We start from the raw sequence: 230,686 nt of genomic DNA on the forward strand, positions 1-230,686 counted from the left end.
GTAATAACCTGGCTGTTAGCACCTGGTCTGATGCAAAGGCCCGGGAACCACTGGGTGAACTGATCCTGGCTGGTGATAGCAGGCAGTCTGTAGTTTACCTTGTTGAAGAAGTCCTCACCGATGGCATCATCGATTTTGATACCGTACACGCTATCCAGGGTTGGACGAATGTGTGAGATCTGCAGGGAACCGATAGGTGACGGGTCGGTGGTAAATGACATACCACTATAATAATAGGAAGTACCAGTTGTTTTCTGGATGGTCTGCGTCACTTTGTAAACCTCAAAGTGCTGAGACTTGGTGGTATCTCCATAATAGTAAGTCTTAGGATGGATAACGAGTACCAGGGAGTCATACACAGCCAGATCTTCAAGGGAGGTGGAGGTGCTCAGTGCCTTCACCTTGAAATAAGTGCTGGAAGAGATGGTACCGAAGTAAGGATCAACAGCGGTGCCTACGAGGGCTACGCTCTGATCGGAAGTAGGAATGGAGTCAATGTAAGCAGTGCTTACATTCATTGTAATAGAATCCGTTACCAGGTACTCGGTACCACTAGTTTCAACTTCATTACTATAATTAAAGCCTTCCTTGTCGCAAGCTGCAGCGCCTGCCACTAATATTGCACAAACCAGGTATTTATAAGCCATTTTGGCACGGATATTTTTATTCATGGAGCGCAATTTTAGACAGACGGCCAACTTCCCGGTTATTTAATATGCCAATTGGCATATTTTATCGACGAATGCTCGATGAAGGTCTCTATATTACTGCTGGGGTAGTAGCCCTTTAGGTAAGCTAAAAATCCCGTTGGTAGATAAAATGTCTTGATTCGTCTGGCAAAAATACCTGAATAGTCTATTTTCCGATTACGCCAAAACAAAGGCAGATAATTTTGGCAGCTATTAATAAAGTAAAAATTATCTATGCGCTATTTAAATGTATGTTTTCTGGGTTTAGCAGCCGTCTTGATGTTAGCCTCCTGTTCATCGAGCGATGACTCCACAAAGCTGGGTAACTGGATTAAAAAAGCTGACTATGCAGGTGATGCAAGGTATGAAGCTGTGGCTTTCGTGATCGGAGATACAGCGTATGTAGGAACTGGTTATGGAGGACCCAACAAAGGTGCGAGATTAAGTACATTCTATAAATATGATCCTAGTAAAGACAACTGGTCAGTAATTGCATCTATGCAGGATCCTACCGATCCTTTCAAAAACCTGGGACGTACCGGTGCTTCTGCATTCGCGGTTGCTGGTAAAGGATATGTGGTAACTGGTTGCGACAGTTCATTTAACTCTCTGAATGATACCTGGGCATATGATCCAACTGCAAACTCCTGGAGTTCAAAAGCAAGCTTCCCAGGCGTTGCGCGCTATTATGCAGTAGGTTTCGCAATTGGTGATTCCGGTTATGTTGGTACTGGTACTACTGGTTCTTCCAGCACTATCCTGAGCGACTTCTACAGGTATGACCCAATCAACGACACATGGGATGCAATCACTTCTCTGAAGGATAAAAGAAAGAACGCAGTTTCTTTCGTAATCAATGACAGTGCATACGTAGTATCCGGTACCGGTTCTTCTGGTAGCAGTGCTTACTACATGTATGTATATGACAGAAGCAAGGATGAGTGGAGAGAAAAGAGCCAGATCAAAAACGCGACCGATTATTCTTACGATGATGATTATACAACCATCGCACGTACACAGGCCGTTGCTTTCACCATCAACAACAAAGCTTATTTAGCTACAGGTTCTGTTCTGAACACATGGGAATATAACCCGGTTACTGACCGTTGGGACGAGAAAACTGCATTTGATGGTACCAGCCGTACCGGTGCAGTAGGTTTCACCGTAAAAGGTAACGGTTATATTGCTACTGGTTTGAACGGTTCTTCTGGTCTGGATGATCTCCGCGTATTTGATCCAACCGCAGAAAACGATACGAATGACAACTAAGCAATTAGCACTCGTAGCTTTAATGGCTACTGGGGTTGTTGCCTGTCAGGAGAACAAAGGCCATTCCGGCGATAACAAACTGAAAAGCAGAGATACTATAAACGCTACCGTAACGTCCGAACAGGACATTACGGTAGTGCCTTTTCAACCAGAAGGTGGTGGCTGGGGCTTCGATATTAAAATCGGACCCAAGACCCGGATTCACCAGGAGTTCATTCCTGTGATACTGGGTCGTATACCATTTGCGACTAAAGAGGACGCCCTGAAGGTAGGAGAGAATATGGCTCAGAAAATGAGAACCCAGCATACAGGTTTCCCGGACATTACCCGTCAGGAACTGCTGGACATGCATATTGCAGGTGTGAAATAATCACCTTTGAGGAAAACCGGCTTGTCCTGCAGGTCGGTTTTCTTTAAAATAATGAGCAAACTGAGCGCTAAGAGCAGTTTTGCAGACATATGGAAACTTATATTAATACTGGCCGCAGTACTGTATCTGGCCACATGGACATTCCTATACCCCAAATTTTAACGATTCTTTTCAGCACACTTAGCAGATTTTACAGGAATTGAGTGTATGTTTATCGTGCTTTTTGGCACATGATAAATTTAAAACAACTCTATAGGAACAGACTATTCAATATTGGTTTACATATTGCAGTATGGACCTGTTTCCTGTTCTTTCCCTTTTTTATCTATAGGATCAGGATTCAGCATCCTTGGTTCTTTGTACGTGAAATTGTGGATAACCTCTTTCTGATAGGGGTGTTTTACCTCAATTTTTACTTCCTTATTCCCCGCTTTTTTACCATCAAGAAAATTGTCTATTACCTGTCCTTTGTGGTCATGGTACTGGTTTTTGTGATTATGCAGCAGGCAGTTTCCGAATATGTGTTCTGGAAAGTGTATGCGAAAGAAGACGCAGCCTTACACCAGTCGGGGCAGGAGGGGCTTATGCCACCGTCCATGTACCATTATTATCATGACCGGCCACATGGAGGAGTAGATTTCCGGGAAAGACCTCCGCTGGCATTTGACGACGGGTCGGTAAATGGAAAGATCCCAACCTTTCTGGACGATATTTTGTTTCCAGAAATACTGCGAAAGACGGTTTTTACTGCCCTGCTCATGTTGTTTATGAGTGGTTTTATCAAGATTGCCCAGGAGTGGTTTAAGTCTGAACAGCAGCGTGAAGCCCTTAAACTGGAGAATTTAAACGCCGAATTAAAATTTTTAAAGTCTCAGATTAATCCTCACTTCCTTTTTAACTGTCTAAACACTATCTACTCACTGGCACATAAACATTCTGCACAGACCGAGCATGCTATTATTAAGCTCTCGACCATCCTGCGGTACATGATTTATGAGTCAAATGAGGACAAGGTACAGCTACAACAGGAACTGCAATATCTGGAAGATTATATTGATATTCAGAGACTTAGGCTGCCAGAGGATATCGTCGTGGATTATGCAGTACAGGGCAATCCGGCAGGATTACGTATTGAACCCATGCTCCTGGTCCCATTCGTAGAGAATGCATTTAAGCACGGTATCAGTTATGCGGAACCTTCTTTTATTGCCATTGCGGTGGCGATTGAAAGGAATCAGGTACGACTGGTGGTGGAAAATGCTGTTTTCAGACAGCGGATGGCCGAAAAAGGGGGGATTGGTTTACAAAATGTAAAAAAGAGATTGGAATTACTCTATACTGAAGACCACGAGCTTGAAATAACAGAAGCTGAAAACCAATTTATTGTTGATCTTAAAATCGAGCTGAAAAATGATCAGGTGTATAGCGGTGGATGATGAACCACTGGCATTGGAAATTATTACAGACTTTGCGAAGAAAATACCCTTTCTTCAGCTGGTGGGTACATTTGAAAATGCTGCAGAAGCATTGCGCTTTTTACAGGAGGATCGGGTAGACCTGTTGTTCCTGGATATTAAAATGCCTGACATTACGGGTATACAATTCATGAAGTCGTTGAAGTATCCGCCTATGGTGGTGTTTACAACGGCGTATGGAGAATATGCGCTGGAAGGCTTTGATCTGGAAGTCGTGGATTACCTGTTAAAGCCGGTACCATTTGAGCGATTCCTCAGGGCAGCTACCAAGGCACTGGAACTGCAGACGATGTCGCAGCAAAAGAATAATGATAACAATAACAATCATGTGAGTGATTATATCTTCATTAAAACAGAGTACAAGATCATTAAGATCAACCTGGAAGATATTCTCTTCATAGAAGCACTGAAAGATTATACGAAGATTTATACACCTTTTCAACCAGTACTGACTTTACGTAGTTTAAAGTCGTTTGAGACAAGATTGCCATCGGACAAGTTTATCAGGGTACACCGCTCTTATGTGGTGTCTTTAAATAAGATTAACTCTGTGGAGAAGAATACGGTAATGATCGCGAATCAGAGTATTCCGATCAGTGATGGGTATAGAGAGAAGTTTTATGATGTGATAAATAGAAATAGCTAAATAAAAATGGCCTTTGCGGTAGCAAAGGCCATTTTTATTTAGACCCCTAAAAAGCTTTCCGAAGGCAAAAGCTTTTTGGATTTATTTAGATGATTTCTTTCAGTTTAGCTACTACCCGGTCTACTTCCTCCTTCGTATTGTGCTTACTAAAGGAGAACCTCACTGCAATCATATTTGGGTTGCTGCTAATGGCACGGATCACATGAGAACCTGCATCCGCACCGGATGTACACGCACTACCACCAGAAGCACAAATACCATTTATATCCAGGTTGAACAGCAGCATCTCACTCTTCTCCGTTTTAGGGAAGCTTACATTTAACACTGTATACAGGCTACGGCCATACAGATCTCCATTGAAGTCTACACCTGGAATCTCTGTTTTCAGCTTCTCAGCCATATACATACGCAATCCGTTGATATACTCTTTATGTTCTTCATGATGAGCAGTAGCCAATTCCAATGCCCTGGCAAAACCTACTATACCATACAGATTTTCTGTACCGGCGCGCATATTCCTTTCCTGTGAACCACCCTGAATGAACGGGGTGATCTTCACATTCTCGTTTATATATAGGATACCCACGCCTTTAGGGCCATGGAACTTATGTCCTGCACCATTGATAAAGTGAACAGGGGTATTGCGCAGGTCAAAAGGGTAGTGACCCACTGTCTGTACTGTATCTGAGTGGAAGATGGCGTCAAACTCTTTGCAGAGGTTACCAACAGCATGCATATCCAGCAGGTTGCCGATCTCGTTGTTCGCATGCATGAGTGTGACCAGGCAGCGCTCTTTGGAGGTAGAGAGGAGTTCACGCAGGTGGTTCATGTCTACATGTCCATTTGGCAGCAGCTTTACATAGCTCAGTTTGATATTGTCACGTACATGCAGGTGCTCTACAGAGTGGAGGGTGGCATGGTGTTCGATCTCAGAACTGATGATATGTCGGCAGCCGAGGTTATGGATGGCAGCGCTGATAGCGGTATTGCTGGATTCCGTACCGCCTGAAGTAAAGAAGATCTCTCCCGGATGGGCATTCAGTATTTTGGCTACTGACTTGCGCGCATTCTCAATGGCGAGGCGTGACTCCCGGCCATAGGAATAGATGGAAGAAGGATTTCCAAACTTTTCCGTCATGAAAGGCAGCATCACATCCAGCACATCCTGGTCAAGCGGCGTGGTCGCTGCGTTGTCAAAATAAATTCTGTTCAAGGTGGTTAGGTGGTTTTTGATCTGATAAAACGCCATTGGCGGGTACAAATGTCCAACTTTTTTTAATAAAACAGCACCGATTTCTTTGGCGCATACCCACCAAAAAAAACGCTTTTGCCGCGTAGGCAAAAGCGTTTTTTTTCGGCTGGCGATTGCCTGCGTCGCTATTTTCAATGCATGAATTCTCTGATATCCTGCATTATTCTTTTAGCGATGTTATCTGCAGTCGTTTCATTCTGACTTTCAGAGTAAATCCTGATGATTGGCTCAGTATTGGAAGTTCTCAGGTGAACCCAATCCTTGTCGAACTCAATCTTCAGACCATCTTCGGTATTCACCGGCTGGTTCTTATACTTACCCTTGATCTTTTCAAAAATCGTCTTCACATCCACACCCTTATCCAGCTCGATCTTATTCTTTGAAATGAAGTAATCAGGATAGCTGTTTCTGATGGCCTTCAGGTTCTTCTTTGTATGTGCCACATGGCTCAGGAACAAACCAATACCGATCAGCGCATCCCGACCATAGTGCAGGTCCGGAACGATGATACCACCGTTACCTTCACCACCGATCACAGCATTTACTTCCTTCATCTTCCTTACCACGTTCACCTCGCCTACAGCTGAAGGGTGATACTCCCCACCAGCTTTCAGGGTCACATCTTTCAGTGCCTGAGTAGAAGACAGGTTGGAAACGGTATTACCTTTCCGGTGCTTCAGGATATAGTCAGCAACTGCAACCAGGGTATACTCTTCACCGAACATGCTGCCATCTTCGCAAACAAAGCAAAGACGATCCACATCCGGATCTACGGCGATACCCAGATCTGCCTGTGACTTGTTTACTTCGTTGCTCAGCGCAGTCAGGTTCTCCGGCAGAGGCTCGGGATTGTGACTGAACCGGCCATTCACTTCACCAAACAGTACTGTTACATCCTCCACACCCAGTGCTTTCAGCAAAGCCGGAATGAAGGTAGCACCAGTAGAGTTTACCGCATCCACCACTACTTTAAAGTTGCGCGCTTTGATAGCCGCAACGTCTACCAGCGGGTAATTCAGGACCATATCTATATGCTTCTGCATATAGGTATCGTTCCTTTCATAAGTCCCCAGCTTGTTGACATCAGCAAAGGTAAAGTCTTCGCGGGCTGCAAGGTCCAGTACGACTGCACCATCCTCGCCGGAAATGAATTCGCCATCGCCGTTCAATAGCTTCAGAGCGTTCCATTCCTTTGGATTATGGCTGGCAGTCAGGATGATACCTCCGGCAGCATTTTCCATTTTTACCGCAATTTCTACCGTAGGGGTAGTGGAAAGGTCGAGGTCTACCACGTCCAGTCCCAAACCATTCAGGGTGGCAACAACCAGTTGCTTGACCATTTCACCGGAAATACGTCCGTCACGGCCAATAACTACTTTTTTGTTGTCAGATTGTTGTGTGAGCCAGGTCCCGAATGCTGCTGTAAATTTTACCACATCAAGAGGAGAAAGCCCTTCGCCGGGTTTTCCTCCGATGGTTCCGCGAATACCAGAAATAGATTTGATCAGTGCCACGAATTTCAATTTAATTAGAGAAGGCCAAAGATAAAGTTCCAATTCTCAAATGACAAATTCCATATTTCCAACCCTTTGCGTATATACAAGCAATTTTTGTAAAGTGTACAAAAATTATATCCATTAGATGGCTGAATTCTCTCTTTCCGTTACTATATATTATATATAAGGTAAAATTTCATCAATTTGTGGCCATTTAGCATACTCAGCAAGTTTTAAAAACTATATTATTGGTTACTACCTTTTAATGGGATTTTAAACTTATCCTTCGATCTCGACATTCGGAATTTGGTATATTTGCCCCCTGTTTAAATTATTGTTAATAATTTATGCATTCTCAAGTACTAAAATGCACCACATTACATGAAATCATTTTGGAAGAATATACCTAAGTATATTCGATTTGTGATTGTTCAGGCCATATTCCTCTACCTTTTAACATTGCTGTTTCGGTTGATATTTTATTTTTTCTTCTTTAAATCAACCGTTCACGATAATGGAGCCATTGCTAAAGCCTGGAATTTTGGTTTGCGCTTCGACATTCGCCTGGCACTCTATGTCATGGTACCGTTGTTGATCATTGCCCTGATCTCCCGGAATTCCTTTTTTACAAAGACCTGGATAAGGAGATTCACGTTTATCTACCTTTTTATTATCTATTTGGTCCTGGTATGGATGTACATCTTTGACCTGGGGCATTATGCCTACCTCGGTCTGAGAATAGAACCATCGGTGATGCGCTTCCTGTCTGACGGGGAAAGGGGGGATAATGCGACCATGCTGTGGGAAACCTATCCTATTGTAAGGGTGGTGATCGCCGTTTGCCTCTTTATGTGGCTCATGGGCCGTCAGTACAAAGGGCTGTACCGCCGTCTGAGCAAAGAAGCGCCGGTTTACCTGAAGACAGGCCGTTATACCAGCTGGACAGTGGGTATCATCCTGTTATTTGCCGCCGGCATTTATGGCAATGTGGCTTACTTCCCATTGCGCTGGAGCCAGGCTATGTTTAGCAGAGACAATGGTATTACCAGCTTAGGATTGAACCCGGTTTTATATTACGTATCGAACCTGAGTGTACAGGCCGACACCTTTGACGAGAAAAAGACGAAGGAATTATACCCGACTATTGTGGATTACCTGGGTATAGACCACCCGGATGTGAATAACCTGAACTTTGAGCGGGAAATTCCCGGATCGTACGAGAAGAAGAAAATGAACGTGGTACTGGTCATGCTGGAATCAACAGGGGCTTGTATCACCAGCATGTATGGCAACCCCATGCAGGCTACACCGAATATGAAGGCCCTGGCAGACAGTGGAATTCTCTTCAATCATTTCTATGTACCAGCTATCAGCACCGCCCGTACTGTGTACGGAGTGACAACGGGTGTGCCGGATGTGACAATCACCCAAACTGCCAGCCGCCATCCCAGAATGGTAGACCAGCGGGTGATCATGGACCAGTTCAAGGGGTATGAAAAATACTATCTGCTGGGAGGAAATACCAACTGGGCAAATATACGTGCCGTGTTTACCAACAATGTGGCAGGCGTAAAAGTGTATGAAGAAGGGATGTACAGTGCACCCAAGGCTGATGTATGGGGAATTGCTGACTATGACCTGGTAAATGAGGCCGATAAGTTGTTCAAAGATGCTAATAACAGAAAGCAGCCGTTCATCGCTTTTCTGCAACTGGCTGATAATCATCCTCCATACACCACTACTACCGGTGGTGGCGGATTTAAAAAGGTAACAGAGAAGGATATCGACATGGCGAAGTTTAAAGAAGCCGGTTTTGTATCTATCGATCAGTTCAATGCCCTCCGTTATGAAGATTACAACGTAGGCCACCTGATAGATCAGGCGCGCAAAAACGGCTACCTGGACAATACCATCTTTATCATGTTCGGCGACCATAACTGTAGCCTCAATCCTTACCACTTCATGCCGGTACCGGAATATGAACTTGGTAGTGGTGGGGTACATGCTACCTGCTTTATATATGCGCCGGGTACAATACAACCTGCGAAGATCAATTACCCGGTGAGCCTGGTAGATGTATATCCAACTATGGCGAAGCTGGTAGGTATGCCAGTGAAGAACTACACCATGGGTAGGGATATGCTGGATTCTACCATTAAAACCAGGTATATACTCAGTGTATATGCCAAGAACCTGATGACGCATATGGCAGTGATCGGGGATCAATACCAGTACGAGATAAATATGAAGACCGGGGAACCGGCGCTATATGACCTGAAATCCAAAGATCCCATGAAGAATGTGGTGAAGGAGCTGCCGGATACGGCAAAAGGGCTGGACAGGCTGGCGAAGGCGATGTATGAGAGTACGAGGTATCTGATGTTTAATAATAAGAAGCCAAACGCTAAATAGCACCAGAGAGGGATGACATTGTCATCCCTCTCTGTATTTAATATCCGGTTGACGTTTGTGAAAGCAAACTCCAACCGGATATTTAGTATCTTGCACTCCCAATTATGATACTAGAAGCATATAACGATACGGACGTGGAAGTACAAAAACAGTGGTTCAAAGATTGGTTCAATTCTCCCTATTATCACCTGCTGTACAACAACAGGGATAATAAAGAAGCTGCCTCATTTATCGACAAGTTGCTGGAATACCTGCAACCAGCCGCCAGCGCAACCATGCTGGATGTAGCCTGCGGCCGTGGCCGTCACTCGCGCTACCTTGCGGACAAGGGCTTCTTTGTTACAGGGATCGACCTGTCCATCAACAGTATCAATATTGCCAAAAAACTGGAAAATGATCACCTGACCTTTTTCCAGCACGATATGCGTCTCCCATTCTGGGTCAACTACTTCGACCAGGTTTTCAACTTCTTCACCAGTTTTGGCTACTTCGAGTCCCAAAGGGAAAACGACAATGCGCTCCGCACCCTTAAAAACGCCCTCAAACCGGGGGGGAAACTCGTTCTGGACTACCTGAACAGCACTTATGTAGCCGATCATCTGGTAGGCAGCGAGATAAAAGAAGTAGACGATGTAGTCTTCGACATACAGCGTGAGCTGGTAGACGGTCACTTTCACAAGCAGATCAATATCCTGGATCGTGCCCGCCTACAGCGTGCTTCCTTCACCGAAAGCGTATGCGCTTATACTTTAGCCGACTTTGAAGAGATGTTCGCCCGTCAGGGTTTACAGATAACTGAGGTGTTTGGTGACTATCATTTCAATGCTTATAATGAGCAATTGTCACCCAGACTGATCATTATTGCCACAAAACCTTAGACATGAAACAAGCATTGCTTCACCTGGACCATCAGTTGTTTAACCTGATCAATGGCCAATGGCATACGCCGTGGATGGATGCCTTTATTCCCATGCTAAGGGAACCTTTTATGTGGGCGCCATTATACCTTTTCCTCGGTCTGTTTGTCACGATCAACTTTGGTTGGAGAGGTTTCTGGTGGATTGCCTTTTTCCTGCTCACTTTTGGTCTTGCGGACCAGGGTAGTCTGCACATTAAGGACTTTTTCGACAGGGTAAGGCCCTGCCGTAATCCGGACCTGGCGGGTACCGTGCGCATTCTGGTGAGTTATTGCCCACAGAGTGGTAGCTTTACTTCCAACCATGCAGCCAATCACTTTGCCCTGGGTACCTTTTGTTTTTTAACTTTTCGCCATATCAACAAATGGTTGGCTTCCCTGTTTTTCCTGTGGGCACTTGCTATTTGCTATGCTCAGGTATACGTAGGGGTGCATTATCCGTTTGATGTAGCTGGCGGTGCCATATTAGGGATATTTTTAGGAGTAATGAGCGGCAGCTTTTTCCAGCGCCGTATCCGACTGGAACCTGAACTAACGACATGAACTGGCTTTTATTAATCATCATATTTGCTGCTACAATAGGTGGTGGTATTATTCCAATGGTGGTCAGGAAGGCAAATCCCAACCTGCCCATTTACCTGCTGGCAATGTCCGGCGCCTGCCTCTTCGGCATCACTATCCTGCACCTGGTGCCGGAAGTGTATCACGAACTGGGGCACAAGGCTGGTATTTACATAGTAGCCGGTTTTTTTCTTCAGGTAGCTTTACAACAATTATCACATGGTACAGAGCATGGGCATACCCACCTGCCACAGGGGGATCATGATCATGTGTCTATTACCCCTTTATTGCTGGGTCTTTCCGTACATGCATTTATGGAAGGAATTCCACTGGGGTTTCAGTTCGCAGACCCTGCAGCACTGTCTTCGCTGGTGATAGGGGTAGCTGCCCACAAGTTGCCGGAGGCGATGACTTTGATCACTGTTATGATGCATAGTCATCAGCATGGAGCGAAACTATGGCGTATTCTTCTTATCTTTTCGGCCGTCACTCCGGCCGCCGCAATACTGGCAGCCGTTCTGGGCAGTCACTCCGTGTATATTACAAACATTATCGTTTACCTGGTAGCGTTGGTGATCGGAGCGTTTTTGCATATATCCACAACCATTTTCTATGAAAGTGGTACACGTCATCATGAATTGAGCAAGCGGAAGGTGTTGGCCATAATGGCAGGACTCCTTTTAGCATTTCTTACTTTAATATTTGAATAATTCTTTATTTTTAGGCTTTTAATATGGAAGTCGTCGTCATTATCTTCATCCTTATTTTACTGAACGGTCTCTTCTCCATGGCAGAAATAGCTATGGAATATTCGAGGAAGGCCAGGCTGGAATACCTTGCCAATAAAGGGGATGAAAAAGCAAAAGCAGCATTAAAGCTTGCAAACAATCAGGACAGATTTTTGTCCACAGTACAGGTCGGCATTACCCTAACAAGTATTGCCATTGGACTTCTATCTGGTATTTTCCTAAGAGCGACACTCGTCGACATTATCTCAAGATCACCACTGCTTAGCCCATACAGCAATGGCATTGCCATCACGATTATCGTGGTTGTAGTGTCCTATGTGACCCTGGTGCTGGGAGAACTACTGCCCAAAAGGGTGGGAATGGCGCGTCCGGAAGGTATTGCGAAGAGCGTAGCCAGGCCTATGATCCTGTTATCCAGAATCACGTATCCTTTTATCTGGTTTCTGGGAATCTCAACCAATCTGCTGGTAAAGATCTTCAATGTGAAGCCATCAGACAATAACCTCACGGAAGATGAAATCAAGGCCCTGATCACAGAATCAGACGCGATTGAAGAAACCGAGCAGGAGATCATCGAGCGTGTTTTTCACCTCGGAGACCGGAATATTACCTCTCTGATGACCCACCGTACAGATATTGAATGGTTGGACATCCATGATAATAAAGAGGTAGTGAGGAAGAAAATATTTGACAGTCCCCACTCCGTATACCCTGTATGTGAAGGACAGGTAGACCACATCGTAGGTATCATTAAGATTAAGGATCTCTACATGGCTGCCGCTTCCAATAATTATTCCCTGAGTACCATTCTGAGAAAGCCCCTGTTTGTTCCGGAGAACAACTCTGCTTATCAGGTATTGGAAAAATTTAAGGAAACCCAAAGCCGTGCAGCCTTTATCGTAGATGAATACGGTACCTTCCTGGGTATGATCACCCTGAACGATATCCTTGAAGCGATCGTGGGCGACATGCCTGAAATAGGTCAGAACGATGACTGGGAGATTGTGGAACGTGAGGATGGCAGTTTCCTGGTAGACGCCCAGATCCCGTTTTATGACTTCCTCAGCAAGTTTGACAAAGAGGGCTGGGTGACGGAGTTTGAGCAGGAATTTGACACAATGGCCGGCTTTATCCTGCACCACCAGGAACACATTCCTAAAGTAGGGGAGAAGTTCGAGTGGAGAGGATTTACTTTTGAGATAGTTGACATGGATGCCCACAGAATTGATAAAGTACTTGTAGTAGCCCCGTCGCCAGAAGTGGAGGAAGGATAACCTTGAATGCAAAAAAATGAGTTAACTCCCAGGGGGGAGGGGATAATTGAGTGAATTTATTAATTTTGCGCTCTCTTTTACATAAGTAAATAATTTAATTTAATACAATACAATGGTCGTAATAGGAAGTAAAGAGCTTTCTTTGGAAGAAGTGCACCGGATCTTGTTCAATGGGGAGGAGTTATCCCTTGATACAGCGGCTTTACAACAGGTAGAGGAGAATTTTACATTCTTAAAGCAGTTTTCCGCCAAAAAACTGATCTATGGTATCAATACCGGTTTTGGCCCTATGGCTCAATACCGCATCAGCGAAAGCGATACAACTCAATTGCAATACAATCTAATTCGCAGCCATAGTTCAGGAGCTGGTAACTATCTGAATCCTGTACTGACCAAAAGTTTGATGATAGCGCGTCTCAGCAGTTTTATGCAGGCACATTCAGGTGTACATCCTGAGTTGGTGATATTACTGAGAGACCTGATCAATAAAAACGTTTCCCCTTGTGTATATGAGCATGGTGGAGTAGGTGCCAGCGGCGACCTGGTTCAGTTGGCTCACCTGGGCCTGGTACTGATCGGTGAAGGAGAAGTAGTATATGAAGGCCAGCTGCGCCCGACAGCTGAAGTATTTGCGGAACTTGGCATCAAGCCAATGGGGGTGCATGTACGTGAAGGGCTGGCAGTGATTAACGGTACCTCTACCATGACTGGTATTGGTCTGGTGAACATCATCCAGGCAAAGAAACTGCTGGGGTGGAGTTTGATCCTGTCTGCTATGATCAATGAAGTGGTGGAAGCATTTGACGACCACCTTTCTGCTGAACTGAATGCCGTAAAGAAACATGCCGGTCAGAACAAAGTGGCGGCCGCTATGCGCGACATTCTGAAAGATAGTAAGATGGTAAGGCACCGTCCTGACCACTTCTACAAAGAACTGGAAGAAGAGATCTTTAAAGATAAAGTACAGGAGTACTACTCCCTGCGTTGTGTACCACAGGTGCTGGGTCCGGTTTACGATACGCTGGCACATGCTGAGCAGATCGTGGTACAGGAACTGAACTCCGTGAGCGACAACCCGGTAGTGGATCATCATCAGCAGAACGTATTTCATGGTGGTAATTTCCACGGTGATTATATATCCCTGGAAATGGATAAGGTGAAGATTGCGATCACCAAACTGTCCATGCTCTCTGAAAGGCAGCTGAACTACCTGATGAACGACAAGCTGAATCACAAGTTCCCGCCATTCATGAACCTGGGCAAACTGGGTCTCAACTTCGGTATGCAGGGTATTCAGTTCACTGCTACCTCTACTGTAGCGGAGAACCAGACGCTGTCATTCCCGATGTATGTGCATAGTATTCCTAACAATAATGATAACCAGGATATTGTGAGCATGGGTACCAACTCAGCGCTCCTGACGCAGAAGGTAATAGACAATACCTTCGAGGTATTGGCTATCCACGTGATGACGATGCTCCAGGCAGTGGATTACCTGAATTGTCAGGATAAACTGTCATCCTTCTCACACCTGATCTACCAGGAAGTAAGGGCAATTTTCCCTAAATTTATCCAGGATAGCCCTAAATACAAGGATGCTAAAAGGATTAAGGAATACCTGCAGCAGCACGAACCAAAAGTGAATATCTAAAAGGATTAAAATACTAAAGGATGAAATGTGCTTTAATAACAGGTGGCTCCAGGGGTATAGGCAGAGCGATATGTGTGAAGATGGCCGAAATGGGTTACTATGTGATTGTTAACTATAAAGGAAACGAAGCTGCTGCCAATGAAACGCTGGAAGCAGTACGTGCGAAAGGAAGCAACGGAGAGGTTTTACAGTTTGACGTAGCCAACGAGCAGGAAGTACAGGCAGTACTGGGAGGATGGGTAGAAGCCAATAAAGAAAAACAAATCGAAATACTGGTAAACAATGCCGGTATCCGTGAAGATAACCTGATGTTCTGGATGAATTCCACCCAATGGCGCAATGTGGTAAACACAAGCCTGGATGGATTTTTCTATGTAACCAAGCAGGTATTGAACAACATGTTGATGAAACGTTATGGACGTATCATTAATATTGTATCCTTATCAGGAATCAAAGGATTGCCTGGTCAGACCAATTATTCTGCAGCTAAAGCAGGTGTGATTGGTGCTACTAAGGCTTTGGCGCAGGAAGTAGCCAAACGTGGTGTGACTGTGAATGCAGTAGCGCCCGGTTTTATCAAAACAGATATGACAGCCGAACTGAATGAAAAGGAACTGGCCGCCCAGGTACCTATGAACAGGTTCGGAACCCCCGAGGAAGTAGCAGAAGCAGTGGCATTTTTTGCCGGCAAAGCATCTGCTTATATCACAGGTGAAGTACTGTCCATCAATGGTGGCCTGTACACCTGATAAAAGTATAATTCATTGTAGATCAATGCACCTTACTGTCACACACCCACTCATAATCAACCTGCCTGCTAAACGGGTAGAAAACCCGTATACTTTTATATTTTCGCATATAGGCTGCTCTAAAAATTTGCTATCATGAACAGAGTTGTGATCACCGGATTGGGTATTTATTCGTGTATTGGAAAAAACCTGGAAGCTGTAAGAGACTCATTATATAAAGGTAAGTCCGGTATTATCCTGGATCCTGCCAGGAAAGCGTTTGGGTATCGCTCAGGGCTGACGGGTTATGTAGACCGTCCGGACCTGAAAGGTATGCTGGATCGCCGTTCCCGTCTCATGATGCCGGAGCAGGCGGAGTTTGCCTACATGAGTACCCGCGAAGCCCTGGCTATGGCGGGACTGGATCAGGATTATCTGGAAAAGAAGGAAGTGGGGCTGTTGTTTGGTAATGACAGTTCTTCCAAGCCAGTGATAGAGGCGACAGACATTATGCGCGAAAAGAAAGATACCATGCTGGTTGGTTCGGGTTCTGTGTTCCAGACCATGAATTCTACCATCAATATGAACCTGGCCACCATTTTCAAACTGAAAGGCATCAACTTCAGTGTGAGTGCGGCTTGTGCCAGTGGTTCCCATGCTATTGGACTGGGGTACATGTTCATCCGCAACGGTATGCAGGACTGTGTGATCTGTGGGGGAGCACAGGAAATCAATATTTATTCCATGGGCAACTTTGACGGTATTGCGGCCTTTTCAGTAAGGGAAAATGACCCTGCAAAGGCCAGCCGTCCGTTCGATAAAGACAGAGATGGCCTGGTACCAAGTGGTGGTGGGGCAACTGTGATACTGGAAAGTATGGAATCGGCACAGCGCCGTGGGGCAACGATCCTGGGGGAGGTGATTGGTTACGGATTTTCATCAAATGGTGCGCACATTTCTAACCCGACTATCGAAGGGCCGGTGCGTTCTTTGGAAATCGCTCTGAAAGATGCTGGTTTAAAACCGTCAGATGTGGAATACATCAATGCACATGCTACCAGTACCATTGCCGGTGATGCCAGCGAAGCGGCCGCCATCGATCAGGTATTTGGCGAGAGCAGACCGCATGTGAGCTCCACCAAATCAATGACGGGGCATGAGTGCTGGATGGCGGGGGCCAGTGAGATTGTATACTCCATGCTGATGATGCAAAATGGCTTTATAGCGCCGAATATTAACCTTGAAAACCCTGATGGGGCGGCAGCCAGATTAAATATAGCTGATACTACCATTAATAAAGATTTTAATATATTTTTGTCTAATTCTTTTGGATTTGGGGGAACCAACAGTTCTTTGATAGTCCGCAAGTGGAATAATGAATAGCTTGTTGTTAACTGTCAGCACTTTAGAGTATTTATTATAACTTTGAGGCAAAGATCAACGCACAACATTAAGAAGGGTACAGACAGATAAAGGAATACTAAAGACGATTAGGTGACGCGAACTATTTCAAACCAATTTTTAAACACACAACCTATATCTGAGTTAGTTTACACTTGATTATGGATAAGAAAGAGATTATACAAACGACGAATGCATTCCTTGTAGAGGAATTTGAGGCTGATCTGGCTTCCCTGACGCCTGATGCTAACCTGAAAGCTACCCTGGATCTGGATAGCCTGGACTACATCGACCTGGTAGTTGTAATTGAAAATAATTTTGGTTTCAAGGTAAACCCTGAAGATTTCCAGGGTATTGTTACCTTCCAGGACTTTTATGACTACGTAGCCAATCGTCTTAAACAAAAAGAACTGGTATAATGGCTTCCTGGGAGGGAAAGTCGAAAGGGAATAAACTGGGGTATAGCATCTTCATTGGGACATTACGTTATGGAGGCGTTTTGCCTGCCTACATTTTATTAAGGTTTGTAGCCGCATATTATTTCTTATTTTCCTATAGTTCATCTCGCCCTATTTTTCAATATTTTCATACGAAGGTAGGTTATGGCTGGTGGAAGTCATTGTGGAGTGTGTACAGGAATTACTATGTATTCGGACAGGTACTGATCGATAAGGTCATTGTCATGTCCGGATTGTCAAATAAATTTACCTTTGAGTTTGAAGGGGAACAATACCTCAGAGAAATTACCACAGCAGGTAAGGGCGGAATCATGCTCAGTGCCCACCTGGGTAACTGGGAGGTAGCAGGTCACCTGTTTACAAGGTTGGAGACCCGCATTAATATTGTGATGTTTGACGGGGAGCATGAAAGGATCAAAAATTATTTATCCAGTATAACGGGAGAGCGTAATGTGAATATCATTGTTATTAAGGATGATTTGTCGCACATTTACGCCATCAATGAAGCGCTGAGCAATCAGGAGCTGGTATGCATGCATGCGGACCGGTTTCTGACAGGCAACAAAACGGTGAATGCTACCTTTATGGGGCAGGAAGCCAGTTTTCCTGCAGGACCATTCCTGCTGGCAGCCACCTTCAGGGTACCGGTATCACTGGTTTTTGCATTTAAGGAGACAAATACCCATTACCACCTCTATGCTACGCCACCACATGAATATCATGGCAGGCGCCGGCAGGGGGTAGAACTGGCTGTACAGGATTTTGTGCAGGAGCTGGAGGGTATGGTAAAAAAGTATCCGGAGCAATGGTTTAATTATTACGATTTCTGGGAACAGCCTAAAAACAATTAAAAAAGATGTTCATCCATACTGACGACATTACAGCATATATTCCGCAGCGTGCACCGATCGTGATGATCAGTGGTATCCTGGAAGTAAAAGATAATATCACCCGTACCGGCCTTCAGATAGCGCCGGACAACCTGTTTGTAGAAGATGGTGTACTCAAAACTCCAGGTCTGCTGGAGAATATGGCACAGACTGCTGCTGCCAGAGTAGGTTATGTGGCACAACAGGAAAATACCCCGGTCCCAATCGGTTTTATCGGTGCGGTAAAAGATTTTGAAGTGTTTGAATTTCCACCTGCAGGCTCCTTTATCGAAACTACCACGGAGATCGTGAGCCAGGTGTTCAATGCTACCATGGTAGCTGCCAAAGTTCAGTTAAACGGAAAAGTGATGGCTCAGTGTGAGCTCAAAATATTTATAAACCCCTAATCACTTAAAACCATTCTTTATGATGCATGTTAGAAAACAACCTTTTCTTCTGCTGACATTGTTCCTGTTATGTAGTGCAACCATAACCAGTTATGCACAAACCTTAAAAGAATTTTTCGCCAACACTGCTACTCCACTAACCTATCTGGGCGTAGACTTTTCATTGACGAAGATTCAGGGAGAGGCTGCTACTCCAACGGAAATCAGCACAAAATTTGAACCTATTAATTCTGTCATCATTACTGAAGCAAAAAAATATGACGTAACAGGCTCTTTCAAAAGAGCTGCAGCTGTTATTAATTACCCTGATGCGGTAAACAAAGTAAATGAAGACGCGAATGTGACCAAAATGAAGACTGATAATGTGAGCGATCTGGGCACATTGACACCTGACGACATCAGCAAGCACGTAAAGGTGTATAACCTGAGTGGTAAGACTGGTATTGGGCTGGTATTCATCATGGATGGCATGAGCAAAACAAACAAGGAAGCAGCAATGTATGCGACCCTGATTAACCTGAGCACAAAGAAAGTGCTGCTCACAGAAAAAATAACCGGTAAGGCACAGGGTTTCGGTTTCCGCAACTACTGGGCATATACCGTGTACAAAGTACTGCACACAATTAGTTCCGATAAATATAAAGACTGGGCAAAAACCGCTGCATCAGCTCCTGAAGAAAAGGTAGCAGAAGTACCAAAAGCTGATACAGCAAAGCCGAAAGCCGCCAAGAAAGGCAAGAAGGCCGTGTGATAAAACTGATGAATATATGTACCCGACACTAACGGAAAAGGCCAATATACTGGTAAAGTTTAATGAAGCAGATCCACTGGGAATAGTATGGCATGGTCACTACATACGCTATTTTGAAGACGGCCGCGAAGCCTTTGGAGAAAAGTATGGGTTCCGTTACCTCGATATATATAATCACGGATATTCGGTGCCGGTTGTAAAGGTAGATTGTAATTACAAACGCTCTTTACGCTACGGAGACCGTGTCATTGTGGAAACCACCTATGTAAATACCCGGGCAGCCAAACTGAAGTTTGAGTATAAACTATACAATGCTGCCACCGGAGAACTGGTGGCGGACGGTAGTTCCATGCAGGTATTTCTGGACATTGAGACAAATTCATTGCAACTGACCCTGCCTCCCTTTTTCGAGGAATGGAAAAGGGAGCATGGTCAGCTCGAGCAGACTAAATAAATGAGCGGACATGAGGAATGTGTATGTAGCGGCAGATAATATCTTTTCTCCGCTGGGTAGTACGACAGCTGAAAATTTTGCACAGGTATGCAATGGGCAGAGCGGCATTCGCCTGCATGATGATCCGGCCTTTTCACCGGGTCCTTTTCATGCTGCCATGTTTGCACCCGGACAGCTGAAGATGACTGCCCATACACGTTTTGAACAGATGCTCATCCGTTCTGTACAGCAGGTACTGGACCAAACCAATATTGATATAAACGATGGGCGTACTGCTTTCATCGTATCCACTACAAAGGGTAATATAGAACTGCTGGAAGAACAGGAGAACCCAGTGATGGCAGAGATGGAACTGTTCCATACTGCCCGCAAGGTAGCCACTCACTTTGGTTATACAGCTGATCCGATTGTGGTAAGCAATGCCTGCATCTCCGGATTATTGGCGATACTCACCGCCAGAAGACTGATCCTCTCAGGCAGGTATGACCAGGCAATTGTAACGGGAGCAGATGTGCTGACGAAGTTTGTATTATCCGGTTTCCAGTCATTCCAGGCTGTAAGTCCTGAAGCTTGTCGTCCTTTTGATGCAGCGCGCAAAGGGGTGACATTGGGAGAAGGAGCCGCCACCGTGTTGTTGACTGTTCGCGAAATGGGCATTCGTGTGGGTGCGGGCGCTGTCACAAACGATGCCAATCACATTTCTGGTCCGAGCCGTACAGGTGCAGAACTGAGTTATGCGATGTTGCAGGCACTGAAAGGAACGGGATTAACGCCATCGGATATAGGATTTGTATCCGCACATGGTACTGCTACAATGTACAACGATGAGATGGAGTCCAAAGCCTTACACCTGGCAGGTTTGCTGGAAACACCAGTGAACAGTCTGAAAGGATACTATGGACATACCCTGGGTGCCGCCGGCCTGATAGAAGCTATCATTGGTATGCAGGCGCTACAGCAGGATACAGTGATACCTACACTGGGATTTGAAACACTGGGTGTAAGTCAGCCAGTGTTGGTTAGTAATCAGATAACACATAAACCAATGCAGCATTTCCTGAAAACAGTGTCGGGATTTGGAGGGTGTAATGCTGCGATGGTATTTTCTAAATAGATATACATACAGCATGGAGCTTTTTAGTAAAGAAACAAAGACAGCCCTACAGGCACAGGAAGCAGCCCTGAGACTGGCATTTGCGCCGATCGCATTTCAGGCCACCCGCGCACTGCGTGACTTTGGCATTTTGGAAGTGATCAGCAACAGTGGTCCTGAGGGATTGACGATTGAAGAAGTATTAGAGAAAGTAAAACTGTCTCGTTATGCTGTACGTGTATTGCTGGAGGCGGGGCTCGGTATGGAATTGCTGATTGTAAGTGAAGAGAAGAAGTATGCCCTGACCAAGACAGGTTACTTTATTCAACACGACAGACTGACCCGCATCAATATGGATTTCTCCCAGGATATCTGTTACCTGGGTATGAACCACCTGAAGGAAAGTCTGGAAGAAGGCCGCCCTGCAGGTCTGAAAGAACTGGGTCCATGGGATACCATTTACCCGGGTTTACCACTCCTGCCACCTGAAATTGGCAAGAGCTGGTTCGACTTTGACCATTATTATTCCGATCTGGCCTTTCCACAGGCATTACAGATCGTATTTGCCAATAAACCACGCACCCTGCTTGACATTGGCGGTAATACCGGCAAATGGACACTGGCATGTACAAAACATGACGCCGATGTTCGTGTGACCATGTTTGACCTGCCTGGTGAAATTGAAATTGCTGCGCAAAAGATGAAAGATGAGGGTGTAGCAGATCGTGTATCTTTCCACGAAGCGAATATCCTGGATGAAAGCCTGCCTTTTCCACAGGGATTCGATGCGATCTGGATGAGTCAGTTCCTCGACTGCTTCTCCGAAGAGCAAATTGTATCTATCCTGAAACGTTGCCGTGAAGCGCTGACCGAAAACGGTACTATCTATATCCTGGAACCATTCTGGAACAGGCAGCGTTTTAAGTCAGCTGCATTCAGTCTGCAGCAGACCAGCCTTTACTTTACCGCTATGGCCAATGGAAACAGTCAGATGTACCACACTGACGATTTCTTCAAATGCATTGCTGATGCAGGTCTGCGTATCGTAGAGGAAAACAACCAAATGGGCTTAAATTATACCCTCTTAAAGTGTCAAAAATGAGACAAAAAGTAGACGTCCTGGTCATTGGTGCCGGTCCTTCAGGAACTGTAGCTGCTTCTATCATTAAGCAGGCAGGTTATTCTGTGAAAATCGTCGAGAAATTACAATTCCCCCGCTTTGTGATCGGGGAGAGTTTGTTGCCCCGTTGTATGGAAGCCCTGCATGAAGCCAAATTCATTGATGCAGTTACTGCTCAGGGATTTCAGCAGAAGTTTGGCGCCAAGTTCGTAAAGGGCGACAAGATCTGTGATTTTACTTTTAAAGAGCAATTTACAGAGGGGTGGGATTGGACCTGGCAGGTAACCAGGGCCGATTTTGATAAAGCACTGGCAGATGCTGTAGAAGCAATGGGTGTGCCGGTATGCTACAATACCACTGTGACCAATATCGAATTTAATGGCTCCGATTCTGTTACTACTGTAGAAGAAGCAGAAGGTAAACAGTATGAGATCGAAGCCCGTTTTATAGTAGATGGAAGTGGCTATGGTCGTGTGATTCCACGCCTCTTCAATCTCGAAAAGAACTCTAACTTACAACCTCGTAAGGCACTGTTTGCCCACACAGTGGATGTAAACAGGTTGCAATATGACGAGCCTAACCGTATTACAGCGGTGGTGCACCGTCCAGGAACCTGGATCTGGATTATTCCATTCAGTTCCGGCAATACTTCGGTAGGTTTTGTAAGTGATCCATCTTTCCATAATGAGTTTTCAGGTACACCAGAAGAGCAGTTCCGGGCTATGCTGGCAGCAGAACCATATACCAGAGAGCGCTTCAAAGACGTAGACCTGGTGTTTGAACCACGTGTACTGGAATCATGGTCAGCCACCACAGATAAGTTCTATGGAGAAGGATTTGTATTAACAGGTAATGTGACCGAATTCCTTGATCCGATCTTCTCATCTGGCGTAACTTTGGCTTGTGTATCTGCACAGACGGCATCTAAACTGGTGATTCGTAAGCTGAAAGGCGAAGCTGTAGATTGGGAAAAGGAATACATGCAACCCACTATGCAGGGGGTGAACACCTTCCGCTCTTATGTGATGGCATGGTATGAAGGTACCCTGGACAAGATCTTCTTTGCAAAGAATATTCAGCAGGATATGAAAAACCAGATATGTTCAGTACTGGCAGGTTATGTATGGGATGAAACCAATCCATATGTAAAGAACCATGAAAAAGGATTGCAACGTCTGGCACGTACCATCGAACTGATGGAAAAGATTGAGGAAGAAGGTAAAAACCTTGCATAGTATCATTTAATAGCGAAGATTTGGATAGCACCGGGCTAAATATAACAGGAAGTGTGGTGATCCGGAACAACCGGATCTACAGGAATAATGAGGTGATCTGGGAGACACCTGAAAATCAGCCATTGCCTGACTTTTTGCGGGCGGCGTATGATCATATTTCAGGGCAGTATCCCAAATTTCATAAGATGGATCATCTCAGCAAGCTGGGATGGCTGGCGGCAGAAGTCCTGTTACAGCACCGACCGTTTACCAGGTATGCACCTGAGCAGGTCGGATTGATATTAGCCAATCGTAGCGCCAGTCTGGATACAGACCTGCGGTATTTTGATTCAATAAAGGAATTTCCCAGTCCGGCGTTGTTTGTATACACGCTGGCCAATATAGTAATGGGGGAGATCAGCATCCGTCATGGATTCAAAGGAGAGAATGCGTTCTTTACTTCGGATCGTTATGATGAGGTGCTGCTCATGGATTATACAAAACAGTTACTGACAGAAGGAGCCGTAAGTGCCGTATTGTGCGGATGGGTAGAGGTGATGGGAAGTGAGTACGAAGTGATCCTTCATCAGATAGAAAAATAATTTCTTTCCGTGGCCCACACAGTGGGGCACGCCGTTTAAAATAAAAATATCATGGAAAATTTGATGGCTACACTCAAAGCCCAGATCATAGAGCAACTGAACCTGCAGGAAGTAAAACCGGAGGATATCGGCGACGATACCCCCCTGTTCAAAGACGGACTGGGACTGGATTCCATCGATGCACTGGAACTGATCGTTCTGCTGCAGCAACATTATCGTATTCGTATTGCCAACCCTGAGCAGGGACCTGAAATCTTTCATTCCGTACGCTCAATTGCCAATTTCATCACAGCACATCAGCAACAAAATCAATAGACCATGGGCGGAAACGATGTTTGGGTATTAGGTGGTGGCGTCATTTGCGGTATTGGTAACAACGTACCGGAGTGTATTGCGGCTTTCCGGCAAATAAAGCCGGGTATGACCACTATGCAATACCTGACCTCCACACATCGCGACAGCTTTCCGGTAGTAGAAGTAAAAGCTGACAACGCTACGCTGGCTGCAAAGTCAGGTCTCCCTGCCCACATCAGCAGAACAGCACTGCTCAGTGCCGTTGCTGTAAAGGAAGCATGGGAGAGCGCAAGGCTGGGCAATATCCGCGAATACCGGGTAGGTCTCGTCTCAGCCAATACCGTAGGGGGTATGGACAAAACGGAAGACTTCTTCGCCGAATACCTGCAGGATAATCAATCCGGCAGATTGCGCGATGTAGTCAACCACGAATGTGGCAGCATCACTGAACTGGTAGCCGATATGCTGGGCATCCGCCATCATGTATCTACTATCAGTACAGCTTGTTCTTCCTCTGCAAATGCGATTATGTATGGCGCCAGATTGCTCAAAAACAACCTGGTCGACGTTGTGATTGCAGGAGGTACGGATGCCCTGACCCGCTTCACCCTCAATGGATTTAACACCCTCATGATCCTCGATCAGAAAGCCTGTCGTCCATTTGACGATACCCGCACTGGTCTGAACCTTGGAGAAGGCGCCGGCTACATCGTAATGGTCAGCGATGCCATTGCACAAAAGATGGACATCCAGCCATGGTGTAAACTGACGGGTTATGCCAATGCCAATGATGCTTACCACCAAACGGCTTCTTCGCCTGATGGTATTGGTAACTACCTGGCTATGCAGCAAGCGATGGAAATGGCAGGCATCACTACTGAGGACATGAGTTATATCAACCTGCATGGTACAGGTACACTCAACAATGATCTGTCAGAAGGTACTGCCATTCAGCGTTTATTTGGGAATGCCGTGCCTCCGGCCAGCAGCACCAAATCGTTCACCGGTCACACATTGGGTGCCAGTGGTGGTATAGAAGCTGTATTTGCTGCACTGGCAGTGAAAGAGGGTTATCTTTACCCCAATGCACAATTCAGCCATCAGATGAAGGAACTGAACTTTTCGCCGGTGACAAAATTTTCAGAAGGCAATGTGATCAACAATGTCATGTCAAACTCTTTTGGATTCGGCGGAAACTGTTCCAGCCTTGTCTTCTCGAAGGAAAATAGTTAGGAACTATGAACATTTACATAAATGGAACGGGTTGTGTCTCGCCGCTGGAAACAGCGATAGAAGGGCGTTTGCCATCGGCCGCGCCTTTGTACGACAATATCCGTCTCAAAGCGGCAGAACCTGATTACAAGCAATGGATCGACATCAAGATGATCCGCAGGATGAGCCGTGTCATTAAAATGGGCGTAGCTGCAGCACAATTGAGTCTTCAGGAAGCTGGGATTTCCAAACCGGAAGGCATCATCACAGGCACTGCATATGGTTGCCTGGATGATACAGGTGTGTTCCTCACCAAAATGGTTAACCAGAACGAAGAAATGCTGACACCAACGGCATTCATACAGTCTACCCACAATACAGTGGCTGGACAGATAGCTCTTCTACTGGAATGCCATGCTTATAATAATACTTTTGTACACAAGGGCTTTTCTTTCGAACATGCACTCATAGATAGTATCATGCAGCTGCGCGAAGGAAAGATATCCAACATACTGGCAGGGGCGATGGATGAGCTGACGAATCACAGCTTTAATATCCTTTCCCGTTTCAATTTATTTAAACATGCGCATGCCGGAGAAGGCGCCGCCTGCTTTGTGCTCAGCACAAAGCAGGGGCCGAATGCCATTGCGAAACTGAAAGGAGTGTCTGTGTTGTATAAACCGGATTCTTTTGAAGAAGTGGCTGCTGATATCGTTGGTTTTCTTGCCGCACATAATTGTAGTCAGGAAGATGTAGACCTGGTTATTACAGGTCGTAACGGTGACCCGGCAGGGGATGCGTGGTATGAGCATGTGGAAAATAAGTTATTTAGTGAGTTGCCTGTGGCGCATTTTAAACATCTGTGCGGAGAGTATCCTACTGCCAATGCATTCGGTACCTGGATGGCCAGCAGAATCATTGCCAGCCAGGAAGTTTCACCTGCTGTATTATTCAAGGGAAATGCGCCATCATCGATAAAGAAGTTATTGTTGTACAATCATCATGATGCTACGCATCATTCGATGATCCTCTTATCAATATGCTGACACACCGGAATACAAATATCGTCCTGATTGCACTTATTGCACTGTTTCTATGGCTGTCATTGCCATGGTGGGCATTTGTATTGCTGTTTATTCCTTATTCAGGCGCACTCGTATGGGGCGCCATGCAGATTCAGTCGGGCTTTTTTCTGAAAGCAGTATGTGCTGCAGAGACCTCAGAGAAAGTAGTGGCCCTGACATTTGACGATGGTCCACTCACTGAATTTACCCCACAGATACTCGATATTTTACACAAAGCACAGGCACCTGCTGCTTTCTTTTGCATTGGCAACAGGATAGCAGGACAGGAAGCTTTGCTGAATAGAATAGATGCAGAAGGACATGTGATCGGGAATCACAGCTTCTCCCATCACTTCTGGTTTGACCTGTATCCTGCAAAGAAAATGCTGGCAGAATTACAACAGGTAGATTCCGCTATTGAACAGGTGACAGGCAAAAGGCCCCGCCTCTTCCGCCCACCCTATGGTGTGACAAATCCGAATGTACGCAGGGCTGTACAGAGAGGAAAATACACGGCCATTGGCTGGAATATCCGTTCGCTGGATACAGTGGCCAAACAGGCAGATGAACTGATGAACAGGATTTTGTCTGGTTTGAAACCTGGTGCTGTCATTCTCATGCATGATTCAATCCCCCTCACAGTAGAAATACTGCCGGCATTGATCGCGCACATACGTGAACAGGGATATACTATTAAAAGAATTGATCAATTACTAAATATACCCGCATATGCGTAGATGGATAATAGCATTGATAATGATGTGTGGTGTGGTGCAGGCAAATGCCCAACAGCATCAGGGATATAAACCGGTAGCAGACATAGCTGGTTTCAAGCAGCAGTTTGCCACAGCCTCCCGTCAGACGCAGTCTATACAATGTGATTTCGTGCAGGAAAAGAACCTGAGCATGTTGGCAGACAAGATCACTTCCAAAGGTAAGTTCTGGTTCAAGAAAGAAAATAAGGTAAGAATGGAGTATACCACTCCATCGTACTACCTGCTGGTGATGAATGGCAAAGACATCAAAACTAAAGATGGTCAGAAAGAAAGTCATGTATCTACAAAGGGCAACAAACTGTTCGAGCAGATCAACAAGATCACTGTGGATTGTGTACAGGGGAATGTAGTGGACAATGCAGATTTTAAAACCACCATCCTTGAAAGCACCGCTGGTTACCTGCTGGAAATGACACCAGTGAACAAACAGCTGGCACAGTACTTCAAGACGATCGTACTGCTGGTAGACAAGAAAGATCTGACTGTGAATAAGATTGAGATGTACGAAGCCGGTGGAGACAATACCACCATCAGCTTTCTGCACAAACAACTGAATGTAAATATACCGGATGCGACTTTTGCTGCTAAATAGTCTGTTGCTACTATGCATACTGACCAGCTGTACCAATGTATACAAAGACCTGCGACAGACAACGGGCGATCCTGCCTGCATTACGCAGTTCAGACCACAGTTTGACAATACATTGTACAGCACACAGGTAGATGTGATGAAACATCACCTGAGTGGTTTACTGTTTTTCAAGCAAATGCCGGATAGCAGTCAGCGGGTGGTGTTTGCAAATGAGATGGGCTTTAAATTCTTCGACTTTGAGTTTACAAAAGACGGACAGTTCATCAAGCATTACATGATGGACAAGATGGATAAGAAGGCGGTCGTGAAGACGTTGAGAGGGGATTTTGAGCTGGTATTATTACATCCTGATTTACGGCAGGCAACAGTTAAGAAGGATGATAAGTTTCGCTATGTAGTCGTGCCTACAGCAAAAGGGAACAACTATTATATCACCGACACTACCTGTACAAAGCTGGAAAGGGTTGAAAAATCATCTTCCCGCAAACCGGTAGTAAAAGCCTGGCTCACGGATTATAAAAATGGTGTGCCGGATACAATCCTGATCAGACATCAGGGATTCAAATTTAATATTTCACTACAACGCGTACAGAAATAATGTTAGCAGGAAAATTATATACACTGGAACAGACATTACAGGAGGCAGCAGACAGCGCCACTTATCGTATCGTGCTGAATGCGCAGCATCCTGTATTTGAAGGCCATTTCCCCGGGCGCCCTGTGGTCCCTGGTGTAACGATGATGCAAACCATCCAGGAACTACTGGAAGGCAAGTTACAGCAGAAGGTGGTGCTGAAAAAAGCCAGCCAGATGAAGTTCCTGAACATGATCGATCCAAATGCAAACCCGCAGGTGGACGTGACTATTCAGCACAAGGAACAGGAAGGAGAAATCAAAGTGACAGCCTCGCTGAAGTTTGATGTGCTCACATTTATGAAATTTCAGGGATCATTCGTAACCGCTTCATGACGGAACAGCCAATATACAACGATCAGTTTTCGGCACGCAAAGTAGCCGTATTGATTCCTACCTACAACAATGCCGGCACACTCAAAGCTGTGCTACAGGATGTATTATCCTATACTCACCACGTGATTGTTGTGAACGATGGCAGCACGGATAGTACTACTGCTATCCTGGATGAGTTTCCGCACCTTCAACGGGTGGAGTACACGCCTAACAAAGGAAAAGGTATTGCCCTGCGCAGAGGCTTTAAGTACGCCATGCAGCAGGGGTATGATTATGTGATCACTATGGATGCTGATGGGCAGCACTTTGCTTCAGACCTGCCGGTGATGTTGGACATGGTGAGCACGCATCCTAAGTCCATCGTGATTGGTGCACGTAATTTGCAACAGGAAAACATGCCCGGCAAAAATACATTTGCCAACAAGTTTTCCAACTTCTGGTTCTATGTGGAAACAGGGTTGAAAATGCCGGACACACAATCCGGTTATCGCCTGTATCCAATATATGCTATGAAGGGCATGCACTTCTGGTGTACAAAATATGAATTTGAAATAGAAGTAATGGTGCGCAGTGCCTGGAAGGGTATAGGCATCGATTCAGCGCCTGTAAAGGTATATTATCCGCCAGCAGAAGAGCGGGTTTCTCACTTCCGCCCGCTGCGTGATTTTTCCCGTATCAGTGTATTGAACACGGTATTGGTGCTGATCACTTTTCTGTATATCAAGCCACGTGACTTTATCCGCTACCTCTTCAAAAAGGAGAGCTGGAAGAGTATCTGGAATGATCATATTCTGAACAGGAATGAATCCAATGCGAAGAAGGCAGCAGCCATCGCGTTGGGGGTGTTCCTGGGTATCGTACCCATCTGGGGTTTTCAGCTACTGAGCGCTTACCTGCTGGCAGCGAGATTAAAACTCAACAAGGCTTTGGTACTGATAGCATGTAATATCAGCGTACCGCCCATGATCCCTTTTATCATCTTTGTCAGCTTTGCAACAGGTAAGTTCTGGATGAAAAATGGCAGTATGACCATCAACTTTAGCAAGCAACTGAGCTTTGAAACGGTGAAGCTGAACTTTGAACAATATCTCTATGGTAGTATTACGCTTTCGATCGTGGCTGGCTTGCTGGCAGGATTGATAGTGTATGCATTACTTTCTATATTCAGGAACGATCCTGTAAAACAAGACCAGCCAATTTAGTTAAGCATTATCAGTATGGGCAAATTATTCGTAGGCATATACAATTTCTTTGATCGTCACAAAGCATGGTGCTGGGCCTGTATGCTATTCAGTTTTGTACTGGTAGGCGTAGGGGCGTGGCAGATCCGGCTGGAAGAGGATATTACCCGTATTCTGCCCCAGGATAAAACCCTCGATAAGCTACAGCAGGTGTTCAATGATTCACACTTTGCTGATAAGCTGGTCATCACTATTTCACAAAAAGACAGTACTGCTGCTGCACAACCTGATAGTCTTACTGCATTTGCCGGTGAACTTGCCGATAGTGCAAAAATACACCTGGCTCCCTGGATGAACCAGATCCAGGCACAGGTACAGGATAGTACCGTGCTGGATATGATGCAGGTAATGCAGGATCATCTGCCTGTATTCCTGGAAGAACAGGATTATGCACGTATCGATTCACTCATCACACCTGAGCGATTACAGCAATCACTGCAAAGCAATTATAACACCCTGATCTCACCGGCAGGACTGGTGGTGAAAAAAGTGATCGGCGTGGATCCTACCGGCATGTCCTGGCTGGGTATCAAGAAATTACAACACTTACAATACGACGACCATTTTGAGCTGTATGATGGTTACATCATGACGAAAGACCATCAGCACATCTTAATGTTTATCACTCCCAGGTATCCTCCCAGTGCAACGGGAAAGAACACTGTTTTCTTAGATGAACTACAGGCGCAGATCGATTCATTGCAGGGATATCATTCATTTACGACCGCTTCTTATTTTGGAGGAACGGCTGTATCAGCAGGTAATGCGATACAGTTGAAAAAGGACCTGGTGCTTACACTGAGCATTACCATTGTTGTATTTGTGATACTGATTCCACTGTATTTCCGTAAGAAGAGAGCAGCGGTATTACTGATGCTGCCGGTAGTATTCGGTGGTTTATTTTCACTGGCCTGCATCTGGCTGGTACAGGGTAGCATCTCTGGTATTGCATTGGGTGTAGGTGCGGTGGTATTGGGGATTGCGATCAACTACTCCCTCCATGTATTTAACCATTACCGACATTTCCCCGACATCCGTGAGGTGATCAATGACCTTGCGACACCGATGACGATCGGTAGCTTTACCACGATCGGTGGTTTCTTTTGTTTACAGTTCATAGCATCTCCTATTTTGCAGGATGTGGGCATCTTTGCTGCATTCAGTCTGATAGGGGCTGCATTATTCTCCCTTATTTTCTTACCGCATCTGATTGTATTAGGGAAGAGAGAAGAAGTAGCTCATCATGACACCTGGTTAGATAAGATCTCTACTTATAAACCGGAGAAAAATAAATGGTTGGTAGGTGCTATTCTTGTGTTGACGGTGATCTTCTTCTTTACTATGAAGAATGTAGCTTTTGAAAGCGATATGATGCGTATGAACTTCATGCGTCCTGAGCTGAAAGAAGCAGAAGCTACCCTCAATAAGGTCAATGCTTACACTGCGCAATCCGTATACCTGATCACCGAAGGTCCCGACCTGGAAACCGCCTTGCAACGCAGCGAAGCATTGCTGCCAAAGGTGGATCAGTTACAACAACAGGGTGTTGTGAAAAAGTATACTGGTGTGAATGTATTGTTACTTTCGAATCAGGAACAACAACGTCGTATCCAAAGATGGAACGCATACTGGACACCTGAGAAGAAACAACAGGTCATTGCGTATCTGCAACAGCATGGTCCTGCTGTAGGTTTTAAACCCGCTGCCTTCGAACCATTTGCACACTGGCTCACCCAGCACTTCGAACATATACCGGATGCGACCTTACAGAATCTGCGTACAGGGTCATTAGGCGATTTTATCACAGAAAAGCATGGTGAAATATCGCTCGTAACGCTGCTGAAAGTAGATCCTGCACAGAAAAAGACAATCTACGAAAAGCTGGAACACGATCCCAATACCACCATTCTCGACAAGCAATATGTAACGAACCGTTTAGTGGTCGTATTACAAAATGAATTCAGCAGCATTGCCTGGATGACTTCATTGCTGGTATTCTTTGCATTGTTACTCTCATACGGTCGTATAGAACTCACCATCATCACCTTTATCCCCATGGCCATCAGCTGGGTGTGGATATTGGGTATCATGGGGCTGTTTGGTATCCGTTTCAATATTGTGAATATTATTCTCAGTACATTCATCTTTGGTCTGGGTGACGATTACAGCATCTTTACCATGGATGGGTTATTGCAACGATACAAGACGGGGAAAGAAGAGAATCTGTCTTCATTCCGTTCTTCCATTTTCCTGTCAGCGATCACTACTATCATAGGTCTGGGTGTGATGATCTTTGCAAAACACCCTTCCCTGAAGTCGCTGGCATTGATCTCTATCATTGGTATCACCTCCGTAGTGTTGGTATCACAGGTACTGATTCCGTTCCTGTTCAACTGGCTCATTACCAACAGGGTCAATAAAGGCAGGGCGCCGTGGACACTGCATGGCTGGCTGAAGTCAGTATTTTCTTTCACTTATTTTGTATTCGGTTGTCTGCTTATGACGGTGATAGGATGGTTCCTGCTCCGTGTCAATCCATTCAATAGAAAAGTTGGTAAGCAATTATATCATCGCGTATTATCAAAATACACATGGTCTGTGATATACATCATGGGCAATGTAAAAAAGAAGATCATCAATCCTTTGGGTGAAAAGCTGGATAAGCCAGCTGTCATCATCAGTAATCATACGTCATTCCTCGATATCCTGGTGTCTACTATGCTGCATCCGAATGTGGTGCTGCTCACCAGTAAGTGGGTATGGAACTCACCTGTATTTGGTGCAGTGGTGAGAATGGCTGATTACTACCCGGTGGCAGATGGTGCAGAAGGTAGTATTGAGAAACTGAAAGAACAGGTAGACAATGGCTACTCTATAGTAGTATATCCTGAAGGTACCCGCTCTCCTGACGGTAAAATGAAACGCTTCCACAAAGGTGCTTTCTATATTGCAGAACAGTTAGGACTTGATATTTTACCAATCATTATTCATGGCACGGGTTACACCATGAGTAAGAATGACTTCCTGCTCAAGGATGGTCATATCACGGTGAAATACCTGCCCCGTATTGCACCCGGCGATAGCTATGCTGCACGTACCAAGGAGGTGAGCCGTTATTTCAAAGCAGAGTACGAAGTGCTGCGTCAGTCCATAGAAACGCCTGCCTACTATCGTGAGCAGATGATCTATAACTATATCTACAAAGGCCCGGTATTGGAATGGTACATGCGTATCAAAACCAAACTGGAAGGTAACTATGAACTGTTCGATGAGCTGTTGCCAAAGAAAGGGCGTATACTGGATGTAGGCTGTGGATATGGATTCCTGAGTTATATGCTCCACTGGATGTCGCCTGACAGAGTGATTAAGGGTATTGATTATGATGAAGATAAGATCATCACTGCACAGCATGGCTACCTGAAAGGAGAGCAGCTGTCATTTGAATGCGTAGACGTAACCAATTATACATTTGACAGGTACGATGCATTTGTAATCACAGATGTATTGCACTACCTGCAAGCGGACGAGCAGGCAAAAGTACTGTCAGCGTGCATCAATCAACTGGAACCGGGTGGCGTGATCATAGTAAGGGATGGAGATAGTGACCTCACCGAAAGGCATGAAGGTACCCGTCTCACTGAATTCTTTTCTACCAAACTGCTTGGGTTCAACAAGACAAAAGATAAACCCTTGTCTTTCTTCTCCTCATCCGCAATCGCCAACATTGTAGCAGCTAATGGCGCCGTGATGGAGAAAATTGATAACACGCGTTATACCTCGAATGTTATTTTTATTATCAAAAAGTTACCCCCTGAAGATGCAGCAATATGATGTCATAATTATCGGAAGTGGCCTGGGCAGTTTAGTTTGCGGAGCCATCCTCGGCAAGTATGGTTATCGCGTTTGTTTATATGAAAAGAACAGGCAGATAGGTGGATGTCTGCAAACTTATTCGCGCGACAAGGCAATTATTGATTCCGGTGTACACTATCTGGGTGGCCTGGAAGATGGACAAACCCTTCACAAAGTGTTCAGGTACCTGGGTGTACTGAACAACATGAAGCTGCTTCGTATGGAGATGGATGGTTTCGATCATATCCATTTCGGCAACGAGCCGCAGGTGTATAAAATAGCCCAGGGACGTGATAACTTTATTCAGCAACTGTTAACATCTTTTCCAAAAGAAAAGGATGCCTTGCATGCCTATGTAAACAAACTGGAAGAAGTATGTGGCAAATTCCCACTCTTTAACCTGAGAATGGGTAGTGCCGCTGAAAAGGAAAGTGTAATGGGCGAAGAGGTCTGCGCATTTCTGCGAAGTATCACGGATGATGAACGCCTGCAACATGTACTTGCCGGGAATAACATGCTCTATGCTGGTTTTCCTGAAAAAACACCGTTGTATGTACACGCCCTGGTACAACACAGCTATATAGAAAGTGCCTGGAAATGTATAGACGGTGGTTCCATCATTGCCCGTAGCCTGAACAAGACGATCCGTGCACAGGGTGGTGACATCATTCGCAATACGGAAGTAAAGGAAATCGTAGAGAAAGATGGGAAGGTGAGTCATATCGTACTGGAAGACGGTAAGGAAATAGAAGGAAAGTATTTCATTTCCGGTCTGCACCCTGCCCGTACCATCGGTATGTTAAAAGGTGACGGATTGCGTAATGCTTACAAGTCCCGCATTAACTCACTGGAAAATACGCCCGGTACCTTTATGATCAATGTGGTACTGAAGCCCAATACTTTCCCATACCTGAATCACAACATATATCATCACGCCACTTCCAATGCATGGGATGGCATTAATTATACAGCGGACAACTGGCCGCTGACTTATGCCATGTTCGTATCGGCGAGTACCGGTCACGAGGAATATGCTGATAACCTGTCTATTATGACCTATATGCGTTACGAAGATGTGGCGCAATGGCATGATACCTTTAATACTGATGATAAGCCACACGAACGGGATGCCAGTTACCAGGAATTTAAAACGGAGAAAGCTGAAAAGCTGCTGGATATGGTCTCGGAGCAATATCCACACCTGCGTAGCTGCATCCAATCCATGTATGTGGCCACACCACTCACGTACCGCGACTACCTGAACATTCCGGAAGGTAGTATGTACGGCGTAGTCAAAGATGCTAGAGAACCGTTAAAGTCTATGATTCCTGCAGCAACCAGAATACCTAATTTGTATCTTACAGGCCAAAATCTGAACTTACATGGTATTTTGGGTGTAACGATGAGTGCGGTGCTGACCTGTGCGGGGTTAGTAGATATTGAAACCATCGTGGAAGAGATAAATAAGAGTTAAGAAATTATATATGAATAAGGGGAAAAAACGGAGCGGATGGCGCAAATTGGGGAGAGCGCTGTTATTTATTTTTGGTAGCTTTTTATTGCTGCTGATAGCGCTGATCATTTATGTAGTGAGCGTAGGTCATATCCATCCACCGGATATTGCTGACAAGCGTGCACTGAAACTGGAGCGTAAACCACTGGATTCAACGGCGTATACCATTGGCAACAACTGGTTCCGTAAGAGCAACAGTGGTCTGTATGAAATGTATATAGAAGGAAAGCCTTTTGACAGAGGAGTGATCTATGGCAAGCTCTCTGCAGAACTGGTAAAAAGACAGGAAGACAACTTCACGGATCAGATCAAGAAGATGATCCCTTCCCAGTCGTATCTGAAGTTCCTGCGCTACTTCGTAGGATTCTTCAACCGTAACCTGGCTAATAATATTGAAGAAGAGAATAAGGAAGAAATATACGGGATCTCTTTCTCTGCTTCTGACAAATACGATTTCATTGGCACTAACTATGAGCGCTTGCTCAACTACCACGCTGCACACGACATTGGTCACGCATTGCAGAATATGGCACTGGTGGGTTGTACCAGCTTCGCTACCTGGAATGACGCTTCTGCTGATAGTAGCCTGATCATAGGCCGTAACTTCGACTTTTATGTAGGCGATAAGTTTGCAGAAGACAAAGTGATAGCCTTCTATCATCCTGACAAAGGGTTCAACTTTATGATTGTGACCTGGGCTGGTTTCACCGGTTGTGCATCAGGTATGAACCAGGCAGGTTTGACAGTGACCATCAATGCAGATAAGAGTAAGATCCCTACCGGTTCAGCAACGCCTGTATCGCTGGTCGCGAGAGAGATCCTGCAGTATGCAAAGAACATCGACGAAGCATATGCGATCGCAAAGAAGCATACCATGTTCGTATCTGAGTCTTTCCTGATTGGTTCAGCATTTGACAACCGTGCCGCCATCATTGAAAAGACACCGGACAGCATGGAGTTGTATGATCCTAAAAAGAACTTCATCACCTGCACCAATCACTTTCAGGGTGAGAACTTTAAAGCGACGCCTGAAAATATCAGGCAGAGAGATGAAACAGCTTCCGGTTACCGCTTTGAGCGCCTGACCGAACTGCTAAAAGAGAAAGGTCCGAATACAGTTCAAAACACTGTCGATATTCTGCGCGACCGTTTTGGTCTGCATGGTAAAGATATTGGTGTAGGTAATGAGAAAGCAATCAACCAGTTCATTGCACATCACTCCGTAGTATTTGAACCAAAGAAGAAGCTGGTATGGGTATCTACAGCGCCATGGCAGCTGGGAGAGTATGTATGCTACAACCTGGATTCCATTTTTAGCATGCATGGTTTACAAACGGATCATGAGGTGTACGATAGTAGCCGCATGATAGCACCTGATCCATTCATGCAAACAAAAGCCTTTACTAATTTTAAAGTATATCGTTCTTTAAAAGTTGCTGCACAAGCAGGAGTGGACCTGGATCCTGGCATGATACCAGCGCTGGATCCTGAATTTTACCATGCTTATGTAGTGGCTGGTGATTATGCATTTAAGCATGGTGACCTTCAAAGAGCAAAAGTATTTTATGAAAGAGCACTCACTAAGGTGATCGCGAACAAATCAGAAGAGATCCATATCCGGAAACAAATAGAATTGTGTAATAAAAAATCATGATCTACGGCATAGGAACAGATATCGTTGACGTGGCACGCATAGGCGCCAAAATAGCCAAGGGAATTGGTTTTAAGGAACTTGTGTTCACCCCTCACGAGATCGCCTATTGCGAGCAGCAGGTACATAGCGAAGAGCACTATGCCGCCCGGTTTGCAGCCAAGGAAGCCCTGTTGAAAGCACTGGGTACCGGTTACATGCATGGCGGGGTACATTTCAATGAAATAGAGATTACCAATGATGCTACCGGCAAGCCATTGCTAGAGCTGATAGGTAATGCCCGCTCCTACTACGAACAGCTACAGATCAAACAGATTTTGGTTTCATTGTCACACATTAACACCACTGCGGTGGCGACTGTGATCATTGAAGTCTGAAAACCTGATACCATGTACATACCCAATATTGAATTGCAGCCCGCTACTTCCATCAGGGCATTTCAGGAAAAAGAAGTCCTTCACCTGCTGGGTTACCTGCGGGAGTTTTCACCTTTTTACCGGAGTTGGTTTGCCGAACATGGCATACAGCCTTCCGACGTAAAATCGCTGGATGACCTCTGGCGTATTCCACCTGTCACGAAGGAGCACCTGCAGGAACAGAACTGGGATTTTCTGTGCGTAGATAAAAGCAAGATTGCAGAATATACCACTACCTCCGGTACGCTGGGCAGACCAGTGATCATTGCTTTGACACAGAAAGATCAGGATCGGCTGGCGTATAATGAATACATTTCTTTTTGCTGTGCTGATGGTACGGAGAATGATATCTTTCAGCTGATGCTTACGCTGGACAGACAGTTTATGGCGGGGATGGCATATTATAATGGTATCCGCAAGTTAGGGGCCGGTGTGCTACGTGTGGGGCCGGGTGTACCTTCTCTGCAATGGGAGAATATACAGCGGATACAGCCAACCACAATAGTAGCAGTACCTTCATTTATCGTGAAGTTGATTGCATTTGCAAAAGAACATAATATCGATATTAACTCGTCTTCAGTAAAAAAGGCGGTATGTATAGGGGAGAATATCCGTAATGCGGATTTCACTTACAATGTATTGGGCAAGAGGATTACAGAGCAATGGGATATCAAGCTTTATTCTACCTATGCCAGTACAGAAATGCAGACGGCATTTACAGAGTGTAATGCAGGTCATGGCGGGCACCACCATCCTGAGTTGCTGTATGTAGAACTGCTGGATGATAATAATCAACCTGTAGGCCCTGGCCAGGATGGCGAAGTGACGATTACGACACTCGGTGTAGAAGGGATGCCATTGCTGCGCTACAAGACAGGAGACATCTGCCGTTACTTTGAAGAACCATGTTCCTGTGGTCGCCAGACGAAGCGTTTATCACCTGTGATAGGCCGTCGTAAACAGATGATCAAGTACAAGGGTACCACGTTGTATCCACCTGCGCTGTTTGACCTGCTGAATGATATGGAAGAAGTGAGAGAGTTTGTAGTAGAAGTATTCTCCAACGAAATAGGCACAGACGAGATCTTACTGCATCTGTGGCCAATACAGGAATCAGAAGATATAGACAGAAAGATCCGTTCTTACCTACAAGCCAAACTGAGGGTAATACCTCAGATCAGGTATGTAGGGCAAACGGAGATCATGAAGATGCTGATGCCTGAAGGGCTACGCAAACCCGTGAAATTTGTGGATAACCGCGGTTAAAAGCTCACAGATACCGCGGCTTTCGGATTATCCAGTTTATTGCTTTTTCTCACGCCATCCCGGATCACATGGATCATGTTGATCTGGTTGGGATGCTCGCTATAAAGGATATCGTCTTTGACTTTCACCTGTTTGAAAGGAGTGATGTTCTGTGCCACCAAAAAGCACCAGGCCGCTTCTTCTTCAATTTTATAGCCGAGATAGGTAAGCTTTACGGCTTTTCCATCCACATTGATATATAAATGTTTATTGATATAGCCGGCGATGAGGCTATCCATTTGTGCCTTATTGGTTGGGTGGATGATGTCCAGCGGGAGTTTTGATTCCTTTTTCAGTACATTTTCCAGATCGTCGGCAAAGATCCGGCAGCTGACCTGGACCTCGTTTTTAGTCTTTACATGCTCGATCTCAGTGACACTCACATAGAATGGGTGAAATGCGAAAAAAGACCCCAATAACCATTTATATAATATTAAACCCACTTGCCTAAAAAATTTTAAATATTAGCAGTATCCTTGTATAATTACCAAAAATAGGAAATTGTGAGCACCGAATTCGGGATGTATTTTCAAATGGGGTGGCAGCATATCATTGCCTGGGATGGCTACGATCACATCCTGTTTATCATGGCGTTGTCCGCTATTTATATGCTGCAGGACTGGAGAAAAGTGCTTGTTCTTGTCACAGCTTTTACAATTGGTCACGCCATCACACTGGCTTTAAGTGTCGCAAACGTCGTATATATCCAAAGCAGTCTGATAGAACTGCTCATACCAATCACTATCTGGATTACCGCTCTTTTCAATATGTTTAAAAAAGAGCTGTCGCCACAAAGAGTCCAACTGAACTATCTGTTCGCATTGTTTTTCGGCCTTGTTCATGGTATGGCCTTCTCTGCCTACCTGAAGAGTCTGATCGGCACACAGGAAAACATCCTTACACCCTTGCTGGCTTTCAATCTGGGGCTGGAAGTAGGGCAGATGATGGTCGTAGCAGGCGTATTATTACTGGCCGGTATTATTGTAAATGTTACAGGGGTAAAACGCAGGGACTGGAATATTTACCTCTCTGCTGCCATCTTTGGCGTAGCCGTTCTGATAACCATTGAAAGATGTAAAGAATTTATAACAAAATAGACAGGGACAACCAACTGTCACCAGGTTTTTTTATGAGAAAAAAAGCAATCAAATTGGCTCTGGCGGCCTGTTGTATCACTGCCGGCGCCAGCGCACAATCCTTACCACTTACCGGCTCTAACCATGGTAATAAGTTTGAGCAATTAGGAACCATTCTCCAGACGCCTAACGAATACCGTTCTGCATCCGGTGCCCCAGGTCCTAAGTATTGGCAACAAAGAGCCGATTACGACATCTCCGCTACCCTGGACGATGACAAGCAAAAGCTGACAGGGAAGGAGACCGTAACTTATTACAACAACTCTCCCGATCCGCTGACGTACATCTGGTTGCAACTGGATGAAAATGAGCACAATCCGAAAAGCGATAACAATAGCTTTGACGGTAGCGCCATTAAGAGCAGAATGACGATGAGGGATGTAAACCAGATCCTTGGCCCACGCCCTGGTTTCGGTACCAACATCGTAAAGATCACCGACGAAAGCGGGAAAGAGATTCCGTATACCATTAACCAGACCATGCTGCGTATGGACCTGCCACAAACCCTGCAACCCGGCCAGAAGTTCCGGTTCAAGGTGGAATGGTGGTACAACATCTCTGATCGTATGATCGAAGGTGGTCGTGGTGGGTACGAGTACTTCCCTGAAGATAAAAACTACCTCTACACGATCACGCAATGGTATCCCCGCCTGGCTGTATATTCTGACTTCCAGGGTTGGCAGAACCATCAGTTCACCGGTCGGGGTGAGTTCGCACTTACTTTTGGCAATTTCCATGTAAGCATGAATGTACCTGCTGACCACATCGTAGGTGCTACCGGCGAATGTCAGAACTACAAAGAAGTGCTGACAGGTGCACAGTACCAGCGCTGGCAACAGGCACAGAGTGCAAAAGAACCGCTGGAAATCGTGACGCCTGATGAAATGAAGAGTAACATGGGCAGCCATGCCACCGCCCGTAAAACATGGGTGTATAACGCAGAAAATGTGCGTGACTTTGCACTGGTATCTTCCCGCCGCCTGGTATGGGATGCCATGGCGACAAATGTAGAAGGCAAGAAAGTAATGGCCATGTCTTACTATGGTCCTGAAGCTTACCCGCTGTGGAAACGCTATTCAACGAAGGTAGTGGCAAATACCCTGAGAGTATATTCTAAACATACGATTCCATACCCTTACCCAGTAGCGATTTCAGTAGAAGCTGCCAATGGTATGGAATACCCAATGATCTGCTTTAACTATGGCCGTACTGAAAAAGACGGTACCTATTCAGAAGCAGTGAAGAATGGTATGATCGGTGTGATCACCCACGAAGTAGGCCACAACTTCTTCCCTATGATCATAAACTCTGACGAAAGACAATGGACATGGATGGATGAAGGTCTAAATACTTTCTGCCAGTTCCTGGCAGAGCAGGAGTGGGATAACAACTTCCCTTCCAACCGTGGACCTGCCTACAAGATTGCAGATTATATGCGCATGCCGAAGGATCAGCTGGAACCGATTATGACCAACTCTGAAAACATTGAGCAGTTTGGTCCGAACGCCTATGCTAAACCAAGTACAGCACTGAACATACTGCGTGAAACCGTGATGGGGCGTGAACTGTTTGACTTTGCTTTCCGTGAATATGCACGTCGCTGGGCATTCAGGCATCCTACACCTGCCGACTTTTTCCGTACGATGGAAGATGCATCTGCAGTAGACCTGGATTGGTTCTGGAGAGGATGGTTCTATGGTATTGATCCGGTGGATATCTCTATCGATAGTGTGAAGATGTTCCGTTTGGATACGAAAGAACCACAGGTAGCAAAAGCAGAAGCGAAAGCAAAATATGATCGCAATGCAGACCATATTTCCCGCGCACGCAACAAAGCAGAGGGCATGAAATTCGTAGCAGAACAGGATACTGCATTACAGGATTTCTATTATAAATGGAATCGTTTTGATGTAAGTGAAGAAGATAAAAAGACATATGGTAATTACTATGCAGGCCTCAGCCCTGAAGAAAAGAGATTGTATGACAGCAAAAAGAACTTCTACCAGGTATCATTCACGAATGTAGGTGGGCTGGTAATGCCACTAATTATAGAGTGGACATATGTAGATGGTACGAAGGAAACAGAGCGTATTTCAGCTTACATCTGGCGTCATGATGAAAACCATGTGACCAAGGTATTTGCAAAAGATAAGGAAGTCGTATCAATTAAACTGGATCCACAAAGAGAGACAGGTGATATAGACGAAGCCAATAACAGCTGGCCAAGGGCACTGACACCAACCAGGTTTGAGTTGTTCCGCAGTGAACAGGCGGTAAGAGGCACCTCCACAGGTGGTAACCCAATGCAACAGGCTCGTAAATAGTAGTTGTAACGTATAATAAAAAAGCGCTTTTGCCACCGGCAAAAGCGCTTTTTTTGTTTATCCCTATTTATAAATACTTAACAATTAGTTAAGGTATACTAAACAAATTGTTAAAACTCCTTTTAGATCTTTGTACCCATCATCACAGGGATTGGAGTAGATAGTTATCAAAAAGAGTCTAAATCAATTAAATCGCTTTATAGTAATTCACATCAACTAAAAAACAGTTATGCCAAAAAGATGTAATGCATTCGCATGGATGTTAATGGTAATGCTATTGTTACCTTTTTCCTCCCTTGCGCAAAAACTAATAAACGGCCATGTACTGGCTAAATCAGACCAGACGCCCATCCCTAGTGCGACGGTCATTGTAAAAGGCACAAAAAATGGAACAGTAACCAATGTAGATGGCAGTTTTGCGATCAGGGCTCAAAAAGGAGATATCTTAGCTATCTCTGGTCTCGGTATCACACCATCTGAATTTACTATAAATGGTGAGGACATCACGATCACGGTTGATGCCAGTACCAAAGACCTCAATGAAGTAGTGGTAACTGCTACCGGGGTAAAGAAAGAGGTAAAACGCCTTGGATACGCTATCCAGGATGTAAAAGCCAATGATCTGACACAGGCACGCGAACCCAGTGTACTCAATTCACTGAAAGGAAATGTGGCGGGTCTCTCTATCAATATCACACCTGAAATTGGTCACTCACCCGGCGTAATTATGCGTGGCGATGGTAGCCCAATGTATGTGGTAGATGGGGTACCATTAAGCTCTGATACTTACAACATTAACCCGGATGATATCGAAAGTTTCACTGTGCTGAAAGGCCCTAGTGCTGCGGCATTATACGGCTTCAGAGGTAAGAATGGTGTGATCATAATCAACACTAAAAAAGGTACTAAAAATAAACGTGGCTATACCATTGATGTAAACAACAGTACACAGTGGAATGGTGGTTTCATTGCGCTCCCTAAATACCAGGATGAATATGGTGCAGGTGAATATGGTAAATATGCATTTGGCGATGGCCAGGGTGGGGGTGTAAACGACTATGACTACGACATATGGGGCCCTAAGCTGGATGGCCGTATGCTGCCACAGTATGATGGTGAATATGATGCAAACACTACTTATACTACCAACTTCGAAGATGGTACATCTTTTCAGGGTCATATCAAACCAACTGCCTGGACGGCGCGTGGTAAGGATAACCTGAAACGCTTTTTGCAAACTGGTATCCTGAACAGCACCAGCGTGGCACTCAGCTCTTCTACCGACAAAGCTGACCTGCGTTTCTCTATGGGTAACAGTTACCAGAAAGGCATCGTACCCAATACACAACTGAACAACTTCAATGCTTCTGCCAGCATTGGGTATAAATTTACAAAGCGTTTCTCCATCCAGACTTATATCAACTACAGCCGCCAGTCTACGCCGAACATTCCGGATGTAAACTATGGTCCTAACAGTATCATCTACAATATGATCCTGTGGGGTGGTGCGGATTGGAGCGTAGACGATATGCGTGATTACTGGCAGCCAGGTAAAGTAGGTGTACAGCAGAAATACGCTGAATACTATCGTTATAATAACCCATGGTTCATGAGTTACGAGTGGCTGAGAGGTCACTACGTAAATAACGTAAATGGTTATGCAGCGTTGAACTATAATGTTAATAACAACATTGATCTGACTTTACGTCCTAGCATAACTACTTACAACTTTACCAATACAGAGAAACTGCCTTATTCTGCTACAGTATACGACAGACCTGAGCATAAAGGTGACTACCGTGTGGATAACCGTTCTCTTTTCGAATCGAACGTAGAGTTTCAGGCTAAGTACCATAGAAACGCTATCCTTGGTTTCCTCGATGTACAGGGCATGTTTGGTGGTAATGCCAGAACTTTCCGTTTCAATTCAGAGTATACTACTACCAACTATCTGAATGTACCTGGTGTATATTCATTTTCTAACTCACTTAACTCTGTACAGGCAGCTTCTTATAATGCTGAAATGTTGGTGCTGAGTGGTTATTATTCACTGGATCTGGGTTACAAATCTTATGTGACTGCCAACATTACCGGCCGTTTCGATAAGTCTTCCACACTACCGGCTGAAAACAATACTTATTTCTATCCTTCGTTCAACCTGGCTACTGTGATCTCTGATTATGTGAAGTTACCAAAAGGTATTTCTTTCCTGAAAGTACGTGGTTCATTTGCCAGCAGTAAGTCGGGTGGTACTGATACCTATTTTGCGCCAAATGTATCTAACCTGGCAGGTGGTGGTTATGGATATACTTACTATTCTCCATACGATGGTCCGGGATACGATTTCTCACAGACTTACACCCTGCAGCCTTACTATAGCAATCAAAACAGCGCTTCCTATACCAATACACTGGTGGGTAACAATATCAGAACTGCTGAAAGAAAAGCTTACGAAGCAGGTCTGGATGTACGTTTCCTCGAAAACAGGCTGAGCCTGGATGTAACCCGTTACCGTTACAGAGACGACCTGATTTATACAGCGGATGTTTCTGAATCAACAGGTTATTCACAGTTAATCAAGAACCAGGGTAAGACACAGAATGACGGTTGGGAAGTAACATTGGGTGGTTCTCCTATCCGCAACAAGACTGGTCTGAACTGGGATGTGAATGTAAACTGGTTCAAATTCGTACGCAAATGGATTGATAACCCAAGTGGTGACAACTGGGTACATAGCGGTACCCGTACTGACCTGGTGTATGACAATGCATTCGTTCGAACTTCTGGTGGCCAGTTAGTCATCGACCAGTCATCTGGTTTGCTGCTGCGTTATACTGACCTGGGTGTAAACGCCAAGAAAGTGTTTGGTCACTCAGATCCTGACTGGCAGTGGGGTATTACCAATACTTTCAGCTACAAGAACTTCTCTTTCCGTTTCAGATTCGATGGTATGGTAGGTGGTGTGGTACACGACTATGTACGTCAAAAATCCCTGCAAGGTGGCCGTCATATCGAAAGTACACAGGGTAAATTTGGTGAAGCACGCCCTGACGACGCACTTGGGTCTACTGGTTTCTCTTATGTGGGTGAAGGTGTAAACCTGACGGGTGGAACCATTTCGTTGGATCCGATCACAGGTAAGATCACTAATGAAGATGAATTGACTGTATCTAAAAATGCGACAAAGACATCTGTACAGCAGTATGTAACCAGGATGGCTTCTATTCATGACCTGAACAATATCAAGAAGACCTATGCCAAGCTGAGAGAAGTAACGCTTACTTACCGCCTGCCTGCCGACCTTTTTGGTAAGCGGACTGTGTTCCAGAATGCATCCGTGTCTTTGGTAGGTCGTAACCTGTTGTACTTCTTCCCGAGTCGTTACAAGGATATGGACGTTGACCAGTACACACAGGATAGTGGTTCCGGTCTGCAGACGCCTACGACTCGCAGTTATGGTGTGAACCTGAATATTACCTTTTAATACCCAAACACAATGAGAAGATATCAATATATATTAATCATCGCATTGAGTTGTCTGATGATGGCAGCTTGTAATAAAAAGATTGAAGAACTACAGGCCAATCCGAACGAGCCGGGTAGTGTGACGGCAGAGTTACTGCTGGGCGCTGTATTGACTGATATGTCGGGTACGCAGGATGATGGTGCACTGGAAGACTATGGATCATGGGGCGCCGTACATCGCTGGAACCAGTACTATTGCCGTAACTATGAATATTATGGTGATAACCAGTATGGCTGGTCAAGTGGTAGCTTTGACAGCTACATCGTATTGAAAAACGTAGTACAGATGGAGAAAGAAGCTGCTACCCGTGGTGCAGATTCAATCAATCCTTATGAGTCGATTGGTAAATTTGTACGTGCATACTACTATTACAATATGACCTCCATGATGGGTGATATTCCTTTGGATGGTGCAGTGCAGGGTACGGATAATCTTACCCCGGCTTATGCTTCACAGAAAGATGTATTTACCTTTGTGCTGAATACATTGGATACTGTAAATAACCACCTGACTACACTGATTAATGCTGGTGATAATACTATCGACGGTTCTACACAGGATATCTATTATGCAGGTGATCTGACCAAATGGCGCAAGCTGGCAAATACCTTCAAGCTCCGTGTGCTGATCAGTCTGAGTAATAAGACGTCTGACGATGAACTGAATGTGATATCTCAGTTTGCCACTATTATCAATAATCCTTCAACTTATCCGATCTTCACCAGTGTAGATGATGATTTCAAATTCACTTATGTAGAAACCTATAATGTTTATCCACAGAGTCCAAACAACTTTGGATCTGATGCACAGCGTTACAACATGGCGAATACATATGTGCATAACCTCACTGATCTGAACGATGCACGTGTGTTCATCACCTGTGAGCCGGCATGGAATATCATTGCTACAAAAGGTTACAGCGCAGTAGACTATCGTTCATTTGTAGGTGCGAGCACAGGTGAATCCATTGCGAACATGTATTCTGATGCCATCGCTGGTAACCTTTCCCTGATCAATCGTAAGCATTATTATGATACTTACACTGGTGAGCCGGATGTATTGGTAGGTTACAAAGAAATGTGTTTCAACATCGCAGAGGCGATCAACAGAGGCTGGATCAGTGGTGATGCGGAGACCTGGTATAATACAGGTATTACAGAGTCTATGAAGTTCTATGGTATTACCGCTTCACAGACCAGCTATACAGCTTATTTCCTGAAGTTTGGTAGTTCACTGGGTGATTATACCTCTTATGCTTTTACCTTCGATTTAAGCACTTATTTAGCTCAGTCTTCCGTGAAGTATGCAGGTGCTGATGCAGGGTTGGAACAAATCCTGACACAGAAGTACATTGCCATGTTCCAGAATTCCGGCTGGGAGGCTTATTTTAACTATCGCAGAACAGGAGTACCTGTTTTTGATGAGGGAACCGGTATCGGGAATAATGGGGTGATTCCAAAGAGATGGGGGTATCCAAGTTCGGAACAGAACCTGAATGCAGCGAACTGGAAAGCAGCGTTGAGCAATCAGGGATTTAGCAGTGATGATATCAATGGATCAATGTGGTTACTCAAGTAAATAAACAAAAGCCGGACCTGAACAGGTCCGGCTTGTTATTGCTGCTTTTTATAGCGGTATAGATGGCTATACATAAGTTAGTTCATCACTTATCCCACCACACTTTCGTCATCAACGAATTACTACCCTGCCTTGCAATCGCCTCCTGGTAATTCGTTGCATTGCTCGCCGCCTCTGATGCAGGATACAACATCCTCCTTGGAATCTGTCCACCAGTTGCATTCCCTACATAATTCACCGGCGTTAATTCCGGATATCCACTCCTCCTCCAGTTAGCCCACACTTCATACCAATCCAGCATACTTGCGGCCCAATACTGCGTATTAATTTGGTTGTAACCATCAGCATCATTATAAGGATGTGCTGTCAGGTAAGTTTTAATAGTCGTACTGTTGATGGCCGCTGACGCATCGTACTGCGCCAGCTGACCCATTGCAGCGCTCACCCCATTGGCATAATGTGTCGCGGCATTTGCTCCCACATTCCAGCCTCTTTTAGCAGCTTCTGCCAACAGCAGTTCTACCTGTGCATAAGTAATTAAAAAAGTAGGTCCATCCAGTTTCAGAAATACGTTCTTATTCAGTACTGAATACTTTTTCAGATCACCGGGATAATTCGGCGCTTTCGTAATATCTGTAGCACTTGATGCTCCGTTTGTATCAAACCCATTCGGCATACCCAGCTGATCTGCCGCTGCCGTACTACCTGTAGCAGGCACTGTACCGATGTATGCAAGACGTGGATCATTGTTATTGCGTAGAAAATCAATGAAAGTTGTGCCTAAACTTGCTTCACCTGCATTGCCGATTGCATTCCACTCACCAGAGAGGATGTTACTGTTTCTGTTCACAGTGGTTCTGCCACCTGCTGCATCGTGCAGGATATAGGCATTCTCGCTATTGTCAGCAATCACACCACCGGCATAAGCTTTCTCTACTACCTGTTGTGCAGTGGCTACATCTGCCTTTGTAAGGCGCATCCCTATTCTCAGCATGAGTGAATAAGCCAGTTTTTGCCAGTTCTTTACCACTACTGTTGCAGTGGAACTACCTCCTTTATTGTAAATGAGGTCGCCCTGTCCAGGTATGGCTTTCGTGGCATCCAAGGCTTTGGCCGCTTCGTCCAGTTCTGTCACCATATTCGTATAGATGTCCTGCTGCGCATCGTACTTAGGTGCATAGTTCTGGTCACTATAACCTTCACCTGCTTCAGAATAAGGAATATCTCCATACACATCTGTCAGGCGCTGGAAGATCATTACCCTGGCAATACGCGCCATGTTATACTGGTTGCTATAGTATGTATCATCCTTCGTGAGGCGTATTACATCCGTGATGTATTTCACCTGGTCGGTGTATGCCTTATCAAACAAGGCATTGGACCATGCATCATTCTGCATATACTTATCACCTGCATACCAGGATACGTTTGACAACTGTTGCATCATCATCGCACAATAGATGATGTTCACACGCCAGGTATCATAACTGTAATCACTGTTACCAGTATATTCCAGCAGTGCACGGGTAAAGTTGTACTCAGGTACACCGGTGTTCTCACTGGATTTATTCTTATCTGTATTAATGCTTTCAAAGTTCTTGGTACAAGCTGGCAACAGCATGATAGCAGAAAAAGAAAAAGCAATTATCTTTTTATATAGAGCGTTCATTGCAGCTGGTTTTAGAATTTAACATTCAGGTTAACGCCAAAGGATTTGCTAGTAGGCAGACCGGCATATTCAAGACCCTGCGCATTACTATTGCTATAGTTGGATTCAGGGTCAATATTAGGTGTAGACTTCTTGAAGTAGAACAGGTTGCGTCCTACCAGCGATACACTCACACCATGCAGTTTGTTGTGCATGGCGCTGGTGCTGAAGTCGTATGTAAGGCTTACAGAACGGAACTTGATGAAGTCTGTCTTATATACATGCAGGGCTGAGATCGTTGCCAGCTGGCTATAATAAGTCTGTGCACTGATGTTGGTGGTTACCGGTGCACCGGAATCATCTACACCTGTTACAGTAACTCCCGTCTCACGACCTGGCAATGTTTCTTTCTGCAGCCCATATCCGTAAGCGTTCGCATTTGTACCTGAGTAAATATGACCACCTGATTTGAAGTCGATGAGGAAGGAGAGATGGAATTGCTTATAAGCCAGATCATTGCTCCATCCACCGCTGAAAGGCGCTACACCTGTACCTGCACTCACCAGTGCATCTGTTCGTTGTGGCAGACCTGAAGCATTCACCACCAGGTTGCCTTTCGCATCTTTCTTATAATCGTACACCATGATCTGCGCATATGGTTTACCTACCACATGTTCTATGAAGGCAGCTTCTGTGCGGGATTCCCCGTTTTCTACCACCATTTCATTCTGACCGGGTGCCAGCTGAATCACCTTGTTTTGGTTATGGGCAAAGTTGAATGTTGTGGTCCATGTCAATGCACCGGATTTTATTGGCGTACCACCAATCATTAACTCAATACCCTGGTTCTGCAGTTCACCCACATTCACGAGTGCGCTGGAATACCCAGACCCTAATGATACGGTCGCAGTCACGATATCGTTCGTTGCTTTCTTGTTATAATAACTGAAGTCACCAAACACACGGTTGTTGAACAACTTGAATTCAGCACCCACTTCCAGTTCTTTTACTTTCAGTGGTTTCAGCGCCTTGTTAGGAATTTTGTTGTCAATGTCACCGATCGGAGCGCCGTTGATGGTGCTACCCAGCGTGCTGTAGTACAATGCCGTTTTATATTCATCCGCATCACCACCTACCTGTGCAAAACCTGCGCGGAGTTTACCGAAGTTGAGCCAGCTTGCTTTTACATTTTCAGAGAAAACATAAGAGATAGTAGCAGATGGATAATTGTAGGAGTTGTTTGCCGCTGGCAGGGTACTGCTCCAGTCATTACGATCTGTCAGGTTCAGGTAGAGGAAATTGCTGTAAGCCAATTCCAGCGCACCATACACAGAGTGTACTTCTTTTTTGTATTCAACGATAGTGCTGTTCTTCGTACCTGCTGTAGATGGATTGTACACGAATGGGAAAGCGAAGTTAGACGCTGTCACATCGTTGACCTTATCATTTTTTTGCAGGAGGTTTGCACCGGCATTCAGGTTCATGCTCAGGTTGCGGGTGATATTTTTATTCACCCCAATCAGCACGTCTGCATTCATTTCGTTGAACTGTCTGTTACGCTCCAGGTCTAAGCTACCCTTAGGGCGGTAAGCGGTACCAGTCGGCGTAATAGAGGTGGCATTGAAACTGAAGAAGTCATTTGCCACACGACCCTGTATGTACAACCAGGAAGTAGGCGCATAGCGTAAACTGGTCATACCAATCACGCGGTCCTTCTTCGTATTGTTAATAAAGCGGTAGGCGGCAAAGTAAGGATTGGTGCTGAACAGGTCACTGCTAAACACGGTTTCGTTGCCCTGTGCATCATAGCCTGGTGCCAGATAAGACGCTTTCACATTCGCTGGCAGGAAGGCGATGGCATAGTTACCATTGCCAGGTGCATCACTCAGGTTAGAACGATTGTTGGTCAATTCTTTGGCGTATGTGATGTTGGTTTGTCCGCTCCATTTGTCAGACATTTTGTAATTGAGGTCCAGGTTCACGTTGTCGCGGATGTACTGTGTATTCGGATAGATACCGTTGCTACGCAGGTCTCCGAGAGCTACGCGATAGGTGGTTTTATCATTACCACCAGCTACAGAAATGGTGTTGCTGAGCGTATTCCCTGTTTTATAGAAATCTTTTAAGTGGTTACCTTGTTTGGAGTAAGGGTGTGTCTGTCCATCGAAGAGAGTCACTGCAGAGCCATCCAGTTTGGTACCCCAACTGGAAAGACCACTGTTCAGGGCAGACTGTTTATCAGTAGGATGTGCCCCCTGAATACCCTGTCCGTATACATCCTGAAAGTCGAGGAAGTCGTTCACTTTATCCACCGTGATATTGCTGTTCAGTTCTACTGCCAGCTGACCGGCTTTACCTGATTTGGTAGTGATGAGGATCACACCGTTTACACCACGCTGGCCATAGAGGGCAGAGGCAGCAGCGCCTTTCAGGATGGTCATATCTTCGATGTCATCAGGGTTGATGCTGGATATACCATCGCCAAGGTCAGCGCCACCCCACATGGTAGCAGAACCGAGGTTCGCATTGTTCATGGGGATACCATCTATTACATAGAGCGGCTGGTTGTTGCCACTCAAAGAGGAGTTACCTCTGATGGTCACGCGTGATGAGCCACCTGGACCTGTGGAAGGAGGGGTGCTGTTCACACCGGCTACGCGTCCTTCCAGTGCATTGGCCACGCTGATTTCGCGGGCTTTGGTCATATCTGCACCTTGTACTTTGGATACGGCATAACCCTGACTACGGGCTTCTCTTCGTATACCAAGTGCAGTTACTACCAGTTCATTAAGACCTTTTACAGTTTCTTCCAGAACAATGCTGACGGTAGTTTCAGCACCTACAGTGATTTCCTTAGAGGTAAAGCCAACGTAAGAAAATACCAGTACATCGCCTGTCCCTGCGGCAATGCGGTAAGTGCCGCTGACATCTGTTTTAGTACCCCTGTTACTATTTTTGAGCGTTACGGTCACACCAGGCAAAGGGTTGCCCTGAACGTCACGCACAATACCCGTAATGTCTCTTTGTTGCCTTGCAGCATAAGTTGAAAGAGAAGGAGCTGCAACGGCGGTCTGTATGCCGGTTGCGAGCATGAGGCCCAGCACAATGCCTGTGGCACTGCATGCTTTTGTCAAGCGTAGTGTACGTTTCATAGATACTGCCTTTAAAAATTGACCTAAATGGATGTTGTTTCCCATAGGAATGCCAGAGGATGTAGTACATCCTGGCAATTCCAACGTAACTGTTAGTGAATTTTGATTGTCGATTTTAGATTCTGGTTGATAAGCAGTATAACATAATCTTTTCAGCTATGGGCCCGTGTAGCAGAAATAAAATAATGTGATACAATGCGCCGTTAACTGCGCATTTCACCTATACCATTGCGATGTTTTACTAACATGTTCAATACGTGCTGCCCTGATTCCCCCTTAGTGTCTACAGGAATTTTTTCAGGTGCATAATGAGGTGTCGTGTGGAAATTAAAATAGTACCATCGTGTGAGAAAAAAATATTTTGATCTGGCTGCGGCCTTTTTTTCTGAAAGTGGTTTTCATTCCCCGTTGGTGAATTCCCTCTTTCATGAAGGTTTTTATAAAAGTAAATTTATGGCAGATCCCACCATAATCTTGTTCCTCCATTATCTGCTCCCTTCAATGTTGCTACCGCTCTGTTCACCCCCGCCTGATTCGTGGTATATTCAAATTGTATAAAAGGTATCCTTCTTATAAACGTTTCCGTCGGTATCTTTCCACTACTATTATTTACCACAATGGGAAATAACTTCGGATACCCCGTACGCCGAAACTCGGACCACGCCTCCTGTCCATCAGGAAACATGGCAATCCATTTCTGTGTAATGATCCTTTCCAGTTTACAGGACGTCGTTGCATTGGGGGCCCACTGAATAGTAATTTTACTTAAAGGGGAGTCAACATTATTCAATGCATTTTGAGGGTCAACATAAGCCTTAGGTACGTAAGTACTATTGTGGATATATTCATTATAAGCTGCTGTAATTCCATATTGCTGGAAAGACATATACACACCCTGTTCATAATTGTCCTGTACATCGCCAGCACCTTTCCATCCATACAAGGCGGCTTCTGCTTTTAAAAAATAAGCTTCTGCTGCTGTTAATAACTGAATATGCGATGGCAGCAATGCCAGCTTTGAAAAGCCTATATACACGTCTTTACCGGGAATAGCAATCCCATTCCTGATGCCATGATAAACAGAATCCTTTGCTTCTGTAGAATTGAAATAATATGGCAACCGGGGATCATGATACCCTGTCAATATAGATTCCATTGGCGCACCCATCCTGATATCATTCCAGGAATTACAAATCACATTCACCGGGTGCGTAGCCGGACTGATATCAATATTGAAATTATCTGCCACTGTACTGATCAATCCATAAGGGTGAGAGAGGGCTGCTTCACCTTCTTCCTGTGCCTTGACAGGATCTACTTTGGAAATACGGATCGCCAGCCGCAAGCGCAATGTATTTGCGAGTTTCACCCACTTCTTATAATCCCCTTTATATGACAGATCGAAGTCGGCAAACCGCCTTGTACCTGTACTATCTGCAAAATTGGAGAGCGTTGTAATGGCAGAATCCAAATCGTGAAAGAAGGCTGTATAAGCATCCTGCTGAGAATCGTAATCAATACTATGATCGTCATTGATCATAGCATAATGTGTATAGATCACAGGTCCATAGATATCACTGATGCGGTGCATGGCAATCACTTTCAATAGCTGTGCCCATGCATAAAAGTCTATATACTTCCCCCGTGCATTGTCCATCACAAATTTGCAGTTAGGCATTACGCTGCCATAAGCAGTGAGCCATGCATCGTCATTCCAGCTATCCAGCAGGTCATATGTCATATTGTTCCTGTTGTCCTGAAAGGGATTAGGTGTCATCATGTATCCTGAGAATACATCACCCATCAGGTTCTGCTGTAATTGCGCCACACTTACATCACTGCTGGATAATATATTCAGCATGGATTGGGTAAGCGGATCGCCCAGTAGTTTAAAATCTCCTTTCAGCTCATCGTCATACAGGTCATAAGGATTCGTATTGATCTCTTCAAAATTTCGTGTGCAGGCAGTATGCAGCAGAACCACCATACACACCAGAATCATGTTACGCATAGAATCGTTTTAAAATGCGGCCTTCACATGTATGCCAATACTTCTTGTAGCCGATACTCCAAATACATCTATGCCCTGCAAACCATTTCCACTGCTCATTGCCACTTCCGGATCAAAGGGGGCTTTCAGTTTAAAGAAGCACAGGTTTTTCCCCAACAATCCTATTTGCAGGCGGTTGATGTACTTATTTTTGACAGGTACTTCATAAGTCAATGAAAGTTCTCTTAATCTTATATTGGTAGCATCATACATATACATTTCTCCGATGCCGGCTCTGCCTCCGATGGTGGAGAAGAACTTACGGGCATCGTATGGTACGGTGAGAGGCACTCCATTTTCGTACACCGCATTCAGCGCCACACCACCGTTGTCTCTGGCTTTGGCACTACGCTCACTTACTCCGTAATTGTCCAGCACAGAGCTGGTCACACTCATCACTTCGCCTCCAAAGCGGCCGTCTATGAGACAGCTGAGTGTAAAGTGTCTGTATTCGAGGGTATTGCTCCAACCGGTGATCAGGCGTGGATTGGGGTTGCCTACTTTTTTGAATACATTTCTCGTCACGAGGTTGCCCTGATCATCTATCACATACTGACCTTTCTCGTTTTTATACAGTTCTTTGTTGGTATAAATATCACCCCAGCTGCCACCTTCTTTGATAAAGGAGCCATACATGTTGGTATTGAAGTCAGTGAGGATATAGTAGTTGTCAGGGCCAGCACCGGGAATGGTATTGCTGCTTAGCTGCTTTACCCTGTTACAGTTTACTGTACAGTTGATGGTCGTAGACCAGCGAATATTAGTATGCTGTACAGGCACGATGGTGAGCGTGGCCTCCACACCTTTGTTCTGGATGTTTCCAAGGTTCAGATAGTAGTAGAGATAACCGGAACCGGAAGGTGCACGCACTTCCATGTATTGTTGATAGTTATTGTTCTTATACCAGGTAAAGTCAAGGCTGATCCTGTCTTTCAGTAATCTGATCTCCGTACCGGCTTCCAGCGAACGGTTATCTTCCGGTTTCAGGTAAATACCGGGATAAGGTGTACGTGTATTGAAATTCACTCTTGATACACCAGCAGTGGTTTGTAAGATAAACCTTGCAGGCCGGGAGGAATAAGGAGCAATGTCATTCCCTGCCTTTGCATACGAAAGCCGTACCTTCGCGAAGCTGATGATAGCAGGTAGTTTTACCAGTTCACTGATAATGGTACTGATACCTGAGGAATAATAAAAGTAACCTTTGTCTTTGATAGGAGTAAAAGCAAATGTGCTGCTCCAGTCATTACGCCCTGTAAGGTCTAAAAAGATGCTGTTTTTAAAGTGCACCTGTGCACTCCCAAACAGCGCCTGTAGTTGTTTTCGTTCTACACTTTGCTGTGCATCCAGTGCATTGGATGCAATGTTTTTTACAGAGAATTTATTGGCTACGATCAATCCTTCCGCCGCTGTGGCATTCGTGCTGATCAGGCTTCTGTCGTGTGCCCTGATATCGGTGATGCTGGCACCCAGCATGCCTTGTAGTTTCCAGGAAGGGGATACCTGTCTGGCAGCGGTCAGCATCATATCTGCATAGAACTGTTTGTTACTTTCTTTTTCAAGGGTATACCTGCCATTGGGTGGAGAGAGCACCTGTTGGGTACCTGCATAGGCTTTCATTTCGTATTGGTCATCGCTCTTATCAAAGTTAGTTCTGCCCTGTAATGAGAGCCAGTCATTGAAACGGTACCTGGCGGAGAGAGAAGCCAGTCCTCTGTGGCGGTTATCTTCCCGCTCATCTCTTTTCTGGATCCAATAGGGGTTCTGCTGATCATCCTGTCCGGTCCATCCCAGGCTGTTGTTGATATTCCACCAGTTCTGCATATACATGTTCCTGCTATTGTCAAAGTACTGGTACTCTTTGTAACTATTGAAATCCAGTCCTCGTGGAAATGTGTATAAACCAGTAAGCGGGTTAAAATATAAACCACTTGAGGGCCTGTTTACAGCGTATTGTACCAGGTAAGAGATATTTGCATCAATATGCAGTTTATTCCCGAGCAGGTCGCTGGTGACGCGCATATTGAAGTTATGTTTTTGTAGTCTGTTGATGGGCATGATGCCCCTGTTCATGGTATTAGAATACGATATATAATACTGTGTTTTTTCAATCCCGCCACTGATAGATAATCCATTCATAGAAGTCAGTCCAGTGTTGAAGAATGGTTTCACATGGTCTTTGGCATGAATAGGTGCACCCCAGCTATCGGCAGAACCGGCTTGCTTTTCATCAGTATAAGGAGGTGTAGTTTGTGCATAGCGATATTGCAGGGCGGGCAGGAGTAAAGGTATTTCGGCCGTAAGGTCAGAAGATACTTCAATATGCCCTTTGCCTGAATGCCCTTTTTTAGTCGTGATCATGATTACGCCATTCGCTGCCTGGCTACCATACAAAGCTGCTGCGGAGGCGCTTTTTAGTACACTGATGCTTTCAATATCGTCAGGGTTCAGGTTCGAGATCCCATCACCGCCGTCACGACCACCATTGCCAGTGATACCCGATGATTCGCCCCAGATGTCAGTAGGTTGAGAAGGGGTGAAGTTGGCCATTGGTACGCCATCGATGATATACAAAGGTTGATTCTCGCGGGTAGATTTATTCCCTCTCAATACCACTCTTGCAGAGCCGCCAATGCCAGAAGCACTTCTGTTGATCATCACACCGGCTATTCTGCCTGAGAGGTTATTGATCACATTGGCATCTTTTACGGTGGAGATATCATCGCTGTTGAGTAAGCCGGTAGAGTAGGGGAGTTCTTTATTGTTTTTAGGAATACCCAGTGCGGTCACGATGAGTTCATTCAGACCTTTGATATTTTCAGTAAGTGTGATATCGAGTGTGGTAGTCGCTACGGGCACCATTATTTCTCTGTTGATATAACCTACAGAGCGGAAGATGAGCACGTCGCTCAAACCGGTATTAATTGCGTAATACCCTGCATCATCCGTCTTCACACCTCTTGTGGTGTTTTTAATTATGACGGTCACACCGGGTAGTGGTGAACCATGCAAAGACAGCACTCTGCCACTGATTTCCTTTTGCAATGCAAGGGGGTTATGCAGCTGTATATTTTCTGGTACAGCGCTTACAATCACATTCTCACCTCTGAGTGTAAATTGAAAACCAGTCAATGCAGACAGCTGGTCCAGTGCCTGTGTAAGGGTAAGATTGTTACAATTGAAAGAAACGGGTTTATCCACATCAACGGTGGCTTTATCATAGTGGAAACTAATGTGTTGCCTGGTGGCAATGGCATCCATAATTTCCGTGACGGGTTTGTTGTGAAGTGAAATGCTGATCTGGGCAATAGCTTTCCTGCCTGGTAATAGTGATATTAACAGGAATATTACGACAATACATACTTTCATTAAGTATGATCTTCCCTTCATTTCAGCCCCGGTGATTTTAACATAGTAAAGCAGCAATAAACATTTATGGGGCTACCCAAATACTACATGCAGGAATGCTCTGGGGAGCGAATTATAAAATAGCTGGGGGTCCTCCGTTTTACGGGAGGAACCTTTGTGATAGTACCAAAACGTGTTAGATGTTAAAGGGCCGTTACATGTGTATACGGCCACCTGATTGTAGTGCCGGGGCTAACCCCATAAATTATTTCTTATTTTTTAAAATTACAGTGTCGCGCGCTATCGACCAGGACAGTGATTCAGTCAGACAGATTGTTTCCAGCACATTTTGCAGGGTTTCCTGCCGGAAGCTACCGGTATAGGTCCATGCTTTTTTGTCGCTTTGGTTGATGACGGTTACGGCAAAGGTGTTTTCAATGGCATTGCGCACTTGTTCATACGAGGCATCTTTGAAGACCAGGGTACCTTGTTGCCATCCGGTGGCTTCCGGGGTGCTAAAGGTCGTTCTGGTCACTTTCAGGCTTTGCAGGTCATAACTCAACTGTTCACTGGATTCAAGTACTACAGGCTTAGTGCCGGTGGCGGATACCTTTACTTTGCCACTTAGCAGGGCCACGGTGATTTTCTGTTCGTTGCGGTAAGCGCGTATATTGAAAGAGGTGCCCAGCGCTGTTGTACTGAGACCTCCGCTGTGTACGGTGAAATGGTGTGCGGGGTCGGGGGCTACGTCAAAGAAGGCTTCTCCGTCTTCGAGGTAGAGGTCGCGACTTTCGCTGAAGTGTATGGGATATCTGAGGCGGCTGCCGGCATTGAGCACGACGGTGCTGCCATCTTCCAGTTTCAGGTGTTCGGTTTTACCTTTTACGGTAGTGACGATATAGCATCCGTTGATAATTTCTTTATGGTTGTCAACTTTGGCCATAGCGGCATTGTCCGCAGGTATTGCGGAGCGGGTATAGTGCTGGAAAAACCAGCTGGCGGCAGCTACCAGCATAGTGATAGCGGCTGCGGCATAATACCACGGGCGCAATGAGCGCCGGCGGGGCACGTTGATATTTTTGTGCAGTGCAGCTTGTACATCTGCGAGGTCCTGCTGGATGACAGTTTCTGGAATGTGCGAAACAGGCTGTTGTATCCCTTCAAACCACTCTTCTATCAACTGTTTTTCCCCGGCTGTGGACTGTCCTTCGTTATAACGTTCCAGTATGTGCTTTATCTGATCAAGGTTCACAGCGTTGTAATTTAAAATAATGTCCTAATGTATCAATGTTTGTCCCTAACGTTAGTGATGCTCTTAATGGTGTCGTTTCAAGTTGCAACAAGTACCATCAATTGTAAAAAAAAGCAGCGGTCAGCAGCAGCAAAACGATGTCTGTCTGGGCATGGTTGGTACGCAGGATTTTTAATGCCTTGGTAATCTGGTTTTTAACCGTTTGCTGAGACAGTCCAAGGCGTATGGCTATCTGTTCCACCGTTTGGTGTTCTACCCTGCTCAGGATGAAGATCTCCTTCATTCGTTCAGGGAGTTGGTTGATGGTTTCAAACACATCTTCTGTACGTGTTTTGCTATCCAGTAGTTCTGTGATACTACCGGGTTGCACATCAAAGTGTTCGATGAGTTGTTGCAGGTATTTGCGGTAAGTATTGTTCTTGCGGTAAATGTCTATGATCTTATGTCGGGCCGACTGGTAGAGGTACGATTTCAACGATTCGTTGACGCTCAGCGTGTGTCTTCTTTCCCAGAGGGAGGTAAAGAGTTCCTGTAATACATCCTTGCCTGCTTCGGCAGGTTCAATCTTGCTCAGGATATAGAGGTATAAGGGCTGGCTATAACGTGCGTAGATAGCGTTGAAGGCCATTATGTTATCTTCCTGAAGCAATGAAAGTAATTGGGTGTCTGAGTAATTACTATACATGGATTACAGTCGTGACATAGATTTGGTTAAGGTTCTCAACAAGCGTATATATGAAGGGAAATTACCACATTTATTGATAATACCAAAAAGCAAAAGAAAGCATTTTCCATTCAATGTCAATTCCCCAAAAACAAACGCTTCTGCCATAGACAGAAGCGTTTGTTTTTGGAAACGGGGCCTGTGGCAGGCTTAAATGCCTGAAGCAGTAAGCGCTTATTTAAGCCTCCTTCAATCGCAATTCATTCTTATACTCTTTAGGTGTTTTACCCACTATTTCCTTAAAAAACCTGTTAAAATTCGACAAATTCTTAAAGCCACACGAATAAGCAATCTCCGCTATTGACCAATCCTCTTCTGTCAATCTCTTACACGCATGCCCAATTCTCACCTCATTCAAAAACTGCACAAACGACTTCTTTGTTCTGTTCTTAAAGAACCGGCAAAAAGACTGCGGAGACAAATTCGTAATACTTGCCACATCCTGCAAAGAGATTTCCTTGCTGAAGTTACTCATTACATATTTGAATACTTCATCAATTTTATGATTATCCTTCGCATTGAAAGCATGTGAATAACCTGTACTTGCCAGGTATTGTACATCCTTTGTCTCTGTCAATACTTTCAGGATACTCAGCAATGAAATGATCCTTTCCAGTCCTTCTTTCTTTGGTAGCTGCAGGATCTGATCTTTCAGCAGATCATAGGTAGGGCCTATAATCTTCATTCCACGTTGTGCACGATGAAATAAATCAGTCAATGCCTTTGTCTCAGGCAATCCATAGAACTTATCCCCGAAAATGTCTTTCGGAAAATAAATTACCACAGATCTTGCTTTCAGCGCTTCGTTGTTCTTGTAGTAGCTTTCATCATTGTACCATACATGTGGAATGTGTGGTCCCAGAAACACCATATCTCCTACATCAAAACTCTCAATGCTGTCGCCTACAATTCTTTTACCGTTGCTCTCCGTAACGTATACCAGCTCACATTCCGGGTGAAAATGGAATGGAGTATTGAAATAAGGATCACTTCTCTCAATGATGGTGATCTGATTGTCGGCAAACGCCCCCACTTTAATCAGAATGGGTTTCATGTAGTATAAGTTTAAGCTGTTTTTATTCTAGCTCCGTTGTGATGATGATTCGTCTTCTAGCCCCAGACGGGACATTATCTTCCCGAAACAATTAGTAATATTCCATGACTGTGTCCCAAACGGATATGCAGTCTTTTATACATTCCCCCTGACAAAACTTTTCCTGTGAAAGTGCCAAATTATCAAATTTTGGTTAAAAAAACATCATTTTTTAGTAAATATCATTTATTTCCTGTTGAAACGCCCATCCGGGCGGGTTAACGGGGGATGATACGTATCATTCGTTCCCGGACAGTCTCTGCTGGAATTAATTTGGTCGTTTGCTACTAAGATTATAATTTTCTAAAGAATCAAACCAAATCTGAATCACGTGAAAGGAATATCGATTAAAGATATCGCCCAGCAGGCCGGCGTTTCTCCAACCACCGTTTCTTTCGTTCTCAATGGTAAAGGAAAAGAAAAAAGAATAAGCGAACAGGTAAGCAAACGTATTTTGAAGATTGCCGGCAAGCTAAAGTATAAACCTAACCAACTGGCACGTGGTTTACGCACTGGTAAAACCAAAACAATCGGGTTAATCGTAGAAGACATTGCCAATAATTTCTTTGCCAACGTAGCGAAAGTAGTAGAAGACGAAGCCGACAAGTACGGCTACAAAGTACTCTTCGGCAGCACCGAAGACAATGAAGAAAAGGCCCGTGGCCTGTTGGAGGTGCTCCGATACCGCCAGGTAGACGGGTATATCATTACGCCCACCCTCAACCTGGACAAGGACATTGCCTCCCTGGCAAAGCCCGTCGTACTCATGGACCGTTATTTTCCGAACGTCAAAGACTTGTCTTATGTGGTAGTAGACAACTTCCAGGGGGCTGTCACTGCGGTCGATCATCTGGTGGCAAAGGGCTATAAGCATATTGGAATCATTACCACTACCTCGCACCAGATACAGATGCAACAGCGTTTGGAAGGCTTTACAGCTGCCCTGAAGAAACATGGCCTGCCATCGGGTAAGAATGTGATCAAACGGCTGCCTTTTGACCTGGATAGGCCCGGGTATACTCAGGAGATCACCAAATACCTGCAGAACAACCGGGAACTGGATGCCGTGTTCTTTGCCACCAACTACCTCGGTATTTGTGGTATAGAAAGCATTCGCTCCCTCGGATTGCAGATAGGTAGTGAGCTGGGTATGGTGAGTTTCGATGACCACGACATATTCCGTCTGCTAAGTCCGGCAGTAACCTGCGTAGCCCAGCCGGTAGAAGAGATAGGGAGAATGCTGATCAGGATCCTGATGGCGGAACTGGATGAAACAGCAGAAGGGCCGCAACAGGTAGTACTGCCACTGGAACTGAGAGAACGTGAATCGTCCATGCCGGATAAGCAGTTAACGAAGGCATGATGTAATCGTTTACCTAATTTTTTTACATTTTATAATCGCTTTTGCCGCAAGCAGAAGCGATTTTTTTAGCCCTAAATATTACCGCCCATACAAATATAATTTGCTCATAATGAAAACTTTCTATAAGTTGCAAAAAATGACCTATGCCGGGAAACTGTGAAAATGCCTAGAACCCATAATCTGCTTTTTTATAACAGGAAATCATTATACCATGAAAAGAGCGAAATATCTTCTATCATCGCATTACGGATAAATTTCCATTATTAAATTTTCGTAAAGTCTTGGGGCATGAATGGAATTCATATTACGATTTCTTCAATTTGAGTGTATTTCTCCGATAGTATTTTCTCGTGGAGGTGTGCTAATTTACCGAAGTTAACAGATAATGAAAGATTCGATAAAAAAATGTTAAATCTTTTTTGTTTCTAAGAATTATTTGGGTAGTTTGGCGCTGTCAAGTAAAAGAATGTAGAGAAAAACTATGGCATTTTGGAAGAGTGGCTTGTACTGAGGGACAAAGCGGTGAAAATAACACCAGTTAAAGAAGAGAGTTAAAATGTCCTATACCGACAATAAAGTTAAATAAAACGTAAACGGTGACCACCGGAGTGTACTAAAAAACGATTACAATTCCAGGTAAAGGTACCCAAGACTAAAAGAGAAAATAACATCACATTCAGGGAACAATAGGCTTGTAAGCTTCTTAAAAAAAGGAGCCGGTCTATGCCATGCGTATCTGTATGTAATTACACTTGTGACTAAACACTTATCATACTTAAAATCTAACTAAAAGAAAGCTATGCGAAGATCTCTATTAGTAAGCACACTGCTTCTTTTGTTCTGCTGCTTTACTGCTTTGGCACAGAACAAAAAAGTCGTGTCCGGGACTGTTAAAGATGACAAAGGACAGGCTCTTCCAGGAGTTACCATCCTGGAAAAGGGCACTAAGAACGGAGCAATGACTGCTCCGGATGGTTCCTTTAAAATCTCTGTTGCTCCTGAAGGAACTCTGGTTGTTTCCTTTTTAGGTTACGCTACTCAGGAAATTCCGGTAAGTGGCCAATCGACAATTAATGTTGCCCTTGCTACTGACAACAAAAATCTGGGCGAAGTGGTGGTAACCGCGATGGGTATTAAAAGAGAAGCCCGTTCCCTGGGTTACTCTGTAAGTACTGTAAGCGCAAAAGACATCTCTCAAACTGGTTCTCCTAGTTTCGCTTCTGCCCTGTACGGTAAAGCTGCCGGTGTAAAGGTAGTTGCTGCTCCAGGTGGTGCCAGCTCTGGTGTATCTATCCAGGTGAGAGGTATCACCTCTGTATCTGGTAACTCTCAGCCACTGTATGTTGTGGATGGTGTGCCTATCAGAAACATGGCTGATCCTACCAAATCAAGCTTCAACACTACTAACAACCGTATCGATGGTAACGGTGCACTGGATATCAACCCTGAAGATATCGAGAGCCTGACTGTACTGAAAGGTGCTTCTGCATCTGCACTGTATGGTTCTGAAGCTACCAACGGTGTAGTTGTAATCACTACCAAGAAAGGTACCAAATCAAGAGGTATAGGTGTTGATCTGAACTATATTTACACTGCTGAGATGCTGCAGAACAGCCCTGACTATCAGAACGAATATGGTCCTGGTTATGCAGAAGCTTACAACTTATCTTCCGGTGCAAATGCTGAAGGTTGGATTACTGACACTGATGGTTCTCTTCGTCCTTTCTACAGAGCGTATGAGTCTTTCGGTCCTAAATTCGATGGCAGAAGTGTTAAATATTGGGATGGTTCTACCCGTCCATATTCAGCGAACAAGAATAACTATAAGGATTTCTTCCAGACTGGTTACAACTCTCAGTTCAACGCTGCTGTTGCTAACGCAAACGAATTTGCTTCTTACCGTTTCTCTTATACCCGTACGGATTATAAAGCTATCACCCCAGGATCTAACCTGAACAAGAATAACTTTAACCTGAACGCTACGCTGAAACTGCACAAGAAAGTAACTTTAGACATCATTTCTACTTTCAATAACAACTACACTCATAACCGTCCTACTACGCTGAGCGATGTATTGAATTCTTACGGTGGTTTCTTCAGCCGTATGGATGATATGAATACATACTTCAACAAGTACCAGACTTCTCATGGTTATAAGTATGTAACCTCTACTAACTCCAGCTACGATCAGAGCGAGAAACTGCTTTATCCGATCAGAGCTACTCAGCTGATGGACTATATGTGGACACAGCTGAAAAACGACTACGATGAAAACCAAAACCGTTTCATCAACAGCGTAACTTTAAACTATTCTATACTGGATAATCTGAAGTTCCGTGGTCGTATTGGTAATGACTACACTGGCTGGAAAGCTGAAAATAAAGAACATAATACCCAGCCTACTTATGTAGGTACCAGTGGTAAATATGGTATCGAACAGAGAACAAACAGCCTCCTGTACGGAGATGCGTTGTTGACTTACAATTCTAAGATTGGTAAGAACTGGGATCTGGGTGTATCCGGTGGTTTCACTGCCAGAAAACAAAACTTCCAGTATCAGCAGAGCACTACCACTGTAGGTTTGGCCAGTGAAAACTGGTTCTCTCTGAACAACTCTGCAGGTACTCTGTATACAGTATCTAATCGTGGTGAGCAGATCGACGTTGCTGGTTTCGGTATCCTTAACGTAAGCTACAAAGGTTGGTTATACCTCGAAGCAACAGGTCGTTCTGAAAGGACTTCTACCCTGGCTCCAGGCAGAAATAGCTATACTTACCCTTCTGCAAACGCAGGTTTCGTATTCTCTGATGTAATCAAATTACCATCCTGGTGGAACTACGGTAAACTGAGAGCTTCTTACGGTTTAACCGGTAACCACCCAACCCTGTTCGTAGCACCAGTTGCTTACAGCCAGTATGGTGTTTCCCTGAATGGTCAATACCTGGTATATCAACAAGCTCAGGGTAGCAGCTTCGGTAACGATAAGCTGGAATCTGAGCAGAAGAGAGAGTTTGAATTTGGTCTGGAAACAAGAATCATTGGCGGTAAAGTTGGTGTAGATCTGACTTACTACAATAACAAAGTAAAGCAACAGATCCTTGAGATCACTACTCCTCAGACAGCAGGTGCTACTTCCCAGTACATCAACGCTGGTGACCTGGCAAACTTCGGTTTTGAAGGTGCAATCAACGCCACTCCGGTTCAAACTAAAGACTTCCGTTGGGATACCCGTCTGAACGTTGCAGTGAACCGTAACAAACTGGTTAGCCTGCCTTCTACATTACCTAACATCACTAACGATCTGGAAAGTGGTTATGTAATCGCAAGATCAGAAGTAGGTGATCCCCTGGGTAACATCTACGTTCACCCACACAACATGGATGCAAACGGTAACTACAAAGTAGACGGTAACGGTCTGTATACTTACAATACCGATGCTTACATCAAGGTTGGTAACATGATGCCTAAGGTTGTAGGAGGTTTCTCAAACACTTTCTCTTACAAAGCATTCTCACTGGATGTGACCCTGGATTACCGTTTAGGTGGTAAACTGGTATCCATTCCTTCTTACTATGCAGTTGGTGCTGGTATGTACAAGAGCACTCTCAAATATAGAGATGCAGCTCATGGCGGTATTGGTTATAATGTGGTTGGTGATGAAAGCAGCTTTCCTCCTAATTATGTGGCAACTGCCGTTGGTGAAACCGCAACCCGTTACAATGGTCTGATCCTGGATGGTGTCACTGATGATAACGGTACTAAAAATACAAAAGTAACTTCCGCTGGTATCTATTATGATGCACAGTACGGATGGCATTCTGGTGACTACTCTCAGGCAGTATTCAACAACAGCTATATCAAAGTGCGTGAAGTTGCACTGACTTACAACATGCCTAAGAGCATCATTAACAAATTACATTTCCAGGGTCTGCAGGTAGCACTGATCGGCCGTAACCTGTTCTACGTTTACAAATCCCTGCCTTATGGCCTGGATCCGGAAGTTGCAACTGGCTCACGCTGGATTGATCAGGGTATGAACAGTGGTGGTATGGCTCCTACAAGAAGCCTTGGTGCTAGCGTTCGTGCTCGCTTCTAATGTATTTATTTGCTCAATGACGAAACAAAGAAAACTAATGAAAAAACTTCTTATAAACGCAGCTCTTCTGGTCTTACTGGCAGGTTCTTTTAGCTCCTGTAAGAAAAAGATCGATGAAGACTACCAAAACCCGGAACTGACTACCTCAGGTAACATAGGTAAGCTGTTTGCCGGTATGTTCTTCAACAAAAGAATTCACCCTTCATACTGGGATTATTATACTATTCTTCAGTCTTATAGCGGTGCTTTCTCTGGTATCGTTCCTGCTGTACAAAGCAGTACCATGTATGTAACTACCTCCAGCTATACTGATGGTAAATGGACTGACTTCTATAACGGTTCTACCGGTACTGACTATAACTATAATGGTCCTGGTATCCTTAACAACTATCGTGAGATGCAGTCTACTTACAATGCACTGTCTGCAACTGACCAGGCAGCACAGGATATTTACATGAACCTGGCTAAGGTAATTGTAGCAGATCAGGCAGCTCAGATGGTTGACATGTGGGGCGATATTCCTTTTTCAAAGGCAAACTCCCTGAACACTTCTACCCGTGCTATCGAGTATGCTGCATATGACGATGCTGCTGCACTTTACGATACACTGATCAATAACCTGGATCAGGTGAATACCTTCCTGACTACTGCATCTGTAGTAGCTACAGAAAGCGGTAACCTGAAACTGTATGACAGAATTTACAGCGGTGACCTCACCCTGTGGCGTCGTTATGCAAACTCTCTGCGTCTGCGTCTTCTGATGCGTATTTCTAATGTAAGCGAAGCTAAAGCACAGGCAGCAGTTACTACTATGCTGAACAATCCCAGCACTTATCCGCTGATCACAACAAACGATCAGGATGCATTATTGTGGGAAAGCCCAACCAACCTGGTTAGTGACCTGTTGAGTGCATTCTCCAGCTTCCCTTACGCTCCTCAGTATCTGCTGGAAGATGTATTGGTTGCTAACAATGACCCTCGTACCAAAGTAATGTTCGATCCGGATTCTACTAATGGTTACAAAGGTTTCCCTTACAATGGAACTTCTAACGATTTTTCCAATGGTGGGTATGCATCTTACGATTCTGCTACCTTCTTCTATAACTACAACCTGCCAGGTGTACTGTTCACAGCTGCTGAAGCTAGCTTCCTGCAAGCTGAAGCTTACGAAAGATGGGGCCTGGGTACTGCAGCTACTGCATACACAGAAGGTCTCGATCTGTCTGTTGAATACTTCTACATGCTGAACAAAAAAGTTAGCGACCGTTCTACCCAGTACAAATGGGCTATACAGGTTGTAAATACTGATACTGTAGCACTGTGGAAAGCAGCTAGCGCTGTTGCTTACAGTGGTACTACTACTGAAAAACTGGAGAAAATCTATACTCAGAAATGGGTGAACTTCTTCATCATGCAGGCAAACCAGGCATGGGCTGAATACAGAAGAACAGGTTATCCTGCTATTCAACTGCCAGTTTCAAACGGTATTCAGGCTAATCCTCCTGTACGTTTCCTGTATCCTTCAAACGAGTCACTGTATAACACTGCTAACTACAGCGCTGTACAGTCTAAGGATACCCGCAACACTAAAATCTTCTGGGACGTTAACTAATAACGTTTAGATAATTTATAGAAAAGGCCCCGGCATAAATGCCGGGGCCTTTTGTTTTTAACTAAAAAGTCAAAATATTATACATTTGAGAAAAAATTATCTATTTTAGGTAATTAAGTATGAAACGCCTATTCCTATTCCTTTTGATTGTACTGTCATTTGCTGCCAGCGCGCAGCGCATTACCTGGTACCAGCATATCGCACCCATTGTTCATACTAACTGCACACCCTGTCATCGCCCGGAAGAAGCCGGCCCTTTTTCTCTTATCTCTTACGAAGATGTAGCCAAGCGCGCCGCGATGGTGAAGAAAGTAACACAAAGCAGGTACATGCCACCCTGGAAAGCAGATCCACATTATGTAAGCTATGCCAATGAACGCCGCCTCACCGACGAAGAAATTGCCATGATCGCTGACTGGGCAGATCACCAGATGCCAATAGGGAAAAATGATAATCGCAAACCAGACACTATTACTTTTTCCAAAGTCTCGCGCCTGCCAGATCTTGAGCTTACCATGAAACAAGCCTTCGTAGTCAAAGGAGATAATGTGGAACGTTTCATTGTTTATAAGATCCCATTTGAACTACCTGACTCTATGAATGTGGAAGCCATCCGCTTCATCACAAACAACCGCAAACTGATCCACCACGCGAATTATGAAATTGATGATGTGCCCGAGCTGGATCTATACAACACTGTTGATTACATCAACCTCACGGAAGATGATCGTAATAAATATACACAGTACGTACCCTACCGCAAGCGCATGATCTATTACGGAGGCTGGATTCCAGGCGCCTTGTATGAATCGTATCCTTCCGGTATCGGCTGGCGGATGCCCAGGAGAGGAGTGATCCTGCTCACCCTGCACTTTGCCCCTGTAGGTAAGGAAGAGAAAAGCATCAGCGGGGTACAGTTATACTTCACAAAGAATGAAGTAAAGAGAGACATTCGTGCTGTGAGCATCGGCTCCGGTGGTGTAGGAGAGAAGGATATTGATCCGTTCTTTTATATCCCTGCCAATGCAGTGAAGACATTCAAGGTGAAAGTAAAAGTGCCCGAAGATCAGTCATTGCTATACGTTTGGCCACATATGCACTACCTGGGAAAGATCTTCAGGGCATATAGTGTAACGCCTGCAAATGATACGATACGCTTAGTGTCTATTCCTGACTGGAATGTAGCATGGCAGGAAATGTACTGGTTCCCTACATTGAAGAAACTACCGAAAGGATCTACTATTTATGTAGAAGGGACGTATGATAACACTGCTGAAAACCCCGCTAATCCGAATAATCCTCCTCAACTCATTTATAGTAGTGGCGATATGAAATCGACTGATGAGATGATGACGCTGGTGATGATTTATTTGCCTTATGAAAAGGGGGATGAGAAGATGGAAATTAAGCGATAGTCCTGCGGGTTTTTCGCAAGCCCGCTGCAGGTGAAAACCTGCCGTTAGGCATATTTAAAACCGCAATGACATATATCACTGAAATAAATAATAGATATAATGTAATTTACCACTGTCAACCAACGAGTCGTTATGTCAAGACTACTACTCCTGTCATTGCTAATAACTATGCAGTCGATAGGGCATCCACATGGTACTTCCTTTACTGAGCGATTAAAGGATTATACAGGCAAAGCTTATGACATCAGGCCACAGGGAAAGATTGTTGTGTATCTGTTTCTCTCACCTGAATGTCCATTGTGCAGAAACTATGCACCTATCGTACAACAGCTGTCAGAAAAATACAAAGGCGTACAATTCTACGGCATCATCAGTGGCCGCACCTTTACCAAAGGGCAGATCGGCGCTTATGTAAAAGATTTCAATCTCACCTTCCCCGTCCTCATAGATACGGATAAGGAAGTTGCCAATTCACTGAAAGCAACTGTCACGCCCGAAGCGCTGCTGGTAGGAAGTGATGGCAAAGAATATTATCGTGGTTTGATAGATGACTGGATCACAGGTCTTGGTACCAAGCGTGCAAAAACTACGCAGCTATACCTGGATCAGTCTATCCAGAATCTGGTGGCAGGTGTGCCCACTGTTACAAAGACCACACCGATAGGTTGTCTGATCAGTAATTATTAAAGTATGCGTGTTGTCGTTGCGATAACCCTGATGTTATCGTTATTTATTTGCGGAAAGGGGAGGGCACAGGATATCACCTGGTATAAACACATTGCGCCCATCATTCACAACAATTGTACACCTTGTCACAGAACAGGCGAGGCAGCGCCTTTTCCCCTTGTTACATATGAGGATGTAGCAAAACGTGCTTCCATGATTCAACGGGTTACGGAAGCGAGGTATATGCCACCCTGGAAACCAGATTCGCACTATGTACAATATGCGAATGAAAGACGATTGTCTGATGAAGAGATTTCCATGATCGCCAACTGGGCTACTCATGATATGCCTAAAGGCAATGCGGGGGATGCAAAAGACAAACAGAACTTTGTGCCCGGTACCGTATACAATCGTCCACCTGATCTGGTGTTGAAGATGAAGGAGAGTTATCGCCTGGAAGGGGATAACCAAGACCATTACATCGTATACAAAATACCTTTTGAGCTGGCAGATTCTATGAATGTGGAAGGAGTAGAATTCATCACCAATAACCGTAAGGTGATCCATCATGCAAACTATGAGATAGATGATGTACCAGGCATGGATATATATAATACAGCGGACTTTGTGGATTATACCAATGAAAAGGTAAAGTACTTCGAAAACTATGTATCCTATCGTAAGCGGATCATGTACTTTGGTGGCTGGATACCGGGTGCTTCTATGGAGTCTTATCCGGAACATATTGGTTGGGTAATGCCAAAGAGAGGGGTGATATTACTGACAGTGCATTATGCACCGTTAGGCAAAGCAGAAGATGTGCTTAGTGGTATACAGATCTGGACGACAAAATCAAATATTACCAGGCGGATCAAAAACGAGAGCCTGGGATCTGGTAGTGAGTCGCAAAAACAGATACAGCCTTTCTTTTATCTGCCTCCTGATGTAGTGCGTACTTTTTCGTTGGATGTAAAGATAGAGGAGGATAGGTCATTGCTGTATGTATGGCCGCATATGCATTTGCTTGGGCAGGTGTTTAAAGCCTATGCCATCAAGCCAGACAAAGACACGATCCCGTTAGTATATATACCTGTGTGGGATTTTAACTGGCAGGAGATCTATTGGTTTCCAAAGATGGTGAAGATTCCGAAAGGATCGACTATTCACATAGAAGCCACTTATGATAACACGATCAATAATCCTTACAATCCAAACTTGCCACCAGCATTGGTCATGGAAAATATGAACACAAAGGATGAGATGATGACATTGGTAATAGTAACGCTTCCTTATAAAGACGGCGACGAAAATATCTCTTTGAAATAAAGCCGAAAACAACTCTTTAATAATAAAGCCGGCCGCAGGCCAAGACCTAAAAAAAACGCTTTTACCGAAGGTAAAAGCGTTTTTTTGCGCCTACAGCAAATGTTTTATCTCGCTTAACTTCAGCAACGCCTCCACCGGCGTCAGCCTGTTAATATCCACATTCTCCAACATATCTCTTATCGTCTTGAACGTATCACTATGCGTATCAAAAATACTCAATTGCACCTTCTGTGCAGGTCCGCCCAAACTCTTCACCTGCTCCTGCACTGGCCCATCAATCTGCTTCTCCTCCAAATGCGCTAATACCTCATTCGCTCTTTCAATCAACTTAGGCGGCATTCCCGCCATTCTTGCCACATGAATACCAAAGCTATGTCTGCTACCCCCCGGCGCCAGCTTCCTCAAAAATATCACCTTATTCCCCGATTCCTTATTCGTAATGTGAAAATTCTTGATGCGCGCATGCTTATTCTCCAACTCATTCAGCTCGTGATAGTGTGTGGCAAACAACGTCTTTGGTTTAGCCGATGTCATATCATGCAGATACTCCACAATACTCCATGCAATTGAAATACCATCATACGTACTGGTACCACGCCCGATCTCATCCAGTATCACCAGACTACGCGGTGTAATATTGTTAATAATACTCGCCGTTTCATTCATCTCTACCATGAAAGTAGACTCACCACCACTCAGGTTATCCGAAGCGCCCACACGTGTAAAGATCTTATCTGTCAATCCGATCTCCGCCGCTGCTGCAGGTACAAAACTACCCATATGCGCCATCAGCGTAATCAATGCCGTCTGCCGTAACAATGCAGACTTACCACTCATGTTCGGACCCGTCAGAATAATAATCTGCTGGGTCTCTTTATCCAGCGTGATATCATTCGCTACATAACTCTCACCCGGTGGCAATCCTCTTTCAATCACAGGATGTCGTCCTTCACGAATATCAAGATTGTAACCATCCGTAATACCCGGACGACGATATTTAAACTGTACCGCATTGTTCGCAAAACTCAGCAGACAATCCAGCTTCGCTATCACCTGTGCATTCTGTTGTATCGGCCGGATATAAGGTTGCAATGCAGACAATAGTTCTTCGAACAACTCTGCTTCCAGTGCGAGGATCTTTTCTTCCGCCCCCGTAATCTTCTCTTCGTATTCCTTCAGCTCAGGTGTAATATATCGTTCTGCATTCGCCAGCGTTTGCTTACGGATCCAGGTTTCAGGTACTTTATTCTTATGTGCATTCGTCACTTCCAGGTAGTAGCCGAATACGTTGTTGAATGCAATCTTCAGACTAGGGATGCCCGTGATTTCAGATTCCTTCTGTTGGATCTGTAACAGGTAATCTTTTCCGGAGCGTGCAATCTTACGCAGGTTATCCAGTTCGGTATGAATACCCATCTGTATCACTTCGCCTTTGCTCACGAGGATCGGTGGTGTCTCCGTTACTTCGCGCAGAATTCTGTCCAGGATTTCGTTACATCCATCCATGGTCATGGCCAGTTTTGCCAGGTATGGATGTGGTACTTTTTCCAGCAGGGTCTTCACGGCACATACCTGTTGCAGTGCTTTGGCGAGGGACATCACCTCTCTTGGGTTGATCTTCTTCAAAGGGATCTTGGACACCAGTCTTTCCAGGTCACCGGTTTGTTTCAGGTGGTGGACCAGGTTTTTTGCAAGATCTGTTTCTTTGATAAAGTACTCTACCACATCCAGTCTTTCATTGATCTGGTTAATATCGCGGAGGGGGAATATGAGCCAGCGTTTCAGCAGGCGGGCGCCCATTGGGCTTACAGTAGTATCAATGGTGGTGAGCAGGGTATTCCCGTTTTCCACACTGCTACCTAACAATTCCAGGTTACGGATCGTAAACCTGTCCATCCAGAGGAAGTCATCCTGTTCGATGCGCTGAATGTTAGTAATGTGTTGCAGGTGAGGATGTTCGGTATCCCGCAGGTAATGCAGGGCAGCGCCTGCGGCAATGATGGCATCATTGAGACCATCTACTCCAAAGCCTTTCAGACTATGTGTCTCAAACTGCCTGAGGAGTATTTCATGTGCATAAGTGGCAGTAAAGATCCACTCATCCATGGTGTATGTGTAAAACTTAGTGCCAAAGTGCTGGCGGAAATTCTTTTGTTGTTGCTTGGCGTAGAGTACTTCAGCAGGTTTAAAGCTTTGCAGCAGTTTATCGGCATACTCGATGGTGCCCTGTGCAACAAAGAATTCCCCTGTGGAGATATCCAGAAACGCAACGCCGGCATGATCATCCTGGAGGTGTACAGCTGCCAGAAAGTTGTTGTTGGCATTTTCGAGGATCTTGTCATTCACAGCAACTCCGGGCGTCACCATTTCGGTTACGCCGCGTTTTACAATACCTTTTACAGTTTTGGGATCTTCCAGCTGATCGCATACGGCCACGCGGTAGCCTGCTTTGACCAGTTTGTGGAGGTAGGTGTCCAGAGAGTGGTGTGGAAAACCAGCTAAGTCTACATAAGAGGCAGAGCCGTTAGCTCTTTTGGTCAGAACAATCCCCAATACTTTGGAGGCAATGACTGCGTCTTCATTAAAAGTTTCATAAAAATCGCCCACGCGGAACAAAAGCACGGCATCCGGGTAACGGGTCTTAATTGCCTTGTGCTGTTGCATTAGTGGGGTTTCTTCCGATTTGCTTTTCGCCATTCGGCAAAAATATAGAAAATGTGGTTTATTTAGCAATTGCTATAACTTTGCGCTATGCGAAAACTGAGCATGGACGAACTAGGCCGCAAAACGATCGAAGAATTCAAGGCCGCCGAAAAAACACCACTGGTATTAGTCATGGACAATATCCGGAGCATGCACAATGTAGGCTCCGTATTCAGAACGGCCGATGCCTTTCTGATTCAAGGCATTATACTCTGTGGGTATACGCCTGTTCCCCCTCACCGCGATATTCAGAAAACCGCCCTGGGTGCTACCGAAACGGTGCACTGGCAATATTATGCCACCACTACCGAAGCTGTAGCTGCTTTAAAAGAAGGGGGATACCGCGTACTGGCCATTGAGCAGGCGGAAAGCAGTGTGATGCTGGACCAGTTCCAGCCTGGTGGCGATCAGCCCCTGGCACTGGTATTTGGCAATGAAGTGTCTGGTGTGGATGGAGAAGTGATGAAGCAGGTGGACGGATGTATTGAAATTCCGCAGCTTGGGATGAAACACTCATTGAATATATCTGTTAGCACAGGTATCGTAGTTTGGGATATCTTTGTAAAGTTAAAAAAGTAACAGGAGATGATTACGACTGTAAATAAATACCTCTCGCTTGTAAAATTCAGCCACACCATATTCGCCATGCCGTTTGCGCTGACGGGCTTCTTTATCGCCACTGCCAGGGCAGGGTACTCTTTCAGCTGGCAGCTGTTCGTATTGGTGGTATTATGTATGGTCTTTGCCAGAAGTGCGGCCATGGCCTTTAACCGCTGGCTGGATGTGGATATCGATAAGATCAACCCACGTACTGCTAAACGCGAGATTCCTGCTGGTGTGATTACGAAGAACAACGCCCTGTTGTTCATCATTTTGAACTGTGGCGCATTTATCCTCACTACTTACTTTATTAATATGATCTGCTTTATCCTGTCACCGGTCGCACTGATCGTAGTGTTGGGATATAGTTATACCAAGCGCTTTACGGCGCTGTGCCATTTGGTACTGGGCTTAGGATTGTCACTGGCGCCAATAGGAGCGTACCTGTCTGTAACAGGGCAGTTTGCGGCATTGCCGGTATTGCTGTCCTGCCTGGTGCTGTGCTGGGTATCTGGTTTTGACATCATTTATTCCCTGCAGGATGAAGATTTTGACCGTTCTCAGGCCCTGAATTCTGTGCCTACCTGGTTAGGAAAGGCAGGCGCCCTGCATTTCTCTGAAGGATTGCATGTAGTAGCGGGTGCACTGGCTATTACGATTGGGTTAATGGGGCAGTTCCATTGGTTATATGCCATTGGAGCGGCAGTATTCATCATCATGCTGATCTCTCAGCACCTGCTGGTAAAACCCAATGACCTGAGTAAGGTGAATATCGCTTTCATGACCACAAATGGTATTGCAAGTGTAGTATTCGCAATATTTGCAATTGCTGACATGTTATTTTTAGCATAATGGGGAGAATACTGGCAATAGATTATGGAAAAAAGCGGACCGGACTGGCAGTGACAGATCCCCTGCAGATAATAGCAACGGGTCTTACTACAGTACCGTCTCAAACGCTGATCCCTTACCTGAAAAAATACTTCGAAGCCGAACAGGTAGAACTTATTCTGATAGGTGAACCAAAGAACCTGGATGGAAGCGAAACAGATGCGACGGCTTTAGCAGCAGAATGTGTACGTATTTTGAAAAAGAACTTCCCGAATATGCCGCTAAAGCAGATAGATGAGCGGTTTACTTCTAAAATGGCCTTTCAGACCATGATAGATAGTGGGTTGAAGAAAAAAGACAGACAGAACAAGGGATTGGTCGATGAGATCAGTGCCACCATTATATTACAGGAATACCTGCGTTCAAAATAAACATTCCATTTGGGCATTTGCCTGAACAAAAAATCGCTTTTGCCTATGGCCAAAGCGATTTTTTTGTCATTTTCGTAACTTCGCATTTTTAAAACAATACCATAGAATGATTTTACCAATCGTTGCCTACGGCCATCCGGTCCTCCGTAAAATGTGTGAAGATATCACACCAGATTACCCAGAATTAGACAAGCTGATCGCTAATATGTGGGAAACCATGTACGCGTCCAGTGGTGTAGGCCTCGCAGCACCTCAGATTAACAGGCCCATCCGCCTTTTCGTAATAGATAGCGAACAAATTATCAATAACCTGGAAGAAGATGAAAAAGACGAATACCCTGGCGATGCCGGTGTAAAACGCGTTTTCATCAATGCGCATATCGTAGCTACCGATGGTGAAGAATGGCCTTACAACGAAGGTTGCCTCAGCATCCCTAAAGTAAGAGAAGACGTTTACCGTCCTGAAACTGTGACCATCCGCTATGTGGACGAACACTTCCAGCCTCACGAAGATACCTTTACCGGCGTCACAGCCCGCGTTATATTCCATGAGTACGACCATATCGATGGTAAGTTATTCATCGATCATCTCAAGCCACTTAAGCGTAGAATGATTAAAAGCAAGCTGGACGATATCTCCAAAGGAAAAATCAAGGTTGATTACAAGATGATATTTCACAAATAAAACGTGTGAAAATTTTGTAATGTTAAAAATCCCTATTATTTTAGTGCCTGCAAACTAATCAACTATATTTGGGAGCAGCACTTACATATACTGAAGCCGAACTGGTAACTGGATTAAAAGCCAGAAACGAAAAGTTTTTCGGTTACTTATATGATCATTATTCACCGGCATTATATGGTATCGCCCTCAAAGTAGTGGTTGATGAAACGCTTGCCGGCGATGTGTTGCAGGAAATCTTTCTCAAGATCTGGAGAGGTATAGACCGTTACGATACAGAAAAAGGTCGTCTGTTCACCTGGATGGTGAACATAGCCCGCAATACAGCTATCGATACCCTCCGCTCCAAAGGCCACAAGCTGGGCCAGAAAGTTCAGGAAATAGGAAACAATTCCCACATAGTCGATCAACTGGCGGTACACCCGTCTGTTGATCATTTGGGATTGGCTAAAGTGGTGGAACAGTTGAACAAGGAACAGCGTGTTATCATTGATCTGGCTTATTATAAAGGTTGTACCCAGGATGAGATCTCCAAAATACTGGATATCCCACTTGGTACAGTCAAAACCAGAATGCGAAATGCGATCATACAATTGCGGAATATACTAAAACAGATGTAAGCAAGTGGATGTTCAACGTTACATATCATCCGGAATTATTGAAAACCATGTGATCGGTTTAGTCTCCGAAGCGGAAAACCGCGAAATGGAGGCCGCGATCCAACAGCATCCTGAAGTAAAGGCTGCTGTAGATGCTGTGCAGCTGGATATGGAGAAGTACGTGATGATGTATGCGAAAAGGCCACCTGTTGATCTGAAAAAGCAAATCTTCAATAAATTAAAACAGGATACCGTTGCCAATGAGCCGGATATTCCCGTAGCCCAACCCGTTGCAGACGAAGAGGAAATTCCTGTAATCGACTACGCCCCTAAAAAAACAGTTTCTCCTTTAAGAATATGGCAATATGGTGCCGCTGCCGCATTTACCCTGCTTGTAGCCAGTGCTGTCATGAACATTGCTTATTATACCAAATACAACGATTCCCGGAATCAGTACGCCAGCCTTCAAAGTAGTCAGTCCGCTTTTACTGTCGAAAAGGACTCCCTGACGGCACAATTGCACCATGCCCAGGAAGAACTGACGATGATGAAAGATCCTGCATTTAAATGGATTAAAATGTTGGGAACACCCAGGCATACCGGAAATGTAGCCACTATTTGCTGGGATCCCGAATCAAAAGCAACTTTTATTCTCGCACAAAAACTGCCAGAACCTCCGCCTGACATGCAATATCAGCTATGGGCCATTGTAAATGGTAAATGTATAGACGCTGGTGTGTTCGCTACCGGCGATCTGTCAGCCTCCATGCAAAAGGTAAAAGACGTTGTCAATGCCCAGGCATTTGCCGTAACCCTCGAAAAGAAAGGTGGTAGCCCAACTCCTACACTAGACCAGATGTTTGTAGCTGGCAAGGTAGCTGGATGATATGAAAAAGTATCTTACTCTCTCATTTTCAATTATTCCGTAATAATTGCTATATTTCCTTTATTATTGCATTCCTTTTAACCATTAATTATTATTTGTATTTATTGTAATCACACGCAGCTGTACCGGATCACGGGTACTTTTTTCTGTAGCGTTTACGGCTATGATGTGGGAGCACACGTGAAAAGTAATTTTTAACATAATTCTTTAATTGTTTTGGAATCCGCGTTCACATATACGGAATCTGAGCTGATTCAGGGCTTAAAGGCTAAAGACCAAAAGGTATTTAGCTACCTGTATGACCGTTACTCACCGGCCTTATACGGCGTGGCGCTGAAAGTGCTCAACGACGAAAGCAATGCGAGTGATTGTTTGCAGGAAGTGTTTTTGAAAATCTGGCGAAACATTGATCGTTACGACGAAGGTAAAGGTCGTTTGTTTACCTGGATGCTCAATATTACACGTAATACAGCCATTGACACGCTTCGTTCTAAGGCACATAAAATGGATCAGAAAATCCAGGACATCGGAGACGACGTACATCTATATACTGGCAACTTAGCCGTACACCCTTCCGTTGACCATCTCGGACTCTCTAAGGTTCTGGAAAAACTGACAAAAGAGCAACGTATCATCATTGATTTGGCATACTACAAAGGATGCACACAGGAAGAAATTTCCAGGGTGCTGGAGATCCCTTTGGGTACGGTGAAAACAAGGATGCGGAATGCGATCATTCAATTAAGAAACCTGTTAAAATTAGTTTAAGAAGTGGGTTCAAAAAGTTACATATCTTCTGGGATTATTGAAGCTTATGTCAGCGGACTGGCTTCCTCCAGTGAAAGGGAGGAACTGGAACTTGCAATAGCACAATACCCCGAGGTTGCGGCAGAGTACCAAAGCTGCCAGCAGGATATGGAGCAATATATAATCTATCAATCAGTCACGCCACCTGCCAATTTAAAAGAGAGATTATTTACACAGCTCGATACCGAAGAAACTGCACGTGCAAACGGTACTTACGTCGATGAAGACAATATATCGGAAACACCCGTACGCAGAATACTCGTAAGCAGCACATGGCGTTGGGTAGCTGCTGCTTCAATCCTTTTACTCATAGGTAGTGCATTTTTAAATTATAACCAGTATACACAGTACAATGGTTTACAACAGCGATACGAAGCAATGGCTGCGGCTAATACTTCTGTAGCTGCCGAAACCAATGTATACCGTACCCGACTGGAACAGGCAGAACAAGATCTGCACATTGTACAGGATCCTTCCATGAAAACAGTGAAGATGCCGGGTACCAAATCGTTCCCGACAGCACTCGCTACCATATACTGGAACCAGGCTTCTAAAGAAGTCTTCGTAATGGTAAACAACCTTCCACAACCTTCTTCTGAAAAGCAATACCAGCTATGGGCCATTGTAGACGGTAAACCCGTAGACATGGGCGTGTTTGAAACCGGTACCGAAGCCAAAATTATCCAAAAAATGAAATCTATTGGCAATGCAGAGATGTTTGCCGTAACCTTGGAGAAAAAAGGTGGTAGTCCGGAACCAACTTTAGATCAGATGTACGTAGCCGGTAAGATATAATCCCACGGTATTTCGTAATTTTGCAGCATGCGATCATTGTTGTTATTCATTGTTGCTTTTTTTATCAGTAACATTTCAATTGCCCAGGATACGGCCAACTATAGGGGGATGACCGTCAATCTTGACGAAGTAGTGGTTCAGGCCAAACGGGTGGGCTTTGATGTTAATAGCTTCATCAGGCGGGTAGAGACAGATACTACCTTCTACAGAGCATTTCGGAACCTTCATTTATTGGGCTATTCGGCCGACAATGATATTCGCATATATGGGAAGAAAGGAAAGGTAGATGCTTTCCTGAAAAGTCAGACCGTGCAAACCATGCAGGGAACCTGCCGTACTATGAAAGTACTCCACGAAGAGACGGGTGGCGATTTTTATACCTCCAAAGGCGATTATAAGTACTATACTGCTGAACTGTATGCAAACTTCTTCTTTACCAAAGGTACCGTGTGTGCCAAAGCCAACGGGGAATCGATAGAATCCTCCAAAGGGAACCTCGCCAAACACAAAGCCCAGCTCAAACAATTGATTTTCAATCCTGGTCAGCCTATCAAGGGCGTACCTATCGTAGGCGGTAAGGTCGCCATATTTGATCCGGAAGTGATGCGGTTGTACGATTTCTCTATTACCTCAGAGGAATTCAATGGAGTACCCTGCTGGGTGTTTTCTGCGACAGCGAAAAAGAACCTGGGGTATTTTGATAAGAATGATATCGTGATCAATGAGCTGATCACTTACTTCTCCAAAGAAAGCTTTGACATTGTCAACAGGAAATATTCACTTTCTTATAAAACGCTGGTATTTGATTTCAATGTGAAGATGAATGTGCAGCTGGTGAAGAGAGAAAATCTGTTGACGCCGATTTTAGTGACCTACGAAGGTACATGGGATGTGCCTTTCAGAAAGAGAGAGACGGCGATATTTATAGCGAAGTTTCACGAGTTTACCAGATAAAATAAATAAAGACATTATAAATAAAGCCCCGTTCCGAGGAACGGGGCTTTATTTATTTTAATGTATGACTGTGATAGCGCCTGTTTTTCTAATGTGTTCTCCTGTTTTCTGCACCGTATACTCCATCACCCACACATATGTTCCGACTGGTACCCTTGTTCCGTTCCTGGTACCTGTCCAGCCAATATCCGGATCTGTGGTATAGTAGATCTGCGCACCCCATCTATCATATACACTAATCGAAAACGACTGCAGGGGGCACCTGTATTTCGGTCGGAATAGATCATTGTTCCCATCTCCATTCGGACTAAAACCACTTGGTAGCCATACCTGACATTCACAATCCTTAAACCCTACTTCCACAGAATCGATCGCTGTACCACAGGTATTTTGCGCCACGACGGCATAGATGCCGGCGGTATTTACTTTGTAGAGCGCTACCGTACTACTGTCCTGCCACTTATAGTTATTGCCCGCACCTTTTGGATACAGGGTATAAATCTCTCCGTTGCATAGCACCGTGTCTCTACCCAGGCTTACGCGCAGGGTATCTTCGATCTGTACATGAATCGTATCGCTGGATACACATCTGCCTATCTGTGCACGCACATAATAGTAACCGGTTTTGGTTACATAATAGGTGGCCTGCTTACTGGTATCCTGCCAGCGGTAGGTACCGGTGCCGAAATCGGCAGTCAATACAAGCTTTTCACCCTTACAGATAATGGTATCATTACCGAGGTTTACATTGCGCAGGGCATTGTAACGTACCCGGATGGTATCGATCACATTACAGGTGTTATTAATTGTAGCATAGCACCACAAATCTATCGGGCGGCTGGCAGACACAGTGGGGGTGGTAGCACCAGTGCTCCACAGGTAAGCTGTTGCCCCGGAAGTACTGCCATTGATAATCACTGTTTCGTCAGGGCATAATAAAGTATCCGGACCCAGTGAGTATGGATGCTCAGTGCCAGCAAATGAGATAGTGATACTGTCGCTAAAAATACCGCAACCTTTGGCGTTGGCATTCACGACATACATGAATGGCGCACGGGCGGTGTCGCTATGAACAACGATATCCGGTGTGGTTTCTCCCGTATTCCAGGAGAAAGTACAGTTCTGGGCGGTGGCATCCAGTTGCAGGTATTCGTTGAGGCAAAGCACCACGTCGTTCCCGAGTTCTATTTCCGGTTCAGGGGTATAGAATACGTTCATGGAATCAGGTACCAGGCAACCATTGATCTTTACCTTGTACGTCTGCATGGTATCTACCACTATGCTCTGACCGGTGGAGCTGTCCTGCCACAGGTAGGAGGCGCCGGCTACATAAGGAGCGGTCAGGGTAATGGTAGTGCCTTCGCAAAGGGTAGAGTCGGTAGGACCAAAGTCGTAAGGTACGGGTGCCACGATGGTGACCGTATTGGTAGAAATGTCTTCCACACCACTCCGGTAAGCCACCAGGGTGATGGTATAGTCGCCAAGGGTGCTGTAAAGGTGAACACCGTTGATAGCTTTGGAAGAATCGTACTTGCCGGATGCCGGATCGCCATAATACCATTTGACGGAGTCGATGCCGTCACGGTCTGCGGTAGCAATGATAAAACGAATACTATCGTTTTGGCAGGTTGAGTTGAAGGTAAAAGGCGTAGACGCCTGCGCGGTGGTTGAACCGAGTAAAACGAGTAAAACCACGATAATTAGATATAGGTTTCTCATGCTTGGGACATGGGTAAGGCATAAAATTAACAGAAATTCATGATATATGGTATTTTTTTAATGGAAACGTAAACTTCATTCCATATTAATCAGGCATCCCGCCTGGCGGGATGCCTGATTAACAACTAATCTTCCAGCGGTCTTGCAGAGATATATCTTCTCCATTTTTCTAACACCGCCTTAAAATCTTCCGGCATTGGACTTTCAAAATGGACAGGCTTGCGGGTACGTGGGTGTATAAAGCCTAAAGTCTGGGCATGCAGGGCATGTCTTGGCATTAGCTCAAAGCAGTTCTCCACAAATTGCTTGTATTTATTGAAAACGGTGCCTTTCAGAATACGGTTACCGCCATAAGTATCGTCGTTGAACAGGGAATGCCCGATATGCTGCATGTGCACCCTGATCTGGTGGGTACGACCCGTTTCCAGCCGGCATTCAATGAGTGTGACATAATTAAAGCGCTCCAGCACCTTGTAGTGGGTGATGGCGTCTTTGCCATATTCTCCTTCAGGATATGCATCCATGATCTTTCTAAAACGTTGGTGGCGACCTACGTGTGCTTCAACCGTTCCTTCATCTTCTTCAAAATCTCCCCATACGAGGGCAATGTACCGGCGCTGTACTGTGTGGTCAAAGAATTGCTTGGCCAGGTCGTTCATCGCCTTTTCTGATTTGGCAATCACGAGCAGACCGCTGGTATTCTTATCAATACGGTGTACGAGGCCAAAACGGGGAATTTCAGGCTCCGTGACCTCAGTGTTCTGGCCACCCAGGTACCAGGCCAGACCGTTTACCAGGGTACCGGTATAGTTACCACAACCCGGATGTACCACCATCCCTGGCTGCTTGTTGACGATCATAATGTCTTCATCCTCAAATACGATGTTCAGGTCCAGCTGTTCTGGTATTACATCTGTATTCTCAGGATTCTTGCTCGTCATTACCACGATCTTGTCGAAGGCTTTGACTTTATAGTTGGACTTGACGGGTTTATCATTGACAATGACCCAACCTGATTCGCAGGCCTGCTGAATTTTGTTGCGGGTAGCACCTTCTACCCGGTTCATCAGGAATTTATCGATACGAAGAGGCTCTTGTCCCTTGTCGGCAACAATATTGACACGCTCATACAGCTCTTCACTGCCTTCGCCGCTTTCCAGCTCATCATCCAGTTCAATCAGATCTTCGGTCATGTAGTTCAAAAATTTCTGCAAAGGTATGTCATTTTGACCTTTTCATTAGTATGACCATAGGGCCATCTTATACCTGACCTGTTAATAACCCGTAGATATCCCGTACATATCCCGCCTCTTTATAGATGCGGGTTATTGGCGGCTTACAGGCGGGTTATATACGGCTTATAGGCGGGATATCTCCCTGAGAGCGCTATAGTAGTGCTATAGCGCGGATGGCGCTTCGGAATGGCCGTGGGTAGTGAGTTGTAGCCAGGGCCTGATTTCATTTCCGGAAGGCAACATTTTCAGTAACTTTGCCCGGTTATGACCAACAGAACCATTCATATCCAGGACCTGGGCGTAATTGAGTATCAACCAGCCTGGGATTTCCAGGAGCAGTTGCTACAGGAGAACGTAAGAATCAAACAGGCAAGAGGCAGGGGAGAGCTCCCCGCCGATGGCGTAGTAGAAACAACGAATCACTTCCTCTTTTGTGAACATCCCCCTGTATACACTCTCGGCAAGAGCGGGCATATGGAAAACCTGCTGCTCAATGAAGAACAGCTGGCGGACAAGGGGATTACTTTTGTACCCACCAACAGGGGAGGGGATATCACCTACCATGGCCCCGGGCAGGTAGTAGGGTATCCGATCCTGGACCTCGAACACTTTTTCACCGATATAGGCAAATACCTTCGTTTACTGGAAGAAGTTGTGATCCGTACCCTGGCGGACTATGGCATCAAAGGAGACCGTTCTCCGGGAGAGACGGGTGTATGGTTGGATCCTGAAGATCCTAAAAAAGCCCGCAAGATCTGTGCGATGGGAGTGCGTTGCAGCCGCTGGGTGACCATGCATGGTTTTGCACTGAATGTGAATACAGACCTGAATTACTTCAGCAATATTATTCCCTGCGGAATTGTGGATAAGAAAGTAGCTGCCATGCAGGAAGAGCTGGGCAGGGAAATTCCCCTGGCAGAGGTGAAGGAGAAATTATTAAAACATTTTGCCGAAGTCTTTGACGCGGTGATCGCATAAAAAGGAGGCCATATCTTAAGTAAGATACGGCCTCCTTTTATTCGGGTACCTAATGGAGATAGGTAGTCCTTTAAACACTTCAGAGGAGGTTTATTTATTTATTTATTTTGATACACGCTCTTTAAATTTGGATAACCTCTTTTAGTTTCTATAGCTGAGTGGGATGAACACATTCCACTTTTCCAGCACTTTTCCGTCTTCTACAATTTCAAAATTGAACCAACCGGCATGGAGGAAGATGGCTTTTTCCAGGATGAGGAAAGGCTCTTTTACCTCCTTGATGTCGAACAGGAAGCTTCCATCCGGTTCAAAAAACTTGATTACATATCTTTTATTGGGTGCTTCAGGCAGTTTGATATTCACATTGCCATCAGCAGTAGTATAAATGTAATTGGAAGGATGCCATACGATCTTCTCTTCTTTTGGCGCTTCTTTTTCCTTTACCGGGGCAGCTCCTTTGTCGGTCACTACGGGTGGCGGTGCGGCGGAGGTCGCTACACCTGCAGCTTTGGCTGCGGCAATAGCGGCTTTTACATCGGCGGCGGTCAGTTTTTCCCTGTCATCGATGGTGGAGTCCGGTACAGCCAGGACTACCTTGGTAAAGAAGTAACGGCCGTTGTTGAAGATGATCAACATACGGTAATAGTTGGAGCCTGGTAACGGTTTTCCATCGTCGTATGCACACCGGATATCGCCGGGATTGGCGATATAACCAATGGTATTAAAGTTCAGGACGCTGTCCAGCGAACGCTGAACGCCGATCGACTTCACGTCTCTGAAACCCGATATAAATTCAAGACGGTTCTTCCCTGTTTGAATCAGGGCCGAAAATTCCGGAAATACCGGGAGTGGTTTTTGTTGAACCTGTTGAGCCTGTACTGAAAATACTAATGCTGATAGTGCTAATACTGTGACAATAAAAATTCGCGACAACTGCTTCATAAATTCCTGATTCCTATAACTACAATTAGCTTCAAATATAGTAAACGCCTTTTTAAATATTCGTTAATATAGTAATATACTGGGCAGAAGGAGAAAGATATTTTTTTTAGTAGTGTAATACCCCTGGTTTGAGTGAAAGGTTGCCCTGTAATCCGCCTGAATGGATCAATAAAACCCTGCTTCCCGGGGGATATATACCACTTTCTATCTCTTTTTTAAATCCCTGTACCAATTTGCCTGTATACACTACATCCAATGGTATTTTAGTTTCATTATAAAAATGATTCATGCATTCTATCAGTGCCGGTGTGACCTTTGCATACCCGCCACCATGGTGTTCATGAACCAATTCCCAATGGGGTGCACTGCGATATTTCAGCAATGCTTTTACCTCTTCTGAAAGATAGTGCGCCCCTTTTAAAACCACATACCCTTTTAGTTGCTGGGGTGGTTCCGCACTATTAATCAACCCTGCCAGCGTAGTACCAGTCCCTACAGCACAAATAATGTGGGTAAAGCCGGAAACATCGTGCATGGATAAGATCTCTTCACACCCTTCCGCCCCTGCCGCATTATGTCCTCCTTCAGGTACAAAATAAGCATCCTGAAAGACCTCTTTCCAATCAATTGAATCTTTCTGTTTATACACTTCTCTTGTCACAAAATGCAACTGCATACCCTGTTGCTTTGCCAGTGCTAAAGTATGACTTAACATGGGCGCCGCTTCTCCCCGCACTACTGCCGTACACCGCATACCCAACAATCTGCATGCTGCCGCTGTGGCCGCCAGATGATTGGAGTATGCACCTCCAAAAGTTACAATATGATCCTTTCCATCCGCCTTAGCAGCCGCAATATTACATTGCAGCTTGAACCATTTATTACCTGATACTTCACTGTGTAATAGGTCTAAACGCAACATGGCTGCCTGTATTGTACCGGGCAGCCATGTTGGTGTGATATTTTGTAACTGAATATTACGATAGTCAAACATTAATAAAACAGGCTATTGCGCAAATTTAATGCTTGTGCGCCTTTTGACAGCAATACATTTATCCAGCCAATTTCACCAGTATTAAAATATTGTATCCTGATTTTATGATATCCCTTCTTTAATCCGATCACGCCTACTTTTTCTGTCGTACCATGTATACCATCATTATCTGCTACTACTTCATCATCGATGTATAAAACCGATCCGTCGTCAGAGAGCAGGTTGAATGTATACATTGCATCCGCATCTACTTTTACATAACCTGTGTAAGTGATTCCGAAATCTTTCTTTGTGGTAAGGAAAGGGCGTAAATCCAGACCAGCAATCGTACCTGCACTATCACCTTTTTCAGGTAGCTCTTTTGCAGTTTTGGGTACATTCTTATACACTGCTGAGAAACGTAATCCGTTATTTGCAGGTTTTACATTCGCAGCTTCTCTGTAAGGCTTACGTGTATAAGTCGTGCTATATACATTGCTCTTACGACCACCAGGTGTTACTTCTATATACTTCAATACAACCGTTCCATTCTCAGGTACACTGATGGTGAATGGTTGTGCATAGCGTTTGCTGTTAATAGCTGGTCCACTACCATCGATGGTGTAAAATATGGCGGCGCCTTTCACGCCGGGAGTAAGTGTCACCGTCGTAGTTGGTACCGCAATTAACGTATCTTTCAGCTGTGCCGGTTCAGGTATTCTGAAGTTTACACCCTGCTTGTCAATAGCTGCCAGTACGGTTGGTGCTTTCTTCTGAAAGCGTTTCCAGTCACGCTTAGCAGCAGGAGACCAGGCTACTTCAGACAATGCTAATGCCCTGGGCCAGGCCATGTAATCTACATAAGTCTGATCAGGCATATATTCTGTCCATATATTTGCCTGCACACCTTTGATATATTTCTGCTCTTCTGCATTCAAAGAAGGTGGCAATGGCTCGTAGTTATACACTGTGTTTAGTGAAAGATAATTACCAATTCTGCCTGGCTCTGTCGCCTCAGGGCTTTGGTAGTAATCGAGGTATAGGTAAGTATTAGGAGACATGATCACATCATGTTTTTCCTTTGCGGCTGCAATACCACCCGCTTCGCCACGCCAGCTCATAACAGTTGCATTTGGTGCTAAGCCACCTTCCAGGATTTCATCCCAGCCAATGATGTTGCGACCTTTGCTATTTACAAACTTTTCCATTCGTTGTATGAAATAACTCTGCAAAGCATGTTCATCTTTCAATCCCAGTTTCTGCATGAGTGCCTGTACCTGTGGCGATTCTTTCCAGCGATCTTTCGGACATTCGTCACCGCCTATATGAATATACTTACCTGGGAAGAGGTCCATTACTTCTGTAAGTACATCCTGCAGGAAAGTGAATACAGAATCATTTGCAGGATTCAGTACTTCTTTCGAAATACCAAAGGTGGTCATGGTCTCATATTGCTTGCCATAACCAAAGCTGGGAAACGCTGCCAGTACTGCCTGTGAGTGGCCTGGCATTTCTATTTCAGGAATGATGGTGATATGTCTGTCTGCAGCATACTTTACGATATCCCTGATTTCATTCTGTGTATAAAATCCACCGTATGGTTTACCATCATAAGTATTGCTGCGTGCAGCATGACCTACTACGGTTTCTTTTCTTTGAGAAGCGATCTTAGTCAGCTGTGGATATTTTTTGATTTCAATACGCCATCCCTGATCTTCTGTGAGGTGCCAGTGGAAGCGGTTGAACTTATACTGTGCCATCACATCGATGAACTTTTTTACATAATCAGGTGGGAAGAAATGACGCCCTACATCCAGCATCAGACCACGATAGGCGAAGCGGGGCGCATCGGAAATTTCCACACCAGGTATATGGATCGCTGCGTTTTTTTCAGCAGGTAATAACTGTTGTAAAGTTTGCAGGCCATAGAACAAACCTGCCGCATCACCTTTCAGTGCAATGGTACCATTGTTTACAAAGAGAGTATAGGCCTCTGGTGCACCGGTTGTTTCTTTGATGTCGATAACGGCGGTGGACTTTACTTTCGGCACTGGTTTATCAGTCACTTCTACTTTAAACCCATAAGCACTTTGCAAAAAAGCGTTGAGCAAACCGGCGGTGGTTTTGGCGGCAGTACCTTCATAATGGATCAGTGCATTTTCATTCAACACAAAACTACCCGGTACACTTTGCAGTGACTTCGGCTCCGGGATGATCATGATGTCAGCTGTTTTCTTTTGAGCAGTACCATAAAGGCACAGCAGCGCTGATAGAGTTGACAGGATTAGTTTTTTCATATGCTAAGCTGTTTTTGCTTTTACGACTTTGGCCTCGGGCAAAAGATATAGAAGCTGTGATGGCCTGCGGCCGGCATTAAAAATTAATCGTTATTCGTCAGGAAACCTCCTTTACCCCTGTACAGCTTTACAGGCTTGTCCAATTGCAGGGCTAATACAGTCATGTATTTATCCTGAACATTTTCAGGTACGTCAATATACACAAGACCGGGCACACTGCTCCATGAAATTTTACCAACGATTTTATGAGATAGTTGAACGTCTGTTCCTACCACCTGAATATTCCTGATATTGTTCATAAGGCCTTTTACCATTACAGATCCGCTCATCCTGCCCGGGAGGAAGAGGTAGAGGGTTGTAGAATCTTTAGAGAGGGTAGTAGGACCATAGAAGTGACCTTGTGGTATACCACCGACGGTATTGAAGATAGCTGGTGCGTGTTTTTTGTTCCATGCACCCAGTTCTTTCAGTACGTTTACTTCTTCAGGAGGAATGTGACCAGCGGCATCAGGGCCGATATCCAGCAGAAGGTTACCACCATTACTGATTGCATCTGCAAAGATGGTGATGATTTCATAAGGTGTTTTCCAGCTGGTATCGTCAGGGTGATAGCCCCAGTTGCTATTGATAGTCATACAGAGTTCCCACCAGTTGTAGTGAGGGCGGGTGACCGGGAAGTTTTGTTCCGGTGTTTCGTAATCACCATATCCCTGCAGGCGGCCATTGATAATCGTGTTAGGATTATGGGTGGTGAGCATGGTCCGCATTTTGGGTGCTTCCCATTCAGCAGCGCTGTGTTCCCAGTCGCCATCGAACCACCAGAGGTCAGGGTTGAACTGGGTCATTACTTCTTTAAGTTGTCCTTCGTAGAAGTTGCGGAAGCGTTGCCAGCGCACAGTATCTTTAGCGGCATTATAGCGGGAACTGTCTTTCAAAAAGCCGGGATAGTCGGGATAACTCCAGTCGATCAACGAAAAGTAAGCACCGCATTTAATGCCTTCTTTACGCAGGGCGGCATAGAAGGGGGTGAGTACATCTCTTTTGGCGGGTGTACTGTTCACCGCATCCAGCTTACTTAATTTGCTGTCCCACAGTGCTACCCCATCATGGTGCTTGGTGGTGATCACCGCATAGCGGGCGCCGGACTCTTTGATGAGCGATGCCCATGCAACAGGGTCATAACTTGAAGCAGTAAAGCCTTTTAGTTGTGACATATAGTCCTGATATGATATTTTTTTATTGTGGAATGACCAGGATTCGTCTACCCCATTTACGGAATATATACCCCAGTGAATAAAGATTCCGAGCTTCGCATCGGAGAACCATTGCATCTTTTGAGCGATTTCCGAAGGAGGAACATGTTGTTGGGCAAAGGCGTTGGCACATGACGCAAAGGCAATAGCAGCCTGCAAAAAGATTCTTTTCATTGGCAGATAAAAATTGATAATAATAATGTAACAGTCCGGGTTGGTATAGTGTTTGCTGGTTTGATACCACCTACCGGACTAATATTACAGGTAACTCTAATGGCTAGAGCTACGAAAGTAGAAACACCTATGTTATTGAAAAAGAAAGCGTGAAAATAGTTTTAATCAGTAAATTTAGTCCCTGGATTTTCGCCAATTACAATAAAAAATTAATTAAAACAATCTAGTAAAGATGCAACCCACTTTATTGATTCTGGCAGCCGGTATGGCGAGCCGTTATGGTAGTTTGAAACAAATACAGCAGTTTGGCCCTAGCGGTGAGACTATTATCGACTACTCAATCTATGACGCGATCAGAGCAGGTTTTGGTAAGATTGTGTTTATTATCAGGAAGGATTTTGAAGCGGAATTCAGAGAGATTTTTGAACCTAAACTGAAGGGTCGCGTACAGACTGATTACGTATATCAGGAGATGGATGCTTTCCTGGATGGATATCCGGTACCAGCGGATCGTACTAAGCCGTGGGGTACTGCGCATGCTGTATTGTGTGCTAAAAACGCGATCAACGAACCATTTGCAGTGATCAACGCAGATGACTTTTATGGTCGTGATTCGTTTGAGAAAATGGCGAAATTTCTCGAAAACTCCTGCAAACCTGATGTATATAGCGTAGTGGGTTACCAGCTGAACAAGACCATTTCTGAGCATGGTTCCGTATCCCGTGGGGTATGTGCCGCTGATAGCAATGGCAACCTGGCTGAGATCAACGAGCGTACCAAGGTATATAAGGATGGCGATAAGATCGTATACGAAAATGCTGATGGCAGCAAGCACGAACTGGCACCTGAAACACCGGTATCCATGAATTTCTGGGGTTTCCACCAGAATGTATTTGAGAATAGCCAGAAGCTGTTCAAGGAATTCCTGGAGAAAGATGGTGATAAGCCGAAGTCTGAATTCTTTATTCCGATTGTAGTGGACAACTTCATTCAGAACAAACTGGGTGTGGTTAATGTATTACCTACAGGTGCACAGTGGTTCGGTGTTACATACAAGGAAGATGCACCAGGCGTACAGGCTAGTTTGTCAGCACTGGTTGAGTCAGGAGAATATCCAACTAACCTGTGGAAATAAAACTACCATCTGGTGTTAATTGATGTCAGTCGTTATACAATAATTCTACTGATTCTATTAAAAACGTACAAAGAAAAGGGGTTAAATTTCAATATTTTCAAAAAGGGAAGATTTGTTTGCGAAATCACTAAATTTTTTGATTGTATTGTTTTTTACTTCAATCACCAATACTTTTGTACAGTTAAACATCAAAGCATTCCTCCCATGTGGGTAAATAAAGACAATAACAAGATTAATCACATCGTAGCTCAGCTCAACTGGGCTATTACGCTCGTTGTGATCGTCGTTGTCATTATTAGCCACCAGTATGGAGGATAGGTAACTGTGTACAACCAAATCAATATACAGCCTTCCTCCACCAGAGGGAGGCTTTTTTTATGCCTGTTATTTCACTAGATTTCTAATATCTGAATTATATGTATAGCTATTACAACGAGAACACCATCATTTACGTGGACGGGGAGTATAAGAAAGCCACCGAAGCCAAAATCGACCTGTTTGGTCAGTCATTACATTATGGATACGCCGTATTCGAAGGTATCAGAGCTTATAAGACTGCTAGTGGAGAAGTGAAGATCTTCAAGGCAGAAGAGCACTTCGATCGTTTCCGTCGCAGCTGTGAGTTAATTCATATGCCTTACAACTACACCAACGAAGAGTTAATCACCGCTTGTTACAAGGTGCTGGAACTGAACAATATGCAGGAAGCATACATTCGTCCGCTGGCTTATTGCCCACCAAACATGACCCTGAAAGCTGCATCAGAAATGAACGTGATGATCTGTGCATGGGAATGGGGTGCTTACCTGGGTGAAAAGCTGCTGAAAGTAATGACATCTTCATATCAGCGTCCAAATCCAAAGGCATTCAAGATTGAATCCAAATCGGCAGGTTTGTACATCAACTCGATCCTGGCTTCTCAGGAAGCTAAGTCAAAAGGCTTTGACGAGGCACTGTTGCTGGATCTGGAAGGCTATGTAGCTGAAGGCCCTGGTGCTAATATCTTCTTCGAAAAAGATGGTAAGCTCGTAACCCCACCTCCAGGTGCTATTCTACCTGGTATCACCCGTGCTACAGTGATTGAACTGTGTCAGGAGCTGAACATTCCGTTAGAACAAAGACTGTTCACTACCGACGAACTGAAGCAGGCTGACGCTGCATTCTTCTGTGGTACTGCTGCTGAACTAATCGGCATCGAATCACTGGATGGTCAGAGTTTTGGTAAGCCATGGGCTTCATCTCTGGGTAAGCTGCTGCAGCAGGCTTATAAAGCTAAGGTGCTGGAGAAGGAATTTGATCGTTCTTCAGTGAAAGTGGCGTAAGGGATTAAGGTGTTCAGAATATATAACTGAATCATTTTCAGGATCTTTTCTGGAATAGAGGTTGTATTTTGTATATAATTTAGAAATAAGAACATACCGGGTGCATTATTGCCTGGTATACCCAATGAACACTGCTTCGCTTTGATATTCAATAGGTGAGTGGTCCGATGGCGGACAGCCGTCAGACCACTCCCATTTTAAAGGATCAGCGTACGTATTAGAAGATTTTTTTAATAGTTGGATTTTGGATTTTTGAGTCCAATTTATTCAATACCATAGCGGGTTTGAGACGAAAATGGACACGCTTGAAATCCGGTTGGACCCCTAAATGTCGGTTTGGAACTTGGCGCATATAGCCGCTTCTTTGTATCCTGCTTAACATGATATTCAACATTTGGGAACCGGCTGAATGAACAACACCGGAACCCAGACAAACATTTACTGAAAGATGGAATTGAACAAGTACAGCAAAACGCTCACTCAGGACCCTACACAGCCTGCGACCCAGGCACAGTTGTATGGTATAGGTTTAACAGATGAGGACCTGAAGAAAGCACAGGTGGGCATTGCCAGCATGGGATATGATGGCAACACCTGTAATATGCACCTGAATGAACTGGCACAGGAGGTCAAAAAAGGGGTCTGGGCTAATGATTTGGTCGGCCTTACCTTTCATACCATAGGCGTCAGCGATGGTATGACCAATGGTACACCAGGTATGCGTTACTCGCTGGTCAGCCGTGATCTGATTGCTGATTCCATCGAAACTGTAGTAGGTGGCCAATATTATGATGGCCTCATCACTGTTCCTGGTTGTGACAAAAACATGCCAGGCTCCCTGATAGCAATGGGTCGTTTAAACCGTCCTGCTATCATGGTATATGGTGGTTCTACCTCTCCTGGTCATTATAAAGGACAGGATTTGAACATCATTTCCGCTTTTGAAGCACTTGGCCAGAAAATGGCGGGTAATATGAACGACGAGGATTATAAAGGTATCATCATGAACTCCTGCCCTGGTGCCGGTGCGTGTGGTGGTATGTATACAGCTAATACTATGAGCTCCGCTATCGAAGCAATGGGTATGAGCCTTCCTTACAGTTCTTCTACTCCTGCTCAGAGCGAAGCAAAACGCGAAGAATGTAGAGTAGCAGGCCAGTATATTCGTCTGCTGCTCGAAAGAGATATCAAGCCAAAGGACATTATGACCTTCAAGGCTTTTGAAAACGCTGCTGTAGTGATTATGGCCATGGGTGGTAGTACCAATGCCGTGCTGCATATGATCGCTATTGCAAAAGCAGTTGGTGTGAAGTTTAACATCAACGACTTCCAGCGTATCAGCGACAGCACTCCACTGATCGCCGATCTGAAACCAAGCGGTAAATACCTGATGGAAGACCTGCACAAAATTGGCGGCGTTCCATTGGTAATGAAATACCTGCTGAAAGCTGGTCTGCTCAATGGCGATTGTCTGACTGTAACTGGCAAGACCATTGCTGAAAACCTGGAAAGCGTACCAGACCTGGATTTCGAAAGCCAGAGCATCATCGTTCCGGTAGAAAAACCACTGAAAGAATCCGGTCACATCCAGATCCTGTATGGTAACCTGGCAGAACTGGGTTCCGTAGCTAAGATTACTGGTAAAGAAGGTGAGTTCTTCCGTGGTACCGCAAGGGTATTCGATGGTGAATATGAACTGATAGCAGGTATCACCAGTGGCCGTGTAAAGAGCGGCGACGTAGTGGTGATCCGCAACGTAGGTCCGAAAGGAGCACCAGGTATGCCTGAAATGCTGAAACCTACCTCCGCCATTATGGGTGTAGGTCTTGGTAAGAGCGTAGCACTGATCACCGATGGCCGTTTTTCCGGCGGTACCCACGGTTTCGTGGTAGGTCATATTACCCCTGAAGCGGTAGAAGGTGGCCTGATCGGATTGGTTGAGGACAACGATATGATCGAAATTGACGCAAAACACAACACCATTAAGCTGGAAGTAAGCGATGAAGAAATCGCTGCACGCCGCGCCAAATGGGTAAAACCTGCCCTGAAGGTAACTAGTGGGGTATTATATAAATACGCAAAACTTGTTTCAAATGCAACAGAAGGATGTGTTACCGATGAAGCCTGAGCCGGCTAATCAGCCAGCAGCGGCTACTGAGGAAAAACTACATATTACCGGTTCCGAAGCCGTAATCCGCTCGCTGATTGCAGAAGATGTGAAAACCATTTTCGGCTATCCAGGTGGGGCCATTATGCCCATTTATGATGCCCTATACGATTTTCAGGATGAGGTCCATCATATATTAGTACGCCACGAACAGGGTGCTACCCATGCTGCGCAGGGGTATGCCCGTACCTCTGGTAAGGTGGGTGTGGTATTTGCTACTTCCGGCCCCGGTGCTACCAACCTGGTAACTGGTCTGGCAGATGCTTATATGGATTCTACTCCAATGGTATGTATCACAGGTCAGGTGGCTGCTCACCTGCTGGGTACCGATGCCTTCCAGGAAACTGATGTGATCGGGATTACCATTCCTATTACTAAATGGAATATCCAGGTAACCCGTGCTGAAGATATCCCGGGAGCTATCGCCAAAGCATTTTACATTGCTGCCAGTGGTCGTCCGGGTCCTGTACTGGTAGATATTACCAAGAATGCACAGGTTGCCAAGTTCGATTTTGAATATAGCAAGTGTGAATATATCCGTAGTTATCACCCTGTTCCAAAGCTGAACATCGAAGCGGTGAAATCTGCTGCTGCCCTGATAAACGAAGCTGAGCGACCTTACATCCTGTGTGGACATGGGGTACTGCTCGCTGGCGCTGAAAAGGAACTGATCGCCCTGTCTGAAAAAGCAGGTATTCCGATCGCTTCCACCTTGTTAGGTCTCTCTGCCGTTCCGGTAGATCATCCTAACTATGTGGGTTTCCTGGGTATGCATGGTAACTATGCACCGAACATCAAAACCGACGAGTGTGATGTAGTCATTGCTGTAGGTATGCGCTTTGATGACCGCGTAACAGGGGATGTTACCAGATATGTAAAACAGGCAAAGGTTATCCACATCGAAATTGATGCTGCTGAGATCAACAAGATCATCACTGCAACAGTAGGTGTACATGCCGATGCTAAAACTGCGCTGAAAGCCTTGTTGCCATTGGTGAAAGAAGCAAAACACGATGAGTGGATTGCTGGCTTCAAAGAGGCAGACAAGCAGGAACAGGAGAAGGTAAACCGTGGTGAACTGTACCCTACAGAAGGTGCCCTGAAAATGGCGGAAGTAGTACGTATCATCTCTGAACGTACAGGAGGTAAAGCAGTACTGGTTACAGACGTAGGTCAGCACCAGATGATTGCCAGCCGTTACTACCGCTTCAAGGATCCAAATACCAATATCACCAGTGGCGGTATGGGTACCATGGGTTTCTCACTGCCAGCTGCTATGGGTGCTAAGATGGGTGCTCAGGAAAAAGAAGTAGTAGCTGTGATTGGGGATGGTTGTTTCCAGATGACCTTACAGGAGTTAGGCACGATTTACCAGTCACAGATTGGTGTGAAGATCGTGATCCTGAACAACAACTTCCTGGGTATGGTGCGTCAGTGGCAGCAGCTGTTCCATGACAAGCGTTATTCTTCCACCGAAATGACTAACCCTGACTTCGTACAGATTGCGAAAGGGTTTTACATTCCGGGCAAGAAGGTAACTGACCGTGCTGATATTGTGGCGGCCGTTGATGAAATGATCTCCCACGATGGTGCTTACCTGCTGGAGGTAGTCGTAGAGAAGGAAGACAACGTATTCCCGATGGTACCAGCTGGTGCTCCAATTGCTCATATCAGGCTCGAGTAGTAAACCTTTTTAACAACGAAGAATTTTTATGCAAAAAGAATATACAATCACGGTATATACAGAAGACAGGATCGGTATCACGAACCGTATCACTGTTATCTTTACGCGCCGTCGAATCAATATCACCAGCCTCACAACCGCACCAACGGAGATTGAGGGTGTTTACAAGTTCATCATCACTGTACTGTCAGAAAGATCGCTACTGGATAAAGTAGTTGGTCAGATCGAGCGACTGGTGGAAATTCACCGTGCATTTGTACATGAAGAGGATGAAGTGGTATACCAGGAGCTGGCACTGTATAAGATCTCAACCAAAGCATTGAAGAATGGCAGCATCGAAAAGCTGATCCGTGAAAATGCGGCAAGGATACTGACCATTACAGACGAATACTTTGTATTGGAGAAGACCGGTCACCAGGAGGAGCTGGTAGCGCTACAGGCGAAACTGGCACCTTATGGACTGATAGAGTATTCCAAGAGCGGTCGCGTGGCGATCGTGAAATGGAGTCGTCGTTTCCATGATCATTTGAAAAATCTGTCCGAACTAGAGACAGATGATCTGGCCGAAGTGGATTATACACACGGACAGCCAGGTTCACATCAGGCAGAGAGTATCTAATAACTATAATAAAATTCATTAGGGCTGACCGTATGGTCAGCCCTAGTTCTTATCTCAATCACATGTCCCAGGTATTAACAAGTGTTAATCCGCTCAATATTCTCGATGCAGCGGTGAAGTTGAAACCAGTGGTGAACAGAACACCGCTGACCTATAGTCCAACATTGTCACGCAGGTACAATGCCGATATTTATCTGAAAAGAGAAGACATGCAGATTGTACGCTCGTATAAGCTGCGTGGTGCATACAACAAGATCAGTAGTCTGGACAAAGATCAGCTGTCCAAAGGTGTAACATGTGCCAGCGCGGGTAACCATGCGCAGGGTGTTGCATATGCCTGTCGTCAGCTGGATATTAAAGGCGTCATCTTCATGCCGATCATTACCCCGAAGCAGAAGGTGAACCAGGTAAACATGTTTGGCGGAGATAATATTGAGATCAGACTGGTGGGAGATACATTTGATGATTGTTCTGTCGAAGCGCAGGCGTACACAAAAGCGCACGGTATGACATTCGTTGCTCCTTTTGACGACCCCAAGATCATAGAAGGACAAGGTACAGTAGCTGTAGAGGTACTGGAAGACCAGTCTCATATTGATTATATCTTTGTGCCTATCGGTGGTGGCGGACTCGCTGCCGGTACCGGTACTTATTTTAAAACATACAGTCCGCATACCAAAGTGATCGGGGTAGAACCAAAAGGTGCTGCGTCTATGACTGCTGCACTGGAAAAAGGGGAACCTGTAACGCTGGGCGAAATTGAGCGCTTTGTAGACGGTGCTGCCGTGAAGAGAGTAGGTACGCTGAATTTCGAAATCTGTAAAGATGTGCTGGATAAAATGCACACCGTAGCAGAAGGTAAGGTTTGTACTACCATCCTGAAATTGTACAATGAAGATGCGATCGTAGTGGAGCCGGCTGGCGCCCTGTCTATCGCCGCACTGGACGATTTTGCCAAAGAGATCGAAGGCAAGAAAGTAGTATGTATAGTAAGTGGTGGTAACAATGACATCGATCGCATGCAGGAGATCAAAGAGAGGTCTTTACTGTATGAAGGGCTGAAACATTACTTTATCATCCGCTTTATACAGCGCCCGGGAGCCCTGAAAGAGTTTGTGAACCATGTGCTGGGACCTGATGATGATATCACAAGATTTGAATTTATCCAAAAGCATAATAAAGAAATGGGTCCTGCACTGATAGGTGTGGAACTAAAAAAGAAAGAGGATTATGATATCCTGGTGGCCAATTTTTCGAAGTACGGTATTCATTATACTGCACTGAATGAAGATGATGACTTATTTGGTTACTTAGTGTAAGGTGTTGCAATATATCTGGTAACAAGAAATTAACCTCCTGTATTACGCAGGAGGTTTTATTTTGCCCCTTTTAATTACATTTAGATAAATAATTCCGGAAGATGAGCAATCTCATGCGCGCAGCCCTGCTGCGGGAATTTGGCCCTGCCAGTAACCTGACTATCGAAAGAATACCCGTACCCCTGCCAGCGGCAGGTCAGTTACTTATAAAAGTACGCGCCGCAGGTATTAATCCTGTTGATTATAAAACCCGTAATGGGAAAGGCATAGCTGCCAAAGAACTGGTACTCCCTGCTGTACTTGGCTGGGATATAGCCGGTGAGGTGGTGAGCCTGGGTGATGGTGTAAGCCGTTTTGACAGAAATGAACGTGTGTTTGGAATGAGCAATTTTCCACATGCGGGGAATGCGTATGCAGAATACGCGATTGTGCAGGAAGATGAATTTGCCCTGATACCCGCTTCGGTGAGTAATGAGGTAGCAGCAGCTACCCCGTTGGCGGCACTCACAGCCTGGGAGGCATTGTTTGACCATGGCCAGCTGGCCGGGGGGCAAAAAGTATTGATCCATGCAGCAGCGGGTGGCGTTGGCCATATTGCAGTACAACTGGCTAAATGGAAAGGTGCTTATGTAGTAGGTACAGCTTCGCAGCAGAATCATGGTCTGCTGAATGAACTGGGAGTGGATCTGCCGCTGGATTATAACACACAGGATTTTACTGTTATAGCAAAGGATATGGATGTGGTGCTGGATGGTATAGGTGGTGAAAACTCACTTCGTTCTATAGATGTATTGAACCCCGGGGGCGTATTGGTATGCCTGCCTTCGATGTATAAAGATGATCCGGTGATCCTGGAGAAAGCTGCTTCCAAAGGAGTGATGGTGAAATGGATGATGGTAACCCCATCTGGTGAAAGAATGGAGCAACTGGCCGATCTGCTGGCTGTGGGTGATCTGAAAGTAAAAGTTGATCAGACTTTTCCACTGGAAGATGTGGGGAAAGCACATGAAGCTGTGGAAACGGGTCATGTAACCGGCAAAGTCGTGCTGGTGATCTAAAAGATATATTATGCTCAGCTACTGGGAAAAACAATCCCTTCTTCAATACGATTACATTATTGCCGGCAGTGGTATCGTGGGTTTGTCCACGGCTATCAGTCTGCGCGAAGCGCAGCCGCAGGCTCGTGTGCTTGTATTGGAAAAGGGAGTGTTGCCTACAGGGGCGAGTACAAAGAATGCGGGGTTTGCCTGTATAGGGAGTTTGACAGAGTTGCTGGCAGATTTGCGACAATTGCCTGCTGCTGAAGTATTGGCATTGTTGGAGTTGCGTTGGCAGGGGTTGCATGCCTTGCGGCATCGTGTGGGTGATCAGCATATGGATTACAGGGAGAATGGGAGTTATGAGCTGATAGGAGAGAAGGAGTTACCTGCACTGTCGGAAATTGATGGCATGAATGACTTGTTGCGGCCTTTGTTGGGGGGAGATGCGTTTACGTTGGTTTCCAGTGATTTCGGATTTAATAAGTCGTATGTAAAGGCTTTGATCAGGAATAATTTTGAGGGGGAGTTACATACGGGGAAGATGATGCGCCGGTTGATAGACCTGGCGCTTTTTTATGGGGTAGAGATTAAGACGGGGTGCACGATTTCAGGTATTTCGGAGTCTGATGGTGGTGTATATGTGTCAGTGGGTGAGTATTCCTTTATGGCGGGTCGGGTAGGAATCTGTACAAATGCATTTACCCGTGAGCTGATCCCTGACCTGGATGTAGTGCCCGGCAGGGGGCAGGTATTAATAACCGATCCTATACCAGGATTACCTTTTAAAGGTATCTACCATATGGACGAGGGGTATTATTACTTCAGGGAGCTGGAAGGCCGTGTACTATTCGGGGGAGGTCGTAATATGGACTTTGCCGGGGAGGCTACCACTGTTTTTGAATTGAATACCCAAATTCACACAGAACTGGAAAACCGTTTACGCTATATTATTTTGCCGGGTTTTTCGTTTAATATTGCTGACCGTTGGGCTGGCATCATGGCTTTTGGCCAGAACCGGCAGCCGGTTATCCGCCGTCATTCACCCCGAATCGCGCTGGGCGTAAGAATGGGCGGCATGGGCGTTGCAATTGGAACCGCTATCGGGGCACAATTAGCCGATATCCTTATAAAAGAATGATCACGATCAAGTCCGCCACTGAAATAATTTTTAAATGTAAATTTTACGTTTAATAAAAATGTTACTATATTGACCAACAATTATTTTATACCACGTTGATTTTATGCAAAAGAGTTTACAATTCCTCGATTATGTTGTCTTTTTGGTGTATTTCGCGATAGTTGCCGGTTACGGTATATATATCTACCAGAAAAAGAAACGAAAAACTACTGACTCCAAAGACTTTTTCCTGGCAGAAGGATCCCTTACATGGTGGGCCATTGGTGCTTCCCTGATCGCTTCCAACATCTCTGCGGAGCAGTTTATTGGTATGGCCGGTTCCGGTTTTAATATAGGTCTGGCGATTTCCACTTACGAATGGATGGCTGCTGCTACCCTGATTATCGTAGCGGTATTTTTCCTCCCTATTTACCTGAAAAACAAGATTTATACCATGCCGCAGTTCCTGCTGCGCAGGTATAACCAGACAGTGAGTACCATTATGGCGGTATTCTGGTTGCTACTGTATGTAGTGGTGAACCTGACCTCCATCCTGTACCTGGGAGCACTGGCAATCAATACTATTTCAGGGATTGACTTTAATGTTTGTATGATATTGCTGGCCGTCTTTGCCGTGTTTATCACGCTGGGTGGTATGAAAGTAATTGGTTATACAGACGTGATCCAGGTATTCTTCCTGATCCTGGGTGGTCTGGCTACAACTTACCTGGCCCTGAACCTGGTATCTGAGCATTTCGGCACAACTGGTGTGCTCAAAGGTTTCCACCTGATGACAGAACATGCTGGTGATCACTTCCATATGATCCTGGACAAAAAAGATCCTCACTACCTGGATCTGCCTGGATTATCTATCCTGGTAGGTGGTATGTGGATTGTAAACTTAAACTATTGGGGTTGTAACCAATATATTACACAGCGTGCATTGGGTGCTGATCTGAAAACAGCGCGTTCTGGTCTGCTCTTCGCAGGTTTCCTGAAACTCCTGATGCCACTGATCGTGGTAATTCCTGGTATCGCTGCTTATGTATTGCATAGCCGCGGTCTATTCCAGGCAGAAATGGTGAAGGGTGGTGAACTCAATCCTGACAATGCTTATCCGGTGTTAATGAACCTGTTGCCAATTGGTATGAAGGGACTGGCTTTTGCTGCGCTGACAGCTGCGGTAGTTGCTTCCCTGGCTGGTAAAGCAAACAGTATTTCTACCATCTTCACACTGGATATCTATAAAGAACACTTTGCGAAAAATGCGGATGAAAAGCATGTGGTACGAACAGGTAAAATCGTGGTAGTTGTTGCGATGATCCTGGCGATTATCATTTCTCCATTCCTGGGTATTGATAAGAAAGGTGGTTTCCAGTTTATACAGGAATACACTGGTTTCGTATCACCGGGTATCTTTGCGATGTTCCTGCTGGGATTCTTCTGGAAACGTACGACTTCAGGTGCAGCGCTGTTTGCAATGATCGGTGGTTTTACACTGTCTATCATCCTGAAGTTCCTGCCAGGTTGGGCGGATCTTTCTGCTTTGAATAGCATCGGTTTCTCCGTACCGGCAGCAAACGGTATCTATGAAATTCCGTTCCTGGATCGTATGGGTATTGTATTCGTGGTGTGTGTGATTGGTATGATCCTGATTTCACTGGTAGCTCCTGCTAAGGTGAAAGTGGCGGGTGCAGAAATGGTAGATGAGTCTAAAGGTCTGGAAGTGGATGCTTCTATGTTCAGGACTTCTATGCCATTTGCCATCACAGCGATTTTGATCTGTGGTATCCTGGTAGCATTATATACCATTTTCTGGTAAGAGATATTTGACAAAGCTGGCTAACAACATCCTGTTTAGCCAGCTTTCTTTTTTTATAAACCTGCAAGCGTTATGAGGTATACGATTGGTTATGATATAGGATCGTCTTCAGTAAAGGCGGCCCTGCTGGATACTGATACAGGAAAATGTGTGGCTACGGCTATCAGCCCTGCCCAGGAAATGCCCATGCATGCGCCGGTGGCGGGATGGGCAGAACAGGATCCTGAGATGTGGTGGCAGGAAGTTCAAAATGCAACGAAAAAGTTACAACAAATTCACCCTTTTGATGGATCGGCAGTAGCTGGTATAGGCATTGCCTATCAGATGCATGGGCTGGTATGTGTGGATAAGGATCAGCAGGTTTTGCGTCCTGCAATAATCTGGTGCGACAGCAGGGCAGTTGAAATAGGGAATACAGCTTTTGAAAAACTGGGCCCTAACTGGTGTCTGCAATATCTCTTAAACTCTCCCGGAAATTTTACAGCTTCTAAATTACGTTGGGTACAGGAGTATGAACCTGCCATTTATGAGCGCATTGACAAAGTGATGCTCCCTGGCGATTTCATTGCTATGCGCCTCACGGGTGATGCAGCTACGACTATTTCTGGTTTGTCTGAAGGGATCTTCTGGGATTTTAGCCAGCACCAGGTATCGCCGGTGTTGCTGAAACATTATGGTATCAGTGAGAAGCTGTTGTCAGATGTGGTTCCTACTTTTGGATTACAAGGCAAGGTGACTGCGCAGGCAGCATCGTTGCTGGGATTGGCGCCAGGTACACCGGTCACTTACCGTGCGGGTGACCAACCGAATAATGCTTTTTCCCTGAATGTATTACAACCTGGTGAAGCTGCGACTACAGCAGGTACTTCGGGTGTGGTATATGCAGTACATGATCATATTGCATTTGATGCACAGAGCAGGGTAAATACTTTCATACATGTGAATGATACAGCCACTGCACATCGTAATGGCGTACTTATGTGTTTGAATGGTACGGGTATTCTGAATAGCTGGATGCGACAACTGGTAGGCAAACCATCTTACGAAGAGATGAATGCACTTGCCGCAGTAGCACCTGTAGGTTCACGTGGATTGAAGATTTATCCGTTTGGCAATGGTGCAGAACGTATTCTTGCTAACAAGGAGATTGGTGCGGAGTTCAAAGGACTCAACTTCAATATTCATGGCAGGGAACATATGCTACGTGCCACACAGGAAGGGATTGTATTTGCACTGAAATACGGGATGGATATTATGCAGGATATGGGATTGAATATTTCACGGGTGAGAGCCGGTCATGCGAATATGTTCCTGAGTCCATTATTCAGAGAGATATTTGCAAATACGGCTGATGTGGTGATTGAGTTGTACAATACAGATGGTGCGCAGGGCGCTGCAAGAGCAGCGGGTGTGGGCGCTGGATTGTATGCAGTGGAGGATGCATTTAAGGGGATGGAGTGTCTGGCTACAATAGAGCCGGAGGCGAATAATCCATATAAGGGTATTTATGAAGAGTGGCTGCAGGGATTGAAATTTTAACACACACACACACACATAACACGTTAGGATCAAAAAAAACACTTACAATGAGCATTACAATTGGAAACAAGGAATACTTCAAAGGCATTGGGAAAATCGCCTATGAAGGTCCTCAGTCAAACAACCCATTTGCTTACAAATGGTATGATGAGAACAGAAAGATCGGTGGTAAAACCATGAAGGAACTCTTCCGGTTTGCGGTGTCTTACTGGCATACCTTCTGCGGAACTGGTGGCGACCCATTCGGTCCGGGCACCAAACAATTCCCATGGCTTACAGCGCCAGATGCTGTGCAGAGTGCAAAAGACAAAATGGATGCAGCGTTTGAATTCATCACCAAACTAGGTCTTCCTTACTACTGCTTCCACGATGTAGACCTGGTAGACGAAGGTGCAAACATTGCTGAATACGAAAGCCGCATGCAGGCAATCGTAGCGTATGCAAAAGAAAAACAAAAAGCCAGCGGCGTAAAACTGCTATGGGGTACTGCGAATGTATTCAGCAACCCCCGCTATATGAACGGTGCCAGCACCAACCCTGACTTTTCTGTAGTTGCGTATGCAGGTACCCAGGTAAAGAACTCCCTGGATGCGACCATCGCACTGGATGGTGAAAACTATGTATTCTGGGGGGGGCGTGAAGGCTATATGACCCTGCTGAACACTGATATGAAGCGTGAGCAGGACCACCTGGCAAAATTCCTTGGCATGGCGCGTGACTATGCACGCAAACAAGGTTTCAAAGGTACGTTCTTCATCGAACCTAAACCTTGTGAGCCTACCAAACACCAGTACGATTACGATTCAGCTACGGTGATCGGTTTCCTCCGTCACTATGGTCTGGACAAGGATTTTAAACTGAACATTGAAGTAAATCATGCTACACTGGCAGGCCATACCTTCCAGCATGAACTGCAGGTAGCAGTTGATGGTGGTTTCCTGGGTAGCATTGATGCGAACCGTGGTGATACACAAAATGGTTGGGATACTGACCAGTTCCCAATGAACCTGAATGACCTGATCGAAGCGATGCTGGTGATATTACCAGCGGGTGGATTTGCAGGTGGTGGTGTGAACTTCGATGCGAAAGCACGTCGTAACTCTACAGATCTGGAAGACATTTTCCATGCACACATTGGTGGCATCGATTCATTTGCACGTGCAGCGATTGTAGCTGAAAAGATCCTGGAACAGTCTGCTTACAAACAATTCCGTAAAGACCGTTATGCATCATTTGATACCGGTAAAGGAAAGGAATTTGAAGATGGTAAACTGACACTGGAAGATCTGCGCAGCATTGCAATTGCGAATGGCGAGCCAAAGATGATCAGTGGCAGACAGGAATGGTTAGAAAATATCATCAATCAGTATATCTAAATTTAACTGATTATATAGAAGGGCTGCTACATTGTAGCGGCCTTTTTTGTGTAACTTGGTATTGTATACAATTCTACACTATGTTTTCCATTCAATCATATCATCAGTCGGGCTTTGATATTATCGCTCTTATCGACGGCGACACTGGTACACGGGCAGAGATCATTCCGGCACACAGCGCATTGCTGCATGCCTTTAAAATACCATATGGAGAAAATTTCCTGAACATCATCGATAGTTATGAAAGTCTGGACGACTACAAGTTGAACCTGCCGGAATACTATAAGAGTGCCAAGCTAAGTCCTTTCGCTTGTCGCATTCCTTCCGGCACCTATCGCTGGGAAGAACAGGATTACACTATTGTGAAAACACTCAGTTCCGGCAATGCCATTCATGGTCTGCTCTTCGATGTTCCGTTTGAGGTAGTGAGCCAGAAAGCTGATGAAAAAGGTGCGGTGCTGACATTGCGCCATACTTATACTGGGAATGATGCAGGATATCCGTTCCCCTATGACTGTGAGGTGAAGTATCACCTGGAACCCGGTCAGCAGCTACGTATTTCAACTTTTATCCTGAACAATGCAGACAGGCCTATTCCTGTTATGGATGGTTGGCATCCTTATTTTAGTACAGGTACCCCGGTCGATGAGCTGGAATTGCAGTTTGCTTCGGAACAAATAGTAGAATTTAATGCGCAACTGATACCAACCGGCAATGTGTTGCCTTACGACAGGTTCCTTGAAGCCCAAAGTTTGGCAGGCATACCGCTGGACAACAGTTTTGTGTTGGATTTCAGCAGGCATAGTGCCCTGGCTACATTGCGGGATCCGCGGAAACGGGTATTGATCCATTTTTACCCGGAACCATGTTATCCAATCCTACAGATCTATATCCCTAATCACCGCAACAGTATTGCGATTGAGCACCTCACCGGTGCCCCGAATGCCTTTAATAACGGCATGGGGCTGGTGACGCTGGAACCCGGCGAAGAACGGGTATTCAGCACAGCCATCACAGCTATAGCATATTAGTAACTTGTCTCCTCTGGCATAGTCTTTGAATTTTGTAAAGCATTGTTTCACCCTAAAAAGTTAATGTTATGGATACTTTGCAAATTAAAGGTGCCTGGAATGAGATTAAGGGCAAGATTAAACAGCAATACGCAGATCTGACGGACGATGATTTGCTGTATGAAGAAGGACAGGAAGATCGGTTGATTGGTAAAATTCAGCAAAAGCTGGGCAAGAGCAGGGACGAAGTTATTAAAATGCTAAAATCTGTGTAAAATGGGAAGTCTGTTATATATCATTGCAGTAATACTTATTATCGGTTGGTTGTTAGGCTTCTTTGTATATTCCGCAGGTGGGTTAATCCACATTCTGTTGGTAATAGCGATTATAGCCATTCTTTTACAGGTGATAAGAGGTGGCAGTTGAGTGATCTTTCGCTTACTGTGACAAAATAATCATGTAAAATCCTCCTGGCTACGGGGGGATTTTTAGTTTTTTTAAGGAACTTGGTGGAATAAACAGAACCGATATATGAAACAATTGCCCTTATTGCTCCTGCTGGTACTTTGCAGTCTACTGGCAGAAAAGAGCCAGGCACAGGTTACCCTCACCGGTACGATTATAGACAAGGAGAATGGATTAGTACTGCCATACGCAAGTATTACAAACAAGACAACCGGGCGAAGGTCCTATTCTGATAAGGGCGGTTTTTATAAGATTTCAGCGAGGAAGGGAGACATGGTGGTATTTACTTTTCTTGGGTACAATCCTGATAGCCTGTTAGTCAGTGCCGACGATGGGATCGTGACGAGGGAGATTCACCTGGTAGTAGAGAGCCGGCAATTGCATGGGGTAGAGGTGACCACGAAGTTCACACCTTATCAGCTGGACTCCATCAACAGGCGGGATCAGTTCGGGTATATACTAGATAATCCTAACAAGCCATTGGCAGGTGGTAGTACACCGGTAGGCGCAGGGATCGTGTTTAGTCCATTCACCCGGTATTCAAGAAGGGAGAAACAGAAGCGTGAGTTCAAGAAGATTTATGCCAAGGCTGAAAAAGACAAATACATCGATTCAAGGTATACTCCATTATTTGTGAGCAGGGTGACCACATTAAAAGGAGATAGTCTGAGACTGTTTATGATGGAGAATTATCCGGATTACGATACGCTGAGAATGATGCCGACAGAGGATCTGATGTATTGGATTACGGATAAGTATAAAGCGTGGAAGAAGTAGTGAAAAAGAAAAATCAACAAAAAATTTGAATAGGTTTTTTGCTTAAAAAAACGCATTAAATAAGAACTGCCACCCTGAATTCAGAGTGGCAGTTTTGGTTGCAGAGGCCAATAGAAAAAATATTTTATCAGTTGTAGACTTTCACCATATATACGAAGTCTTCCAGCTTTTTGATCTGTTCTACGCGGGTCAGATTCTCAAGGCGATTCTTGTGATTCCATTTACCCATCTTCTCTTTCGGCATTTCTTCCAGCAGGCGCTTCAGCTGTGCTGATTTCACTGCAAAAGCAATCCCGTCAGCAGTTGTTTGTTTGCCGGTTACAATACCTACTACATCACCTTTTGCATCCATGAGTGGTGCACCACTGTTGCCTGGGTTTACAGGTATAGATACCTGGTAAGCGGCAGAGTCTCCATTGAAACCAGTTTGTGCACTGATATAACCTTCTCCATAAACAATCTCGTCACGTGGATAGCCCAGTGTAAAGACTTTCTCGCCACGCAGGGCTTTCTGGAATTTTACGGAATAAGGAATAGGCTGGCTTCTGAAGGAGCTATCAGTGATCTTTAAGATCGCCAGATCGCTGGAGATGTCTTCGAATACGCTGGTAGCTTTGTAAGCTTCTCCTTTGGTATTCTGGATATAGATAGAATCAGCCCCTGCTACCACATGGTAGTTAGTGACCACATATCCATTGTCGGTAATGGCAAAACCAGTGCCTCCGTAAGTGCCGGGGTTAGCCGGTACCCGCTTCTTATTATTAATATCGTTGATGAGGGCGTTCTGAGAGCGCTGGATATTGTTCAGCACCCGTCTTACATCCTCATATTGTGCGGTAGTTTTTTGTCTGTTTGCTTTCTGGATAAGGGCGATCGTGCTCAGCGAGGTAACGAGGGCGATACAGGCAGCGGCCGCAACGTTAGTGAGCAACCTTCTGCGGAAAGGGATGACCCTGGTCTGAGCAGGAGTGGCTGCATCACGCAGTATGTCCATATCGAGGGAGGCATGGATATGATCCATTTTCTCCTGCAGCGCCAACCTGCGGCCGTAACTTTCCAGCTGTGCCGTAATGTGCTGATGGGCTTTCAACTGCTCATTTACTACCGGGTTGGACTGACACAGCGTTTCGAATGCAGCTTTTTCCTGCATATTCATATCGCCTTCCAGATAGCGTTCAATATCACGTATTAGATTTGTATCATTCATCGCCTGTAAACCACTTTGCGGGTCCTGTAGGGGCCCTATAATTTATATTTATCAAAAAAGAGTTTCTTTAATCGCATCAGGCACTTATACTTCTGATTCTTTGCATTTTCCGCGTTTGTGTACCCGAATTTCTCTGCTATATCTGCCATGGAGAGTTTCCTGATATAATAATCTTCCAGGATAGTCTTGCAGGGTTCTCCCATGTTACCCAAAGATTGCTCCATGATGCGGAACTGTTCGTCCTTTTTATCATGGTCTTCCATATGGTTGTCTGCCGGTATTACTGCTTCCAGTTCCTCCGGCAGGGAGAGCTGCCAGCTGCCCGACTGGAGTTTTTTGAGCCAGAGGTGGCGGCAGATGGCGTATAAATAGGTCTTGAGCTTACTATAGAGATCAAATTCACTTGTCTGTGCTTTCTCATATAGTACGATCATAGCCTCCTGGAAAAGATCTTTTGCATCATCCTCAGAACCTTTATGCTGTAAAACCATTCTTAATACGGCCGGAAAATTTTCCACGTAGATGGTAGACAGCGCTTTATCGTCATTCCGGGTAAGTCCCAGTAATAATTCCCGATCCCTTTCTATGTTCAGATTATGCTTCACTTATTAATACTATTATATCGCTTTGGTAACCCAAAGTAGGGGAAAAAAAATAAGTTTTCAGCCAGGTGATAGATGCAGACTGCCATCTTTTTTCATATAAACTTATAATTTATATAATTAAAAACCTTGCCTATGGCTGGTTTTATTTAAAAAATAGATTTTTTGAAAAATATTTCTGAAAAGCTGGGTTACCTTTCTTTCATCCTGGTATAAAGAAGAAACAATATTTCAAAAAACCTAAAAAATAAAAAAATGAAGAACGCACTGAAAATTGGTTTCTTAGCATTAGCACTGGGTGTATTTGTAACTGCATGTGGCGGTGGCGCAAGCGAAACTGCTACTGATTCTACAGCTGCAGCTACACAGGCTATCGATTCAGTAGCAAACGCTGCTAACGATTCTATCACTGCTAAGGCTGATTCAGGCAAGGTTGCAGTTGATTCTATCGCTACTGCTGCTAAAGATTCAGTTAAGCACTAATCTTACTCCGCAAGCAATAAAGCTTTTTATATGCCGCTCTGCAACCGCAGGGCGGTTTTTTTTACCTATAGGGGTAGTGGAGCCATCATTTTTGAATAAATCATTGAATTTCCGGCCTTTTATTAAATAGAATATAATTTTTCATAAAAGTGCTTGGACAATTCAAATCCTGATGTATTTTTGTCGTGCAATTCAAGCAAATTATGATACAGCAAACAACCTTTGGTTACTTTTATGGTTTCTACTTTTTCTGGTACCAGAATTAGGGAGGTCGTTTGTAGTACTTAAACATAAAAAGAAACTAACAAAAAGGCCTCCCGATAAGGGAGGCCTTCTTTTTTTTCAAATAACTCGATATATGTTACGCCGTTTCAGTCTTTACTTCTTTTACTTTTTTTACTTTTTCTTTTACGTCGTAAAGGCCGGGACTCTCTTGTAAAAAATGCACTAAACATATAACTGCACTTTAAAGGGTCCCGGCTCAACCGGGGCCCTTTTTCATTTTATCCGGTAGTTGTTGTAGCAACTATCAAATACAAACAAATCAAATTAAAGATGCACATCGCAATTCAGGGATTCGAAGGGTGTTTTCACCAAATAGCGGCACAAGGATACTATGGAAAGGATATAACGATCGAATGTTGTGCTTCATTCGCGGAATTGATTAAAAAAGTAAAAACGCAGGTAGCCGATGCAGGTGTGATGGCCATCGAAAACTCGATTGCCGGAAGTATACTTCCAAACTACACCCTGCTGAAAAACTCGAACCTGCATGTAATCGGAGAAGTATACCTGCATATCAAACAACATTTGATGGCGCTGCCCGGTACGCCATTGGAAGATATCAGAGAAGTACACAGTCATCATATGGCGCTGTTGCAGTGTACTGACTTCCTGGATAAATATCCGCAAATGAAACTGGTGGAAACTGAAGATACCGCCCTGAGTGCAAAACATGTGGCTACCAAGAAACTGAAAACAACAGCTGCCATCGCGGGCAAACTGGCAGCTGAAATTTATGGTCTGGAAATCATTGCACCCAACATCCATACCATCAAAAACAACTATACCCGCTTTCTGGTTATTTCTCCAAATGGTGTAGAACCTGCGGCAGATTCCAACAAAGCATCTGTATATTTCCAGACATCTCACGAATCTGGTAGTCTGGCAAAGGTGCTGACACAGGTAGCAAGTACAGGTATTAACCTGAGCAAACTGCAGTCTTTCCCAATGCCAACCAAAGAGTGGAACTATTATTTCCACGCCGATTTCGAATTCGAAGATCTGGTTACTTTCCAGAAAGGCATCAGCAAAATCACACCGCTGACTGAACATCTGAAAGTGCTCGGTATCTATAAAAAAGGCAAAACATTATAATCCTATTTTTCAATCATACGATATGAACTTACAGGTAGCAAAACGGCTGCAACAAACAGAAGAATACTACTTCTCCAAAAAACTGAGAGAAATAGATGAAATGAACAGGGCTGGTGCCAAAGTGATCAATCTTGGTATTGGTAGTCCTGATCTGCCCCCGCATCCTTCTGTGATCGAGGCATTGACTGAAAATGCTCATCGCCCCGATACGCATGCCTATCAAGGGTACAAAGGAATCCCTGCTTTGCGCCAGGCAATGGCCAGCTGGTATCAGCGCTACTACAGTGTGACCCTTGACCCTGAGAAAGAAGTACTGCCACTGATCGGTTCCAAAGAAGGTATTATGCACATTTGCATGACCTACCTGCAGGAAGGTGATGAGGCCCTGGTACCCAACCCGGGTTACCCTACCTACCGTTCTGCTGTGAACCTGAGTGGTGCTACCGTAAGAGACTATGACCTGGAAGAAAAAAACGGATGGTTGCCTGATCTCGATGCACTGGCGAAAACTGATCTGAGCAGGGTGAAACTGATGTGGGTAAACTATCCGCATATGCCAACCGGTGCCCGTTTCAACACTACCTTTGCAGAAAAGCTGATCAAATTTGCCAACGATCATAATATCCTCATCTGCCACGACAACCCTTACAGCTTTATCCTGAATGCACAGCCACAAAGCTTGTTGCAAACACCAGGTGCGAAGGATGTGGTACTGGAACTGAACTCCCTCAGCAAATCATCTAACATGGCCGGATGGCGCGTGGGTATGCTGGTGGGTAAACAGGAGTGGATCAACGAGGTACTGCGTTTCAAAAGTAATATGGATTCCGGTATGTTCCAGCCATTGCAAATGGCTGCTGTAAAAGCACTGGAACTGGGGCCTGAATGGTATGCAGCACTAAATGAGATCTATACCGGCCGCCGTCAGAAAGTATTTGAACTGCTGGAATTGCTGAACTGTACTTTTGATCGTGACCAGGTAGGTATGTTCGTATGGGCTAAGATACCAGCTACTGCGAAAGACGGATTTACAGTGACGGACGAAATTCTGCAGAAAGCGCAGGTATTTATCACACCGGGTGGTATCTTCGGCAGTAACGGTAATGGATATATAAGAGTGAGCCTGTGTAAAGATGAGAAAGTATTTGACGAAGTGTTGCAAAGGATCAGGGCAATTAAATAAACAGACAAAGTTATGATCGTAACGATAGTTGGTACTGGTTTAATCGGTGGATCTCTGGCCATCAGCCTGAGAACAAAGGGGGGCGCCACCCACATCATCGGTGTGGACCACAACGAAGATAATCTTAAAAAGGCGCAGGAGCTTGGCATCATCGATGAAGGTGCTACCCTGGAAGCAGCCATGCAGCGTTCAACAGTGGTCATACTTGCGATACCTGTAGACGGTTTGCTGAAAGTATTACCTTCTATTCTGGATAATGTGGGACCACAACAGGTGATCATGGATGTGGGTTCTACAAAAGAAAAAATATTAGCACTCGTTGCCGGTCATCCCCACAGAGGGCGCTTTGTAGCTGCTCACCCGATGGCCGGCACGGAGTATTCCGGCCCCGAAGCTGCTATACCGAACCTCTTCACCAACAAGACCATGGTGCTGTGCGATGTGAAAAACAGTGATGAAGACGCCGTGGAAATTGTTGAGGATATGGTAGACAAGCTGCAGATGCGCCTCGTATATATGAATGCAGAAGAGCATGACCTGCATACAGCCTACGTATCGCACATCTCTCATATCACCTCCTTTGCACTGGCACTGACCGTACTGCAAAAGGAAAAAGAGCACGGACGCATCTTTGAACTGGCAAGTGGTGGTTTTGAATCTACCGTACGTCTGGCTAAGAGCTCTCCTGATATGTGGGTACCGATCTTTAAGCATAACCGTCATAATGTGCTGGATGTACTGGATGAACATATCCACCAGCTGCAACAGATGAAGAACCTGCTGGAAAATGAAGATTATGATGCTTTTTATAAACTGATCCAGAAATCAAATAAGATCAGAAAGATCTTAAAATAAGTAATCAATCGTTCGTGGGCTATAGTCGATGGCTCATAGCAACAAACCAAATAATCAAATCAAACACTATGGACTATCGACTATAGTCTGTGGACTAAAAAACTACAACGATGGTATTAGCAGACATCCTCTCCAACACTAAATTCTCTGATCCGGGCTCAGATAAGAAGCCGTTGATCATCTCCGGCCCTTGCAGTGCTGAAACTGAAGAGCAGGTACTTGAAACCGCACAGCGCCTGGCTAAGACAGGTAAAGTAGATGTACTGCGTGCTGGTATCTGGAAACCACGTACCCGCCCAGGTTCCTTCGAAGGTATCGGTGTACAGGGCCTGCCATGGTTACAGAAAGCAAAAGCCCTGACCGGTTTACCAGTAGCTGTGGAAGTAGCTACCCGTCAGCAGGTGGAAGAAGCCCTGGCACATGATGTAGATATCCTGTGGATTGGTGCACGTACCACAGTAAACCCATTCTCTGTACAGGAAGTAGCTGATGCGCTGAAAGGTGTGGATACAACTGTATTGATCAAGAACCCAATCAACCCGGACCTGGAACTGTGGGTAGGTGCAGTAGAGCGTGTGCGTAACTCCGGCATCACCAAGATTGGTCTGATCCACCGTGGTTTCTCCAGCTATGGCAATACTGAATACCGTAATGCACCGATGTGGCACCTGCCAATCGAGATGAAGCGTCGTATGCCAGAACTGCCTATCGTGTGCGATCCTAGCCACATTGGTGGTCGTCGTGACATACTGCAGGAAATCGGTCAGGAAGCAATCGACCTGGATTACGATGGTCTGATGCTGGAATCACACATTGATCCGGACAAAGCATGGAGCGATGCGAAACAACAGGTAACTCCTGAAAGACTGGCAGAAATTTTGGATGGTATCAAGTGGCGCCATGAACGTACCGATGTAAAAGAATTCAACTCTGCACTGGATAAACTGCGTGGTCAGATCAACCAGATCGATGATGAAATTCTGCTGCTGCTGGGCAATCGTATGAAGATTGCTGAGAAGATTGGTCTCTACAAGAAAGAGAACAACGTGACCATCCTGCAGACAAACCGCTGGAATGAAATCCTGGAGCGTGGTATCGCTAAGGGTGACAAACTGGGTCTGACAAAGGATTTCATCCTGAAATACTTCGATGCAGTTCACCTGGAATCAATCAACAGGCAGAACAGAGTAATGAACGAAGGCAAATAAGTGGCGTCCTGAGTAATCAGGCACAACCATACATCATTATATGAGAACATTATCTTACCAGTTCCAGCACAGTGCTACCAAATATTACTTGGGAGAAAGCCTCCACCAGCTGGGCAATTATGCAGATCCATCCCGTACCGTACTGGTTGTGGATGAAAATGTGGATAAACTCCACGGAATGAAATTGCAGGGTTGGAGGAAGCTGGTGATTCCGGATGGAGAAGAGAATAAAAGTGAGGAAGTACTCGAACAGATCATTGATGGGCTCATAGAGCTGGAAGCTGACCGCAAGACTATGCTCGTAGGTATAGGCGGTGGCATGACCACAGATTTAACCGGTTATGCCGCCAGCATATATATGCGCGGTATGCCGGTAGGTTTCGTACCTACCACGCTGCTCGCACAGGTAGATGCATCTATCGGTGGTAAGAACGGTATCAACCATGGTAAACATAAGAATATGCTGGGCACCATCCGGCAACCGGAGTTTATCCTGTTTGACTTATCACTGCCACTGACCATGCCTGACGAAGAATGGCATAATGGTTTTGCGGAGATCATCAAATATGCCTGCATCATGGATGCCGGTATGTTCACTTACCTGGAAGAAAACCGGGATAAGGCCATGCAAAAGGATGTAGCCGTTCTGGAATACCTGGTAGAACGCTCTGTAGAGCTGAAGACCAAGGTAGTACTGGAGGATGAATTTGAGCAGGCGTCTCGTCGCTGGCTCAACTTTGGCCACACGCTGGGGCATGCAGTAGAAAAAATTGAGAACATCGCCCATGGTAAAGCGGTGGCAATCGGGATGGTGGCAGCAGCCAAAATCTCAGAGAAGCTATCTACTTTGCAGGTGGAACAAACAAACCGGTTGATCAGGCTGATCAATGATTACCAGTTGCCGGTGACCCTGACTTCGAACAAAGAAGAAATGTACAACATCTTCAAGCTGGATAAGAAAAGGGAAAAGGATGCGATCAATTTTGTGCTGCTGGAACAATTAGGTAGCGCGCATACAAAGGCTGTACCGCTGGCAACGCTGAAGCAGTTGCTGGAGGAGCTATAAACAACCAAACACACACATGCAAGTAACAATATTACCCGGCAGCATTCATGGCACCGTAACTGCCAATCCTTCCAAAAGCGCTATGCAAAGGGCAGTAGCCGCAGCGTTGCTGAGCAATGGTAAAAGCATTATCCGGAATCCGGGTTTGAGCAATGACTGCCTCGCAGCACTGGATGTAGCCAGCAAACTGGGAGCAACTATCAATCGTCAGGAAGATTATATCGGGATTACCAGCAATGGTATTCACCCGGTACAGTCTGTAGATAACGAAATCAATTGTGGAGAATCCGGCCTTGGTATCCGCATGTTTACACCGATCGCTTCTTTGTCTGCACTGCCTATCACCATCAATGGGCATGGTAGTCTGACCACCCGTCCTATGAACTTCTTCGAAGAAGTTTTACCACAGGTGGGTGTAAAGATCAGCAGCCGTGAGGGCAAGCTGCCTTTGCATATTCAGGGTCCATTACAGGCGCAGAATATTACGATCGATGGTTCACTCAGTTCACAGTTCTTAACAGGCTTATTAATGGCTTTTGGTGCTGTTGCAGAAGATGTGACGATCACAGTGAAAGACCTGAAGAGTAAACCTTATATCGCCCTTACCCTGCAGCTCATGGAGCAGTTTGGAGTACAGGTGAAAGAGGAGAACTTTGAGCGTTTCTCATTTGGTAAGAAACAGGCATACAAAGCCGGCGAATATACTGTAGAAGGAGATTGGAGCGGAGCTGCGTTCCTGCTGGTGGCTGCTGCGGTAGCTGGCAAAGCAGAGGTACACCACCTCAATACACAATCTGCACAATCTGATAAAGCGATACTGGAAGCACTGGAAAAAGCAGGTGCAGGTCTGATGTCAGGTGTATTCACTGTGAATGTGGAAAAGCAACAATTAAAAGCGTTTGATTTCGATGCGACTGATTGTCCGGATCTGTTCCCTCCACTGGTAGCGCTGGCAGCAAATTGCGTAGGCACTACGAAAATACTGGGTGTGAGCAGACTGGCACACAAGGAAAGTGACCGTGGTAAAACCTTACAGGAAGAATTTGGTAAACTGGGTATAAGTATTGACCTGCATGGCGATGAAATGCTGGTGCATGGTGGTACAGGTATTACTGGTGGTACTGTTCGCTCTCACAATGATCACAGGATTGCCATGGCATGTGCAGTAGCTGCACTGACAGCGAGTGGTCCGGTAGTGATTGAAGATGCGGAGGCGATTAACAAATCTTATCCTGAATTTTACGAACATTTGCAGAAGTTAGGCGGTGTGGTAAAACAGGAAGGAGCCAACAGTCAGGTACATTAACACGACATTGATAAATCAGCATACTAATGAACAGTTTCGGTAGATTATTCCGGGTAAATGTTTTTGGAGAGTCGCATGGCGCTAGTGTAGGCGTGAATATTGACGGTGTACCGGCAGGTATTCCGCTGAAGCAGGAAGATTTCCTGCCAGACCTGGACAGGCGCAAGGCGGGCGCCAAAGGCACCACACCGCGTAAGGAAGATGATCTGCCTTACATCAAATCAGGCGTTTTCAATGACCATACAACTGGTGCGCCGATTACAATTTTGTTTGAGAACAACAATACGCGTAGTACTGACTATGAGAAGCTGCGTGAGTTTCCACGCCCCGGTCATGCGGATTTTGTAGCTACACATAAGTATGGTGGCTTTGAAGATTACCGTGGCGGCGGACACTTTAGCGGCAGGCTTACACTGAACCTGGTAGCTGCTGGCGTAATTGCCAAGAAGATATTGGGTGAAAGCATTAAGGTAACCGCAACTTTGAAAGAGGTGGCGGGATTGCCTGATGCAGCGCAGGGACTGGAAGCGGCGATTGCTGCAAAAGATTCTGTGGGTGGTATCGTAGAATGTGTGGTAGAAGGGCTGCCAATTGGATTGGGAGAGCCTTTTTTTGACTCAGTAGAGTCTTGTATTGCCCATGCGGTGTTTGCTATTCCGGCAATCAAAGGCATTGAATTCGGTGCTGGTTTTGCTGCGGCAAAGATGAAAGGGATAGAGCATAATGATGCGATACTGGATGCTAATGGTAAGACTGCGACGAATAATGCGGGTGGTGTAGTAGGGGGTATTACTAACGGGAATCCTTTGGTATTCCGTGTGGCGGTGAAACCTACTTCAAGCACGCCTAAGGAGCAGCATACGTTGAATATTAAGAGTGGACAGGTAGAGGCTTTTAGTGTGAAGGGAAGACATGATCTGTGTATAGCGCTGAGGGTACCGGTGGTGTTGGAAGCAGTGGCGGCAATGGCGCTGGCGGATTTGATGATGGTGGAGCAGCGGAGTCCCAGAGTGTGGAAATAACTTAAAACAAAAAGGGGAATTACAATCGTAATTCCCCTTTTTGTTTTACTTCTCGATATCTAATAATTCAACATCAAAAATCAGTGCGCTATTTGGTCCGATCTTCGGCCCTGCCTGACGTTCACCATAAGCCAGATCAGCAGGTATAAACAACCTCCATTTTGAACCTACAGGCATCAACTGCAGCGCCTCAGTCCAACCCTTAATGACTCCACCCACCGGGAAGGAGATAGGCTGACCTCTCTCTACAGAACTATCAAACACGGTCCCGTCGATCAGGGTACCATGATAATGTGTCTTTACCTTATCTGCAGCGGTAGGTTTTGGACCATTACCTTCTTTCAGAATTTGGTATTGTAAACCGCTAGGCAGTGCTACCACCCCTGGTTTAGTCTTATTCTCTGCCAGGAATTTTTCACCTGCTTCTTTGTTCTTTTGCATCTTTTCCGCTTTTATCTGTTGGAGATAATTACTGATACTCATATTTGCTATTTCTTTTGCTACTAACGTTGTATCCTTCAGTGCATCCTCGATCGCGTGTCTCAGCACATTCAGGTTCAGGCTATCCAATCCTTGTGTCTTGAGGGTATTACCGATATCCTGACCAATGCCATAGCTTACGGTGTCGATCTTAGTCTGCAATAATGGTGCTACAGGAACAACAGTTTGCTCCTTGTCTTTGTTCTTTTTAGATCTTTTCTGCGCAAATCCATTCAGGGATATGACGCCGAGTGCTCCCAATAGTAGGGCTTTTTTAATCATAAAATAGTAGTTATCAATGGTAATGGACTTACGAAATTTATATATCTGAACGCCCGCAAGTTAAATTTTATTTCAACACCGGCAATTCTATAGCGGATGGATGGCCTGCATCATGATAAATACGGATGGTTGCCTTCTTAAAATCCTTGTCTGTAGCATGGTAGATATCGGTAAATACCTGTGGGTTACGATCTACCAGCGGGAACCAGCTGCTCTGTACCTGTACCATGATCTTGTGCCCTTTTTTAAATGTATGTGCTACATCCGGCAGGGAGAAATCTATATTGGCAGGTGCATCTGGTGTGAAAGGAACTGGTTTCTCAAAGCTCTCTCTGTATTTACCTCTCATGATTTCGCCTCTTACCAGCATTTCGTAACCGCCCATTGGATAGGTAGATGAAGGTACTCTGTGGTGTTCGCTGCGAGCCTTGTCTTCATATTTGAAATCATAAGGGAACACATCGATCAGCTTTACGATGAAGTCAGCATCTGTACCACTGGTACTTACTACCAGTTTGGCTGTGAGCGGCCCCGCCAGTGTAATATCTTCTGTCAATACATCTGTCGAAAAAGTAGCTACATCCGGACGGCGTTCAGCAAAACGCTGATCATCTGTCATGTAATTGATGGTACGATCGAAATGTACATCCTGTGTGTAAGGCACTGGTTTAGCAGGATCGCTTACGTATTCAGAGAAGCTGTTGCCACCCAGTGGTTTGGAGAAATCCAGTTTGCCATTGGCCTGCATGTAGATGGATTGTGCCTGTACATTGGCAGGAGGCCATTGCTGGAACTTGCGCCATTGGTTTTCGCCGGTGAAGAACACGGTTGCTTCTGCGATATCAGGTGATGCACCTTTACCTTTCAGGTAATAGTTGAAGAAGGGCACTTCGATATTATCCTGGTAGTATTCAGATGTATTGCTGTCGAAATGAACATTGCCTAAATGTGTACCATCATTGCTGCCCCACTGACCATGATACCATGGACCCATTACGATACGATTGTTGGCATCAGGACTCAGTTTCTCGATGGCCTTATAAGTATTCCATGCACCGAAGCAATCTTCTGCATCGAAGACACCACCTACTGTCAGTACAGCTGGCTGTATGCCTTTCAGGTATTGTCTTACATCCCTGGCTTTCCACCATGCGTCGTAGTCGCCATGGTTCATGAGGTCATTCCAGAATGCAATGCTGTCTCCCATCAATTTAGAGAAGTTAGACAGCGCACCGGTTTTGAGGTAGAACTCGTAGTTATCGTCAGTAGTGAAGTATTTAAAACCAGCAGGGCCTACGGTAGTTGGCTTAGGCCTTGGCTGACCGAAACTGGTATAAAAAGAGAAGGCATCTGAAATGAAGAATGCACCGTTGTGGTGGAAGTCATCACCATGATACCAGTCGGTAACCGGTGCCTGCGGACTTACTGCCTTCAGTGCCGGATGACCGCTCAATGCAGCCATGGTGCTGTAGAAGCCGGGGTAAGAGGTGCCGAATACACCTACTTTGCCATTGTTGTTGGCAATGTTCTTCACCAGCCAGTCGATGGTGTCGTAAGTATCACTTGCTTCATCTATCTCATTTTTGCCCTTTTTAGCCGGATTATAAGGACGAACATCCATGAAGGTACCTTCACTCATCCAACGGCCACGTACATCCTGTATGACCATGATATAGCCTTCGTGCAGGTATGTGTTGGTATACCTTGCATAGAAAGGTCTGAACTCTTTATCTCCATAAGGAGAGCAGGAGTAAGGAGTACGTGTCATCAGAAAAGGATGCTTCTCTGCATTGTCTTTAGGTATATAAATGGATGTAAACAGTTTTACACCATCCCGCATAGGGATATATACTTCTTTTTTAGTGTAATGTTCGTACATCCACAAGGAGTCTGCATCGATGGCTTTTACCTTTGAGTTAAAGGCGATAATCACCACAAACAGCCATAAGATCCGTTTCATAAGCATTATTTATTTTTCAATTCTTCTTTTGTCTTCCTGGGTAATGATTCCACTACGAGTTCATATGAATCCCTGATCCACTGATAGATCAGCTTATCAGAAATACCGGCGTGTACATCGACTGTATTCCAGTGTTTCTTGTTCATATGGTATCCCGGTGAGACACCATCATAGCGTTCGCGCAGCTCTATCGCAATTTCAGGATCACATTTGAGATTGATGCTTTCGAAACTATCGAGGCTGGTGAGTGTAAACATTTTTCCCATCACCTTGTATACAAGTGTTTCTTCACCAAAGGGAAACTCTTCTGTGACACCCGGCAGGGCGAGGCAAAAATCACGAAACTGTTCAATATTCATAAGGCATTGAATCTAAGTGCGTCCAAAGGTATAAAAAAACCGGGGCAGACAGTATACCTGTTGCCCCGGTTGTGTATTGTAAAAAATAAATAGCTACCTGCAGTTGATATGGTTATTTTTTTATGAATGATCAGGCTTTGCTGATGTTGAGAATGATGCGGGAATAACGACCGTATACTATCTCTACTTCCTGTCCTGATTTATAATCGTCGAGCCGGCCGCGCATCCAGTAAAAGAGTCTTTTTCTCTTTCTTATACCTTCCTGTTTTACAATAAAGCTGGTCTGCATATCATTGTTACCCTGATATACATGTTCCAGAGGTACCTTGATCTGTCCTTTCTGAAGGAGGGTCAGGTCTTTCTTGATTGTAAAGTACCGGACATCAGTCACCTTTATCAGCGCAAAGACAAGTACGAGTACGAAAGAGAGCAACCATACCCAAAACCAGGTATTTCTGTAACTGAACATGGTGGCATCTATTTCTTCGTCGGAATACCTTCTTTTGAGAAAAAATTGTGGTACGTATGCTGCGATGAGCACTAAAGTGAGGCCAATCAACAAGAACTTAATGATTTGCCTTTTGTTCTTTTTCAACGCATCCTGTAGGAGAAAGATCTCCTCGATGGTCATAAAAGAGTAATCCTGCATAGATAAGGTTTTTTCTTATTTCTAATATATGTAAAATTTTTCTAAATATAAGTTAGTATTAATACGATCGGATTGAACTTTTAGTATGCGTGTGAATAAAAAAATGTTAGTTTTTTGTCATTTGTAAATAAAAAAACGGCTAAAAGCGAATGCTTTTAGCCGTTTGCGTATAAGTTAATTTTTTCTTAAGCTTCTGCTTCTGCGTAAGCGCTTACAGGCTCGCAGGTACAGATCAGGTTTCTGTCGCCATGTGTATTGTTTACGCGGCTTACAGAAGGCCAGAACTTATTGAGTTTCACATATTCCAGCGGGTAAGCTGCCTGTTGGCGGCCATAAGGACGGTTCCACTCTTCGGCAGTGATAACGAACTGGGTATGAGGCGCATGCTTCAATGCGTTGTTTGCTTTGTCAGCTTTGCCTGTTTCTACAGCGCTGATTTCTGCACGGATCGCCAGCAGTGCATCGCAGAAGCGATCCAGTTCAGCTTTGTCTTCACTCTCAGTAGGTTCAATCATGATCGTACCCGGAACAGGGAAGCTCATGGTTGGTGCGTGGAAACCGTAGTCCATCAGGCGTTTTGCCACATCTTCCGCTTCTACACCAGCAGTTGCTTTGAATGGACGGAGGTCTACGATGAACTCGTGTGCACAGGTACCGTTGCTGCCGCTATAAAGGATTTCGTATGATTTTTCCAGGCGTGCTTTCATGTAGTTAGCATTCAGAATCGCATTTTCAGATGCTTTCTTCAGGCCTTCTGCACCCAGCAGGCGGATGTATGCATAAGAGATGAGGAGGATGCTTGCAGAGCCATATGGTGCTGCAGATACTGCGTTTGCAGTTTTCTTGTCAGTCAGGTTTACGTGACCAGGCAGGTAAGGAGCGAGGTGTTTAGCTACGCAGATCGGGCCCATGCCAGGACCACCACCACCGTGAGGAATTGCAAATGTCTTGTGAAGGTTCAGGTGACAAACGTCAGCACCGATCAGGCCAGGAGCAGTTAAGCCTACCTGTGCGTTCATGTTGGCGCCATCCATATATACCTGACCACCAAATTCGTGTACGGTGTTGCAGATGTCTTTTACGCTTTCTTCATAGATACCGTAAGTAGATGGGTATGTGATCATGATACCTGCCAGGCTATCAGCATACTGTGCTGCTTTTGCTTTCAGGTCAGTTACATCGATGTACCCGTTTTCCAGTGCTTTCACTACTACCACTTTAAAGCCGGCCATTACTGCTGATGCAGGGTTGGTACCGTGAGCGGAGATAGGGATCAGCATTACATTACGATGTCCTTCATTTCTGCTTTCATGATATTTCCGGATCACGAGTAAACCAGCGTATTCACCCTGTGCACCACTGTTTGGCTGCAGACTGCAGGCATCAAAAGCAGTGATCTTGCAGAGGTATTCGCCCAGTTCATCTACGATTTGCTGGTAACCACCTGTCTGCGATTTTGGTGCAAATGGGTGCATCCTGCTCCAATGAGACCAGCTCAAAGGAATCATCTCTGTCGCTGCATTCAGCTTCATGGTACAGCTACCCAGAGAGATCATGGAAGTGTTGAGAGAAAGGTCTTTATTTTCCAGCATCTTGATATAACGCATCATCTGTGATTCGCTGTGATGACTGTTAAATACAGGATTGGTAAGGAAGTCAGAAGTACGTACCAGTTCTGCAGGTACAGCAGTTGCAGTCAGACTGTTTGTGTCTGCAGACAGGTTGCCAGCATTGAAGATAGCGAGGATATCGTTCACATCCTGGATGGTAGTGGTTTCATCGAGGGAGATGATCACTTTGTCAGCACCCGGATAGAAGAAGTTGATACCTGCACCTTCAGCTTTCGCTTTGATATCAGTAACTGCTTTTACAGTTACTTCGAGGGTATCAAAGTAATTGTAAGCAGCAAGTGTATATCCTTTTGCCTGCAGGGCAGCACCCAGGGCATTGGCCAGGAGAGCTACGCGGGTAGCGATATTTTTCAGACCGGCAGGACCGTGGTAAACGGCGTACATAGCAGCCATGTTAGCCAGCAATGCCTGTGCGGTACAGATGTTTGAAGTTGCTTTTTCACGTTTGATGTGTTGCTCGCGGGTTTGCAGTGCCATACGGAGTGCGCGGTTACCCTGAGCATCTACGCTCACACCGATGATACGGCCTGGGATGGCGCGTTTGAACTCATCTTTTACTGCAAAGAAAGCAGCGTGTGGACCACCAAAACCTAATGGTACACCAAAGCGCTGTGCAGAACCCAATGCTGCATCTGCACCCAGTTCACCAGGAGAGGTGAGGAGGGTCAGTGCCAGCAGATCGGTGGCCATTGCTACGTAAGCACCAGCAGCATGTACTTTCTGTACAAAGCCCTGGTAATCTTCCACAGCACCTACGCTGTTAGGATACTGTACCAATGCACCAAAGAAGGATTCATCGATAGCAGCAGTTTTATAGTCGCCGGTTACTACTTCGATGTTCAGCGGAGTAGCACGGGTGATAATTACATCTTTGGTTTGTGCGAACACATTTTCGTCCACGAAGAATTTAGGACGAGCCAGGTTGTCATGGTCTTTGTTCAGTGCGCTGAAGAACATGCTCATGGCTTCGGCAGCAGCTGTCGCCTCATCCAGCAGGGATGCATTGGCGATAGGCAGACCTGTGAGGTCGCTGACCATAGTCTGGTAGTTCAGTAAGCTTTCCAGACGACCCTGGGAGATCTCCGCCTGATAAGGAGTGTACTGTGTATACCATCCTGGATTCTCGAAGATATTGCGCAGGATCACACTTGGTGTGATGGTATCGTAATATCCCTGACCGATATAGGTACGGAATACTTCGTTCCTGAGTGATACTTCTTTGAGATGACGGAGGTAATCACTTTCACTCATTGCCGCAGGTACTGCAAGCGGGTGGTTCATGCGGATCGCGCCAGGTACGGTCTTGCTGATTAATACTTCCAGCGAAGATACACCGATGGTCTCCAGCATGTGGTTGGTCTCTGTTTCGTTAGGCCCAATGTGGCGACCTAGGAACTCATTTTGTTGTATATCAAAAAGATTCATGATGTGAAAGCAGGTATGATAATAAGAATGTGCAAAGGTATTTTGTTTTTTAGCAATAGCCAAACCTGCCTCGGTCTTGTGGAAATTGTGGTGATAATTAAGGGTTGGATGTTTCCTTGAATTGTCACATGATTGTCGTATGGTGGAGAGTATTACCTTTGCAGTCAAATGGATGAATCACTAAATAACTGGAAGCAGCGGGCGACTGAGCAGCAAAAAGCCAATAAACAGTTTCTGCAGAAGCTACAGACGAAGAAGGGCAGGGGTGTAGAGAAGCTATTGCCTGACCTGCATGAGGAGGCTTTCAGCCACATCGATTGTCTGCAATGTGCAGGTTGCTGTAAGTCAATCAGCCCAAGGTTCAAAACGCCTGATATCAAGCGTATTTCAAAGTACCTTGGCATGCGGGAATCTGTGTTTATTGAGACTTACCTGCGACTGGATGAAGATGGGGATTATGTGGTAAAAAGCAGTCCCTGTCCGTTTTTGGGTGCAGACAATTATTGCAGCATCTATGATGCAAGGCCGGGAGATTGTGAGAACTATCCTTACACAGACAGCTATGAATTTGTGAAGCGGCCAAATACCACTTACCTGAACAGTACCATCTGCCCTGCAGTATTCTATGTGTTAGAGAAGTTGCGGGACGTAGTGAAGTAATAAAAAAGGCCATCTCTCAGAGATGGCCTTTTGTTTATGCTTTCAGGTCCAGCTTGCGCATGGCCGGCGAAATGATATAAGTTGTAATAACGACTCCAAGTGTCACACATCCACCAAACACGACAGATGGTACCAGCCCCATCATCCTGGCCATAAACCCGCTTTCGAAGGCCCCCAGTTCATTGGAAGAACCGACAAACATAGAGCTCACCGCAGCTACACGGCCTCTCATCTCATCAGGTGTTTTCAATTGCAGGATCGTTTGACGGATGATTACACTGATCGCATCCAGCGTACCACTCAATAGCAATGCAATGAAGGAGAGATAGAAGTTCCTGGACAAACCGAATATGATAATACAGATACCGAATCCGAAGACTGCCGCCAGCAGTTTGATACCCGGTTTATGCACCAATGGTTTGTAAGCCAGTATAAACATGGTCATCAGCGAACCAACTGCAACAGCAGCGCGAAGCAAACCGAATTCCAGCGCACCTGCATGCAATACATCTGAGGCAAATACCGGCAGCATGGCTACCGCACCCCCAAACAATACAGCAAACATATCCAGCGCCATGGCATTTAATACCACCTTGGTATTCCATACAAAGCGCATCCCTTTGGTCAATCCATCTACAAAAGTTTCACCTTTGGCCGCATAGTGTACTGGTTTAGGTTTGATCATGATCAGGCTGAACAGCGGCAGCAGGAAAATAGCCACCACCAGCAGCATAGACCAGTGTACACCAATAGCATACACCAGCAAGCCACCCAGTGCAGGGCCTGCCATACTACCTATCTGCCAGGCGCTGCTGGCCCAGGTAGAGGCATTGGCATATAACGTACGGGGTACGATCAGACCTTGTAAAGAGAAATTGGCCGGACTTACAAAGGCACGTACTATACCTCCGCAGAATACCAGTCCATAAATACACATCAGTACCTGGTGGGTATCAAACCCTTCCACGATCTTATCCCATGTGAGGAAGAATAGTCCTGTACCAATAATGACGTAAGCAATCACGCATTTGAGCAGGATGCTCCTTTTCTCTCTCTTATCCACAATGTGCCCGGCAAAAGGTGCTAATAGTACTGCCGGGATGACCTCGGCAAGGCCTATGAGACCAAGGGCAAAAGGATCATGATTAGAGAGGAGATTCACCTTCCACTCTATGATAATAAACTGCATTGTAAGAGCAAAGACGAGTGCGAACCGAATAATTAAGTAGTAGTTAAATTCAGGAAGACGAAGTGAAGCGTAAGGGTCGTTCTTACTGTTTGTGTTAGCCGAAGTATCCACGTAATCAGTTTTTAAACCACTGCGAAAATATATAATTTGAATAAATACCTTCCTGACGATTTTACAACCGGTTGCATTTAAACTGATAAGCGGTATCGTTAAATTCGATCAGGAACCGTAATTTTATAAGACATTGGTCTGGTTTTAGTAGCAAATAATTGTAGTGAATGTGGCCGCCAGTACCGTATTAATAGCGCCTATGCTACACTCCCGGTTTCTCAATCTTTTGTTAAAAGAAAACTGCCATTCTAGCACAATGGGCAATTTTATGCTATATTTGATGACGTTCAATTAGGATTTTCTATGAGAAGAATGAAAGTGATTATACCAGTAGTGCTGATCACCATCTCGATGGGAGTATTGGCTTTCAGCAAACTGCGTAAAGAAGACCCCCCTGGCAAAAATGAAGTGATCATTGGTCTGGTAGGGCAAATATTAAAAGATGGGCACTATCAGCCGAAGGCTATAGACGATAAATTTTCAAAGGAAGTCTTTGACAAGTTCCTCAAGAACCTTGACAGTGAAAAGAAATTCTTTCTGAAGAGTGATATCGAGAACCTCAAACCATTATCAACTCACATTGATAATGAACTGATGGGTGAACCCCTGGATTGTTTCAATGCAATCAATGATCAGATTAAGAAACGTGTTGCAGAAGCAGCAGCGCTGTATCCGGAAATCCTGGCTAAGCCTTTCGACTTCACCAAAGAAGAAAAGGTAACCCTGGATCCTGATAAGGTAGATTACCCTGCAGATGAGGCAGCCCGCAAAGAAGCATGGCGCAAGGTGCTGAAATATCGTACCCTGGAAAAATACTCCGAACTGGTAGAAGCCCGCGACAAGCAGGACAAGAAAGATACCGCAAAGGCGAAAACCGATGTACAGCTGGAAGCCGACGCCCGTGCGAAGGTGAAGCAGGTATACGATCGCTACTTTGACCGTTTGAAAAACAGACAGGACGACAACGAGCGCTTCAGCACTTATGTAAATAGTATTACCGCTACAATGGATCCGCATACTGACTTCTTCCCTCCTGATGAAAAGAGAGCGTTTGAAGAGCAGATGGCGGGTAAGTTCTTCGGTATTGGTGCACAGCTGCGTGAAGAAGATGGTAAAATCAGGATCGTAAGCATCGTAACAGGTAGTCCAAGCTGGAAAGAAGGGAATCTGAAAGCAAACGATGTGATCCTGAAAGTGGCACAGGGTGACAAAGAGCCACTTGATATTACAGGTTATGCTGTAGAAGATGCCGTAAAAGTGATCAGAGGTGAAAAAGGTACTGTGGTGAAGTTGACTGTAAAGAGCGTAGACGGTACTGTAAAAGATGTTTCAATCGTGCGTGACGAGATCGTACTGGACGAAACATTTGCAAAATCAGCGATTATCGGTGGTCAACATAAAATTGGTTACATCTACCTGCCTGAGTTCTATGCAGATTTCCAGGACAGAAACGGTGCCCGTTGTGCTGAAGATGTAGCGAAGGAAATTACGAAACTGAAAGCTGAAAATGTAGAAGGTATAATCCTTGACCTCCGCTTTAATGGTGGTGGTTCCCTGCAGGATGTAGTGCAGATGGCTGGTCTGTTTATTCCGGATGGTCCGATCGTACAGGTGAAATCCCGTACCGGCGATCCAATGGTACTGCGTGACCGTGATAAGAGTGTACAGTATGGTGGTCCGCTGGCGATCATGGTGAATGAGTACAGTGCTTCTGCTTCCGAAATCATGGCAGCTGCTATGCAGGATTACAAACGTGCGGTGATCATTGGTAGCTCTTCTACTTATGGTAAAGGAACCGTGCAGCGTATGTTTAGCCTGGATGAGTTTTACTCCAACAAGGAGTTAGGTCCGCTGGGTGCGATCAAACTGACACAGCAGAAGTTCTACCGTGCAAATGGAGGTTCTACCCAGCTGAAGGGAGTTTCATCCGACATCGTATTGCCAGATCCATATTATGAAGTAGCAGAGCGTAAGGATAAAGATGCACTGAACTGGGATGAAATTCCCAAGGCAAATTACACACCTTGGGTAGACCCGGTTCCGGTAGCTGCGCTGAAAGCAAATAGCGACAAGCGCCTGGCGAACAGCGAAGCGTTCAGGATGATGAATGACAATATCGCTACCCTGAAGAAGATGGATGCACAGGACAATTATTCTCTGAACTATACGACTTACAAAACCGAGCAGAAGAATAATGCGAATGCGCTGAAACGCTATGATTCAGTAAATGAGAAAGTGAAAGAACTGGAGATTTCCAGTCTGAAGGTAGACCTGGACAAGATCGGTAATGATACTTCTAAACTGGCCCGTAATAAGGATTGGTTGAAGTTCAGACAGAAGGATATTTACCTGGATGAAGCGGTGAATGTGATGAATGATCTGATTGGAATGAGTGCTTCTAAAGTACAGGGTAGATTGGCTAATAAGTAATAATGTTATTAAGATAAATAAAAAAGCATCTGTCTTCAGACAGATGCTTTTTTATTTATCTTACGGACGGCTTTTTAAAAAGAAGTTATTCGCCGCTCAATAATCGTATCAAATTCTTTAATTCCTCCTGCTTGTACATGTCCTTGTCATCCTGGAAGCATTTAGCCAGTTCTTCCAATAAGAACTGGATAACCCTCGTATTCGACTGAGGCATGTAATAAGAAGGTGTAGGAGGGAGGGACATTCTTTTCAGGTAGTTTTCCACATCCTGGTGGGAATAGATCTGTCCCTGAATAGGATCAATAAAGAACAGGATCCTGTAATCGTCCGGGTTGGCCGGCTCTGAAAAATCGTAGAAGCTATCAAAATAGGCGAGGATAAACTGTCTTGGGATGTTCACCGCATACACAGGCAGGTCCAGCATAGCACAAAGGCTCTGGTAAACGATACCATTGGTAAGCGGATTTCCTTTCTTGGATTCCAGCACCTGGTTGATAAAGAACTGGTTCTTCCGCACATAGGCTACCTCTTCTCCTTTCAGCCCGAAGTAGTTGTAGATCATACTGTTCAGCACATTGATCTGCTCCAGGGGGGTGAGGTAGTTATTGAGCTCCAGCCATATATTACGCTTGATCTTTTCGATTTCGTTGAGGACGGAATTTGTCTGCATATCAGGAAACTGATAGCGGGCAACAAGGATGGCTCCCTGTAGAAGATCGGGGATTTCGGCCTTATTCCACTGCTGCAAGGCCATCTGCAGGTCCATGTAGTGAACTCTGTGAATCAGTTGTTCTATCCTTTCCTGAATAGATTCATCTACAGTATTCTCCCACAAGTTCTCCAGATTTGGAATGATCTCTTTTCCAAACAACAATATCTTGCTGGCGACGGTGTCATATACCTCCTGGTCCGGATCGTCCAGAAGATGGAACAAAGCATTTATTTCTTTGGTCTCGTGCATAACAAATCAAATGTGCCGATGTGCAAATATGCTAATCCCTGAATCATCCAAATGGTATAGGACGGATCTTTTTCTGAAAAAAAGACGGCCTTATATACACACCGGCACATTCCTGAAATAGCACATTATTCGGCTTTTTTCTTTCTAGGAGGTGCTTTTTTCTTAGGAGGGTTAGCTTTCACATCTTCAATGATAGCTTTTGCTTCCTCCACCGTAATATCCGCAGCGGTATCGATCTTCTCCTTTGGTATTTTGAAATTCCTTAAGCCTTGTTTAATATACGGACCATAGGGACCTTTGAGTATCTGGATTTTTTCTTTTTCAAATACTTTGATGGTACGTTCATCTTTTGCAGTACGTTTTTCTACGATCAGCGGGGCTATTTCGTCGAGTTCCACTGTGTAAGGGTCCATTTCCTTTTTCAGGGAATAGAACTTCTTATCGTGTGCTGCATATGGACCGAACCGGCCTATATTCACCGTTACATCTTCTTCTTCAAATTTACCCAAATTGCGGGGAAGTTTGAACAGCTCCATTGCTTCATCTAAAGAAATGGTTTCGATGCTTTGTGTTGCCTTTAATTTTGCAAAGCGTGGTTTCTCCTCATCTTCTGCCTTGCCGATCTGCACCATTGGACCATAACGTCCCATACGTGCTACGATAGGTTTGCCGGTAGATTCTTCGGTACCTAGTTGTCTTTCTCCTTTCACCCTTTCAGCATTTTCCAGGGTGTTTTCCACATCCTTGTGGAAAGGAGTATAGAACTCATTCAGCATCTTGTTCCAGATCTTCTTACCATGTGCCACCTCGTCAAACTCTTCTTCGATTTTGGCGGTGAAGCCGTAGTCCATTACATTTCCGAAGTATTGGCTCAGGAAGTCGGTAACGATCATACCCAGATCTGTCGGGAACAGTTTGGATTTTTCGGCACCGGTATTTTCAGCGTCTGTTACTTTAGTGAGTGTGTCATCTTTCAGCGTCAGAATGCGGAAGTCTCTTTTCACACCTTCTTTATCACGTTTTTCCACATAGTTACGCTTCTGAATGGTGGTAATGGTTGGTGCGTAGGTCGAAGGTCGGCCTATGCCCAGTTCTTCCAGTTTCTTTACCAGGCTTGCTTCCGTATAGCGGGGGGCAGGGCGGGTAAAGCGTTCTGTCGCTTTCATTTCCTTCAGGTCCAGTACTTGTTTCAGAGCGAGTGGTGGCAGGGAACCATCCTGTTCGTCATCTTCACTTACATCTTCATCATCGCGGCCTTCCATATATACTTTCAGGAAGCCATCGAATTTAAGTACTTCACCGCTGGCAGTCAGCTCATCGTGGTTGGTAGAGATATCGATCTTGGCGATTGTTTTTTCGAGTTCTGCATCGCTCATCTGGCTGGCGATAGTACGTTTCCAGATCAGCTCATACAGTTTACGGGTATCGCTGTCGTCTACAGAAGCATTCTCCATGTAGGTCGGGCGGATGGCTTCGTGCGCTTCCTGGGCAGACTCGTTCTTATTTTTGAACTTGCGGTGCTGGTGGTAGCGCTCCCCGTAGTTAGTTGTAATTGCTTTCTGGATATCCCCTAACGCGGTATCTGACAGGTTAACTGAGTCAGTACGCATGTAGGTGATCTTACCACTTTCATACAGTTTTTGTGCCAGCAGCATGGTTTTAGACACGCTGTAGCCGAGTTTACGGCTGGCTTCCTGCTGAAGGGTAGAAGTGGTAAAGGGAGCGGCAGGAGATTTCTTGCCGGGTTTTACCTGGATATCTTTTACGGTGTAAGCAGCACCGACACATTGCTGTAGGAATTTCTCCGCATCTTCTGCGGTTTTGAACCGGGTAGGTCCTTCGGCCTTGAAGGTAATGTTCTTACCATTCAGGTCTTTAGAAATGAAGAAAGCTTCTACTTTAAAGCTGCTTACAGCAGTAAAGCCGTTGATCTCTCTTTCCCTTTCCACGATCAGTCTTACCGCTACGGATTGCACGCGACCTGCAGAGAGGTGGTTACGCATACTCATTTTACGCCAGAGCACCGGTGACAGCTCAAAACCTACGATCCTATCCAGGATACGTCTGGCTTGTTGCGCATTTACCAGGTTCATGTTGAGTAGGCGGGGCTGTTGCACGGCTTTTTCAATGGCGGGCTTCGTAATCTCGTGGAAAACAATACGTTTTGTAACTTCCGGGTCTAACCCCAGTACTTCACATAAATGCCAGCTGATGGCCTCCCCCTCACGGTCCTCATCCGTTGCTAACCAAACCTCTTCGGTTGTTTTGGCCAGCTTCTTCAGGTCCTTCACTACCTTTTCCTTGTCATCGGGGATTATATACTTAGGTTTGAAGTTATTGTTGATATCAATGCCCATATCATCCTTCTCCAGGTCACGGATGTGACCAAAGCAGGATATGACCTCGAAGTCGCTGCCCAGTATTTTTTCAATCGTCTTGGCTTTGGCCGGAGACTCAACAATTACTAGATTTTTTGCCATGAATGCCGTCTTTATGTGCTACTAGATACGTAAAATTCCGTATTAAATTGTATAAACCGCTTTAAGTAAGTTCCTCAAATTTTAAGTGCTCTCTCTGGCGGGAGGATGGCCAACTGATCAAAAAAGGGCCATCCGATTTTTGCAAGTATATAAAAGAAGTGGTAGAATAAAAAATCAGTCTCTTTTAAAACATTGAATATAAATGTAATATTTTTGGGAAATCCATTAAAAATGAATGATTAACAGTTTAATGGTTAAATTGCTGGATAACAACGCTGAACGGAAGGGAAACGTGCTGTATCATATAATTGTATGAGCCCGGCCACCCAAATTTTGCTTTTATCTGACCGGTACACCATAATATATTAATAACCACTTACCCGATGAACATAGTAATTATTGGCGCGGGAAATATTGCGCATTGTTTCGGTACACAATTAAAAATACACGGACACCAGATTTTACAGGTTATTAGCCGTAAGAAAGAAAATGCTCAGATATTAGCAGAGAATTTACATGCATCGGCTAGTGATGACCTCCTGGATATCAATATGGAGGGAGACATTTATTTATTGGCAGTGAGTGATTCAGCCATTCCGGAACTCAATGACGAGCTCCGTCTGGGCAAAAGAATCGTATTGCATACGGCAGGGGCCGTACCTCTGGATGCCATCAGGCGAATCTCTACCCATACCGGGGTGATGTATCCTTTACAATCTATTCGTAAGGAGGTAAAAAATTATCCTGTGATCCCTCTTTTGCTGGAAGCCAGTAACGACGAGGTGATGCGCAGACTGCAATCCATCGCTCAGAGCATTTCGTCTCAGACTGAGGTAGTTAGCTCCGAACAGCGGCTTCAATTACATCTGGGCGCGGTACTTGCTAATAATTTTACTAATCACCTGATCGTGAGGGCAAAACAGTTTTGTGAACAAAAGGGATTGGACTTCAGTTTGCTTCAGCCCATCATCAGGGAAACTTTTGACAGGTTTGAAAAGTTCGCTCCTGAAACGGTGCAGACAGGCCCTGCCATGAGAAAGGATGAGGAGACGATGTCTAAACACAGAGCTTTGATGCAGGATCAGCCACACCTGCAAGAAATTTATAAGGTGATGTCAGACAGCATTTATGATTTCTATAATGCCTGACATCAAAAATCTATACTACTTTTGCGCAATACGATATTTTAATAAACGCAATGAACGTTTTATCTCTTTTTAAGCCCATCACCACTTTTGTGTTTGATGTAGATGGCGTGCTCACAGATGGTACTGTTCAATTATTACCAAATGGGGAGCAATCGCGTAGAATGAACATTAAAGATGGGTATGCTTTGCAGCTGGCCGTAAAGAAAGGTTACCGTATCGCCATCATATCTGGTGGACGATCTGAAAGTGTGGTAAGCCGGCTTCAGGGATTAGGAATAAAAGATATTTATACCGGCATTACCGATAAGCAGGAAAAGCTGCAGGATTATGTATTCGAGAATGACCTGCAATGGGAGCAGGTCATTTTTATGGGAGACGATATCCCGGATTACCGTGCTATGCAATTGGTAGGGTTGCCGGTATGTCCGGCCGACGCTGTCCCCGAAATCAAAAGTATATCCCGTTATATCTCACCAGTAAATGGTGGTAATGGCTGTGTGAGGGAAGTAATCGAGAAGGTGCTGAAACTTAACGGGCACTGGACGATAGACGAAGAAATAGCCAGCCGCTGATTTATTTCCAATTAAATGATTATGAAGTTACTGACAGCTTTTTTTAAACTGGTACGGTATCCGAACCTTATTTATATAGCACTCACGCAATATTTACTACAATACTGTGTAGTAGCGCCTATACTTCATTATAATGGCGTGGAACCTTCTTTGTCCGTGGCATCTTTCTGCCTGCTGAGTTTATCGACAGTGCTGATCGCTGCTGCCGGTTATATTATTAATGACTATTTCGATATTAATATTGATATCATCAATAAGCCTGACAAAATGGTGCTGGACAAGGTGATCAACCGTCGCTGGGCCATGGCCTGGCACACCATTTTTAACCTGGCTGGAGTGAGTATTGGTTTTATTGCTGCATGGAAGATTGGTCAGATCTACCTGGGCTTTACACAGGTACTGTGTTCCCTGCTGCTGTGGTTTTATTCTACTTCCTTCAAGCGTCAGGCACTGATCGGCAATGTCGTTATCTCCCTGCTCACAGCGTTGGCTGTGGTAGTGGTAGGCTTTTATGAGAAACAGATCTATGAAAGCTTTGAAGCCATCATGTCTCCCGAAGGAAGAAAGCTGATACAGATAATCGGTATTTATGCAGTGTTCGCTTTTGTGATTTCGCTGGTAAGGGAAATTGTAAAAGACCTGGAAGATGTAATCGGCGACAGCAAAGATGGTTGTCGCACGATTCCCATTGTATGGGGTGTGGAACCAGCTAAGAAAATATGCTATGGATTACTGCTGGGATTGCAGGTGCTGATTGTAGTAGTTGAAATAAGAGTAGCGCTGATAGGCTGGTATATTGCGATTGCCTACCTGGTGATTTTCGTACAGGCGCCTTGTTATTATATTTATTCTTTACTGAAAAAAGCACATCTGCCGGAGCATTATCACAAAGTGAGTTCCCTGGTAAAACTAGTGATGCTGTCAGGTATTCTGTCGATGGTCTTCTTTAAATTATTCCTCTGATGTATACAGGCAAACGTGTCATACTGGGTTCTCAGTCACCCCGGCGCAAACAGCTGCTGGAGCAGGCAGGTATTCCCTTTGAAGTGAAAGTGGTAGAGACGGCAGAGACTTTTCCTGCCGATATGCACATCCCGGATATTCCCGTTTACATTGCGCGTCAGAAGGCTGTAGCCGTAGCACCTTTGTGCCAGGCAGACGATATCATTATTACTGCTGATACAGTCGTAGTTCTGGACGAAACTATTATCGGAAAGCCAAAGGACAGGGAAGATGCGATCCGTATACTGAGTGCACTCAGTGGCAGGGAGCACCGTGTAATAACAGGGGTGATTATACTTCGCAACGGGGAGGAAGACGCTTTTTCAAAAGAAACAGCGGTACACTTCAAGCCATTGACGACTGAGCAGATCACGTATTATGTAGATCACTTTAAACCCTATGACAAGGCCGGTGCTTATGCGATACAGGAATGGATTGGTGCGGTAGGTATTGACAGAATTGATGGCTGTTTTTACAACGTGATGGGATTGCCTGTAAGCAATGTCGTAGAAAGATTATAAAAAATAAACGGCGTCCTGATCAGAGCAGGGACGCCGTTTATTTTTGGTTGGTTAAATACTTTAATACTTCCTATTAACACAATTTCTATTCCAATACCAGCAGGTTTACATCTGGATTATTGAGCCATTTAGCTTCCTTCAGCTTTTCCAGATTGATCACCCCAACTATATAACGCCAGGTAGAGGATTCATATTTTTCAGAGATATTGTAGAAGTCTGGCAGATGTACCTGATCGGCTGTACGATAACGCAGATAAATTTTTAACTGCACATCGTTGGTAAACGCCGGAGAGTTAGCCTGCTTAATCTTTTTATACTCGTATCTGTAATTGTATGTCAGTGCAGAGATGTCGGAAAGTACTGCGCTACCAGTAGCGGTACCACCAGCACCTTTACCTACAAAGAACTGCTTGTCGGTAAATGCGCTTTCGAGCAGAATACCATTGTACTCATTGTATACATCATACAGCAGGTTATGTTCCTTCACAAGATGTGGTAATACAGAAGCATTCACACTACCGTTTTGCCTTCTACAACCAGCTATGAGCTTCACTGTAGAGTTCCTTTGTTTTGCGAACTGAATATCGAAATCATTCAGGCGATGTATACCAAAATTGAATACTTCTTCTGGTTTTACGAATGTGCCAAAGGCGTGTAACAGTAAGATCACGATCTTGAATTTTGGATCGTACCCTTCGATATCCAATGTAGGATCAGTTTCTGCAAAACCCAGCTCCTGCGCCTTTTGAAGAGCTTCGTCAAAGCTTTGATTTTCTTCGAATATTTTCGTGAGGATGTAATTCGTAGACCCGTTACAGATACCTTCAACTGCATTGAGCAGATCATTGTCGTAGTATTCTTCCAGGTTACGTACAATTGGAATACTTGCACAGCTGGATGCCTCATAGAGGAAAGGCACCTTGTTTTCTACCTGTAACTGGTAGAGTGCTGGCAGGTTTTCGGCGATCATGCGTTTGCTGGCGCTTACTACTGCTTTTCCATTACGCAGTGCGGTGCTTACGATTTCGAAAGCCGCTTCTGTTTCATTGATCAGTTCCACTACTACATCGATAGTAGGGTCTTGTAAGATATCATTCTTGTCTGTAGTGAAATAGCTGGCGTCGATTGGACGAGGCTTATTGGGGTCCTTGATACATATTTTCTTAATACGCGCATTGATACCTTTAGTTCTGTTCAATACTTCGTAAAGTCCTTGTCCCACACAACCAAATCCGAAAATACCCAGATTGATAATTTTGTTTTCCATGTTCAATACTTAGTGCTGCATTCAGTGTCCGTTGCAAAACGGTTTTGCGTTTATTGTAAAACTGTAATTTGTTTACCTGCAGGCAGGTTCAGTTTATCCAGTGCCTGTTTGAGGTCGTTGATGAGATCTTCTGCATCTTCAATACCTACAGAGAGGCGGATGCAGGAATCGACCAGACCTGTTTTCTTGCGGTGTTCTTCCGGAATATTCCGGTGTGTCATAGTAGCTGGATGATCCAGCATACTCTTTACACCACCAAAGCTTTCTGCGAGTTTGAACAGCCGGGTGGTGTTCACTACTCTGATTGCATTTTTGATGTTGTCACTTTTGAGAGAAAAGCTCACGAGTGCACCGTATTGCTTTTGTTGCTTACGGGCGATGTGGTGGTTTTTGTGCGATGCCAGTCCGGGATAGAAGACCTTATCCACAGCGGGATGTGCAGAGAGCCAGGTGGCGATGGCCATAGCATTGCTACATTGCTTATCGAGGCGCAGGCAGAGGGTTTCAATACCTCTGATCGTAAGCCATGCTTCGAAGGGACTGAGTATACTTCCTGAAATATTTTGATTGAAGCGTAGCTGATCGGCCAGTGTTTTGGTGTTGACTACTACCAGTCCTGCGATTACATCGGTATGCCCCGCGAGATATTTGGTAGCACTATGTATCACGATGTCTGCACCCATTGGAATAGGTTGCTGCAGCAGTGGTGTACAGAGGGTATTGTCTACTACCAGCAGTACATTGTGCTGCTTGGCTATCTTGCTGATGGATTTGATATCGGATACGCGTAATGTAGGATTGGTGGGCGATTCCAGCCAGATCATTTTTGTATTTGGTGTGATGGCAGCCAGTACTTTGTCGGTATTGCTGGTGTCTACAAAGTTTGCTTTGATGCCAAAGCGTTCAAACATATGCTGGAACATCTGGAAGATACCGCCATATGTATCTTCGACAGCCATGATCTCATCTCCTGATTTTAATAGTTTCATTACCGCATCGATCGCGGCCATGCCACTGGCAAAGGCAAAACCTGCGTGGCCTTCTTCGAGGCTGCAGATAATGTTTTCCAGCACCTTGCGGGTAGGATTGTTGGCACGGGAGAATTCAAACCCTTTGTTGATACCGGGTGATTCCTGTACGAAGGTAGAGGTCTGATAGATGGGGACGGAAATGGCGCCTGTCAATTCATCTATCGGGATACTATGTAATAACTGTGTAGCTATTTTCAACGCAAAGTAATTATACGGTTATGAACAGGTGGTTCAGAACGATAACTACCCAAAATAAAAAAGGCTCTCCCGTAGTTGGAAGAGCCTTTTCAGTATTATTAAGTACGATGAAAATGTCAATCTCTGCCAACTTATCTATCTCCGGTTATATGTATAACCGAAGCCGGAATTAGCACCTTTCCCTCGTTTGTTAAACAAGGTTGGTTGCTAAGGCATCGCAGGGCCAAGTCCCTCCGCCTTTCTGGATAAGTCATCTATAAAGAACTGGGTGCAAAGTTAATGGTAACTCTATCAGATTTCCAAAAAAAGAAAAATTTGGAAATCTGGTGTAGAGAATGCTAAATTTATTAGTAAAGATGAATTTATGACCATTGTTCAGATTGCCCCGCTCCTTACAGAGGAGCTGTTCCAATATATTTGGCAACATCGTTTGTTTACCCTTTCCCATTTGCATACGTTAGAAGGTGAGCCTGTGCAGGTACTTCAACCGGGAGTACTGAATACGAATGATGGTCCGGATTTTAGCAGTGCCCGGTTGCGGATAGGCGATACTATCTGGGCTGGAAATGTAGAATTGCATTTAAAGACTTCTGATTGGTACAGGCACAATCATCAGCGGGATTTACGGTATAAGAATGTGATTCTGCATGTGGTGTTTGAGCATGATCTGGAAGAGACGACGACGCAGGGAATTCCTTGTCTGGAATTGCAGTCGGCTATTCCCAAAATGTTGCTGAACAGGTATGCGCAGCTGAAGCATTCCGGTCATTTTGTGCCTTGTGGAGGGAATGTGGCTACAGTAGAGCGATTGATCTGGAGAAGCTGGAAAGACCGCATGCTGGTGGAGCGGTTAGAAAGCAGGGCAAATATGATGAAAGAGTGGCTGGACAAGAGCAGGAATAATTGGGAGGAGTGTTGCTACTGGGCGATTGCACACAGCTATGGGATGCCGGTAAATGGAGATGCATTTCTGAAGCTGGCCCAATCCCTGCCATATACGCTGCTGGTGCGGAATAAGCATAATCTTGTACAGTTAGAAGCGCTTTTATTCGGGCAGGCGGGAATGCTGGAGGGGCAGTTTGCAGATGATTATCCATTAGAACTGCAGGCAGAATATGTGTTTCTGAAGCGGAAATATCAACTGCTGTCATTGTTGCCTCATCAGTGGAGATGGTTGCGGATGCGGCCTTCTTCGTTTCCTTCGGTGAGGCTGGCTAGTCTGGCGGTATTGTTGCAACAGGGGAGGGACCTCTTTGCCCGGCTGCTGGAAATGAAAGATCTGCAACATTTTCAGCAGGTGCTGTTTGCGCAGCCGGAGGGCTATTGGAAGGATCATTACAGGTTCGATACCCCGGCGGTGGTTATGCGCAGACCAGGCATAATGGTAACGAGGAATGTGATCATCAATAGTATTTTACCATTGTTGTACTTATATGGCAGGGAGAAAGGATTGCCGGAATACCAGGAAAAGGCATTGGGCATGATGGAAACGCTGCCAGCAGAGGAAAACAGTGTGATGGAAGGTTGGAAAAAAGTGGGGATACTGGCAGGAGATGCTGCAGATTCCCAGGCATTGCTTCACCTGAAGCAGCACTACTGTGAGGAAAAGCGATGTTTGGAATGCGCAGTAGGATGCAAATTACTGAAGACTGGCATTGCCCTGTAACCATTTTACTCCGAGTGCGTTATATCTAAGGGAAGACGAGGCCGGGGGATAAAACAAATTTACACATGAAAGAAAAAACGTGTAGGTTTGTAACGATAAGTATACCAATATTACGCCCCTTACGTTTATTAGTAATGGTGGGCGATACAGTTAGACTCAGGATACTTTTGTTTGTAATTCGTGATGAGGCTGATCAATCATAATTTAATATTACTCCCTTAACAAAAACAAATCTATACAGGTGAAAAAATTACACTTATTCTTGCTTTTATTGGTAGCGGCAGGTGGATTGAAGGCACAGGACAGTAGCTCGTCGGTGAAGTCAGGAGTACAGCACAGGGAGCAGAAGAAGTCTAAGCCCGTTTCCTCATTTAAACAGCAGGAAGAACTGGAAAATGTTTATCAGCGTGAGTTTTCAGTAGGTGCACGTCTTAACACCGACGGTTGGAGCGGTTTCCTTGAAAAAGGATATCGTAGCAGCAGAACGAAAGTGACTTTTTTCCAGTTTGAATTTGCAGAGAAGAAAGATCCAAAAGAAGATAAGAAGTCTGGTGCGATCAAGGGAGTAGACCAATATGGATTTGTATATTCTGAAAAACCTTATATCTATGGTAAGCAGAATAACTTTTACCAGGTGAAGATTGGTATCGGGCAGCAAAAACTGTTAGGCGGTAAGGCGAATAAGAACGGGGTGTTGGTAAATGCCTTTTACTATGGAGGTCTTTCAATTGGGTTGCTGAAACCTTATTACCTGAATGTAGTTGATCCGGATGATGGTGTAACCGTAAAGTCTATCAAATATGGTGAAAGCGTAGCAGATAACCAGGCATTTCTGGATAGAAACTCTATCATTGGTGGCGGTGGATTTGGAAAAGGCTGGGGAGAGGTGACAATAGCGCCGGGTGTACATGCTAAGACAGGTCTTCGTTTTGACTGGGCCAGATTCAATGAAGTAGTGAGCGCGCTGGAGGTAGGTGTAAATGCTGAATATTATACCAAGGATATACCTATAATGGTTGGAAACGATCCTAAGAAGTTCTTTTTCAATGCTTATGTAGCTTTACAGTTTGGTAAGCGCTGGAATAAGAAGAAGTAAAAATGAGAAATAATATAAAAAGCGCTTTTGCCCCGGCAAAAGCGTTTTTTATTGGATTCCCTCAAGAAGTACTATTTTTGTAATCTTAAAGAAAGGATCAGAGATGCAAGAACCAATACTCACGACCGCAACACCTTGCAGTACAGCACCTGATGCTGCGCCTGCCCCCAGGACTAAAAAACCTGATTGGCTGCGTGTCAAATTACCAATAGGAGAAAACTACAAACAGGTTCGTAGCCTAGTAGATACCCATAAATTACATACTATCTGCGAAAGCGGAAACTGCCCTAACATGGGTGAGTGCTGGGGAGCCGGTACTTCTACCTTCATGATATTAGGAAATGTATGCACACGTAGCTGCGGATTCTGTGCCGTAGCCACCGGCAGACCAGAAGCAGTTGACTGGGATGAGCCTCAGCGCGTAGCAGAAGCTATCTTCCTGATGAAGGTGAAACACGCTGTGATCACTTCCGTAGACAGGGATGAGCTGAAAGATGGTGGTTCTATCATTTGGGCCAACACCATCAAAGCTGTAAGGGCGTTGAACCCTGAAACTACTATGGAAACCCTGATCCCTGACTTCAGAGGCCAGTGGGAAAACCTGCAGCGTATTATCGATGTAGCACCAGAGATAGTTTCTCATAACCTGGAAACTGTTGAGCGCCTGACCAAACAGGTGCGTATACAGGCTAAATACCATAGAAGCCTCGAGGTGATCCGACGTTTGAAAGACGGAGGTATGCGTACCAAGAGCGGTATTATGCTGGGTCTGGGTGAAACCAAAGAAGAAGTGATCCAGGCTATTCAGGATCTGTATGATAATGGTTGTGATGTAGTGACCCTTGGTCAATACCTGCAGCCTACACCAAAGCATCTGCCTGTAATACGGTTTGTACACCCGGATGAGTTTGCAGAGTACAGAGAGATCGGTTATGCAATGGGACTTGATTATGTTGAATCAGGACCATTGGTAAGATCCTCCTACCACGCAGAGAAGCATATCCATAGTGGGCGGCCAAATAAATAATTAATCAAGTTTATTAAAATCCATCAGCGGTGATGGATTTTTTTATTTCCATCATATCTTCGCATCTCAATTGCGATTAGAATATATTTGTAAAAATAGGCGTGTATTTTATAACCAGTAGACCTTGAGTTACTATCCCAACTGATTCATCAGTTGTCAAATTAATTGACAATCTGTTGATTTATAGAGATAGAAAATTTAATTGAATAGTTATCTTCGCAACACATTTTTCAAATTGTTTCAGGGAAATATGCGGATATTTCCCGGTATATGCCCATATATACGACCAGAACCGCAGCTTACACCTACATTACCTGCAACCTACCTGTTTGATTGTTAGTACATATTGATCTGTGCTTAGCTGGGTATAGTGTGTCTTATTTAAATCTTAATTAATTACTGCGCAAGCAAAGAACATATAGCATTATTGCTTTGTTCTACGATTGGTCTAAAGAAGAAACTGATTGTCAAAACCTTTTATGAAAAGAGTAATTTATCTGACCGCCATGTTGGGAGCGGGGCTTGTTAGCACCTCATCCTCTGCACAGCAGGTATCTGATTCCGTCATGCCAAAAGCGTCTCTACACGATTGTATCCAGTATGCGCTTATCCATCAGCCAGTGATGAAACAAACACTGCTGGACCAGGAGATTGCGGAACATACCATTAAGAGCAAACTGGCAGACTGGTATCCCCAGTTGAATCTGGCCGCAGGCCTGAACCATTATCTGAAGTTGCAGACGTCTTATTTTAACGGTGCAGCCATCACCACTGGTGTGACGAACACCTCTTCTGCCGCCTTTACTTTAACACAAAACCTGTTTAACAGGGATGTATTGCTGGCCAGCAGAACTGCTAAGGTAGTACGTCAACAGGCTGTGCAAAATACTACCAGCAATCAGATCGATGTGGTATCCAATGTATCCAAAGCTTACTACGACATGCTGCTTACCAAAGCGCAGGTAGCCGTGCTGGATGAAGATATCGTGCGTCTGGAGCGTAGCCTCAAAGATGCCTACAATCAGTACCAAAGCGGTATTGTAGACAAAACCGACTACAAGAGAGCCACCATTTCCCTGAACAATGCCAAAGCGCAAAAGAAAACAGGGGAAGAATCCCTGAAAGCCAAGAACGCTTTGCTGAAACAGTATATGGGCTTCCCGGCAGACTCTGTACTGGATGTGAAATACGATACCATTCAAATAGCGCAGAGCATACAGCTGGATACCAACACAACTGTTACTTACCAGAACAGGATCGAGTACCAGTTACTGCAAACCCAACGTTCACTGTTGGAAGCAGAACTACGCTATAATAAATGGGCTTACCTTCCTACAGTATCAGCATCCGGTAGTTATACTTTCGCCTACTTCAACAAGGATTTCGGGAAGTTGTATAATAACAACTATCCTAACTCCCTGGTAGGTCTGACTGTATCGATGCCTATCTTCCAGGGTTTCAAACGCACCCATAATATCAAGATAGCTGAGCTGAACATCAAACGTACCGACTGGGATGTAGAATCACTGAAGCAACAGATCAATACACAATATACCCATGCAATGGCCTCTTACAAGAGTAACCTGAACGAATATTTCGTGCTCAGGGAAAACATGGATCTGGCCAAAGAGGTATACAACCTGATCGATCTGCAATACAGGGAGGGGATTAAGACCTACCTGGAAGTGATCACCGCCCAGACAGACCTCCGCTCCGCAGAGCTGAACTACTATAATGCTATGTACACCGTATTATCCAGCAAGATAGACCTGGAAGTGGCATTGGGTACTTTAACACCATCAATTCAATAAATGATAAAACTGGCTGATTGCAACAATCAGTCATTGAAAGGACAAATATTTTCAGATGAAAACAAAGCAACACATTCTCCTCATTGGCGCTACAGGTATGTTTTTTCTGGCTTCCTGTAAAGGTCCGGCACAAAAAGGTGCTATGGTAATGCCTCCAACCAAGGTAAATGTTACGGCTGCTACTATGGGACAGGCTATTTATTATGATAAATACCCGGCTACAGTGGTGGCGCTCAACCAGGTGGAACTGCGTGCGCAGGTAAGTGGTTATATCACCGGTATCTTTTTTAGAGAAGGGGAGGTCGTGCAGAAAGGAAAAGCCTTGTATGAAATAGACCGTCGTAAATATGAAGCTGCCGCTCGTCAGGCAGAAGCGAACCTGGCTAGCGCAAAAGCGACACTGGTACGTGCACAGAAAGATGCGGACCGCTACCACGAACTGGCTAAGCAGGATGCGATCGCCCGCCAGACGCTGGACAATGCTGATGCAACACTCGAAACCAGCCGTGCAAGCGTAGCCGCTGCCGAAGCAGCATTGGCCTCTGCCCGCACTGACCTTGATTTCTCCATTATTAAAGCCCCTTTCACTGGTCGTATTGGTATCTCCCAGGTAAAGCTGGGTGCACAGATTAGCCAGGGAACCACATTGCTGAACACCATGTCCAGCGAAAACCCGATTGCGGTTGATTTCGTGGTGAGCGAAACTGATATTCCACGCTTTTCATCGATGCAGGGTAAGACCATCACTCCTGGTGACTCTACTTTCCGCCTTACACTGCCAGGTGGTACTGCATATTCTGAAAAGGGTAAGATCCTTGCCGTTGACCGTGGGGTAGATAACCAGACAGCTACTATCAAGGTACGTATCGAATTCGCGAATCCAAAAGATGAGCTGAAAGATGGTATGAGCGCGGTACTGCAGGTATTGAATGCGCAGAGTGGTGAAAATGTGATCATTCCTTACAGAGCTGTAGTAGAACAGATGGGAGAGTTCTTTGTATTTGTAGCAAAAGATACGATCGCTGAGCAGCGTAAGATCCATCTGGGTCCAAAAATGAGGGACCTCATTGTTGTTACTGATGGTCTTAAATCCGGCGAAGTGGTAGTGACGGATGGTTTCCAGCGTCTACGTGATGGTGGTACAATCGACACTTCAGGTGTACCGAAACAAACACCGCAGGCTTCGGGCCAGGCTCCTAAAAAATAATCATAAACAGTTTGAGTTTGAATCAATAGAAGAAGATCATGATTGCAAATACTTTTATACGCAGACCGGTCACCGCGATAGTAATTTCTATCGTACTGGTGTTGGTAGGGATATTGGCGATGCTCAACCTGCCTATCGGTCAGTATCCTGAGATCTCACCTCCTACAGTGCAGGTAACAGGTACATATACTGGTGCAGATGCCCAGACCATTGAACAGACCGTAGCGACTCCTGTAGAAGTACAGGTGAATGGTACGCCTGGTATGACCTACATGACCAGTAACAGTACGAACAGTGGTTCTATGAGCCTTACTGTAAACTTTGAAGTAGGTACCGATATCAACATTGCGGCACTGGATGTACAGAACCGCGTGGGTATCGCTCAGCCAACCCTGCCTCAGGAAGTACAACGCTTAGGTCTTACGGTAAGAAAACGTAACCCCAGTATCCTGATGCTGGTGGCCTTATATTCTCCAAAAGGTTCACACGATGTAACCTTCCTGGATAACTATACGAACATCTTTATTAAAGATGCCTTGCTGCGTGCAAAAGGTGTGGGTGATATCTTTACCCGTGCGGATGACTTTAGTATGCGTGTGTGGCTGAAGCCTGATAAGCTGGCTGAAATGAACGTATCTGCCGATGAAGTGAAAGCTGCCATCACAGAGCAGAACGCGCAGATCGCAGCTGGTTCAGTAGGTGCACCACCGCAAAAGGCTGGTCAGACTTACGAGTACAACATCTTCGTAAAAGGTCGTCTGGCAAATACCGAGGAGTTTGGCAATATCGTGATAAAGACCCAACCTAATAACGGTGGTATTGTGTACCTGAAAGATGTAGCCCGCGTAGAACTGGGTAAATTCAACTACACTGGTAACTCCTTTGTAGATGGTAAAAGAGCTTCTTACCTGCTGGTTTACCAGGCACCAGGTAGTAACGCGATCGAAACTGCCGAGAATGTGACTGCCGCTATGGAAGAGCTGAAGAAAGCTTTCCCTGCGGATGTGGATTATGTAGTACCATTCGAATCAGTATCTGTGGTAAAAGTGTCAATCCACGAAGTGGTGGAAACACTGCTTGAGGCCCTTGCACTGGTGGTGATCGTGGTGTTCCTGTTTCTGCAGAGCTGGAGGGCGACCATCATTCCGGTGTTGGCGATTCCGGTGTCTATTATTGCGACGTTTATCTTCTTTATACCACTGGGCTTTACCATCAATACCCTGACCCTGTTCGGTTTCGTTCTGGCGATCGGTATCGTGGTGGATGATGCCATCGTGGTGGTGGAGGCGGTCCAGCATAATATGGACCATGAGCAGATGTCCGCGAAAGATGCCACCTTACAGGCTATGAAAGAAATATCCGGTCCGGTTATCGCGATTGCGTTGATCCTGGCAGCGGTATTTGTACCAGTAGGGTTTATCCCTGGTATCGTAGGTCGTTTGTACCAGCAGTTTGCGATCACAATCGCGATCTCTGTACTGATCTCCGCTTTCATCGCGTTGTCTCTGACCCCTGCATTGTGTACGCTGATTCTCCGTCCTATGCACCTGGATAAGGATTCAAAAGGCCTGAACAAATTATTCTATCGCTTCAATACCTGGTTTGGTCACGTAACCAGCCGTTATTCACTGGGGGTAAAGAAAAGTATCCGTTGGGCAAGATATGTGATGATCCTCCTCCTTTGTATCTGTGTGGGTGTGTTCATGTTGTTCAGATCTAAGTCTACAGGGTTCATTCCTACAGAAGATGATGGTCGTCTGTATATTACATTTGACCTGCCGGAATCTTCTTCTACAGAGCGTACAGTAGAAGCGTTGCATGGTATGATGCATGCTTTGGATAGTATACCGGGTATTGGTCACTATGCCGCATTGGGTGGTTTGAACGTAATTAGCTTTGCGACCAAGTCAAACAGTGCGACCATCTTTGTACAGCTGAAACCATGGGATGACAGAAAGTCTAAGGAAACACAGATCCAGGCAATTGCAGCTAACATCCAGGCGAAATTATCCCGCTGGAAACAGGCATCTGTTTTAGTAATTCAACCGCCGGCTATTCCGGGGCTGGGTAGTACCGCAGGTTTCTCATTCATCCTGGAGCAGCGTAGTGGTGATCCTGATATCAAGGCATTTGAAGGGGTATTGCAGAAGTTTACTGCTGCGATTAACCAACGTCCGGAAATAGCAAGGGGTTTCTCCTTCTTTACCGCACGTACACCGGGTTATCAGTTGGATATAGACCGTGAAAGAGCGAAGAAGATGGGTGTATCTATTTCTTCTATTGCTACGGCGCTTTCCACTTATATGGGTAGCTCTTATGTGAATGACTTCACTATCTATGGCCGTAACTTCCGTGTACTAACACAGGCAGATTCAAGCTATCGTGGTGATATTAAGGATCTGAGCCAGATGTTTGTGAAGAATACAAACGGAGATATGGTGCCATTGAGCGCTGTTACTAATTATAAAGTGACAGAAACTGCGCCGGTAATTTCTCACTATAACCTGTTCCGTTCTGCGGAAATCAATGGTGCTCCTAATCCTGGGTATAGTAGTGGTGATGCGATCAATGCACTGAAAGAAGTAGCTGCACAGGTATTGCCTGAAGGTTATGGATATGAGTTCTCTGGTCTGAGCCGTGAGGAGTTATTGTCTGGTAGTAAGACGGTGTACATTTTCGCACTGTCTATTGTATTCGTATTCCTCTTCCTGGCAGCGTTGTATGAGAGCTGGTCTGTACCGTTCTCCGTACTGTTGGCGGTGCCGATAGGTGCGTTTGGTGCGATCCTCACGCTTACCTTCCTGCCAAAGATCAGTAATAACGTATATGCACAGATTGGTTTGATCACATTAATTGGGTTGTCGGCGAAGAATGCGATCCTGATTGTGGAGTTTGCGAAAGAGCGTGTGGATAGGGGGATGGAACTGGTAACGGCAACGGTAGAAGCTGCGAAGCTGCGTCTGCGTCCGATCATCATGACCTCTCTTGCGTTCCTGTTGGGTATTCTGCCGCTGGTGCTGGCTACTGGTGCGGGTGCCGAATCCCGTAAGACGATGGGTTGGACTGTATTGGGTGGTATGTTCACTGCTACCTTCCTGGCGATCTTTATTGTACCAGTGTTGTTTGTAACGATTACAAGACTGGCTTATGGTAAGGAAAAGCTGAAGGAGATGCAGGATAGCTACAAGGTGATGCAGGACCATATGGATGTGTAAGGAAAATAGCCGTATAGCTAAATAAAAAGCCCGCTCAATTGAGCGGGCTTTAACATTTTACTTACCAACCACTTGTCTGTAGTATAGCAAAATGGCTAACAGGGACAGGGCAATCGAGGATAGAAAGAATATCAGGAATATTTTCCATCCTATATGAACAGTTATTTTATTTGCTGGTGGCGCAACAACTGTATACACCTTACTTTGCGCACGGGATGACACATTTGCTTGCCTGGTCGCTTCTTCCAAGGCAATCCTCTGCATGAGAGCAGTTTTGATATGTGCTGGAGGCATTGGTGCATCTTTAAATGCTGCCCGCTCCATACGACGTTCTACTTCTTCCATTTCATTATGTAATTCAGGAAAAATGTTCAAATGAATGTGCAAGTCTTCCTCCTCTTCCATGGTGGTAAATCCAAGGAAGTGTTTTTCGATTAGGCCATCTGATATGTAACGCTCGTATTCCATATACTTATTAAGGTTTTCTCTCAAGTTAACATGTCATCCACTCAAAGGATGGAGAATAAGCAATTTTCCACGGCTTTGCTAAGGTGATAAAAATGTCAGACAAAAAGTTGTCCAAATTAGTGAAATAAGAAAAACCTCAAAAAAATTTTGGATTAAGGGCTCATTATCCCTGTTATAGGTATATATAAATGATTATAATGTGTTCCCCTAGTTATTTTTCTTCTTGAAAATGTTACCTATTCCCTTTACCGCCTCTTTTCCAGCATTCTTCAAATCTTCTGTTTTGTTAGAAGTAGTAGCACCTGTTGTATCCTTCTTCCCTCCCAATAGCTGCTTGGACAGCTCTTCTTTAGCTGCTTCTTTTACGGTGGTCACAGCCTGGTTCTTTACTGAATGCAAGGTATCTTTGATCGCTGTTTTTACTGTATCTACCTTATTTTTTACTAAAGTAGCAGCCTGATCTTTCAGGTTATTCACCGTATTACCCGCAGTTTCCTGCAAGTTAGTTTTATATGTTGGTTTTAAAATATTTCCTCCCAATAAAACATTCAAATGAATACTATCACTTACGTTTACGGGTATACCTTTATTACTGGCCTGTGTGGCAAGGCTGGTGATCAGGGCATCACCCTGTTTGCCAATCACACTTCTTGGCAGGGTCATCAACATCGTATAATCCAGTGATTGGTCAAAGCCATGTGAACCACCAACTTGCATGTGCATACCATTGAAATTCACAGTGAAAGGATTGATTTTCACTCTTCCGTTTTCAAAAGAGAAGTATGTTTTCAGGTCTTTCAGTGAAAGGTTTTTTAGTGCAGTTACATTCAGTGTATTTGCCAGCTGATCTACTACACCAAATTTCTGCAATGCACCTTCCAGTACCAGCAGGTTACCATCCCCGTTCAGGCTGCTCATTACCGGCATCATATCTTTGCCCAGCTGCCCTTTCAGGGTCAATTGAGAATTTACTTTACCGCCAATAAATTGGGCGATCGGCATTAATTTCTGTACTGTATTGAAGGATTTAAATGCCTCCTGAATATCTATCTGTTGTACATTGTAAGCCATGCTGATATCAGGTGTATTGGGATTTGTTTTGGTGCTGTATGTACCATTTACCTCCATGGTACCCTGCATGGCATTGGCTTTTACCTGCTGCATGGTAACGGTCTGATCTTTTACCAGCAGTGCCCCGGTTACATTAGTCAGGTCCAGTTTGTCATAATGTACTTTGTCTGCTGTAGCATTCAGGCTCAGGTCCAGGTTAGCAGGTACGGCAAATGGTGCGCTGGGGGTATCCGTAGCAGTGGTAGTGGTTGTTTCTGTGCCCATCCATTTATCCAGGTCGATCTGATCGGCTTTCACAGTCAGGTTACCATCCAGTGGTTCGTTTTTGAAAGCATAAGCCAGCATGTTATTCACCGCACCGTTGGCTTTGAAATTCGTACCCATGTACTGACCATCGAATGATTCAATTGTTACATTTTTAGGATTGAATTTCATGGAGAGGTTATTCACCTTCACGCCATCCGGATAGTCTTTGCTGCGGTACAGGAGGTTGGTCACCAGGATGCTGCCCGCTGCATAGAAACGATCGTATTGTTGCTTTTCGATTGCGCTCATATTGCCTTTGGCACTTACGTCTGCATCGACGATACCACTGAGTGCAGTTCCTTCTTCCAGTTTTACAAACTGGGTTACTTTAGATAGGTCCAGGCTACCTTTGGCAGCACCATCCACATACATGTCTGATACCGGCGTTTTTACCAGCAGGCGCAGGTCCAGCGGGGTATTATCCATATCCAGGTGAGCAGATGGCATGTCTACAATCGTATGATCAGGCACACCGTCAGGATTGCTGACCTTCAGGGCGATCTGTATATTCTTTACTGGTTTTGGCAGATCAGGATATTGGAAGAAACCATCTTTTACATTCAGATTGAGGCCAAATGCCGGCATCTGTGTAGCACTGTAAGTTCCTTTTACAAAGCCGTCAAATGATGCAGTACCCGAAGTTTTAATCTTATCAAAGTCTGTCATGAAGATGGCCGGTACCAGTGAAAGGATGTCTTTGAACTGGGTGGACGGCGCTTTCATACTCAGGTCCATTCCATAAGTGCTATCGTTTACCAGTGTGAAAGAACCCTGTGCAGTGAGCTGCAGGTTATTCAGACTAGCTTTAGCCTGCTGGATGGTATATGTGCTGGTTTTGTTATCTATCTTGATGTCTGCATCCATTTTGGTATGGGTACGCAGCAGGTAGGGGATGAGGCCAAAACGGAAAGTGATGGCTTCTGCTTCGGTGCTGGTACTGAGGATAAAGAGATCCTGTGTGAAATCTCCTTTGCCTGAGTGATCCAGGTTTTCAATGATGAGTCCCATATCTCCCTGGCGGTCAGTATACTCGATATACGCATCTTCGATTTTGTACTGTTGCAGGCTCATAGCAAACTTAGTAGAAGCAGTATCAGCTGGATTGGCCTGTGCAGTATCTGGTTTGGTAATGTCCCAGTTGGCTTTACCATCTTTGTTGATGATGGCGTGAATGCGTGGCGCTTCGATATTGATGTTATAGATATCGTAGGTTTCGCCTTTGATTACGCTCATCAGATTTAATGCCACATCGATTTTTTTCACGGAGATCAGGGTATCTCCAACAAAAGGTGCGCGATTTACAACCTGCAGGTCTTCCAGTGCCACGGCAAGGCGGGGGAAGTGTCTGATCAGACTGATATCTACATCTTTGAAGTCAACGTCCGCCTCCAACTGTTTATTCAATTCAGTTTTTACGATGGACATAATCTTTCCCTTGAACAGGAAAGGAATGGCAATTGCTGCAGCTACTAATACGATCAGCAATATACCCGTTATTTTCAGGATCTTCTTTAACATGTGGCAGATATAGGTTTATATATTCCGATTGAAGATAACAAGTAATACCGTATTCTTCAAATTACCTTAATTTTGCTGTTGAAATTTTATATCTAATTGATTATGACGCCTGAACGTAGAGAAAGATTATTATTCGTACTGAATAGACGCCAGGCTGGCCTTACGGTAGTACTGGATAATATAGAAGATCCACACAATGTTTCTGCAATAATGCGTACCTGCGATGCGGTAGGTATCCAGGAAATTTATGTGGTGACTACCAAGGCACCAAGGGTGAAGAAATGGGGGATTAAAAGTTCGTCCAGTGCTGTTAAATGGCTGACGATTCATCAGTTTACCGATGTACGGGAATGTATTAAAGTATTAAAGCAGCGATATGATAAATTGATGACGACTCATCTGGCACATGGTGCGGTGAGTCTGTATGATATTGATTTTACAGGTTCTGTAGCATTGGTATTTGGGAATGAGCAGACAGGGGTGTCGGAGGAATTAAGGGCTGCTGCGGATGGTAATTTTATTATTCCACAAATGGGAATTATTCGATCATTAAACGTATCGGTAGCGTGTGCGGTGAGTATCTATGAAGCCATGAGGCAAAAGACGCTGGCAGGGCATTATGATAAAAGAAATTTACCTGATGAACAATTTAATACCCTGTTAGATGAATGGGGATATGAAGAAGAATAAAAATAAAAAAAGCTGTTGCGATCTGCAACAGCTTTTTTATTTTAAAGACGTTTGAATTAAGCACTACATGTCACACAACCCTCTTCCATGGTGCACACTGCACCTTCAATTATCTCCACCTCATCTAACTTCGGGTCTACTTTCTTTTCACCAACAGATGCTGTAGCAGCAATCACTGGCTCCATATTCTGACCACCCTGTTTCTCTACTGTAAACTGTACAGCCTGTGTAGCAGCCTGTGTACGCAGATAATACATACCGGTTTTCAAACCTCTCTTCCATGCGTGGAAGTGCATAGATGTCAGCTTAGCAGCAGAAGGTGTATCTACGAACAGGTTCAGTGACTGAGACTGGCATATAAATGCACCACGATCTGCAGCCATATCGATGATCGTACGTTGTTTGATTTCCCAAACAGTTTTATACAGCGCTTTGATGTTAGTTGGAATTTCCTGGATGTTCTGGATAGACCCGTTTGCCGCAATGATCTTGTTCTTCATATCATTATCCCACAGGCCGAGTTCTACCAGATCTTTCAGCAGGTGTTTGTTCACTACCACAAATTCACCACTCAGTACACGACGGGTGTAGATGTTGGAAGTATATGGTTCAAAACATTCGTTGTTACCAAGAATCTGAGAAGTAGATGCTGTAGGCATTGGTGCCAGCAACAGGGAGTTGCGGATACCATGCTTTTTGATGGCTGCTTTCAGCGAAGTCCAATCCCAGCGTGCAGAAGGTGTTACACCCCACATATCAAACTGCAGAATACCTTTTGAGGCAGGTGAGCCTGGGAAGGTTTCGTAAGCGCCTTCTTTTACAGCCAGATCTTTGGAAGCGGTGAGGCCTGCAAAGTAGATAGTTTCAAAGATATCTTTGTTCAGCTGTTTAGCTTCTTCACTTTCAAATGGATAACGCATCAGGATAAAGGCATCTGCCAGACCCTGTACACCTAGTCCGATAGGACGGTGACGCAGGTTGGAGTTACGCGCCTGTTCAACCGGATAAAAGTTATTATCAATGATGCGGTTCAGGTTGATCGCTACCTGATAAGTCACATCAAATAAACGCTGGTGATCAAATTTACCATCGATCACAAAGCGAGGCAGTGCCAGAGATGCGAGGTTACATACAGCTACTTCGTTGGCATCAGTATATTCGATGATTTCTGTACATAGGTTCGAACTCTTGATAGTACCCAGGTTCTGCTGGTTCGATTTGCTATTGGCAGCATCTTTATACAGCAGGTAAGGGTTACCGGTTTCAATTTGTGCATCGAGAATAGCGAACCACAGGTCCTGTGCTTTCACAGTTTTGCGTGCGCGGTTTTCGCTTTCATATTGTGTATATAATTTCTCGAAAGCTTCACCCCAGCACTCGTGCAGTCCTGGTGCTTCGTGAGGACAGAACAGGCTCCAGTCGCCATTTTCTTCCACACGCTTCATGAACAGGTCTGGTACCCATAGTGCATAGAACAGGTCTCTTGCACGCATTTCTTCTTTACCATGGTTCTTGCGCAGATCCAGGAATTCGAAGATGTCTGCATGCCATGGTTCGAGGTAGATTGCGAAAGCGCCTTTACGCTTACCACCACCCTGGTCTACATAACGTGCAGTGTCGTTGAACACACGCAGCATAGGAATGATACCATTAGAAGTACCATTGGTACCACTGATGTATGAACCTGTAGCGCGGATGTTGTGAATGCTCAGACCAATACCGCCGGCACTCTGTGAGATCTTTGCAGTTTGCTTGAGGGTATCATATATACCTTCAATGCTATCGTCCTGCATGGTGAGCAGGAAGCAGCTGGACATCTGTGGCTTAGGCGTACCTGCATTGAACAGGGTAGGCGTAGCATGTGTGAACCAGCGTTCGCTCATCAGGTTATATGTTTTGATAGCAGCGTCGATATCCTCTTTGTGTATACCAACTGCCACACGCATCAACATATGTTGTGGACGTTCCGCCACTTTCCCATCTATCTTTAATAAGTAAGAACGTTCCAGTGTTTTGAAACCGAAATAATCGAATGCGAAATCACGGTCGTAAATTATATTGGAGTCGAGAATCTCTGCATTATTACTGATGATTTCCATCACATCATCAGAGATCAGTGGTGCTGGTTTGCCGACTTTAGGATCGATATAATCATACAGGTTCTTCATTGTCTGGGAGAATGATTTCACTGTATTTTTATGGAGGTTACTTACTGCAATGCGTGAAGCCAGCAGTGCGTAATCAGGATGTTTGGTAGTAAGCGAGGCGGCTGTTTCTGCAGCCAGATTATCCAGCTCAGTAGTATTCACTCCATCATATAAACCTTGAATCACTTTCTTGGCAACGTCGATGGCATCTACATAATCCGCATTTAATCCATAACAAAGCTTTTCAACGCGGGCAGTGATCTTGTCAAACTTTACCGCTTCTTTGCGACCGTCGCGCTTAATTACAAACATGGTTAAATGAATTTAAAGGTTAGTATAATCGAATATGTGTTGGCAAAAAAAATGTCAGCTTATAGCTTGCAATTATTATGCCTTTATACATGAATCCGGTAATTAATTAGAAATCTTCATCGAGTCTGAAAGTCTGAGTATCTTTTCCAGACATTACACCTGCTTTCTGATAGTCACCCACGCGTTTTTCGAAGAAGTTGGTTTTACCCTGCAGAGAAATCATCTCCATGAAATCAAACGGATTTGCAGTATTAAATATTTTACTATAACCTAATTCTGATAACCAGCGGTCTGCCACGAATTCAATGTATTCGGCCATCAGCTTACTGTTCATGCCAATCAGTGCTACAGGCAGCGCATCGATAATAAATTCTTTTTCTATTTCTACTGCGTTGGATATAATATGGTGAACCTGTTCTTCCGATAATTTTTGTTCCAGCATGCTATAGAGCAAACAAGCAAATTCACAATGCAATCCTTCATCACGGCTAATCAATTCATTGGAGAATGTCAACCCTGGCATTAATCCTCTTTTCTTGAGCCAGAAGATAGAACAGAAGCTACCGGAGAAAAAGATACCTTCTACCGCAGCAAATGCTACCAGGCGTTCTGCAAAGTTGCCATTCTCAATCCAGCGCAGTGCCCATTCTGCTTTTTTCTTTACAGCGGGTACTGTATCGATGGCATGGAACAGGCGGTCTTTTTCAACCGGATCTTTTACGTAAGTATCGATCAGTAATGCGTATGTTTCAGAGTGGATGTTTTCCATCATGATCTGAAAACCATAAAAACAACGAGCTTCTGGTAATTGTACTTCACTCATGAAGTTAACAGCCAGATTTTCATTTACAATGCCATCACTGGCAGCAAAAAATGCGAGTACGTGTGTAATAAAGTGACGTTCACCATCATTCAGATTAGCCCAGTCTTTCAGGTCCCCACTCAGATCTATTTCTTCAGCTGTCCAGAAACTGGCTTCGTGCTTTTTGTATTTTTCCCATACAGCCGGATAATTGATAGGCAGCAATACAAAGCGATCCTTATTTTCCTTCAACAGGAGTTCATTCTCGTAGTTCATCAACTCAATTAATTTAATTATGGTTAACGTATATAGACATGCCAGGACATTACGGAAAGGAGACGTTCCCGCCAATTTATTTGCTATGAACCCTTTTTCTGAAATACCCTTATTATACGCTGGTTTGTTCAGGACAGGTGGATTGCGCTGGTAATGTTTTCTCGGGGCACAACTTCGCCATGAACTTATACAAATGTAATGATGATCTTCGCTGGCTATATTTTAAGTTATTAACGACCTGTGGAAAACACATGTGTGTAATTATAGAATGAAGCAGGATAGGGGTATTCGCGAATGTTAATTCTATCCGCAATCGTTTTGCACATAGAAAATAATTTAGATATTATTTAGTTTTTTTTCCGGAAAACAGGCTAAAATTTCACCAATTTTTTGTTAATTCATTTACTACCAGTAGAATAAAAAAAGATATTTGTGCAATATTAGCATAAAGTATAATCATTCATTATGTCGGCACCCGTACTCCATTTAAAAAATGTGATTAAAGCCTATGAAGATCATGTAGTTCTGAATATCCCTGATCTCCAATTAGAATATGGAACCTATTGGTTATTAGGGGGAAATGGAGCCGGCAAGACTACCAGCATGAAAGTAATGGCTGCACTGATACCCTGTGAGGGCGAAATCAGTGTGGAAAACGTGCGGGCAAAGCAGCAACCTGTACAATTTAGACGTATGGTGAACTATGCAGAAGCTGAGCCTGTTTATCCTGGTTTCCTCACAGGAAAAGACCTGGTCAGTTTGTACCTGAAAACCAAGGGCAAAGGATATAAAGAACTGGATGAGATCATATACTCATTAGGTATCCACGAGTTTATTCACAGGCCGGTGAGCGGGTACTCCAGTGGTATGTTGAAAAAGCTGTCACTGGTACTGGCTTTTGCTGGTATGCCAAAGGTTATTTTGCTCGATGAGCCGCTGATCACTTTGGATGTTCAAACCGTTCCTTTGATCAATCATCTTGTGGAGGAATTCCATACGAAGTTTGGAGTTACTTTTATTATTAGTTCACATCAGCCAGTTTCGGGCAGTTCTATCCGCTTACAGGTACAGGATAAAAATATTGTAGCAGCTCATGGCGTTATCTAAAATATTTACTGCCCGCTTTTATGCAAGTAATGCGGCCATCTTTTTCCTGGTATTTTATTTCTTTTTTGGAATAGTACCAGGCAATATGTTGCTTTCGTATCACCTCACACTGATCAGGGGTTTTACCAGCAATACAGACTTTCTATTCCTTGTATTATCAGGTTGGGCTATTTACAATGTGAAGTGCGCGTTTTTTGTTTTGAAAACATTAAGTGCCAGAGAATCGTTGTACCTGTATGGAACATTGGGGGTGTTGGATGGTACAAGTAAATGGACCACCTGGTACCGTATACATTTCTCATTGTATTTACCTGCACTTGCATATAGTGCAGTTGCCGTATGCGTAGCATGGAAAGATAAGCATATAGGTGCTGCTGCTGTTATTGTATTATTCCAGTTACTGATGACAGTAATACCATTGTATTTTTATGATTATAGAATAAAACGGCCGGGTACTACTTCTATCTTTATCAGGTGGCAACAAAAACTGAATCGCTTATTTACTAAACCATTGTGGGCATATTATGTGTATGAGTTGTTGAATAATGGTAGCCGTTCACTGTTTATAACCAAAGGGGTGACTGGGCTCATCATCATTGTTACTTATTCACTGATGGAACAGCCATATGAATTGCGGTTTATGCTGGTAGGACTGTTACTGGTATTACTGGCACATACGGTGCTGGTGTTTAATCACAGGCAATTTGATGATCTGAAGTTATCCATGACTGTACAATTCCCTTTGCCCTTGTGGAAAAGGTATGGACATACATCGTTAGCATATTTCGTGTTGTTGTTGCCTGAATTTATTTTCCTGGCAGTGAGAACTTATCAGGTTGCTGGTCCATTAGATCAGTTGTTGTTTATCTGCGTGAGTGTATCGATGTTGGTGATGTGGAGAAAGTTGTTATATTTTTCAAAACTGGACCAGGATAAATATTTTCGCTGGGTATTGATTTCAGTAGTAGTCGCTTTGTTTATGATATTAGGTTATTGGTACTGGTACCTTGTCATTGTATTGCAGGTGCTGGCCTTTACTATATTCAGTATAAGGTATTATAAGTACGAACCGCCGCTGGCAGAAGTACAGTAACCCTTCTCATTTTCTTAGAAAGTCTCTCATTTTGAGAGGCTTTTTTTTGTGCGTAAAAATGAGCATTTTGTTGAAAGGCTTGTCAATAAAGCGTTTGGTTATTCTATGCCAGAACCGGAACAATTTTCGGCTATTATCCGGCATCGAATAAACTTATACAAAATGAACAACCTTTTAAGCGTACTTTTATTTGCATCTGTCCAAACATTCGCCCAGACGCCTGATACGACCAAAGTTCCTTTTAGCGGCATGGATATGACCTGGCAAAATGGTAATGACAGAAGGGATCAACCCAACCTGCAATCAAAGTATGTGACCGGCATCGTGATGCTGGATGTGAACTACACACATTCTTTCAACAATCCAAATGACAACACCGTAGTAGGTTCTACTGCACTGGCACGTAACAATGAGGTACAGGTTTCCAGTGCTGCATTGGGCGGTGAGTTTAATTACAATGGCGCCAGAGGTCGTATCATCACTCAATTTGGTACCCGTTCTATCGTCGTACCACGCAATGATTACAGTGTGTACAGAGGACAATATCAATTGGCTGATGCATACCGATATATCAGTGAGGCTTATGCAGGGTATCACTTCAACAAGTGGTATGGTATCAATGTGGATGCTGGTATGTTCATGTCTTATATCGGTCTGAACTCCTATTATCAGGTTGAAAACTGGGAATATCAGGCTAGCTTTACATCTGATAATACCCCCTGGTTTTTCAATGGTGTACGTGTACAGATCTTTCCTACCAAACACCTGAAAATAGAACCATGGCTCATCAATGGCTGGCAGAGTTATGGTAAATTCAATGCCATGCCTGGACTGGGTTTTAACATTACCTATGCACCAAATGACAATGTGAAACTGATCACCAACAACTACTATGGTTCCGATGCTGCCATGATTGCTGACCGTAAGCGTTTCCACTCAGACAATAGTTTCCTGTACAGATATTATAACAAGCCAAATTCAAACGGTATAACAAAAATGGCTTTTTCCATGACCGGTGACATTGGTTTTGAAAAAGGTGGTGGTGTGAATGGTTTTTCCAATGGCGATAGTACTAAAGGGCCAGCGCAATATTTCTTAAGCGCTATGTTCTATAACCGTACCTGGTTTGCCCATGATCATTTTGCATGGACAATAGGTGGTGGGGTGATGAAAAACCCTGGACGGTACCTGGTACTGTATCCTACAGGTCAGGCAAGCCCACTGCCTGATCCGGCAGATCCTACTAAAACAGAAGGCGCTTATCCTTTCTCTGCAAACCCCGGCGATCAGTTTGCCGCATGGGATTGTAGTACAAACCTTGACTGGATGCCTAATCAAAACCTGACTTTCAGAATCGAGTATGTGCACAGACATGCAAGCGTACCTTACTTCGCAGGAAAGGGCGGCGTGACTTCTCCTACAGGGTATACCACCACTCCATTGCCGGCGGACTGGCGTCCTGACCTGGTGAAATCAGAAGACCGGATTATTTGTGCGATATTATTCAGGCTGTAAATAATCAATTATATTCCTAAGAGAACCCGGATGAGGGTTGCCACCCGGCAACCCTCATTGATATTTATAATTTCAAATTGACTATATTCGTAATTCGAGTGCGTAAACTTGGGGGACTGATCAACCAATGTCGTTAATTGAAATTATAAATGGGTTTATTTTCCAGAATATTTGGTAAGCGTAGCGAACTCGCTTCCAATGAGCAACTACCTGTAGTACATGTTCCAGATTCGGATGAGCGAATGAACTGGGCAATAGAAAAAGCAAGGGCTACCATGCATCACTTTCAGGATAGCCTGTCTGAGCCAACACCTGCACAACAATACTTTTCAGTAAAAGTACTGATCGATGATGGCACCAGCCGTGAGCATATATGGCTGACTACCCCCAGCTTTGACGACGAAGGCAACCTTTATGGCGAGGTTGGCAACAAACCTGTTTATGTGAGTTCTGTATCCATCAATCAACGTATCGGTATCGATCCGCAATTCATCACCGACTGGATGATCATTGAAAATGGCCGTCTGATAGGTGGTTATACTATCCGCGCTATTCGTGAAGGTTTGCCGGATCATGAGGTGGCGGATTTTGACAGACAGGTAGGCTTGTATATCGATGAGGGCGTTGACTATTTTGCCCATGACTTTTCCACACCGGAAGGGGCGATCCTGTGCCTGGAAGATGCTTATGATGAACAGGATATTGAAAAAGCTGTATCCTGCAAAAATTTCTATGAAGAAGCCAGGTTGCTGCTCAGGAAAATGAATGACAGGTTCAACAGTCCTGAAATCGTCGAGGCTACTGCCGAAGTACTCCGGCTTTCTTTTATCAAAAACCTTGAAGAAAAAGGGTTTCCTGTATTCCACAACTTACTCCGGGCTTTCCCTGCCAGAACGAAAATCACTGATAACCTATATCTCATTACAGAATTTTGTATTTTCCCTGATGGGGGAAAAAGTCGCCAACAATTGTATACCTTCAGGGATGAAGATGGCTGGAAAGTGTTGAATGTTGCAGAGTAATAAACAAATAATTTATGAAGCAGTTAATCCGTTACAGTCTGTTATGTATGGGACTGTTATCCACGTGTATGTCTACCGCCCAGCAGCTGCTCAATGTGGGCGTAGCAGGTCTCAATCATGATCATGTGCATTTGCTCATGCATCAGTTCAAAGAAGGTAAGGTACGCATAGCCGGTATTGCAGAGGCAGATACTGCACTGGTAGCAAGGTACAAAAGGAGTTACCACCTGCCTGATTCCATTTTTTATCCAAGTCTGGATGCCATGCTGGCCAAAGTGCATCCCGATGCTGTACTGGGTTACAACCCAGTGGCGGAGCATGTATTGGTCGTAGAAGCCTGTGCACCAAAAGGTATTCCTGTGATGGTAGAAAAGCCACTCGCCACCACAGTGGCACAGGCTACCCGTATAGCTGCGCTGGCGGAGAAATACCACATTCCTGTGCTTACCAATTACGAAACTACCTGGTACAGCACCAATCAGCAAGTGTATGAGCTGGTGAAGAAAAATGCCATCGGTCCGGTAAGGAAAATGATCGTGCATGATGGGCATGAAGGCCCGATAGAAATCGGATGTAGCAAGGATTTTACTAACTGGTTGACGGATCCTGTGAAAAACGGGGGAGGAGCAATCGTAGATTTTGGTTGCTATGGCGCTAACCTGATGACATGGCTCATGGATGGCAAAGCACCTATTGCTGTAACAGCGGTGGCGCGTCATATCAAACCATCGGTGTATCCTAAGGTGGATGATGATGCCACAATTCTGCTGGAGTACCCTGATGCTACCGGTATTATTGAAGCCAGCTGGAACTGGCCATTTAGTATCAAAGACTGGGAGGTATTTGGTAAGAGCGGCTATTTACATGCCCTGAATGCCAATCAGCTGCAGCAAAGACAAAAAGATAGTACACAGTCGCTGACAGTGCCTGTACCCGCATATACCGATAACCTCACTTACCTGGCAGCTGTGTTAAATGGTACGATACAACCGGGTCATGATCTTTCTTCCCTGAATAATAACCTGATTGTAGTAAAGATATTGGAGGCTGCGAGAAAGTCGGCGAAGGAGGGAAAGAGACAGGAAATCAACAAGCTATAAACAGGTCCGGACCAGCTGCATCTACAAGCCGGTTTAAACCACTCTACGCTATGAAACGCTACTTCATGCCGCTGCTGGTGCTGCTTTGCCAGCTTAGCTATGCACAACAAATAACCCCCACTTTATTTGCCCATCCTCCTGCCAGTGCCGGTATCCGTTGCTGGTGGTGGTGGCTCAATGGCAATGTGACCAAAAAAAGCATTACCCTCGATCTGGAAGCCATGAAAGCCAAAGGCTTCAGTGGCGCCTGTATTGTAGATGCAGGTGGACAGGATCAACGGGATAATGGCAATGTACCTGAAGGTCCTATGTTTGGTTCTCCGGAATGGGTGGCCTTGTTTCAGCATGCTGTAAAAGAAGCACACAGATTAGGATTGGAGCTAAGTATGAATATTCAAAGCGGCTGGAACCTGGGCGCGCCAGATGTAACTCCGCAGGAATCGACGAAGCATATTACCTGGTCTGATACCACCTTAACAGGCAATAAAACTATACAGGTACAGTTGGCTACGCCTCCTGCCAGACAAGGTTTTTACAGGGATATTGCCGTACTGGCATTTCCATGGAGAGATACAATTGGTATTCACCCACTGAAAGACCTGCATAAGAAAGCTGCTTTTGAAGAAGCTGGCTTTTCTGCTGCCGATACCCGATATTTGTTAAAGAATGACGTTGTAAGTAAAGCCAATGCATATCATTCCGAAGTAATTGACATCTCTGAATTTTTAGATCATACAGGACGTTTGAAATGGAAAGCGCCGGCAGGAAAATGGGTGATCATGCGCTTTGGCTATACCAATAATGGCGCACACATTTCTACTGCCAGTGGCAAATGGCAAGGCCTTGTAATTGACTACATGAATGCAGACCATTTTGACAGATATTGGAATACCCATGTAAAACCACTGCTGGATGGGATTGGTGCAGATGCTGGTACTACATTGCGTTATCTACAAACGGATAGCTGGGAACTTGGTGGCATTAACTGGACTGAAAATTTCCGCAAGGAATTTCAGATCCGCAGAGGTTATGATCTGTTGCCCTACCTGCCTGTAGTAGCAGGGAAAATTATCGATAGCCCTGATTCCAGTAATCAGTTTCTGAATGATTTTAGAAAGACGATCGGTGACCTGGTGTCTGATTATCATTACAAAGTATTCAAAGCGCATGCAGCCAAATACGGCATGGGCATTGGCCCGGAATGTTCCGGTCCGCATGTTGGATTTTTTGATGGTTTGAAAAACTATGGACATAGCGACATCATGATGAGTGAATTCTGGGCGCCTTCTGCACACCGGCCGGATCCGGATAGCCGGTTTTTTGTAAAGCAGGCTGCGAGTGCTGCACATATTTACAATAAAACCCTTGTAGGCGCAGAAGCATTTACCACCATCGGAAAACACTGGAATGATGTGATCTGGCATGATCTGAAAAGCTCCTTTGACCATGAAGTGTGTGCAGGCTTGAACCTGGTATTTCTCCATACATTTACTTCATCTCCTGCCTCTATGGGAGAGCCGGGGCAGGAATATTTTGCAGGTACGCATTTAAACAGACATATTACCTGGTGGCCATATGCAGATGCGTTTTTCAATTACATGGCAAGGGTACAATACATGATGCAGCAAGGAAGATTTGTAGCAGATGTCGTGTATTACTATGGCGATCACGTACCGAATATTGCAAAGAATAAAGAGAGCGATCCCGCGCATGTATTGCCCTACAATGATTACGATGTGATCAATGAAGAACAGCTGATGAAAATGGAATTAAAGAATGGGTGGCTGGAATTGCCGGGTGGTATGCGATACAGAAAACTCGTAGTGCCGGCAGATTATAAATTATCTCCTGCTGTGCGGCAGAAAGTAAATGCATTGCAAACCAATGTACCACTAACCCCTGATTTTATTGGCGAAAATATTAACTGGATCCATCACCAGCAGGATAGCATAGATTATTACTTTGTAAGTAACAGCGCCGATACTGCCACGCACGTACAAGCCAGTTTTAGAATCACTGGCAGGCAACCAGAATACTGGGATCCTGTAACGGGAGAAATACGCCAAATTTCGGCTTTCAGACAAAAAGGGAATATGACTACCATACCGTTGAATTTCGCACCATATGGGGCTTATTTTGTTGTTTTCAGAAAGCCTGTACATGGAGATGGAAAAGCAGGTACGAACAATTATGTATTTATCCCCCAAGACACCATAAAAAGGCCCTGGCAGGTCCAATTTAAAGACATGCCTGTAAAGACATTCACCAAACTCGAAAGCTGGACCAATCATACAGATCCCGCTGTGAAATATTATTCCGGTGCTGCCACTTATCAACAGTCATTTAACTGGAATCGCACCTCAACTGATTCCATGTATATTGATCTTGGCAAGATACAGGATGTAGGTATTGCGCAGGTGAATTTAAATGGCAAAGACCTTGGTATCGTATGGACGCCTCCTTTCAGACTACCCATAAAATTGGATAAAGGCAAAAACGATCTGCAAATCATTGTTATCAACAGCTGGCGAAACCGCCTTGTCGGAGACAGGGGATTGCCGGAAGCGCAACGCATTACTCACACTAATATCTTTATCCGACCCGAGTGGAATTTACTCCCCGCAGGATTGCTGGGACCAGTGGTAATTGGCCGCCTGACTGAACAATAGCGCGATTCATTAATTTTTTTTTGGACAACACTCCACCATATTTATTATATTTGGTTGATTAAGATAAAAGCACAAGCCCCAAAATTCGAGATACCAAACGAAATTGTAAAACCACAACCCCAAAATTTGAATGTTATGTCCATTACAGACATTATCTACACCGTAATTGCCGGTGGTCTTCTTGGCGCTATAGGCCAGGGAATCCGAATCGCAGTAGGACTTAAAAAATTAAGTGATTCCAACGCACAGCAGGTAGCAGCAGGCAGTACGCCTGAAAAAATGGATGCAGGACGCCTCTGGGTCAGTATCTTCATCGGCTTTGTAGCTGGTGCCATTGGTATGATTATCAAAGGTACCTCACTCAAAACTGCAGATGGTTACCAGACAGAAGCCATCGTGACCATTATTGCCATCGGCTATGCAGGCGCAGACTTTATTGAAGGCTTCTTCCAGACTTACCTGAATAAGGTGAAAGCTGTTGTACCTGCCGCACCAGTCACGATCACCGCCACGCCCCCGGTGACTGTATCAGTTGAACAAGCAACCCCTGTGAACGAAGAACCAGAGCTGGTTGCAGATGAATATACCCCACAACATAACAATGCATTAGGATGAGTATCATACCAAAATTAAGCCCCAATTTCACCCCAGGAAGAAAGAATTACACCCCATTTGCCATCGTTATCCACATCATGGATGGTACGCTGGCCGGCACTGACAGCTGGTTCAGTAATCCTGCTTCCAAAGTTTCTGCCCACTATGGCGTAGGCCAGCAGGGCGAAGTACATCAATATGTGCAGGAAACAGACAGTGCCTGGCATGCAGGCCGTGTGTACACGCCTTCATGGACACTGATCAAAACTTCCAATGGTCAGTACATCAATCCAAACTATTACACCATCGGTATCGAACACGAAGGGAAAGGCGATACTCCATGGACAGATGCCATGTATGCCGCCAGTGCGGCCCTGGTACGCGACATCGCTGATCGCTGGCATATTCCGCTGGACAGACAACATGTAGTCGGTCATCACGAAATCTATGGCGCTAAAACCTGCCCTGGTACAAAGGTCGATCTCAATAAACTGATCGCACTGGCCAGTGGTAATCAGCCTACACCTGTGAACGATGACGATGATGGCGACATCCCACAAAAAGTAAAAACCACAGGTAAAGTTACTTCCCGCTCACGGCTCAATATCCGCGCTACCCCTGATACACACAAGGCTCCCATCAATATAGTGGAACCAGGTATCCAACTGGCTTACGACGGCTATGTGAACAACGGTGAGAAGATCAATGATAACAGCAAATGGTACTTTACTGAAGAAGGGAGCTGGTTCTGGAGCGGAGGAGTGAGATAACCTATACAACCCCAAATAATAAGTTATGGAAAAACTGTTAGACTTGTTAAAGTCTTTCGCAGGCTTTTTGTTTTATCATTACAAAGGATTGTATAATGAACTGAACAAAGCCCGGGATCACGTGCCCCTACGGTACATGATCAGTGACTTTGTAAGTGTGCTCCGGAGCTGTGGTATGTTCGTTACGCTGCATGCGATAGCCTTATTGGTGTTTACCGTATTGCCACAAGGGAGAGATGTACTGCTGATAGTTGTTGAAGAAATTGCCGTCCAGCACCATGTAGGTAATCTACTATGGTTGCTGGGCGGTGCTTTTATATGGAGTGTGGTATCGGAATATGGTAGCCGGTATGCTATCTATGTTACTGACCATTCTGGCAAGAGCCTCTCTGATGAAAGAGTACTATGGCGCAAAGCTGTGCAGAAGACCATTGCACAAACTTCATTGTTGATGCCTTACTTCATTCTTTTATTAGGTTTTGTGATCAATTATATCGGTGAAAATACACTGAACCCGAATCAACGTAACTGGGGATTTGGCATCCCGATGGGATGTTTGCTCCTGTTAGTGAACCTTGTAGCAAGGGCGTATTTTCTGGATGAAAAAAAGGAGGGTCCGGACGACGTTATTTTAGATCCAACGTCAGGTGAGCTGGTGTCAAAAAAGCCATCTGGTGTCATGTCTTTCCTACGCCTGCCTAAACAGGAAATGGAGTGGTGCAATAAGCTGATCGGGATTTATAATGACTATGTATTTCAGTTGCGCAAGCCATCTAATTTCTCTGACAATATCAATAGCCGATACGAAGAGTTTACGGAGCAGTTTTTAAATCTGCCCCGCGCAGCGCAAAGCGAATTTCTGAAAGACCCTGACAAAATGCCACCGGAGACGATTGTACCTGCTTCATTTGTACCATCGCCTACAGGATTGATACAGGATGATAAGCCTGATTCGATGTACAGATGGATTTACCGGATCCCATTGAAATTTTATAAACAGCTGCACCTGCAATTAAAGATCATTGCCATCACCAGCCTCAGTATATTCCTCATTGTAAGTATACTGCCTATCCGGTATTATGAAAAGATTGGTGCACCCGGTCTTGTTATCTTTGCATTTGCCTGCTGGATCGGTATTTATATCGGTTTATTATATGTGGATTATGCATTGCTGAGAACAAAACCTTTTTCATTGCGCATCACTTTGGTGGTCGTGCTGGTCCTCTCTTCACTCCTGAATAATGATCATCCTGTACGGTATGACAGCGAAAGCAATTATGATCGCAGACCCCTGATGTCTACCCATTTTGATAACTGGTTTGAGCAATATAAATCGGAAGGAGATCACAGATATTTTTTCAGTTGGGTAAAAGATACAGCTGGTAAGCCCATACCTAAATACCCGGTAGTATTTGTGTGTGCAGAAGGTGGCGCTTTGAGAACAGGCGCCTTCACTTCTCTGATGCTGAGTTTTTTGCAGGAGAGCCTGGCAAATGCACAGGATTCTGTATATAATAAATTACACCCGGATACATCAAAGGGTGCAAATATTATTCAACCTGTAGTGAGCCATCCATTCAATTTCAAAAGAGCTATTTATGCTTATTCAGGTGTATCGGGTGGTAGTCTTGGAATTGCATTTTTCAATGCGATGGCGTACCTCACTCCTGATAGTCTGCACAAAGTGGATTCCCTCACGAACATGACAGATTTATTTTTCCAGCAGGATTATTTATCGCCTGTGATCGGTAAGATGTTCTACGGTGATCTGCTCAATCTTTTATTGCCGTTTCAGATACCTGCATTTGACAGAGCCGCGGCATTGGAAAAAGTGTGGGAGAGTGGTTACAGACGAGTGGTGACCCCTGATGCCAGCAATATTTTTTCTGATAATTTCCAGAAGCTTTATTCGCCTAAAAATACCTTACCAGCCCTGTTTATTAACACTACTGAAGTGGAGACCGGATTGCAATGCTGGATGACAAATGTTAGGCCTGATAGTACGATGCTTTTATATCAGCGAAGAGATTTATTTAATAAGAAGATCCGGGGTGGTATCCGGTATAGTACTGTCGTTAATTTCAGTACACGCTTCCCATTGTTCTCCCCCGGTGGAAATTTAAAACAGGATGATGAAACCAAATATCATTACGTAGATGGAGGGTATGTGGAAAACACAGGCACCGGAACGATGCTGGAAGTATTAAAAACATTGAAAATAAAATCAAAAGCATTCAGGGATCGTGAGATCGTGCCTTTTGTATTTGTGCTCAGCTTCAGTGATTCCCGGGAGGCTGATACCAAGAACCTGAGTTTTGGGAATGAGTTGAGTGAAATACTGGCAGGCATTTACGATACACGTGCTGGTCGCTCGGCCATGGCCATGGATGAACTAAGACATTACACAGAGGATGAACTGCATGGGAAAGTGATTCAGCTCTCTATCGGTAAATCAGGTAGTCAGGTGCCATTGAACTGGGTATTATCCACAAATAGTCTGAATAACCTGAAAATGGATATCAAAGACAAATGGGAACACCGGGAGTTCAATGACCTGCGTAACCTGTACATTCTGAACAAAGATGTGAAGTGGGATTATTAAATCCTTTTTTCTCTCTTTACAAATTTCCTTCTGATCACGTCCTGTACCGGGATACCTTCAATCTTACTTTCCAACCAGGAGATGATGTCCAGGTACAGGAATGATCTTCTTTCGTAAGGATTTTGTGACAACTGCACCAGCTTTTCTTTCAGGCTGGCAAATGCACTTTTCAATGCTTTTGGATTAGCGTAAATATTCTTACGGAGGAACTTCAGTATCTCTTCCATCATTTGCCCAAGGTCTTTGTTCTTGGCAATGAAGTGGTAGACTGACTTAATCAGGTATTCAACCAGACTGTAATTTTCCAGTTCGTAGTGGGCAATGAGGTGTAGTATGCGTGCAAAACACTGGATATCTGCGCGAAGATTACCGATACGCAGGTGAATGATCTTGTTCAGGTACACGATCGCTTTGTTATTATCTCCACTACCAAAGTACAGGCAGGCGATCTTATAGTAAAAGAGCAATACCCTGTGCTGGTCTACCTTTAGTTGATGTTCTGCTATCTCTGCTTCCAGTTGTGGAATAATGCTCAATCCATCGCCGAAAGTACCTTCGAGGAAGTACCGGTTTATCCGCGCGGTGTATACATACACAAATGCGGTGGTCTTGGTATTTTCATTGAAGGTTTCATTGTTTTCGGAAATGAATGTTTCGAGGGTGCCCAGGTCACGGATAAATTTCTCGTGGTTGCTGGTATAAAACTGTGCGGTGAGCAGGTTGTGCATCGCCTTGATGTATAGCTCCACGTCCGTCTTTTGCAGGGAGGGGTACAATGTAAACAGGTCTACCCATTTGCGGGTGTATCTGTAAAACATCACAAAGTCCTGTAGGATATAGTAATACCAGCTATAGGCCTGGTACAGGTTGATCTTTTCATAAAAGCTCATATCCTGGTGGCTATTGGCCGGCAATTCCTTTTCGAAGAACAGTTTGACCATATTGGCATCCCGTTCATCCCGGGCATGACCCAGTTTGAGATAGAGGCCGTACATTCGCAGAGAGAGGGTAGATAGCTTGCTGATGTTGCTCAGTTTCTGCTCTATCACCCGGCTTTCCTCACTCAGTTCGTCGGCCCGGTTTTCCAGGCTACGGGTGATGTGACGGCTTTCGATGAGTTTTTCGAATTCTATGATCTCGTAACTGAGCATCACTTCTTCCTGTTCTATGGCCATGGACTTGGCTTTGGAGAGGAGTTTCAGACTCTGGTTATAGAGCCCCTTGCTATACAGTACCCGGGCGTAGTCCAATTGTTCCCGGAGGTCGATCAGGGGATCTTTTTGCTTGTAGAGCAGGCGGAGGGTGGTCAGCAACTGCTTGTACAGGTGAGCTTTTACATTGCTCAACTGTTGTTTCTTAATAGCGGGTATTTTCTTCAGTATCAGTTCCTCATCATACTCCTTCAGTTTGTCCAAAGTATTAAAAAGCTGAATGAATAAAACGTCTTCCTTAGAGTTATTTTTGTTGAAAGCAAGCTGGAAATTCCGTTTTTCTGCTTTGGTGAGCGTTTTTATCAGTATAAAGAGCGCATCATGCTGATTGTTGGACATCGTTTATAATATGTTATAATTGACTGACAATCAAATGGATAATTCTTGTCAGGCTATGTTATATATCGTAATTAAAGCAAATTTAGCTATATGGTAATTAAGGTTTGCTAATTAGATTTGAAGTTACAAACAAACAGGGAAGCACAAAATTAATGATTTCGCCTGTGTTGCAGAAAGTAAAGTATGTTTTTTAATTTAATGTAACACGGGCTCATAAAAAGTAATTACGGAATGGGAAAAACATTAGTTGACAAGATCTGGGACAGTCATATCGTGGTAAGTAAACCTGGATTTCCGGATGCAGTGTACATCAACACGCATTTTATCCACGAAGTTACCAGTCCTCAGGCATTTGACGGATTGCGCAAAAGGGGCATTCCTGTATTCCGTACGGGCAAGACCCGTGCTACAGCCGATCACAACGTACCTACTATGGACCAGCACCTGCCTATCAAGGAAGCGCTGAGCCGCAAGCAGGTAGAGATGCTGACCAGCAACACAGCAGAGTTTGGCGTAGAACTGTATGGTCTGGGCCACCCTTACCAGGGTATTGTGCACGTAATCGGCCCTGAGCTGGGTATTACCCTGCCAGGTATGACCATCGTGTGTGGTGATAGCCATACCAGCACTCACGGTGCATTTGGTGCTATCGCTTTCGGTATCGGTACATCCGAAGTGGAAATGGTACTGGCTACCCAGTGTCTGCTCCAATACCGTCCAAAACGTATGAAAATTGAGGTAAATGGTCAGTTGAAGAAGGGTGTGGTATCCAAGGATATCATCCTTTACATCATCTCTAAGATCTCTGCATCCGGTGCTACCGGCTACTTTGTGGAATTTGCCGGTGAGGCGATCCGCAGCCTGAGCATGGAAGCCCGTATGACCATCTGTAACATGAGTATCGAGATGGGTGCACGAGGAGGTTTGATCGCTCCTGACCAGACTACTTTCGACTATATCAAGGGCCGCGAGTTTGCACCCAAAGGTGCTGACTGGGATAAAGCCCTCGCTTACTGGGAGACTTTGTACACCGATGCTGATGCTGAGTTCGACGCTGTGATCACCTTCGATGCTGCAGATATTGAACCAATGATCACTTATGGTACCAACCCAGGTATGGGTATTGGTGTGACCCAGCACATTCCATCTCTGGAACAGCTGGATGAAAAGGAAAAACCTTCCTTCAGGAAATCCCTTGATTACATGGGCCTGGAGCCAGGCAGCGGTCTGCTGGGCAAAAAGGTGGATTATGTATTCATCGGTAGCTGTACCAACAGCCGCATCGAAGACCTGCGTATGGTGGCTGAATTTGTAAAAGGCAAACATAAGGCAGACGATGTAGTAGTTTGGATCGTACCAGGTTCCAAGCAGGTAGAAGCGCAGGCCAAGAGAGAAGGCATCGATAAGGTATTTGAAGCGGCCGGTTTCCAGTTGCGCGAGCCAGGATGCTCTGCATGTCTGGGTATGAATGAAGATAAAGTTCCTGCCGGCATGTATTGTATCTCTACCTCCAACCGTAACTTCGAAGGTCGTCAGGGTCCTAACGCCCGTACCTTCCTCGCCAGCCCACTGTCAGCAGCAGCTGCAGCGATCACTGGTAAAGTAACCGATGTAAGAGAACTCGTATAAAAGTATTATCATGGCCTGGAACGCGGATTTATATAAAGAGAAGCATGCCTTTGTATTCAACTACGGCAACAGCGTAGTGGAATGGCTGCAGCCCAAAGCAGGGGAGACCATCCTCGATCTGGGGTGTGGTACAGGCGAACTCACTGCTCAGATCGCAGAGAGTGGGGCAACGGTAAAAGGGATAGACAGTTCCGCCAGTATGATTGCCAGTGCAAAAAGTCATTACCCTTCCATCGATTTTGAAGTGGCAGACGGTACTTCTTTTTCACTGAATCAAACCTTCGATGCGGTGTTTTCCAATGCAACCCTGCACTGGATCCGCCAGAAGGAGAAAGTACTGGATCGTATCTGGCATCACCTGAAACCCGGTGGCAGACTGGTACTGGAAATGGGAGGAAAAGGCAATGTAGACGACATCACAGGTGCACTGAGCAAAGCGATGGAAGAAAAGGGATATGAATTTAAACCATTTTGGTATTTTCCATCTCCTGGTGAATATACTTCCCTGCTGGAAGAATATGGTTTCCGGGTAAATCAGCTGAGCTATTTTGACCGTGATACCGAGCTGGCTGATCCGGAGAATGGTATCGTAGAATGGCTGCAGATGTTCGGGGCATACTACCTCGAAGCAATACCTGAAGCAGACAGACTGCCCATCCTCAAAGCGGCACAGGAAAGCCTGCGTGCTACTAACTTCCGCGATGGCAAATGGTATACTAAGTATGTAAGGTTGCGCGTGAAAGCTGAAAAAATTGCAGACGCTCAATAATTTGTAAAACACGTAAATTTAAAGTCCTCCTTACGGAGGCGATATATAATGAGTAAGAATTTTCAACAGTTGGAATCTACCGCAGTTCCTATTCCAATCGAAAACATTGATACTGACCAGATCATTCCGGCGCGCTTTCTAAAAGCAACTACCCGCGATGGTTTCGGTGAAAATCTGTTCCGCGACTGGCGTTATGACGGCGACAATCAACCTAAAGCTGATTTCGTACTGAACAATCCTACTTACAGTGGCCAGGTACTTGTAGCTGGTAAGAACTTTGGTTGTGGTTCCAGCCGTGAGCACGCAGCCTGGGCCCTTGCCGACTATGGTTTCAAGGTAGTGATCAGCAGTTTCTTTGCAGATATCTTCAAGAACAATGCACTGAACAATTTTATCCTGCCTATCCAGGTGACTGATGCATTTCTCGACAAGATCTTTGCAGCAATCGAAGCAGACGCTCATGCGAAACTGGCTGTAGATCTGGAAAAACAGACCCTGAAGATTGTATCTACAGGTGAAGAAGTTTCCTTCGACATCAATCCATACAAGAAAGCATGCCTGATCAATGGCTATGATGATATTGACTACCTGTTAAGCCTGCGTAAGGAAATTGAAACCTACGAAGCCACCCGGGAGTTTAATTTTTAACTTTTCGCTTTAACTCAACAATACAATAAATGGGCGTAGACAAAAAAATACTGGTTATTCCGGGTGATGGTATCGGACAAGAAGTGACTACCTGGGGTAGGAAAGTGCTGGAAACAATAGCAACAAACTACAAGCACAACTTTACGTTTGAAGAAGGCATCATGGGACACGTAGCGATCGAAGCTACGGGAAATCCCCTGCCAGATGAAACACTGGATAAAGCACGCAAAAGTGACGCTATCCTTTTTGGCGCTATCGGACATGCCAAATATGACAACGATCCTACACTGAAAGTACGCCCTGAACAGGGATTGCTGAAGATCCGCAAGGAACTGGGATTGTATGCAAACCTGCGTCCTATTAAGTTGTTTGATGAGCTGCTGGAAGCTTCCAGCATCAAGCCTGAAATCCTGCGTGGAGCAGATATCCTGTTCTTCCGCGAGCTGACAGGTGATGTTTACTTTGGTGAAAAGAATCGTTCTGAAGATCGCAATACTGCTTCTGACCTGATGATCTATCACAAATATGAAGTAGAGCGTATTGCCCGCAAAGCATTTGAAGCTGCACGTACACGTCGTAATAAACTGTGCTCTGTGGATAAAGCAAACGTACTGGAAGCAAGCCGTCTGTGGCGCGAAGTAGTACAGGCACTGGCAAAAGAATATACTGACGTAGAGGTAGAACATATGTTCATCGATAACGCTGCTATGCAACTGGTGAAGGATCCTAAACGTTTCGACGTGGTGGTAACCGGCAACCTGTTTGGCGATATCCTGACAGATGAAGCATCTCAGATCGCTGGTTCTATGGGTATGCTGGCTTCAGCTTCAGTAGGTGACAGCGTTGGCTTCTATGAGCCTATCCATGGTTCTGCACATGACATTGCAGGTAAAGGCATTGCCAATCCGCTGGCCTCTATCCTGTCTGCAGCACTGATGCTGGATATCTCTTTTGGACTGAAAAATGAATCGCTGCGTGTGATCAAGGCTGTAGAAGCTACTTTGAAACAAGGCTTCCGTACAATGGATATTGCGAACAAGCATACAGACAACCATCTGGTGATGGGTACTGATGCAATGGGCGCCAAAGTACTGGAGAATTTAAACTAAGAATTAAAAAAACAATAACAAATCAACATAAGATGAGCGATAAAAATCGTGTGTACGTCTTCGATACTACTCTCCGTGATGGTGAACAGGTACCTGGCTGTCAGCTGACCACAGTTGAAAAGATCACTATAGCCAAGGAGCTGGAAGCACTGGGAGTAGATGTTATTGAAGCCGGTTTCCCAATATCGAGCCCCGGCGATTTCCAGAGTGTAGTAGAAATATCGAAAGCTGTAAGTGAGCCGGTGATCTGTGCACTGACCCGTGCAAACACTATGGATATTGATGCTGCTGCCGAAGCCCTGCGTTTTGCAAAACGTAAGCGTATTCATACAGGTATCGGTTCTTCCGATATGCACATTAAATATAAATTCAACAGTACCCGCGAAGAGATCCTGAAGCGTGCTGCTGATGCGGTAAAATATGCACGTAAATTCGTTGACGATGTAGAATTTTATGCAGAAGATGCAGGCCGTGCAGACAATGCATACCTCGCGCAGATGATCGAAGCAGTGATTGCTGCAGGTGCGACTGTGGTGAACATTCCTGATACGAATGGTTACTGTCTGCCTGACCAGTATGGTGCGAAGATCAAGTACCTGATGGATCATGTGTCTAACATTGACAAAGCGATTATCTCGGTACACTGTCACAATGACCTCGGTATGGCTACTGCCAACTCCATCGCTGGTGTGATCAACGGTGCACGTCAGGTAGAATGTACCATCAATGGTATTGGTGAGCGTGCAGGTAATACTTCTCTTGAAGAAGTAGCGATGATCCTGAAAACGCATCATTCATTGGGTTATCATACAGGTATTCAGTCAAAGAGACTGTATCAGCTGAGCAACATGGTAGAAACCATGATGCGTATGCCGGTGCAGCCGAATAAGGCAATCATAGGTCGTAATGCATTTGCACATAGTTCCGGTATTCACCAGGATGGTGTGCTGAAGCATCGTGAAAACTATGAGATCCTGAATCCGGAGGATGTGGGTATTGAGTCTAATGCGATTATCCTGACTGCACGTAGTGGCCGCCATGCCCTGAAGCATCACCTGGAGCGACTGGGTTATAAACTGGATAAGGTGAATCTGGATGAGGTGTATCAGCGTTTCCTGGTGATGGCAGATAGCAAGAAAGAGATTTCTGATGCAGATCTGTTAGAACTGATGGGGAATGGTAATGATCAGAATTATACAGATGATAAGGCGATCAAGGTTACATTGTTGCAGGTAGTATGTGGCGATCCGCTGCGTCCTATGGCGACTGTGAAACTGAAGATCAATGGTGAGGAGAAGGAAGCTAGTTCTGCTGGTAATGGTCCGGTGGATGCAGCGATCAATGCGATCCATGAGATTATTAAAGATCAGATAGATATTGATGAGTTTAATATTCAGTCAATGAGAGGGGGTAGTGCGGATGTGAGTAAGGTGAATATGAGGGTGAAGCATAATGGTCAGAGTTACTATGGATATGGGACTTCGACGGATATTGTGAATGCTTCTATGCATGCTTATGTGGATGCGCTGAATAAAATATTCTAAAACTTTTTGAATTCCTTCGTGGGTTGTTGAATTTCGGCTCCGCTGAATTCAACAACCCACAATCAAAATCATTGAGCTGCTTGCGGAGCAAGCAGCTCAATGATTTTGTAGTTTTTGGAAGTCTACATTCATAAGCGGATACTGCTGTCCATCTTTCAAATAAAAATGCCACCATTCCGTAGTTAAGTTAATAAACCCATGCTTCTCCATCACCTCCCTCAATAACTTCCGGTTATTTGCCACCAGTGTATCCTGTACGTTATACGACTGATGCGCCTTCTCCGTAAAATCATCAAAATCTGTCGGCATTGCCAAAGGCTTACCCGTTTTTAAATCACATAATGTAAGGTCCACTGCTATCCCTCTATTATGCCCTGACCCTTTTGCCGGATTCGCTGCATATCTTTCATCCGGCACAATCTCCCACATCTTCTGCGTCACACTAAAAGGCCTGTATCCATCATAGATCAACAACCCCAATCCCCGTTCCTCCAACTCCTCCTGTACTTCTTTCAGCGCCTTCGCCGCCGGCAATTTTAAATAAGCGGCTGCACGCGGATACAACACCTGATGTGTAAAGTTATTAGCCGTCGCATATCGGATATCCAATCTGATATGCGGAATGTACTTCGTAAGATCCACCAAATCAGACTGGTTACTTTGCGCAAAAGCAAAATGATACCAGAAAATGAAGAAAATAACAACAGTGTAATTGAATTTCAACCTTTATCTATTTAAAAAATATAAAATATGGTAATAAAGTATAGACTTCTGCTAAAAAAAGATGGAATTCCCCTTGTTAAAAAGGCTATTTTAGAACCCTTAAATTAAGGAAATTATGAACCTGTTTAGATTAGATAATAAAGTGGCAGTCATTACGGGCGGAGGAAGTGGAATTGGTCAGGCTATTGCTAAGGTTTTTGGTGCACAGGGCGCCAGTGTTCACATCATAGAGCTGAATGAAGACGGTGGTCGCCAGACAGCTGCAGACATCACTGCCGAAGGTGGCAAAGCTGCTGTATACGGCTGTAACGTAGCCAAACAGTCGGAAGTTGTAGCTGTGATGGAAAAGATCACTGCTGCTGCAGGCCGCATCGACATCCTTGTAAACTGTGCCGGTATTGCCCACGTAGGCCGGTTAGACACCACTTCAGAAGAAGATCTGGACAGAGTATATAATGTGAATGTGAAAGGTACGTACAACTGTATGTTCGCCGTAATCGGGCAGATGAAAGCGCAAAAGAGCGGTGTGATCCTGAACGTAGCTTCTATTGCTTCCAGCGTAGGTATTCCTGACAGATTCGCTTACTCTATGAGTAAAGGTGCTGTGCTCACGATGACCCTCTCTGTGGCAAAAGATTTTATCAGGGATGGTATCCGTTGTAACTGTGTGTCTCCTGCACGTGTGCATACACCATTTGTAGACGGATTTATCGCTAAAAACTACCCTGGTAAAGAAGCGGAAATGTTTGAGAAACTCTCTCAGACACAACCAATTGGACGTATGGCAAAACCAGTAGAAGTAGGCACCCTGGCACTGTACCTGTGCTCAGAGGAAGCAGGCTTCATCACAGGTTGTGATTATCCTTTGGATGGTGGTTTTATAAAGCTTAATAATTAATTATAAGTAAAGAATTATGAAATAAGACAAAAGGTATCTTATATTCGTAAATTCTAATTTGTAATTAATCAACCACAATTCCATTATTCATGAAATCTATTTGGTCAGTTATCATACCTGCCACAACTTTATTGTACGCATGTGGCGGTACAGGTACCAACGCCGGCAACGGCCAGCAGGCGGGAGATAGCACAGCTGCGTTTCAACCAGCTACGCCTTCGGGTAAGGTAGCAATCGCTTTCCCGGCAGATGCAGATACGACCCGTATCTCCATCCATTTTGAAGCAGACGGACAGTCTTCGGACAAAACGTTTGAACTGCCTCTGGCAAGAGACGTGGCCGAGCAGGATCTGTATCGTGCCGTGTGGGACAAGCCAAACAGCGTATACATTGGTGTGCTGAAAAGTGACCATAGCACCCGCTATTATCATGCAAGTGTTGATAACGGTAGTGCAAAAATCAATCAGGTAGGTACGCCTCCTGCAGCAGTATGGCACTATGCTGAAGAAAAGGCCGGTTTAGGCACCATTAGCCTGGATATGAAAGCAGTTGATTCTTACGAACAACAAATTCAATCCGGTACTATCATCGCTGACCTGATCGTGAAAAAACTGCCGGTTTCTTCTCCTGATTCTGTGAGAATTTATGCAGAATTCGGTGGCGCTAACAGGACCATTGGAATGGTGGTGCCTGCAGAAGCAACCACAGGTATCGTACAATCACCTTCTCATCCGGAACAGGTGTTCCTGGTGCAGATCTTGAACAAAAAGTACACAAACCTGGTGGAAATCAAAGTGGATAATGGTCACCTGAAGATCAATTCATTGCGATAAGTGTTAAAATAAAAAACAAAGTACAATTAACATATGAAACTGATACGATTTGGAGCACCGGGAGCTGAGAAGCCGGGAGTGGTAACCGAAGCAGGCATGTTTGATGTCAGTGCATTCGGTGAAGATTTTGGAGAGCAATTTCTGGCGACAGATGGACTGAACCGTCTGGCTGCATGGTGGGCGCAAAATGAAAAAAATTGCCCTTCTGTGCCTGCAGGTACCCGTCTCGGAAGCCCTATCACCAGGCCTTCCAAGATTATTTGCATTGGTCTGAACTACGCTGACCACGCAAAGGAAACCAATGCAGCGATTCCACAGGAACCAATCGTATTTTTCAAGAGTACTACTGCGCTGGTAGGCCCGAATGATGACTTAGTCATTCCCCGCAACAGCGTAAAAACTGACTGGGAAGTGGAACTGGCTGTGGTGATTGGAAGGAAAGCCAGCTATATTGAAGAAAAGGATGCGCTGGAATATATAGCAGGTTATGCCTTGCACAACGACTATAGCGAGCGTGAGTTCCAGCTGGAACGTGGCGGACAGTGGGTAAAAGGTAAGAGTAATGACACCTTTGCACCGCTGGGTCCATGGCTGGTAACCAAAGAGGAAATTAAAGATGTGGATAACCTGCGTCTGTGGTTAACCCTGAATGGTAAAACCATGCAGGATGGTACTACAGCCAACCTGATCTTTAAAATCCCTTTCATCGTTTCCTACCTGAGCCAGTTTATGACCCTGCTGCCGGGCGATGTGATCTCTACAGGTACACCTGCGGGCGTAGGTTTGGGAATGAAACCAAATGTATATGTAAAAGCTGGTGATGTGATTGAGCTGGGTATTGACGGTCTGGGTACATCCAAACAAACAGCTGTTGCTTTCAAATAAGAATGCTGTAAGAAATTATGATGCGGTCAGACTGCTTTTGCCGTCTGACCGCTAAATTTTCCACTTGCTGTAATTCTGACATTTATTCCCTTTAAACTTGTAATTTGCTACGATATGAAGAGGCACTGTCTTGCGTTAGATCTGAAGAATGACCCGGTTTTGATCGCTGAGTACGAAGCGTACCACCGGGAAATATGGCCGGAAATCAGGAAGAGTATATTAGACAGCGGTATAGTGAACATGGAGATATACCGTATCATGGACCGCCTGTTTATGATCATGGAAGTAGATGAAACCTTTTCATTCGAAAAGAAAGATGCTGCAGATGCTGCTAACCCCAAAGTACAGGAGTGGGAAGCGCTGATGTGGAAATACCAGCAGGCCTTACCAGTGGCTAAGCCAGGAGAAAAATGGATATTTATGGAGAAGATCTTTGCATTGTAAAAAGAGACTTACTAAGCCTGGCATTTTAATAAGGAAGCAAACGTTATGAAAAAATGGTCATAGACGCTCACCAGCATTTTTGGCAATATCATCCTGTAAAGGATGCCTGGATCACTGATGATATGAAAGTGATTCAGCAGGATTTTTTGCCACAACACCTACTACCGGTTTTGGCGCAAAATAATGTGGATGGCTGTGTCGCTGTACAGGCGGACCAGTCAGAGGTGGAAACTGATTTCCTGCTGGGACTTGCTGCCGGACATGATTTTATTAAAGGCATTGTGGGTTGGATAGATCTGCGCGATGCAGACCTGGAAAACAGGCTGGCGCATTATAGCCAGTTTCCCATGCTGAAAGGTTTCAGGCATATCGTACAAGGTGAGCCTGATCCTGCATTTATTATCAGGGAAGACTTTTGCAGGGGTATACACCTCCTGTCGAAATATAACTTTACTTACGACATCCTGGTCTACCCGGTACAACTACCGGCAGTAGCTACGTTTGTACAGAAATTTCCTGATCACCGCCTGGTGATCGATCATCTGGCTAAACCGTATATTAAAACCGGTGATGTGGAAAGCTGGGCACAACAGATGCGTGCCATTGCACAGTATCCGCATGTATATTGCAAACTCAGTGGTATGGTCACTGAAGCTGACTGGAGCAATTGGGAGCCGGCGCATTTTACGCCATTCCTGGAAGTTTGCCTGGAAGCTTTTGGCGCAGACAGACTCCTGTTTGGCTCCGACTGGCCGGTATGCCAGCTGGCGGGTAGTTATACACAGGTAAAAGGTATTGTGACTGATTATATCAGTCATTTATCAGCAACTGAGCAGGCGAAGATAATGGGTGGAAATGCGATCGCATTTTATGGGCTATAGGCAATCAAAGGGAGTTCAAAGTAATTCGAACGAATTCAATTCTCTTGAAAAGCCTTACATGTCTTCCAAAGGAAGAACTATTAAAAGAATAATATTTCTAAACAATATTTAAATCGTTCACATGGATCTGGGATTAAAGGAAAAAGTGTTTATTGTTACTGGTGGTGCAAAAGGAATAGGCGAAGCTATCTCCAAACTGATTGCCGCTGAAGGTGGCATTGCTGTAGTGGCAGGCAGAAACGCAGCTGATAATGATAAAACTGTAGCAGCGATCAAAGCTGCCGGTGGCAAGGCTTTTGGCGTTGCAGCTGAGTTGGGTAAAGTGGAAGATTGCAAAAAAGTAATTGATCTGGTAGTAGCAGAATTTGGCCGCATCGATGGTCTTGTAAACAACGCCGGCGTGAATGACGGTGTAGGCCTGGAAAGCGGCAGCCCTGAGAAATTCATGGCTTCTCTGCAAAAGAACCTCTCTCACTATTATAACCTCGCGCACTATGCACTGCCTTATCTGAAAACGACTAAAGGCAGTATCTTAAATATCGGTTCCAAAGTGGCTGAAACCGGCCAGGGTAATACCAGTGGTTACGCTGCTTCCAAAGGTGGTATCAATGCACTGACCCGCGAATGGGCAGTGGAATTGCTGCCTTACAGCATCCGCGTAAATACCGTGATCCCTGCTGAAGTATGGACGCCACTGTACGAAAACTGGATCAACTCCCTGCCTGATCCAAAGGAAAAACTGGCTGCTATCGTTTCTAAAATTCCTTTAGAAAAGAGAATGACCACCTCCGAAGAAATTGCTAATATGACAGTGTTCTTACTGTCTGACGCGTCGTCTCATACTACCGGCCAGATCATCTATGTCGATGGTGGTTATACCCATCTGGACAGGTCTCTGAGCTAACTTATTTTTAAACCATTCAAATTTTCCACAATGGCCGGAGCCACAATGTCCACTTCCACAGTTAAGGCAAACATCGATACGAATAAGAGTTACCTGTTTCCATTTATACTGGTGACCAGCCTGTTCTTTTTATGGGGATTTGCGTATGGGTTGCTCGATATTTTAAACAAACATTTTCAGGATGTACTGGAAGTGACGAAGAGAAAGTCTACCCTGTTGCAGTTTGCTTATTTCGGGGCATACTTCCTGATGGCATTGCCGGCTGGCATCTTCATGAATAAATATGGTTACAAAAAAGGTATCCTGCTGGGATTGGTGCTGTATGCAATAGGGGCGTTTTTATTTTATCCCGCTGCAGGAGCGCTTAGTTTCAACGGCTTTCTGGCGGCATTGTTTATCCTTGCCTGTGGACTGGCCTGTCTTGAAACGGCAGCGAATCCTTATGTAACCGTGCTTGGTAAAAGTGAAACTTCTGAATTTCGCTTGAACCTGTCACAGTGTTTTAATGGCGCAGGGTCTTCATTAGGCGCTTTCATCGGGGGGCAGCTGTTCCTGGAAGACAAAACCGCAGCAGTCTCCGCAGCCAAAGACCTGACGGTCGTTCAGCTTACCTACATTGTTATTGGTATTGTTGTCGTACTGATCGCCATGTTCTTTTTCCGTACACCATTGCCTGAGATCAGGGAAGATGAGGAGGAAGGTCTTGATGCTGCTGCGAAAGCGAAGCCATTATTTTCCCATTCCCATTTTATATGGGGTATCATCGCCCAGTTCTTTTATGTAGCTGCTCAGGTAGGTGTGGCCGCATTATTCATCAACTATGTTACAGAATATTGGCAGGGTACTACCAGTAAGCAGGCATCGTCACTGCTGGCGATCGGGCTTGGATTATTCCTGGCAGGCAGATTTGTGGGTACCGCCATCATGCGGAAAATAAAACCTAACAAGCTGCTGATGATCTATGCATTTATCAACGTGCTGCTTTGTATGCTGGTGATAGCCGGTCATGGAGAGATCTCTGTGTATGCACTGATGGCTATTTTCTTCTTTATGTCTATCATGTTCCCTTCCATCTTCGCACTGGGTGTGAAAGATCTGGGTGTACATACCAAAAGGGCTTCTTCCTTCCAGATCATGGCCATAGTAGGTGGTGCGATCGTACCTTATGTAATGGGTACCCTGGCGGATATGAAATCGACAGCCATCGCTTATGTAGTACCACTGGTTTGTTTCTCCGTGGTATTCTACTTTGGCGGCTGGGGTTATAAACAGCGATGATTCTCATCATGAAATATGTAAATAGCTTCTGCCATCCGCAGAAGCTATTTTTTTTTAACTACATTCGGATCATGAACCGGTTATTGTTATTCCTTTGCCTTTTGATCGGTCATACGGTTGCATCACAATCCGTATCAATCACCATCACTCACGAGGTGAACCACCAGCCTATGCGGACCAATAAAGCTTATTATACCGCACAGGGAGATACCTTTACCATTACGAAATTCAAATACTACCTCAGCAATTTCTCCTTCACCAATGAATCAGGAGAAGCTATTAAATTACCACCTGAATATTTCCTGGTCAGTGATGATAGTGCCGCCAGCAAAAAGATCTCCCTCACAGGGCTGCCATTGGGGCGATATAAGGCTGTTTCTTTCATGATCGGGGTAGATAGTATCATGAACTGCACGGGGGTGCAGAGCGGGGCTTTAGACCCTCTTTACGGCATGTTCTGGACATGGAACAGTGGTTACATTATGGCGAAACTGGAAGGCACGTCTCCTGCTTCTCATTTACCGGGGCATGTATTGCAATTTCATATTGGAGGATATAGGGGCACACACCAGTCTCAGCGGATGATACATGTAAATACATCATTTGTAGTCTCGGCAGACAAGACGCCTGTGGTGGACCTCGTAGCAGATGCTGCGGCCTGGTTCAATGGTTCGAATCCGATCCGCTTTAGTGAAACGGCGGGCTTTATGTCCCCAGGTACGATAGGAGACCGGATTGCAGATAATTACAGTCACATGTTTTCCGTTAAATCAAAATAATGAATTCCAAAGCGACGTATGTGATCATGGCATTCTGCCTTTTCCTGATGGGGATCAGTCTCCGTGGGAAAGGCCCTGGCCCTGGTGTCACCTATGTAACCCTCCAATTGCCTGATAGTCTCCCTAAACCTGTATATGACTTTTCTAAAAACCCATTGACAAAAGAAGGTATTGCCTTAGGAAGATATTTATTTTATGATCCGAAGTTATCCCGCGATAGTTCGGTTTCCTGTGGATTTTGTCATCAGCAGTTTGCCGCATTCGGTCATTTTGACCATGCACTGGCACATGGTGTGTATGGTAGGATGGGTACGCGTTCTGTACCTACTTTGTTCAACCTGATCTGGCAAAAAGATTTCATGTGGGATGGCGGTGTGAATCACCTGGATATACAACCCATGTCGCCCATTGTTGCAGAAAATGAAATGGACATGCCACTGAATGAACTGTTAGACCGGCTCAAATGCAATGAGAAATACCAACAAATGTTCAAAGCGGCATATGGTACGGAAGAAGTGACGAGTCAGCGGATGTTCAAAGCACTGGCGCAGTTCATGGCGACTATGATCAGCTTTGACAGTAAGTATGACAGTGTGAGAAGGGGAGAACCCGGTGTGACCTTTACGGCAGAAGAAGGAGGTGGCTATAAAACTTTTCAGCAGAAGTGTGCAGGGTGCCATAAAGAACCGTTTTTTACAGACTTCACAGCACGGAATAATGGGTTGCCTTACAGTCCGAATATGAATGATATGGGACGTATGCGTATTACAAACAATACAGGAGATTATATGAAGTTTAAAGTACCTTCTTTACGCAATGTAATGGTGAGTGCGCCTTACATGCATGATGGAAGGTTCTTTGATATTTTCCAGGTGTTTGCCATGTATGATCATGGACAGGAGAATGGTAGTACCGTTGATCCTTTAGTACGTGGTATGCAACTGTCACCAAAGGAACAACGGCAGTTATATATGTTCTTACTCACCCTTACGGATAAACATTTTTTGAAGAACCCGGATTTTAGTGAAGTGATGATAGCGGATTAATTACTTTTTCTTCCTCCTCCAGCAATCTGCTACATGGTCATCTACCATACCTGTGGCCTGCATAAAGGCGTAGCAGATAGTAGAACCTACGAACTTAAATCCACGCTTGAGCAGGTCTTTGCTCATCGCATCGGAGATGGGGGTTTTAGCTGGTACCTCACTCAGGGATTTGAAGTGATTGACGATCGGTTTACCACCCACGAAACTCCAGATGTATTTGTCAAAACTGCCGAATTCCTTTTGTACTTCAAGGAATGCTTTTGCATTGAGAACGGTACCGTTTATTTTGAGGCGGTTACGGATAATGCCGGCATCCGCCATGAGGGATTCAATCTTTTTGTCCGTGTATTTTGAAATCTTTTTTGCGTCCCAGTTGTCAAAAGCTTTGCGGTAGTTTTCTCTTTTAGTGAGCACTGTATACCAGCTCAGACCAGCCTGAGCACCTTCGAGATTGATCATTTCGAACAGGCGGGTATCGTCGTGAAGCGGAACGCCCCATTCATTGTCGTGGTAGTCTTTGTAGAGCTGGTCTTTGGTAGACCATGAGCAGCGGTTTGGTTCCATCCTGCAATTTAATCAAAAAGGGGGCGACTCATAAATATTATGAGGCGACTTTTTAATTCACTCTGGTGATCAGCAATTCTTCCACTGTTTTATTTTCCGGCAAAATCTGCAATCACTCAGGTGATCAGTAATTCTTCCACCCTTTCATTCCCCGGCAGATCTACCGCTACCACAATGACGCGGCCACCTGGCGGCAACACAGCTGCCTTATAATACCAATCCACGCCGTTCCTGCCTAACCTGGCCGATCCTCTTTCGAGTATCACACCTGCATCATCTATCACCCTTACCTGCACATCCGCTACCCTGAATTCATCTTTTGCCGTTACCACCACATCCATATCTTCCAACCTGATATTCTGAATTTCCGGCGCACGGTAAGCATCCTTCACCGCCATATTATAAGCATTCTGTCCGGGGCCTGCCAAAGACTTATAATAAGCCTTTATCTCAGGGTCCTGTATGATCGCCTTTGCATAAGCTGCCGCAACGAGCATCTTATACCTCGCTTCCAGCTGCTTTTGTGTCGGTTTTTTCTTTGACGGACCGCGCTTCTTCGCTATAATAATCTGCCCGTTCCGCCTGTAAATGGTGAATTGATTGCCGAGAGTGCCCTCCACGGCCTGAAGTAATAAGTTGTCTTTGACAATAGCCATAACAAACAATTTTGGGGTTATAAGATCAATATTAAAACTATTCATTGAAATAATAACGCGACAATAACGCCAAATGAGTACTATTACTTCACTATATAGGTACCTCAATATCCAAAGGATATACAAATACCCTTTTAATGACCTTATGGTACCCTTATAGAAACGGCATCCTGCTATACAAAGGGTATAAAAAAAGCCCCATCACTTTAGTGATGGGGCTTTTTTTATAATATGTTCATTTATTTTATGCGAGGAGTTTTATCAGCGCTTTTACCTTTTGTTTATATGTCACCAGATCTTCCTGCGTTTGCTTAATAAAACTGTTATCATCCAACTTTCCCACTACCGCATCCATCTCTGCTTCATTTTCATACGTCATCTTCCTGAATGGATTCTCATAATCTTTCGCTCTTGATTTCTGGATTCCCTCTGTCAATAACGTCTGCGTTTGTATGGATGCCTGCAAACATTCAATAAAGAAATCTGCATTAAAATCAGCGATTGTTTTTTCCTGTATAAACAGGAGCGATGCAATAGCATGCTGCAATTTGTCTGTAGCATACCGTTGACCTATCTCCTGGTATTGTGCATGCAGATCTGCCCAGCTGCTCACTTTACCCTCCCGGATATCGCGTTTCAAATCATGCAGGGTAGATGCCGGCATCAGCTGTCCGCCTACATTGTACCAGTGTTCGCGCTGTGCGGTGAGTGCAATGTTGTGAATCGATTCAAATGTTTTAACCTCATTTGTTTCTACAAATTGTAGCACATTTTTTACTGCATAGAGTACGATCAATGCACGGAATAACGGGTAGGTTTTGTGCACTTTCAATAAGTGTACTTCCCGATTACTGTTCTCCACTCCTTTGATCAGTATCTTCAGTTTTGCTACATCCACAGGATGATTAAGCAGCAGATCCTGTCCTTTCTGGCGATAGTGTTGCTCCGTCAGTTCAGGGCAATCTGTTTCTGTATGCAGGTGCCATGCCTTACCAGTAGCGGCTTCCATCAGTGCCATGGCGTGAATCATTTCTTCCACGCTATCCGGCGCCAGGTAATCGTATTCTATCAGCTGTGTCTTATCTGTACGCTTGTCACGATCCAGGTATTTCCAGGAGTTACGCGCCAGTGCGTACATGTTGTGCAGGAACCAATAGCCTGTCATAATCTTCAGACAATTATGCTGCTCATCATTGATCACTAAACTAAATGGAAATGGAATATCCATCTCCTGCATATAGTTTCCTTTTGCAATCAGTGTAAAGGTGGCAAAGCGGGAATTGTGTTTTAAGCTCACGCAGAGACCCGGCCAGAAACCGCGCCCTGCAATGATTTCACCATCCGGACCTCTTGAGTTATGGTTGGAACCGATGGTGGCACCGGCAGCCATATTACTCTGTCCCATGATGAGGGCCGCACATAAAAAGGAGTTGTTATGGTGCTGCTCATGTGCCGGGAAGATCAATGAATTCAATACTTCGCAGCAGGAGATGGTGGCGTTGTTACCTAAATAAGAGTTGATGAGTCGCGCACCATACTTCAGCTGTGAATGTGATGCCATGATGAAGCGTACGGCTTTCACACCATAGAACACGCGACAGCCATAGCCTACTATACCATTCACCAGTTCACAACCTTCACCTATTTGTGTAGAGGCTTCTGCACTGCTATTGATGGTGACATTTTTAATTTTATTGGCGCCTTTCAGGTAAGCATCTGTGCCGATCATGACGTCTTTCAGGATCTTCACATTCTTGATCACACAGCGATCGCCTACCATACCATAGTAGCCACGTTTCTTATCAAACTGTTGTTCAGTAAAGGCTTTGAATTTTTCCTGCAGTTCCTTGTCGTCACGGTTACGGGTCCACAGCCATGCATCGCCGGGCAGCATACCATCGAAGGGCATGATCGATCTGCCACCGTTTTCATTGCACAGCTCCAGCCAGATACGCAGGTTTTCGGGTTCGCCTTCTTTCACGATCCCATTCCCGAATTTAGCATGACCGGTAGTGGCCATTTCATTTACATTACAGATCATCACATCGTTGCCGATCAGGTAATGCGACAGGAAGTTCACATTGTGCACGACTACATTGTCGCCAAAGTCGCAGGAAGAAATAGTACTGTTGTACAATCCTACAGGGAGGCGCAGGTTATGGAATTCCAGGAAGTAAGGTTCCAGTTTTCCAATACGCACAATACCAAAGAACTGGCAGTGCTTAACCAATTGGGGGTTGAACTCATTCGTGACAGAAATATTATTCCAGTTGTCAGAAGTGTTGTCATTTCTAACAAGCGTCTCTATCTCCAATGCAGATAGATGCCGGTAGATGTTTGACTTTCCCCACTGCTGATCGCGGAGATAGTATTCATCTTTTCCTTCCGGCAAATAAGGCGCTGCTACAAAATTGTACCCCAGCTCAGTGAGCGGTTTTTTCTGTATCAGGTTCATGTAAGCGTTTTGAGATTATTCAACAGTCACTGACTTCGCCAGGTTTCTTGGCTTATCCACATCATATCCTTTCAGAACGCCTATATGGTAAGCGAGTAACTGCAAAGGAATTACGGAAACAATAGGCGCCACGAGTTCATCTGCTTCAGGTATAACGATCACATCGTCTGCCATAGGTGGAATGGTGAGGTCACCTTCTGTAACCACGGCAATGACCTTGCCTTTGCGGGCCTTGATCTCCTGGATGTTGGATACTACTTTCTCATAATAGCTGTCGCGGGTAGCCACAAATACCACAGGCAGGTTTTCATCTACCAGGGCGATAGGGCCATGTTTCATTTCGGCAGCAGGGTATCCTTCTGCATGTATGTAAGAGATCTCTTTTAGTTTGAGTGCACCTTCCAGTGCTACAGGGAAGTTGTAACCACGACCCAGGTAGAGGAAGTCGCGGGCATCTTTGTACTTATCCGCGATTTTTTTGATCTGGTCGTTCAATTGCAGGGCGGTGGCTACTTTTTCAGGAATGTTGTCCAGTTCATCCAGCAGGTGCTGGAAGCGCTGTTCGGTGATAGTGCCCTTTTCCTGTGCTACTTTCAGACCAATGAGGCACAATACTGCCAGCTGGGCGGTAAAGGCTTTTGTACTGGCCACGCCGATTTCAGGACCGGCGTGTGTATAAGCACCAGCATCTGAAATACGGGCGATAGAAGAACCGACTACGTTGCACACACCGAGGATGGTGGCGCCTTTTTTCTTAGCGGCTTCAATGGCCACCAGTGTATCGGCAGTTTCGCCGGATTGAGATACAGCTATGATCACATCACCTTCTCCAACAACCGGGTTGCGGTAGCGGAACTCAGAAGCATATTCAACTTCCACGGGAATGCGGCACAGTTCTTCAATCATATATTCAGCCACGAGGCCCGCATGCCAGGAGGTACCACAGGCCACGATGATGATGCGCTTAGCGCCTGCCAGTTGTGACAGGTGATCGCGGATACCACCGATGGTGAGGGTGCCCTTTTTGGCATCCAGACGGCCACGTAAGCTATCGAGGATGGTTTGTGGTTGCTCAAATATCTCTTTGAGCATAAAGTGGTCGTAACCGCTTTTTTCAATCGCAGCCAGTTCGATATCCAGTTTCTGGATATAAGGCGTTTGCCTTTCGTTGGAGATATTTTTCAGGATCAGTTCATCGGCTTTGATGATGGCGATTTCGTAGTCGTTTACATATACTACTTCTTTAGTATACTCTATGATCGGAGAAGCATCGGAAGCGAGGAAGTGTTCGCCTTTGCCTACGCCGATTACGAGGGGACTCCCTTTGCGTGCAGCGATCAGGGTATCAGGGTTATCCTCGTCCATGATCACGAGCACGTAAGCGCCTACCACTCTTTTCAGGGCGATGCGCAGGGCTTCTTCAAGGCCGCATTGATTGCTTTGCTGAATCTCTTCGATAAAGTGGATCAGGACTTCTGTATCCGTATCGCTGGTGAACACGTGTCCTTTGTTCAGCAGTTCCTGTTTCAGCTGGGTATAGTTTTCAATGATACCGTTGTGGATCATGGCCAGTTTGCCATTGCCCGACATATGGGGATGAGAATTTCTGTCACAAGGTTCGCCGTGGGTTGCCCAGCGGGTATGACCTATAGCAATATGACTACTTGTGTTCTTTCCGGTCAGGTGATCTTCCAGTTCAGAAACTTTACCTTTTTTCTTGTAGACCTTCAGTCCATCATTTATTAAAGCCACTCCGGCGCTGTCGTAACCGCGATATTCAAGCCTTTTTAATCCTTTGAGAACGATGGGGTAGGCTTCTCGTTGGCCTATATAAGCGACTATTCCGCACATATTGTTTTTCAGTTTTACATGGAGACGGGTTGCAATATGCCTAAAAAATGTGAAAATTCTACAAACAATGGGTAATAAAGTTTAAAGATAATCTAATGATCATGATATAGTTAAGCATATAAAGGCGGACTTATCCAGTTTCAAATGCGTAGAAAATGCGTAATTTGTCGCAGAAATTGAATCAGTTATCCTATGAGATATGTTGTAATATTATTGTTCTGCTGCATGGCATGCCAGCAGCCGTTACCAGAACGGCAGCAGGTACCCCTGTCAGAAGACAGTACGTTTCTGACTGGTGTTTTTTATCTCGTAAGGCATGCACAGGAATGTGATTCGATAATGCTTACAGACAGTGGCTATGCAAAAGCAGGTGCCCTGTACCGGTTCCTGAAAGACTCCGGTGTACAACGTATTTATATTACTCCATATGCTTCCGCAAAGGAAACGGCAGAATCACTCAGAATTTATTTAAATATAGATACGGTGACTTATCAACCTGATTCTTCAGGGGAGGGATTGTTGTATGAAATTACCCGCAGAGAAGACTGGGGCAAGCGATTGTTGATAATCGGGCAACAAAAAACACTGGTGCCAGTGATTCGTTCATTGAAAGCAAAGGCACCAGTGGATTCGGTAAAAGAAGCAGATTACAGTAGTTTATTTATTGTCCGCAAAAGCAGGGATACGGCCAGATGTAAGCGTATCCGGTATTAGAGCAATGTTCCTTTCATAAGGGCAAAAGCCACAGAGAAATAGATCAGCAACCCTGTTACATCCACCAGTGTGGCCACAAATGGCGCGGAAGAGGTAGCAGGGTCAGCCCCCAGCTTTTTCAGTATGAGGGGCAGCATGGAGCCGGAAAGGGTACCCCATAGTACTACGCCTACCAGTGATATACCTACAGTGAGACCTACCAGTATAGAATGCTCTCCATAGCTATGGAAGAGTGAATTCCAGAATACGATCCTGATAAAACCAATGATACCCAGTACCCCACCCAGCAGCAGGCCGGAAACGATCTCACGGCGCATCACTCTCCACCAGTCAGTCAGGGTAATTTCACCCAGGGCCATGGCCTGAATGATAAGGGTAGAGGCCTGGGAGCCGCTGTTACCACCACTGGAAATGATCAGTGGAACGAATAGTGCCAGTACGACTGCTTTGGCGATTTCACCTTCGAAAAAGGCCATGGCAGTAGCAGTGAGCATTTCGCCTATAAAGAGAATGACGAGCCAGCCTATGCGTTTCTTCACCAGCTTCAGGAGGGGAATGTCCAGGTAAGGTTCGTCCAGGGCTTCGGTACCACCGATCTTCTGGATATCTTCTGTATGTTCTTCGTTCGCAATCCACAACATATCGTCAATGGTCACGATTCCCAACAGGATACCTTCATCATCCACTACAGGGAGGGCTACCCGGTTCTCCATCCTGAAGATCTGGATGGCTTCTTCCTGTTCATCGTTCACGTGCAGGGCTACAAAGCGGTCGTCCATGAGGGTATGCACCATGGTGTCGGTGGCTACCAGCAGGAATTCCCTGATCCTGAAGTCATCGATCAGCTTGCCTTTTTCGTCCACTACATATATTACGTCGATGGTTTCACTATCCTTACCATATTCGCGGATGTAGTCCAGCACATGCTTCACGGACCATTCCTCCCTGACTGCGATGTAGTCGGGGGTCATGATACGGCCTACGCTGGTTTCTTTGTAACCGAGCAGGCTCAGGGTGATCTTGCGTTCCTCAGGATCCAGGAGCTTGATCAGTTCTTTTACCACATCGCTATGCAGTTCTCCCAGGAAGGAGGTACGGTCATCGGCAGGGAGCTCGTTGAGCAGTTCCGCTACTTTGGCAGCAGGCAATTCCCTGATCACATCTTCCTGGACATGGAATTCCAATATCCTGAAAGCAGCCGATGCCCGGCCTATGGACAAATTATTAATAATAATGCCCGCCTGCTCCGGCATTTCATGAATGAGTTCTGCTATATCAGTAATGAGCTGATCATCCAGGTACACTCTCAGTTCCTGGTAGCCTTGCTCTTTGATCAGCTGCTCAAATTTTTCCAGTAAAGCTTCATTTTCCATAGTCCAAAAGGCTGTCAGGTGGCGAAATTAAAGAAAGTTGAATTGGGAACATCACAATATCTCTGCCACATGCTTACGAATGTTGGCAGAAATAGTGTCTGTCGGCAGGTCATTGGCATCAAAACCAAATGGGTCCTCGATTTCCTCTGCGATCAACTCAAGGCTGGCCAGTACATAGAAAATGAAAACGACGATCGGTATGATCAGGAAACCTACGGTAAATACATATCCAAAGGGTAAGGTCATTACATAGAAGAAAATGAACTTCTTGATAAATACGCTATAGGAAAAGGGGATGGGGGTATTCCTGATACGTTCACAGGCGCCACATACATCCGTAAAAGCCTGTAATTCATCTTTAAGAAGGATCAACTGTTCGCCGGAGAGCTGCTGCTTGCGGTACAGGTCATTGACATGTGCAATAATCTGAACAGCTATCTGGTTAGGAACGTGTTTTTTATCATCCAGCGGGGCACCCTGGCTCAGGTCCAGTTCTTCAGGGATATATCTGGTGCGGAGGTGATTCTTAAGGGCATACGCATAATTGGGGATCATGACCCTGAAAAACTCTCTCGAAGCAGTATTGCTGGCAGGCAACATCGCATGTAGCTTGATAGCCAGATTGCGGCTGTTGTTTACCAGGCTACCCCAAAGCCGGCGGCCTTCCCACCAGCGGTCGTAGGCCGTATTGGTACGGAATACCAGTAACAGGGAGATAACAAACCCCAGCACACTATGCACAAAAACTATATTTTTCCATTCAGCTACGTCTGACAGGTGCAGTAATTTCAGCTCAAGAAGAGCAACCACAGCCGAATAACAACCAATGGCTATGAACATGGGGAACAACTTGCGTACAGTGTCGGCCTTGTGAATCCTGAATATAAAAGTGAACCAGGCCTTAGGATTGTAATCAATCATCTTTGAACGTTAGATTTCCGCAAACCTAAAATTTTTATGCCTGATTTTGATAACTTCTTCCTTTACCTTTACTTTACGAAGTTTTTACAGCTATATGATTAAACCATATTTATACGTCGATAAGACAAAAGGCAAAGGTCGTGGAGTGTTTACAAAAGATAAAATACCTGCGGGAACCAGAATAGAAACCTCGCCTGTACTCGTTTTATCTTATGATGACACTGAAATCGTGGATAAGACCAAGTTGCATAATTACATTTTTCTATGGGGTGTGCGTGAAACCCGTTCTTGTATAGCACTGGGTTTTTGCTCCATCTATAATCACTCCTACGACCCCAATTGTATATACGAAATGGATTTTGATGAAGAAACCATGAGTATCATCACCCGTAGAGAGATTAAGAAAGGAGAAGAATTGCAGATCAACTATAATGGGGATCCATCTGACTCATCAGCCGTTTGGTTCGATGTCAGGAAAAAATAATTAACATACCAGACGGTTAGTCTCAATAAAAGGAATTGAATAATTCCTTATTATTGTATCTAAATGTATAAGTGCTTATATAATTTACATGAGTTTCTATTCTTCCTTGGGCTTCCTGGTGTTTGGCAGCCGGTTACGGCGATTGAGTGAATACTTCCTGAGCGAGGTAAATAAGGTATATGAGCAGGCTGGAATACCCTTTGAAGCCAGCTGGTTTCCGGTGTTTTACATATTGGGCAAAGAACAGCCCATGCCATTGATTGATATTGCTGCACAGCTGGAAGTAAGTCACTCGGCTATCAGTCAGCTGGTGACAGGTTTGAAAAAGAAAGGGCTGGTCAGGACCGCTCCCTGTCCGGACGATGGGCGCCGGCAACTGGTAATGCTCAGTAAAAAGGGCGAGGAAATGCTGCAACAGATACAGCCAATATGGGAGGCAATTACGAAGGCCATGACCGAACTGGCGGATGAAAACAAAATGAGTAAACAGGTACTGGAAGCAGTAACTGCTGTGGAAAACAGTGTGGAAGCCGAACCCTTATCCATCAGGATCCTGAAAGCAATGAAATAACTAATTATAATGATACACCAATTCAAATACGGGGTAGATCAGCTCACTCCCGGTAAAGCCCTTGCCATTGCCGATGGGCAGGTAAAAGGGGTACTGGTGCCGGAAGTGGCTGATCGTATCGCTACCAGTTATGGTCACGTACAGACCATCGTCTCGCAACATAGCACGGTATATGGTATCAATACCGGTTTTGGCCCTCTGTGCGATACCCGCATCAATGAACAAGATACCCGGACCTTACAATATAATATACTGCAAAGCCATAGTGTGGGCGTAGGAAATCCAATCCCCATTACGGTAGCCAGAGTCATGCTCATTACCAAAGTGCATGCCCTGGCACAGGGATACTCAGGTGTAGCACCAGCTACCCTGGAGCGCATCATCTGGATGATCGATGCGCATATCACCCCAGTTGTACCTGAGAAGGGTTCAGTGGGTGCATCCGGCGACCTTGCGCCATTGTCACACCTCTTCCTGCCATTGATCGGATTGGGTGAAGTATATTATAAAGGTCAGCGCCAACCTGCGGCAGCTGTGTTACAGGCAGAAGGTCTGACCCCTGTGGCACTGGGCCCTAAAGAGGGATTAGCCCTCATCAACGGAACGCAATTTATTCTTGCCTTTGCGGTGACAGCATTACAACGACTACACAATGCTTTGGAAACCGCGGATATTGTAGGAGCATTATCACTGGAAGGCCTGATGGGTACTGCACGTCCTTTTGACCCCAGGATTCATGCCATCAGGCCATTTCCAGGCAATCAGCTGGTAGCACACCGCCTGAAGACGATGCTCGAAAACTCCGGCATCATGGCGGCACATGTGGATTGTGGCAGGGTACAGGATCCTTATTCCCTGCGCTGTATGCCACAGGTACATGGTGCTTCGCGCACTGCCTGGTTACATTTGCTCGACCTGGTAACGATTGAACTGAATGCCGTAACAGATAATCCTATCATCTTTAGTGCAGACGATACGATCAGTGGTGGTAACTTCCATGGTCAGCCACTGGCATTGCCACTGGATTACGCGACTGTGGCGGCGGCAGAACTGGGCAACATTTCAGATCGCCGTTGCTATATGATGATAGAAGGCAGGTATGGATTGCCAAAATTATTGATTGAAGATGCCGGGTTGAACTCCGGTTTTATGATACCACAGTATACCACGGCAGCGTTGGTCACTGAGAACAAAACGCTGTGTTTCCCTGCCAGCGCAGATAGCGTGCCTACTTCGTTAGGACAGGAAGACCATGTATCCATGGGCTCTATCAGTGGTCGCAAACTCCACCAGGTAATAAATAATCTCGAATATATACTCGCTATAGAATTGTTGTATGCCGCTCAGGCAGTGAATTTCAGACGTCCGCTCACATCAGGTCCGGTATTGGAAGCCGTACATGCCTTTGTAAGAGAGACGGTACCTTTCGCTACCAAAGACCGCATTTTCGCTTACGACATACAACAGTTACATACAATCGTACGCCAGCAATCCATCGTCAGGGTAGCCAATGAAACAGCCCTGGCCAATCATTTATCACTCAACGGTATTTATCATGACCAGTTTGGATTTTATTAAGCAATACGCAGCGCATCCCCATTACAAGGCCCCTCGTGGCCCTGAGCTGCACGCCCGCTCCTGGCAAACGGAGGCCCCCCTGCGCATGCTCCTGAACAACCTCGATGATGAAGTGGCGGAGAACCCTGATGAACTGGTTGTTTACGGTGGTATAGGTCAGGCTGCCCGCAATAAGGAAGCATTGCAAAAGATCATCGAAACCCTGCTTACACTGGATGAAGAACATTCACTGTTAGTACAGTCAGGTAAACCGGTAGGTATCGTGCGTACACATCCGCAGGCACCAAGAGTGATGCTGGCGAATAGTAACCTTGTGCCGAAATGGGCTACCTGGGAGCATTTCAACGAACTGCGTGCAAAAGGACTGATGATGTACGGACAGATGACGGCTGGTAGCTGGATCTACATAGGTACACAGGGTATTCTGCAGGGTACCTACGAAACCTTTGTGGAATGCGGCCGTCAGCACTTTGATGGCGACCTGAAAGGGAAACTGCTGGTTACTGCCGGCATCGGTGGTATGGGTGGTGCACAGCCACTGGCCGCTACTATGGCGGGTGCTGTGTTCCTAGGTGCAGATGTGGATGAGAGCAGGATCAGAAAACGTATTGGTACTAAATACATCGATCGTATCACGCATTCTTATGAAGAAGCCATTAGCTGGGCCAAAGAAGCGATGGCAAAAGGAGAAGCCCTGTCTATCGGACTGGTGAGTGATGCTGGTGATATGCTGGAAAGATTATTGCAGGATAATATTATACCTGATATATTAACAGATCAGACTTCTGCACATGATCCTATCAATGGTTATATACCAAACGGTTTGACACTGGCAGCAGCCGCTGACCTGCGTAAAAAAGATCCTGCTGCTTACAAACAACAATCGTTGAAAAGTATGGCAAGACACGTAGGTTTTATGCTGGAATTACAACGCAAAGGTGCCATCACTTTTGACTATGGTAATAACCTGCGTGAGTTTGCAAGAGAAGGCGGAGAGCCGAATGCATTTGATTTTCCGGGGTTCACACCTGCCTATATCAGGCCACTGTTCTGCGAAGGGAAAGGTCCTTTCAGATGGGTAGCATTATCAGGTGATCCACAGGATATTTATACAACCGATCAGGCCTTGATGGAAGCATTTCCTGACAACAAGCCTTTGATCAACTGGTTGAAAAAAGCACAGGAGAAAGTTGCCTTCCAGGGATTGCCTGCCAGAATATGCTGGCTGGGAATGGGAGAGCGTGAAAAAGCGGGCCTGATCTTCAATGAACTGGTGCGCAGTGGTAAAGTGAAAGCACCTATTGTGATAGGAAGAGATCATTTGGATTGTGGTTCTGTGGCTTCTCCCAACAGGGAAACAGAATCTATGAAAGATGGTTCAGATGCGGTATCTGACTGGACATTGCTGAACCTTATGGCCAATACAGGTGGTGGTGCTACCTGGGTATCCTTCCATCATGGTGGAGGAGTGGGCATGGGTTATTCACAACATGCAGGCATGGTGGTACTGGCAGATGGCACTGACAGGGCCGCAGCTTGTTTGCAAAGGGTATTATTCAATGATCCTGCATTAGGCATTTTCAGACATGCAGATGCAGGATATGAAAAAGCACAGGAAGTAGCCATTCAATTTGATTTGTACAGATGAAACTTATAGGACCATTTTCACAGATCATACCCCTCACAGGGTTGCCTTTGAAGGGAGCATTGCCCGATGCACAGCTCACTGTCATTGAAGATGGCGGTGTGGTCACGCACGAAGGAAAGATTGTAGCAGTCGGTGATTACAATGAACTACGTAATCAGTATTCCCATGCACTGCCAGTGTTGATATATGGTCCTGCGGTATTACTGCCGGGCTTTATTGATTGCCACACGCATATCTGTTTTGATGGTAACCGAAGCCGTGATTATGCCATGCGCATAGCGGGGAAGACGTATCTCGAAATTGCACGTGCAGGTGGTGGTATATGGGATTCTGTGATGAAGACGCGTGCGGCATCTATTGAGACATTGAGAACAAATACAGCTGAAAGAGCGAACAGGCATTTGCAGGAAGGGGTGACTACGATTGAAGTGAAGAGTGGATATGGTCTGTCAATAAATGAAGAGATCAGGATGTTGCAGGCGATCAGACAGGCTGGCGAGCTTACGAAAGCTACGCTGGTGCCTACTTGTCTGGCAGCGCATATGATGCCGAAAGATTACACGGGTGCTGATTATCTGGAAGAAGTAGTCGCGCAATTACTACCAGCTATTCATTGTAAAAGAGTAGACATCTTCATAGAAGAAACTGCCTTTAGTGCAGCAGAAGCATTGCCTTATTTACTAAAAGCAAAAGAACTGGGCTTTGCATTAACTGTACATGCAGATCAGTTTAGTAGTGGCGGTTCTGCCATAGCGATAGCAGCAGGCGCCTTGTCAGCAGATCACCTGGAAGCCAGTAATGAAAATGATATCACACGGTTGGCCAATGCAGATATCGTATCTGTCGTGCTACCCGGTGCTTCTTTAGGCTTAGGCATGCACTATGCACCTGCGCGTAAGCTATTGGATGCGGGTGCCTGTGTAGCCATTGCGAGTGACTGGAATCCGGGTTCTGCACCGATGGGAGATCTGCTATTGCAGGCGGCGGTGATGAGTGCAGCAGAAAAATTATCTACGGCAGAAGTATTGGCTGGCCTGACTGTCAGAGCAGCGAAGGCTTTGGATATAAATAATATAGGACAACTGGCCGAAGGCTTTGCGGCAGATATGCAGGTATATTCTACTAATGATTACAGAGACCTTTTGTATTATCAGGGAAAAATGAAACCTTCGCAGGTCTGGAAAGGAGGAGAAAAAATATGAAAGCGTATTATCAACAACCGGTAGCATGGACCGGCAGAATAGATGGCACAGATGAAGAAGTAAGCCGCTGGCATCAGCAGGTGAAATGTGTAGACTTATCGGAACCTTTGCCTCCCGGCAATGGTGTAGTGCTGCTGGGGTTTGCTGTAGATGAAGGTGTGCGGAGAAACAAAGGACGGGTAGGTGCTGCTGCAGGTCCGGCTACGTTGCGGCAGGCGATGGGTAGTTTTCCTGTACACTTTGATGGTTTGCTGATGGATGGAGGAAACATTATCTGTCCTGACGAGGATCTGGAAGCGGCACAACAAGCATTGAGTGGCGCGGTGCAATTAATAAAACGTGCGGGACATACTCCTGTACTATTAGGAGGTGGGCATGAGATCACTTACGGTCATGCACATGGGTTGTACCAATCCTTGCCCGGTGAGCAATTAGGGTTGATTAACTTCGATGCACATTTTGACCTGCGTACGGAAGGTGTTAGTTCCGGAACAGGTTTCTGGCAATTATCACAGCAGCATTCACCGTTTCAATATCTCGCTTTAGGTATTCAGCAATTAAGCAATACACAACAGTTATTCAGAATAGCAGGAGAACTGGATGTACAATATATAGAGGCTGATGCATTTCACTTTCAGGATCGTACATTGTTGAAAGTAGTGGTAGAGGAGTTTATCAAAAAGGCAGACAAATTATACCTGACTATCGATCTGGATGTATTCGCCGCAGCATATGCACCGGGGGTAAGTGCAACTGCATTTAATGGCATTCGCCCGGATGGTTTGTTTTTAGAATGTTTTCGTACAATCCTTCACAGTGGCCAACTAGCGGGCATGGATATAGCAGAATTGAATCCTTCTTTCGACGTTGATCAGCGTACGGCGAAACTGGGCGCTGCATTAATTTTTGAAGCAGTCACTTATTTATTAAGTAATAAATAATATTATCTTTGGGTCAACCCAAATTTTTATATTTAATGAAAAGAATCCCTAAGCTTCTATTGGTAGCTGCAATGTTCGTAGCACCGATGTTCGTGAACGCACAAAAAATTAAAGTCCTCGAAGGCGATTTATCCCAACTAAAAGGTACTACAAAGCTGAACACTGAATTTGACTATGAGCATGTTGGTGTTGGTAGCTATGCCGATGAAAATGATTACATCGCAAAAAAATCAGAAGCCTACAACAAGAAAGAACCTGGCAGAGGCGACAAATGGGCCAAGGCCTGGAGGGACGACAGACCTAAAAGGTTCGAGCCAAAATTCAACGAATTGTTTACTGAGTACAGTGGAATGTCTGCTGGAAAGTATCCTAAAGCAAAGTACACGTTGATCTTCAAAACTACTTTCATTGAACCTGGTTACAATGTAGGTGTAACGAGAAAGAATGCAAGATTAAATGGTGAAGCCTGGATTGTGGAAACAGGAGACCACAGCAAGGTAATTGCAAAGATTAAGGTAGATAAAGCACCAGGCCGTGTATATGGCGGTTTTGACTTTGATACCGGTGTGAGGATCCAGGAAGCTTATGCAGCAGCAGCAAAAGCGATGGCGAAGAAGATTAAGAAAAAAGCGAAGTAATTTAAAAAGGCGGGTGTGTACCACCCGCCTTTTTAATTAGAATACAATGGTTTTATTTCCATGAATAATTACCCGGTCATCGATATGTGCAATCACTGCTCTTGTTAACACCTGCCTTTCTATATCTCTACCTAACATAATCAGGTCCGTTACTTCATGTTTATGGCTCACCCTCGCTACATCCTGGTCAATGATCGGCCCTTCGTCCAGGTCGTCCGTTACATAGTGGGCAGTAGCGCCTATTAACTTCACACCTCTGTTATAAGCGTTTCTATAAGGGTTTGCTCCTGCAAATGCCGGGAGGAAACTATGGTGAATATTGATGATCCTACCTGGGAATACGCTCACAAAACCGGGGGAAAGGATCTGCATATAGCGTGCAAGCACGATAAAATCAGCATTCGCCCTTCTGATCAGTTTAATCGCTTCCTGTTCCTGCAATGCTTTATTGCCTGCATCTACAGGCAGGTAATGGAAAGGAATTCCGAAGTCTTCCACGAATTGTTTTAACTCAAGGTGGTTAGAGATCACCAGTGGAATATCTACAGGCAATTCCCCACTGCGCCAGCGCCATAGTAATTCCATGAGGCAATGGTCATAGCGGGATACCATAATCACCATTTGTTTACGACGATCGGTGTAGTCAATCCGCCATTCCATTTGTCGGGGAGCGGCAACTTTTGCCTGGAAATCTTTTTCCAGTTGTTCTTTGGTAAAGGAGGGATTTTCCAGTTGGAAAGACATGCGCATAAAGAAGAGTCCTTCTTTGGGATCCGTACTGTGCTGGCTGGCGTCAAGGATATTTGCACCGCTGGCGTACAGGAACTGGGACACACCGGCCACGATACCAGGGCGGTCTGGACAGGAGATCAATAGCCTGCCGGTTATATCAGTCTGCATAAAAATGAAATATATATGGATATGTAAAATACGAAAGGGAAAGGATTCCGGGGATTTTTTTCTAACGGTCAATCAATCCCGAATACTTACTTTATTTTTGGGCCTGCTAAGGGAAATACATGAAGAAGATAGGATTAATGTCAGACACGCATAGCTACCTCCATCCACAGGTTTTCAAATACTTTGAAAAGGTGGATGAGATCTGGCATGGAGGTGATATTGGTACCACATCCCTCGCGGATGAACTGGATGCTTTCAAACCTTTCAGGGCCGTTTTCGGCAATATCGATGGCAAGGACATCCGGGTGCGTTATCCCGAAAATCTATTCTTTGAAGTAGAAGGCGTAAAAGTATTTATGACACATATTGGCGGTTATCCGGGAAGATATGCACCGGGCGTCAAAGAGTTATTGTTGAGAAATGCCCCCAAACTGTTCATCTGCGGTCATTCGCATATCCTGAAAGTGATGCCGGACCCGGCTTTGCAACTATTACACATGAACCCGGGTGCATGTGGCCAGCAAGGCTGGCATAAGGTAAAAACATTATTGCGGTTCGATGTAAACGACGGAAATATCAGCAATCTGGAAGTCATAGAGTTGCCAAAATAATACGGAAACCGGCACTCGCACATTTTTTGCAAATCATTGGGGTACTACAACTGTTGCTTATGCGCAAAGGATATTTATTATTATCCATTTGTCTGTGTATGTTTCATTTCGCGTTAGGACAACGATCGTCTTTCATTGATAAGATGGGAGATTGGTTTCAGACACAAAATGATACTGCCTACATAGAGGATCATACCAAAGACCTGACAACACGCTTTTTCGGGTCGAGGAAATATAACTATTACGACATCGTAGATCGTAAACGCAAAACGGAGGTCATGTACCGTCCGAATACCCCATTCAACGTAGGTTTTGGGTTCAATTATAAATTCATTGGTATCAACGTCGCGTTCAATCTGCCTTTCATCAACAGTACCGACAGGTATGGCAAGACAAAGGCCCTGGATCTGCAGGCGCATTACTACCTGCGCAAGCTGGTGGTAGACTTTTATGGACAGCGTTACAAAGGTTATTACATTGCTAACTCCCGTGGGATATTGAATGGATTTGATGAAAAAGGCCCGCTTCCTGTGCGTCCTGATATCCGAAATTTGAATATCGGGATGAGTGTGCAGTATGTATTCAACGATAAGAGATTCTCCTATAGAGCGGCTTATTTGCAAAATGAATATCAGAAGAAGAGTGCCGGTTCATTCCTGATAGGTGGGGAGCTGTTTACAGCCAGGATGAAGGGCGATTCTTCACTGATCCCCCGCAATATCACAACGCAGGATTTTATAAATGGTATTAATTATTCAGGCACCAGTATATTTAGTGCTGCTGCAAATGCGGGGTATGCCTATACATTAGTTTACAAACAACATTTCTTCCTCACATTATCACTCTCCGGCAGTTTGGGGGGTAACTATACCCATTTGTTCAGAGATGAGGAGAATGACCTCCGCAAGTTTGGGGTTCAGATAAACAATACGGTCCGTGCATCTATCGGCTATAATTCCAGTAAGTATTTTGCCGGCATTCACTATGTGAATCTGACTACGCGTAGTCAGTCACCCATTGAGCATACTTTCCAGACCATTGGTGCAGGCAACTTCAGGGTAAGTGTCGTGAGACGGTTTGGATTAAAGCGAGAGCTTTTCTAATTCCCTGTGTATATTTTCCTTCGCTACAGTATCGAACCGTTCTCTGAATCCAGCTGTCTTATAGATAGAGGGTTGATCCAGGAAGTACTGTAAGATTTTTTTCCTGCCTGGTACATACACTGTGTCCGGGTATATACCATACTCCTTCCGTATATTCTTCGCATATGTCTGATACATACGTTCAGGTCCGCTCAGTATAAACAGGTCAAAGTCCAGGAAGCAATCCAGGTCGGCATCTCCATTGGGATTTTCATGCGATTTTGTGGCTCTGATGTATGCCGATACGCGTGCTATCTTCTCTGCAGGATAGCTGGTTTGCTCCAGGAATTGGGTAGCAACCAATGCACTTCTTTCTTCATTATCCGCTCTTTGTACATCATAAATGATGTCGTGGAAAAATACGGCCAGTTGCAGGGCTTCAAGATCGTGTACGAGGTGGTTGTATTCATCTATGAATACGAGCAATGTCTGAACATGATCCAGATTATGGTAATACCTGTGTGATTCACTGTAATGGGCTAGTATGGAATTAAAGCCCTCCTGCACCAACGACTCGTCGTTGGTATAGTTGCTCACGAGGCTTTCCCAGACATAAAATAGTGGATGGGATTTCATGGCCTAAATGTAGACAAAAAAAAGACTGACTTAAATGCTAAGTCAGTCTTTTATCATTACTAATGACAGTCTTTTGATTATGCTTTCGCGAACTCGGCACGGATAACGTTCAGTGCACCACCTGCTTTGAACCACTCAATCTGTTGTTCATTGTAGGTATGGTTTACTGTGATTTCGTCCTTGCTACCATCTTTGTGGTTAGCCACCACAGTCAGCGGTTTGCCGGGAGTGAAGGTAGTGAGACCAAGGATATCGAATGTATCGTCTTCCTGTATCTTATCGTAATCTTCTTTGTTAGCGAAGGTGAGGCCGAGCATACCTTGTTTTTTCAGGTTTGTTTCGTGGATACGGGCAAAAGATTTTACCAGGATCGCGCGAACACCCAGGTGACGTGGTTCCATAGCAGCGTGTTCGCGGCTGGAGCCTTCACCGTAGTTCTCATCACCTACTACAATTGAACCGATACCAGCAGCTTTGTAAGCACGCTGCGTAGCAGGTACAGCACCGTATTCGCCAGTCAGCTGGTTCTTAACGGTATCAGATTTATCGTTGAATGCGTTGATCGCACCAATCAGCATGTTGTTAGAAATGTTGTCAAGGTGACCACGGAATTTCAACCATGGACCGGCCATAGAGATATGGTCAGTGGTACATTTACCTTTCGCCTTGATCAGCAGTTTCAGTCCTTTCAGATCAGTACCTTCCCATGGTGCGAAAGCAGCCAGCAGTTGCAGACGATCGCTGGTAGGAGAAACCACTACCTGTAAACCGCTACCATCAGCAGCTGGTGCCTGGTAACCTGGATCATCTACAGCAAAGCCTTTCACAGGCAGTTCAAAACCGGTTGGCTCATCCAGCTTCACATCCTGACCATCCTTGTTTTTCAGGGTGTCAGTCAGTGGGTTGAAGGTCAGAGTACCGGCGATAGCCAGTGCGGTTACGATTTCAGGTGAAGCTACAAAAGCGTGGGTACCTGCCAGACCATCATTTCTCTTAGCGAAGTTACGGTTGAAGGAAGTGATGATAGAGTTCTTACGGTTAGGATCATCGATGTGACGTGCCCATTGACCGATACAGGGACCGCAGGCGTTAGCCAGTACTACACCACCGATCTGGTTGAAAGTGTCCAGCAGACCATCTCTTTCGATCGTGAAGCGAACCAGTTCAGAACCGGGGGTGATAGTATATTCAGATTTAACGGGCAGATTTTTGTCGATAGCTTGTTTAGCGAGGGACGCTGCACGGGAAATATCTTCGTAAGAAGAGTTGGTGCAGGAGCCGATGAGGGCTACTTCCAGTTTTTCAGGCCAGTTGTTTTCTCTCACTGCCTGCGCGAATTTAGAAATAGGCCATGCCAGATCAGGCGTAAATGGACCATTTACATGTGGTTCAAGTTCGTCGAGGTTGATTTCGATGACCTGATCGTAGTATTTAGAAGGATCTGCGTACACTTCTGCATCAGGGCGCAGGTGATCTCTCACACCGTCAGCCAGGGAAGCGATTTCGCTACGCTCAGTCGCCTGCAGGTAAGCAGCGATCTTACTATCGTAAGCGAATACGGAGCAGGTAGCACCGATTTCAGCACCCATGTTACAGATAGTACCTTTACCGGTAGCGCTCAGGCTATCAGCACCTTCACCGAAATATTCAACGATACAGCCGGTACCACCTTTTACAGTCAGTACACCTGCTACTTTCAGGATAATGTCTTTAGGAGAGGACCATCCGCTCAGTTTACCCGTCAGTTTTACGCCGATCAGTTTTGGCATTTTCAGTTCCCATGCCAGACCTGCCATTACGTCAACAGCGTCAGCACCACCTACACCGATAGCGAGCATACCCAGACCACCAGCGTTTGGCGTGTGGGAGTCCGTACCGATCATGAGGCCACCTGGAAAAGCATAGTTTTCCAGAACAACCTGGTGGATAATACCAGCACCTGGTTTCCAGAAGCCAATACCATATTTATTGGAGATAGAGGAAAGGAATTCGTAAACTTCCCTGTTGGTGTCATTAGCAGTTGCCAAATCGGCTACTGCGCCTGTTTTAGCTTGAATGAGGTGATCACAGTGTACAGTAGAGGGAACTGCTACCTTAGCACGGCCGCAGGTCATAAACTGTAACAAGGCCATCTGTGCAGTGGCATCCTGCATCGCAACGCGATCGGGTGCAAACTCCACGTAAGATTTACCTCTCTCATATGCCGATGTGGTCGGCGAGTATAAGTGAGCATACAAGATCTTTTCTGATAGTGTGAGCGGGCGTCCTAACAGCTTACGGGTAGCTTCCACCTTACCCGGGAGTGCCGCATACACTTTTTTAATCATTTCGATATCAAACACCATGGAAAAAAATATTTAGACCAATTAAAAATGCACCGCAAAATTAACTAATTCCGGCTAGTTTATAAAAGATATGTGGTCGATCGCTACCCCCCTACATCTCATGCCATTACATGCCGTAATCCCTTTAAATTCTTGTTAAATCACTGCTAACACGCTGCAAGTGGCCTTTTACGTGAAAATTTGGCACTTGTTTTTCACATGAGTTTGTGATAAATTTGATATATGAATAGATTTAAAGATTTTGTGGAATGGCAGGCCTTCGGTGTGTGCACCGCGATAGGCAACAGGCTGGGAGTGGCGACTTCCCGCATCCGCTTGTTCTTTATCTATGTGTCTTTCCTGACGATGGGATCCCCAATCATTGTTTACCTGATCATGGCTTTTTGGGTCAACATGAAGAACTACATTCTCAATGCCAGAAGAAACCCCCTAAGGTATTTGTAATTACCACATTCAAACAAAAAAGGCTGACCAACATCGCTATTGATCAGCCCTTATTTTCTTAATCAAGGTGGAAATTCGTCATCGCGTGGTAGTGATTCTGTAATTGGTTTACAGTCAATGCACCCTTTATTTCGCGGTGCTCATCCCTGTAATCCAGCCGGATAGCTTCCCGGCCATCCAATTCATGAAACATGACGGAAAATGGCCCACGAACGTAGATCCTGCGATTGTCAGGATCAGGAGAGATGTTTTCTTTTGTGAATTGCAGTTTAAGTAACTGTTCTTCGCTGAGCGGAATAGGGTAAACGTCGGCCAGCTCATACCAGAATTCCTGTTCGCCTGTTTGTACACAAACCTGCTTGTCTTCCCGGTTGACCTCAAGAACGAGGCCCTCGTGCTTTTCGCCTTCGTATTCCACTATTACGGTATCGCCTGCTTTTACATCATGTAAGTTGATCATTGTGTGGATATTTTTGGGTGTTATTATTTGAATTTACGAAAAATACCCAAAAATCGGACCGGTAGCAGGTAAGCCGGTTTCCTTAAAAGGAAAACGCTTCAGCCACAGGCAAAAGCGTTTTATCATTATCTTACTACTTCTCTGATCCTTACAAGATCTTCCAGCAGTTTTTCCAGCAGATCCAGATGTAACATATTCGCTCCATCAGATTTTGCACAGGAAGGATCCGGATGTGTTTCGATGAACAGACCATCTGCACCGGTTGCAATCGCAGCTTTCGCAATAGTGCTGATCAGCTTTGGATTACCACCTGTTACACCGCTTGTCTGGTTAGGTTGTTGCAATGAGTGTGTGCAATCCATGATCACAGGTACACCATGTTCCTTCATAATAGGAATATTTCTGTAGTCTACAACCAGGTCCTGGTAACCAAAGGTGGTACCACGTTCTGTCAGCATGATCTTTTCATTACCCGCCTGTCTTACTTTTTCTACAGCAAACTTCATCGCTTCCCCACTTACAAACTGGCCTTTCTTTACATTCACCACTTTGCCTGTTTCGGCAGCAGCGATCAGGATATCTGTCTGACGGCACAGGAATGCAGGGATCTGCAATACATCAGCATAAGCAGCAGCCATCGCAGCTTCCGCAGCAGAGTGAATATCGGTAGTAACCGGCAGGTTGAAAGTCTTACCTACTTTCTGCAACAGGTCCAGTCCTTCCACATCACCAATACCACTAAATGAACTGATACTGGTACGGTTTGCCTTACGGTAAGAGGCTTTGAAAATATATGGTATCTGTAAACGCTCACAAATGCGGGATACTTTTTCAGCTACGTGCATCAGCAGCGCCTCGTCTTCCACCACACATGGGCCGGCTATCAGGAAAAAATTCTCTGGATTATATCTTTCGTTAAAAAGAGCTTTCAAATGTGAAACAGACATGATTTTTGGATTTGAGAATGCAAAGGTAGGTTATTCTCAGGGATTACTCTGATAAGGGGGAAGGTGTACATTGTCATGGATTTGTAATCCACTTATTGAAAAAGCTTGCTGGGCCTGTCTATGCTTTTAGCTACCTTCACAGATTGTTACCGCATTGTCATGCGATTTATGAAGATGATCGTAATATTTGCGGAACCCAGTAATATTACGTTCTGAAAATTAATCACGAGTTAGCATGAAGAAAGACAAAATCCTGGTAATTGGTGCCTGTGGTCAGATCGGTGTTGAATTGACACTGGCGCTCAGGAAAATGTATGGCGACACAAATGTTATTGCCTCTGACCTTCGGGAAGAACATGAATTACTAAAAGGTTCCGGGCCTTATGTCTCTCTGGATGTGATGAACAAGGAAATGCTGCATGTGCTGGTGATCCGTCACAACATTACCCAGATTTACCTGCTGGCGGCGATCCTCTCTGCTACCGGCGAAAAGAACCCGCTGCTGGCATGGCATATTAACATGGCCAGCCTGTTGAATGTACTGGACATAGCAAAAGAAGAAGGTATTGACAAGGTGTACTGGCCTAGTTCCATTGCTGTATTCGGACCAGATTCTCCAAAGGAAGACACACCACAACATACCATCATCGAGCCTACTACCATTTATGGTATCAGTAAGTTTGCCGGTGAACGCTGGTGTGAATACTACAATCACCGTTATGGCGTAGACGTACGCAGCCTGCGTTATCCAGGTCTGATCAGTTACAAGTCTGCACCGGGTGGTGGTACTACTGATTATGCAATTGAGATCTTCCACGAGGCGCTGGAAGAAAAGAAATATACCTGTTTCCTGTCTGAAGGCACTTACCTGCCTATGATGTATATGCCGGATGCGATCCGCGCTACGATTGAACTGATGGAGGCTGATAAGGACAAGATCAAGGTTCGTTCTTCTTACAATTTAGGTGCGATGAGTTTTTCTCCGAAAGAAATCGCTGCTGAAATAAAGAAACACATTCCTGAGTTTACCATTAACTACGCACCTGACTACAGGCAGGCAATTGCCGATGGATGGCCACAGAGTATTGATGATGAAAATGCGAGAAATGACTGGGGTTGGAAGCCGGAGTATTGCCTGGAAAAGATGACGACAGATATGCTGAAGAACCTGAAAGAAACGGTACAGTAGTAAGAGATTTGCTGGCAAGCATCTACACCAGAATAATCCAGAAAAGTCCTGCCTTATGGTGGGATTTTTTATTAGAAAAAAGCCCCGGTTCCTTTTGGAACCGGGGCTTTTTTCTAATAAAATTATGCTACGAACCCAACGGCAACAGTGGAGTTACTAAACTCATCGATGAGTATGAACGCACCGTTTGCAGGATTCACGCTATATGCATCTGCAAAGATCGGCGCAGCGGTCCTGATTGCAATCTTACCAATATCATTCAATCCCATCTCTTTCTTATCGGGTACCAGTTGATTGCTTGTTACATCTACCACTTCGAGCAACTGCTGCACCTTTGCTTTCACACGGTTAATACCATGTTGCAGCAGGTAAGTTTTGCCCGGTACCAGTTTTTGCTGATCCATCCAGCAAATGTTTGCAGTAATATCTTTCAGCAGGGCAGGGGCGTTGTCCACCTTTGCGAGCATGCTGCCACGGCTAGTATCGATTTCAGTTTCCAGTGTGATCACCACGCTCTCACGTGCCTGAGCAATGTCCAGTTGTTTTTCAAACTGTTCGATCGTCTTGATCTTGCTGGTCTGTTGAGAAGGCAGGGAAATGATTTCATCACCTACATTGAAATGACCACTCGTAACCTTACCGGCAAAGCCACGGAAGTCGTGGAAAGCCTCAGTTCTTGGGCGGATCACTGACTGTACAGCGAAGCGTGCCGGGTGGGTGCTGTCTGCATGGTCAAAAGAGATCAGCTCCAGGTAATCCAGCAAGGATTCATCCTTGTACCAGCTGATCTTTTCAGATTTACCGGCTACGTTCTCGCCATACAGGCTGGAAATAGGAATGAACTTGATAGAGGGAGCTTTGTAATCTGCCTGGTCTACAAGTGCCTGGAAATCTTCAACGATCTGATTGAAACGTGCTTCGCTATATTCAACCAGGTCCATTTTATTCACACATACTACCAGGTAAGGAATGCGCAGCAGGCTGGCAATAAAGAAGTGCCTGTAAGTCTGCTCCACGATACCTTTACGGGCATCGATCAGGATCAGGGATACCTGTGCGTTGCTTGCACCGGTTACCATGTTCCTGGTATATTCCACGTGACCAGGAGTATCAGCAATAATATATTTACGGTTAGGCGTAGAGAAGTAGATATGAGCCACATCGATGGTGATACCTTGTTCTCTTTCAGCTACCAGACCATCAGTGAGCAGGGACAGGTCAGTAAAGTCCAGTCCTTTGCGTTTGCTGGCTGCATGCAAAGCTTCCATTTTATCCTGTGGGATAGAGTTTGTATCATACAGCAGTCTACCTATCAAAGTACTTTTACCGTCATCCACACTGCCGGATGTAGTTATACGTAAAACCTCCATTTATTGAAATTTCAGAATGTTAAGAGTAATTGTTTAGAAATAACCTGCCTGTTTACGTTTTTCCATAGCAGCTTCCGAGCGTTTATCATCGATACGGGCGCCTCTTTCAGAGATTTTGGCTTCCAGTATTTCGGAGATGATATCTTCCAGTTTGTCAGCTTCGGAAATCACAGCAGCGGTACAGGTCATATCGCCTACGGTACGGAAACGTACTTTCTGGCGGAACGGTACTTCTTCATCTGTGGTATTCAGGAATGGAGATGCTGGCCAATACATGCCATCTCTTTCTATGATATCTCTTTCATGAGAGAAGTAGATAGAAGGGATTTCCAGCTTTTCTCTGCGTATATAGTTCCATACATCCAGCTCTGTCCAGTTGGAGATAGGGAATACACGAACGTTTTCACCGATATTGATCTTACCATTCAGCATGTCGAACAGTTCGGGACGTTGCATTTTAGCGTTCCATTGACCGAATTCATCTCTTACAGAGAAGATCCTTTCCTTGGCACGGGCTTTTTCTTCATCACGGCGGGCGCCACCTATACAAGCATCATACTTCATCTCTTCGATGGCATCCAGCAGGGTTACCGTTTGCAGTGCATTGCGGCTCGCATATTTTCCGGTTTCTTCCTGTACTTTTCCCTGGTTGATGCTATCCTGCACATTTCTTACTACCAGATCCAGGCCTAAGCTTTCAACGAGCCAGTCACGGAATTGGATGGTTTCAGGGAAGTTATGCCCTGTATCGATATGCAATAAAGGAAAAGGACACTTACCAGGGTAAAAAGCCTTCTGAGCCAGTCTTACGATAGTGATAGAATCTTTACCACCTGAGAAAAGGATGGCTGGCTTTTCAAACTGAGCAGCCGTTTCACGTAAAATATAGATGGCCTCATCTTCCAATGCCTGCGGAAACTCCCACTGTATTTTATTACTCATATATCTTGGTTTAACTGCGCATCCCGCAAATGGGACCTATTACCGTAAACAAATTTTAACTGAAAAATACACGTAATCCTTTAACCGTGCAAGCCACATTCTTTTTTGGAGAGTTCCCACCACCAGCGACCGGCGCGTGGATGTTCTCCTGGTTCAATGGCTCTGGTACAAGGTGCACAGCCGATGCTGATGAAACCATTGTCGTGGAGCTTATTATAAGGTACGTTATTCGTTTTCAGGTAATCCAGCATCTGGTCAAATGACCAGTTGATCAGTGGCTGGTATTTATAGAGCTGCCGGCTTTCGTCCCATTCAATGTCGTGGAGAGACTGACGGTTTTCCGATTGCTCGGCCCGTAGTCCTGTGATCCAGACTTTCACCCCCTGCAGTGCCCTGTTCAGCGGCACTACTTTGCGGATGTTACAGCATTCCTTACGGTTTTCCACCGACTCGTAAAAGCTGTTGGGACCTTTTTCCCGGAGCAGCGATTCGACACCCGAGGTTTCAGGAAAGTAAACTTCAAAGTTTTGCTTGTAGCGGGCGCGGGTCAGATCCATAAGATCGTAGGTCTCCTGGAAGAGACGTCCCGTATCCAAAGTAAAAACCCTTACAGGGATCTTGTGGCGCCAGATCATGTCGGCAATGACCTGATCTTCTTGTCCGAAGGAGGTGGAAAATGCCACGGCTCCAGGAAACTCTGCTGCCAACCAGGCCATTGCTGCTGGTGCATCAAGGCCTTCGATTGCTTGTCTGATGTCTTTCATCTTAATAAAAAAAACTTCCTTAGCTTCTACTGATTCAACAAAATTACATAAACTCTATAAAAAAGATAGACTTATTTTGATAAACTATCCTTAAAAAAGAATCCCGCTACGTAATGTAGCGGGATTCAATTGATAATCAGTTTATTAGATGGTAACCTGTCTGGTTAAGATATCTTTTAAAGTCTTGTTTTCCAGAATTTTCAGGGAAGCATCCCGCACTTTACTCATCACCTCATTGAGCCCGCAAACCGCCTCATCTTTACAATTCTCACATCGCTCATAGTAGTTCAGGCTCACACATGGCAGCAGGGCAATGGCCCCGTCCAGCAGGCGGATGATTTTAGCCAGGGCTATCTCCTTTGGAGGCTTCATCAGATAATAGCCACCGCCTTTACCCTTTTTACTTCCCAGAATACCAGCGTTTTTCAACTCCAGCAAAATGTTTTCCAGGAACTTAATGGATATATTTTTTTCCTGCGCAATTTCAGATATCAGGATTGGTCCTTTATCTTGATTCTCTGCCAGGTGAATAAGTGCATGAAAAGCGTATTGTGTTTTTTTCGATAGCATACTTATACAAAGATAACCCCTTTTTAAATACTACAGACTTAACACATCCTTCATCCCGAACACTCCTTTTTTGCCCTGGATCCATTCAGCGGCTACGACTGCACCAGAAGCAAAACCTTCTCTGGAATGAGCGGTATGGGTGATGGTGATGTCGTCGATAGGGGAGGTATAGTTGATGATATGTGTGCCTGGTGCCGGATCTATTCTTTTGGAAATGATAGACAGTTCAGCGGGTGCTGTTGTATCAGCATTTACCCAGTTTTGTTTCCTTGTTACTTTTGCCAGCACCTGTTCAGCCAGGGTGATTGCCGTACCACTTGGCGCATCGCGCTTTTGGGTGTGGTGAATCTCTTCCATTTGTACATTGTACTGTGGCTGGTGAGCCATTAGTTCGGCCAGTCGCTTGTTCACCTCGAAGAAGATATTTACGCCAATGCTGAAGTTACTTGCATACAGGAAAGCCTGATTTTTTTCAAGACACAGTGCTGTTACCTTTGGCAGATTTTCCAGCCAGCCGGTGCTGCCGCAGATCACAGGTACATTGGCTTCAAAACACTTCAGGATATTATTGTAGGCAGTTTCTGGTCCGGTAAATTCAATGGCTACATCGGCTTTCTGCAGGTTTTCCTTATTGAGTAATTCCTGGCTATCCTTATCAATACGGGCTACGATCTCATGTCCTTTTGCAACGGCAATGGCTTCTATCGTTTTGCCCATTTTCCCGTAACCAATTAACGCTATTTTCATCCTTTGTATGTTGATTGTATATGTTTTACCATTTGGTAGGAGCGGCCATTGCCAGTGAACTCACAGACTTTCTTTTTGAACCACCGAGGTTGATTTTGACGCTTACGCCCAGTGCACGGTTGTCGATCACGGTAGGGGTGATCTTCATACTCAGGTCATCGCTCATGTCAAAGTTACGGAGGTGGGCAAATACGGTTGCATCCAGGATATTCAGGCCATACGCGAGTACGAATACGAGTACGGAGTAATCAACATACTCTCTGTATCCGTCACGCAGGTATTTCAGACCGGCATCGCTGTACAGACCTACGTAGTCGTCTACGGTATCCGCGTTACCGTCCATACGTATACGGTAGGCATCGCGGTAGGTCCTGTATTTGTTCATATTGAAGATATACGTGTAGGTAGTGATACCCATTGCCGCGTAAACGAGTGGCAGTTTCCAGTATTCCCGGTTGTAGATCTGGCCCAGACCTGGCAGTACTGCTGAGTAGAGGGCCGCCTTGCGGGGACTATGAATGGGTGGTTGTACGATTGGTCCAACAGAGTCTTTTTTGACTACTACTGATGAATCTTTCTTAGTAATAAAAAGCTGGGCACTGTCTTTACGGTTATCCGGCTGTTGTTTTTTCAACCATTCAGCTTTGGTACTGTCCTGTGCATTGGCAACAGTATGCAGAATGCATAATGCCGGCAAGGCCAGGAAACAAATGCGCAATAAAAAATGAAGTATGTTTCCGGACTTTTTAGCCACCGTATAAGTCTATTTTTTCTAATATACTATCCAGTTCCTCATCGGAGTAGAACTCGATCGTTACACTTCCTTTACCGTTCTTGTTTCTATCCAGTTTTACTTTTGTGGAAAAGTGGCTGGCCAGGTTATCTTCAATTTTCTGATAAGGAGGAGGTAATGTGCTCTTAGCTGGTTTTTTTACATTCCCTTTATCGATATGGGATACTTTCCGTACCAGTTCTTCGGTCTGGCGTACAGAAAGGCCATTCTGCATGATCTCGTTGAAGATGAAGAGTTGTTTTTCCACATTTTCAACGGCGATCAGTGCACGGGCGTGACCCATACTGATTTGTCCGTTTCTTACGGACACCTGTATATCTGGTGGCAGTTTGAGGAGACGGATGTAGTTGGTAACCGTACTTCTTTCTTTACCCATACGGTCAGCCACCTGTTCCTGGGTGAGCATCACCTCATCCATGAGGCGTTTGTAGCTCAGGCCAATTTCAATGGCGTTCAGATTTTCGCGCTGTAAGTTTTCCAGCAGGGCCAGTTCCAGCAGTTCCTGGTCATTGGCCTGGCGGATGTAAGCAGGAATGTCTTTCAGACCTGCCATCCGGCTGGCGCGCAAACGGCGTTCACCTGCTATCAGCTGGTACTTTTTGGGGCCCAGTTTTGACACGGTAATCGGTTGGATTACGTCGTGCAAAGAAATGGACATACTCAGTTCCTGCAAAGCCTTCTCATCGAAGTCCCGGCGCGGCTGTTTTGGATTGATGTCAATCTGGTCCAGCGGAAGACGCTCGATACCAGTGGCCTGTACCACCACCTGCTCATTGAGCGCGTTGGAGGTTTGCTTCAGGTCAGTATCAATGTTTGCCAGCAGCGAGCGGATACCTTTACCCAGCGCCTCTTTCTTATTAGGAGTGCCCTTACTCTGATTGCTCATTGTTGATTGCTAATATTTTATCTTCAAGGTTAATACGTGTGAAATTATTCTTTTGCAGTATTTCCTTGGCAAGGTTCAGGTAATTGATAGCACCTGTACTTGCCGCGTCGTACATGATCACGGATTTACCAAAACTTGGTGCTTCACCCAGTTTGGTATTACGGTGAATAATGGTATTGAACACGCTTTCTTCAAAATGTTGTTTCACTTCGTCCACTACCTGGTTGCTCAGGCGGAGGCGGCCATCATACATGGTCATGAGGATACCCTCGATGGCCAGGTTTGTATTCAGGCGGCTCTGAACGATTTTTATTGTATTTAATAACTTGCCCAGACCTTCCAGTGCAAAGAACTCACACTGTACCGGAATGATCACAGAGTCAGATGCCACGAGGGCATTTACTGTGATCAGACCCAGAGACGGGGAGCAGTCTACTATTACAAAGTCATATTCATCCCGTACACCGTCAATTACCTGCTTCATCACCTGTTCCCTGTTCGGGTGGTTGATGAGCTCCAGTTCAGCACCTACCAGATCAATATGGGAGGGGAGTACTTTCAGGTTCGGCGTATCCGATTCCAGCGTCACGTCTTTGGCCATACCATCGTTTACCATACAGTCATATAAACTGTGATGTATGTTGCGGAGGTCAAAGCCCAAACCGGTGGTGCTATTTGCCTGTGGGTCGGCATCCACCAGCAGTGTTTTATACTCCAGCACTGCCAGGCTGCTTGCCAGGTTAATAGCGCTGGTAGTCTTTCCTACCCCACCTTTTTGATTCGCGATTGCAATTACTCTTGCCATTGTTGATTAGGTATTTCTTAGGTTTACTATAGGATAATAAATAGATCATGGTTGAGACAATAGTCCTTCACCATAGGTGTAATATATATTTATTCTTATAAATCGATAGTAGTTCCTATTGCGGGTAATAGCAATTCCAAACCTGCTTGGGCAAACTGTTGTTTCGTCTTCTCCTGATCTATCTTTATATAACCGAATGTATCGTAATGTATGCCGACAATTCTTTTACAATCAATAAATTCTGCGGCTATGATCGCATCTTCTGCTCCCATAGTGAAGTTATCTCCAAGTGGTAACACTGCAAAATCTAATTTCGCCCAGCGGGGAATCAGCTGCATATCCATGGTCAGCCCGGTATCGCCTGAAAAATAGAAGTTACCTTCTTCTGTGGTGAACACGTAGCCTACCGGGTTACCGCCATAAGACCCATCAGGATTAGAGCTGGAATGGGTAGCTACTACACACTTTACTGTACCAAAGTCAAAGTTCCATTTACCGCCTGTGTTCATAGGGTGACCTTTTTCCACGCCCTGTTTCTTTGCCCAGCCTAACACTTCAGGTACAGCTACGACAGTAGCTTGTGTACGCTTAGCCAATGGAACGAGATCAGCAATATGATCTTCGTGACCATGTGACATAAATATATAGTCAGCTTCCAGTGTATTAACGTCAATAGACTTCGCTAACTCGTTGTAAGTGACAAACGGATCAAAAACTATCTTTTTACCCTTTATTTCTACTGCAAAACAGGAATGACCGTAAAATGTAAGCTCCATATCTTTCTTGAGTGTCTTTATGCCTTAACAATCAATAAATTAGAATACACCAGTCTGCAAATTCAATGCCACTGTACTATTCATTAGTATATATAAATAACCCAAGTTCGACAAAAATACAACGATTAAAGAAAATTCAACGGAGGGGGTATATTTATTTATTCACAGAACTGCACTCTTTTGATTGTTAATAAATTGAAATTCAATAATTTAGTGCATAATGTTAAATGAAATAGAAAAAAAGTAATGTTCCATGCAATATGTTCCACGCTCATTCGTCTACCTATTTTTAGCAATGGTCGCACTATTTTTGTAAGACTAATTTAATAAGAATAAGATAAGCAGATGCGCGCAGGATTAAACACATTCATACTAGCCGGGCTACTATTTTTACTTGATTTATATGTATTTATGGCCATCAGGGCCGTCTTTTACGGTGCGGCCGCCCGTTTAAAAACCATTGCTTTTACTACCTACTGGGTCATCTCGGCATTGGTATTACTCATGGTGATGCTCTTGCCATACCTCCATTGGGAGGATTGGTCCAAACATCTGAAGGGGTATATACTCACCATCATCTTTGCCGTAGTGTTCGCCAAATTGCTGGTGGCTGTCTTCTTATTATTAGATGACCTGCGTAGGGGAGTCACCTGGATTATACAACGGTTTTCGGCACCTGCTCCAAGTGACATGACTGTGAGAGGTATCTCCCGCTCCCGTTTTCTCACCCAGTTAGCATTGATCTCCGGTGGGGGGATGTTCGCCACCTTTATATATGGTCTCTCCAATAAGTATAATTATAAGGTGAGGCAAATGAAGCTTGCCTTCAAAAATCTGCCACCTGCTTTCAAAGGACTGAGAATATTACAACTCTCTGATATTCACTCCGGTAGCTTTGATAATTACGACGCTGTACGCAAGGGCGTGGAAATGATAAATGCACAAAAGGCTGATATCGTGTTGTTTACGGGGGACCTGGTAAACGAGCTGACGGAAGAAATGGATCAATATAAATCCCTGTTTAGCCAGATCAAGGCCCCTATGGGAGTTTATTCTACATTGGGTAACCATGACTATGGCGATTATCACGCATGGCCCGACAAAGATGCCAGTGGTTTTAGCCACCTCCGTATGCAAAACCTCGAAGCCCTGAAACAGGTACATGCCGATATGGGTTGGCGCCTGATGATGAATGAACATGTGGTGCTGGAAAAGGCTGGTGAAAAAATTGGTTTGCTTGGTATTGAGAACTGGAGTGCAATGGCCCGTTTTCCAAAATACGGTGATCTGAAGAAAGCTTATGAAGGCGCTGAAAATCTGCCCTTTAAAATATTAATGTCACATGATCCCACCCATTGGGATGCACAGGTCAGAACAGAATACCCCGATATTGATCTGATGCTGGCCGGGCATACGCATGGCATGCAATTCGGCGTCGAAATTCCCGGATTCAAATGGAGCCCTTCCCGTTTCGTCTTTAAAGAGTGGGCAGGATTGTACAGAGAAGGGAATCAGCGCTTGTATGTAAACCGTGGCTTTGGGTTTCTCGGATACCCAGGCAGAGTGGGTATCCTGCCCGAAATAACCGTGATTGAACTCGTGTAAACAGCATTGTTAATTAATTTCACTTATCTTGCAGCTAAGTTAAACGCTACGTGCATGCGCCGCTGCTTTTGTATTTTCTTATTTCTGTTTTGTAGTCAGGCTGTATGGAGCCAGTCCTTGGCTGAACTGGAAAAGCAACTTGACTCCTTGCTGAAAAAGCGGGAGAAAAGTGAATTGATAGTAGGGCTTGGATATGGTAACAACCCTGCATACGGTAGTAAAGTGAACAATGGAGAACGACCAGTGGTTATGAAAACCTTCCTGTCTCCTACAGTTGGATATTATCATAAAAGTGGATTTTATGGTACCGTCAGTAATTATTATCTGTTCAACTCAATTGGTACGCCATGGTTTGAATGGGATCTTTCTGCCGGGTACGATTATTCAAAGAGTAAGCATTTTATGACTGGTATATCCTATACCCGGTATATTTTTGCTGATTCTGCCGACGTTCCTGCTACACCTATTAATAATGAATTATTCGCTTACTTCTATTACCGTGACTGGTGGATACAACCTGGTGTCAGCCTGGATTTCGGTTGGGGAAATTTTGAAGAAGTGACCGGACCAAAAGGTCAGAACGGCGAACCTGCGCCTACCCGCAACGTATCTGGCAATGATTTTAATATCGTAGCAGCCATCCGCCATCCATTTATTTTTGTGGATGTACTGAAAAAGGACGATGCCCTCCTGCTCACTCCTTCAATGGGACTGACAATGGGTACCGCCCATTATTACAGCAACTTACGTGCATTTCAATATATCTCCCGTTCTCCCTGGATGAAGGGCGATGGGCCGCAGGAAATATTTCGTCCTGAAGCGGAACGCTCGTCCAACAAAGGATTTGAAATTCGGGCATTGGATCTGACAGTAAGTACCTCCTATCTATTGGGTAAATTTACATTAGCACCATCTTTCACCGTATTCCAACCATTCCAGGGGCAGGATAAGAAAATTGTAAGCTACTTCACTGCACGCGTAGCCTATACATTAAAAAAATAGGTTTCCTGTTTCCTTCACATTTTCATACAATAAGAAATTTAGCATAGAATTTGCTCACTTCGCTATGTCGGCGTAAGGGTATTTTTTGTGTGGCCCGTCTTATAAATAATAGAAAAACCATTTATCCGTTTACTTAAAAACCTTGTTGAAAAAAAACGCTATATGAAAAAACTGTTTTTCGCCGTGGCAGTACTGTGTGTAACTGCATTCTCTTCTACTACTGTTAACGCCCAGTCCGGATTCTTACGTTTTGGTCTGAAAGGCGGTGCCAATCTGGGTAAACTGGATGGTAAAGGCTACAAAGATGGTTTTAACCTTGGCTACCACCTGGGTGGTTTTGCACAGATCAACCTGACTAAGGGTTTCGGTGTACAGGGTGAGTTGGTCTTCTCATCTACTAAAACTAAAACAACCAGCGACTTTAGTGAAGTGTATAATTCTGATAACCTGAATGATCCGGAAAACAATAGTAAAAAGATCAGTCTGAATTACCTGAGTATTCCGATCCTGGCAAACTTCTCTTTGGGTACCCCTCGTATCAAACTGCAGGTAGGTCCTCAGTTCAGTGCACTGGTATCTAACAAAAATGTATTCAAAGGTGCGAACGATGCATTCAATGGCGGCGATGTTGCTGGCGTAGCAGGTCTGTGGATCCAGCTGCCAATTGTAAATATCAGTGCCCGTTACATCGTAGGCTTCACCGATGTGAAGAAAGTAGACGATGTGACCAATTCCGGCAACTGGAAGAATCAGGCAATTCAACTGGGTGTTGGTGTGACGTTGTAAACATCTATCATCTTCCTCCTAAAAACTCGCTTTTACGCCTTGTAAAAGCGAGTTTTTTATTTTAAACTTAATGGAAACGGTATTATGTATATTTATAATAGAAGGCCATTTTCTTTTTTCGTGGCATTAAACTTGACAATATACCTATGCTTAGAAAAAAGGCGAAAAGAATAGCCACTGGCTGACAAAATGGCTACTTTTTGAATTTAAATTACGGAGATGAATAGATTTTACTTAACGAATTCAGAAGAGGAAATGGAATTCATGCCAATCATCCCGCTAAATGAAGACGGGGAGGGGCAGGAAGAAGATAATATACCCGAGGAGCTAGCTCTCTTACCTTTGAGAAATACGGTACTTTTCCCTGGTGTGGTATTGCCCATCACGGTTGGCAGAGATAAATCCATTAAAGCGGTAAACGATGCCTATCGCGGCGATAAGCTCATTGGCGTAGTCGCTCAGAAAGATAGCACAGTGGAAGATCCCATCATTGCCGATCTGGCAGATGTAGGAACTGTGGCCCGCATCGTAAAACTGATCAAAATGCCAGATGGTGGTACTACCATCATCATACAAGGTCGTAAAAGATTTAAAATCAATGAGATAGTTGCAGAAGATCCATACTTCAAGGCACGTATAGATATACTAAACGACGAGATTGTAACAGACGATCCGGAGTTTGACGCATACATCTCTACTATCAAGGACCTGGCAGGACAAATCATTCAGTTGTCCCCGAATCTGCCATCAGAAGCCAGCATCATTCTCAAGAATATTGAAAATGAATCGTTCCTGGTGCACTTCGTATCGTCTAATCTGAACTGCGACCTGAAAGAAAAACAGCAATTGCTGGAAATTAATAACCTGCGCACCCGTGCAGAACTCCTGCTCAAACTGTTGCAGGTAGAATTACAGCTGGCAGAACTTAAGAACAAGATCACCAACAAAACGAAGGCGGATCTTGACAAACAACAACGTGAATACTTCTTGCAGCAACAGCTCAAATCCATCAAGGAAGAACTGGGAGGTGACAGTAACGACCGTGAGGTAAAGGAACTTCAGCGCAAAGCAGAGAAGAAAAAATGGACAGAAGCTGCCGGTGAACTTTTCCGCAAAGGAATTGAAAAACTGGAGCGTATGCACCCCAGCACACCTGACTACTCGGTGGTGTACAACCACCTGGACCTGATGCTGGACTTGCCATGGCAGGATTATACTGAAGACAGTTACGACCTGAAAAAGGCGAAAAAGATATTGGACAATGACCATTATGGCATGGACAAGATCAAGGAGCGTATCCTTGAATACCTGGCCGTACTGAAGCTGAAAGGTGACATGAAGTCACCCATCCTTTGCTTCGTAGGCCCTCCGGGTATTGGTAAGACCTCTCTCGGTCGTTCCATCGCCAGTGCTATTGGCCGTAAATATGTACGTCTCAGCCTTGGTGGTCTGCATGACGAAAGCGAGATTCGTGGTCACCGAAAGACTTACATCGGGGCGATGCCTGGCCGTATCTTGCAGAGCATCCGCAAGATAAAGACTTCTAACCCGGTGATGATACTGGACGAAATCGATAAGATTGGCAACGATCACCGTGGCGATCCAAGTTCCGCTATGCTGGAAGTACTGGATCCTGAGCAGAACGGCACCTTCTACGACAACTACCTGGAGCTGGAATATGACCTGAGCAAGGTCCTGTTCATTGCGACAGCCAATGATATCAATGCCATCAGTCCTGCACTGCGTGACCGTCTGGAAATCATTGACCTGAGCGGTTACTCCGTCGAGGAAAAAGTAGAAATCGCCAAGCGCCACCTGGTTCCTAAGCAGAAAGAAGCCCATGGCCTCAAGCAGCTGAAAATGAGGATTAGTAACAGTGTGCTGGACAGGATCATCCAGGACTATACCCGCGAAAGTGGTGTGCGTGAGCTGGACAGACAAATGGCGTCCATCATGCGGTCCCTGGCCAAGGATGTAGCGCTGGAAGAAGAGGTACCAGACAGTCTGACCGAAGAACATGTAGAAGAAATACTGGGCAAGGCCCGCTATTCAAACGAAATTTACAAGGTGGGTAATCCTCCCGGGGTAGCCGTTGGTCTGGCCTGGACCTATGTAGGTGGAGATATCCTCTTCATCGAAAGCAGCCTTAGTGAAGGCAAGGGCGATCTGCAGATGACCGGTAACCTGGGCAATGTGATGAAGGAATCTGCCAGCACAGCATTGAGCTATCTGCAGGCAAACTCTCACCAGTTCAATATCAATTCAAAGCAGTTCAGGGAAAAGAATGTACACATTCACGTACCTGAAGGCGCTGTACCGAAGGATGGTCCAAGTGCTGGTATCACCATGCTCACAGCTTTAACTTCCGTATTCACAGGCAGAAAGGTGAAATCCTACCTGGCTATGACGGGCGAAATCACCCTCCGCGGACAGGTATTGCCAGTGGGAGGTATCAAAGAAAAGATCTTAGCTGCCAAAAGGGCGGGGATTAAAGAAATTATCCTCTGTTGGCAGAATGAAAAAGATATCAAGGAAATTAATCCCGATTATATCAAAGGGGTAAAGTTCCATTTTGTAAAAGAAATGAACCAAGTGATCGATATTGCGTTATTAAAGAAGTAACAAGTCTATGCCGGCCCTTTTCACAGTTGGGACCGGCGATGGATATATGTTGATTGTTTTAAGGGTTTTATAGTAAGGCCATGCTGCTCCCCGGCAGAATGGCCTTATTGTTTTTGTATATTTGTCTGAATGTACCGAATCATATTCCTATTCCTCCTCCTTACCAAATCCTCTTTTGCCCAGGTACTGGGAGGGAAAGCTACATTTGCATTCTTAGACCTTCCGGTATCTCCGGCGCAAACTTCCCTTGGCAGTATCAATGTAAGCCAGCTTGGAAATGACATTGCACTTTCTACACTGAACCCAGCATTATTACGTCCGGAGATGCATACAAATCTCCAACTCAACTACACCAGCTATTTTGCGGATGTACTGTATGGCCATGCGTTGTTTGGTTATCATTCCGATCGGTTGCAAACCACCTTTGCCGCTGGCATTCAATATATCGACTACGGTTTCATTACACAAACAGATGCTACCGGTAGTATCCAGGGTGCTTTCCGGCCCCGCGATATGGCCATCCAGGTGACTGCCTCCCGTCAGTATTTAGAAAGATGGCACTATGGAGCCACCTTACAATTCGTACAATCCAGCTACCAGCAATACAATTCCACAGGGCTTGTATTACATTTTGGCCTTACCTACGAAGACACTACCCACCATTGGCAGGCAGGGCTTCTGGCAAAAAATATGGGGGTACAGCTTAGCACTTATACCCCCGGTAACCAGGAGCCTTTACCATTTGATTTACAGGTAGGTATCTCAAAAAAGCTGAATCAGCTTCCATTACAGTTATCCGCCACGCTCCATCACATTTATCAATACGACGTGCGTTATGCAGATCCCGGATTCCAGGAAAGCAGCTTAATCACCAACGGCGATACGGTAAAAACAAGTGGACAGGCAGTAGATAAAATATTCAGGCATTTTGTACTGGCTGCACATTGGGAAATAGGGCGTTTTGTGACGCTGACAGCGGGGTATAATCATTTGCGCAGGCAGGAATTATCAGATCCTCAGTTAAGGGGTTTGAGTGGGTTTTCGGCAGGGGTAGGAGTGGTGACGAGAAAGATCCAGCTTCGTTATGCGAGGGCCTGGTATCAGCGCAGTGCTGCGCTGAACCAGTTCGGAATAAATTTGCCCCTGAAGGAATGGAGTTATTAATTACTCGGTCACCTTCAGTTGTCGCTTATACAATTGAATCGTGTTTTCCAGCCCCAGGTACAGCGCATCACATACTAATGCGTGACCGATGGATACTTCTTTCAGCTGTGGAATATGCAGCTTGAAAAAGCGCAGGTTGTCCAGGTTTAAATCGTGACCTGCGTTGATATCCAACCCGATAGCGGTAGCAGCACGGGCAGTATTCTTATAATCGTTCAGGAGTTGAAAGTTCTGTTGTTGTGTCCTTGCATTGGTAAATTCCTCTGCATAAGGACCGGTATACAATTCAATCCTGTCAGCACCGGCAGTTTTAGCCGCTTCTACTTTTTCAGGTTCTGCATTCAGGAAGATAGACACCCTGATACCAGCGGTTTTGAACGTACCGATCACTTCTTTCAGAAATGACTGGTTAGCAATAGTATCCCATCCGGTATTGGAGGTAATGGCATGTGGGGGATCTGGTACCAGTGTAACCTGTTCTGGTTTTACCGACAGGACCAGGTCGATAAATTCTTTCGAAGGATAGCCTTCGATATTGAATTCTGTAGTGACTAACGGCTTCAGGTCCAGTACGTCCTGATAACGGATATGACGCTCATCTGGTCTTGGGTGAACGGTGATACCGTCGGCTCCAAAACGTTCACAATCCTGTGCTACTTTCAATATATCCGGGAGGTTACCGCCTCTGGCATTGCGCAGGGTGGCAAACTTGTTAATATTTACGCTCAATTTTGTCATATGACAAAAGTAACTTTTAAGCCACTAAAAACAAAAAGGGGCTACCACTACTGGGAGCCCCTTTTTTTGTGCGCTAAAAACGCTATTAATATCTGTAATAATCAGGCTTATAAGGACCTTCTGCAGGAATGCTCAGATATTCAGACTGGGTTGGAGTCAGTATATCCAGTTCCACACCGATTTTCTTCAGGTGCAGACGGGCAACTTTCTCATCCAGGTGCTTAGGCAGTACGTAAACTTTGTTCTCATAATTTTCAGTATGTAACCACAGTTCCAGCTGAGCCAGTACCTGGTTGGTGAAGGAGTTACTCATCACGAAAGATGGGTGACCAGTAGCACAACCCAGGTTTACCAGGCGACCTTCAGCCAGCAGGATGATGTCTTTACCATCGATGGTATATTTATCTACCTGTGGTTTGATTTCAACCTTGGTATTACCGTAGTTCTTGTTCAACCATGCAACGTCGATTTCGATATCGAAGTGACCAATGTTGGACACGATACATTTATCTTTCATCAGTTTGAAGTGCTCGCCAGTGATGATATCGCGGCAACCGGTAGTGGTTACGATGATATCAGCTTCTTTTACAGCATCAGACATTTTCTTTACTTCGTAACCTTCCATAGCAGCCTGCAGCGCACAGATAGGATCGATTTCAGTAACGATCACACGTGCACCAGCTCCTTTCAGAGACTCAGCAGAACCTTTACCTACGTCACCAAAACCAGCTACAACAGCTACTTTACCGGCAATCATTACGTCAGTAGCACGACGAATCGCATCTACGCAGGATTCGCGGCAACCGTACTTGTTATCAAATTTAGATTTGGTAACAGAGTCATTGATATTGATAGCAGGAATAGGCAAAGTACCTTTCTGCATACGCTCGTATAAACGGTGTACACCAGTAGTAGTCTCTTCGCTCAGCCCTTTCACGTGCTGGATCAGTTCAGTGTATTTGTCAAACACCATGTTTGTCAGGTCACCACCGTCATCCAGGATCATGTTCAGCGGACGGTCAGCACCACCGAAGAACAGGGTCTGTTCGATACACCAGTCAAAATCCTGTTCGTTCAGACCTTTCCATGCAAATACAGGTACACCTGCAGCAGCAACAGCGGCAGCAGCGTGATCCTGGGTAGAAAAGATATTACAGGAACTCCAGCGTACTTCCGCACCCAGGTGTACCAGGGTTTCGATCAGCACAGCTGTCTGGATGGTCATATGTAAGCAACCAGCAATACGCGCACCTTGCAGTGGCTTGCTGTTACCATATTCTTCTCTCAGCGACATCAGACCTGGCATCTCAGCTTCCGCCAGCTCGATTTCTTTACGTCCCCACTCTGCCAGAGACATATCCTTTACTTTATAAGGAAGAGCAAAGTCAATGTTAGATTTAGCTATTGTAGACATTATTACTTGTTTTGTGCAAATCTAAATTTATTTTATGGGTAAAAACAATGCATTTGTTCTTTTTTTATTGTGGAAAACAGAACAAGCGTTTTTTTGAAACAGAATATTAGCCCCCGTTACAATACCACCGGTTTTGCCTTAAAATAATGGAATGTGGATAAATATGTGAATTCACAATAACATGATCCTGAATCAGGAGAGATACTTATCCCCATTTATTGGGTCAACATATTAACAATTAATATAAAATATTTTGTCTAAATATGGAATATTGAATATGTTTGTATTTCGATATATTATGGTTATCTTATTGCGCAGTGTGATGTACAGTGAATGATTGATTAATTGCCTTTCGTGAATCAGCATCGTGTCCCAATCCCTCATTCCTACAATACTGTTGCAGGTAACGTTTTCATTACCATGCCTTTTTGCATTTTCGTGAAGGCTTTTAGCCATTTCTCTAATGGTTGAAACATGGCTGACTAAAGAAATTAGATGGATTATAGAACTTTACACGCTTTACTATGTTCAAGCTTCCCAATTCTGTGAAAAGGAATGCAACTGCCACACCCCGGAAAGTGTCACATACACTTAAAAGGATGTTCTTTGCAGTACTTTTGTTATTGATATGCAGTCAGAGTCAGGTTATCGCGCAGACTGTAAAGGCTACTATCAATCCTACAGGGGGTGCCAGCGGCTCTAAAGACCTGAAGATCGATATCTATACCGATGGTAGCATCGTGGTGACCCGCAATGGTCTTACGGAAAGCTACAACCGGGCAGATAGTTCTCTGGGTATGAGGGCTTTTTTCGATTTTAAGAACCTGTCACATATGACAGACGAAACCACCCCAAAGGCTCCTGCCAGTTGTTATGTCTCTCCTATATCTGGTACTGGTTCTTACGCCGATCCTTATAAAATTCATGTAGTAGGTACTATCCTAGATCCATATTACAAGTATCCAACCGGACAAACGGGTACAGTGACCTGTATTATTACTTATGTAAAGAATACCAGTTACTTCTTCCTGGATTATGTTATGCACATGCCTCAGGTAAGTACGAACGACTATACCAGCGTTTTGTTCTATCTGTCAGAGCAGGTGGTAATGGGTCCAAATGCGACTGCCGATCCGGATGAAGCCAGTAAATGTGGATATGGATTTATCAATAGTGATACAACTACCATTGGTATGTACAGAGATGCTGCCTGCTCTGAAACAGCAGAATCTCCCCGTAGCCATGTGTATCGCATGTACAGGAAATTCAAATCCTGGGAAGCATCCATTCCTGAAAACAGGTTCTACCTGGATGATGATGGATTATATCCGCACAACGTAATTGCTGATGGCGTGGATGGTCGTGGTCGTTCCATGGGTATCATGCGTACTATGCCGATCTACGACAACAACTTTACCGCTACTCCTGTGAACTACAGGACTTTCCGTGTATTATCCGGTTATGGTACAACCAAGACGGAGTTCGATACAGTAGCAGCGATGGTCGATTCCATACCTGTCACGGGATGGGGCAATGTGTCGGTACAGTTTTCGAGTGCTACCCTATCTACCAATGAAGGTAGTGCAGCGCAGGGAGAGCATATTGATTCAAGCGTAACGTTAAAAGTGTCCGGTGGCAAACTCAATGCCCCGGTTTATGTTTTATTACAGTACGACTCAACTTATAGTTACACACATCCGGCCGTAAGAGGTACCGACTTTACCCTGGCAGAACAGGGTGCACTGATTCCTGCAGGGGACTATACGACTGCCAAAACCGTAAAGATCCCTAACCTTCATATCATCGGCAACGACCAGTTGCAATACAGTCGTACCCTTCGCCTCAAACTGACGGCGACCTGTACGGACCTGATCTCCATATCCGGTACATCACAGTGTGATTTCACCATTGTAGATGATGAAGCCCGTGGTATGACCCTCACCATGGATAGCACCGCTATCCTGGAAGGTAACGCTACAAAAGCAAGGTTGAAACTGACCTCTACTTCTCCTGAAGATGTAGTGGTCAGTTTCTCTACACATACTTCTTCTACCGCAGGTGATACCGATTATGTAGTACCTACTTCCATCACTATCCCTGCAAACAGTACATACAGTTCTGACTTTACCATCTCTGCCAAATCCGATAAAGTGTTGGAAAATACAGAGAACCTGGTATTGCAGTTCAAGGGCACCATATTAGGTATTGACGTGACAGGCCAGCAAAATTTGACTATCAACGATAGTACATACTATAATGCTGCATATGCGAAAATCGTTTCGAGCCTGGTTAATCCAACTTCAGTCAATCCGATGACGGAAGGTTATGAAGGCTATGTGCGGTTCCAGCTCCCTGACGGCGTAAGTACCGAAGTCCCCATCACGGTCAACGTAGATCTTAATTATAGTAAATCAACTGCCACTGATGGAGATGACTTTGACTTCTGGTATTATAATGGTCCGGTAACCATTCCAAAACTGGGTACAGGTGCGAACATCTATATCATAGCTTACGCTGATGGTTTACTGGAAGGTCCTACACCAGAATACCTGATCCTGGATGTTACTTCAGTAGATAATGTAGGTGCGGGTCGTTCTTATCCTTATAAAGGTGATACCCTTAAAATTAAGGATGCGGATTACGATTCAGCTATGGCACTGATCATGACACCTGCTCCGGCTACATTGCTGGAAGGTGCTACCAGTACAGTGACAGTAACGTTGCCAAATGGACTGAAGGCAGCATCTGCCATGAGCATTCCTATCGCAAGAGGTGTTTCATCTAAAGCAATTGCTTCCGATGCGACATTGTCGCTCAGTACTATCACCATCGCTAAGAATAAAACAAATGCCACTTTCACAGTAAAAGCGGTGAAAGACAGCTTGCTGGAAAATGACGAATCATATTATGTAGTCGCTTCTCCATCAGGTTATATCAAAGACTCCTGTCTGATCACGATCAAGGATACTACCGGATTGATCTCCGGCAATAAGGTGCTGAACCTGACTATGACAACACCTTCTCTCAAAGAAGGAAATAGTTCCAACCTCACCCTGGCATTTGCAAAGAGTGGTATCATGGCAGGCGATTCACTGGCGATAGTGCTCACACCTGGTGGTACGACCGTAGCTTCTCCATCTGATTATTATATCGGTGCTGGCAATACGATTTACATGCCACCAAATGTCAATAGCAAAACGGTGACAAATGGCTTTAGCGCACTGACAGATAATATTCTGGAGAATACCGAAGCATTTACTTTCAATGCAGCTACTACTACAATTTCAGGATTAACGATCAATTCCATCTCCGGCTCTATACAGGATGCTACCAGCGACAATGCTGCCAACAGAATTGTGTCTATCACACCGAGTGCAACGACGATGGAAGAAGGTAGTGCATACACCTATACATTCAGTCTGCCTTCAGGTATCACCACCGAAGTGCCGATTACAATTACACCAACGATTGTAACTGGTTCTACTGCTGATGCATCTGACTTCACACTGGATTCAACTACGATCACACTCGATGGCACGCATCCTTCTTCGAATGTAACTGCGATCAAAATCATTCAGGATAATATCCTGGAAAGCGATGAGCAATTGATTTTGGGTGGTACAGCTGCAACGACACTGTCTGCAGGTGTTACCGTTAATCAGGCAGCAAGCGTTACCATCAAGGATGTAACTGAATTAGGTAGCCTTGTCATCACTACAGATCGTACGGATATAGTAGAAGGTGGTACGGGTGCATACATCACGATCTCCTTACCAGGTGGCAATGTACCTACAGCACCGTTGACTATCTCCCTGAGCCGTGGCAATAGTTCACAGGCTACCAGCGGATACGCCGGACTGCCACAGACAGTGACGCTGACAACCAATTCAGTGACAATTCCTGTTCCTGTATCAGCACTGACTGATAATATAATAGGAGACAATGAATCATTGGTAGTATTGATCGAAGCAGCAGGTTACCCAAGTGATTCTGTGACATTGAACATGATAGATGCAACTGCTGATGATCCTGCAAATATGAAAATTACCTTCACACCAGAACCTGCATCACAGGGTAGTCATGTGGAAGAAGGTAGTACATATACAGTAAGAGCCAGCTTCCCTGATGGTATCAAATTGTATTCACCAGTGTCTCTGAATGTAACGGCAAGCAATCTCTCCGTAGCAAGTGCCAGCGATTACGCAGGTGTACCAACTACAGTAACGATTGATACTTCTGGTCATGTTGATTTCGTCATCACTGCAAAAGCAGATAATATCATCGAAGGTTCTGAACTGCTGAGAATATTAGGGAACACACCTGATATGAGCACCGTAACTGTAGACAGTCTGGATATTTACATTGACGATGTAAGCACCAGCACACAGCTGCAGATGATCATCGATTCAAGCAGCATTCACAAAGGCAACACTACCAAAGTAACCATCGGTTTTGCAAACAGTAGTGTAACTTCAGCGAGCGATATCATCATCACAGTAGTAGCAGATGAATCATCTACTGCCGATACAACAAATTATACAGGTCTGCCAAGGTTCGTGACACTGCCGAAAGACAGTAACTATGTCACCTTATTCCTGAACATACCTAACAATTATAAAATAGAAGGTCCAACCGTATTACAGTTCAAAGACAGTGCAACCGGATACACATTTGCATCCATCGCACCGCTCAATATTCTGGATGCGGAAGGTCAGCCAATCACACTTGAGAAAGTAACCGATGCCGCAGAACCAGCTACAGACGGTGCATTCAAAGTCGTGATGCCAGCTGTATCAACTACAGATGTAAGTGTAACGCTGACCACTACCTACGCTGGTACCAATATCAAGAATGTGCAAACGACCGTTACGATTCCTGCAGGCAGCCTTGAAGTAACAGTACCGGTATATATCATAGACGACATTATCCTGCAGGGTAACCTGGTACTCCAGGTAAATCTGACAGGTGCTACAACGGTACAAAGTGGTGCAACGAAGAGTCTGTATGTAAGCACCTCTACCATGTACATGAACGTATTTGATGATGAAAGCAGTGATACCGGTGAACAGGCAGAGGCACGTACTATGTTGATCGAACGTATGGCCGATGCTTATCAGCCATCAACAAGTGGGCAGTTCCGTGTCAGGTTCAACGACTCTACACTGGTAGCTACACAGGATGTAAAAGTGACTTACAATGTGGGAGGTACAGCAGTAGCAGGTACTGATTACGTAGCGCTGAGTGGTAGTGTGACGATCCCTGCCGGTTCCAGCATGGCGACATTCAATGTTGTGCCTTCCGGTTTGTTGACAGCAGGTAGTGTCAAATATGTCACTGCTGCATTGGCTGGTGTGACCTCCAACATTCCGTTGGTAACCTGGCCGCTGAGCACCAGTGCTTCTATTTCAACAGTATTTATTTATAACAATAACGTAGATACACCTTCAGTAAACCTGTTTGCATCTACCAGTACGATTGCGGAAGGCGACTCTGTGAAATTCTACTTAAGAACTACGAAGTC

189 protein-coding genes and 1 riboswitch (2 of these 190 only partly in view) are annotated in these 230,686 nt (G+C 45.0%); of the genes, 131 read left to right on the forward strand and 58 right to left on the reverse strand.

Features of this window, described 5'->3' with window-relative positions:
• Positions 1-671, reverse strand: partial view of a DUF4270 family protein gene (locus QQL36_RS13810; protein WP_083721336.1) — the 5' portion only. It extends 682 nt beyond the left edge of the window; only the first 671 of its 1,353 coding nucleotides appear in the window; the start codon lies at positions 669-671; the stop codon falls past the left edge of the window.
• 252 nt (positions 672-923) lie between these two features.
• On the opposite strand from QQL36_RS13810, the gene QQL36_RS13815 reads away from it, so the two are divergent.
• The 4 genes from QQL36_RS13815 (at position 924) to QQL36_RS13830 (ending at position 4,449) form a co-directional block, all read left to right on the forward strand.
• Positions 924-1,958: a Kelch repeat-containing protein gene (locus QQL36_RS13815; RefSeq protein ID WP_083721337.1), complete on the forward strand. Its 1,035-nt coding sequence runs from the start codon at positions 924-926 to the stop codon at positions 1,956-1,958.
• Complete coding sequence (locus tag QQL36_RS13820) at positions 1,948-2,328, forward strand: DUF4907 domain-containing protein (protein WP_179090991.1); 381 nt, start codon at positions 1,948-1,950, stop codon at positions 2,326-2,328. The genes QQL36_RS13815 and QQL36_RS13820 overlap by 11 nt, the downstream gene beginning before the upstream one ends.
• Positions 2,329-2,558: 230 nt before the next feature.
• Positions 2,559-3,764 carry a sensor histidine kinase gene (locus QQL36_RS13825; protein ID WP_321570038.1) on the forward strand — a complete coding sequence of 402 codons (1,206 nt, stop codon included), beginning with the start codon at positions 2,559-2,561 and terminating at the stop codon, positions 3,762-3,764.
• Complete coding sequence (locus QQL36_RS13830) at positions 3,739-4,449, forward strand: LytR/AlgR family response regulator transcription factor (protein ID WP_083721340.1); 711 nt, start codon at positions 3,739-3,741, stop codon at positions 4,447-4,449. The genes QQL36_RS13825 and QQL36_RS13830 overlap by 26 nt, the downstream gene beginning before the upstream one ends.
• An 85-nt stretch (positions 4,450-4,534) precedes the next feature.
• On the opposite strand, the gene QQL36_RS13835 is transcribed toward QQL36_RS13830, so the two are convergent.
• Positions 4,535-5,662 (reverse strand): cysteine desulfurase family protein, encoded by a 1,128-nt coding sequence (locus tag QQL36_RS13835; RefSeq protein ID WP_321570039.1) that lies wholly within the window; start codon positions 5,660-5,662, stop codon positions 4,535-4,537.
• 170 nt (positions 5,663-5,832) lie between these two features.
• Positions 5,833-7,215 carry a phosphoglucosamine mutase gene (gene glmM / locus QQL36_RS13840; protein ID WP_083721427.1) on the reverse strand — a complete coding sequence of 461 codons (1,383 nt, stop codon included), beginning with the start codon at positions 7,213-7,215 and terminating at the stop codon, positions 5,833-5,835.
• A 363-nt stretch (positions 7,216-7,578) separates the two neighbouring features.
• Between glmM and QQL36_RS13845 the strand changes: the two genes are divergently transcribed.
• From QQL36_RS13845 to QQL36_RS13990, 30 genes are all read left to right on the forward strand, one after another.
• A complete protein-coding gene (locus QQL36_RS13845) occupies positions 7,579-9,609 on the forward strand; it encodes an LTA synthase family protein (protein ID WP_321570040.1) in 2,031 nt (676 codons plus the stop codon).
• Between the two features lie 104 nt (positions 9,610-9,713).
• Positions 9,714-10,487 carry a class I SAM-dependent methyltransferase gene (locus tag QQL36_RS13850; RefSeq protein WP_321570041.1) on the forward strand — a complete coding sequence of 258 codons (774 nt, stop codon included), beginning with the start codon at positions 9,714-9,716 and terminating at the stop codon, positions 10,485-10,487.
• Between the two features lie 2 nt (positions 10,488-10,489).
• Positions 10,490-11,068 (forward strand): phosphatase PAP2 family protein, encoded by a 579-nt coding sequence (locus QQL36_RS13855; protein WP_320580851.1) that lies wholly within the window; start codon positions 10,490-10,492, stop codon positions 11,066-11,068.
• Positions 11,065-11,796 (forward strand): ZIP family metal transporter, encoded by a 732-nt coding sequence (locus QQL36_RS13860; RefSeq protein ID WP_083721344.1) that lies wholly within the window; start codon positions 11,065-11,067, stop codon positions 11,794-11,796. The genes QQL36_RS13855 and QQL36_RS13860 overlap by 4 nt, the downstream gene beginning before the upstream one ends.
• A 23-nt stretch (positions 11,797-11,819) precedes the next feature.
• On the forward strand, positions 11,820-13,109 hold the full coding sequence (locus tag QQL36_RS13865; protein ID WP_321570042.1) for a hemolysin family protein: 1,290 nt from the start codon (positions 11,820-11,822) through the stop codon (positions 13,107-13,109).
• A 112-nt stretch (positions 13,110-13,221) separates the two neighbouring features.
• Positions 13,222-14,760 carry an aromatic amino acid ammonia-lyase gene (locus tag QQL36_RS13870; RefSeq protein ID WP_321570043.1) on the forward strand — a complete coding sequence of 513 codons (1,539 nt, stop codon included), beginning with the start codon at positions 13,222-13,224 and terminating at the stop codon, positions 14,758-14,760.
• A gap of 20 nt (positions 14,761-14,780) precedes the next feature.
• The gene (gene fabG, locus QQL36_RS13875) at positions 14,781-15,509 is read left to right on the forward strand and encodes a 3-oxoacyl-ACP reductase FabG (RefSeq protein ID WP_083721347.1); all 729 of its coding nucleotides are present in this window, start codon (positions 14,781-14,783) and stop codon (positions 15,507-15,509) included.
• A 135-nt stretch (positions 15,510-15,644) separates the two neighbouring features.
• Complete coding sequence (locus tag QQL36_RS13880; protein WP_083721348.1) at positions 15,645-16,871, forward strand: beta-ketoacyl-[acyl-carrier-protein] synthase family protein; 1,227 nt, start codon at positions 15,645-15,647, stop codon at positions 16,869-16,871.
• Positions 16,872-17,050: 179 nt separating this feature from the next.
• Positions 17,051-17,308 (forward strand): phosphopantetheine-binding protein, encoded by a 258-nt coding sequence (locus QQL36_RS13885; protein WP_083721349.1) that lies wholly within the window; start codon positions 17,051-17,053, stop codon positions 17,306-17,308.
• On the forward strand, positions 17,308-18,198 hold the full coding sequence (locus QQL36_RS13890) for a lipid A biosynthesis acyltransferase (protein ID WP_083721350.1): 891 nt from the start codon (positions 17,308-17,310) through the stop codon (positions 18,196-18,198). Before QQL36_RS13885 ends, QQL36_RS13890 begins: the two co-directional genes overlap by 1 nt.
• 5 nt (positions 18,199-18,203) lie before the next feature.
• Positions 18,204-18,623, forward strand: coding sequence for a hypothetical protein (locus QQL36_RS13895; protein ID WP_083721351.1), 420 nt, complete (start codon positions 18,204-18,206; stop codon positions 18,621-18,623).
• A 19-nt stretch (positions 18,624-18,642) separates the two neighbouring features.
• Entirely contained in the window at positions 18,643-19,374 is a 732-nt protein-coding gene (locus tag QQL36_RS13900) for a hypothetical protein (protein ID WP_321570044.1), read from the forward strand.
• Between the two features lie 16 nt (positions 19,375-19,390).
• Complete coding sequence (locus QQL36_RS13905; RefSeq protein ID WP_083721353.1) at positions 19,391-19,828, forward strand: acyl-CoA thioesterase; 438 nt, start codon at positions 19,391-19,393, stop codon at positions 19,826-19,828.
• A gap of 10 nt (positions 19,829-19,838) precedes the next feature.
• A complete protein-coding gene (locus QQL36_RS13910; RefSeq protein ID WP_321570045.1) occupies positions 19,839-20,942 on the forward strand; it encodes a beta-ketoacyl-[acyl-carrier-protein] synthase family protein in 1,104 nt (367 codons plus the stop codon).
• Between the two features lie 13 nt (positions 20,943-20,955).
• Positions 20,956-22,023: a methyltransferase gene (locus tag QQL36_RS13915; RefSeq protein WP_083721355.1), complete on the forward strand. Its 1,068-nt coding sequence runs from the start codon at positions 20,956-20,958 to the stop codon at positions 22,021-22,023.
• The gene (locus tag QQL36_RS13920) at positions 22,020-23,276 is read left to right on the forward strand and encodes an NAD(P)/FAD-dependent oxidoreductase (protein WP_321570046.1); all 1,257 of its coding nucleotides are present in this window, start codon (positions 22,020-22,022) and stop codon (positions 23,274-23,276) included. The genes QQL36_RS13915 and QQL36_RS13920 overlap by 4 nt, the downstream gene beginning before the upstream one ends.
• Before the next feature lie 20 nt (positions 23,277-23,296).
• A complete protein-coding gene (locus QQL36_RS13925; RefSeq protein ID WP_321570047.1) occupies positions 23,297-23,857 on the forward strand; it encodes a hypothetical protein in 561 nt (186 codons plus the stop codon).
• 51 nt (positions 23,858-23,908) lie between these two features.
• On the forward strand, positions 23,909-24,172 hold the full coding sequence (locus QQL36_RS13930) for a phosphopantetheine-binding protein (protein WP_083721357.1): 264 nt from the start codon (positions 23,909-23,911) through the stop codon (positions 24,170-24,172).
• A 3-nt stretch (positions 24,173-24,175) separates the two neighbouring features.
• A complete protein-coding gene (locus tag QQL36_RS13935) occupies positions 24,176-25,384 on the forward strand; it encodes a beta-ketoacyl-[acyl-carrier-protein] synthase family protein (RefSeq protein WP_321570048.1) in 1,209 nt (402 codons plus the stop codon).
• 5 nt (positions 25,385-25,389) lie between these two features.
• Positions 25,390-26,409 (forward strand): beta-ketoacyl synthase chain length factor, encoded by a 1,020-nt coding sequence (locus QQL36_RS13940; protein ID WP_321570049.1) that lies wholly within the window; start codon positions 25,390-25,392, stop codon positions 26,407-26,409.
• Entirely contained in the window at positions 26,403-27,164 is a 762-nt protein-coding gene (locus QQL36_RS13945) for a polysaccharide deacetylase family protein (protein WP_321570050.1), read from the forward strand. Before QQL36_RS13940 ends, QQL36_RS13945 begins: the two co-directional genes overlap by 7 nt.
• Positions 27,157-27,795, forward strand: a complete 639-nt coding sequence (locus QQL36_RS13950; protein ID WP_083721361.1) for a LolA family protein — start codon at positions 27,157-27,159, stop codon at positions 27,793-27,795. The genes QQL36_RS13945 and QQL36_RS13950 overlap by 8 nt, the downstream gene beginning before the upstream one ends.
• Positions 27,773-28,393 (forward strand): hypothetical protein, encoded by a 621-nt coding sequence (locus QQL36_RS13955; protein ID WP_321570051.1) that lies wholly within the window; start codon positions 27,773-27,775, stop codon positions 28,391-28,393. The genes QQL36_RS13950 and QQL36_RS13955 overlap by 23 nt, the downstream gene beginning before the upstream one ends.
• A complete protein-coding gene (locus tag QQL36_RS13960; protein ID WP_321570052.1) occupies positions 28,393-28,764 on the forward strand; it encodes a 3-hydroxyacyl-ACP dehydratase in 372 nt (123 codons plus the stop codon). The genes QQL36_RS13955 and QQL36_RS13960 overlap by 1 nt, the downstream gene beginning before the upstream one ends.
• A complete protein-coding gene (locus QQL36_RS13965; RefSeq protein ID WP_083721364.1) occupies positions 28,761-29,966 on the forward strand; it encodes a DUF2062 domain-containing protein in 1,206 nt (401 codons plus the stop codon). Before QQL36_RS13960 ends, QQL36_RS13965 begins: the two co-directional genes overlap by 4 nt.
• Before the next feature lie 15 nt (positions 29,967-29,981).
• Positions 29,982-33,836, forward strand: a complete 3,855-nt coding sequence (locus QQL36_RS13970; RefSeq protein WP_321570053.1) for a 1-acyl-sn-glycerol-3-phosphate acyltransferase — start codon at positions 29,982-29,984, stop codon at positions 33,834-33,836.
• Positions 33,823-35,331, forward strand: coding sequence for an NAD(P)/FAD-dependent oxidoreductase (locus QQL36_RS13975; protein ID WP_321570054.1), 1,509 nt, complete (start codon positions 33,823-33,825; stop codon positions 35,329-35,331). The genes QQL36_RS13970 and QQL36_RS13975 overlap by 14 nt, the downstream gene beginning before the upstream one ends.
• A gap of 10 nt (positions 35,332-35,341) precedes the next feature.
• Positions 35,342-37,024, forward strand: a complete 1,683-nt coding sequence (locus QQL36_RS13980; protein ID WP_321570055.1) for a C45 family peptidase — start codon at positions 35,342-35,344, stop codon at positions 37,022-37,024.
• Positions 37,021-37,398 carry a holo-ACP synthase gene (gene acpS, locus QQL36_RS13985; RefSeq protein WP_083721368.1) on the forward strand — a complete coding sequence of 126 codons (378 nt, stop codon included), beginning with the start codon at positions 37,021-37,023 and terminating at the stop codon, positions 37,396-37,398. The genes QQL36_RS13980 and acpS overlap by 4 nt, the downstream gene beginning before the upstream one ends.
• 12 nt (positions 37,399-37,410) lie before the next feature.
• Positions 37,411-38,703 carry a phenylacetate--CoA ligase family protein gene (locus QQL36_RS13990; RefSeq protein WP_083721369.1) on the forward strand — a complete coding sequence of 431 codons (1,293 nt, stop codon included), beginning with the start codon at positions 37,411-37,413 and terminating at the stop codon, positions 38,701-38,703.
• On the opposite strand, the gene QQL36_RS13995 is transcribed toward QQL36_RS13990, so the two are convergent.
• Complete coding sequence (locus QQL36_RS13995; RefSeq protein WP_083721370.1) at positions 38,700-39,185, reverse strand: DUF6702 family protein; 486 nt, start codon at positions 39,183-39,185, stop codon at positions 38,700-38,702. The two genes, QQL36_RS13990 and QQL36_RS13995, sit on opposite strands and share 4 nt — an antisense overlap.
• A 60-nt stretch (positions 39,186-39,245) precedes the next feature.
• Here QQL36_RS13995 and QQL36_RS14000 point away from each other — a divergent pair, with 60 nt between their 5' ends.
• From QQL36_RS14000 to QQL36_RS14015, 4 genes are all read left to right on the forward strand, one after another.
• Positions 39,246-39,839: a HupE/UreJ family protein gene (locus tag QQL36_RS14000; RefSeq protein ID WP_235643476.1), complete on the forward strand. Its 594-nt coding sequence runs from the start codon at positions 39,246-39,248 to the stop codon at positions 39,837-39,839.
• A gap of 32 nt (positions 39,840-39,871) precedes the next feature.
• Positions 39,872-42,202 carry a M1 family metallopeptidase gene (locus tag QQL36_RS14005; RefSeq protein WP_321570056.1) on the forward strand — a complete coding sequence of 777 codons (2,331 nt, stop codon included), beginning with the start codon at positions 39,872-39,874 and terminating at the stop codon, positions 42,200-42,202.
• Positions 42,203-42,431: 229 nt separating this feature from the next.
• On the forward strand, positions 42,432-45,686 hold the full coding sequence (locus QQL36_RS14010; protein WP_321570057.1) for a SusC/RagA family TonB-linked outer membrane protein: 3,255 nt from the start codon (positions 42,432-42,434) through the stop codon (positions 45,684-45,686).
• A 12-nt stretch (positions 45,687-45,698) separates the two neighbouring features.
• Positions 45,699-47,306, forward strand: a complete 1,608-nt coding sequence (locus tag QQL36_RS14015; protein ID WP_321570058.1) for a SusD/RagB family nutrient-binding outer membrane lipoprotein — start codon at positions 45,699-45,701, stop codon at positions 47,304-47,306.
• Between the two features lie 85 nt (positions 47,307-47,391).
• On the opposite strand, the gene QQL36_RS14020 is transcribed toward QQL36_RS14015, so the two are convergent.
• The 7 genes from QQL36_RS14020 to QQL36_RS14050 form a co-directional block, all read right to left on the reverse strand.
• Complete coding sequence (locus QQL36_RS14020) at positions 47,392-48,975, reverse strand: SusD/RagB family nutrient-binding outer membrane lipoprotein (RefSeq protein ID WP_321570059.1); 1,584 nt, start codon at positions 48,973-48,975, stop codon at positions 47,392-47,394.
• A gap of 11 nt (positions 48,976-48,986) precedes the next feature.
• Complete coding sequence (locus QQL36_RS14025; RefSeq protein ID WP_321570060.1) at positions 48,987-52,106, reverse strand: SusC/RagA family TonB-linked outer membrane protein; 3,120 nt, start codon at positions 52,104-52,106, stop codon at positions 48,987-48,989.
• A gap of 451 nt (positions 52,107-52,557) precedes the next feature.
• On the reverse strand, positions 52,558-54,117 hold the full coding sequence (locus QQL36_RS14030; RefSeq protein ID WP_083721378.1) for a RagB/SusD family nutrient uptake outer membrane protein: 1,560 nt from the start codon (positions 54,115-54,117) through the stop codon (positions 52,558-52,560).
• Between the two features lie 9 nt (positions 54,118-54,126).
• A complete protein-coding gene (locus QQL36_RS14035) occupies positions 54,127-57,546 on the reverse strand; it encodes a SusC/RagA family TonB-linked outer membrane protein (protein ID WP_321570061.1) in 3,420 nt (1,139 codons plus the stop codon).
• 223 nt (positions 57,547-57,769) lie between these two features.
• A complete protein-coding gene (locus QQL36_RS14040) occupies positions 57,770-58,756 on the reverse strand; it encodes a FecR family protein (protein WP_083721380.1) in 987 nt (328 codons plus the stop codon).
• A 97-nt stretch (positions 58,757-58,853) separates the two neighbouring features.
• The gene (locus tag QQL36_RS14045) at positions 58,854-59,441 is read right to left on the reverse strand and encodes an RNA polymerase sigma factor (protein ID WP_083721381.1); all 588 of its coding nucleotides are present in this window, start codon (positions 59,439-59,441) and stop codon (positions 58,854-58,856) included.
• Positions 59,442-59,658: 217 nt separating this feature from the next.
• Entirely contained in the window at positions 59,659-60,534 is an 876-nt protein-coding gene (locus QQL36_RS14050; RefSeq protein WP_083721383.1) for an AraC family transcriptional regulator, read from the reverse strand.
• Between the two features lie 370 nt (positions 60,535-60,904).
• Here QQL36_RS14050 and QQL36_RS14055 point away from each other — a divergent pair, with 370 nt between their 5' ends.
• The 6 genes from QQL36_RS14055 to QQL36_RS14080 all read left to right on the forward strand — a co-directional run bounded on the left by QQL36_RS14055 (position 60,905) and on the right by QQL36_RS14080 (position 71,051).
• A complete protein-coding gene (locus QQL36_RS14055; protein WP_083721384.1) occupies positions 60,905-61,936 on the forward strand; it encodes a LacI family DNA-binding transcriptional regulator in 1,032 nt (343 codons plus the stop codon).
• A 799-nt stretch (positions 61,937-62,735) separates the two neighbouring features.
• Complete coding sequence (locus QQL36_RS14060; RefSeq protein WP_083721385.1) at positions 62,736-66,032, forward strand: SusC/RagA family TonB-linked outer membrane protein; 3,297 nt, start codon at positions 62,736-62,738, stop codon at positions 66,030-66,032.
• A gap of 37 nt (positions 66,033-66,069) precedes the next feature.
• Positions 66,070-67,644, forward strand: coding sequence for a SusD/RagB family nutrient-binding outer membrane lipoprotein (locus QQL36_RS14065; RefSeq protein ID WP_321570062.1), 1,575 nt, complete (start codon positions 66,070-66,072; stop codon positions 67,642-67,644).
• A gap of 119 nt (positions 67,645-67,763) precedes the next feature.
• Complete coding sequence (locus QQL36_RS14070; RefSeq protein ID WP_083721387.1) at positions 67,764-69,059, forward strand: c-type cytochrome; 1,296 nt, start codon at positions 67,764-67,766, stop codon at positions 69,057-69,059.
• A gap of 132 nt (positions 69,060-69,191) precedes the next feature.
• Positions 69,192-69,746, forward strand: coding sequence for a redoxin family protein (locus QQL36_RS14075; protein WP_083721388.1), 555 nt, complete (start codon positions 69,192-69,194; stop codon positions 69,744-69,746).
• 3 nt (positions 69,747-69,749) lie between these two features.
• Positions 69,750-71,051, forward strand: a complete 1,302-nt coding sequence (locus QQL36_RS14080) for a cytochrome c (protein WP_321570063.1) — start codon at positions 69,750-69,752, stop codon at positions 71,049-71,051.
• Between the two features lie 90 nt (positions 71,052-71,141).
• Here QQL36_RS14080 and mutS read toward each other — a convergent pair whose 3' ends face one another.
• Positions 71,142-73,748 carry a DNA mismatch repair protein MutS gene (gene mutS / locus QQL36_RS14085; RefSeq protein ID WP_321570064.1) on the reverse strand — a complete coding sequence of 869 codons (2,607 nt, stop codon included), beginning with the start codon at positions 73,746-73,748 and terminating at the stop codon, positions 71,142-71,144.
• A gap of 54 nt (positions 73,749-73,802) precedes the next feature.
• Between mutS and QQL36_RS14090 the strand changes: the two genes are divergently transcribed.
• The 9 genes from QQL36_RS14090 to QQL36_RS14130 all read left to right on the forward strand — a co-directional run bounded on the left by QQL36_RS14090 (position 73,803) and on the right by QQL36_RS14130 (position 80,339).
• A complete protein-coding gene (locus QQL36_RS14090; protein WP_179090994.1) occupies positions 73,803-74,333 on the forward strand; it encodes an RNA methyltransferase in 531 nt (176 codons plus the stop codon).
• A gap of 6 nt (positions 74,334-74,339) precedes the next feature.
• Positions 74,340-75,206: a UbiA-like polyprenyltransferase gene (locus QQL36_RS14095; protein WP_083721392.1), complete on the forward strand. Its 867-nt coding sequence runs from the start codon at positions 74,340-74,342 to the stop codon at positions 75,204-75,206.
• Positions 75,206-75,616 (forward strand): Holliday junction resolvase RuvX, encoded by a 411-nt coding sequence (ruvX, locus tag QQL36_RS14100; protein ID WP_321570065.1) that lies wholly within the window; start codon positions 75,206-75,208, stop codon positions 75,614-75,616. The genes QQL36_RS14095 and ruvX overlap by 1 nt, the downstream gene beginning before the upstream one ends.
• Positions 75,617-75,722: 106 nt before the next feature.
• Positions 75,723-76,301 carry a peptide deformylase gene (gene def, locus QQL36_RS14105; protein ID WP_321570066.1) on the forward strand — a complete coding sequence of 193 codons (579 nt, stop codon included), beginning with the start codon at positions 75,723-75,725 and terminating at the stop codon, positions 76,299-76,301.
• Positions 76,302-76,369: 68 nt separating this feature from the next.
• Positions 76,370-76,918, forward strand: coding sequence for an RNA polymerase sigma factor (locus tag QQL36_RS14110; RefSeq protein ID WP_083721395.1), 549 nt, complete (start codon positions 76,370-76,372; stop codon positions 76,916-76,918).
• 4 nt (positions 76,919-76,922) lie between these two features.
• On the forward strand, positions 76,923-77,783 hold the full coding sequence (locus QQL36_RS14115; RefSeq protein ID WP_321570067.1) for an anti-sigma factor: 861 nt from the start codon (positions 76,923-76,925) through the stop codon (positions 77,781-77,783).
• A gap of 216 nt (positions 77,784-77,999) precedes the next feature.
• The gene (locus tag QQL36_RS14120) at positions 78,000-78,551 is read left to right on the forward strand and encodes an RNA polymerase sigma factor (protein ID WP_083721397.1); all 552 of its coding nucleotides are present in this window, start codon (positions 78,000-78,002) and stop codon (positions 78,549-78,551) included.
• Between the two features lie 3 nt (positions 78,552-78,554).
• Positions 78,555-79,385, forward strand: a complete 831-nt coding sequence (locus QQL36_RS14125) for an anti-sigma factor domain-containing protein (RefSeq protein ID WP_083721398.1) — start codon at positions 78,555-78,557, stop codon at positions 79,383-79,385.
• 27 nt (positions 79,386-79,412) lie between these two features.
• Positions 79,413-80,339, forward strand: coding sequence for a hypothetical protein (locus QQL36_RS14130; RefSeq protein ID WP_083721399.1), 927 nt, complete (start codon positions 79,413-79,415; stop codon positions 80,337-80,339).
• A 57-nt stretch (positions 80,340-80,396) separates the two neighbouring features.
• On the opposite strand, the gene QQL36_RS14135 is transcribed toward QQL36_RS14130, so the two are convergent.
• Positions 80,397-82,058, reverse strand: coding sequence for a gliding motility-associated C-terminal domain-containing protein (locus QQL36_RS14135; RefSeq protein WP_321570068.1), 1,662 nt, complete (start codon positions 82,056-82,058; stop codon positions 80,397-80,399).
• 125 nt (positions 82,059-82,183) lie between these two features.
• Positions 82,184-83,272, reverse strand: a complete 1,089-nt coding sequence (locus QQL36_RS14140; RefSeq protein ID WP_235643479.1) for an RluA family pseudouridine synthase — start codon at positions 83,270-83,272, stop codon at positions 82,184-82,186.
• Between the two features lie 285 nt (positions 83,273-83,557).
• Between QQL36_RS14140 and lipB the strand changes: the two genes are divergently transcribed.
• Positions 83,558-84,271 carry a lipoyl(octanoyl) transferase LipB gene (gene lipB / locus QQL36_RS14145; RefSeq protein WP_083721402.1) on the forward strand — a complete coding sequence of 238 codons (714 nt, stop codon included), beginning with the start codon at positions 83,558-83,560 and terminating at the stop codon, positions 84,269-84,271.
• Positions 84,272-84,412: 141 nt separating this feature from the next.
• Here lipB and QQL36_RS14150 read toward each other — a convergent pair whose 3' ends face one another.
• The 4 genes from QQL36_RS14150 to QQL36_RS14165 form a co-directional block, all read right to left on the reverse strand.
• Positions 84,413-85,213: a hypothetical protein gene (locus tag QQL36_RS14150; protein WP_321570069.1), complete on the reverse strand. Its 801-nt coding sequence runs from the start codon at positions 85,211-85,213 to the stop codon at positions 84,413-84,415.
• Positions 85,214-85,319: 106 nt separating this feature from the next.
• Entirely contained in the window at positions 85,320-86,207 is an 888-nt protein-coding gene (locus QQL36_RS14155; protein ID WP_321570070.1) for a 1-aminocyclopropane-1-carboxylate deaminase/D-cysteine desulfhydrase, read from the reverse strand.
• A complete protein-coding gene (locus tag QQL36_RS14160) occupies positions 86,207-88,483 on the reverse strand; it encodes a family 20 glycosylhydrolase (protein WP_321570071.1) in 2,277 nt (758 codons plus the stop codon). The genes QQL36_RS14155 and QQL36_RS14160 overlap by 1 nt, the downstream gene beginning before the upstream one ends.
• 83 nt (positions 88,484-88,566) lie before the next feature.
• Entirely contained in the window at positions 88,567-89,910 is a 1,344-nt protein-coding gene (locus QQL36_RS14165; RefSeq protein ID WP_083721406.1) for an alpha-L-fucosidase, read from the reverse strand.
• A gap of 232 nt (positions 89,911-90,142) precedes the next feature.
• Here QQL36_RS14165 and QQL36_RS14170 point away from each other — a divergent pair, with 232 nt between their 5' ends.
• The 15 genes from QQL36_RS14170 (at position 90,143) to QQL36_RS14240 (ending at position 107,302) form a co-directional block, all read left to right on the forward strand.
• Positions 90,143-91,045 (forward strand): nucleotidyltransferase family protein, encoded by a 903-nt coding sequence (locus QQL36_RS14170; protein ID WP_083721407.1) that lies wholly within the window; start codon positions 90,143-90,145, stop codon positions 91,043-91,045.
• A gap of 416 nt (positions 91,046-91,461) precedes the next feature.
• Positions 91,462-92,367, forward strand: a complete 906-nt coding sequence (locus QQL36_RS14175; RefSeq protein WP_083721408.1) for a branched-chain amino acid transaminase — start codon at positions 91,462-91,464, stop codon at positions 92,365-92,367.
• Between the two features lie 448 nt (positions 92,368-92,815).
• Entirely contained in the window at positions 92,816-94,495 is a 1,680-nt protein-coding gene (gene ilvD, locus QQL36_RS14180) for a dihydroxy-acid dehydratase (RefSeq protein WP_321570072.1), read from the forward strand.
• On the forward strand, positions 94,461-96,218 hold the full coding sequence (gene ilvB, locus QQL36_RS14185; protein ID WP_306460908.1) for a biosynthetic-type acetolactate synthase large subunit: 1,758 nt from the start codon (positions 94,461-94,463) through the stop codon (positions 96,216-96,218). The genes ilvD and ilvB overlap by 35 nt, the downstream gene beginning before the upstream one ends.
• Positions 96,219-96,246: 28 nt before the next feature.
• Positions 96,247-96,837 (forward strand): acetolactate synthase small subunit, encoded by a 591-nt coding sequence (gene ilvN / locus QQL36_RS14190; RefSeq protein WP_321570073.1) that lies wholly within the window; start codon positions 96,247-96,249, stop codon positions 96,835-96,837.
• Positions 96,838-96,899: 62 nt separating this feature from the next.
• Entirely contained in the window at positions 96,900-98,156 is a 1,257-nt protein-coding gene (gene ilvA / locus QQL36_RS14195) for a threonine ammonia-lyase IlvA (RefSeq protein WP_321570074.1), read from the forward strand.
• Between the two features lie 101 nt (positions 98,157-98,257).
• A complete protein-coding gene (locus tag QQL36_RS14200; protein WP_321570075.1) occupies positions 98,258-99,214 on the forward strand; it encodes an NADP-dependent oxidoreductase in 957 nt (318 codons plus the stop codon).
• Between the two features lie 10 nt (positions 99,215-99,224).
• The gene (locus tag QQL36_RS14205; protein ID WP_321570076.1) at positions 99,225-100,334 is read left to right on the forward strand and encodes an FAD-dependent oxidoreductase; all 1,110 of its coding nucleotides are present in this window, start codon (positions 99,225-99,227) and stop codon (positions 100,332-100,334) included.
• Between the two features lie 103 nt (positions 100,335-100,437).
• Complete coding sequence (locus QQL36_RS14210) at positions 100,438-102,135, forward strand: sodium/sugar symporter (RefSeq protein WP_083721414.1); 1,698 nt, start codon at positions 100,438-100,440, stop codon at positions 102,133-102,135.
• 72 nt (positions 102,136-102,207) lie between these two features.
• The gene (locus tag QQL36_RS14215; protein ID WP_321570077.1) at positions 102,208-103,674 is read left to right on the forward strand and encodes a xylulokinase; all 1,467 of its coding nucleotides are present in this window, start codon (positions 102,208-102,210) and stop codon (positions 103,672-103,674) included.
• 47 nt (positions 103,675-103,721) lie between these two features.
• On the forward strand, positions 103,722-105,050 hold the full coding sequence (gene xylA, locus QQL36_RS14220; protein ID WP_083721416.1) for a xylose isomerase: 1,329 nt from the start codon (positions 103,722-103,724) through the stop codon (positions 105,048-105,050).
• An 80-nt stretch (positions 105,051-105,130) separates the two neighbouring features.
• Entirely contained in the window at positions 105,131-106,081 is a 951-nt protein-coding gene (locus tag QQL36_RS14225; RefSeq protein ID WP_179090995.1) for an aldose 1-epimerase, read from the forward strand.
• A 68-nt stretch (positions 106,082-106,149) separates the two neighbouring features.
• Entirely contained in the window at positions 106,150-106,335 is a 186-nt protein-coding gene (locus QQL36_RS14230; protein WP_083721418.1) for a CsbD family protein, read from the forward strand.
• Position 106,336: 1 nt separating this feature from the next.
• Positions 106,337-106,486, forward strand: a complete 150-nt coding sequence (locus tag QQL36_RS14235; protein WP_143708720.1) for a lmo0937 family membrane protein — start codon at positions 106,337-106,339, stop codon at positions 106,484-106,486.
• A gap of 105 nt (positions 106,487-106,591) precedes the next feature.
• Positions 106,592-107,302: a carboxypeptidase-like regulatory domain-containing protein gene (locus QQL36_RS14240; RefSeq protein ID WP_083721419.1), complete on the forward strand. Its 711-nt coding sequence runs from the start codon at positions 106,592-106,594 to the stop codon at positions 107,300-107,302.
• Positions 107,303-107,429: 127 nt separating this feature from the next.
• Here QQL36_RS14240 and QQL36_RS14245 read toward each other — a convergent pair whose 3' ends face one another.
• Both QQL36_RS14245 and QQL36_RS14250 read right to left on the reverse strand, forming a co-directional pair.
• Complete coding sequence (locus QQL36_RS14245) at positions 107,430-108,509, reverse strand: serine protease (RefSeq protein ID WP_321570078.1); 1,080 nt, start codon at positions 108,507-108,509, stop codon at positions 107,430-107,432.
• Positions 108,510-108,544: 35 nt separating this feature from the next.
• The gene (locus QQL36_RS14250) at positions 108,545-109,114 is read right to left on the reverse strand and encodes an RNA polymerase sigma factor (protein ID WP_083721421.1); all 570 of its coding nucleotides are present in this window, start codon (positions 109,112-109,114) and stop codon (positions 108,545-108,547) included.
• A gap of 252 nt (positions 109,115-109,366) precedes the next feature.
• Here QQL36_RS14250 and QQL36_RS14255 point away from each other — a divergent pair, with 252 nt between their 5' ends.
• The 8 genes from QQL36_RS14255 (at position 109,367) to QQL36_RS14290 (ending at position 117,611) form a co-directional block, all read left to right on the forward strand.
• Entirely contained in the window at positions 109,367-109,594 is a 228-nt protein-coding gene (locus QQL36_RS14255) for a hypothetical protein (protein ID WP_083721422.1), read from the forward strand.
• Between the two features lie 555 nt (positions 109,595-110,149).
• Positions 110,150-110,971 carry a prephenate dehydratase gene (locus QQL36_RS14260; protein ID WP_321570079.1) on the forward strand — a complete coding sequence of 274 codons (822 nt, stop codon included), beginning with the start codon at positions 110,150-110,152 and terminating at the stop codon, positions 110,969-110,971.
• Between the two features lie 22 nt (positions 110,972-110,993).
• The gene (locus tag QQL36_RS14265; protein WP_321570080.1) at positions 110,994-112,154 is read left to right on the forward strand and encodes a pyridoxal phosphate-dependent aminotransferase; all 1,161 of its coding nucleotides are present in this window, start codon (positions 110,994-110,996) and stop codon (positions 112,152-112,154) included.
• 12 nt (positions 112,155-112,166) lie between these two features.
• Positions 112,167-113,009: a prephenate dehydrogenase gene (locus QQL36_RS14270; protein ID WP_321570081.1), complete on the forward strand. Its 843-nt coding sequence runs from the start codon at positions 112,167-112,169 to the stop codon at positions 113,007-113,009.
• A 110-nt stretch (positions 113,010-113,119) separates the two neighbouring features.
• A complete protein-coding gene (locus QQL36_RS14275) occupies positions 113,120-114,217 on the forward strand; it encodes a chorismate mutase (RefSeq protein WP_072359902.1) in 1,098 nt (365 codons plus the stop codon).
• 40 nt (positions 114,218-114,257) lie between these two features.
• Complete coding sequence (gene aroB, locus QQL36_RS14280) at positions 114,258-115,283, forward strand: 3-dehydroquinate synthase (protein ID WP_083720786.1); 1,026 nt, start codon at positions 114,258-114,260, stop codon at positions 115,281-115,283.
• 16 nt (positions 115,284-115,299) lie between these two features.
• Positions 115,300-116,589 (forward strand): 3-phosphoshikimate 1-carboxyvinyltransferase, encoded by a 1,290-nt coding sequence (aroA, locus tag QQL36_RS14285; protein WP_083720783.1) that lies wholly within the window; start codon positions 115,300-115,302, stop codon positions 116,587-116,589.
• A gap of 26 nt (positions 116,590-116,615) precedes the next feature.
• Positions 116,616-117,611, forward strand: coding sequence for a chorismate synthase (locus QQL36_RS14290; protein ID WP_321570082.1), 996 nt, complete (start codon positions 116,616-116,618; stop codon positions 117,609-117,611).
• A 45-nt stretch (positions 117,612-117,656) separates the two neighbouring features.
• Here the strand turns inward: QQL36_RS14290 and QQL36_RS14295 are convergent, their stop codons facing one another.
• The 5 genes from QQL36_RS14295 to gcvP form a co-directional block, all read right to left on the reverse strand.
• Positions 117,657-118,373 (reverse strand): FKBP-type peptidyl-prolyl cis-trans isomerase, encoded by a 717-nt coding sequence (locus QQL36_RS14295; protein WP_083720778.1) that lies wholly within the window; start codon positions 118,371-118,373, stop codon positions 117,657-117,659.
• A 67-nt stretch (positions 118,374-118,440) separates the two neighbouring features.
• Positions 118,441-120,333 carry a CocE/NonD family hydrolase gene (locus QQL36_RS14300; protein WP_083720821.1) on the reverse strand — a complete coding sequence of 631 codons (1,893 nt, stop codon included), beginning with the start codon at positions 120,331-120,333 and terminating at the stop codon, positions 118,441-118,443.
• Between the two features lie 5 nt (positions 120,334-120,338).
• The gene (locus QQL36_RS14305; protein WP_083720776.1) at positions 120,339-120,692 is read right to left on the reverse strand and encodes an MmcQ/YjbR family DNA-binding protein; all 354 of its coding nucleotides are present in this window, start codon (positions 120,690-120,692) and stop codon (positions 120,339-120,341) included.
• A gap of 130 nt (positions 120,693-120,822) precedes the next feature.
• Positions 120,823-121,341 (reverse strand): hypothetical protein, encoded by a 519-nt coding sequence (locus tag QQL36_RS14310; protein WP_083720774.1) that lies wholly within the window; start codon positions 121,339-121,341, stop codon positions 120,823-120,825.
• Positions 121,342-121,526: 185 nt separating this feature from the next.
• The gene (gene gcvP / locus QQL36_RS14315) at positions 121,527-124,397 is read right to left on the reverse strand and encodes an aminomethyl-transferring glycine dehydrogenase (protein ID WP_321570083.1); all 2,871 of its coding nucleotides are present in this window, start codon (positions 124,395-124,397) and stop codon (positions 121,527-121,529) included.
• 168 nt (positions 124,398-124,565) lie between these two features.
• Between gcvP and QQL36_RS14320 the strand changes: the two genes are divergently transcribed.
• Complete coding sequence (locus tag QQL36_RS14320; RefSeq protein WP_320580936.1) at positions 124,566-125,057, forward strand: YkgJ family cysteine cluster protein; 492 nt, start codon at positions 124,566-124,568, stop codon at positions 125,055-125,057.
• Between the two features lie 34 nt (positions 125,058-125,091).
• On the opposite strand, the gene QQL36_RS14325 is transcribed toward QQL36_RS14320, so the two are convergent.
• Positions 125,092-126,357, reverse strand: coding sequence for an MFS transporter (locus QQL36_RS14325; RefSeq protein ID WP_321570084.1), 1,266 nt, complete (start codon positions 126,355-126,357; stop codon positions 125,092-125,094).
• Positions 126,358-126,660: 303 nt separating this feature from the next.
• Between QQL36_RS14325 and QQL36_RS14330 the strand changes: the two genes are divergently transcribed.
• Positions 126,661-128,787, forward strand: coding sequence for a carboxy terminal-processing peptidase (locus QQL36_RS14330; RefSeq protein WP_321570085.1), 2,127 nt, complete (start codon positions 126,661-126,663; stop codon positions 128,785-128,787).
• Between the two features lie 85 nt (positions 128,788-128,872).
• Here the strand turns inward: QQL36_RS14330 and QQL36_RS14335 are convergent, their stop codons facing one another.
• Together QQL36_RS14335 and topA are read right to left on the reverse strand one after the other, a co-directional pair.
• On the reverse strand, positions 128,873-129,748 hold the full coding sequence (locus tag QQL36_RS14335) for a transglutaminase-like domain-containing protein (RefSeq protein ID WP_083720766.1): 876 nt from the start codon (positions 129,746-129,748) through the stop codon (positions 128,873-128,875).
• A gap of 125 nt (positions 129,749-129,873) precedes the next feature.
• Entirely contained in the window at positions 129,874-132,228 is a 2,355-nt protein-coding gene (gene topA, locus QQL36_RS14340; RefSeq protein ID WP_083720764.1) for a type I DNA topoisomerase, read from the reverse strand.
• 383 nt (positions 132,229-132,611) lie between these two features.
• Here topA and QQL36_RS14345 point away from each other — a divergent pair, with 383 nt between their 5' ends.
• From QQL36_RS14345 to QQL36_RS14360, 4 genes are read left to right on the forward strand one after another with little or no spacing between them, the layout of a single operon-like run.
• Positions 132,612-133,376, forward strand: coding sequence for a Rossmann-like and DUF2520 domain-containing protein (locus QQL36_RS14345; protein ID WP_083720762.1), 765 nt, complete (start codon positions 132,612-132,614; stop codon positions 133,374-133,376).
• A gap of 50 nt (positions 133,377-133,426) precedes the next feature.
• Positions 133,427-133,948, forward strand: coding sequence for a KdsC family phosphatase (locus QQL36_RS14350; RefSeq protein ID WP_083720760.1), 522 nt, complete (start codon positions 133,427-133,429; stop codon positions 133,946-133,948).
• Between the two features lie 21 nt (positions 133,949-133,969).
• Positions 133,970-134,911 (forward strand): geranylgeranylglycerol-phosphate geranylgeranyltransferase, encoded by a 942-nt coding sequence (locus QQL36_RS14355; RefSeq protein ID WP_179090974.1) that lies wholly within the window; start codon positions 133,970-133,972, stop codon positions 134,909-134,911.
• The gene (locus QQL36_RS14360; RefSeq protein ID WP_083720756.1) at positions 134,911-135,471 is read left to right on the forward strand and encodes a Maf family protein; all 561 of its coding nucleotides are present in this window, start codon (positions 134,911-134,913) and stop codon (positions 135,469-135,471) included. The genes QQL36_RS14355 and QQL36_RS14360 overlap by 1 nt, the downstream gene beginning before the upstream one ends.
• Positions 135,472-135,556: 85 nt before the next feature.
• Here QQL36_RS14360 and QQL36_RS14365 read toward each other — a convergent pair whose 3' ends face one another.
• Both QQL36_RS14365 and QQL36_RS14370 read right to left on the reverse strand, forming a co-directional pair.
• Positions 135,557-136,738: a homoserine dehydrogenase gene (locus tag QQL36_RS14365; protein WP_083720754.1), complete on the reverse strand. Its 1,182-nt coding sequence runs from the start codon at positions 136,736-136,738 to the stop codon at positions 135,557-135,559.
• Positions 136,739-136,788: 50 nt separating this feature from the next.
• Positions 136,789-137,967 (reverse strand): trans-sulfuration enzyme family protein, encoded by a 1,179-nt coding sequence (locus QQL36_RS14370; protein ID WP_083720752.1) that lies wholly within the window; start codon positions 137,965-137,967, stop codon positions 136,789-136,791.
• A 128-nt stretch (positions 137,968-138,095) separates the two neighbouring features.
• Positions 138,096-138,219, reverse strand: a riboswitch (SAM riboswitch).
• A 112-nt stretch (positions 138,220-138,331) separates the two neighbouring features.
• On the opposite strand from QQL36_RS14370, the gene QQL36_RS14375 reads away from it, so the two are divergent.
• From QQL36_RS14375 to QQL36_RS14400, 6 genes are all read left to right on the forward strand, one after another.
• Positions 138,332-139,633, forward strand: coding sequence for a DUF2851 family protein (locus QQL36_RS14375; protein ID WP_083720750.1), 1,302 nt, complete (start codon positions 138,332-138,334; stop codon positions 139,631-139,633).
• A gap of 241 nt (positions 139,634-139,874) precedes the next feature.
• A complete protein-coding gene (locus tag QQL36_RS14380; RefSeq protein WP_143708700.1) occupies positions 139,875-140,729 on the forward strand; it encodes a hypothetical protein in 855 nt (284 codons plus the stop codon).
• A 103-nt stretch (positions 140,730-140,832) separates the two neighbouring features.
• A complete protein-coding gene (lipA, locus tag QQL36_RS14385; protein ID WP_235643428.1) occupies positions 140,833-141,756 on the forward strand; it encodes a lipoyl synthase in 924 nt (307 codons plus the stop codon).
• Positions 141,757-142,235: 479 nt separating this feature from the next.
• Positions 142,236-143,567, forward strand: a complete 1,332-nt coding sequence (locus QQL36_RS14390) for a TolC family protein (RefSeq protein WP_321570086.1) — start codon at positions 142,236-142,238, stop codon at positions 143,565-143,567.
• A 55-nt stretch (positions 143,568-143,622) separates the two neighbouring features.
• Positions 143,623-144,774: an efflux RND transporter periplasmic adaptor subunit gene (locus QQL36_RS14395; RefSeq protein ID WP_321570087.1), complete on the forward strand. Its 1,152-nt coding sequence runs from the start codon at positions 143,623-143,625 to the stop codon at positions 144,772-144,774.
• A gap of 38 nt (positions 144,775-144,812) precedes the next feature.
• Complete coding sequence (locus tag QQL36_RS14400) at positions 144,813-147,989, forward strand: efflux RND transporter permease subunit (protein ID WP_083720743.1); 3,177 nt, start codon at positions 144,813-144,815, stop codon at positions 147,987-147,989.
• 57 nt (positions 147,990-148,046) lie between these two features.
• Here QQL36_RS14400 and QQL36_RS14405 read toward each other — a convergent pair whose 3' ends face one another.
• A complete protein-coding gene (locus QQL36_RS14405) occupies positions 148,047-148,457 on the reverse strand; it encodes a hypothetical protein (RefSeq protein ID WP_321570088.1) in 411 nt (136 codons plus the stop codon).
• Between the two features lie 207 nt (positions 148,458-148,664).
• Positions 148,665-151,352, reverse strand: a complete 2,688-nt coding sequence (locus QQL36_RS14410) for an AsmA-like C-terminal region-containing protein (protein ID WP_321570089.1) — start codon at positions 151,350-151,352, stop codon at positions 148,665-148,667.
• Positions 151,353-151,454: 102 nt separating this feature from the next.
• Here QQL36_RS14410 and QQL36_RS14415 point away from each other — a divergent pair, with 102 nt between their 5' ends.
• On the forward strand, positions 151,455-152,042 hold the full coding sequence (locus QQL36_RS14415) for a TrmH family RNA methyltransferase (protein WP_083720737.1): 588 nt from the start codon (positions 151,455-151,457) through the stop codon (positions 152,040-152,042).
• Between the two features lie 56 nt (positions 152,043-152,098).
• On the opposite strand, the gene QQL36_RS14420 is transcribed toward QQL36_RS14415, so the two are convergent.
• Positions 152,099-154,501: a ribonucleoside-diphosphate reductase subunit alpha gene (locus tag QQL36_RS14420; RefSeq protein ID WP_321570090.1), complete on the reverse strand. Its 2,403-nt coding sequence runs from the start codon at positions 154,499-154,501 to the stop codon at positions 152,099-152,101.
• 106 nt (positions 154,502-154,607) lie between these two features.
• Positions 154,608-155,579: a ribonucleoside-diphosphate reductase small subunit gene (locus QQL36_RS14425; protein ID WP_083720733.1), complete on the reverse strand. Its 972-nt coding sequence runs from the start codon at positions 155,577-155,579 to the stop codon at positions 154,608-154,610.
• 465 nt (positions 155,580-156,044) lie between these two features.
• Between QQL36_RS14425 and QQL36_RS14430 the strand changes: the two genes are divergently transcribed.
• The 9 genes from QQL36_RS14430 to QQL36_RS14470 all read left to right on the forward strand — a co-directional run bounded on the left by QQL36_RS14430 (position 156,045) and on the right by QQL36_RS14470 (position 168,051).
• Complete coding sequence (locus tag QQL36_RS14430) at positions 156,045-156,686, forward strand: ATP-binding cassette domain-containing protein (RefSeq protein WP_083720732.1); 642 nt, start codon at positions 156,045-156,047, stop codon at positions 156,684-156,686.
• Positions 156,673-157,779 (forward strand): hypothetical protein, encoded by a 1,107-nt coding sequence (locus QQL36_RS14435; RefSeq protein ID WP_321570091.1) that lies wholly within the window; start codon positions 156,673-156,675, stop codon positions 157,777-157,779. Before QQL36_RS14430 ends, QQL36_RS14435 begins: the two co-directional genes overlap by 14 nt.
• A 162-nt stretch (positions 157,780-157,941) precedes the next feature.
• Entirely contained in the window at positions 157,942-159,294 is a 1,353-nt protein-coding gene (locus QQL36_RS14440; RefSeq protein ID WP_083720728.1) for an outer membrane beta-barrel protein, read from the forward strand.
• Between the two features lie 149 nt (positions 159,295-159,443).
• The gene (locus QQL36_RS14445) at positions 159,444-160,316 is read left to right on the forward strand and encodes a YegJ family protein (protein ID WP_083720726.1); all 873 of its coding nucleotides are present in this window, start codon (positions 159,444-159,446) and stop codon (positions 160,314-160,316) included.
• A 14-nt stretch (positions 160,317-160,330) separates the two neighbouring features.
• The gene (locus QQL36_RS14450; RefSeq protein WP_083720724.1) at positions 160,331-161,416 is read left to right on the forward strand and encodes a Gfo/Idh/MocA family protein; all 1,086 of its coding nucleotides are present in this window, start codon (positions 160,331-160,333) and stop codon (positions 161,414-161,416) included.
• Between the two features lie 50 nt (positions 161,417-161,466).
• Positions 161,467-164,085, forward strand: a complete 2,619-nt coding sequence (locus QQL36_RS14455; RefSeq protein WP_321570092.1) for a glycosyl hydrolase — start codon at positions 161,467-161,469, stop codon at positions 164,083-164,085.
• 135 nt (positions 164,086-164,220) lie between these two features.
• Positions 164,221-164,700, forward strand: coding sequence for a hypothetical protein (locus tag QQL36_RS14460; protein WP_083720721.1), 480 nt, complete (start codon positions 164,221-164,223; stop codon positions 164,698-164,700).
• Positions 164,697-165,449 (forward strand): peptidoglycan recognition family protein, encoded by a 753-nt coding sequence (locus QQL36_RS14465; protein WP_321570093.1) that lies wholly within the window; start codon positions 164,697-164,699, stop codon positions 165,447-165,449. Before QQL36_RS14460 ends, QQL36_RS14465 begins: the two co-directional genes overlap by 4 nt.
• Before the next feature lie 25 nt (positions 165,450-165,474).
• On the forward strand, positions 165,475-168,051 hold the full coding sequence (locus tag QQL36_RS14470) for a hypothetical protein (protein ID WP_321570094.1): 2,577 nt from the start codon (positions 165,475-165,477) through the stop codon (positions 168,049-168,051).
• On the opposite strand, the gene QQL36_RS14475 is transcribed toward QQL36_RS14470, so the two are convergent.
• Positions 168,048-169,601: a hypothetical protein gene (locus tag QQL36_RS14475; RefSeq protein ID WP_321570095.1), complete on the reverse strand. Its 1,554-nt coding sequence runs from the start codon at positions 169,599-169,601 to the stop codon at positions 168,048-168,050. The genes QQL36_RS14470 and QQL36_RS14475 overlap by 4 nt on opposite strands.
• Before the next feature lie 231 nt (positions 169,602-169,832).
• Between QQL36_RS14475 and leuC the strand changes: the two genes are divergently transcribed.
• From leuC to QQL36_RS14500, 5 genes are read left to right on the forward strand one after another with little or no spacing between them, the layout of a single operon-like run.
• The gene (leuC, locus tag QQL36_RS14480; protein ID WP_083720709.1) at positions 169,833-171,230 is read left to right on the forward strand and encodes a 3-isopropylmalate dehydratase large subunit; all 1,398 of its coding nucleotides are present in this window, start codon (positions 169,833-169,835) and stop codon (positions 171,228-171,230) included.
• A gap of 10 nt (positions 171,231-171,240) precedes the next feature.
• Positions 171,241-171,999: a methyltransferase domain-containing protein gene (locus QQL36_RS14485; RefSeq protein WP_083720707.1), complete on the forward strand. Its 759-nt coding sequence runs from the start codon at positions 171,241-171,243 to the stop codon at positions 171,997-171,999.
• Positions 172,000-172,047: 48 nt separating this feature from the next.
• A complete protein-coding gene (gene leuD / locus QQL36_RS14490; RefSeq protein ID WP_321570096.1) occupies positions 172,048-172,647 on the forward strand; it encodes a 3-isopropylmalate dehydratase small subunit in 600 nt (199 codons plus the stop codon).
• Between the two features lie 29 nt (positions 172,648-172,676).
• Positions 172,677-173,756, forward strand: a complete 1,080-nt coding sequence (leuB, locus tag QQL36_RS14495; RefSeq protein ID WP_083720703.1) for a 3-isopropylmalate dehydrogenase — start codon at positions 172,677-172,679, stop codon at positions 173,754-173,756.
• A gap of 32 nt (positions 173,757-173,788) precedes the next feature.
• On the forward strand, positions 173,789-175,300 hold the full coding sequence (locus QQL36_RS14500; RefSeq protein ID WP_321570097.1) for a 2-isopropylmalate synthase: 1,512 nt from the start codon (positions 173,789-173,791) through the stop codon (positions 175,298-175,300).
• Positions 175,301-175,396: 96 nt separating this feature from the next.
• On the opposite strand, the gene QQL36_RS14505 is transcribed toward QQL36_RS14500, so the two are convergent.
• Positions 175,397-176,023 carry a M15 family metallopeptidase gene (locus QQL36_RS14505; protein WP_083720699.1) on the reverse strand — a complete coding sequence of 209 codons (627 nt, stop codon included), beginning with the start codon at positions 176,021-176,023 and terminating at the stop codon, positions 175,397-175,399.
• A gap of 115 nt (positions 176,024-176,138) precedes the next feature.
• On the opposite strand from QQL36_RS14505, the gene QQL36_RS14510 reads away from it, so the two are divergent.
• The 9 genes from QQL36_RS14510 to QQL36_RS14550 all read left to right on the forward strand — a co-directional run bounded on the left by QQL36_RS14510 (position 176,139) and on the right by QQL36_RS14550 (position 183,971).
• The gene (locus tag QQL36_RS14510; RefSeq protein ID WP_321570098.1) at positions 176,139-176,921 is read left to right on the forward strand and encodes a glucose 1-dehydrogenase; all 783 of its coding nucleotides are present in this window, start codon (positions 176,139-176,141) and stop codon (positions 176,919-176,921) included.
• Between the two features lie 89 nt (positions 176,922-177,010).
• The gene (locus QQL36_RS14515; protein WP_083720698.1) at positions 177,011-177,754 is read left to right on the forward strand and encodes a hypothetical protein; all 744 of its coding nucleotides are present in this window, start codon (positions 177,011-177,013) and stop codon (positions 177,752-177,754) included.
• 33 nt (positions 177,755-177,787) lie between these two features.
• On the forward strand, positions 177,788-178,639 hold the full coding sequence (locus QQL36_RS14520; RefSeq protein ID WP_083720696.1) for a fumarylacetoacetate hydrolase family protein: 852 nt from the start codon (positions 177,788-177,790) through the stop codon (positions 178,637-178,639).
• 114 nt (positions 178,640-178,753) lie between these two features.
• Positions 178,754-179,083, forward strand: coding sequence for an L-rhamnose mutarotase (locus QQL36_RS14525; RefSeq protein ID WP_083720694.1), 330 nt, complete (start codon positions 178,754-178,756; stop codon positions 179,081-179,083).
• A 53-nt stretch (positions 179,084-179,136) separates the two neighbouring features.
• Entirely contained in the window at positions 179,137-179,964 is an 828-nt protein-coding gene (locus tag QQL36_RS14530) for an amidohydrolase family protein (protein WP_083720692.1), read from the forward strand.
• Positions 179,965-180,085: 121 nt separating this feature from the next.
• Positions 180,086-180,868, forward strand: coding sequence for an SDR family oxidoreductase (locus QQL36_RS14535; protein WP_083720690.1), 783 nt, complete (start codon positions 180,086-180,088; stop codon positions 180,866-180,868).
• Between the two features lie 30 nt (positions 180,869-180,898).
• A complete protein-coding gene (fucP, locus tag QQL36_RS14540) occupies positions 180,899-182,146 on the forward strand; it encodes an L-fucose:H+ symporter permease (protein WP_083720689.1) in 1,248 nt (415 codons plus the stop codon).
• A 71-nt stretch (positions 182,147-182,217) separates the two neighbouring features.
• Positions 182,218-182,925 (forward strand): MbnP family protein, encoded by a 708-nt coding sequence (locus QQL36_RS14545; protein ID WP_083720686.1) that lies wholly within the window; start codon positions 182,218-182,220, stop codon positions 182,923-182,925.
• Positions 182,925-183,971, forward strand: a complete 1,047-nt coding sequence (locus tag QQL36_RS14550; RefSeq protein WP_083720684.1) for a cytochrome-c peroxidase — start codon at positions 182,925-182,927, stop codon at positions 183,969-183,971. The genes QQL36_RS14545 and QQL36_RS14550 overlap by 1 nt, the downstream gene beginning before the upstream one ends.
• On the opposite strand, the gene QQL36_RS14555 is transcribed toward QQL36_RS14550, so the two are convergent.
• The 4 genes from QQL36_RS14555 to glmS form a co-directional block, all read right to left on the reverse strand.
• Complete coding sequence (locus tag QQL36_RS14555) at positions 183,972-184,535, reverse strand: DNA-3-methyladenine glycosylase I (RefSeq protein WP_321570099.1); 564 nt, start codon at positions 184,533-184,535, stop codon at positions 183,972-183,974.
• A gap of 116 nt (positions 184,536-184,651) precedes the next feature.
• Positions 184,652-185,191 (reverse strand): hypothetical protein, encoded by a 540-nt coding sequence (locus QQL36_RS14560; protein WP_321570100.1) that lies wholly within the window; start codon positions 185,189-185,191, stop codon positions 184,652-184,654.
• Positions 185,192-185,435: 244 nt separating this feature from the next.
• Complete coding sequence (locus QQL36_RS14565) at positions 185,436-187,646, reverse strand: DUF4954 family protein (protein WP_321570101.1); 2,211 nt, start codon at positions 187,644-187,646, stop codon at positions 185,436-185,438.
• A 15-nt stretch (positions 187,647-187,661) separates the two neighbouring features.
• A complete protein-coding gene (gene glmS, locus QQL36_RS14570; protein ID WP_083720677.1) occupies positions 187,662-189,497 on the reverse strand; it encodes a glutamine--fructose-6-phosphate transaminase (isomerizing) in 1,836 nt (611 codons plus the stop codon).
• Positions 189,498-189,689: 192 nt separating this feature from the next.
• Here glmS and QQL36_RS14575 point away from each other — a divergent pair, with 192 nt between their 5' ends.
• On the forward strand, positions 189,690-190,211 hold the full coding sequence (locus QQL36_RS14575; RefSeq protein ID WP_143708698.1) for a histidine phosphatase family protein: 522 nt from the start codon (positions 189,690-189,692) through the stop codon (positions 190,209-190,211).
• Here QQL36_RS14575 and mgtE read toward each other — a convergent pair.
• Together mgtE and QQL36_RS14585 are read right to left on the reverse strand one after the other, a co-directional pair.
• Positions 190,208-191,584, reverse strand: a complete 1,377-nt coding sequence (mgtE, locus tag QQL36_RS14580; protein ID WP_083720673.1) for a magnesium transporter — start codon at positions 191,582-191,584, stop codon at positions 190,208-190,210. The genes QQL36_RS14575 and mgtE overlap by 4 nt on opposite strands.
• Positions 191,585-191,635: 51 nt before the next feature.
• On the reverse strand, positions 191,636-192,505 hold the full coding sequence (locus QQL36_RS14585; protein WP_083720671.1) for a bestrophin family protein: 870 nt from the start codon (positions 192,503-192,505) through the stop codon (positions 191,636-191,638).
• Between the two features lie 94 nt (positions 192,506-192,599).
• Between QQL36_RS14585 and QQL36_RS14590 the strand changes: the two genes are divergently transcribed.
• The 7 genes from QQL36_RS14590 to QQL36_RS14620 all read left to right on the forward strand — a co-directional run bounded on the left by QQL36_RS14590 (position 192,600) and on the right by QQL36_RS14620 (position 199,567).
• Positions 192,600-192,989 (forward strand): SET domain-containing protein, encoded by a 390-nt coding sequence (locus tag QQL36_RS14590; RefSeq protein WP_083720669.1) that lies wholly within the window; start codon positions 192,600-192,602, stop codon positions 192,987-192,989.
• A gap of 88 nt (positions 192,990-193,077) precedes the next feature.
• Positions 193,078-193,560: a MarR family winged helix-turn-helix transcriptional regulator gene (locus QQL36_RS14595; protein WP_321570102.1), complete on the forward strand. Its 483-nt coding sequence runs from the start codon at positions 193,078-193,080 to the stop codon at positions 193,558-193,560.
• Positions 193,561-193,569: 9 nt separating this feature from the next.
• Positions 193,570-195,138 carry a histidine ammonia-lyase gene (gene hutH / locus QQL36_RS14600; protein WP_321570103.1) on the forward strand — a complete coding sequence of 523 codons (1,569 nt, stop codon included), beginning with the start codon at positions 193,570-193,572 and terminating at the stop codon, positions 195,136-195,138.
• Complete coding sequence (hutU, locus tag QQL36_RS14605; RefSeq protein ID WP_321570104.1) at positions 195,116-196,786, forward strand: urocanate hydratase; 1,671 nt, start codon at positions 195,116-195,118, stop codon at positions 196,784-196,786. The genes hutH and hutU overlap by 23 nt, the downstream gene beginning before the upstream one ends.
• Positions 196,783-197,988: an imidazolonepropionase gene (hutI, locus tag QQL36_RS14610; protein ID WP_321570105.1), complete on the forward strand. Its 1,206-nt coding sequence runs from the start codon at positions 196,783-196,785 to the stop codon at positions 197,986-197,988. Before hutU ends, hutI begins: the two co-directional genes overlap by 4 nt.
• Positions 197,985-198,929, forward strand: a complete 945-nt coding sequence (gene hutG, locus QQL36_RS14615; RefSeq protein WP_321570106.1) for a formimidoylglutamase — start codon at positions 197,985-197,987, stop codon at positions 198,927-198,929. Before hutI ends, hutG begins: the two co-directional genes overlap by 4 nt.
• A 35-nt stretch (positions 198,930-198,964) precedes the next feature.
• Positions 198,965-199,567 (forward strand): hypothetical protein, encoded by a 603-nt coding sequence (locus tag QQL36_RS14620; protein ID WP_083720655.1) that lies wholly within the window; start codon positions 198,965-198,967, stop codon positions 199,565-199,567.
• Positions 199,568-199,603: 36 nt separating this feature from the next.
• Here the strand turns inward: QQL36_RS14620 and purU are convergent, their stop codons facing one another.
• Positions 199,604-200,467, reverse strand: a complete 864-nt coding sequence (purU, locus tag QQL36_RS14625; protein WP_321570107.1) for a formyltetrahydrofolate deformylase — start codon at positions 200,465-200,467, stop codon at positions 199,604-199,606.
• A 119-nt stretch (positions 200,468-200,586) separates the two neighbouring features.
• Between purU and QQL36_RS14630 the strand changes: the two genes are divergently transcribed.
• Positions 200,587-201,078, forward strand: coding sequence for a metallophosphoesterase family protein (locus QQL36_RS14630; RefSeq protein ID WP_321570108.1), 492 nt, complete (start codon positions 200,587-200,589; stop codon positions 201,076-201,078).
• Between the two features lie 59 nt (positions 201,079-201,137).
• Positions 201,138-202,181, forward strand: coding sequence for a DUF4421 domain-containing protein (locus QQL36_RS14635; RefSeq protein ID WP_321570109.1), 1,044 nt, complete (start codon positions 201,138-201,140; stop codon positions 202,179-202,181).
• Here the strand turns inward: QQL36_RS14635 and QQL36_RS14640 are convergent.
• Both QQL36_RS14640 and QQL36_RS14645 read right to left on the reverse strand, forming a co-directional pair.
• A complete protein-coding gene (locus QQL36_RS14640; RefSeq protein WP_321570110.1) occupies positions 202,161-202,796 on the reverse strand; it encodes a hypothetical protein in 636 nt (211 codons plus the stop codon). The genes QQL36_RS14635 and QQL36_RS14640 overlap by 21 nt on opposite strands.
• A 77-nt stretch (positions 202,797-202,873) precedes the next feature.
• Positions 202,874-205,141 (reverse strand): aconitate hydratase, encoded by a 2,268-nt coding sequence (locus tag QQL36_RS14645; RefSeq protein WP_321570111.1) that lies wholly within the window; start codon positions 205,139-205,141, stop codon positions 202,874-202,876.
• A 222-nt stretch (positions 205,142-205,363) separates the two neighbouring features.
• On the opposite strand from QQL36_RS14645, the gene QQL36_RS14650 reads away from it, so the two are divergent.
• Positions 205,364-205,585 carry a PspC domain-containing protein gene (locus QQL36_RS14650; RefSeq protein ID WP_083720643.1) on the forward strand — a complete coding sequence of 74 codons (222 nt, stop codon included), beginning with the start codon at positions 205,364-205,366 and terminating at the stop codon, positions 205,583-205,585.
• Between the two features lie 58 nt (positions 205,586-205,643).
• Here QQL36_RS14650 and QQL36_RS14655 read toward each other — a convergent pair whose 3' ends face one another.
• Together QQL36_RS14655 and kdsA are read right to left on the reverse strand one after the other, a co-directional pair.
• A complete protein-coding gene (locus tag QQL36_RS14655) occupies positions 205,644-206,045 on the reverse strand; it encodes a hypothetical protein (protein ID WP_083720641.1) in 402 nt (133 codons plus the stop codon).
• 125 nt (positions 206,046-206,170) lie between these two features.
• The gene (gene kdsA, locus QQL36_RS14660) at positions 206,171-206,992 is read right to left on the reverse strand and encodes a 3-deoxy-8-phosphooctulonate synthase (protein ID WP_083720638.1); all 822 of its coding nucleotides are present in this window, start codon (positions 206,990-206,992) and stop codon (positions 206,171-206,173) included.
• Positions 206,993-207,227: 235 nt separating this feature from the next.
• Here kdsA and QQL36_RS14665 point away from each other — a divergent pair, with 235 nt between their 5' ends.
• Complete coding sequence (locus QQL36_RS14665; RefSeq protein ID WP_083720636.1) at positions 207,228-208,181, forward strand: NAD-dependent epimerase/dehydratase family protein; 954 nt, start codon at positions 207,228-207,230, stop codon at positions 208,179-208,181.
• A gap of 122 nt (positions 208,182-208,303) precedes the next feature.
• On the opposite strand, the gene QQL36_RS14670 is transcribed toward QQL36_RS14665, so the two are convergent.
• The 9 genes from QQL36_RS14670 to QQL36_RS14710 form a co-directional block, all read right to left on the reverse strand.
• Complete coding sequence (locus QQL36_RS14670; protein ID WP_321570112.1) at positions 208,304-209,551, reverse strand: sulfate adenylyltransferase subunit 1; 1,248 nt, start codon at positions 209,549-209,551, stop codon at positions 208,304-208,306.
• A gap of 33 nt (positions 209,552-209,584) precedes the next feature.
• Positions 209,585-210,493, reverse strand: a complete 909-nt coding sequence (gene cysD / locus QQL36_RS14675; RefSeq protein ID WP_083720632.1) for a sulfate adenylyltransferase subunit CysD — start codon at positions 210,491-210,493, stop codon at positions 209,585-209,587.
• An 80-nt stretch (positions 210,494-210,573) separates the two neighbouring features.
• The gene (locus QQL36_RS14680) at positions 210,574-211,257 is read right to left on the reverse strand and encodes a phosphoadenylyl-sulfate reductase (protein ID WP_083720630.1); all 684 of its coding nucleotides are present in this window, start codon (positions 211,255-211,257) and stop codon (positions 210,574-210,576) included.
• Between the two features lie 144 nt (positions 211,258-211,401).
• Positions 211,402-211,827, reverse strand: coding sequence for an RrF2 family transcriptional regulator (locus tag QQL36_RS14685; protein ID WP_083720628.1), 426 nt, complete (start codon positions 211,825-211,827; stop codon positions 211,402-211,404).
• A gap of 30 nt (positions 211,828-211,857) precedes the next feature.
• Positions 211,858-212,574, reverse strand: coding sequence for a 4-hydroxy-tetrahydrodipicolinate reductase (gene dapB, locus QQL36_RS14690; protein ID WP_321570113.1), 717 nt, complete (start codon positions 212,572-212,574; stop codon positions 211,858-211,860).
• A gap of 25 nt (positions 212,575-212,599) precedes the next feature.
• Complete coding sequence (locus QQL36_RS14695) at positions 212,600-213,292, reverse strand: DUF5683 domain-containing protein (RefSeq protein WP_321570114.1); 693 nt, start codon at positions 213,290-213,292, stop codon at positions 212,600-212,602.
• A 28-nt stretch (positions 213,293-213,320) separates the two neighbouring features.
• Positions 213,321-214,253, reverse strand: a complete 933-nt coding sequence (locus QQL36_RS14700) for a ParB/RepB/Spo0J family partition protein (protein WP_083720622.1) — start codon at positions 214,251-214,253, stop codon at positions 213,321-213,323.
• Entirely contained in the window at positions 214,237-215,058 is an 822-nt protein-coding gene (locus tag QQL36_RS14705; protein WP_083720620.1) for a ParA family protein, read from the reverse strand. Before QQL36_RS14705 ends, QQL36_RS14700 begins: the two co-directional genes overlap by 17 nt.
• A 95-nt stretch (positions 215,059-215,153) precedes the next feature.
• Positions 215,154-215,834, reverse strand: coding sequence for a metal-dependent hydrolase (locus tag QQL36_RS14710; RefSeq protein ID WP_321570115.1), 681 nt, complete (start codon positions 215,832-215,834; stop codon positions 215,154-215,156).
• Between the two features lie 345 nt (positions 215,835-216,179).
• On the opposite strand from QQL36_RS14710, the gene QQL36_RS14715 reads away from it, so the two are divergent.
• The 5 genes from QQL36_RS14715 to porQ all read left to right on the forward strand — a co-directional run bounded on the left by QQL36_RS14715 (position 216,180) and on the right by porQ (position 223,013).
• Positions 216,180-217,439: a metallophosphoesterase gene (locus QQL36_RS14715; protein WP_083720616.1), complete on the forward strand. Its 1,260-nt coding sequence runs from the start codon at positions 216,180-216,182 to the stop codon at positions 217,437-217,439.
• Between the two features lie 54 nt (positions 217,440-217,493).
• Positions 217,494-218,441, forward strand: a complete 948-nt coding sequence (locus tag QQL36_RS14720) for a hypothetical protein (protein WP_143708696.1) — start codon at positions 217,494-217,496, stop codon at positions 218,439-218,441.
• Positions 218,442-218,603: 162 nt separating this feature from the next.
• Complete coding sequence (locus tag QQL36_RS14725; RefSeq protein ID WP_083720611.1) at positions 218,604-219,227, forward strand: porin family protein; 624 nt, start codon at positions 218,604-218,606, stop codon at positions 219,225-219,227.
• 219 nt (positions 219,228-219,446) lie between these two features.
• Positions 219,447-221,849 (forward strand): endopeptidase La, encoded by a 2,403-nt coding sequence (lon, locus tag QQL36_RS14730; RefSeq protein ID WP_083720609.1) that lies wholly within the window; start codon positions 219,447-219,449, stop codon positions 221,847-221,849.
• A 129-nt stretch (positions 221,850-221,978) separates the two neighbouring features.
• Complete coding sequence (gene porQ, locus QQL36_RS14735) at positions 221,979-223,013, forward strand: type IX secretion system protein PorQ (RefSeq protein ID WP_083720607.1); 1,035 nt, start codon at positions 221,979-221,981, stop codon at positions 223,011-223,013.
• Here the strand turns inward: porQ and QQL36_RS14740 are convergent, their stop codons facing one another.
• Both QQL36_RS14740 and ahcY read right to left on the reverse strand, forming a co-directional pair.
• Positions 223,014-223,751: a pyridoxine 5'-phosphate synthase gene (locus QQL36_RS14740; RefSeq protein ID WP_083720605.1), complete on the reverse strand. Its 738-nt coding sequence runs from the start codon at positions 223,749-223,751 to the stop codon at positions 223,014-223,016. It lies immediately after the preceding gene.
• 85 nt (positions 223,752-223,836) lie between these two features.
• Positions 223,837-225,165 (reverse strand): adenosylhomocysteinase, encoded by a 1,329-nt coding sequence (gene ahcY / locus QQL36_RS14745; protein WP_083720603.1) that lies wholly within the window; start codon positions 225,163-225,165, stop codon positions 223,837-223,839.
• A gap of 524 nt (positions 225,166-225,689) precedes the next feature.
• Between ahcY and QQL36_RS14750 the strand changes: the two genes are divergently transcribed.
• Positions 225,690-230,686 carry the 5' portion of a gliding motility-associated C-terminal domain-containing protein gene (locus tag QQL36_RS14750; RefSeq protein ID WP_321570116.1) on the forward strand. The gene runs 1,048 nt beyond the window's last position, so the window shows 4,997 of its 6,045 coding nt (coding positions 1-4,997); the start codon lies at positions 225,690-225,692; the stop codon falls past the right edge of the window.

Source organism: Chitinophaga sp. LS1 (assembly GCF_034274695.1).
In the GTDB taxonomy this organism is placed as follows: Bacteria; Bacteroidota; Bacteroidia; order Chitinophagales; family Chitinophagaceae; genus Chitinophaga.

Bases quoted from the DNA above. Each gene is read 5' to 3' on its own strand.
- QQL36_RS13815 (WP_083721337.1), top strand. From the start codon at position 924: ATGCGCTATTTAAATGTATGTTTTCTGGGTTTAGCAGCCGTCTTGATG.
- QQL36_RS13820 (WP_179090991.1), top strand. From the start codon at position 1,948: ATGACAACTAAGCAATTAGCACTCGTAGCTTTAATGGCTACTGGGGTT.
- QQL36_RS13825 (WP_321570038.1), top strand. From the start codon at position 2,559: ATGATAAATTTAAAACAACTCTATAGGAACAGACTATTCAATATTGGT.
- QQL36_RS13830 (WP_083721340.1), top strand. From the start codon at position 3,739: ATGATCAGGTGTATAGCGGTGGATGATGAACCACTGGCATTGGAAATT.
- QQL36_RS13845 (WP_321570040.1), top strand. From the start codon at position 7,579: ATGAAATCATTTTGGAAGAATATACCTAAGTATATTCGATTTGTGATT.
- QQL36_RS13850 (WP_321570041.1), top strand. From the start codon at position 9,714: ATGATACTAGAAGCATATAACGATACGGACGTGGAAGTACAAAAACAG.
- QQL36_RS13855 (WP_320580851.1), top strand. From the start codon at position 10,490: ATGAAACAAGCATTGCTTCACCTGGACCATCAGTTGTTTAACCTGATC.
- QQL36_RS13860 (WP_083721344.1), top strand. From the start codon at position 11,065: ATGAACTGGCTTTTATTAATCATCATATTTGCTGCTACAATAGGTGGT.
- QQL36_RS13865 (WP_321570042.1), top strand. From the start codon at position 11,820: ATGGAAGTCGTCGTCATTATCTTCATCCTTATTTTACTGAACGGTCTC.
- QQL36_RS13870 (WP_321570043.1), top strand. From the start codon at position 13,222: ATGGTCGTAATAGGAAGTAAAGAGCTTTCTTTGGAAGAAGTGCACCGG.
- fabG (WP_083721347.1), top strand. From the start codon at position 14,781: ATGAAATGTGCTTTAATAACAGGTGGCTCCAGGGGTATAGGCAGAGCG.
- QQL36_RS13880 (WP_083721348.1), top strand. From the start codon at position 15,645: ATGAACAGAGTTGTGATCACCGGATTGGGTATTTATTCGTGTATTGGA.
- QQL36_RS13885 (WP_083721349.1), top strand. From the start codon at position 17,051: ATGGATAAGAAAGAGATTATACAAACGACGAATGCATTCCTTGTAGAG.
- QQL36_RS13890 (WP_083721350.1), top strand. From the start codon at position 17,308: ATGGCTTCCTGGGAGGGAAAGTCGAAAGGGAATAAACTGGGGTATAGC.
- QQL36_RS13895 (WP_083721351.1), top strand. From the start codon at position 18,204: ATGTTCATCCATACTGACGACATTACAGCATATATTCCGCAGCGTGCA.
- QQL36_RS13900 (WP_321570044.1), top strand. From the start codon at position 18,643: ATGATGCATGTTAGAAAACAACCTTTTCTTCTGCTGACATTGTTCCTG.
- QQL36_RS13905 (WP_083721353.1), top strand. From the start codon at position 19,391: ATGTACCCGACACTAACGGAAAAGGCCAATATACTGGTAAAGTTTAAT.
- QQL36_RS13910 (WP_321570045.1), top strand. From the start codon at position 19,839: ATGAGGAATGTGTATGTAGCGGCAGATAATATCTTTTCTCCGCTGGGT.
- QQL36_RS13915 (WP_083721355.1), top strand. From the start codon at position 20,956: ATGGAGCTTTTTAGTAAAGAAACAAAGACAGCCCTACAGGCACAGGAA.
- QQL36_RS13920 (WP_321570046.1), top strand. From the start codon at position 22,020: ATGAGACAAAAAGTAGACGTCCTGGTCATTGGTGCCGGTCCTTCAGGA.
- QQL36_RS13930 (WP_083721357.1), top strand. From the start codon at position 23,909: ATGGAAAATTTGATGGCTACACTCAAAGCCCAGATCATAGAGCAACTG.
- QQL36_RS13935 (WP_321570048.1), top strand. From the start codon at position 24,176: ATGGGCGGAAACGATGTTTGGGTATTAGGTGGTGGCGTCATTTGCGGT.
- QQL36_RS13940 (WP_321570049.1), top strand. From the start codon at position 25,390: ATGAACATTTACATAAATGGAACGGGTTGTGTCTCGCCGCTGGAAACA.
- QQL36_RS13945 (WP_321570050.1), top strand. From the start codon at position 26,403: ATGCTGACACACCGGAATACAAATATCGTCCTGATTGCACTTATTGCA.
- QQL36_RS13950 (WP_083721361.1), top strand. From the start codon at position 27,157: ATGCGTAGATGGATAATAGCATTGATAATGATGTGTGGTGTGGTGCAG.
- QQL36_RS13955 (WP_321570051.1), top strand. From the start codon at position 27,773: ATGCGACTTTTGCTGCTAAATAGTCTGTTGCTACTATGCATACTGACC.
- QQL36_RS13960 (WP_321570052.1), top strand. From the start codon at position 28,393: ATGTTAGCAGGAAAATTATATACACTGGAACAGACATTACAGGAGGCA.
- QQL36_RS13965 (WP_083721364.1), top strand. From the start codon at position 28,761: ATGACGGAACAGCCAATATACAACGATCAGTTTTCGGCACGCAAAGTA.
- QQL36_RS13970 (WP_321570053.1), top strand. From the start codon at position 29,982: ATGGGCAAATTATTCGTAGGCATATACAATTTCTTTGATCGTCACAAA.
- QQL36_RS13975 (WP_321570054.1), top strand. From the start codon at position 33,823: ATGCAGCAATATGATGTCATAATTATCGGAAGTGGCCTGGGCAGTTTA.
- QQL36_RS13980 (WP_321570055.1), top strand. From the start codon at position 35,342: ATGAATAAGGGGAAAAAACGGAGCGGATGGCGCAAATTGGGGAGAGCG.
- acpS (WP_083721368.1), top strand. From the start codon at position 37,021: ATGATCTACGGCATAGGAACAGATATCGTTGACGTGGCACGCATAGGC.
- QQL36_RS13990 (WP_083721369.1), top strand. From the start codon at position 37,411: ATGTACATACCCAATATTGAATTGCAGCCCGCTACTTCCATCAGGGCA.
- QQL36_RS14005 (WP_321570056.1), top strand. From the start codon at position 39,872: ATGAGAAAAAAAGCAATCAAATTGGCTCTGGCGGCCTGTTGTATCACT.
- QQL36_RS14010 (WP_321570057.1), top strand. From the start codon at position 42,432: ATGCCAAAAAGATGTAATGCATTCGCATGGATGTTAATGGTAATGCTA.
- QQL36_RS14015 (WP_321570058.1), top strand. From the start codon at position 45,699: ATGAGAAGATATCAATATATATTAATCATCGCATTGAGTTGTCTGATG.
- QQL36_RS14020 (WP_321570059.1), bottom strand. From the start codon at position 48,975: ATGAACGCTCTATATAAAAAGATAATTGCTTTTTCTTTTTCTGCTATC.
- QQL36_RS14025 (WP_321570060.1), bottom strand. From the start codon at position 52,106: ATGAAACGTACACTACGCTTGACAAAAGCATGCAGTGCCACAGGCATT.
- QQL36_RS14030 (WP_083721378.1), bottom strand. From the start codon at position 54,117: ATGCGTAACATGATTCTGGTGTGTATGGTGGTTCTGCTGCATACTGCC.
- QQL36_RS14035 (WP_321570061.1), bottom strand. From the start codon at position 57,546: ATGAAGGGAAGATCATACTTAATGAAAGTATGTATTGTCGTAATATTC.
- QQL36_RS14045 (WP_083721381.1), bottom strand. From the start codon at position 59,441: ATGTATAGTAATTACTCAGACACCCAATTACTTTCATTGCTTCAGGAA.
- QQL36_RS14050 (WP_083721383.1), bottom strand. From the start codon at position 60,534: ATGAAACCCATTCTGATTAAAGTGGGGGCGTTTGCCGACAATCAGATC.
- QQL36_RS14060 (WP_083721385.1), top strand. From the start codon at position 62,736: ATGCGAAGATCTCTATTAGTAAGCACACTGCTTCTTTTGTTCTGCTGC.
- QQL36_RS14065 (WP_321570062.1), top strand. From the start codon at position 66,070: ATGAAAAAACTTCTTATAAACGCAGCTCTTCTGGTCTTACTGGCAGGT.
- QQL36_RS14070 (WP_083721387.1), top strand. From the start codon at position 67,764: ATGAAACGCCTATTCCTATTCCTTTTGATTGTACTGTCATTTGCTGCC.
- QQL36_RS14075 (WP_083721388.1), top strand. From the start codon at position 69,192: ATGTCAAGACTACTACTCCTGTCATTGCTAATAACTATGCAGTCGATA.
- QQL36_RS14080 (WP_321570063.1), top strand. From the start codon at position 69,750: ATGCGTGTTGTCGTTGCGATAACCCTGATGTTATCGTTATTTATTTGC.
- mutS (WP_321570064.1), bottom strand. From the start codon at position 73,748: ATGGCGAAAAGCAAATCGGAAGAAACCCCACTAATGCAACAGCACAAG.
- QQL36_RS14090 (WP_179090994.1), top strand. From the start codon at position 73,803: ATGCGAAAACTGAGCATGGACGAACTAGGCCGCAAAACGATCGAAGAA.
- QQL36_RS14095 (WP_083721392.1), top strand. From the start codon at position 74,340: ATGATTACGACTGTAAATAAATACCTCTCGCTTGTAAAATTCAGCCAC.
- ruvX (WP_321570065.1), top strand. From the start codon at position 75,206: ATGGGGAGAATACTGGCAATAGATTATGGAAAAAAGCGGACCGGACTG.
- def (WP_321570066.1), top strand. From the start codon at position 75,723: ATGATTTTACCAATCGTTGCCTACGGCCATCCGGTCCTCCGTAAAATG.
- QQL36_RS14130 (WP_083721399.1), top strand. From the start codon at position 79,413: ATGCGATCATTGTTGTTATTCATTGTTGCTTTTTTTATCAGTAACATT.
- QQL36_RS14135 (WP_321570068.1), bottom strand. From the start codon at position 82,058: ATGAGAAACCTATATCTAATTATCGTGGTTTTACTCGTTTTACTCGGT.
- lipB (WP_083721402.1), top strand. From the start codon at position 83,558: ATGACCAACAGAACCATTCATATCCAGGACCTGGGCGTAATTGAGTAT.
- QQL36_RS14150 (WP_321570069.1), bottom strand. From the start codon at position 85,213: ATGAAGCAGTTGTCGCGAATTTTTATTGTCACAGTATTAGCACTATCA.
- QQL36_RS14155 (WP_321570070.1), bottom strand. From the start codon at position 86,207: ATGTTTGACTATCGTAATATTCAGTTACAAAATATCACACCAACATGG.
- QQL36_RS14160 (WP_321570071.1), bottom strand. From the start codon at position 88,483: ATGAAAAAACTAATCCTGTCAACTCTATCAGCGCTGCTGTGCCTTTAT.
- QQL36_RS14165 (WP_083721406.1), bottom strand. From the start codon at position 89,910: ATGAAAAGAATCTTTTTGCAGGCTGCTATTGCCTTTGCGTCATGTGCC.
- QQL36_RS14170 (WP_083721407.1), top strand. From the start codon at position 90,143: ATGCAACCCACTTTATTGATTCTGGCAGCCGGTATGGCGAGCCGTTAT.
- QQL36_RS14175 (WP_083721408.1), top strand. From the start codon at position 91,462: ATGTATAGCTATTACAACGAGAACACCATCATTTACGTGGACGGGGAG.
- ilvD (WP_321570072.1), top strand. From the start codon at position 92,816: ATGGAATTGAACAAGTACAGCAAAACGCTCACTCAGGACCCTACACAG.
- ilvB (WP_306460908.1), top strand. From the start codon at position 94,461: ATGCAACAGAAGGATGTGTTACCGATGAAGCCTGAGCCGGCTAATCAG.
- ilvN (WP_321570073.1), top strand. From the start codon at position 96,247: ATGCAAAAAGAATATACAATCACGGTATATACAGAAGACAGGATCGGT.
- ilvA (WP_321570074.1), top strand. From the start codon at position 96,900: ATGTCCCAGGTATTAACAAGTGTTAATCCGCTCAATATTCTCGATGCA.
- QQL36_RS14200 (WP_321570075.1), top strand. From the start codon at position 98,258: ATGAGCAATCTCATGCGCGCAGCCCTGCTGCGGGAATTTGGCCCTGCC.
- QQL36_RS14205 (WP_321570076.1), top strand. From the start codon at position 99,225: ATGCTCAGCTACTGGGAAAAACAATCCCTTCTTCAATACGATTACATT.
- QQL36_RS14210 (WP_083721414.1), top strand. From the start codon at position 100,438: ATGCAAAAGAGTTTACAATTCCTCGATTATGTTGTCTTTTTGGTGTAT.
- QQL36_RS14215 (WP_321570077.1), top strand. From the start codon at position 102,208: ATGAGGTATACGATTGGTTATGATATAGGATCGTCTTCAGTAAAGGCG.
- xylA (WP_083721416.1), top strand. From the start codon at position 103,722: ATGAGCATTACAATTGGAAACAAGGAATACTTCAAAGGCATTGGGAAA.
- QQL36_RS14225 (WP_179090995.1), top strand. From the start codon at position 105,131: ATGTTTTCCATTCAATCATATCATCAGTCGGGCTTTGATATTATCGCT.
- QQL36_RS14230 (WP_083721418.1), top strand. From the start codon at position 106,150: ATGGATACTTTGCAAATTAAAGGTGCCTGGAATGAGATTAAGGGCAAG.
- QQL36_RS14235 (WP_143708720.1), top strand. From the start codon at position 106,337: ATGGGAAGTCTGTTATATATCATTGCAGTAATACTTATTATCGGTTGG.
- QQL36_RS14240 (WP_083721419.1), top strand. From the start codon at position 106,592: ATGAAACAATTGCCCTTATTGCTCCTGCTGGTACTTTGCAGTCTACTG.
- QQL36_RS14245 (WP_321570078.1), bottom strand. From the start codon at position 108,509: ATGAATGATACAAATCTAATACGTGATATTGAACGCTATCTGGAAGGC.
- QQL36_RS14255 (WP_083721422.1), top strand. From the start codon at position 109,367: ATGAAGAACGCACTGAAAATTGGTTTCTTAGCATTAGCACTGGGTGTA.
- QQL36_RS14260 (WP_321570079.1), top strand. From the start codon at position 110,150: ATGCACATCGCAATTCAGGGATTCGAAGGGTGTTTTCACCAAATAGCG.
- QQL36_RS14265 (WP_321570080.1), top strand. From the start codon at position 110,994: ATGAACTTACAGGTAGCAAAACGGCTGCAACAAACAGAAGAATACTAC.
- QQL36_RS14270 (WP_321570081.1), top strand. From the start codon at position 112,167: ATGATCGTAACGATAGTTGGTACTGGTTTAATCGGTGGATCTCTGGCC.
- QQL36_RS14275 (WP_072359902.1), top strand. From the start codon at position 113,120: ATGGTATTAGCAGACATCCTCTCCAACACTAAATTCTCTGATCCGGGC.
- aroB (WP_083720786.1), top strand. From the start codon at position 114,258: ATGAGAACATTATCTTACCAGTTCCAGCACAGTGCTACCAAATATTAC.
- aroA (WP_083720783.1), top strand. From the start codon at position 115,300: ATGCAAGTAACAATATTACCCGGCAGCATTCATGGCACCGTAACTGCC.
- QQL36_RS14290 (WP_321570082.1), top strand. From the start codon at position 116,616: ATGAACAGTTTCGGTAGATTATTCCGGGTAAATGTTTTTGGAGAGTCG.
- QQL36_RS14295 (WP_083720778.1), bottom strand. From the start codon at position 118,373: ATGATTAAAAAAGCCCTACTATTGGGAGCACTCGGCGTCATATCCCTG.
- QQL36_RS14300 (WP_083720821.1), bottom strand. From the start codon at position 120,333: ATGAAACGGATCTTATGGCTGTTTGTGGTGATTATCGCCTTTAACTCA.
- QQL36_RS14305 (WP_083720776.1), bottom strand. From the start codon at position 120,692: ATGAATATTGAACAGTTTCGTGATTTTTGCCTCGCCCTGCCGGGTGTC.
- QQL36_RS14310 (WP_083720774.1), bottom strand. From the start codon at position 121,341: ATGCAGGATTACTCTTTTATGACCATCGAGGAGATCTTTCTCCTACAG.
- gcvP (WP_321570083.1), bottom strand. From the start codon at position 124,397: ATGAATCTTTTTGATATACAACAAAATGAGTTCCTAGGTCGCCACATT.
- QQL36_RS14320 (WP_320580936.1), top strand. From the start codon at position 124,566: ATGGATGAATCACTAAATAACTGGAAGCAGCGGGCGACTGAGCAGCAA.
- QQL36_RS14330 (WP_321570085.1), top strand. From the start codon at position 126,661: ATGAGAAGAATGAAAGTGATTATACCAGTAGTGCTGATCACCATCTCG.
- QQL36_RS14335 (WP_083720766.1), bottom strand. From the start codon at position 129,748: ATGCACGAGACCAAAGAAATAAATGCTTTGTTCCATCTTCTGGACGAT.
- topA (WP_083720764.1), bottom strand. From the start codon at position 132,228: ATGGCAAAAAATCTAGTAATTGTTGAGTCTCCGGCCAAAGCCAAGACG.
- QQL36_RS14345 (WP_083720762.1), top strand. From the start codon at position 132,612: ATGAACATAGTAATTATTGGCGCGGGAAATATTGCGCATTGTTTCGGT.
- QQL36_RS14350 (WP_083720760.1), top strand. From the start codon at position 133,427: ATGAACGTTTTATCTCTTTTTAAGCCCATCACCACTTTTGTGTTTGAT.
- QQL36_RS14355 (WP_179090974.1), top strand. From the start codon at position 133,970: ATGAAGTTACTGACAGCTTTTTTTAAACTGGTACGGTATCCGAACCTT.
- QQL36_RS14360 (WP_083720756.1), top strand. From the start codon at position 134,911: ATGTATACAGGCAAACGTGTCATACTGGGTTCTCAGTCACCCCGGCGC.
- QQL36_RS14365 (WP_083720754.1), bottom strand. From the start codon at position 136,738: ATGGAAAACAAAATTATCAATCTGGGTATTTTCGGATTTGGTTGTGTG.
- QQL36_RS14375 (WP_083720750.1), top strand. From the start codon at position 138,332: ATGACCATTGTTCAGATTGCCCCGCTCCTTACAGAGGAGCTGTTCCAA.
- lipA (WP_235643428.1), top strand. From the start codon at position 140,833: ATGCAAGAACCAATACTCACGACCGCAACACCTTGCAGTACAGCACCT.
- QQL36_RS14390 (WP_321570086.1), top strand. From the start codon at position 142,236: ATGAAAAGAGTAATTTATCTGACCGCCATGTTGGGAGCGGGGCTTGTT.
- QQL36_RS14395 (WP_321570087.1), top strand. From the start codon at position 143,623: ATGAAAACAAAGCAACACATTCTCCTCATTGGCGCTACAGGTATGTTT.
- QQL36_RS14400 (WP_083720743.1), top strand. From the start codon at position 144,813: ATGATTGCAAATACTTTTATACGCAGACCGGTCACCGCGATAGTAATT.
- QQL36_RS14405 (WP_321570088.1), bottom strand. From the start codon at position 148,457: ATGGAATACGAGCGTTACATATCAGATGGCCTAATCGAAAAACACTTC.
- QQL36_RS14410 (WP_321570089.1), bottom strand. From the start codon at position 151,352: ATGTTAAAGAAGATCCTGAAAATAACGGGTATATTGCTGATCGTATTA.
- QQL36_RS14415 (WP_083720737.1), top strand. From the start codon at position 151,455: ATGACGCCTGAACGTAGAGAAAGATTATTATTCGTACTGAATAGACGC.
- QQL36_RS14420 (WP_321570090.1), bottom strand. From the start codon at position 154,501: ATGTTTGTAATTAAGCGCGACGGTCGCAAAGAAGCGGTAAAGTTTGAC.
- QQL36_RS14425 (WP_083720733.1), bottom strand. From the start codon at position 155,579: ATGAACTACGAGAATGAACTCCTGTTGAAGGAAAATAAGGATCGCTTT.
- QQL36_RS14430 (WP_083720732.1), top strand. From the start codon at position 156,045: ATGTCGGCACCCGTACTCCATTTAAAAAATGTGATTAAAGCCTATGAA.
- QQL36_RS14435 (WP_321570091.1), top strand. From the start codon at position 156,673: ATGGCGTTATCTAAAATATTTACTGCCCGCTTTTATGCAAGTAATGCG.
- QQL36_RS14440 (WP_083720728.1), top strand. From the start codon at position 157,942: ATGAACAACCTTTTAAGCGTACTTTTATTTGCATCTGTCCAAACATTC.
- QQL36_RS14445 (WP_083720726.1), top strand. From the start codon at position 159,444: ATGGGTTTATTTTCCAGAATATTTGGTAAGCGTAGCGAACTCGCTTCC.
- QQL36_RS14450 (WP_083720724.1), top strand. From the start codon at position 160,331: ATGAAGCAGTTAATCCGTTACAGTCTGTTATGTATGGGACTGTTATCC.
- QQL36_RS14455 (WP_321570092.1), top strand. From the start codon at position 161,467: ATGAAACGCTACTTCATGCCGCTGCTGGTGCTGCTTTGCCAGCTTAGC.
- QQL36_RS14460 (WP_083720721.1), top strand. From the start codon at position 164,221: ATGTCCATTACAGACATTATCTACACCGTAATTGCCGGTGGTCTTCTT.
- QQL36_RS14465 (WP_321570093.1), top strand. From the start codon at position 164,697: ATGAGTATCATACCAAAATTAAGCCCCAATTTCACCCCAGGAAGAAAG.
- QQL36_RS14470 (WP_321570094.1), top strand. From the start codon at position 165,475: ATGGAAAAACTGTTAGACTTGTTAAAGTCTTTCGCAGGCTTTTTGTTT.
- QQL36_RS14475 (WP_321570095.1), bottom strand. From the start codon at position 169,601: ATGTCCAACAATCAGCATGATGCGCTCTTTATACTGATAAAAACGCTC.
- leuC (WP_083720709.1), top strand. From the start codon at position 169,833: ATGGGAAAAACATTAGTTGACAAGATCTGGGACAGTCATATCGTGGTA.
- QQL36_RS14485 (WP_083720707.1), top strand. From the start codon at position 171,241: ATGGCCTGGAACGCGGATTTATATAAAGAGAAGCATGCCTTTGTATTC.
- leuD (WP_321570096.1), top strand. From the start codon at position 172,048: ATGAGTAAGAATTTTCAACAGTTGGAATCTACCGCAGTTCCTATTCCA.
- leuB (WP_083720703.1), top strand. From the start codon at position 172,677: ATGGGCGTAGACAAAAAAATACTGGTTATTCCGGGTGATGGTATCGGA.
- QQL36_RS14500 (WP_321570097.1), top strand. From the start codon at position 173,789: ATGAGCGATAAAAATCGTGTGTACGTCTTCGATACTACTCTCCGTGAT.
- QQL36_RS14510 (WP_321570098.1), top strand. From the start codon at position 176,139: ATGAACCTGTTTAGATTAGATAATAAAGTGGCAGTCATTACGGGCGGA.
- QQL36_RS14515 (WP_083720698.1), top strand. From the start codon at position 177,011: ATGAAATCTATTTGGTCAGTTATCATACCTGCCACAACTTTATTGTAC.
- QQL36_RS14520 (WP_083720696.1), top strand. From the start codon at position 177,788: ATGAAACTGATACGATTTGGAGCACCGGGAGCTGAGAAGCCGGGAGTG.
- QQL36_RS14525 (WP_083720694.1), top strand. From the start codon at position 178,754: ATGAAGAGGCACTGTCTTGCGTTAGATCTGAAGAATGACCCGGTTTTG.
- QQL36_RS14530 (WP_083720692.1), top strand. From the start codon at position 179,137: ATGGTCATAGACGCTCACCAGCATTTTTGGCAATATCATCCTGTAAAG.
- QQL36_RS14535 (WP_083720690.1), top strand. From the start codon at position 180,086: ATGGATCTGGGATTAAAGGAAAAAGTGTTTATTGTTACTGGTGGTGCA.
- fucP (WP_083720689.1), top strand. From the start codon at position 180,899: ATGGCCGGAGCCACAATGTCCACTTCCACAGTTAAGGCAAACATCGAT.
- QQL36_RS14545 (WP_083720686.1), top strand. From the start codon at position 182,218: ATGAACCGGTTATTGTTATTCCTTTGCCTTTTGATCGGTCATACGGTT.
- QQL36_RS14550 (WP_083720684.1), top strand. From the start codon at position 182,925: ATGAATTCCAAAGCGACGTATGTGATCATGGCATTCTGCCTTTTCCTG.
- QQL36_RS14555 (WP_321570099.1), bottom strand. From the start codon at position 184,535: ATGGAACCAAACCGCTGCTCATGGTCTACCAAAGACCAGCTCTACAAA.
- QQL36_RS14560 (WP_321570100.1), bottom strand. From the start codon at position 185,191: ATGGCTATTGTCAAAGACAACTTATTACTTCAGGCCGTGGAGGGCACT.
- QQL36_RS14565 (WP_321570101.1), bottom strand. From the start codon at position 187,646: ATGAACCTGATACAGAAAAAACCGCTCACTGAGCTGGGGTACAATTTT.
- glmS (WP_083720677.1), bottom strand. From the start codon at position 189,497: ATGTGCGGAATAGTCGCTTATATAGGCCAACGAGAAGCCTACCCCATC.
- QQL36_RS14575 (WP_143708698.1), top strand. From the start codon at position 189,690: ATGAGATATGTTGTAATATTATTGTTCTGCTGCATGGCATGCCAGCAG.
- mgtE (WP_083720673.1), bottom strand. From the start codon at position 191,584: ATGGAAAATGAAGCTTTACTGGAAAAATTTGAGCAGCTGATCAAAGAG.
- QQL36_RS14585 (WP_083720671.1), bottom strand. From the start codon at position 192,505: ATGATTGATTACAATCCTAAGGCCTGGTTCACTTTTATATTCAGGATT.
- QQL36_RS14590 (WP_083720669.1), top strand. From the start codon at position 192,600: ATGATTAAACCATATTTATACGTCGATAAGACAAAAGGCAAAGGTCGT.
- QQL36_RS14595 (WP_321570102.1), top strand. From the start codon at position 193,078: ATGAGTTTCTATTCTTCCTTGGGCTTCCTGGTGTTTGGCAGCCGGTTA.
- hutH (WP_321570103.1), top strand. From the start codon at position 193,570: ATGATACACCAATTCAAATACGGGGTAGATCAGCTCACTCCCGGTAAA.
- hutU (WP_321570104.1), top strand. From the start codon at position 195,116: ATGACCAGTTTGGATTTTATTAAGCAATACGCAGCGCATCCCCATTAC.
- hutI (WP_321570105.1), top strand. From the start codon at position 196,783: ATGAAACTTATAGGACCATTTTCACAGATCATACCCCTCACAGGGTTG.
- hutG (WP_321570106.1), top strand. From the start codon at position 197,985: ATGAAAGCGTATTATCAACAACCGGTAGCATGGACCGGCAGAATAGAT.
- QQL36_RS14620 (WP_083720655.1), top strand. From the start codon at position 198,965: ATGAAAAGAATCCCTAAGCTTCTATTGGTAGCTGCAATGTTCGTAGCA.
- purU (WP_321570107.1), bottom strand. From the start codon at position 200,467: ATGCAGACTGATATAACCGGCAGGCTATTGATCTCCTGTCCAGACCGC.
- QQL36_RS14630 (WP_321570108.1), top strand. From the start codon at position 200,587: ATGAAGAAGATAGGATTAATGTCAGACACGCATAGCTACCTCCATCCA.
- QQL36_RS14635 (WP_321570109.1), top strand. From the start codon at position 201,138: ATGCGCAAAGGATATTTATTATTATCCATTTGTCTGTGTATGTTTCAT.
- QQL36_RS14640 (WP_321570110.1), bottom strand. From the start codon at position 202,796: ATGAAATCCCATCCACTATTTTATGTCTGGGAAAGCCTCGTGAGCAAC.
- QQL36_RS14645 (WP_321570111.1), bottom strand. From the start codon at position 205,141: ATGGTGTTTGATATCGAAATGATTAAAAAAGTGTATGCGGCACTCCCG.
- QQL36_RS14650 (WP_083720643.1), top strand. From the start codon at position 205,364: ATGAATAGATTTAAAGATTTTGTGGAATGGCAGGCCTTCGGTGTGTGC.
- QQL36_RS14655 (WP_083720641.1), bottom strand. From the start codon at position 206,045: ATGATCAACTTACATGATGTAAAAGCAGGCGATACCGTAATAGTGGAA.
- kdsA (WP_083720638.1), bottom strand. From the start codon at position 206,992: ATGTCTGTTTCACATTTGAAAGCTCTTTTTAACGAAAGATATAATCCA.
- QQL36_RS14665 (WP_083720636.1), top strand. From the start codon at position 207,228: ATGAAGAAAGACAAAATCCTGGTAATTGGTGCCTGTGGTCAGATCGGT.
- QQL36_RS14670 (WP_321570112.1), bottom strand. From the start codon at position 209,551: ATGGAGGTTTTACGTATAACTACATCCGGCAGTGTGGATGACGGTAAA.
- cysD (WP_083720632.1), bottom strand. From the start codon at position 210,493: ATGAGTAATAAAATACAGTGGGAGTTTCCGCAGGCATTGGAAGATGAG.
- QQL36_RS14680 (WP_083720630.1), bottom strand. From the start codon at position 211,257: ATGAAAGACATCAGACAAGCAATCGAAGGCCTTGATGCACCAGCAGCA.
- QQL36_RS14685 (WP_083720628.1), bottom strand. From the start codon at position 211,827: ATGCTATCGAAAAAAACACAATACGCTTTTCATGCACTTATTCACCTG.
- dapB (WP_321570113.1), bottom strand. From the start codon at position 212,574: ATGAAAATAGCGTTAATTGGTTACGGGAAAATGGGCAAAACGATAGAA.
- QQL36_RS14700 (WP_083720622.1), bottom strand. From the start codon at position 214,253: ATGAGCAATCAGAGTAAGGGCACTCCTAATAAGAAAGAGGCGCTGGGT.
- QQL36_RS14705 (WP_083720620.1), bottom strand. From the start codon at position 215,058: ATGGCAAGAGTAATTGCAATCGCGAATCAAAAAGGTGGGGTAGGAAAG.
- QQL36_RS14710 (WP_321570115.1), bottom strand. From the start codon at position 215,834: ATGGAGCTTACATTTTACGGTCATTCCTGTTTTGCAGTAGAAATAAAG.
- QQL36_RS14715 (WP_083720616.1), top strand. From the start codon at position 216,180: ATGCGCGCAGGATTAAACACATTCATACTAGCCGGGCTACTATTTTTA.
- QQL36_RS14720 (WP_143708696.1), top strand. From the start codon at position 217,494: ATGCGCCGCTGCTTTTGTATTTTCTTATTTCTGTTTTGTAGTCAGGCT.
- QQL36_RS14725 (WP_083720611.1), top strand. From the start codon at position 218,604: ATGAAAAAACTGTTTTTCGCCGTGGCAGTACTGTGTGTAACTGCATTC.
- lon (WP_083720609.1), top strand. From the start codon at position 219,447: ATGAATAGATTTTACTTAACGAATTCAGAAGAGGAAATGGAATTCATG.
- porQ (WP_083720607.1), top strand. From the start codon at position 221,979: ATGTACCGAATCATATTCCTATTCCTCCTCCTTACCAAATCCTCTTTT.
- QQL36_RS14740 (WP_083720605.1), bottom strand. From the start codon at position 223,751: ATGACAAAATTGAGCGTAAATATTAACAAGTTTGCCACCCTGCGCAAT.
- ahcY (WP_083720603.1), bottom strand. From the start codon at position 225,165: ATGTCTACAATAGCTAAATCTAACATTGACTTTGCTCTTCCTTATAAA.